This window comes from Siphonobacter aquaeclarae, assembly GCF_900103285.1.
GTDB lineage: Bacteria > Bacteroidota > Bacteroidia > Cytophagales > Spirosomataceae > Siphonobacter > Siphonobacter aquaeclarae.
The window spans coordinates 172,180-349,741 of record NZ_FNGS01000002.1; the positions used below are offsets into that span (position 1 = coordinate 172,180).

The 177,562-nt window shown below is 54.2% G+C and carries 158 protein-coding genes and 4 tRNA genes (1 of these 162 cut by a window edge); 113 read left to right on the forward strand and 49 right to left on the reverse strand.

The window, feature by feature from the left end:
• The 6 genes from BLR09_RS04170 to BLR09_RS04195 all read left to right on the forward strand — a co-directional run.
• Positions 1-592, forward strand: partial view of a sensor histidine kinase gene (locus BLR09_RS04170; RefSeq protein ID WP_093198212.1) — the 3' end only. 1,235 nt of this gene lie to the left of the window's left edge; the window shows 592 of its 1,827 coding nt (coding positions 1,236-1,827); its start codon lies off the left edge, out of view; the stop codon is at positions 590-592.
• Entirely contained in the window at positions 589-2,472 is a 1,884-nt protein-coding gene (locus BLR09_RS04175; protein ID WP_093198215.1) for a response regulator, read from the forward strand. Before BLR09_RS04170 ends, BLR09_RS04175 begins: the two co-directional genes overlap by 4 nt.
• 86 nt (positions 2,473-2,558) lie before the next feature.
• Positions 2,559-4,913: an outer membrane beta-barrel protein gene (locus BLR09_RS04180; RefSeq protein ID WP_093198216.1), complete on the forward strand. Its 2,355-nt coding sequence runs from the start codon at positions 2,559-2,561 to the stop codon at positions 4,911-4,913.
• Between the two features lie 116 nt (positions 4,914-5,029).
• Positions 5,030-5,545 carry a sigma-70 family RNA polymerase sigma factor gene (locus tag BLR09_RS04185; protein ID WP_093198219.1) on the forward strand — a complete coding sequence of 172 codons (516 nt, stop codon included), beginning with the start codon at positions 5,030-5,032 and terminating at the stop codon, positions 5,543-5,545.
• 69 nt (positions 5,546-5,614) lie between these two features.
• Positions 5,615-6,541: a FecR family protein gene (locus BLR09_RS04190; RefSeq protein ID WP_176785447.1), complete on the forward strand. Its 927-nt coding sequence runs from the start codon at positions 5,615-5,617 to the stop codon at positions 6,539-6,541.
• Positions 6,542-6,662: 121 nt separating this feature from the next.
• Positions 6,663-9,371, forward strand: a complete 2,709-nt coding sequence (locus tag BLR09_RS04195; RefSeq protein ID WP_093198222.1) for a TonB-dependent receptor — start codon at positions 6,663-6,665, stop codon at positions 9,369-9,371.
• 57 nt (positions 9,372-9,428) lie between these two features.
• On the opposite strand, the gene BLR09_RS04200 is transcribed toward BLR09_RS04195, so the two are convergent.
• Together BLR09_RS04200 and BLR09_RS04205 are read right to left on the reverse strand one after the other, a co-directional pair.
• Positions 9,429-9,932, reverse strand: coding sequence for an SRPBCC family protein (locus tag BLR09_RS04200; RefSeq protein ID WP_093198225.1), 504 nt, complete (start codon positions 9,930-9,932; stop codon positions 9,429-9,431).
• Between the two features lie 65 nt (positions 9,933-9,997).
• Positions 9,998-10,357 carry a winged helix-turn-helix transcriptional regulator gene (locus tag BLR09_RS04205; RefSeq protein ID WP_093198227.1) on the reverse strand — a complete coding sequence of 120 codons (360 nt, stop codon included), beginning with the start codon at positions 10,355-10,357 and terminating at the stop codon, positions 9,998-10,000.
• A gap of 83 nt (positions 10,358-10,440) precedes the next feature.
• Between BLR09_RS04205 and BLR09_RS04210 the strand changes: the two genes are divergently transcribed.
• A complete protein-coding gene (locus tag BLR09_RS04210) occupies positions 10,441-10,989 on the forward strand; it encodes a hypothetical protein (protein ID WP_093198230.1) in 549 nt (182 codons plus the stop codon).
• Positions 10,990-11,015: 26 nt separating this feature from the next.
• Here BLR09_RS04210 and BLR09_RS04215 read toward each other — a convergent pair whose 3' ends face one another.
• A complete protein-coding gene (locus BLR09_RS04215) occupies positions 11,016-13,232 on the reverse strand; it encodes a hypothetical protein (protein WP_218126604.1) in 2,217 nt (738 codons plus the stop codon).
• Positions 13,233-13,423: 191 nt separating this feature from the next.
• Between BLR09_RS04215 and BLR09_RS04220 the strand changes: the two genes are divergently transcribed.
• The 5 genes from BLR09_RS04220 to BLR09_RS04240 all read left to right on the forward strand — a co-directional run bounded on the left by BLR09_RS04220 (position 13,424) and on the right by BLR09_RS04240 (position 16,749).
• Positions 13,424-13,756, forward strand: a complete 333-nt coding sequence (locus BLR09_RS04220) for a TfoX/Sxy family protein (protein ID WP_093198235.1) — start codon at positions 13,424-13,426, stop codon at positions 13,754-13,756.
• A 38-nt stretch (positions 13,757-13,794) separates the two neighbouring features.
• The gene (locus BLR09_RS04225) at positions 13,795-14,181 is read left to right on the forward strand and encodes a VOC family protein (RefSeq protein ID WP_093198238.1); all 387 of its coding nucleotides are present in this window, start codon (positions 13,795-13,797) and stop codon (positions 14,179-14,181) included.
• A gap of 29 nt (positions 14,182-14,210) precedes the next feature.
• The gene (locus tag BLR09_RS04230; RefSeq protein WP_093198240.1) at positions 14,211-14,660 is read left to right on the forward strand and encodes a VOC family protein; all 450 of its coding nucleotides are present in this window, start codon (positions 14,211-14,213) and stop codon (positions 14,658-14,660) included.
• Between the two features lie 244 nt (positions 14,661-14,904).
• The gene (locus BLR09_RS04235) at positions 14,905-15,924 is read left to right on the forward strand and encodes an SDR family NAD(P)-dependent oxidoreductase (RefSeq protein WP_093198243.1); all 1,020 of its coding nucleotides are present in this window, start codon (positions 14,905-14,907) and stop codon (positions 15,922-15,924) included.
• A 21-nt stretch (positions 15,925-15,945) separates the two neighbouring features.
• Positions 15,946-16,749, forward strand: a complete 804-nt coding sequence (locus BLR09_RS04240; RefSeq protein ID WP_093198245.1) for an AraC family transcriptional regulator — start codon at positions 15,946-15,948, stop codon at positions 16,747-16,749.
• Positions 16,750-17,099: 350 nt separating this feature from the next.
• Here the strand turns inward: BLR09_RS04240 and BLR09_RS04245 are convergent, their stop codons facing one another.
• Positions 17,100-17,978, reverse strand: a complete 879-nt coding sequence (locus BLR09_RS04245; protein ID WP_093198248.1) for a DMT family transporter — start codon at positions 17,976-17,978, stop codon at positions 17,100-17,102.
• Between the two features lie 94 nt (positions 17,979-18,072).
• Here BLR09_RS04245 and BLR09_RS04250 point away from each other — a divergent pair, with 94 nt between their 5' ends.
• Positions 18,073-19,485 (forward strand): aminotransferase-like domain-containing protein, encoded by a 1,413-nt coding sequence (locus tag BLR09_RS04250; protein ID WP_093198250.1) that lies wholly within the window; start codon positions 18,073-18,075, stop codon positions 19,483-19,485.
• A gap of 57 nt (positions 19,486-19,542) precedes the next feature.
• Here the strand turns inward: BLR09_RS04250 and BLR09_RS04255 are convergent, their stop codons facing one another.
• Both BLR09_RS04255 and BLR09_RS04260 read right to left on the reverse strand, forming a co-directional pair.
• Entirely contained in the window at positions 19,543-21,663 is a 2,121-nt protein-coding gene (locus BLR09_RS04255; RefSeq protein ID WP_093198253.1) for an FAD-dependent oxidoreductase, read from the reverse strand.
• 307 nt (positions 21,664-21,970) lie between these two features.
• Positions 21,971-22,450, reverse strand: coding sequence for an SRPBCC family protein (locus BLR09_RS04260; RefSeq protein ID WP_093199626.1), 480 nt, complete (start codon positions 22,448-22,450; stop codon positions 21,971-21,973).
• Positions 22,451-22,692: 242 nt separating this feature from the next.
• On the opposite strand from BLR09_RS04260, the gene BLR09_RS04265 reads away from it, so the two are divergent.
• From BLR09_RS04265 to BLR09_RS04290, 6 genes are all read left to right on the forward strand, one after another.
• Positions 22,693-23,271, forward strand: a complete 579-nt coding sequence (locus BLR09_RS04265) for a Crp/Fnr family transcriptional regulator (protein ID WP_093198255.1) — start codon at positions 22,693-22,695, stop codon at positions 23,269-23,271.
• A 77-nt stretch (positions 23,272-23,348) separates the two neighbouring features.
• Positions 23,349-24,245: an SDR family oxidoreductase gene (locus BLR09_RS04270; protein WP_093198258.1), complete on the forward strand. Its 897-nt coding sequence runs from the start codon at positions 23,349-23,351 to the stop codon at positions 24,243-24,245.
• Between the two features lie 122 nt (positions 24,246-24,367).
• Complete coding sequence (locus BLR09_RS04275; protein WP_093199627.1) at positions 24,368-24,790, forward strand: hypothetical protein; 423 nt, start codon at positions 24,368-24,370, stop codon at positions 24,788-24,790.
• Between the two features lies 1 nt (position 24,791).
• A complete protein-coding gene (locus BLR09_RS04280; RefSeq protein ID WP_093198260.1) occupies positions 24,792-25,298 on the forward strand; it encodes a TlpA family protein disulfide reductase in 507 nt (168 codons plus the stop codon).
• Positions 25,299-25,309: 11 nt separating this feature from the next.
• The gene (locus BLR09_RS04285) at positions 25,310-25,963 is read left to right on the forward strand and encodes an ArsR/SmtB family transcription factor (protein WP_093198263.1); all 654 of its coding nucleotides are present in this window, start codon (positions 25,310-25,312) and stop codon (positions 25,961-25,963) included.
• Positions 25,960-27,222 (forward strand): MFS transporter, encoded by a 1,263-nt coding sequence (locus BLR09_RS04290; protein WP_093198265.1) that lies wholly within the window; start codon positions 25,960-25,962, stop codon positions 27,220-27,222. The genes BLR09_RS04285 and BLR09_RS04290 overlap by 4 nt, the downstream gene beginning before the upstream one ends.
• Positions 27,223-27,281: 59 nt before the next feature.
• On the opposite strand, the gene BLR09_RS04295 is transcribed toward BLR09_RS04290, so the two are convergent.
• The gene (locus BLR09_RS04295; protein WP_143011016.1) at positions 27,282-29,198 is read right to left on the reverse strand and encodes a T9SS type A sorting domain-containing protein; all 1,917 of its coding nucleotides are present in this window, start codon (positions 29,196-29,198) and stop codon (positions 27,282-27,284) included.
• A 903-nt stretch (positions 29,199-30,101) separates the two neighbouring features.
• Between BLR09_RS04295 and BLR09_RS04300 the strand changes: the two genes are divergently transcribed.
• Positions 30,102-30,716 carry a response regulator gene (locus BLR09_RS04300; RefSeq protein WP_218126605.1) on the forward strand — a complete coding sequence of 205 codons (615 nt, stop codon included), beginning with the start codon at positions 30,102-30,104 and terminating at the stop codon, positions 30,714-30,716.
• A 306-nt stretch (positions 30,717-31,022) separates the two neighbouring features.
• Here BLR09_RS04300 and BLR09_RS04305 read toward each other — a convergent pair whose 3' ends face one another.
• Complete coding sequence (locus tag BLR09_RS04305; protein WP_176785448.1) at positions 31,023-33,017, reverse strand: ATP-binding protein; 1,995 nt, start codon at positions 33,015-33,017, stop codon at positions 31,023-31,025.
• Positions 33,018-33,175: 158 nt separating this feature from the next.
• Between BLR09_RS04305 and BLR09_RS04310 the strand changes: the two genes are divergently transcribed.
• From BLR09_RS04310 to BLR09_RS04320, 3 genes are read left to right on the forward strand one after another with little or no spacing between them, the layout of a single operon-like run.
• Positions 33,176-33,505 (forward strand): ArsR/SmtB family transcription factor, encoded by a 330-nt coding sequence (locus tag BLR09_RS04310; protein WP_093198276.1) that lies wholly within the window; start codon positions 33,176-33,178, stop codon positions 33,503-33,505.
• A 48-nt stretch (positions 33,506-33,553) separates the two neighbouring features.
• Positions 33,554-34,003, forward strand: a complete 450-nt coding sequence (locus BLR09_RS04315; RefSeq protein WP_093198279.1) for a DUF6428 family protein — start codon at positions 33,554-33,556, stop codon at positions 34,001-34,003.
• 29 nt (positions 34,004-34,032) lie between these two features.
• Positions 34,033-34,449, forward strand: coding sequence for an arsenate reductase ArsC (locus BLR09_RS04320; RefSeq protein WP_093198281.1), 417 nt, complete (start codon positions 34,033-34,035; stop codon positions 34,447-34,449).
• A gap of 77 nt (positions 34,450-34,526) precedes the next feature.
• Here BLR09_RS04320 and BLR09_RS04325 read toward each other — a convergent pair whose 3' ends face one another.
• Positions 34,527-36,224, reverse strand: coding sequence for a PQQ-dependent sugar dehydrogenase (locus BLR09_RS04325; protein ID WP_093198284.1), 1,698 nt, complete (start codon positions 36,222-36,224; stop codon positions 34,527-34,529).
• A gap of 410 nt (positions 36,225-36,634) precedes the next feature.
• On the opposite strand from BLR09_RS04325, the gene BLR09_RS04330 reads away from it, so the two are divergent.
• Together BLR09_RS04330 and BLR09_RS04335 are read left to right on the forward strand one after the other, a co-directional pair.
• Positions 36,635-38,668 carry a LamG-like jellyroll fold domain-containing protein gene (locus BLR09_RS04330; RefSeq protein WP_093198288.1) on the forward strand — a complete coding sequence of 678 codons (2,034 nt, stop codon included), beginning with the start codon at positions 36,635-36,637 and terminating at the stop codon, positions 38,666-38,668.
• Between the two features lie 67 nt (positions 38,669-38,735).
• A complete protein-coding gene (locus BLR09_RS04335; RefSeq protein WP_093198291.1) occupies positions 38,736-39,245 on the forward strand; it encodes a VOC family protein in 510 nt (169 codons plus the stop codon).
• Positions 39,246-39,267: 22 nt separating this feature from the next.
• On the opposite strand, the gene BLR09_RS04340 is transcribed toward BLR09_RS04335, so the two are convergent.
• Positions 39,268-40,170 carry an SAM-dependent methyltransferase gene (locus BLR09_RS04340; RefSeq protein ID WP_093198293.1) on the reverse strand — a complete coding sequence of 301 codons (903 nt, stop codon included), beginning with the start codon at positions 40,168-40,170 and terminating at the stop codon, positions 39,268-39,270.
• Positions 40,171-40,678: 508 nt separating this feature from the next.
• On the opposite strand from BLR09_RS04340, the gene BLR09_RS04345 reads away from it, so the two are divergent.
• A complete protein-coding gene (locus BLR09_RS04345; RefSeq protein WP_093198296.1) occupies positions 40,679-40,948 on the forward strand; it encodes a hypothetical protein in 270 nt (89 codons plus the stop codon).
• A 138-nt stretch (positions 40,949-41,086) separates the two neighbouring features.
• Here BLR09_RS04345 and BLR09_RS04350 read toward each other — a convergent pair whose 3' ends face one another.
• The 6 genes from BLR09_RS04350 to BLR09_RS04370 all read right to left on the reverse strand — a co-directional run bounded on the left by BLR09_RS04350 (position 41,087) and on the right by BLR09_RS04370 (position 45,250).
• On the reverse strand, positions 41,087-41,716 hold the full coding sequence (locus BLR09_RS04350) for a hypothetical protein (RefSeq protein WP_143011017.1): 630 nt from the start codon (positions 41,714-41,716) through the stop codon (positions 41,087-41,089).
• Positions 41,679-42,617 (reverse strand): RimK-like protein, encoded by a 939-nt coding sequence (locus BLR09_RS04355; protein WP_143011018.1) that lies wholly within the window; start codon positions 42,615-42,617, stop codon positions 41,679-41,681. Before BLR09_RS04355 ends, BLR09_RS04350 begins: the two co-directional genes overlap by 38 nt.
• Complete coding sequence (locus BLR09_RS25265; protein WP_143011019.1) at positions 42,614-42,817, reverse strand: hypothetical protein; 204 nt, start codon at positions 42,815-42,817, stop codon at positions 42,614-42,616. The genes BLR09_RS04355 and BLR09_RS25265 overlap by 4 nt, the downstream gene beginning before the upstream one ends.
• Before the next feature lie 348 nt (positions 42,818-43,165).
• Positions 43,166-43,600: a VOC family protein gene (locus tag BLR09_RS04360; protein ID WP_093198304.1), complete on the reverse strand. Its 435-nt coding sequence runs from the start codon at positions 43,598-43,600 to the stop codon at positions 43,166-43,168.
• Between the two features lie 234 nt (positions 43,601-43,834).
• Positions 43,835-43,918 (reverse strand) — tRNA-Leu (locus BLR09_RS04365).
• Positions 43,919-44,008: 90 nt separating this feature from the next.
• Positions 44,009-45,250, reverse strand: coding sequence for an ABC transporter permease (locus BLR09_RS04370; protein WP_093199630.1), 1,242 nt, complete (start codon positions 45,248-45,250; stop codon positions 44,009-44,011).
• A gap of 130 nt (positions 45,251-45,380) precedes the next feature.
• Here BLR09_RS04370 and BLR09_RS04375 point away from each other — a divergent pair, with 130 nt between their 5' ends.
• Complete coding sequence (locus BLR09_RS04375; protein ID WP_093198308.1) at positions 45,381-46,643, forward strand: asparagine synthetase B; 1,263 nt, start codon at positions 45,381-45,383, stop codon at positions 46,641-46,643.
• Between the two features lie 305 nt (positions 46,644-46,948).
• Here BLR09_RS04375 and BLR09_RS04380 read toward each other — a convergent pair whose 3' ends face one another.
• The 5 genes from BLR09_RS04380 to BLR09_RS04400 form a co-directional block, all read right to left on the reverse strand.
• Positions 46,949-47,518 carry an outer membrane beta-barrel protein gene (locus BLR09_RS04380; protein ID WP_093198310.1) on the reverse strand — a complete coding sequence of 190 codons (570 nt, stop codon included), beginning with the start codon at positions 47,516-47,518 and terminating at the stop codon, positions 46,949-46,951.
• 18 nt (positions 47,519-47,536) lie between these two features.
• A complete protein-coding gene (locus BLR09_RS04385) occupies positions 47,537-48,187 on the reverse strand; it encodes a TapB family protein (RefSeq protein ID WP_093198314.1) in 651 nt (216 codons plus the stop codon).
• Between the two features lie 94 nt (positions 48,188-48,281).
• Positions 48,282-49,007, reverse strand: coding sequence for a LytR/AlgR family response regulator transcription factor (locus BLR09_RS04390; RefSeq protein WP_093198317.1), 726 nt, complete (start codon positions 49,005-49,007; stop codon positions 48,282-48,284).
• Positions 49,004-50,023, reverse strand: a complete 1,020-nt coding sequence (locus BLR09_RS04395) for a sensor histidine kinase (RefSeq protein ID WP_093198320.1) — start codon at positions 50,021-50,023, stop codon at positions 49,004-49,006. The genes BLR09_RS04390 and BLR09_RS04395 overlap by 4 nt, the downstream gene beginning before the upstream one ends.
• Positions 50,024-50,113: 90 nt before the next feature.
• A complete protein-coding gene (locus BLR09_RS04400; RefSeq protein ID WP_218126607.1) occupies positions 50,114-51,022 on the reverse strand; it encodes a DNA/RNA non-specific endonuclease in 909 nt (302 codons plus the stop codon).
• A 112-nt stretch (positions 51,023-51,134) separates the two neighbouring features.
• Between BLR09_RS04400 and BLR09_RS04405 the strand changes: the two genes are divergently transcribed.
• Both BLR09_RS04405 and BLR09_RS04410 read left to right on the forward strand, forming a co-directional pair.
• Positions 51,135-51,959 carry a purine-nucleoside phosphorylase gene (locus tag BLR09_RS04405; protein WP_093198324.1) on the forward strand — a complete coding sequence of 275 codons (825 nt, stop codon included), beginning with the start codon at positions 51,135-51,137 and terminating at the stop codon, positions 51,957-51,959.
• A 38-nt stretch (positions 51,960-51,997) separates the two neighbouring features.
• Positions 51,998-53,287 (forward strand): Gfo/Idh/MocA family protein, encoded by a 1,290-nt coding sequence (locus BLR09_RS04410; RefSeq protein WP_093198327.1) that lies wholly within the window; start codon positions 51,998-52,000, stop codon positions 53,285-53,287.
• Between the two features lie 191 nt (positions 53,288-53,478).
• Here the strand turns inward: BLR09_RS04410 and BLR09_RS04415 are convergent, their stop codons facing one another.
• The gene (locus BLR09_RS04415; RefSeq protein WP_093198329.1) at positions 53,479-53,796 is read right to left on the reverse strand and encodes a hypothetical protein; all 318 of its coding nucleotides are present in this window, start codon (positions 53,794-53,796) and stop codon (positions 53,479-53,481) included.
• Between the two features lie 144 nt (positions 53,797-53,940).
• On the opposite strand from BLR09_RS04415, the gene BLR09_RS04420 reads away from it, so the two are divergent.
• The 8 genes from BLR09_RS04420 to BLR09_RS04455 all read left to right on the forward strand — a co-directional run bounded on the left by BLR09_RS04420 (position 53,941) and on the right by BLR09_RS04455 (position 60,241).
• The gene (locus BLR09_RS04420) at positions 53,941-54,678 is read left to right on the forward strand and encodes an electron transfer flavoprotein subunit beta/FixA family protein (RefSeq protein WP_093198332.1); all 738 of its coding nucleotides are present in this window, start codon (positions 53,941-53,943) and stop codon (positions 54,676-54,678) included.
• A 27-nt stretch (positions 54,679-54,705) separates the two neighbouring features.
• Complete coding sequence (locus BLR09_RS04425) at positions 54,706-55,668, forward strand: electron transfer flavoprotein subunit alpha/FixB family protein (protein ID WP_093198334.1); 963 nt, start codon at positions 54,706-54,708, stop codon at positions 55,666-55,668.
• 119 nt (positions 55,669-55,787) lie between these two features.
• Positions 55,788-56,375 carry a bifunctional nuclease family protein gene (locus BLR09_RS04430; RefSeq protein ID WP_093198337.1) on the forward strand — a complete coding sequence of 196 codons (588 nt, stop codon included), beginning with the start codon at positions 55,788-55,790 and terminating at the stop codon, positions 56,373-56,375.
• Positions 56,376-56,485: 110 nt separating this feature from the next.
• The gene (locus BLR09_RS04435; RefSeq protein ID WP_093198341.1) at positions 56,486-57,364 is read left to right on the forward strand and encodes a cell division protein FtsX; all 879 of its coding nucleotides are present in this window, start codon (positions 56,486-56,488) and stop codon (positions 57,362-57,364) included.
• 12 nt (positions 57,365-57,376) lie between these two features.
• On the forward strand, positions 57,377-57,601 hold the full coding sequence (locus BLR09_RS04440) for a DUF3098 domain-containing protein (RefSeq protein ID WP_093198343.1): 225 nt from the start codon (positions 57,377-57,379) through the stop codon (positions 57,599-57,601).
• Between the two features lie 90 nt (positions 57,602-57,691).
• Entirely contained in the window at positions 57,692-58,486 is a 795-nt protein-coding gene (locus BLR09_RS04445; RefSeq protein WP_093199632.1) for an undecaprenyl-diphosphate phosphatase, read from the forward strand.
• 96 nt (positions 58,487-58,582) lie between these two features.
• A complete protein-coding gene (gene truB, locus BLR09_RS04450; protein ID WP_093198346.1) occupies positions 58,583-59,296 on the forward strand; it encodes a tRNA pseudouridine(55) synthase TruB in 714 nt (237 codons plus the stop codon).
• Between the two features lie 3 nt (positions 59,297-59,299).
• Positions 59,300-60,241: a bifunctional riboflavin kinase/FAD synthetase gene (locus BLR09_RS04455; RefSeq protein ID WP_093198349.1), complete on the forward strand. Its 942-nt coding sequence runs from the start codon at positions 59,300-59,302 to the stop codon at positions 60,239-60,241.
• Here the strand turns inward: BLR09_RS04455 and BLR09_RS04460 are convergent.
• Positions 60,222-60,590 carry a hypothetical protein gene (locus tag BLR09_RS04460; RefSeq protein WP_093198351.1) on the reverse strand — a complete coding sequence of 123 codons (369 nt, stop codon included), beginning with the start codon at positions 60,588-60,590 and terminating at the stop codon, positions 60,222-60,224. The two genes, BLR09_RS04455 and BLR09_RS04460, sit on opposite strands and share 20 nt — an antisense overlap.
• 225 nt (positions 60,591-60,815) lie before the next feature.
• On the opposite strand from BLR09_RS04460, the gene BLR09_RS04465 reads away from it, so the two are divergent.
• On the forward strand, positions 60,816-62,417 hold the full coding sequence (locus tag BLR09_RS04465) for a hypothetical protein (protein WP_143011020.1): 1,602 nt from the start codon (positions 60,816-60,818) through the stop codon (positions 62,415-62,417).
• A 50-nt stretch (positions 62,418-62,467) separates the two neighbouring features.
• On the opposite strand, the gene pheA is transcribed toward BLR09_RS04465, so the two are convergent.
• The 6 genes from pheA to BLR09_RS04495 all read right to left on the reverse strand — a co-directional run bounded on the left by pheA (position 62,468) and on the right by BLR09_RS04495 (position 68,938).
• Positions 62,468-63,544: a chorismate mutase gene (pheA, locus tag BLR09_RS04470; RefSeq protein WP_093198357.1), complete on the reverse strand. Its 1,077-nt coding sequence runs from the start codon at positions 63,542-63,544 to the stop codon at positions 62,468-62,470.
• Between the two features lie 12 nt (positions 63,545-63,556).
• A complete protein-coding gene (locus BLR09_RS04475) occupies positions 63,557-64,510 on the reverse strand; it encodes a glycosyltransferase (RefSeq protein WP_093198359.1) in 954 nt (317 codons plus the stop codon).
• Positions 64,511-64,537: 27 nt separating this feature from the next.
• Positions 64,538-65,050 (reverse strand): GNAT family N-acetyltransferase, encoded by a 513-nt coding sequence (locus BLR09_RS04480; RefSeq protein WP_093198363.1) that lies wholly within the window; start codon positions 65,048-65,050, stop codon positions 64,538-64,540.
• On the reverse strand, positions 65,047-65,784 hold the full coding sequence (locus BLR09_RS04485) for a class I SAM-dependent methyltransferase (protein WP_093198365.1): 738 nt from the start codon (positions 65,782-65,784) through the stop codon (positions 65,047-65,049). The genes BLR09_RS04480 and BLR09_RS04485 overlap by 4 nt, the downstream gene beginning before the upstream one ends.
• A gap of 103 nt (positions 65,785-65,887) precedes the next feature.
• Positions 65,888-66,694, reverse strand: a complete 807-nt coding sequence (locus tag BLR09_RS04490; protein ID WP_093198368.1) for a phytanoyl-CoA dioxygenase family protein — start codon at positions 66,692-66,694, stop codon at positions 65,888-65,890.
• A 345-nt stretch (positions 66,695-67,039) separates the two neighbouring features.
• Entirely contained in the window at positions 67,040-68,938 is a 1,899-nt protein-coding gene (locus tag BLR09_RS04495; RefSeq protein ID WP_093198370.1) for a DNA topoisomerase IV subunit B, read from the reverse strand.
• Positions 68,939-69,220: 282 nt separating this feature from the next.
• On the opposite strand from BLR09_RS04495, the gene BLR09_RS04500 reads away from it, so the two are divergent.
• The 23 genes from BLR09_RS04500 to BLR09_RS04610 all read left to right on the forward strand — a co-directional run bounded on the left by BLR09_RS04500 (position 69,221) and on the right by BLR09_RS04610 (position 96,009).
• On the forward strand, positions 69,221-71,635 hold the full coding sequence (locus BLR09_RS04500; protein ID WP_176785449.1) for a polysaccharide biosynthesis/export family protein: 2,415 nt from the start codon (positions 69,221-69,223) through the stop codon (positions 71,633-71,635).
• Between the two features lie 41 nt (positions 71,636-71,676).
• Positions 71,677-72,792, forward strand: coding sequence for a hypothetical protein (locus BLR09_RS04505; RefSeq protein ID WP_093198376.1), 1,116 nt, complete (start codon positions 71,677-71,679; stop codon positions 72,790-72,792).
• Positions 72,792-73,628, forward strand: coding sequence for an ABC transporter permease (locus BLR09_RS04510; RefSeq protein WP_093198379.1), 837 nt, complete (start codon positions 72,792-72,794; stop codon positions 73,626-73,628). Before BLR09_RS04505 ends, BLR09_RS04510 begins: the two co-directional genes overlap by 1 nt.
• Positions 73,629-73,696: 68 nt before the next feature.
• Positions 73,697-74,950 carry an ABC transporter ATP-binding protein gene (locus BLR09_RS04515; protein WP_093199635.1) on the forward strand — a complete coding sequence of 418 codons (1,254 nt, stop codon included), beginning with the start codon at positions 73,697-73,699 and terminating at the stop codon, positions 74,948-74,950.
• Positions 74,947-76,026, forward strand: a complete 1,080-nt coding sequence (locus tag BLR09_RS04520; protein ID WP_093198381.1) for a DegT/DnrJ/EryC1/StrS family aminotransferase — start codon at positions 74,947-74,949, stop codon at positions 76,024-76,026. The genes BLR09_RS04515 and BLR09_RS04520 overlap by 4 nt, the downstream gene beginning before the upstream one ends.
• Positions 76,027-76,029: 3 nt before the next feature.
• Positions 76,030-78,084: an ArnT family glycosyltransferase gene (locus BLR09_RS04525; RefSeq protein ID WP_176785450.1), complete on the forward strand. Its 2,055-nt coding sequence runs from the start codon at positions 76,030-76,032 to the stop codon at positions 78,082-78,084.
• A 67-nt stretch (positions 78,085-78,151) separates the two neighbouring features.
• Positions 78,152-78,850 carry a WbqC family protein gene (locus BLR09_RS04530; protein ID WP_093198383.1) on the forward strand — a complete coding sequence of 233 codons (699 nt, stop codon included), beginning with the start codon at positions 78,152-78,154 and terminating at the stop codon, positions 78,848-78,850.
• A 136-nt stretch (positions 78,851-78,986) separates the two neighbouring features.
• Positions 78,987-79,982, forward strand: coding sequence for a glycosyltransferase family 2 protein (locus BLR09_RS04535; RefSeq protein WP_245689866.1), 996 nt, complete (start codon positions 78,987-78,989; stop codon positions 79,980-79,982).
• Between the two features lie 3 nt (positions 79,983-79,985).
• Positions 79,986-81,089, forward strand: coding sequence for a glycosyltransferase (locus BLR09_RS04540; protein WP_093198385.1), 1,104 nt, complete (start codon positions 79,986-79,988; stop codon positions 81,087-81,089).
• Positions 81,090-81,180: 91 nt separating this feature from the next.
• The gene (locus tag BLR09_RS04545) at positions 81,181-82,314 is read left to right on the forward strand and encodes a glycosyltransferase family 4 protein (RefSeq protein ID WP_093198388.1); all 1,134 of its coding nucleotides are present in this window, start codon (positions 81,181-81,183) and stop codon (positions 82,312-82,314) included.
• Positions 82,315-82,329: 15 nt separating this feature from the next.
• A complete protein-coding gene (locus tag BLR09_RS04550) occupies positions 82,330-83,322 on the forward strand; it encodes a glycosyl transferase (protein WP_093198390.1) in 993 nt (330 codons plus the stop codon).
• Positions 83,323-83,328: 6 nt separating this feature from the next.
• Positions 83,329-84,381, forward strand: a complete 1,053-nt coding sequence (locus BLR09_RS04555) for a glycosyltransferase family 9 protein (protein WP_093198394.1) — start codon at positions 83,329-83,331, stop codon at positions 84,379-84,381.
• 7 nt (positions 84,382-84,388) lie between these two features.
• Positions 84,389-85,330: a hypothetical protein gene (locus BLR09_RS04560; protein ID WP_093198396.1), complete on the forward strand. Its 942-nt coding sequence runs from the start codon at positions 84,389-84,391 to the stop codon at positions 85,328-85,330.
• Positions 85,331-85,448: 118 nt separating this feature from the next.
• A complete protein-coding gene (locus BLR09_RS04565) occupies positions 85,449-86,423 on the forward strand; it encodes a glycosyltransferase family 2 protein (RefSeq protein WP_093198399.1) in 975 nt (324 codons plus the stop codon).
• Between the two features lie 14 nt (positions 86,424-86,437).
• Positions 86,438-87,154, forward strand: coding sequence for a DUF5672 family protein (locus BLR09_RS04570; RefSeq protein WP_093198401.1), 717 nt, complete (start codon positions 86,438-86,440; stop codon positions 87,152-87,154).
• Positions 87,155-87,165: 11 nt separating this feature from the next.
• Positions 87,166-88,059 (forward strand): glycosyltransferase family 2 protein, encoded by an 894-nt coding sequence (locus BLR09_RS04575; protein WP_093198404.1) that lies wholly within the window; start codon positions 87,166-87,168, stop codon positions 88,057-88,059.
• 9 nt (positions 88,060-88,068) lie between these two features.
• Positions 88,069-89,409 carry a hypothetical protein gene (locus BLR09_RS04580; RefSeq protein WP_093198407.1) on the forward strand — a complete coding sequence of 447 codons (1,341 nt, stop codon included), beginning with the start codon at positions 88,069-88,071 and terminating at the stop codon, positions 89,407-89,409.
• A 1-nt stretch (position 89,410) separates the two neighbouring features.
• Entirely contained in the window at positions 89,411-90,541 is a 1,131-nt protein-coding gene (locus BLR09_RS04585; RefSeq protein ID WP_093198409.1) for a glycosyltransferase family 4 protein, read from the forward strand.
• Entirely contained in the window at positions 90,538-91,686 is a 1,149-nt protein-coding gene (locus tag BLR09_RS04590) for a glycosyltransferase (RefSeq protein WP_093198412.1), read from the forward strand. The genes BLR09_RS04585 and BLR09_RS04590 overlap by 4 nt, the downstream gene beginning before the upstream one ends.
• A complete protein-coding gene (locus BLR09_RS04595; RefSeq protein ID WP_093198414.1) occupies positions 91,687-92,607 on the forward strand; it encodes a glycosyltransferase family 2 protein in 921 nt (306 codons plus the stop codon).
• On the forward strand, positions 92,579-93,145 hold the full coding sequence (locus BLR09_RS04600) for a WcaF family extracellular polysaccharide biosynthesis acetyltransferase (protein WP_093198417.1): 567 nt from the start codon (positions 92,579-92,581) through the stop codon (positions 93,143-93,145). Before BLR09_RS04595 ends, BLR09_RS04600 begins: the two co-directional genes overlap by 29 nt.
• A gap of 324 nt (positions 93,146-93,469) precedes the next feature.
• Positions 93,470-94,516, forward strand: coding sequence for an MraY family glycosyltransferase (locus BLR09_RS04605; protein WP_176785451.1), 1,047 nt, complete (start codon positions 93,470-93,472; stop codon positions 94,514-94,516).
• 122 nt (positions 94,517-94,638) lie between these two features.
• Positions 94,639-96,009, forward strand: coding sequence for a Gfo/Idh/MocA family protein (locus BLR09_RS04610; RefSeq protein ID WP_093198422.1), 1,371 nt, complete (start codon positions 94,639-94,641; stop codon positions 96,007-96,009).
• 67 nt (positions 96,010-96,076) lie between these two features.
• Here the strand turns inward: BLR09_RS04610 and BLR09_RS04615 are convergent, their stop codons facing one another.
• Entirely contained in the window at positions 96,077-97,513 is a 1,437-nt protein-coding gene (locus BLR09_RS04615; protein ID WP_093198425.1) for a sulfatase family protein, read from the reverse strand.
• A gap of 141 nt (positions 97,514-97,654) precedes the next feature.
• On the opposite strand from BLR09_RS04615, the gene BLR09_RS04620 reads away from it, so the two are divergent.
• A complete protein-coding gene (locus BLR09_RS04620; RefSeq protein WP_176785452.1) occupies positions 97,655-98,674 on the forward strand; it encodes a methyltransferase in 1,020 nt (339 codons plus the stop codon).
• A gap of 1 nt (position 98,675) precedes the next feature.
• Here the strand turns inward: BLR09_RS04620 and BLR09_RS25665 are convergent, their stop codons facing one another.
• From BLR09_RS25665 to BLR09_RS04660, 8 genes are all read right to left on the reverse strand, one after another.
• Positions 98,676-98,912, reverse strand: a complete 237-nt coding sequence (locus BLR09_RS25665; protein WP_218126608.1) for an alpha/beta hydrolase family protein — start codon at positions 98,910-98,912, stop codon at positions 98,676-98,678.
• 326 nt (positions 98,913-99,238) lie between these two features.
• Positions 99,239-99,862: an alpha/beta hydrolase family protein gene (locus tag BLR09_RS04630; protein WP_093198432.1), complete on the reverse strand. Its 624-nt coding sequence runs from the start codon at positions 99,860-99,862 to the stop codon at positions 99,239-99,241.
• Between the two features lie 193 nt (positions 99,863-100,055).
• Positions 100,056-102,548 carry a pyocin knob domain-containing protein gene (locus tag BLR09_RS04635; RefSeq protein WP_093198435.1) on the reverse strand — a complete coding sequence of 831 codons (2,493 nt, stop codon included), beginning with the start codon at positions 102,546-102,548 and terminating at the stop codon, positions 100,056-100,058.
• Between the two features lie 311 nt (positions 102,549-102,859).
• Positions 102,860-103,219, reverse strand: coding sequence for a hypothetical protein (locus BLR09_RS04640; protein WP_093198437.1), 360 nt, complete (start codon positions 103,217-103,219; stop codon positions 102,860-102,862).
• Positions 103,220-103,242: 23 nt separating this feature from the next.
• Positions 103,243-105,039, reverse strand: coding sequence for a hypothetical protein (locus BLR09_RS04645; RefSeq protein WP_093198441.1), 1,797 nt, complete (start codon positions 105,037-105,039; stop codon positions 103,243-103,245).
• Positions 105,040-105,663: 624 nt separating this feature from the next.
• Positions 105,664-105,737: transfer RNA gene (locus tag BLR09_RS04650), tRNA-Arg, on the reverse strand.
• A gap of 52 nt (positions 105,738-105,789) precedes the next feature.
• Positions 105,790-105,863: transfer RNA gene (locus tag BLR09_RS04655), tRNA-Pro, on the reverse strand.
• Positions 105,864-105,913: 50 nt separating this feature from the next.
• A tRNA-Ser gene (locus tag BLR09_RS04660) sits at positions 105,914-106,001 on the reverse strand.
• Between the two features lie 101 nt (positions 106,002-106,102).
• Here BLR09_RS04660 and BLR09_RS04665 point away from each other — a divergent pair.
• From BLR09_RS04665 to BLR09_RS04715, 11 genes are all read left to right on the forward strand, one after another.
• Complete coding sequence (locus tag BLR09_RS04665) at positions 106,103-107,065, forward strand: vWA domain-containing protein (RefSeq protein WP_093198444.1); 963 nt, start codon at positions 106,103-106,105, stop codon at positions 107,063-107,065.
• An 8-nt stretch (positions 107,066-107,073) separates the two neighbouring features.
• Positions 107,074-107,751 carry a hypothetical protein gene (locus BLR09_RS04670; protein WP_093198446.1) on the forward strand — a complete coding sequence of 226 codons (678 nt, stop codon included), beginning with the start codon at positions 107,074-107,076 and terminating at the stop codon, positions 107,749-107,751.
• A gap of 22 nt (positions 107,752-107,773) precedes the next feature.
• Complete coding sequence (locus tag BLR09_RS04675) at positions 107,774-108,952, forward strand: acetyl-CoA C-acyltransferase (protein WP_093198450.1); 1,179 nt, start codon at positions 107,774-107,776, stop codon at positions 108,950-108,952.
• Between the two features lie 55 nt (positions 108,953-109,007).
• On the forward strand, positions 109,008-109,949 hold the full coding sequence (locus BLR09_RS04680; protein WP_093198452.1) for a phosphoribosylaminoimidazolesuccinocarboxamide synthase: 942 nt from the start codon (positions 109,008-109,010) through the stop codon (positions 109,947-109,949).
• Between the two features lie 28 nt (positions 109,950-109,977).
• Positions 109,978-110,424, forward strand: coding sequence for an STAS domain-containing protein (locus BLR09_RS04685; protein ID WP_093198455.1), 447 nt, complete (start codon positions 109,978-109,980; stop codon positions 110,422-110,424).
• Between the two features lie 73 nt (positions 110,425-110,497).
• The gene (locus tag BLR09_RS04690) at positions 110,498-111,451 is read left to right on the forward strand and encodes a ribonuclease Z (protein ID WP_093198458.1); all 954 of its coding nucleotides are present in this window, start codon (positions 110,498-110,500) and stop codon (positions 111,449-111,451) included.
• 466 nt (positions 111,452-111,917) lie between these two features.
• Complete coding sequence (gene gltB / locus BLR09_RS04695) at positions 111,918-116,522, forward strand: glutamate synthase large subunit (RefSeq protein WP_093198461.1); 4,605 nt, start codon at positions 111,918-111,920, stop codon at positions 116,520-116,522.
• 87 nt (positions 116,523-116,609) lie between these two features.
• Complete coding sequence (locus BLR09_RS04700; RefSeq protein ID WP_093198464.1) at positions 116,610-118,139, forward strand: glutamate synthase subunit beta; 1,530 nt, start codon at positions 116,610-116,612, stop codon at positions 118,137-118,139.
• Between the two features lie 245 nt (positions 118,140-118,384).
• On the forward strand, positions 118,385-119,944 hold the full coding sequence (locus BLR09_RS04705; protein ID WP_143011022.1) for a hypothetical protein: 1,560 nt from the start codon (positions 118,385-118,387) through the stop codon (positions 119,942-119,944).
• A gap of 107 nt (positions 119,945-120,051) precedes the next feature.
• Positions 120,052-121,473, forward strand: coding sequence for an autotransporter outer membrane beta-barrel domain-containing protein (locus tag BLR09_RS04710; RefSeq protein ID WP_218126609.1), 1,422 nt, complete (start codon positions 120,052-120,054; stop codon positions 121,471-121,473).
• 137 nt (positions 121,474-121,610) lie between these two features.
• On the forward strand, positions 121,611-123,545 hold the full coding sequence (locus tag BLR09_RS04715) for a hypothetical protein (protein WP_093198472.1): 1,935 nt from the start codon (positions 121,611-121,613) through the stop codon (positions 123,543-123,545).
• Between the two features lie 84 nt (positions 123,546-123,629).
• On the opposite strand, the gene BLR09_RS04720 is transcribed toward BLR09_RS04715, so the two are convergent.
• Genes BLR09_RS04720 through BLR09_RS04730 form a run of 3 tightly spaced genes read right to left on the reverse strand, consistent with a single transcriptional unit; the run spans position 123,630 to position 127,559 of the window.
• Entirely contained in the window at positions 123,630-125,204 is a 1,575-nt protein-coding gene (locus tag BLR09_RS04720; RefSeq protein WP_093198474.1) for an MFS transporter, read from the reverse strand.
• A gap of 7 nt (positions 125,205-125,211) precedes the next feature.
• The gene (locus BLR09_RS04725) at positions 125,212-126,267 is read right to left on the reverse strand and encodes an HlyD family secretion protein (RefSeq protein WP_093198477.1); all 1,056 of its coding nucleotides are present in this window, start codon (positions 126,265-126,267) and stop codon (positions 125,212-125,214) included.
• Positions 126,264-127,559 carry a TolC family protein gene (locus BLR09_RS04730; RefSeq protein WP_176785453.1) on the reverse strand — a complete coding sequence of 432 codons (1,296 nt, stop codon included), beginning with the start codon at positions 127,557-127,559 and terminating at the stop codon, positions 126,264-126,266. The genes BLR09_RS04725 and BLR09_RS04730 overlap by 4 nt, the downstream gene beginning before the upstream one ends.
• A 124-nt stretch (positions 127,560-127,683) precedes the next feature.
• On the opposite strand from BLR09_RS04730, the gene BLR09_RS04735 reads away from it, so the two are divergent.
• From BLR09_RS04735 to BLR09_RS04745, 3 genes are all read left to right on the forward strand, one after another.
• Positions 127,684-128,532, forward strand: a complete 849-nt coding sequence (locus tag BLR09_RS04735) for an AraC family transcriptional regulator (RefSeq protein WP_093198482.1) — start codon at positions 127,684-127,686, stop codon at positions 128,530-128,532.
• 122 nt (positions 128,533-128,654) lie between these two features.
• A complete protein-coding gene (locus BLR09_RS04740; RefSeq protein ID WP_093198484.1) occupies positions 128,655-129,905 on the forward strand; it encodes a pyridoxal phosphate-dependent aminotransferase in 1,251 nt (416 codons plus the stop codon).
• A gap of 96 nt (positions 129,906-130,001) precedes the next feature.
• The gene (locus tag BLR09_RS04745; RefSeq protein ID WP_093198487.1) at positions 130,002-130,787 is read left to right on the forward strand and encodes a queuosine precursor transporter; all 786 of its coding nucleotides are present in this window, start codon (positions 130,002-130,004) and stop codon (positions 130,785-130,787) included.
• 44 nt (positions 130,788-130,831) lie between these two features.
• On the opposite strand, the gene BLR09_RS04750 is transcribed toward BLR09_RS04745, so the two are convergent.
• Positions 130,832-132,313: a sensor histidine kinase gene (locus BLR09_RS04750; RefSeq protein ID WP_093198489.1), complete on the reverse strand. Its 1,482-nt coding sequence runs from the start codon at positions 132,311-132,313 to the stop codon at positions 130,832-130,834.
• 1 nt (position 132,314) lies between these two features.
• Entirely contained in the window at positions 132,315-133,019 is a 705-nt protein-coding gene (locus BLR09_RS04755; protein WP_093198492.1) for a response regulator transcription factor, read from the reverse strand.
• 243 nt (positions 133,020-133,262) lie between these two features.
• On the opposite strand from BLR09_RS04755, the gene BLR09_RS04760 reads away from it, so the two are divergent.
• The 6 genes from BLR09_RS04760 to BLR09_RS04785 are packed head-to-tail and all read left to right on the forward strand — an operon-like array spanning position 133,263 to position 137,744.
• Positions 133,263-133,652 carry a YHS domain-containing (seleno)protein gene (locus BLR09_RS04760; RefSeq protein WP_245689867.1) on the forward strand — a complete coding sequence of 130 codons (390 nt, stop codon included), beginning with the start codon at positions 133,263-133,265 and terminating at the stop codon, positions 133,650-133,652.
• Between the two features lie 13 nt (positions 133,653-133,665).
• Complete coding sequence (locus tag BLR09_RS04765; protein ID WP_093198497.1) at positions 133,666-134,106, forward strand: YHS domain-containing (seleno)protein; 441 nt, start codon at positions 133,666-133,668, stop codon at positions 134,104-134,106.
• Entirely contained in the window at positions 134,106-134,501 is a 396-nt protein-coding gene (locus BLR09_RS04770) for a DoxX family protein (RefSeq protein WP_093198499.1), read from the forward strand. Before BLR09_RS04765 ends, BLR09_RS04770 begins: the two co-directional genes overlap by 1 nt.
• Positions 134,502-134,542: 41 nt before the next feature.
• Complete coding sequence (locus tag BLR09_RS04775; protein ID WP_093198502.1) at positions 134,543-135,049, forward strand: DinB family protein; 507 nt, start codon at positions 134,543-134,545, stop codon at positions 135,047-135,049.
• Entirely contained in the window at positions 135,037-136,791 is a 1,755-nt protein-coding gene (locus BLR09_RS04780) for an NRDE family protein (protein ID WP_093198505.1), read from the forward strand. The genes BLR09_RS04775 and BLR09_RS04780 overlap by 13 nt, the downstream gene beginning before the upstream one ends.
• A gap of 26 nt (positions 136,792-136,817) precedes the next feature.
• Complete coding sequence (locus tag BLR09_RS04785) at positions 136,818-137,744, forward strand: hypothetical protein (protein WP_093198507.1); 927 nt, start codon at positions 136,818-136,820, stop codon at positions 137,742-137,744.
• A 111-nt stretch (positions 137,745-137,855) separates the two neighbouring features.
• Here BLR09_RS04785 and BLR09_RS04790 read toward each other — a convergent pair whose 3' ends face one another.
• On the reverse strand, positions 137,856-138,596 hold the full coding sequence (locus BLR09_RS04790) for an RNA methyltransferase (protein ID WP_093198510.1): 741 nt from the start codon (positions 138,594-138,596) through the stop codon (positions 137,856-137,858).
• Positions 138,597-138,610: 14 nt separating this feature from the next.
• Here BLR09_RS04790 and tamL point away from each other — a divergent pair, with 14 nt between their 5' ends.
• The 6 genes from tamL (at position 138,611) to secG (ending at position 145,846) form a co-directional block, all read left to right on the forward strand.
• Positions 138,611-141,106 carry a translocation and assembly module lipoprotein TamL gene (gene tamL / locus BLR09_RS04795; protein ID WP_093198511.1) on the forward strand — a complete coding sequence of 832 codons (2,496 nt, stop codon included), beginning with the start codon at positions 138,611-138,613 and terminating at the stop codon, positions 141,104-141,106.
• A 179-nt stretch (positions 141,107-141,285) separates the two neighbouring features.
• Positions 141,286-142,710 (forward strand): tRNA (N6-isopentenyl adenosine(37)-C2)-methylthiotransferase MiaB, encoded by a 1,425-nt coding sequence (miaB, locus tag BLR09_RS04800; RefSeq protein ID WP_093198513.1) that lies wholly within the window; start codon positions 141,286-141,288, stop codon positions 142,708-142,710.
• Between the two features lie 42 nt (positions 142,711-142,752).
• On the forward strand, positions 142,753-144,033 hold the full coding sequence (locus BLR09_RS04805) for a sigma-54 interaction domain-containing protein (protein ID WP_093198515.1): 1,281 nt from the start codon (positions 142,753-142,755) through the stop codon (positions 144,031-144,033).
• Positions 144,014-144,526 (forward strand): LptE family protein, encoded by a 513-nt coding sequence (locus tag BLR09_RS04810; RefSeq protein WP_093198517.1) that lies wholly within the window; start codon positions 144,014-144,016, stop codon positions 144,524-144,526. Before BLR09_RS04805 ends, BLR09_RS04810 begins: the two co-directional genes overlap by 20 nt.
• Positions 144,527-144,763: 237 nt before the next feature.
• The gene (locus tag BLR09_RS04815; protein ID WP_093198520.1) at positions 144,764-145,456 is read left to right on the forward strand and encodes a hypothetical protein; all 693 of its coding nucleotides are present in this window, start codon (positions 144,764-144,766) and stop codon (positions 145,454-145,456) included.
• Positions 145,457-145,495: 39 nt separating this feature from the next.
• Entirely contained in the window at positions 145,496-145,846 is a 351-nt protein-coding gene (secG, locus tag BLR09_RS04820) for a preprotein translocase subunit SecG (protein ID WP_093198523.1), read from the forward strand.
• A gap of 182 nt (positions 145,847-146,028) precedes the next feature.
• Here secG and BLR09_RS04825 read toward each other — a convergent pair whose 3' ends face one another.
• Positions 146,029-146,736, reverse strand: a complete 708-nt coding sequence (locus BLR09_RS04825) for a hypothetical protein (RefSeq protein WP_093198526.1) — start codon at positions 146,734-146,736, stop codon at positions 146,029-146,031.
• A 236-nt stretch (positions 146,737-146,972) separates the two neighbouring features.
• Between BLR09_RS04825 and BLR09_RS04830 the strand changes: the two genes are divergently transcribed.
• The 10 genes from BLR09_RS04830 (at position 146,973) to BLR09_RS04880 (ending at position 161,193) form a co-directional block, all read left to right on the forward strand.
• Entirely contained in the window at positions 146,973-147,269 is a 297-nt protein-coding gene (locus tag BLR09_RS04830) for a co-chaperone GroES (protein WP_093198528.1), read from the forward strand.
• 69 nt (positions 147,270-147,338) lie between these two features.
• Positions 147,339-148,967, forward strand: a complete 1,629-nt coding sequence (gene groL, locus BLR09_RS04835; RefSeq protein ID WP_093198531.1) for a chaperonin GroEL — start codon at positions 147,339-147,341, stop codon at positions 148,965-148,967.
• A gap of 466 nt (positions 148,968-149,433) precedes the next feature.
• Positions 149,434-150,021 (forward strand): RNA polymerase sigma factor, encoded by a 588-nt coding sequence (locus tag BLR09_RS04845; protein WP_093198536.1) that lies wholly within the window; start codon positions 149,434-149,436, stop codon positions 150,019-150,021.
• Positions 150,022-150,089: 68 nt separating this feature from the next.
• The gene (locus tag BLR09_RS04850) at positions 150,090-151,097 is read left to right on the forward strand and encodes a FecR family protein (RefSeq protein ID WP_093198540.1); all 1,008 of its coding nucleotides are present in this window, start codon (positions 150,090-150,092) and stop codon (positions 151,095-151,097) included.
• A gap of 225 nt (positions 151,098-151,322) precedes the next feature.
• The gene (locus BLR09_RS04855) at positions 151,323-154,688 is read left to right on the forward strand and encodes a SusC/RagA family TonB-linked outer membrane protein (protein ID WP_176785454.1); all 3,366 of its coding nucleotides are present in this window, start codon (positions 151,323-151,325) and stop codon (positions 154,686-154,688) included.
• Positions 154,689-154,691: 3 nt separating this feature from the next.
• Positions 154,692-156,335: a RagB/SusD family nutrient uptake outer membrane protein gene (locus BLR09_RS04860; RefSeq protein ID WP_093198547.1), complete on the forward strand. Its 1,644-nt coding sequence runs from the start codon at positions 154,692-154,694 to the stop codon at positions 156,333-156,335.
• A gap of 47 nt (positions 156,336-156,382) precedes the next feature.
• On the forward strand, positions 156,383-157,912 hold the full coding sequence (locus tag BLR09_RS04865) for a sulfatase family protein (RefSeq protein ID WP_093198550.1): 1,530 nt from the start codon (positions 156,383-156,385) through the stop codon (positions 157,910-157,912).
• 51 nt (positions 157,913-157,963) lie between these two features.
• Complete coding sequence (locus BLR09_RS04870; protein WP_093198554.1) at positions 157,964-158,455, forward strand: heme-binding domain-containing protein; 492 nt, start codon at positions 157,964-157,966, stop codon at positions 158,453-158,455.
• 79 nt (positions 158,456-158,534) lie between these two features.
• Positions 158,535-160,271 carry a M14 family zinc carboxypeptidase gene (locus tag BLR09_RS04875; protein ID WP_093199642.1) on the forward strand — a complete coding sequence of 579 codons (1,737 nt, stop codon included), beginning with the start codon at positions 158,535-158,537 and terminating at the stop codon, positions 160,269-160,271.
• Between the two features lie 97 nt (positions 160,272-160,368).
• On the forward strand, positions 160,369-161,193 hold the full coding sequence (locus BLR09_RS04880) for a DUF481 domain-containing protein (protein ID WP_093198557.1): 825 nt from the start codon (positions 160,369-160,371) through the stop codon (positions 161,191-161,193).
• On the opposite strand, the gene BLR09_RS04885 is transcribed toward BLR09_RS04880, so the two are convergent.
• Complete coding sequence (locus BLR09_RS04885; RefSeq protein WP_093198560.1) at positions 161,190-161,831, reverse strand: ABC transporter ATP-binding protein; 642 nt, start codon at positions 161,829-161,831, stop codon at positions 161,190-161,192. The genes BLR09_RS04880 and BLR09_RS04885 overlap by 4 nt on opposite strands.
• Positions 161,832-162,024: 193 nt before the next feature.
• On the opposite strand from BLR09_RS04885, the gene sucC reads away from it, so the two are divergent.
• Positions 162,025-163,221 (forward strand): ADP-forming succinate--CoA ligase subunit beta, encoded by a 1,197-nt coding sequence (gene sucC / locus BLR09_RS04890; RefSeq protein ID WP_093198561.1) that lies wholly within the window; start codon positions 162,025-162,027, stop codon positions 163,219-163,221.
• Positions 163,222-163,410: 189 nt separating this feature from the next.
• On the opposite strand, the gene BLR09_RS04895 is transcribed toward sucC, so the two are convergent.
• The gene (locus BLR09_RS04895; protein WP_093198562.1) at positions 163,411-164,244 is read right to left on the reverse strand and encodes a M48 family metallopeptidase; all 834 of its coding nucleotides are present in this window, start codon (positions 164,242-164,244) and stop codon (positions 163,411-163,413) included.
• Between the two features lie 174 nt (positions 164,245-164,418).
• On the opposite strand from BLR09_RS04895, the gene BLR09_RS04900 reads away from it, so the two are divergent.
• From BLR09_RS04900 to BLR09_RS04950, 11 genes are all read left to right on the forward strand, one after another.
• A complete protein-coding gene (locus BLR09_RS04900; RefSeq protein WP_093199645.1) occupies positions 164,419-165,030 on the forward strand; it encodes a fumarylacetoacetate hydrolase family protein in 612 nt (203 codons plus the stop codon).
• A 41-nt stretch (positions 165,031-165,071) separates the two neighbouring features.
• Entirely contained in the window at positions 165,072-166,913 is a 1,842-nt protein-coding gene (locus tag BLR09_RS04905; RefSeq protein WP_176785455.1) for a M23 family metallopeptidase, read from the forward strand.
• 73 nt (positions 166,914-166,986) lie between these two features.
• Entirely contained in the window at positions 166,987-167,436 is a 450-nt protein-coding gene (gene bcp / locus BLR09_RS04910; RefSeq protein WP_093199647.1) for a thioredoxin-dependent thiol peroxidase, read from the forward strand.
• 36 nt (positions 167,437-167,472) lie between these two features.
• The gene (locus tag BLR09_RS04915) at positions 167,473-168,321 is read left to right on the forward strand and encodes a transketolase (protein ID WP_093198568.1); all 849 of its coding nucleotides are present in this window, start codon (positions 167,473-167,475) and stop codon (positions 168,319-168,321) included.
• Positions 168,322-168,344: 23 nt separating this feature from the next.
• Positions 168,345-169,304, forward strand: coding sequence for a transketolase family protein (locus BLR09_RS04920; RefSeq protein ID WP_093198571.1), 960 nt, complete (start codon positions 168,345-168,347; stop codon positions 169,302-169,304).
• Positions 169,305-169,429: 125 nt separating this feature from the next.
• On the forward strand, positions 169,430-169,969 hold the full coding sequence (locus BLR09_RS04925; protein WP_093199650.1) for an RNA polymerase sigma factor: 540 nt from the start codon (positions 169,430-169,432) through the stop codon (positions 169,967-169,969).
• A 98-nt stretch (positions 169,970-170,067) separates the two neighbouring features.
• Entirely contained in the window at positions 170,068-170,514 is a 447-nt protein-coding gene (locus BLR09_RS04930) for a hypothetical protein (protein WP_093198574.1), read from the forward strand.
• Between the two features lie 43 nt (positions 170,515-170,557).
• The gene (locus BLR09_RS04935) at positions 170,558-171,004 is read left to right on the forward strand and encodes a Spy/CpxP family protein refolding chaperone (protein ID WP_093198576.1); all 447 of its coding nucleotides are present in this window, start codon (positions 170,558-170,560) and stop codon (positions 171,002-171,004) included.
• A gap of 127 nt (positions 171,005-171,131) precedes the next feature.
• Entirely contained in the window at positions 171,132-171,794 is a 663-nt protein-coding gene (locus BLR09_RS04940) for a DUF2306 domain-containing protein (RefSeq protein ID WP_093198579.1), read from the forward strand.
• A gap of 13 nt (positions 171,795-171,807) precedes the next feature.
• Positions 171,808-172,617: a hypothetical protein gene (locus BLR09_RS04945; protein WP_093198582.1), complete on the forward strand. Its 810-nt coding sequence runs from the start codon at positions 171,808-171,810 to the stop codon at positions 172,615-172,617.
• A 118-nt stretch (positions 172,618-172,735) separates the two neighbouring features.
• Positions 172,736-173,383, forward strand: coding sequence for a porin family protein (locus BLR09_RS04950; protein ID WP_176785456.1), 648 nt, complete (start codon positions 172,736-172,738; stop codon positions 173,381-173,383).
• 86 nt (positions 173,384-173,469) lie between these two features.
• On the opposite strand, the gene BLR09_RS04955 is transcribed toward BLR09_RS04950, so the two are convergent.
• Together BLR09_RS04955 and BLR09_RS04960 are read right to left on the reverse strand one after the other, a co-directional pair.
• Positions 173,470-174,057, reverse strand: coding sequence for a YqgE/AlgH family protein (locus BLR09_RS04955; RefSeq protein ID WP_093198587.1), 588 nt, complete (start codon positions 174,055-174,057; stop codon positions 173,470-173,472).
• Positions 174,058-174,194: 137 nt separating this feature from the next.
• Entirely contained in the window at positions 174,195-174,953 is a 759-nt protein-coding gene (locus BLR09_RS04960) for a DeoR/GlpR family DNA-binding transcription regulator (protein WP_093198590.1), read from the reverse strand.
• Between the two features lie 125 nt (positions 174,954-175,078).
• Between BLR09_RS04960 and BLR09_RS04965 the strand changes: the two genes are divergently transcribed.
• Genes BLR09_RS04965 through BLR09_RS04975 form a run of 3 tightly spaced genes read left to right on the forward strand, consistent with a single transcriptional unit; the run spans position 175,079 to position 177,461 of the window.
• Positions 175,079-175,774 carry an HAD family hydrolase gene (locus tag BLR09_RS04965; protein ID WP_143011025.1) on the forward strand — a complete coding sequence of 232 codons (696 nt, stop codon included), beginning with the start codon at positions 175,079-175,081 and terminating at the stop codon, positions 175,772-175,774.
• A complete protein-coding gene (locus BLR09_RS04970) occupies positions 175,771-176,310 on the forward strand; it encodes a 5' nucleotidase, NT5C type (protein WP_093198595.1) in 540 nt (179 codons plus the stop codon). The genes BLR09_RS04965 and BLR09_RS04970 overlap by 4 nt, the downstream gene beginning before the upstream one ends.
• Positions 176,307-177,461 (forward strand): MFS transporter, encoded by a 1,155-nt coding sequence (locus BLR09_RS04975; protein WP_093198597.1) that lies wholly within the window; start codon positions 176,307-176,309, stop codon positions 177,459-177,461. Before BLR09_RS04970 ends, BLR09_RS04975 begins: the two co-directional genes overlap by 4 nt.
• Positions 177,462-177,562: the final 101 nt, after the last annotated feature.

Genomic DNA, 177,562 nt, shown 5'->3' on the forward strand with positions numbered 1-177,562 from the left:
CTACCTTCCCCCGGCATTGCACTACCTGTCGGATGAATTATCGGATAACCTGAAGCATGTCGTCGACAACGGTCAGCGGGCGTCGAACATTGTCCGTAACATGCTCATTCACAGCCACCAGCAACCGGAGGAAGAGCGGTATTGCGAGTTGAACGAACTGGCAGATCATTACCTTACCCTCGCCTATGAAGGGTACCGGACGCAGCATCCGGAATTCCACTGCCGCCTGGAAAAGGTACCTGCACCGGACGCATTACCGGTTGCCGCTGCCCGGCAGGACCTCGGCCGGGTCCTGCTTAATCTCCTTTCGAATGCGTTTCAGGCTGTTCCGGAGAAAGGCGGGTTGGTCCGGATACAGACGGAAAAAACCGCTTCCGGAGTGCGATTGATCGTTTCAGACAATGGTCCCGGCGTTCCGACTGTCTTGCAGGATAAGATTTTCCAGCCTTTTTTCACGACACGACCTGCGGGTACCGGTACGGGACTGGGTTTAAGCATTTGCCACGACATCGTTTCCCGGTATGGCGGCTCTATCCGCCTGCACCGCGGCTCCCTTACAGAAATGATTATAGAATTACCTGGTCTGTCATGAGTATACGGGTTCTGGTTGTGGACGACGAAGTCCTCCTCGCGTCCCTCTTTCAGCAGCGTTTCCGCCGGCGTATCCAGTCGGGCGAGTATACCTTCCGCTTCGCGACGGGCGGGCGGGAAGCGCTGACGATTCTGTCGGAAGATCCGGAGGTCGACGTATTGCTCTTCGACATCAACATGCCGGACATGGACGGGCTTACGCTGCTCGAACTGACCGCCGGCCTTATTCCCGACGCCCGGGCGGTGATGGTATCTGCGTACGGAGACATGCCGAATATCCGGCTGGCGATGAACCGCGGCGCGTTTGACTTCATTACAAAACCTATTGATTTCCAGGACCTTGAACGAACCATCGATAAAACAGCCGCCGTCGTTCAGGCCCTGCGGGAATCAACCCGAATCAAAGCACTGGCTGAGTTGAAGGCCCGCTTTTTTGATAACCTGACGCATGAATTCCGCACGCCCCTGTCGCTTATTCTGGCGCCGGCAGCTGCCCTTTTACAACGCCCGGAACTGGACGAAGCCACCCGCGGGCAGCTTGGAGGTATCCGCCGGAATGCGGAAGAGCTGAGTATATTGATTGATCAGCTGCTGGATCTCGCCCGACTGGAAGAAGACCGTCTGCCAATAGAAGAATCCGTACAGGATATACCGTCATTTGTTTCGGAACTTGTCGAAGCATTTCGTCCGATTTGTCCGACCATTCGTTTTCAGGCTGACCGGGAAGCCCTGGAAGCGGCATTTGATGCGGGAAAATGGCGTAAGATTCTGAATAATCTCCTCTCCAACGCCGTCCGTTTCACGCCGGAGGGAGGTATGCTGGATATTCGCTGTCAGTTTTCCGAAGAAACCGTACATATCTGTGTGGCAGACTCGGGGCCGGGTATTCCGGAAACGGAGTTACCGTTTGTATTTGACCGGTTTCACCGGGCGGATACGCGGCATGCCGGGTCGGGAATCGGCCTGTCTCTCGCCTATGAGCTGACGCGCCTGCTCAAGGGTAGTCTTTCTGCACAGAGCCGGCCGGGGGCCGGGACGACGTTTACCGCGGTACTCCCCTTCCGCGCTGAAAACCCGGCGCCACCGGAAGTTCTCGTGAGTACGAACCCATTCCACCCAACTTCCTACCCTTCTGGTAATCCACTGATTCTCATCGCAGAAGACAACCCGGAATTACGGTGCTACCTCAGCGATCTGCTCGGGAAAGAGTATATAGTCCTGACGGCTTCCGACGGACGGACGGCACTGGAAATAGCCCGCCGGGAACTGCCCGATGTGGTACTGTCAGACGTTCGCATGCCGGGTATGGACGGCTTCCGCCTCACCCGCCTGCTGCGGACGCACCCGGCTACCGACCACATCGCGGTGATGCTGCTGACGGCTCTGGCCTCCGTCGATCACCTGCTCGCAGGCCTTTCCGAAGGCGCTGACGAATACCTTATCAAACCCTTCCGGCCGGAAGAATTGTCCCTGCGCCTGCGAAACCTGCTCAACCGGCAGGAAAAATTACGGACGCGGTACCGGGAGAGCGTCGGCCAGGCTGCGACAACCGGGACAAAAACTCCGGATACCTTTCTGCACCGCCTGGCTGCGGTCATTGAACAACACCTGGATGATCCTGATTTCCGGGCGGAAACACTGGCCGAAGAAGTGGCGATGAGCCCGCGAACCCTTACCCGCAAACTGAGTATGGTGGCAGATATCAGCCCGGCCCGCCTGATCCGCACCCACCGGCTCCGGCGGGCGGGAGAGATGCTGCGCAGCGGGGCATCTGTTGCCGATGCCGCCTATGCCGTCGGGTTCGAAAACCCTTCCTATTTCGCCACTGCTTTCCGGGAGTATTACGGACGTACCCCGACCGACTTCGCGCGCGGACAATAGTTGTCTGATTTCCAAAGAGATCCTGTCCCAAAACCGGACAGGCTTCCGGCTGCCGGGCCGGAGCTTTGCGGAAACATTTTCCAGACATGCGCGTGCTTTTCTTTTTCCTTCTGGCGATGACAGAAGTTTCCGGACAGACCCTTTCCGGCCGTGTGACACAGGCGTCCGGGACGCCCCTTCCCTTTGCCCACCTGCGGCTGTGGCGGGCGGATTCCAGCCTGGCGGCAGGTGTGGTGGCGGATACCGGCGGCTATTTTGTTCTGCGCCCCTCGGTCTCTTCCGCCTATCGGCTCACGGCTGATGCCGTCGGGTATGCATCGAGTCATACCAACTTTTTCCGGTTGTTGCGTGATACAACAGTTCATTTTCTCCTGACGCCGCAAGCGGCTGATCTCGGTGAAGTCACGGTCAAGGCCTCCCGACCGGCATACGAGCAGCAGATGGATAAGCTGGTCGTTCACGTCGCCTCCCTCCTGACAGCGTCCGGCGGTAATGCGCTGGATGTGCTGGAGCGGGCGCCCGGAGTTACTGTGAACCGGCAGCAGCAAGCCGTGTCGTTAGCCGGCCGGCCCGGTACCACCATTCTCATCGACGGCAAGCGGTATCCGGCCGAAACCGTCATGGCACTCCTGAGCGGCCTCCCCGCCGGGCAGATTGAGAAGATCGAACTCATGACGGCTCCGTCGGCCCGGTATGACGCGGAAGGCGGCGGCGGGATTATCCAGCTTATTCTCCGGAAAAATGCCCTGAACGGGTTCAACGGCTCCTGGCAGGCATCCGCAGGCACAGGCCGGTTTGAGAAACTGAACGGCTACCTCCGGCTGGCCTGGAGGCGGGGAAAATGGTCACTCCAAACGGATTTTTCCCTGACGCAGGATCGCGAATGGCAGCGTCTGGAGCTATATAGCCGGGCTGTCCGGGATACCCTGATGGTGACGAACCATACCCGGAAGGAGTCGTTCAATGTGCGTCCGTTTCAGCAGATGCGGCTATCGGCCGACTATGCCGCCGATAGCCGAACTACCGTCGGCGTAACGCTCAGCGGGTTTCACAACGGCTTCCGGAGTACCTCACCGGCACGCCAGGAAACGACTCAAAACGGCCGGCCGGCGGAGCCGGTGACGCTCCGCGACGCCGAGCGCAACCAATGGCTATATGGCATGGCGAGCGGATATATCACGCGGCGGCTCATGTCGCGGGCTACCTGGTCTGCCGATGTCGACTATGCGCGGTACGCCAACCACAACCCGCACGATTACGTCAGTGAGCAGGGTATCGCGAATCAGGTTTTTCGAACCCGGAAAGAAACGCCTATCCGGTTATGGGTCGTCAAAAGCGACTATACGGTGAACCTGCCTGACGGCAGCCGCTTCGACACCGGAATAAAAGGTACCTGGACCGGGCTCACCAACGACGTACGGGTGGAAACCCTCTCCGACCCCGGCTGGCAGATTGATACGTCCATGACCCGCTACTATTCCCTCCGGGAACGTATTCTGGCGGGGTATGCGACATTTCTCCGGCCGGTCAGTGCTGCTATCCGGCTGCAACTGGGTATCCGGTATGAGCATACTGATTTTGTTATTCCTGAAGCGGGGATCGACAGGCGGTATGGGAACTGGTTTCCGGGCGTTCATATTTCGCACGACTGGTCCCACGACCGCAGCATGCAGCTTTCCTATACCCGCCGGATCCAGCGACCGGGGTATGACCTGCTGGCTCCGTGGGTCATGTTTCTTAATCCCTATACATTTATCACGGGAAATACCCGCCTGCTTCCGGGATTCAGTGACGTTTTTCAGGCGACGTACCGCTTCCGGGGAAGTTACCTCCTGACGGCAGGGTACATCCGGGATCGTGATGCGCTGGACCGCTTCCGGTTTACGACCGATCCGCTGACCAACCGCAGTTACATTACCCCGCAAAACGTCCGGCTGCGCCATACTTTTTCGGTGCAGGCCAGTGTACCGGTCCGGATAACCCGGTGGTGGTCGGCGCAGCAGCAGGCTACCGGCAGCTTTGTCCGGCAGGAAACACCGGTAGACGGGCAGCCAATCCGTCAGCAACAATGGTCGCTTACCTTCTATACCGGCCACGCATTCGTTTTGTCCCGCAGCCTGACGGCAGAAGTCACCGCCAATTACCAGAGTCCGGTTCTCTCCGGAACCACCCGTATGCGCGGGCAGGGGGCTGTCAACTTCGGCATCAGAAAGAAATGGGCCAATAGTTCCCTTACCGGGTCAGTGTCCGACCTGTTTCGGACGACGACACTCCGCGCCGATAATGTCGCCATTACCGATGCCAGTCGCTGGGCGCAGTACTACGAGCCGCGCGTTTGCCGCCTGACCTGGGCACATGCCTTCGGGAAAAGCCTGTTACCGGCGGCGGCCATCCGCCGGAGCAGTTCGGAAGACGAGCGAAACCGTGTCTCTTCTCACTGAGACAGGTATTCTCTTTCTGAAAAAAAAAAGCTACCCGCTGAAAACAGAAAAATTATTTGGAATGATACTAAATAAGAACTTCATTTGTCCCGACTGATTCGCGTCCGGTCGGCCTTATGCACAGCGATCACCCCTTTCTTCTCACAGAGGAGTCGTTTCGGCTCCTGTATCTCTCCCTCGCAAAGCGGCTCTACCGGCTTTGCCACTATTACCTGCGTGATGAGGAAGAAGCCCGGGAGATTGTCCAGGAAGTATTCCGCTCGTTTTGGGAACGTCGGGCGGATCTTCGCCTGTCGGGCCCACCGGAAGCCTACCTCATCCAATCGACCAAAAACCTCATCAACAGACACTTCCGGGATAAATCAACACACCAGGCACACCTGAACGAAGCGGCAGCGCTCCGGCCTGTTTCTGAAGAAACCACCGAACAGATGGTGCTGTTTTCCCAGCTTTCAGCCCGCATTGCAGAGCTGGTCGGCGCACTGCCCGGCCTGACGGCGCATGTTTTCCGCCTGAGCCGCGAGCAGGGACTTGGAAACCGGGAAATTGCCGTCCGCCTGGATATCTCCGAAAAAGCCGTGGAGTATCACCTTACCAAATCCCTTGCACACCTGCGGCGCAATCTCGAATAATTAGTTCGGAACCGGTTTAGGGATCTGACGATGTTGTGGAACTCTGTTTCTGCCAATCATCCCACCGCTATGTCACCGGAATTGCTGGAAAAATATCATCAGGGAACCTGTTCGGAAGCCGAGAAACGGGTTGTTGAACAGTGGCTGTCGTCGGATGGCCTGCCTGACGACCTGCCGGTATGCCCGGAAGAAGAAGACGTCGTTTCCGCGGTCTGGTCGGCGATTGAACCTCCGGCGCGGCCCCGGTTCCGACGCTGGATGATCGGGCTGGCGGCAGCCATCGCCGTCGCCGTCGGCCTGTATGTTTTTCAGACAAAATCGCCGGAGCAGGTCCGGGAAACAACGGTCGCTGCGGCCCCCTCGCAAACCCTGGCCTTTGTCACCCGGCCAGGTGAACGCAGGCAGTTGACGCTACCCGACAGCTCGGTGGTGACGCTCAACGCAGGCAGCCGCCTGACCTACACCGGAGCCGATACCCTCCGCTCGCTGACACTGGAAGGGGAAGCATTCTTCGAAGTATACCGGGATACCCTGCGGCCTTTTGAGATTGCGGCGGCACAAACGCATATCCGGGTACTGGGAACGGCCTTCAACGTTCGGGCTTATCCGGGCGACAGGGAAACGTCTCTGGTCGTTGCCCACGGGAAAGTACATTTCTCCGCAATCGGAAAGCACCCCTCCGAAGTTGTACTGACTGCCCAGCAAAAGGGCATCAGCCGGCCCGGAAAGGCTATTGAGCGGCGCCGGGTATGGGGGGACGCCGCCTGGTCCTGGAAAGAACATACACTTGTTTTTGATAACCAGCCGCTTCGGGAAATCGCTGTAACGATGGAACGCTGGTATGGCATTCGCGTGGTCATTGCGTCCGATGACCTGGGAGAGCGCCGCTGCTCGGGTACGTTCGCCAATCCTTCGGTTGACGAGCTGATGCAGGGACTATCCTATGCTCTCAACCTTCACTACCGGAAGCAGGGTAACACCATAACTATTTATTAACCAGACAACCCCGTAAAAAAATCCACGGCCGGCAGCCGTGGATCTGTTCCGGAAGCTGTTACCAGCAGCCTTCCGGAGCGTGAACAGTCAATCGTGTACAACTAACCGTTTTTTCAAAAGTATGCATTCTTCTTTACATTCCCGGAACCGGTCGGTCCCGGCGGGGACGTCATGGCTCGAGCTGTGCGACACTTTTTCCCTGCTCCGTATTCTTTGTCTGGCTGGTCTGATCCTGCTGGCAGGCGCCCGGCCGGTCCGGGCGCAAGGCTCCGTTCTTGATCGCCGTATCTCGCTGGAAGTTAATCAGGTAACCGTCTCGGAAGTACTCCATTCCTTTGAAATCCAGGCCGGCGTAACCTTTGTTTTCAGCAATTCCCTGCTGGATACCCAGCGGAAAGTAACCCTGCGGTACGACAAGAAAACGCTTTCCGAAGCCTTGAAAGACCTGTTGGGAGACGTGGCCCGCGGCGTTCAGGTACAGGGCAACCGGATCTTCATCAAGCCCGTCAAAGGCGAAAGCCGGGGTACGGTGACGGGTTCCGTGCGTACATCCGACGGCCACCCGGCCCCGTTCGTCGACGTGAGCGTCCGCGGAACCGGTCGGGGAACGCTGACCGACGAAAACGGAAACTATCAAATAAAAAATGTTCCGGCGGGTATCCGGCAGCTGATTATTCAACTGGTCGGCTACACTCCGCTGGAACAGACCGTAGAAATACCTGAAAATCAAACCGTTTCACTCGATCCTATTTCATTGCGGGAGGACTCCCGGACGTTACAGGAGGTTGTCGTGACAGCGAATAACCAGTCTTTCACGCGGGCAGAGAGCGAATTTGTCGCCAAAATGCCCCTGAAAAATCTCGAAAACCCGCAGGTATATACATCGGTTACCGGTGAGCTGCTCCGCGAACAACTGGTAGTCACCTATTCCGACGCTCTCCGGAACGTACCGGGCGTCGTGATGCAACTCGAAAACAACAGCGCCGGCGGCTCCGTCACTTCCCGCGGGTTTCCGACGCAGTCGTTTCTCCGGAACGGCGTACCCGGCAGCATCGGCTCTGGCACCATAGATCCCGCAAATATCGAGACCATCGAGGCCATCAAGGGCCCCTCGGGATCCCTGTATGGCAGCAGCCTGGTATCCTTCGGCGGGTTGTTTAACCGGGTTACGAAAAAGCCGTTTGCTTCTTCCCGGTCTGAAATCACCTATACCGCCGGCGGGTTCGGGTTGAGCCGCTTGTCGGCCGACATCAACACTCCCCTGAATCCCGAAAAAACCCTCCTGCTGCGCGTCAACGCGGCCCGGCACCATGAACGCAGCTTCCAGGATGCCGGGTTCAAGACATACTCCTTCGTCTCCCCGGTACTTGTTTATAAACTGAGCGACCGGACCACGGCGAGTCTCGAAGCCGAATACCGCAGCGAAAAGTCCAACAGTTTTTACCGGCTCTTTGCGGACGGCGCACTTACCACCGGTGCACGGAGTCCCAAAGACCTCAAACTCGATTTCAACCGGCGGTTTTATGGAGACGATATCGTAGCCAACAGCGGCAATGCCAACGTGTACCTGCAACTGGATCACCGGTTTTCGGACAGGTGGCAATCCCGCACCAATGTTACTTATCTCTCCGGCACCCTCAACGGTATGAGCGGATACATGAGTATGAAAGCCGGCAACGACTCCCTGATCCGGTACCTGGGGTACACGGAATACCAGAACATTGCGGCTACTGATCTGCAGCAGAATTTTACGGGAGATTTCCGGATCGGATCGCTGCGTAGCCGCCTCCTGGCAGGCCTTGAATACTACACTTCCACGACAAAAAGCTCAGCAGCCCCGACCATACCCTTCGACATCATCAGTGCTTCAACCCCCGGCCGGGCGTACACTGCTCTCAATCGCCTCGCAGCGCTGGACCGGTTCAGTACCCTCACATTTACCAAAGGTTCCGCCCGGCAGAATACCTACAGTGCCTATGTCCAGGAAGTACTGAACGTCACGCCCCAACTGGCGCTGCTTGCCAGCCTCCGCCTCGACTACTTCGACAACCTGGGCACACAGAACCTGACCCTCGGGACGACCGCGGGTAAGTATACGCAGACGGCCTTTTCACCCAAACTCGGCTTTACCTACCAGGTTATTCCGGAACAGGTTTCGGTTTTCGGTAACTACCTGAACGGTTTTCAGAACATCGCTCCCCTGACGCAACCCGACGGTACGATTTCCACCTTCAAGCCCAGCCAGGCTAATCAGTGGGAAGCGGGCGTAAAATTCGACGCGTTCCAAAGCCGGTTATCAGGTAGCCTGAGCTATTATGCTATTCAGGTGACAGACGTGACGCGAGCGGACTACCCCGATCGGCCGGCCTTTACCGTTCAGGACGGCAACCAGTACAGCCGGGGCATTGAGGCGCAGGTAGTTGCCCAGCCGGTACCGGGGCTCTCCCTCATCGCCGGGTATGCTTACAACAACAGTAAGTATCAGAAAATCAACGCAACACTCGACGGCCTTCGCCCTTCAAACGCCGGTCCGGAGCATACTGTAAACTTCTGGCTCAGCTACGGTATCCGGAAAGGGATCTGGCGGGGCTTTGGTATTGGTTTCGGTGGAAATTATGCCGGTGAGAATGCCGTCATTCTTTCCACGGCAAGCCGCTATACGCTGCCGTCTTACTTCGTCCTCGGGGCAGGTGCTTCTTACGATCATACCCGCTTCCGGCTGAATCTGAAGGCCGATAACCTGACCGACCAGCGGTACTGGGTTGGCTGGAGTACCACCATTCCGCAGATGCCGGCACGGGTGAGCGCCTCTGTCACACTGAAACTCTGACCGTCCTCCAACCCCTGAATGAAGCGGGAGGCATACAGCCTTCCGCTTTTATTTTCCTTATAATGAGTCGTTTACATTTTCCTCTGCTACTTCTTTCAGGATTGTGAGCGTCGCCGGCCAGTAAAATTCGAAGTGTTTCCGGATGGATTCTGTCGGAAAATTCCGAAGAGAAAGTGCGAGCAACGTATGCTCCTTTTCGGGAGTGAGGAGAAACGAAAAAACCGTATGATTTTCAGGGATATCCCGTAGGCGCGAGACGGAACTGAGATGGGTATATTCCAGGCGGCGGTTTTTCTCGGCAGCCAATACTGTTCCCCGGTTCTCAAACGAAACGTGGTGAAATCCGCGGACAATAACAGGTGAGCCAGGAAGCCAGTCGGTTTCTACTTCGAGCCTCATTTCCGGGTCGCCCATCCACCGGATCATTTGCGCAGGCTCGGTCAGCGCCGCCCAAACCGATTCGGGTCGGGCGTGTATAAGAATGGAGTAGGATGTTTCCATGCGGATAGCCGGTGAAAAAACGGCTTCCCGTTCAACACCTTCTCCGGGCTTTCGTTCCACCCGATGCTCTTTTTAGACGGTGAAATAAAAGACCGCGCTATCGGGCAAACCGTCGCATCTTCAGGTTACGCAGCTCCTCCATGGTCCATATTCCTCGCCATGTCCTGCAATCCCCATTGCTGCACAGTCTGAATAACAGGCAGTAAGCTGCTGCCATATTCCGACAACCGGTATTCCACCCTCGGCGGAATTTCAGGAAAGACCGTCCGTTCCAGAATTCCGTCTTCTTCCAGCTCCCGGAGCTGATTGATCAGCATTTGTTTGCTGATCTGCGGAATGGCCTTTGTGAGGAGGCTGAACCGGTTGCATCCCATACTGACTCCATGAATGACGAGTACTTTCCATTTCCCGCCAACTTTATTGAGAAAATGAGTGACGCCGCATCGATGCGGATTGAAATCTTTGGTTTTTCGCTTTTCTGCCATTAGTCTGTAAAATTGGACATGGTCTCTATCATTAGCCTACTTGTCATTTTCTGACCAAGTTACCAGTTTAGCAAAAAAAAGCTATGGCAGTAACGCAGCAAACATCCCCGGGTACATGGGAAAGCCTGTCCGTCGAGGTCCGTCCAAGCCTGTCTACAGGAACACTGAAGCCCTTTTACCTGACGCGGAAATTCCAGCTTTCCCCGGATAATACCTTTGAACTCACTGTTACAAATTTTGCCGATCCGTTTGGGGAGATTCCGCTGGTTCGGATAGCCCTCCATGGTCACCTCGAATGGGGGGATGCACACCCCGTCGTTGCGGATGCGTGGCAGGCAGATTTCACAGCTGATACGGCATACGCCGTTACTCCGCTGACTGACGGATTTACTGACGTCCTCAACCAGCTGGCTACCGGGTTTTCCGGCTGGCAAACAGGCAAGACCCAGTCCATTCTTGGAAAAGCGTTTGCGCCGTTCGGCCTGACTGAAGGGCAGATTTTCAAGGAATATGATCTGATTTATGTTGATGGCGACCGCATGTACTGGGGAGCCCGCCACCCGGACGGGCGCGGCTTCGATACACCCGAAAACCGCCCGTCTAACCTGCAGATTCCGATGAAGCGGATCTAGCCGGTATATTCTCCTTCGGCAGGTCGTTATTTTTTGACTGTGAAATGGAAGGTTGTCCTTCCCGGCAGCCCTCCGTTTCCGATTCCTTCAACAATACCTGTAAAAGAACTATCAATATCAGAGGTATAGAAATCAACCGTTACCTCACCGGTGGTCGTCAGTACCGGCCGCCAGAGCAGGGTATTGCGGAAGTCGCTCACCGACGAGGCGTCGGTATCAGGTTCATAAAACTGCTTTGCCGGGTAATACCCCTGAATACGCGTCAGCCGGAACTTCTCCAGTAGTTCTTCCTCCGTAAATACCGGATAGTGATACACCACGCGCCGCATTTCATTTCCGGAAAAGGCATACGGGTGCGCGTTGATTTCGCTGCGGCGGTTGCCAATGTACTCGGTGTATTCGCGGCCTTCTACCGGCTTTCCCTTCCGATCGCCGGCCGGACAGTTCAGGATCCCGCATTGCCCGACATAATCGGTATTTCCTTCGAGTTTGGCGAGGCTGTCGAGCTGGCCGAGGTACCTGTCCCGGAAGCCTCCCGGCCCGTTTTTCGCCCGGATCACGACATCGAGAAGTGTCTTTCCGAAAACGCCGGTCCGGGGAAGTTCCGGCGCCTCGTCTCCGGGGAGAATCACTTCCGGATATGCCGGCAGAGTAGTCTTCCGGTACGCGGCGATTGCCCGGAAGGGATCGTCCGCATGCAGGCTTACTTCCTCGTTACCAAGGCATTTCAGGTAAATCCGTCGCCCGATCGCGAGCGTAGCGGGCGGGAGTAGTATTTGCCCGGAAGCATCGGGCATGAGAAACTCCCGGTTTCCGTTTTCAGGCCGGTCAAATGCCAGTACCGCGGGCATACGGGCGATCTTCTTTTTGGACGATACGACATGCACCGCCACCGTATCACTTACGACAGGTGGCACCAGCCCGCTGTTCTGATCCCAGACATACCGCCGCCAGCCCTGGGTAAGCAGGAGCAGGTCCAGCGCTTCCTGCCGCCCGGTATTCGCCGGGTCGAAGTAGTACTGCGGATTGACGATACGCCCCCGGAGCTGGGTCGACAGGTAGCAGTGTGTCAGGATATCCTGGCCGTCGGCGAGGCCATACAGGTCATCCGAAATGCTCACCGCCAGGTCGGCGGAAACCGGTTTACCCTGTTCGTCGGTCGCCCGGATCGTCAGCGAAACTTTCTCCCGACTGCCAAACGCCGTTTTGGCGAGACGGGTATGAATCTTAAGCTGACGGTCAGGATGGAGGTATACCAGTCGCTCGGCGAGGGGTCGCCGTTGTTCGTCAAAAACCGTCACTTCCGCAATACCCTGCGGCATATGCTGAATGGGGAACGCAATACGGAGCTCCTCCCCTGCCATCCCTGACGCGATCGCCTGCACCATACCCCGTATCTGCACGCGGCAGTATACGCGCTGGCGCGGGATGCCGGCAGAAGGGGTTATCCGGACAAACAGCGTATCCCGGGTATCGGCCGACAACGTCCATCCCTCCGCCTGCATTTCCGGCAGCAACAATGTATCTGGAGCCTGATTCACCGCGACCCGGTAGCGCTTCGACCGCTCCGGGCGAAAAACAAAACTACCCATGCCTTCGTGGGTACTCCGGATGGGAAACAAAGGTTTGCCGTCTTCCAGCAAAACACCGGAAACAGCTACCGGCCCGCCGGTACTGTCTACAGCCTTGAACGCCATGCGATTGGACAGTTCTGCTACCAGATTACCTCCTTCGGGAAAGAAGGAAAGGCGTACTCCACCGGCCTTCCGGCGGGTCGTACGGGGCTTTCTGAACGCATTGATATCCCGTGTGACCGTGATTTTTCTGAGCGAGCGGAAAGCGTGGTCCCGTTCAGGAACAGAGCGGGCGGAGTAGGCTTCGAGCCAGTAGACTCCCTCCGGCAGACCGGGATCCAGGTATATATGCCCATTCACCCCTCCCTGTTGAATCGGATATATTTCTTTCCAGACCAGGCTGTCTTTCTGCGCGTGGACGAGGCGAACGTAAAGATTCGCGTCACCAGCAAACGGCGTGAAAGACTGAGCGTCAAGAACAAAGGCACGAAACCAGACGTCTTCCCTGGTTTCGTAGATATCCTTGCTGGTACGGAGGTACAGGGTGGCCGACGGGCGCACGGAAGCAGTCACCTGGCGGGCCAGTGTGTCCATAGTCACGCGGTTCTGGGCGGAAACGGCGACAGGCCAGCACAAACAGAGAATAAGCAGAATACGGCGGGTTGGCATAGGCTTGAGCGAGGTATTTTCAGCGGGTTCCGAAGGTAGGAAAACCCATTGATATAGCCGGAGACACGGCGATGCGCCGGCGGGTTTGTCGCAATTTTTATTTAATCATCTGTTCATCGAACCGGCGTGACAGAATCTGGGAAGTTTCCTTACTTTTAAACCCCATTGCGACGCAACCTTCAACCTGAGCCATGGCCTATAACGAGACCCTGAGTAACCGCATCCGCGAGGCGCTTGCCGACCTGCCCGTCGTCACCGAAAAACGGATGTTCGGCGGTGTCTGTTACATGGTCAATGACAAAATGTGTATCGGTGTTGTCGGGGACGAAATGATGTGCCGTATCGGTGAAGAGGCCTATGAAGCGGCCCTCGAACGCCCGGGTTGCCGGGAAATGGTATTTACCGGAAAACCCATGAAGGGCTACGTCTTTGTCAGTGAAGACGGACTGCGAACGGGCTTCCGGGAGTGGATAGATCTCTGTCTCGCCTTCAATCCACAGGCAAAAGCCTCGCGAAAAAAGTAGTCCCGTCACCCCTTTTCATACAACTAAACCATACACACATGAATGCAATGAATCCTGTCGGCTGGTTCGAGATCTATGTCGACGACATGCCCCGGGCCAAAAAATTCTACGAAACCGTTCTGAATGTCACGCTGAGTCAGCTTCCGGTGCCTCCCGATGCCGGCGGCGGCGAAATGTGGGCCTTTCCGTGGGTAGAGGGTGCGCCGAATACGTCCGGCACGCTCGTCAAACACGAAATGGGCAAACCCAGCGCCACCGGTACGCTGATTTACTTCTCCTGTGACGATTGCGCCAATGAAATCAGCCGCGTCGAAGCGGCCGGCGGCAAGGTCACGGCGCCCAAATTCCCGATCGGCGAATTCGGCTTCATCGGTATTGCCAGCGATACCGAGGGCAATACGATCGGTTTCCATTCCATGCAGTAATTTTTCCACGAGTTCAACCAATAAAACCAATGGCAGTCGTCAATGTATATCTGACGTTCAACGGCAACTGTGAAGAAGCCTTCAACTTTTACAAGTCTGTTTTCGGCGGGGAATTTCCGTTCATCGGCCGCTTCGGGGAGATGCCTCCTTCGGAAGACGGCAAGGGTGTAAGCCCGGAGGATGCCAACAAAATCATGCACGTAAGCCTCCCTATCAGCCGGGAAACCATCCTGATGGGCAGCGATACGGGCGGAGAATGGGCGTCCCACTTTCAACAGGGGAATAATTTCTCGATTTCGGTAGGCACGGAAAGCAAGGAAGAAGCGGACAAACTGTTCGGCGGACTGTCAGCCGGCGGCATCATCACCATGCCCATGGGCGATACTTTCTGGGGCGCGTACTTCGGCATGTTTACCGACAAGTTCGGCATCAACTGGATGGTGAACTACGACGATCCGGCGAAGATGCAGCAGGCATAAAGGCATTGAACAAACGTAAAGAGATCGCTTCCCAACCGAAGCGACCTCTTTCGTTATAGCTGGTTGCCGATATTGCTGTCATTCTATTTCAAAAGGGAAAGAATAATCAAGCTCAATACCTATTTCAAATACTTTGTACGACGGTAGATTTTCAATGAGAGTTTAAGCAAAGTAATCTTGACAGTTTGAACAAATTCCCCCGGTCAGCGGGCGTCTAGTTTTGTTCCCACAAACCAAACGCATCATGACCAACTACAACGGAGTACTTCAGCAACCAATCGGCTCGGGTTTCAACGCCGCTTCTACTACCACCGACATCATCGGAGATTTGTCTCTGGCCGGGAAAACGGTCATCGTCACCGGAGGATATGCCGGTATCGGGCGGGAACTGACCCGTACCCTCAGCGCTGCCGGGGCAACGGTCATCGTACCCGCCCGTGACCTGACCAAAGCCGCCAATAACCTCGCCGGGTTGCCGCGCGTCGAAGTCCGGTACCTGAACCTGATGGAGCCGGATTCCATTGATGCCTTTGCCAAAACCTTTCTGGCGTCCGGCCAGCCGCTTCACCTCCTCCTCAACAACGCCGGAATCATGTGGGTACCCCTGCGCCGGGATAGCCGCGGGTATGAATCCCAGCTTTCGACCAACCACCTCGGTCACTTTCAACTCACGGCGCGGCTCTGGCCGGCACTTGTCAGGGCAGGCGGCGCACGCGTGGTTAACGTCTCGTCCTTCGGCCATCAGATTGCGCCGTTCAATTTTGAGGATCCGCACTTTCTGCACCGCGACTACGAGACCCTGCAAGGGTACGGACAGGCCAAAACAGCCAATAACCTTTTTTCGGTAGCGCTCGACGCCCGCGGGCAATCGGCCGGCGTCCGGGCCTTTGCCGTACATCCCGGTTCTGTCGGCGATACCGACCTGGGCAGAGAGGCGCCGATGGCCCTGTTTCAGCAGATGGGCACGCACGACGCAGACGGGAATCTCTATCCGGAAGTCGCCCGCAAACTCAAAACTACCCCTCAGGGCGCCGCAACGGTGCTCTGGGCGGCGGTCAGCCCGCAACTCGACGGCCTCGGCGGCGTGTATTGCGAAGATTGCGATATTGCAGAACTGGATGCCGGGAACATCGTTCATACCTACGATGAGCCGTCGACCCTGCGGGGCGTACGCCCCTACTCCCTGGACGAAAAAGCCGCCGGAAAGCTATGGCAGCTTAGTGAAGAATGGACGGGCGTCGTGTTTGATACGACGGTTTCGTAATTTTAGGACAACTCTGCGGAAATGGATTTTCAGACACACTACATCACGCCCGACGTCAAGCTGTCCCGCTACGAAGGCCGCCTCTTCAAAACCGAGGCGACCTTCGATTACCACATGCTGATCTGGTTTATTTCGGGAGAAACGCGGATTATCCAAGCAGATGCGGCATACGTGTTCCGGTCGGGGGATGTATTCCTGATACCCCGGAACCAGCCGACGACGGTCATTACCGCTCCTACCGGAGATACCCCGCATCAGGCCGTAGCCATGCACCTGACGACTACCCGGCTCCGTGACTTTTACCGCGATAAGCCTTTTTCTGCGCCGGTAGTGGCAGTACCGAAAGTCCGGCAATTTGCGGCGCATCCCCTGTTGGAAAGTTGCCTGACCTCGTTATTACCGTATTTTCAGCTGGAAGGAATTTTTCCGGAGGAAATCGCCGCACTCAAGATCACGGAGGCGCTGACGGTTCTGAGACGAATTGACCCGGGAATAGACGGCATCCTGGGAAATTTCGAAGAACCGGGAAAAATCGACCTGGTCGACTTCATGGAAAAGAATTTCGCCTTTAACCTTCCGCTGTCGACGTTCAGCTACCTCACCGGTCGTAGCCTGGCAACGTTTAACCGGGACTTCCGGAAGGCCTTTCGGACTACGCCGCAGCGCTGGCTGACACACAAGCGACTGGAACTGGCTCACTATCAATTAGCTGAAAAACACCGAAAGCCGGTTGACGTGTACCTGGAAGCGGGCTTTGAGAACTTGTCTCACTTTTCTTTCGCCTTTCGCAGGCAGTATGGGTATCCGCCGGGGAGTGTTGTGTAGTTTTTTCTCACGGACAACACGGACTTCACAGAAGTAGCTGAACTAAATCAGTCACCCCTTTTTCTGTGAAGTCTGTGTTGTCTGTGAGAACCACATTTCCAAAACCCGATCCGAAGTGCAGATATGGTTTTTTTTCTCACAGAAAACACAGAATACACAGAGGTATCTGAATTAAATCAGTCACCCGTTTTTCTGTGAAGTCTGTGTTGTCTGTGAGAACCACATTTCCAAAACCCGATCCGAAGTGCGGATATGCTTTATTTTTCTCACAGAAAACACAGACTTCACAGAAGTATCAGCATTAGATCAGCGGGCATTTTCCGTGAAGTCCGTGTTGCCTGTGAGAAAAACTACCTCGCAAATTTCTTCGACGCCGCCACACACCCAATCACACCGACCGTAACCACCAGCATCCCGGAACTGATCTGCTCATGAAGCAATGTCGCCGCGAGCGTCAGACCGAAAAACGGCTGCAATAATTGCAACTGACCTACTGCTGCGATTCCTCCCTGGGCCAGTCCCCGGTACCAGAAAATAAACCCGATCAGCATGCTGAAGAGGGATACATACCCGAGGCCTGCCCACGCTTCGGAATGAATGCCGGACAGATCATCCGGAAGCAGGAATAGCCCGGCGGTAATCGTCAGCGGCAGCGACAGGACCAGCGCCCAGGAAATAACCTGCCAGCCGCCGAGCGTCCGGGAGAGTTTCGCCCCCTCGGCGTAGCCCAATCCGCAAATCAACACAGCAAGCAGCATCAGGATATCCCCTTCCGGAGACGCTGTCAGCCCCTGCATCACAGCAAATCCCACGACAAACAGGCTACCGGCGAGCGAAAAGAGCCAGAAAACCGGCTTCGGGCGCTCTCCTCCGCGTATGACTCCGAAAATGGCCGTTGTCAGCGGCAACATCCCCAGAAAAACAATCGAATGCGCTGAGGTAATATACCGTAGCGCTATGGCCGACAGCAGCGGGAAGCCGATGACCACGCCCAGGGACACAATCAGAAGCGGAAGCAGCTGGTCTTTGGCAGGTCGCTTTTCCCGGAAAATCAGTAACAGGATCAAACCGAGCAATCCGGCAATCGACGCCCGCGCAGTCGTCAGAAATACCGGATGAAAATCCAGTACCGCTACCCGCGTAGCCGGCATGGAACCGCTGAAAATCAATACACCGATAAAACCGTTGATCCAGCCGTTGGCGGAGGCAGTTGTGTCATTACGAATCATGGCTGTTGTAAATTTTCAGCAAACCTAGCCGGTGCCGCACAACAAACACAGTACCAGTTTTGACGAATCTGACGGACACAGTTACATTTGCCGCATGCGCTACCTGTATGCCGATATTGCCCGGGGCCTGGCGATCCAGATCCGGAACGGAGTATTAAAACCCGGCGACCGCCTCCCGTCGGTCCGCATGCTGTGCCAGCAACACGGCATCAGCATGAACACTGCCAAACGGGCGTTTCTGGAACTGGAGGCGCAGTCGCTGGTTGAATCCCGGCCGCAGTCCGGCTACTTCGTCAGCCGGCCCGCCTCCCTGAAACTCCCCTTGCCGGAAACCAGCAAGCCGTCGTCCAGGCCAACCGATTCGGGGCCGGAAGAGCTCATCAGCAAGGTATACGCCAACATGGGCCGGAAGGACCTGACGCTGTTTTCGATCGGGGTACCGTCGGGGAATTTGCTTCCCACAGCCCGGTTGCAGAAAGAAATCATCCAGGCCGCGCGGGAGCTCGAAGCCGCCGGCGCCGAACTCGAACCGATTGAAGGCAACGTGAAGCTGCGGAGGATGGTCGCCCAACGCTCCCTCCTCTGGGGTGGCAACCTGTCGGAAGACGATCTGATTTCCACCAACGGCAGCATGAACGCGCTGTCTTTCAGTCTGATGACGCTTGGGAAACCGGGGGATACCATCGGCGTGGAGAGTCCGTGCTACCCGGGAATACTCCAGCTGGCGCTGAGCCTGGGCTACAAGGTGCTCGAATTGCCAACCCACCCGGTTACCGGTATTGAAATCGATGCTTTGAAGAAAGTCATCCACAAACTGCAGGTATGCCTGCTGATTCCGAATTTCAACGCGCCGCTGGGCTCCTGCATGCCCGATGAGCACAAAAAGGAGGTAGTAGCACTGCTGGCCCGGCATGGTATTCCCCTGATTGAAGACGATACCTATGGCGACTTGTATTTCGGGCTTCAGCGGCCTACCTGTTGCAAATCATACGACGAAGAAGGCAACGTACTCTGGTGCAGCGCCGTTTCGAAAACCCTGGCGCCCGGCTACCGCGTCGGTTGGATTGCGCCGGGCAGGTTCCGGCAGCCGCTGTTGAAAATGAAGCTGGTACACCTGACTTCCTCGCCGGCAGTACTTCAGGAAGCTGTCGGGAGTTTTCTCAAAAACGGCCGGTACGACAGCCACCTCCGTACCCTGCGGCGCACGTTGCAGGAAAACTACAGGCACTATGCCCGGGTCATCGGTCAGCATTTCCCGGAAGGTACCCGGATCAGCCGGCCGCAGGGCGGTATTTCGCTATGGGTGGAGCTGGAAAAGGGAACGGACACGGCGGCCTTATACGACCTGGCCATCCGCCAACGGATCAGTATTGCCCCGGGCCGGATGTTTACCTTACAAAATCAATTTGAAAACTGCATGCGCCTGACGCTCGGCCTGCCCTGGTCGGATGAACTGGAAACGCAACTGATAAGGCTCGGAAAACTCGCAGGATCGTTGACAAGGTAGCGCCCTTATTCCAAAAACAACGGCCGGAGCTATGCGCTTCCGGCCGCTCTTTCGAAGCTATTCCTTGACGAGCCGGAACATTTTTCCGGTTTGAAACCGCAGGAGATACACGCCGGGAGAAAGGTGCTTCAGCGACGTTTCCTCCGTGGTTTTCGTTAATGTGAAACGGTGTCTTATCATGCCGAGAAGATCAAAAACCAGCGCTTCCGTTCCCGCCAGCATCGGGTCTTCCGCGAGTACTTTCAGGGTTTCCCGGACCGGATTGGGGCCGATGGCGAGTGTTCCTTCTTCCACGAGCGACAGCGTACGGCTGTACTGGTAGCTGCCGTTCTGGTCCACCATCTTCAGGCGGTAATACCTGACTCCCCGGTAGTTCTCGGAATCCACGTATTCATAAGACTGCGAGCTGGAATTCTGTGCCGTCAGGAAGGAAATCGGGAGAAATTCGGTTCCGTCGGAGCTACGTTCGATGGCAAAGTGACCGACATTGCGCTCGTCGACTGTGCGCCATTCGAGCCGGGAAGACCGGTCTTTCCGGATGGCTGTAAATCCGACCAGCTTTAGCGATAATGGCGCATTTCCAGGCAGAATGATCGGGTTATTGACGAGAGAATCTACTAATAACTCCTGCTGAAGAAGCCCCACGTCAATTTGCTGCACGGGTTTCCCGGAAGCGATTGACATAGCGGCCGCCACGGCTCCCGCCTGCGCCAGCGCCATGAATACCGGCTCCATCCGCACGGAACCGTAGGCAATGTGGGAAGCAGACACGCAAACGGGTACGATCAGGTTGGCACATTCGGCTTCTTTCGGAACGATAGAGCGGTAGGATATCGGAAAAGGTTTCGGGACATCATACTGGACATTTCCTTCGTTTTTGATCATTGTTTTTCCGTTCTGCACCACGATTCCCCGCTGCACGTGGTGGGAATCCATCGTATAGGAGGCCCAGGCTACTCCATCATCCACCGTGGTATTGCCCATGCAGTTCGCTTCCGTAACCACATATTCGCTGATCATTCGCCGGGCTTCCCGCACATATAACTGGGGACTCCAGTTTCCGTTGTCAGTGTACTCATCTTTCGGATATCCCCATCGCCGCATATCCTTCTGCATAGCCGCCGGAATCCGCGGATCGTACGCGATGAAATGCAGGAAGCCTTTGATATAATTAGCGTGTTTCCGGGCGATGAGGTCACGGGTGGCGTAGTCCGCTTCGACGTAATCATAGTTTTCTCCGATCATATCGGTCGAAAACGGTCCGGCATTATTAACGTCGACTTTTTTGTTGGGAATGGTCCGGAACGCCAGGCAATCGTCAATGGTCATCCCGGGTTTGGCAGCGATCAGCCGGAGCAGCAGTTCATACCTTGTGGAATCATAGTCTGCCGGCCGCGAAAATGGAAGCTGATTGCCCGGATCTGACGTCAGGCAAAGCCGGTAGTTATAGGCCTGGATTTTGTTGTCACCGGATCCGTTCGTCTCGATTTTTCCGCCGGAGATCCCCCAGACAAATCCTGAAGCCGGATTTCCCGGAATTTTATACGGATCGATGTTCTCGGGAAACTGCGTGAAGAAATTGACGAGATAGACGCCGTTGCTCTTTTCCCTGTATTTCTTATTCCCCTCTCTTCCTGCTGTGTAGCTCACGCCGGCCTTTGCCATCAGATCGCCTTCGTAACTGCAATCCAGGAAGACGGCGGCCGAAACGATCTGTTTCTGACCGGCTGGGTTTTCGGTCGTTATTTCTGCCAGGCGGTTCGCCTCTTTGCGGACAGCCGTCAGGTGGTTTTGATAGGTGATCTTTACGACTGATTGCTTCAGGTATGCCTGAAACACCTCAGCAGCCACATGCGGCTCGAACTGAAAAGATTCGCTCTTTTTGTAGGCTGCTCCTACACGACGGTAGAAATCACGCGCAAGACCGGTGATGGCTTCCTTCTTACCTACGTCGGTAAATCCCAGACCGCCCGTCGTCATTCCGCCCAAGTACTTCCCGGGTTCAATGAGAATAACGGACTTGCCGAGCTTACTCGCCGTATAGGCCGCGATGACTCCGGCGGAGGTTCCTCCGTAGATACAGACATCGGCAGAAAGACGGGTTTGAGCTGTTGTGTGAAAAAGAGGGAGTAAAAGGAGTACAATAAGTTTACGGGGTGAAAAGCGGACGGTTAACATTCATAAGGACAAAAGGTGTGAGTAAATCATCGCCAACGGGTTGGATGATTACGGGATGACAACAGGGGGTAACGCCGTCAACCCACTCAAAAACAGCTTCTAATATACATCCCGGCCTGCTGGTTTTCGGTATGATTCACAATTATTTAACCTGAAAAAAAGGATAGATTCTGCCGTTTCCGTCAAAAGTCAAATTTTCAGTTAAAAAGTCCTGTGCAGAGCACCTTCTGTCTATACGCCGTCTATCGCTGTGTGCCAGCCGGGCGACATAAAAGAGGGCCGGCTCCTTCCGGAGCCGGCCCTCTTTTTACCCGAGCAGTTCGTCCAGGCCTTCCATCGCCATGGAGAAGCCTTCTTTGAAGCCCATTTCAATTATTTTCTCAAGATCCCCGAGCGAGCGGTGCACAATGTGTATATGGACCACCGTCTCGTCGCCCGCGTCTTCGAACCGCAGGAGCCAGTCCATCCGGGGCATATTCTCGTCGATGTTACCGTCCCTGTCACAAAAACCGTCCGAAAAGCCGAAGGAGCTTTCGGGGTGAATGGCTTTGTAAACGGCCTGCGACCAGTGTTCTTCGCCCTGCGGGCCCACCATCGCATACAGCCATTGTCCGCCTTCGGCGAAATGCTGCTCCTTGGTCTGTGCCTTCCAGGGTCGGGGCGCCCACCACTGGTCGAGCAGTTCTTTTTGGGTCCAGGCGGCCCATACCGATTGACGGGGAGCGGCAAACGCCCGCGTCACATCGATGGTGCGGGCTTCTTTGGTGACAACAAAATCGAGTTTCATGGTCTTTCGCGTTTTGATAGTAGAGGATGTTACGGGTTTCAGGCTGGCGGCAAAATTTCTTTGCCAGGACGAATCCCGGCAATCGCCATCAGGAAACCGATCGGTTGCAAATTTATACGCAACCGATCGGTTTCTCAAAATAGATGGAAAGAAAAAATCAACTTTTTTCGTGTGAAGTGTCTTCCGGCAGAAAACGGGGCGTATTGTGGCGGACTACATTCCGGCTGCGTACTTTTGGTCCGATGCTCGCTGAATTTCAACAATACCTTTCTGACCACGCGAATCTGACGGAAGACGCCCTGCGGGAAATCAGCCGCCTGGCCGTTCCGGCGTCGATTCCCCGTAACGGCGTACTGCTGGAAGCCGGAGACACCTGCCGACATAAAATATTCATCATCAATGGGTTACTGCGCACGTTTTCGATAACGGAAGACGGAAACGAGCATATTCTCCAGTTTTCTCCCGAACGCACCTGGACGCTCGATGTTGAGAGTTACGACAAACACACGCCGTCCCAGGTCAGCATCGCCGCCGTTGAACCGAGCAACGTATTGCTCTGGCACAAGCCTGATTTCGACGACCTGCTGCTTCGCTTTCCGGAACTCAAGCGTTTTTCGGAACAATTGATCTCCCGGAACATTTATTCCAGCCGCAACCGGATACTGACCATGCTCAGCGGTACGCCGGAGGAGAAATACGCTGACTTTGTTCAGACCTACCCCGGTTTCCTGGCCCGGCTGCCGCTCCGCATGATTGCCGCCTACCTTGGTATTTCCCTCAAAACCCTTACCCGCATCCGGCGCGCACAACTTCGTCGCTGACCGGAATTATGGTCAAATGACCTTGTTGCGCCCGCTCCCGAAACCGGAATTTTGCCTCAAACAACATTCCTGATTCTATGCGTGTATTTGTTACAGGAGCCTCCGGATTTGTAGGCTCCGAAGTAGTCCGCGAACTGACCCGCCACGGGCACGAGGTACTGGGGCTGGTCCGTTCCGAAGAGGGAGCCGCGCACGCTGCCGCAGCCGGCGCCACCCCGCTTCCCGGAGATGTCAACGACTTCGCGTTGCTCCGGCATGGCGTCTCGCAGACAGACGCCGTAATCCATACGGCGTTCAACCATGATTTTTCCCGGTTTAAGGCCAATTGTGAGGACGACCGGCTCGTCATCGGCGCGCTGGGCGAAGCCCTCGCCGGAACGGACAAACCGCTGGTTATCACCTCCGGTATCGGCCTGCTGCGCGCCAACCGGCCGGTAACGGAAGAGGACGGCCCCGTTGCCGGCTCAGATGTCAATCCGCGGGTAGCCACCGAAGAGGCCGCCCGGGCAGTTTCGGAAAAAGGGGTGGATGTGTACCTCGTCCGGCTTCCGCCCAGCGTGCACGGCGCGGGAGACCGCGGTTTTGTGCCGATGCTCATCGACCTGGCCCGGAACAAGGGCGTTTCCGCTTTCACCGGCGAAGGCACCAACCGCTGGCCCGCCGTGCACCGGCAGGACGCGGCGGCACTTTACCGCCTGGCGATTGAAAAACGGCCGTCCCTGAAAGTACTTCACGCCGTCGCCGAAACCGGTATTCCCTTCCGCGAAATTGCCGAAACAATCGGTAAAGGCCTGAGCTTGCCGGTAGCGGCTATGTCGGGGGAGGATATCGCCGCTCATTTTACCTGGTTTGCGCATTTTGCTGTCATGGACTGCGCGGCTTCGGCTGAGCGTACCCGACGGGAAACCGGCTGGGAGCCAACAGGTTCCGGTCTGCTTTCGGACATTCGGGAGGCTGGTTATCTGGCGGTCTGATACCATTTCCCGGCCGTTACAAAAGGCTTCTCCGGAAAAGAGAAGCCTTTTGCATGCGTACCTATTCAATAAATCAATTGAATACTGATTTTCTTTCCTACCTTCGCCCGAAAACAAACACCATGCGATACGCGCTGCTCTTATTCGCACTATTCGCCGCCGCGCCGGTTTTCGGTCAATCGGAACCCTGGACGCCGGCCCAACTGATGAAACCCGAGGTACTGGCTTCCCGGATTACCGCCAGCCAGACTCAAAACCTGCTCATCCTGTCGGTTGGTCCGGATGCGGTCATCAAAGGATCGGTAGATATAGGTCCAACGCGTGACCAGGCCAACGTAGAAAAGCTGAAGACTTACCTGAAAACGGTTAGTCGTGAAAAGGAAGTAGTCATCTACTGCGGATGCTGCCCGTTTGACAAGTGCCCGAATATCCGTCCCGCTTTCCGGGTACTGAACGAAATGGGTTTTAAAAAAGCCAGGCTGCTCGACATCCCGAAAAACATCAAGGTAAACTGGCTGGACAAAGACTACCCTTCGGTTGATTAGCATGAAAAAAATCCTTGTATTCCTGACGGCATGGACGCTAGCCGGTGTGGCGCAGGGCCAGGAAACGCTCGTCGGCAAGCCTGCGCCCGATATTACGGCACCAACCCCTGCCGGCCCGGCGCTGTCGCTTTCCTCCCTGAGAGGCAAGGTAGTATTGATCGATTTCTGGGCTTCCTGGTGCGCGCCATGCCTGCAGGAGCAGCCGGCACTGAAGACCTTGTACCGGCAGCAACTGAACGAATTTGTGCGGGACGGCTCGTTTGAAATTCTTGGTGTTTCACTCGATAAGAACCGGGAAAACTGGGTCAGGGCGATCGAGCGGCTCGGTACCCCCTGGCCGCAGGTCAGCGATCTGAAGTTCTGGAAGAGCCCGATTGCCAAAACGTACGGGCTGGAAGGATTACCTTTCAACGTGATCGTCTCCCGCAGCGGGCATGTCATCGCTGCGGACCTCCACGGAGACGCGTTGCGTGATTTTTTGTTGCAACAATTACGTTCACACCGGTAATCCGGATAACGATGAACAAACGGGAATTCAAAGACCGGGTTTACGGAGAGCTTGCCGCTGTCACAAAGGCAATGGCCAACCCCCATCGCCTGGAAATCATTGATTTACTGGCACAAGGGCCGTTTTCGGTCGAGCAGATTGCCGGGTACACGGGCCTGTCCGTGGCCAACGCCTCCCAACACCTGCAGACCCTCAGGAAGGCGCGACTGGTGTCGGTTGTCCGCAACGGCAATTTCATTCTCTATTCGCTCTCGGATGACGATGTCTTCCGGACCTGGGTTTCCCTGCGGGAACTGGGTACGGCCTTTCACGCCGAAATCGAAAAACTTGTACAGAATTTTCGAGAAGGCACGAAAGCCATCGACGCACAAACGATGATAAGCCTGCTGGAAAAAGATGAAGTAATCCTGATCGACGTACGTCCGGAAGAAGAATACCGCCGCGGGCATATTCACCGGGCGCTGAGCATGCCGGTCGACCGGCTCCCGGGAGAGCTCAATAACCTGCCAAGGGACCGGCAGATTGTCGCTTATTGCCGCGGTCCTTTTTGTGTCTATGCCGACGAGGCCGTCAGGCTGCTTCTGGAAAACGGTTACCAGGCCGTCCGCCTCGAGGAGGGATACCGGGAATGGGTACTCGCCGGATATCCTGCGCAAACAGCATGAACCTTTCCCCCTCCCCGACCCGAAACCAGACGATTGCCCTCGGCCTTCGCGAAAACTGGCGGGCTTTCAGCCTGCTGGTGCTGGTCAATATGCTGGTTGGCGGCATGGTCGGCCTCGAACGTACCGTCGTACCGTTGGTGGGAACGGAAGAATTTCACATCGCCTCCGGCCTGGTTGTCTTCTCCTTCATCATCGCATTCGGCGTTGTCAAGGCATTTACCAACCTCTTTTCGGGGGTATTGGCTGATCGGTACACCCGTCGCAACGTACTGATTGCCGGCTGGATCGTCGGCCTCCCGGTTCCCTTTTTACTGGCCTGGGCGCCGGCCTGGAACCTGATTATTTTGGCCAACATCCTCCTCGGCATCAGTCAGGGCCTCGCCTGGTCGATGACGGTCAACATGAAAATTGACCTCGTCGGACCTTCGCAGCGTGGCCTCGCCATGGGCCTCAATGAAGCGGCAGGATACGGCGCCGTCGGACTTACCGCCCTGGCAACGGGATACCTGGCGACACGCTACGGCCTTCGGCCCGAGCCCTTTTACCCGGGTATCGTCTACACACTCCTCGGGCTTGTTCTCTCTGTTTTCGGGGTGAAAGACACCCGGGCCTATGCCCGGCTGGAAGGATTCCGGATGCAGGTCGCTTCCGGGGAGGAAAAGGCCCATCGGCCGGGCCTGCTGTGGGTATTCCGGGAAACATCCTTCCGGAACCCGAACCTCTTCGCTGTATCGCAGGCCGGACTGATCAATAACCTCAACGACGGCATGTCATGGGGTGTTTTTCCGCTGCTTTTTACGGCGTATGGCGTCGGCATGGAAGGTGTCGGATGGATCAAGGCCGTGTACCCGGTCGTCTGGGGTGTCGGGCAAATCGTTACAGGCCCGCTGGCCGACAAAATAGGCCGTAAGCCGCTGATTGTCTGGGGAATGTTGATCCAGACGGTCGGCCATGCCGTTATTGGCTTTGCGTTTCTTCCGCCTCTGCTTTCGGGGCTTGCGGGATCTGTGCTGCTCGGAGTCGGCACGGCGATGGTCTACCCTGCCCTTCTGGCGGCTGTGAGCGACGCGGCACATCCGTCATGGCGGGCCTCGTCACTCGGGGTTTACCGGTTCTGGCGGGACATGGGGTATGCCATCGGCGCGCTGATGTCAGGAATCGTGGCCGGACTATGGGGACTGGTCTGGGCTGTACATCTGGCGGGAATACTGACACTTGTCTCGGGATTGCTCGTCTGGAAACGAATGAAACCGTCGTAAAAAACAAAAGCTGCTGCTTTTCAGCAGACAGCCCTGTTCTCACTACACCACTTTTTCTTTTACAGTTTCTGAAGCTTCCGCCGTACCGTGAAGCCTGTGTTCGGGTCCGTCACCGTGAGGATATACAAGCCGGCCGGGAGGTACCCGACGGAAAGTTTTGTTTCTCCGGCTCCGATACTTTTGCTCAGTACCGTCTTCCCGGTCATACTTGCCAGTAAAACCCGGCTTCCTTCCGCTATTCCCCTGATGGTCAACTCCGACACAAACGGATTTGGGTTGATTGAAACGAGCCGGTCGTTAAGCAGGGAAACAGCGTTACTATAGTCCGCTGACCCGTCCAGATCCACCATTTTCAGGCGAAAGTAATGCACCCCGGTACCGGCCGCAGGACTCGTAAACCGGTATACACCGTTCGGATTAGGCAATACATTACCTGCCGACTCAAATCGGTGGGCATCCAGGCTATGCTGTACTTCGAAGTGGCTGAAATTCACCTCGGAAGTCGTTTTCCAGGATAGCTCTGCGATATCCTCTCCGGACCATCTTCCGCTGAAATTCACAAGACGTACCGGCAGCGATGAGCTTGTTTTGATTCCGAAATTGATATTGGTTACGTCGGTAGTCGCAACGGTAAACGGCGTACTTTTTCCGTCGGTACCGTCATTACCGGTATCGGGAATACCGTTGTAATCACCTGTAATCTGCCAGCCAGGAGAGGTCGTTCCGTTGGTAGACGAGAGATCCGTCCCGGCCGGGTAGTTCGTCGTCGACACTACCGTCTGATATGTACCTTCTATCACGTTCGAAAAGGTATAGGTTCCGTCCGTGTTTACAGGCGTCGTGGCGATGACAATTCCGTTCGCATCGACCAGGCTGATGAACATATCGCCGGGGACCACGTTGGGCGAGCCGGAGCTGTTGTTGACATTGCCGGCGTCGGGATCGTTAAAGACATTCCCGGAAACATTCACCGGACTTGCTACGGAAACGCCAACGAGGAAGGCATCTCCGGAGACTGACAAAATCGGCGTAGAACTGCCGGCGGGAATGTGGTTGACCTGATCACTCCACTGAATGGCATTTCCGTTCAGCGCAGTCGCAACATTTCCATTCCCGTCACGGATCGTGCCGCCGTCTCCTTTCAGGTAAATCCGGAAACTGACACTGCTGATGTTGGTCGCATTGACGACGACAGAACCCGACGCCGCATACCGGAGAACGCCTACGACCGTCTGCCCGCTGGTAGCAGCGCCGAGGGACGTCGCCGTATTCCGGACGCGGGTATTGGTAGGATCAAGCGCAAAGTAGGTGTTTCCGGACAGGCGGGTGAGGGTCGTTCCCGGCGTCAGCAATTCCGCTTCCATTGAAAAACCCATGGCATAATTCCGCGTGTTTGCCGGACCGCCTGTTCCGTTAACCGCATAGTAAAAATCCCCTCCCAGACCAGTCAAATGCACCACCGGGTATGAAACAGGCCTGTTGAATGTAATGGTCAGGTCCGCAAACCGGGCGGTGGAATTGACAGGATAGGCAGACGTTCCGTCGCTGTTGAGCAGCGCGTCGGAAGCCAGAAACAGCTCAACGCCTTTGTTATACGTTACATTTATACCCGTTCCCGAAATGCAGGTATGACAGGCCGTGTAGTTCGGATTCGACGAGCTGCCGAGGTAGTTTATCGCCGGGTACAGGGGCAGGGACGCCGGCGGGCTATTCACGCCTGTGACTCTCCCGCCGCCAAAGGTCATCCCCGGCACGCCGGGATTTCCATCTATGGAGGCAAATTGCTGATTACTGATGGAAAAAATAGCTGTCAAAGGCGCAAGTGCCCCGGTTCCGCTGTTTGTAAAGGTAACGACCTGATTGGTCGTTGTGGCGCCGCTGGCCGATGAACCGCCCGATGGTCCGAAATACCAGACATTCTGCGCACGGAGCAGGCCCGGCATGCAACAGGCAATCAACATTAGAAATTGTTTCATGATCTTTGGTTTGGGGAATGATGCGAAGTGGTTTTTGACGTAGTTATCCTTGAAAAAAGCGCACGAATATCCCGGTCCAGCAGGCCTTGCCTGCGGAGGGTCGTTTCAAAAAGCGGAGTGATCGATTTAGTAAAGCGGCGGGTAGAACTGGCGGGAAACAGGCTCCCGAACTGTCAGAAATTTTTAAGGAATACATTCCGGAAACCGGAATGCATTACCTGCTCCTTTCAACTATACTAATCCGTAAATTTGGATTGAAGGTTAAACACATGTCGCCTGATTCGTTTCACTGGCTTTTACCGGTTCCGGCGTCAGGTCACCGTACAAAAAATAAAGCGAAACAGGGGTTGGATAGTTGCCGCATATTCCAGGACCTGTTACGGGAAGCCTGTTACAGATACTTCTTTCTTCCATCACAGACAGTTAATCCGGGTTCTTATTTCATTTCCGAATAGCCTGTAACTCAATCAACCAACAGGTCGTTCCGATTCAGGCGAACACTCGTCCCGAAGCATTCCGGAGTACCGAACAAAAGTACCTGCAATACAAACAGACAAACTACTCATTTAGATAAATAGGCATAATTTCACGACAAACAGTTTCAGATGAAACATAATCTGATCAGCGCTCATTTAACACAAATTATTAAACTAGTAATCAGATAATTATTCACTGTAGTTATTCGAATTTGCTCGAAACAGTATGATACTAATTGAAAAATATTGACGCCAATAATTATCTATTAAAATACACTCTAGTCGATTAACCAAGAAGCCTGTTAAAACATACTAGTATTATTTTGCTATTCCTTTAATAGCACATTTAACTTAGTTTTGCCGTTTCAACGTGTTCATACCTTTTCAACTGATGGAATCACAGCATGAAACCTCCAGACTGTCCAGCATGCATGCACTGCTGGTCGACGATCACACGCTTTTTTCGCTCGGCATCCGGGAGATGCTCACCGGCAAAATACCCGGAGCGAGCGTGGATACCGCCGACTCAGCCGCATCGGCGCGGGACCTGCTGGATACAAAGGGTTTTGATTTCCTGCTTCTTGACTACCTCATTCCCGGCACCAATGTGGAGGAGTTTCTTCAGGAAGTAAGGGCCGGCTATCCCAATATCAAAATACTGATAGTCAGTGGATTAAGCGACGCAAGTATCATCAAGCGGTGCTTTTCACTGGGCGCCAACGGGTTTCTGAGCAAGTCCATCAATTACAGTGAGTTTCTGACAGCGTTGGAACGTACCTACTCCGGCTCCAAGTACATCAGCAGCGACCTGATTGATCTGTTCACCAACGGACCCGAGCGGGAAGACGAGCAGGCACTGACCAAGAAAGAGCAGGAAATTTTACAATTGGTAGCGAGGGGCAAAACGGTTAAATCCATCGCTATCGAGCTGGGCATTTCCCCGTCTACCGTAATGTCACACCGTACCAATATCATGCGTAAAATAAATGCCAGAACAACCGCCGAAATGATTAAGTATGCGTTCGAAAGGCGTATTGTTTAAGCACCCAAAAACAAGCAATTTTCTCTTCCTGTTTTAGGAAAATTCAACATTCAGAACGAGTCGCTAATACAATTACTTCTGTTTAAAAACTATAAAATACAAGATACTTTTTTCCGTATTTTGTGTCCTTTATTTTATTTCAAGAGAGAACATACCTTCTTTTTATTCTGCTATCATAGCGAAACAACGCATGAAAATACCAGGGATTTATCCTGCCGGAATAAAAACGTCTCCGGCAGTAAAACAGGATGCTTGTTTCTCTATACCGGCGAAGGGATCCCTCCGGAGAGGACGAACGCTCCTGACCTAAGCTTTTGGCAGGATAACCACAAACACCGACCCGAGGCCCGGCGCAGATTCGACCTCAATTTTTCCGTCATGGCGCTCCACGATGCGCCTGGAAATGGCGAGGCCCATGCCGTTGGATTCTTCCCCTTCTGTCCCCGGCCGGGACATTCCGGTGTGGAAATCAAAAATTTCTTCGCGCTTGTCGGTCGGAATGCCGATACCCGTGTCCTTTACCGAAAGCCGCACCTTGGTGGCGTCGTCCTCGATCAAAATCCGGATACCGGCTCCCCGGTGGCTGAATTTGATGGCGTTGCTGAGCAGGTTGGTCAGCACACGCCAGATGCCGTTTGCGTCGATCCGGCATAAAGCATGTTCGGCGCCCGACAGCGTCAGCGTCAGTTGTTTCTCATCCGCCTTCACCTGCATCATCCGGACACAGGGAACGACGATAGACATCAGGTCTGTTGGCTGGCGGTTTAGCGGAGCGTTATCGGCCTTTACCATGTTCTCGATGATGGCGGCGGCTTCGCGGGCCGAGTTCGCCACCGCCTGAAACCGCTCCGAACCGCTTTCGGAATACCCCGCTTCACTGATTTGCCGGATGGCAATCAGCGGATTCCGGAGATCGTGGGCAACTACCTGCATCATCCTGTTTTGTGTCTGGATGGAATTTTTCAGGTTCGACAGCACACTGTTGAGTTGTTCATTGATCAGTACGATTTCCCGGTTGCGGGTCCGGAGCCGAAGCGAGTAGATCGTGATAATTGTTCCGATCAGAACGACGGAAATAATGCCGACAACGCCCAGAATCAATATCAGGTGCTGAATGCTGTTCTCTTTTTCGAGAAGGGTAACCTTATTCCGGCTGGCGGCAAGTTCCAGCGCCTGGAGCAGGTCCGATTCCCGGCCTTCCGACTGCTTCTGCGCGGCCGACGACACCAGCGAATCGTAGCGTACCTGCTGCCGGAAGGCCCGGCGCGTATCTCCGGCGGCGGCAAAATACGCGGCAGATACGCGGGCAAAGCGGCGTTCCGCCTCCGCGGACCGGGTGGTGTCGAGCGCAGCACGAATCGTCCGCTTCAACTCGCCCGCAGCGCCCAGATCTGCCTTCCGGACCGAAACATCCATCAGCTTAATCCGGGACAGAAGCGCATTTTCAGGCTCATGCCGCTGGTTCAGCTGCACACTGCTCCGCAGCAAAGCGGCAGCTGAATCGAGCCGTCCCAGCTGCATCATGACATCAGCGAGGTTACTGCACACGACACCGTAAGCGGAATTAACATTGTACTGTTTATCCGGGAAAAGCCGCCCGTATCGCCGGATATCGTCGAAGGCCAGCCTGAACTCCGCCTGCGCGCTGTCGGCGTTCCCTTTGGCGATATAGGCCATGCCCGCGTTGTTCCGGAGATTCTGCCGCTTAAACTCGCCCTCCGAATCGAACCGGCAGGACGGATAGTCAACCAATGCCCGGTGATAAAAGGTGATCGCCTGATCGTACCGGCCTACTACAAAACGGGCATATGCGAGGCTGGAATAACCCTGGATTTCGATCATTCCCCGCGCGCAGGTATCGGCAATAAACGGGACCTCCCGCAACCCTTCCTGTATACTCGCAGCTGCCTCGTCGGATCGCCCCAGCTGGATATACGCGTTCCCCCTCTGCCGGCAAATAATAGCCATCTGCCTGTGGAAATCACCCTCTTCGGCAAACGACATACGCAATTCCTTAATGACGCTGTCGGCAAACGCCAGCTCTGCCGCATAGTTCCCGGCTCTGTTGTTCCAGTCGCGGTCGAAATCATACCGGATCAGCCGCGCCAGCGCCGGAGAGAGCGAACCTGTATGGAGGGTATCCTGCAATTGCCTGAGCGCGGCATCGCGACCGGCCTTTTTCGACGTATCTTTAATCAGATCCAGTTTCTCCCGGAATACCGAAAAATCAAACTGTTCCTTCGCGGGCGTGCATCCCCACAGGCAAACCATCATCCAGCCGATTACAGCCCAGTTCTTCATAAATAGCACTGAAATTATGCTCTTCTGCATCCGCTTTAACCGATCGGATAGCTATTGCAAGAACGACATGAAACGAGAGAATCACAACGATGCTCCGTGCCCGGAAAAAAATATTCAATCGTATTATTACGATTGAATAAAACACCTACCTTTGTGGCATGGGAGTAACCAAAACAGCCATATTCACCGACGAGCAAAACCGCCTCGCCATCCAGCTCAAAGCCCTGGCACATCCGGCGCGGATTGCCATTCTCCAGCAGATTATCAGCGCGAATGCCTGCATCTGCGGCGACCTGGTCGACGAACTCGGATTGGCACAAGCCACTATCTCCCAGCACCTGAAGGAGTTAAAGAATGCCGGCATCATTCAGGGAACAATCGAAGGCGTAACCGTCTGCTACTGCATCGAACCCACCGCCTGGAAATTACTGCAGGATAACCTCGCTGCTTTCTTTGGCTCCTACCACCTCCCCGACGGTTGCTGTTGATTTTTTTTGACTAATTCAATCGTAATATTGCAATAAACCAAACATCCGATGAAGCTTTCCGACATCAAACAATACCTGCTGGATCTTCCCGCTGTTACCTTTCAATTGCCTGATGGCGCGTGGGTTCCGGAACACTTTCATGTAACGGAAGTCGGCGTGATTACCCGCGACTTTATCGACTGCGGAGGAAAGGTCCGCCACGAAAAAGTCGCGAACTTTCAACTTTGGGATGCCAATGATTACGAACATCGGCTCAAACCGCGTAAGTTACTGAATATCATTGCTCTTTCGGAAAGAGTACTCGGCATGGAAGACCTCGAAATCGAAGTGGAATACCAGGCAGGGACGATCGGGAAGTACGACCTCGGGTTCGACGGCGCCCACTTTCAACTACTGGCGAAACAGACAGCCTGCCTCGCCGGCGACGCCTGCGGAGTACCCGCGGCAACTACTCCCGCTCCGTCTACCCGTTGTACTCCCGGCGGCGGTTGCTGCTAGTTCTTTTCTCTCACAACGATGTTTTTGTCATGAAAAAAGTCCTCGTCCTCTGTACCGGCAATAGTTGCCGCAGTCAGATTGCCGAAGGGTACCTGGCTCATTTTGCCGGAGAAAAAGCGGAGATCTACAGTGCGGGCGTAGAAACACACGGTGTCAATCCACGAGCAATTGCTACGATGGCTGAAGAAGGTATTGACATATCTGGACATACTTCGAACAACGTGTCAGAATATGCTGACATTCCATTCGATTATGTTATTACAGTTTGTGATAATGCCCGGGAACGCTGCCCGTATTTTCCCACAGAAGCAACAAAAATTCATCACAACTTTCCCGATCCGGCCCGCGCGACGGGAACAGAAGAAGAAATCCGCGAAGCCTTTCGTGAAACCCGTGATCAGATTAAGGAATTTGCCCGCCGGTTTGTATCGGATTACCTCGGATAACGCACTATTCTCTGGAATGACTATACGGAATAAACTGACATTTGCTGGTTTATTCCGTATAGCCGTTTTTGTCTGACTTACCGCAGGATCGATACCCGCCGGGAGATGACCTCTCCTGTCAACCGGGTGATTTTGAGCAGGTACACACCCGTAGCAAGCGGACGGGTATCCAGCCGGGGCGTACCTTCTGCTTTGAGAACCGTTACTCCTGCCGGATTGATTACCTCGACCGAATGAACTGAAGCCAGTTCGGGGCTTTTGAAGTACAGTACGCCGCCGGCAGACGGGTTCGGGTAAACCGTCAGGGAAAACGGCCGGTCCAGCACCACGTTCCGAACCGGACTGAAAGCCGCGCTGCCGTCGGTATCCACCATCCGGAGGCGGTAATAGTTGACGCCGCCGGCAGGGCCCTCGTGCCGGAACGCATACCGCCGCACACCATCGCTTTCGCCTGCGGCTGGTACATTGCCGATATCGCTCCAGCTTCTGCTGTTCAGACTATGCTGGATATCAAAGCGTTCGGAGGCTTTTTCGGAAGCCGTCTGCCAGGCCAGCCGTACGCCGCCTTCTTCCGGCACAGCGGTAAAGGCTGTCAGCGTCACCGGAAGCGGCCCGGGATCGACGGTTACCCGGTAGATCGTATTGTTTCCGAGGTTACTGGCATACAGCTCTCCGTTTTCAGATTCCCCGAAATCAGAAGTAGACCCTACTCCGGCGGACTGAAGCGCCACGGTAAAGGTTCCTCCCGAACGGGAAACCACGTGCAGATTCTGACTATAGTGGTCTGTTCCGATGTAGTATCCCTGCAGCGCCGGGAAGGCGTTTCCCCGGTATACTACTCCCCCGATCACCGACCTTCCCTCGGCCGGATTCGGATAGGTATAGGCCGGAGCTACATAGGTATTCTGGGCTGCGCAACCGGCGGTATTGAACGCCAGATCGCCTTCGTAGCAGCGCCAGCCGAAGTTGGCGCCGCCGATACTCCCGGCAGCGACAAAATCCACTTCCTCGCGGGCGCCCTGCCCGACATCACCGATCCAGATATCGCCCGTTTGCCGGTCAAAACTCCAGCGGAACGGGTTCCGGAGGCCGAGTGCGTAGACAGGATTTCCGAAGGGATTTCCCGGCGGAACCTGGTACGGGTTGCCGGCAGTAGCGCCTGTCACATTGATTCTCAATAATTTACCCAAAAGCGATGTGGTATTCTGCGCGTTGTTGTTCGGATCGCCGCCCCCTCCCCCGTCGCCGGTAGAAAGGTACAGAAAACCATCCGGACCGAAGTGTAGCTCTCCTCCGTTGTGGTTCACCTGGCCCGGGTGCGGAATTTGTAACAAGGTCAGTTTCGTCGCAGCATCGCCGCGGTACGGGTCGGCACTGACCTGATACCTCGCCAGCTCCAGGTTGCCGTCACCGTTGGTATAATAGAGATAAAAGAAGCCGTTGGTCGCATAGGCCGGGTCAAAGACCATACTCAGTAGCCCCTGCTCTCCGGAAGTCGGGATACCGGTGATGGTCATGAAGGTGCCGCGGTCGGTGAATTGTTCGTCGCCGACCCGGTCAAAGACTTTGATACTACCACCTTTCTGAACGATGAAAAGGCGTTGGGTACCGTCGCCGGCATGCACGACCTGCATCGGCTGGCTCAGTCCCGTCGTAATGACCGGTTTCAGCAATACGTCGGGAGCCTGGGCATACAGGCAAACAGGCAGGAGAGCAATCAGCCAGAATCCGGCATAGAGCAGCTGGCGGAGCCGGAAGAAGTAAATCGGTTTCATACAAATTCTGTTTAGGGTTGCGAATAGAAGACTGGTTTGGGTTTTCGGACGGCGGAATCCGGAAACGGCAGCATACCGCCCTGACGGCAGAACACTGATCTATGGTCGGGGGAAGAGACAACTACCTCAGAGTCGGGAACGTACGCAACGAATAAAAACCGGTACCTACTCCAGGCCGAGCCCGGAACCGACTTCATACGTATCGAAGGAAGGGGAAGATCCGTTCGTCAGAAAGACGAATTTATTCTACGTAAAACAGGCAGAGCAGCCGAAATGTTTTGAATGGAGGCCGCTTTTCTGACCGTTTCCCTATATACGAAAAAAAGACTGCTCCTGTTTGACAAATTACCTGTTCTGTATGCAGGAAATCCGGCAGTACCTTCGCCGCCGAATCAGTGGCCTCTTTCTATATGCGAATTTTCCTCTCTCTGTTTTTGCTTCTGTCCGGGAGTATGCTTTACGGGCAACGAAACCTGGCCCTCCGGCTGGACGGAAAAGACAACAACGTCCGCACCGGCATGGGTATCCTCAACGGCCCCTGGACCCTGGAAGCCTGGATCAGGGGCGACGACCGGACCTGGAAAGAGCAGGAAGTAATCTTCGGCGGCGGAGAATACAGCGAGCTGAATATCACCGACTACCTGCCGCTGGAACTGCGGAACGGGCGGCTGTCCAATGCAAAGACGGGGCTTACTTCGGGCGCGGTGCTCGACGACCAATGGCATCATGTCGCCCTTTCGTCGGACGGCGCAGCGACGATGCTGTATCTCGACGGAGTGCTGGTCGACCGCAAACCCGTCGCCTATTCCATCCTCCCCGGCGCGCTTGGAATCCACGAAAAAGGAGAAAGTGTTTTTGGCGGCCTGCTCGACGAAGTCCGTATCTGGCGCGCGGCCGTTTCTCCGCAAACGATACGCGATTGGATGGGCAGGCCGATCACGCCTGCGCACCCTGACTTTGCCCGACTGACAGGTTACTATCCGTTTGATGAAGATTTTCGCGACGTTTCTATAAACTGGGTCGGGAAAGGAGATCAGGCGTATCACCTGCGGAACGGGCGGACCAACTACCGCGGCACGGCTCCGTTGGCCCATACCGTACCGAACGACAATCCGTCTTTTATAGCGACGATAAAGCAACAGCAGGTTTTTAACGCCGTCGTCATCGAAAGCGAATGGGACTCCGAACCGGGTAGTCGCGACGAGCAAATCCTGAAGCTTCGGGTAGCCGTCCAGGGCAGAGAGAAACCGCTTTCGCTGACGGAACTGACGCTGGATCTGTCTCAGACCTCTTCCCTCCGCGACCTGTCCGGTATTCAGGTATACTACGCCGGGCAGACGGCCCGGTCGGCGATCCGCACGAAGCTGTTTGAAAAAAGTGGCGCATTGCCCCGTCGTCTGGTTCTACAAAAGCCTTTGGGAAATCCCATTTTTCTGACGCCGGGTATTCATTACTACCTCGTCACAGCTGCGCTGGCACCCGGTGCCAAACCGGGAAATACCATCCGGATGACGGTCCCTTCCTTCCGGTTGAGCGGGAAAAAGCTGATTCCGGAAACCAGCCCCCACCCGATCACGAAGCAAATCGTTCCCGGCAGCCGGAATGATGCGAACGTGGTTCGCGTCCTGCAATGGAATATCTGGCACGGCGGCGTGCACCTGGTCCATGAAGGATTACACCGGATTGTGGACCTGATTCGTACCAGCCGCGCTGATATCGTCACCATGCAGGAAGCATATGGTTCGCAACGGCGCATCGCCGATTCGCTTGGTTTTCAGCTCCATACAGCTTCTTCAGGAGAAAATCTGGCGCTTTTCAGCCGGTATCCGCTGACGCCGCTTTCATCGCTCAAAAAAATGAACTCCGACCCGGCGTTTGTGACCCTGCCCGACGGCCGCCGTCTGCTGGTCAATTCCAGTTGGTTGCGGTACGCGTACCGGCCGGAGTATACGTGGGTTTACCCGAATACCGGCCTCGACCCACGTCAGTGGGTAGCCGAAGACTCGACACTGGCCCTTGCCGACATACAGTATATACTTGAAAAAGATACCCGGCCGCACCTGCGCCAATCGGAGGTACCGGTCATCATCGGCGGGGATTTCAATTCCTGCAGCCACCTCGACTGGACGACTGCGGCAGCGCGACTGCATTTCGGGTACGGGCCTGTTGCGTTTCCAGTGTCGGGGTATCTGGGGAAGGAAGGCTTCCGGGATAGTTTCCGGGAGGTAAACCCCGACGAGGTAGTACGGCCGGAAGGTACGTTTGCCGCCATCTATGGTCATCTGCAGGTATGCCGGATTGACTTTCTGTATTACAAGGGGAATAACCTCCGGCCGATCGTGTCGAAGATTGTGAAGACGGCGGCGGAGATCGACGACGTATGGGCGTCGGATCATTCGGCAGTATTGACGACCTTCCGGCTCGCGCCCGCAGGCTCAAACTAGTCTGGCACGAAAGTTTCGAGGTGCAATAGCTTCTTCTGAAATACTCAACCAACTGACTATCTGACCCATGAATAGGCTCAACGATACACTCGCCCAGCTCGAATTTGCCCAGATCGGATGGGTCGTCCCGGATATTCACGCCGCCGTCCGGTTTCTGTCGGATACGCTGGGTATTCCGGGGTTTCCGGAGCCGGAGTACGTCCGGGCGCAGGACCTGAACATGACCTATCAGGGCGAAGTAGTAGCTGCCGACTGGCTCACGACGCAGACCTATAACGGCGGAGCGTTCATCGAGCTCATCCAGCCGCTATCGGGTCGGAGTATGTTTCACGATTACCTCGCGCGACATCCGGAGGGAGGTACGCAGCACCTGGCGTTCCGGCTGCCGGTGAGCGGTTTTGAGCGGATTACGTCGGCACTGCGCGAACAGGGTTATGCCGTCGTCAGCGAAGTAGACCACCCGATTGCGCGGATGGCCTTCTTCGATACGTATCAGCCATTGGGAATGGTGACGGAAATTATGGGCATTACACCCGACGGATGGGAGATTGTGAAACAGATGGAAGGGCGGTCGTAAAGCGTCCCAAAACCATTTTCCATTACTTCTTCTCAAAAACGAGGCGGAAGTGATCCATCGTCTCATTCTGAAAGCAAATCCGGTTGGGGCTGTACCGAAAAACATTCAGCAGGTTGCGGAAAGCGCTGTTTGTCAATACCTTGGGCACCAGCGACGCGTAGGCCATGTACTTGCGGAGGCTGAAGGCGCGGAAACGCTTCCGCCACTCGCCGATGGTCTGGATGTAGTCGAGCCGGCCGCTGCTCTGGGAAACCAGTTTGAAATGCGGTTCGGCATTCCGGATTACCTGTTCTGCCCCGTATGGCAGCCACGAGCCCGGAAACTCCGCGATCATGAGCGCGAGCGCGTACGAGGGGGAATCTTTCGGCGCAGAGAGGCTGATTTCTTCGTAGGGGATCATGTTTTTTCCGAAGACCATCGTTTGGATGAAGGCCCTGCCGCCGGAAGGCAGCATACCGGCGACGTTGGTGAAGAAATCGGCATAGACGGCGTCCTGTTCGCCGGCGAGGTACTGCTCGACCGAGCAGAAATGCTCCATCGCCCCGACGCTCGTGATGGCGTCGAACGTACCGAAATCGGCCGAAGTTACCTTCCGGCAATCCTTCAGATCTACCGTCAGACCATTTGCCCGGCAGGCAGCGGCCTGCCCCTGCGACAGCGTCAGACCGCGGGCAATGGCGCCGCGCGCACCCGCATAGCGCAGAAACGCGCCCCATCCGCTACCCATATCCAGCACGCGGGAGCCCTCGCCAATGCGGAGGCTATCGGCGATAAAAGCGTGTTTGCGCCGCTGTGCTTCTTCGAGCGTCAGCGAAAAATCCCCGTTGTAATAGGCGCCGCTGTAGTCACCCGTTTCGCCGAGGCTGAGGCGAAAAAGTTTGTCGATTGTGGTATACGTGAAATCGAGGTCCTTTTGGGAAGCCATGCTATTGGGGGATTGGAAGTAGAGAAAGACGGGAATGGCGAAGCCAGGAATGCCTCCGGGCCTTTACCCTGTTGATTTTTGGATAGACGCGACCGGCAGGTACAAACCTGACGGAGCTAAAGGTAGTCTATTTTCTACAAGTTGGCGAATCAAGTGAAAGATAGTGTCGTACGTGAAAAATTCCGCAGAGAACAGAATCAAATCACTGAAAATAAGACACTTAGCATACCCATACCCGGCCAATGGCAGGCTCGGACCGTTCCTGCAACGACAGGATACTTTTCTCAAACCAGCCACTTGCACAAATAACCGCGCGCAGATTGGAGGGAAAAAGCTTTTGTGAGAAGTTTGATGTTCCTATAAATTAAAAACAAGCCATGATCTTCAACGAAACCAAAGGTACACCCGGTATGGTGCGGATGCGGGGAAACCCCTCCGGACGTGGTGCTTGCTACACGCTTAGGACACCTAAGCCGGGTATTTTCTTCACTCCAAAAACGATAGCAAGATGCAAGTCACCCAACCCACGGGGTCACCAGACCCTGACTACGACTGCAACGCTCTTGATGAAACCTATCTCAAGGCAGCGAAATCGCTGATTTCCTTTGCCCGCCCCCCGTACTGGAAAGAAGGCCTGTGGAGCCTGTTCGAGGCCTGGATTACCACGGAAGGATCAGACGGCCTGAGTCCGGGCCAGCGCGGCCAGGTTTTTGCCTGTTTCCGGGAGTTACTTGTGTTTTTTGAGACGATTGAGAAAAGAGCGGTTATGGAGAAATGAAAAAAGAAAGCCCGGCTGAAGAGGTCGGGCTTTTTTGTAGTAAACGACAGGAAAATCAATTTAATCGATTATAAGCTGGTTTTCCTTCATTCTATTTATCTAAAATCATAGTCTATTAAATAACTTCATGAGCACAGATTAACAAAAAACTCTTCTATAAATCTCCACAACAAAGAATAAACCAAAAGACACTATTCCGTTACGAACAAGGATATACGATGCAAAGACACAATTTGAAATCTTACTTAAGATAAGATCGTTCAAAAACTTACTTTTGACCAATATTTCAAATTCTTCCTCTGGTGTTCTACTATCGAGAGACATGACACGCCCGTCGGATTCTATTTCTATTTTGGGTTCGAGGACGTATGTTTTTCGAATATTTATCCCTTGAATTGCTCGAATTGTCGCGTTCAGGAGAAACAAAATACTAATGAAAAGAATAAATATTGAAATATTTAAATTAAAAAGCATCTCCTTATTATTTAATGTGAACGTTATTGCTGCAACGCAAATGGAAATTGTACTAAGAACAGATTTAGCCTTGTCTTCAATTATTTTCCTGCGATCATTCTGCTTTGACAATGACTCTTTAAGGATTTTAATTTTTTCCTCAGTTACACCAATTGAATCAACAGAATTTTCTTCATTTTCTCGAATTATGTTTTCTATCTTTCTATTAGAATAGTCCGCATAAAATCCTGGAAATATTTGCTGAAGCAAAATCGACTTAGTCAACTGGGACAAGCGACGAAATAATTTCTTCATGGATTCGCTGATTCACATTTTGCTGTATAAATAACCACTCTCCGGTAGGATTAACTTCGATAAAGTAATATTCACCTTTAAAAAAGATTAAATCAATAGCGCAATATCTCAAATTAAGCTCTTTAGCAAATTGAATGCAATTTCTCGCCACATCCAATGGAAGCTCAATAATTTCATAATTCAATGAAGTATCATGTTTTCGCCAGTCACCAGCAATCGGCACCTCAGAATCAATTTTCACGGCCAAGAGCCAATCCTGAACAATTGTTACTCTTATATCTGATTTTGGAGTCAGTGCTGTTTGAAAAAAAAAGGGAGAGGAAAAATGCTGATCGTCAAGCGTTGAGGTCTTATACAGTTGGGTATAAACGAACTTCTCCTGTTCGGAGTTTCCGACAATAGCGGTATCTATTGATTTAATTGCCGCCAACTCACCAAAAGAAGTAGCTTGACTTATATGATTAACTATAAGCGTACGAGGTAGAAAGAATCCAATGCGGCCAGCTATCATTAATTGATAGGCTTTGTTTTCTGCACGATAGGTGTCAACAGGGTTATTTATCCAAACGGCTTTCTCAAATACGATCAAATTACGAATAAAGGCAGCCCACTGGCTACGATAGAGCTGCTTATCTTCGGCCAATTCCGGTTGATATATGTCTCTTAAAAAAGTCGGTGCTCTATAATAAATCGACATCAATGAATCATCTGAAATTTCATATGTCTGCCCCGCTATTGTTACAATCATTGATGGATCTATTGGATTCAAAATGATTTCATATTCATTAAATCGATCGCGATTTAGGCGCAAATAGCATATCCCTCGTTCAGATAGACCTATGCAAACGAAATCAGTAGAAAAATCAAGTGTTGTGGAAACAATAAGTACTGCAGGAATCATTGTCCTTTTTGATCTTCTCCTGTTTCAATATCATTTTTCTTTGTTCCGATACGAGGAAAATCTCTATGATGTACCAAATAACAATTATTCTCCGAGGAGTACCATGCATTTTTTTCGCAATCATAGCGATAACCTTGAGGGATGTGGACGCTATTTTCAGTATTATAGGAGATCGCGTTCTCCAACAGAATATGCTTCATGCTATTTTCCGGTTTACATGCGGAACTAAATAAGTCCACATAATTGAGATAATATTTCACCTAAATGCATCTATGGCCAATTTAACCCTAATCTTTCGTATACCAATATTTTACCCTCATAATGAGGGCAACAAAATTCAACAAAGCGAGGAGAATCACCAAACCTTCAAGGCATGAACAGGTCTATATCTCATAGAGAACGACATTTAGAAAGAGGGAATAGAGTGCCTCCAGGACACGTTAAACCCGTCTTCAGCTAATCAATATGCCAATTGACCACTAAACACCTGCGTATTTGATCTCCGGAAGTACGTCGTCAACCAGAAAAGCGTACCTATCCGCCTCATCTTACCCCTCAACCCCCGGATCATACTCCACAATCCACTCAATCCCGTACTTATCCCTGAACATGCCCGCATAGGTACCCCAGGGACTGTCGCCGATGGGGCCTTCGACCTCTCCGCCGGCGGATAATCCGTTGAATACCCGGTCTGCTTCCTCACGGCTTTCGGCGCTGGCATTTATTTTCGACCGGTTTTCGCTTTCGCTGACGCGCCCCATGAATTCGGGTACATCGTTGCCTACCAGCAGGTTATGCTTTCCTATCGGCAGGGCGATGTACATGATTTTGTTTTCTTCCTTTGTATCTACCTGAAAATCAGGGCCCGCCAGGTCCTTGAAACGAACGATTCGGGGAAACTCCCCGCCAAAAACAGATTTGTAGAAGTTGAAGGCTTCTTCGGCATTGCCGTTGAAGTTGATCCATGGATTGATGGTCCTCATGATTCGGGTTTTAAAATTGCCAGGGTTTCGAAGTTCGAACCGTTCTATTTAGAAAACAAGAATCTAATTTTCAAGCGGTTAACCTCAATTTTAATATCCGGTTAAGCAATGGGATAAAAGGACAAAACCCGCCGACAGGTGAATTGTCAGCGGGTTTCCCTGAAATAAGCCAGGACCGGGTCTGAAAGGTCCTAAAAAAACAAATCCTCTCCGCGATTAAGCAGAGAGGATCCGTACCCAGAGCCGGACTCGAACCGGCATGTCCTTGCAGACAATGGTGTTTGAGACCATCGCGTCTACCGATTCCGCCATCTGGGCAAAAGCGCTTTCGCGTTTGGGACTGCAAACATACGACATCGGCATCCCCTTTGGCAAGCCCGGCCCGAAAAGTTTTTCGGCGCTGCCGGCCTACTCGTACCGCAGGGCGTCGATCGGATCGAGCTTCGAAGCCTTCCATGCGGGGTAAAAGCCTGAGAGCAACCCGACTACGATGCACACCGCGATTCCGATAAACAGCCAGATCCAGGGTACTACAAAACTCGCCGTCCCCTGACTCACCAGCTGCGAGACCAGGTTGCCGAAGGCCAGCGCCAGCAACAGGCCCGCAATGCCGCCCAATACGCAGATGACGATGGCCTCAATCAGAAACTGCTGGCGGATACGCACGGGCGTCGCGCCGAGCGACTTCCGGATGCCTATTTCCTGCGTCCGCTCCGTCACCGAAACCAGCATGATATTCATCAGTGCAATACTCGCGCCGAGGAGCGTGATGAACCCGATGCCGAAACCGCCCGCCCGCAGCTGCGAACTGGCTTCCTTGAAGTTTTCGGCGACGGCATCGGCCCGTTCTACCTTGAACGAATCTTCCTGCGTGGTCGGGTCCCTGCGGATCAGCCGCATCAGCCCCCGCGCCTCGCCCATGAGGTAGTCGATGCGGTTCAGTCCCGGCACGCTCGTCGTGATACCATACGAGAGATTCCGCGACCCGGCAAGCTGCCGGCCCGTTTCGAGGGGAATGAGGACGACGCGGTCGTCTCCTCCGCCCGTTACGTTGCCTTTGTGCTCCAGTACCCCGACAACCCGGAACTTGGCGCCCATCACCGTGATTTCCTTGCCGACGCTCCCGGTCGTCGAGCCAAAGAGATTTCCAGCTACTTCCGAACCGAGGATTACCACGTTCGTGGAGTTTGAAATATCATTCGGAGAGAAATTCCGTCCGGATTCGATTTTATAGTTTTTGATGGATACGTAGTTCTCGTCTGCGCCCGTCACGGTTACGTTCGGATTGGTTTTCTTGCTTTCGTATTTAATCTGGGCAGTGCCGGAGATGTTGGCAGACAAGGAGACCGTCGCCCCGAAACCAAAGCGCTGTTTGTAATCCAGCGCCTCCTGGTACAGAATGGGTCCGAAGACTTTCTGCTTCCGGCCGCCCATGCGCACGCCGTACTCGTCAACGCCCATGATATCGAACGTATTCGCACCCATCCCGGCAAAACTATTGTCGAGACTGCTCTGAATACCGTCAATAGCCGTCAGAATCCCGACCAGACTCGAAATCCCCACCGCGATGATGAGGGAAGTCAGAACGGTTCTCAGTAAATTTGCTTTGATCGACCGGAGACCTTCCCGGATATTTTCCATTAAATTCATACGAAACCAGCTTTTTGCCGAGGGGAACGGGTCCTCTCCGCCGGCACCTTTTCCGGACCAGCCTTTTCCGGCCGGACAGGTACCAACGGGTATCCAAAATTCGTTCCTGAATTTGATAAACGCTGCACCAATGAAACGCCTTCTCGTTCCGTTCATCCTTTTCTGGAGCCTTTGCGGGCCTGTCCGGGCTTCCCAGATCCTCATCCCGATGGACGAGGCCCAGAAAAACCACCTCAAAGCTTACGGGCTTGCCTATTGGGTGCTGAAGAACTACGAAACGGAAGTTGAGTGGCTCCTCAACTACCGGGGCGGTAGTTTTATGTTTCAGGAAAACCAGAAATTCCAGAACGAACTGGTCATCCGCGGCATTAGCTATGACGTTATTTCGGACGGGCAGGCGCAGCAAATCCGGCAGCAGTTGCAGCAACCCGATGTCAACATGGACGTCGTCAAGCTACAAAAAGCGCCGAAAATTGCCGTCTACTCGCCCAAGACCAACCAACCCTGGGACGACGCCGTCACCCTCGTTCTCACCTACGCCGAAATCCCCTACGAAACCCTGTACGACGACGAAATCATGGGCGGAAAGCTGCCGGGGTACGACTGGCTGCACCTGCACCACGAAGATTTCACCGGGCAGATGGGCAAATTCTGGCAACACCGGAACTACCCTTACTATCAGATTCAAAAGCGCGAAGGCCAGGAAACGGCGGCCAAGTACGGCCTATCTACTATTCCTCAGTTGAAACTCGCCGTCACGCATAAAATCCGGGAATTTGTTTCCGGCGGCGGGTACATGTTCGCCATGTGTAACGCGACGGATACCTATGACATAGCCCTGGCGGCAAACGGCGTTGATTTTGTGGACCCGTTTTACGATGGCACACCGGCCGACCCGACCATCAACCAGAAACTGGACTTCTCGCAAACCTTTGCTTTCCAAGACTTTAAGGTATTTCTCGACCCCTACCAGAACGAATTTTCCAGCATCGATAACCAGAAGGAAGAGCGGCAGGTCGGGGAGCGGAATGACTACTTCGAACTGTTTCAGTTCTCCGCCAAATGGGACCCTGTTCCTACTATGCTCACCCAGGACCACGCCACGAGTATCAAAGGCTTCATGGGGCTGACGACGGCCTTCAAAAAGCAGTACATCAAGCCGGAAGTTGTCGTTCTGGGCGAAAACCGCTCCCTGGCGGAAGCCCGGTACATCCACGGTACCTTCGGCAAAGGGTTCTGGACGTTTTACGGCGGCCACGACCCGGAAGATTACGAACACCACGTCGGCGAAGAACCGACCGACCTTACCTTGCACCCCAATTCTGCCGGTTATCGCCTGATTCTCAATAACATTCTGTTCCCGGCGGCGAAGAAAAAGAAGATGAAAACGTAGAGAGGTTTTCTGTTTGCGGTTTTCAGTTGGAGGAGGGGTTGGTAGTTTAGAGTTTGGGGGTTAGAGTTTGGGGTTATTGGGGAGGTGGCCGGTGGTTGAGCTCCGTCGAAACCACCGTAGCGAGCGTATTGTGGATGAAAAAAACAGGCGGCTGCCGGAGGTTTCGACGGGGCTCAACCACTGGGTGGAGAAGCTCGTCCCTGCTCCTGCGCCGGCACTTTCCACCCCATGCCCTCTGCCCCCTGCCAAAACAAAAGAAGCCCGCAAGTGCAGGCTTCCTTTCGTCCGATATCGTTAAAATCACACTAAAAAATGCCGATGCCGACTCCGAACTGGATCTGCTGTGAACGGCCTTTATCCTGAATATTGTCGATGTCCGACAGGCCCAGGGTATAACGTCCGTACAATTGCAGGAAACCCAGACTGAACTGCACACCAGCAACGCCCGACAGATCGCCCTTTTTGAAAGCATTCTGCCCGTTCTTCAACAGATTATCGTCCGGATTCATGAGAATGCTGTACTGAGGCCCGAGGTGAATCGTGAAATTCTCGCTCGGATTAATCCGGAGCAGCACCGGAATACTCAGGTAATTCAGCTTCTTCTTGTCTGAACCGATATTCTGAAATACCGAACCGAAATTATCGGCCACGCGTGTGTTGGATTGATTGAAGAGTACTTCTCCCTGAACGCCCAGGGATTTAACAAAATCAACAGCTACATACCCTCCGAGCTGGTATCCTAGCTGGAACTGATCGGAGTACGGCGTGCCGGCGATTTTCGCCAGGTTGGCGCCGGCTTTCGCCCCGAGATGGAACCCTTGTGACCAGGCCGGCGAGCTCGCTGCGAGGCACAATAAAAACGCGATTTTTTTCATGGTCTTGATGGTAAGAAATTAAGGTTGAATCGACGTCAGCAGGGATCGGTTCTCCAGCTTGCTCCCGTTCCAGGCCTCCGTTTTGACAACACCGAAACCCGGCGCGAACCATTCGGTAATCTGATAGTTCATCGGTATTCCGATGCCCAGCACCTTGAACTGCACTTTCAGCAGATAGCTGATTTTGAAGCAGTTCCAGGCCTGAGCTAATGCCTGAACGGTCTCCCGGCCGGTAACCCTGCGCTCCGAAATGGCGAAGTGTACGCGGGTCCGTTTGCCTTTGACAGTCGACTCGAACGAGAAATCTACGTCCGACGGCAACGTCTGGCCTGCACGGAGTTCCGACGGATATGCCAGAAACGCGGGAGTGTCGGTCCGGCCGGGCACCGGGAAGGCCAGTCGCAGATCCCCGTTTTCCAGGCGGGAAGAACTGACCGTTTCCTCGAGCAGCTTGCCGGCGGCGTCCCGCTTTTCGGTCCGCATGTCGGCCAGGGTGGCTGCGCCTTCCTGCCTGACGCCGGAGATAAACGAGCGACTGACGGAAATCCGTTTACCGGCGCTGTCGAAAGTGGTCATTTCAATCTGTTTTCCTTCCCGGAGGTAGTAGAATCCGTCCGGAGTCTGCCTGACCAGCCAGCTGATCAGGAGGGCGATAAGATAGGTTTTCATGGCTTTTGAGAAAAAGACTCGCCCAAAACAACGAAAAACCCGACCCCTGCGAAATCGTTTTTATAGGAAGCGTCCGGCTTTTTATACGAAACGACTATCTGCTCAGCAAAAAGCCGCTGACGTGCCCGCCGAAAAATGAATCCCGGTAGGCTTGCCCGATGGACAGTACGGCGTCGCCAATGGTCACATAATGCGCGTCGAACGAATGAATATGCTTGACATTCACCACGCAGGATTTGCTGATCCGGGCAAAAACAGCCGGCGGCAGCTGCTGGTAGATCGTCTTGATATTCAGGGCCGTGACGAGCTTTCGTTCCGAAGTATGCAGCACGACGTAGTCCTTCAGCCCTTCGATATACAGAATATCCTCCAGCGCGATGCGGAAGTACTTCCGGTCGGCCTTGATGTACACAAAATCAGTCGCTACCTGCTCAATACCAGCGGGTTGCTCTTTGTTTTTGCCGAGTAGCTCGGCATACGATAAGGCTTTCTGAACGGCTTTGTGAAAGCGGTCGCGCACGATAGGCTTCACGAGGTAATCAATTGCGTCCAGCTCATAGCTTTCCAGCGCATATTCCGAATAAGCGGTCGTGAAGATGATCAGCGTTTCGGAAGAAACGGCCCGGGCAAACTCGAGGCCATCCATACCTGGCATATTGATGTCCAGAAAAACCAGATCTGCCGCCTTTTCGCGGAGGTACCGCGCTGCCGAAAAGGCATTGTTAAAACTTTCGAGGTGAACGAGCTCCGGAATCTGCCCGGCATACTCCAGGATGCCCTCCCGGGCCAGCGGCTCGTCGTCTACAATGATATACTTCATAAGGGAATGGATAGTTGGACGGTATACCGGTATTCTTCCTGACGGACAAGCAGGGAATACCTGGATGAATAGAGCAGGTCCAGACGCCGCCGGATATTCGCCAGCCCCAGTCCGCCGCGCGTACGGCCAGGCGGCGGGCCAGCCGGACGGGAATTCTCGCAGACGAACAGCAGCCTGTCTTCCCGGATATCGAACGAAAGATGCACAAACGATTCATGCAAACTGTCCGCATTGTGTTTAACGGCGTTCTCGACAAAAGGAATAAACAGAAACGGCGGCAACCGGATACCTTCCGGCCGGCCGCTGATCGTCAGGGTGAACTCGAAACGATCTCTCCGGATTTTTTCCAGATGCAGGAAATTCCGGAGAAACTGGATATCTGAAATGAGCAGAATATTGTCCTGCGCGCTGTCATATAACTGATACCGGAGGAGCTCCGACAGCTTTTCCACTACTTCCGACGCCTTCGCCGGATCCTTGCGGGTCAGTACGTTGACGTTGTTGAGCATATTGAACAGAAAATGCGGGTTGATCTGACTTTTGAGTCGCTCCAGTTCAGCTTCAAGGGTATGTTTCTCCAGCTCTGCCAGCCGGTGCCGGTCTTTCACCCACTGCTGAAACAGCTTGATAGCCGAGGTGCAGGAAAGGATAATAACGACGACAAAAAAGACACTCAGAAACGCCGACCAGGTAAGCTGCACATTTCCAGGCTCTCCTGTGTACGGATCCGAGAAATACACCAGGGCGAAGGAAATCACCGAGACGATCAGTACCCAGAGAAAATACGAACCGTACTTCTGCCGGAAAACCATCCGGGGCACGAGCAGGTAAATATTAAAGTAAATCAGCCCCAGCGCATAAAAAAAGGAAAGGATATCGGCCAGGGTACGCGGCCCCTTGTTTTGCGAATCGAGCAGCAGGATCACCCCGATCATGGCCGCCTGCCGAAGCAGGCTGAGCCGTGGATTGATCAGGAATTGTAATAAAATATGGCGTCCGGAGAGCTCTTTCGTCATGGGGTGAGCGAAAAATCAACTGCAATCACACCTTTTCCGTCCCCGAATCCAATCGTTTTTATACGAAACAGGCGCCGGAACCGATGAACCTTACTTCCGCGACCGACCAAACCAGGCCTGCACGTCATGCTGGGATTCAATCGTATCCTGCAGTTTTTTGGGAAGACGGGCGAAGAAATCGATGCCGGTTTTCTCCTCTACTTCATCGATCGACGTCGTAAAATCTTTCATCAATACGTCTACCCAGGCTTTGTTTTCGATCAGAAAAGCGATGGCTTCTTCTTTCTGAGGATCGTACACAAGCTTGTAATAGTATTCGGGAACGGCGATTCGGGTAGACTTCCCGATTGTGGGTAGTCCTTTGCGCAGTACCGGCCCCGTCACAATGACGAGATCGCCGCGTTTCTTGCTCCAGCTCCGCACTTTCTGCTCGATGTCGTTCCAGATTCCGGTATTGAAATCGTGCGCCTGGGGCGACATATTGCTCATATAAAAGGTATCGTACTTCAGGCGCTGATCGTAGTTGAAATCCCCGGCAGGCGCCAAGTGACCGCGGTCGTATCCGGTACCGCTGTAGTCAAACGGCAATGCGGTCTTCGTCTTCACAAGCGGATCCGGCTGGAAATTTTCAGCCCGCCGGGCGCGACCGGTTTTGTTCACCAGGCGGTGCACCACCCAGGAGGCCTGCTCGTATTCTTCCTGATAATCCAGCACGTAGCCTTCCCGGCGGATGATCTGGTCTTTTTTGCCATAGGCAGGCAGGTACTCGTCGAGGGTATGGGTATCTCCGCCTTCTTTCGTGTCGGTCGCTTCGGAGTCGTAGCCGTCACGGGCGACGTCCTCTTTCTTCAGTATCTGTGGAAGCTCCGCCCGGGCCGTTCCGATCAATCCGGAAAGGTCGCGCTTCAGGCTCTCAAAAGGGTGTTTCTGGCTGGAATACCGAAGCACAAGCCCCACACTCAGCAACACAAAAAGAAATACAAAACGATTGTTACGCATACCTCGGGTACTTACTTTCATGGCGGGTTAAACGGAGCCGGCAGCCGCCGGTCGTCCGGACTTTACTGCAGGGAAAGGCCCCCGCTTTCCCCGCAAATTTGTACCGAAATCGATGACTTTCGACACGATTCTTTCCGCAACTGCCTATATCCGGCAGCAACTCCCTGATTTTCATCCGGAAATCGGGATTATTTTGGGAACGGGCCTCGGCCACCTGGCCGGCGCGGTAGATGTTCAGCTTTCGCTGCCCTATGCCTCCATTCCGCATTTTCCGCTGGCAACTGCCGAAAGCCATTCCGGCAAACTCCTTCTCGGAACGCTCGGCGGGCGGCCTGTGGTATGCCTGCAGGGGCGTTTCCATTACTATGAAGGCTATACGATGCAGGAGGTGACGTTCCCGGTACGGGTTCTGAAGGCCCTGGGGGTTCAAAGTCTGCTCGTATCCAATGCCGCCGGCGGCCTCAATCCGGCATTCCATACCAGTGACCTGATGCTGATCGAAGACCATATTTCTCTTTTTCTGCCGGAAAGTCCCTTGCGCGGGCAAATACCGGCGGAACTAGGCCCTCGCTGGCCGGATATGAGTCGTCCGTATGACGATACCCTTCTTGCATTGGCAAAGACAATAGCCGCTGAGAATCAGCTATCCATACAAACCGGCACCTATGTCAGCGTACCGGGTCCTCAACTCGAAACCCGCGCCGAATACCGTGCACTGCGGATGCTTGGCGCCGACGCCGTCGGGATGAGTACCGTGCCCGAAGTCATCGTCGCCCGGCACGGCGGTATGCGGGTACTGGCCTGTTCGGTTATCACCGATTTATGCATTCCCGAAACGCTGCGGGAGGCCCGGATCGAAGATATCCTCGCCGCGGCGGCAAAGGCCGAACCGCAGTTGACGCTGCTCTTCCGGGAAGTCATTGCCCGTATGCCCTGACCGCCCTATCTTGCCGTTTCACTTTACCTCTTGATCGGATGAACCGTCGTTCTTTTCTGGAAAATACGGCCAAAGCGTCTGTCGCTTTCTCGGCTACTCCCCTGCTGACTTCGTTTACGCGCACCGAAAAATACCGCACGGCGCTCGTCGGCTCCGGCTGGTGGGGGATGAATATCCTCCGCGCAGCAGTACAGGCAGGGCAGTCGAAGGTCGTAGCGCTCTGTGATGTGGATACCCGGCAATTGAAAACCGCCCGGCAGGAACTGGGTAAACTCACGACCGATCAGCCGAAAGAGTACCGGGATTTCCGGGAAATGCTGGCAAAGGAGAAACCGGAAATCGTCATCGTCGCAACGCCCGATCACTGGCACCCGCTTTGCTGCATCGCCGCGATAGAGTCCGGCGCGCATGTGTATGTTGAAAAGCCCGTCGGCCATACCATTCAGGAAGGGCGCGCCATGGTCAACGCCGCCCGGAAACACAACCGCACGGTACAGGTAGGTACCCACCGTCGTGTTTCTCCGCATAATGTTTCGGGAATGGACTTTCTCAAATCAGGGAAGGCCGGAAAAATAGGGATGGTCCGCGCGTTTGTACACTACGGCGGCGGTGCGGGAGAAAAGACCCCGTTTCAGGAACCTCCCAAAGAGCTCGACTGGAATATGTGGTGCGGGCCGGCGCCGCTGAACCCCTATCACCCCAGTATGCACCCGAAAGGCTTTCGTTCGTACCTCGACTATGCGAATGGCCAGTTGGGCGACTGGGGTATTCACTGGATGGACCAGATCATGTGGTGGACGGAAGAAAAATACCCGAAAAAGATCTTCTCAACCGGCGGGCGGGCCATTCGCCGGGATAACACCGACGCCCCCGATCACCAGGTAGCTGTCTGGAAGTTTGACGATTTTACGGTGGAGTGGGAACACCGCCTCTTCGCCGCCAACGAAGCCGAACGGACCAACGTAGGCTGTTATTTCTACGGAACAGAAGGTACCTTTCACATGGGCTGGCTCGATGGATGGACCTTCTATCCCGCCAATAAAAACAAACCCATCCAGCATCAGGATCCGCAGCTGGACCTCCCTGACCAGCAAAATATCGCCGCGCTCTGGGCCAATTTCCTGGACTGCATCGAATCAGGGAAGCGACCGATCTCCGATATCGAGATCGGCCACCGGTCCACCAACATGGCCCTGCTCGGCATGCTCTCCTACAAACTCGGCCGCAGCATCGACTGGGACGGCGACAAAGAACTCGTCCTCAACGACCCGGATGCGAATAAACTATTGAGGAGGGAGTATAGGGGGGAGTGGAAGTATCCGGTGTAGTTTTCGGTTTTCGGTTTTCGGTTTTCGGTTTTCGGTTTTCGGTTTTCGGTTTTCGGTTTTCGGTTTTCGGTTTTCGGTTTTCGAGAGATTGTCATGCTCACCTTCAACCCCTAAAAACTCAAAACAAAAAGCAAACCTCTCCCCAAACTGAAAACTGAAAACAGACAACCGAAAACTGACAACCGACCTTCTCACTCCCACTCCTCCTCCCACCGCATCAACGCGCTGCGGAGTTCGCGGAGGGCGTGGGCGTCGCGGGCGGCGGTGGCTTCGGAAATACCTTTTTCGTAGACCGAACGGGCTTTCGTCTCGTCTCCTGCGTCTGCCCAGTGCTGGGCGGCGTGGTAGTAGGTGGGAATGTAACGCGGAAAGTCACGAAGAAGAAGGTCGAACGTTTCCCCGGCCTTTACAGGGTCTGTTTTCTGGTACTCCAATGCCAGTCCATACCAGTTAAACGGATCGGCCGGATCTTCTTCACAAAAGGCCAGCAGGTGCTGTAGTCGGTTCATTATCAGTAAGCGGGAGCGCTTCCCGCCGGTTAATTGCAAAAATTAGTATGCTAGCATACTTTTATTTCCAAAACAAGAGTAACTTCGCAGGAGTTAATTCTTAGCTTTTTTCTATTCCAACTTGTTTAAATTCCAACGCTGGCTATGAAAATCCTTGTCTGTATCAGCGTCGTTCCTGATACCACAGCGAAAATATCATTCACCGACGGTGACACCAAGTTCAACAAGGCAGGCGTGCAGTTTATTGCCGGTCCGTACGACGATTACGCGCTAAGCCGCGCCGTTGAACTCAAGGAACAGTCCGGCGGTACGGTAACGGTTCTGAACGTCGGGGACGCCGACGCCGAACCCATCATCCGGAAGGCGCTGGCAGTCGGCGCCGACGACGCCATCCGTGTCAATGCCGAACCGACGGACGCTTATTTCGTCGCCGAGCAAATCGCCGCCATCGCCCGGCAGGAAAACTACGACCTCATTCTGATGGGCCGTGAGTCGATCGACTTCAACGGCGGCCAGGTACACGGCATCGTCGGCGAGCTCCTCGGCATCGCCTCCTTTTCTCCGGTCATGAAACTCGATATTGACGGTACGACGGCGCGGTTTGCCCGTGAAATCGAAGGCGGCAAGGAATCGCTTGAAGCTTCCCTCCCGCTGGTGCTCGGCTGCCAGGAGCCAATTGCCGAGTGGAAAATCCCGAATATGCGGGGCATCATGACGGCACGTACCAAGCCGCTCAAAGTGGTTGAGCCCGTGGGCCATGATTCCCTGACGCAGGTTACCCAATTCGAGCTGCCTCCGGCCAAAGGCGCGGTGAAGATGATTCCCGCCGAAGACGCCGGCCAGCTCATTACGTTGCTGCGCACGGAAGCCAAGGTTCTCTGATTATTCCACCCGAAAAAGTCTTTGCTTATGTCAGTTCTCGTTTTTGTTGAAACCGACGGCGGGGAAGTCAAGAAATCTTCTCTCGAAGCGCTTTATTACGGCGCGAAAGTAGCCGCTCAATTGCATACTACGGCGACGGCCCTCGTCATCGGCCCCGCTGCTACTGATTTGACTACGCTGGGCCAGTATGGCACCGCCGAGGTACTCCACGCCTCCGACGCACGTCTGGCACAGGCGAACCCGATGGCCTATGCGGGCGTAGTCGCAGCCGCGGCTGAAAATGCCGAGGTAGTCGTTATCGCCAAATCCTCTCTGGGAGATGCCCTGGCTGCCCGCGCGGCCGGCAAACTCAAGGCAGGTCTTGTCTCCAACGTCACCGAACTTCCGGATACTTCTGCAGGGTTCAGGGTTAAGAGCAGTATCTACACCGGAAAAGCCTTTGCCGTTACCGAGATGAAGGCCGGCAAGAAAATCCTTACCGTGAAGAAAAACGCGGTATCTCCTGAATTAACAGATGCCTCAGCCTCTGTAAAACCGTTTGCACCGGCTCTTCCTGACGCTGATTTCGCTGCAAAAGTACTCAGCACGGAAAAAGCCAGCGGCGAACTTTCCCTGTCGGACGCCGACATCATCGTATCCGGCGGCCGCGGTATGAAAGGCCCCGACCACTGGCAGCCGCTGCTCGATCTGGCGCAGGCGCTTCACGCCGCCACGGGCTGTTCAAAACCTGTTTCGGACCTCGACTGGCGCCCTCACCACGAGCACATCGGGCAGACCGGCATCAAAGTAAGTCCGAATCTCTACATCGCCTGCGGGATTTCCGGCGCCATCCAGCACCTGGCCGGCGTAAACGGCTCGAAGGTGATCGTCGTCATCAACAAAGACCCTGAAGCTCCGTTCTTTAAGGCGGCGGACTATGGCATTGTCGGCGACGTATTCGAGATCCTTCCGCGCCTGACTCAGGCCGCGAAAGAGCAGCTCGGCTCCTGATTTCACTGATTCCCGGGCCGGAACTTTTCCGGCCTGTCCATGTTTAAGACCCGTCCTGTTTCCAAAACTCGGCGGGTCTTGTTACTTTTGCCTACCTTTCTAATCAGAGGTCGTAACCAGTGGAAAAAATCAAATTAGAGATTTTAGGTCTTTCCCCGAGTCAATCGCAGACGGGATCTTTTGCATTAGTGTTGGGCGAGGAGTTCGGAAACCGCCGGTTGCCTATCATCATCGGTATGTTTGAAGCGCAGGCGATTGCCATCGAAATCGAGAAAATCAGCCCGAACCGCCCGATGACACACGATCTCTTTAAGTCGTTTGCGCAGGCGTTCCACTACAAGGTCACGGAAATCGTTATCTCCGATCTGCGGGAAGGTATCTTCTTTGCGCAGGTTGTCTGCACGGACGGGCTCAAGGAGCGGGTGGTAGACGCACGTCCCTCGGACGCCATTGCGATCGGCCTCCGGTTTAATGTTCCGATCTATACGTTCGAAAATCTTCTTTCTGAAGCCGGAATTGTGGCGAGCGACGCTCCTTCTTCCCCCGAAAAAACGGAAGCCGCTCCCGCCGAAAAAACCAAACCTTTCCAGGATCAGCTCAAGGACAATTCGACGGAAGACCTGCAGCGTATGCTCGACCAGGCTCTTTCCAACGAAGAGTACGAAAAAGCTGCCCAGATCCGGGACGAAATCAGCCGCCGTAATTAACAAGGTCCCTTCCGGACCCGGACCGCCGGCTCGTTAAAAAGCCTTAAATTACCGGTACCGGGTGTACGCCCCTGAAGGAAACTCCTATTTTTGTCAACGACCTGTCTGGCATGATTCAACAACGAAAGAAATACCTTCCCAACTTTACGGTTACCGTAAGTCTGACGATTGCCCTGTTTATCATCGGGCTGTGCGGTCTGCTGACGATCATGGGCCGGAAGCTGTCGGAAGTGGTCAAGCAGAACATCGAAGTACAGGTTTACCTGGAAAAAGGACTGACGCCGGGCGAATCGGATGCCATCCGGAAGGCTATTGCCGCGAAGCCCTACGTGGCGAAGCGAAACGGACAACCTCAGGTATCGTTCATGTCGAAAGAAGCGGCAGCTGACAAGTTCATCAAGGATACAGGTGAGAATTTCCGGAATTTTCTCGGAGACAACCCGCTCCGCGATGCGATGTTCGTCAAGGTCAGCGAAGACTACTTTTCCGAAGCGGGTCTGAAACAGATCAAAGCCGATCTTGAAAAAGTAGACGGTGTGTTTGAAGCGACCTACGTCGAAAACTTCGTCGAAGAAGTCAATAAAAACCTCGCCAAGATTTACCTCGTTCTGTCGGTATTCGTGGCCCTGTTGCTGATTATCATTGTCGTGCTTGTGAATAATACCATCAAGCTGGCGCTGTATTCGCAGCGGTTTACGATCCGGAGTATGCAGTTGGTCGGGGCGACAAACGGATTCATCCGGAGGCCGTTTCTTTACCGGGGTATTGTCCAGGGCCTGCTCAGCGCGGTATTCGCCTGCGTGTTTCTGGGCGTGATAATTAAACTGGCGTTCCAGTATGTTGAGGGTATCAACCTGCTTTTGGGCGACTGGAACAAGCTGGCTACCCTGGCCGGCGTACTGGCCCTTTTCGGGATGGTTGTCGGTTTTCTGAGTACTTTTCAATCGGTTGAGCGCTACCTGCGCTCGTCCGTCGAACGGTTATACTAACTCTCTTTTTCCATGACTAAAGACGCAAAATCCGCCGAATCGGCAATGCCCTTCCAGCGCAGCAATTACCGGTGGATGATCCTCGGCATCGTGGTGATCCTGCTGGGCTTCTTCATCATGAGCCTCGACAAGGAAGAATTCGGCTTCGGGTTCCTCGGCCTCACCCTCGGCCCTATCGTCGTAGTGGCGGGGTATATCATCGAATTCTTTGCGCTTCTTCAGAAGCCTAAAAAATAACGCCTGCCTCCACGGGCTTTCCGGTACCAGGGATTTTGTCTCTGGTACCTTTTCATGTGCTTTCTTTCCGCCAACAAACAACCTGCCTGCATGACCATTTTTCAAGCCATCATTCTGGCCATTATCGAAGGGATTACCGAATACCTGCCGATTTCGTCAACCGGCCACATGATTTTGTATTCGTCGTTTACAGGGATTGCTTCTGATCCTTTTGTGAAGCTGTTTACGGTTGCGATTCAGTTCGGCGCGATTTTGTCGGTCGTCGTCCTGTATTTCAAGCGTTTTTTCAAGAGTTTCGATTTCTACGTCAAGCTGCTGGCGGCCTTTGTCCCGGCGGTCATCTTCGGATTACTCTTCAGCGATACCATCGACGCCCTGCTCGAAAACCCGCTGGGCGTAGCGATTTCCCTGCTGGTTGGAGGTATTGTTCTGCTTTTCGTTGACAAGTGGTTCCAACGTCCGCTTATCGACGACTCGGATGAAATCGACCTTTTCAACGCCTTTAAAATCGGTGTGTTTCAGTGCATCGCGATGATTCCGGGTGTCTCCCGTTCGGGCGCGTCGATTGTCGGCGGGATGAGCCAAGGCATCAGCCGGAAGGCCGCTGCCGAGTTTTCGTTTTTCCTCGCCGTACCGACGATGGGTGCTGCGACCTGCAAAAAAATGTATGACTTCTTCAAGGAAGGCCATACCATCACGCCGTACCAGTGGCAATTGTTCGCGGTCGGTAACATTGTAGCATTCCTCGTCGCGATGATCGCCATCCGCTTTTTTATCAGCTACCTGACCCGTTACGGGTTTAAGGTATTCGGCTGGTACCGCATCATCGTGGGCGGTATTATTGTGGCGTTGCTGTTGAGCGGGGTGAAGATGGAAGTACTGTGAGTTTTCGGTTTGCAGTTTTCTGTTTCCAGTTTGGCCTGTCGGTTGCAACAACTGAAAACAGAAAACCTCAAACTGAAAACCATTAATTGATGTAACATGGAAGTACCCGAACAATCCCCCGGCGAAGTTCTCCTGGTGGATAAGCCGCTGGGCTGGACGTCTTTTGCGGTGGTAAAAAAAATGAAGTGGGCGGCGAAGATCAAGAAAATCGGTCATGCCGGTACGCTGGATCCCCTTGCAACCGGCCTGCTCATCTGCTGCACCGGCAAGATGACCAAGCAGATCGAAACCTACCAGGGCGCTGAAAAGGAATATACCGGCACGTTTGTCCTCGGGAAGACGACGCCTTCTGTCGACCTGGAAACGGCCTTCGACGCCGATTATCCTACCGAACACATTACACCGGCGGTGCTGGAAGAAGCGCGTGAGAAACTGACCGGCGCCATCGACCAGACTCCGCCGATTTTTTCAGCGGTAAAAATCGACGGGCAGCGCGCCTACGAGCTTGCCCGGAAGGGCCAGGACGCCGAAATCAAGTCCAAAGTCATTACTATTTCCGAGTTTGAACTCGATACCTCCCGGTTTCCGGAGGTCGATTTTCGTGTGGTTTGCTCAAAAGGTACGTACATTCGCAGTCTGGTTCGCGACTTCGGAACTCTTTGCGGGTCCGGAGCGTATCTCAAAAGTCTCCGGCGCACACGGATCGGAGCGTTCAGGGTAGAAGATGCGTTTTCGCTCGAACAGTTCGTGGAACAACACCGCCCCGGATCTGTTCTGTATGAGCCGCGTATGCCCGGTATTTCTCATTGAGCAATGCAAGTACACCACGGACCCGAGTCCTTTCAACGTCTTCCTTACGCCGTCGTTACCAGTGGTACGTTCGACGGCGTTCACCTCGGACACCAGAAAATCCTGTCCCGGCTGATCGAATCGGCGCGGCAGCTCAACGGGCAGTCGGTCGTCATCACGTTCTGGCCGCACCCGAGAATGGTGGTTTCGACGGATAGTTCCGATCTTAAACTGTTGAGTACGCTCGACGAAAAGATTGAATTGCTGGCCGACAGCGGTATCGACCACCTGCTGGTCATTCCGTTCAACCGGAATTTTTCCCTGCTGACGTCCGACGAGTTTATCCGGCAAATCCTCCTCGAAACAATCGGTACAAAACGCCTTGTCATCGGCTATGATCACCGTTTCGGGCGAAACCGGGAAGGCGGCTTCGACTACCTCCACGCACATGCGCACGAGTACGGGTTTGAAGTGGAAGAAATTCCGCGTCAGGACGTCGAACACCTGGCGGTAAGCTCGACGCGCATCCGGCAGTCTCTGCTCAGCGGCGACGTCCGGACGGCTTCTGCCTTTCTCGGCCGGAACTATACCCTCAGCGGTACCGTCGTCAAGGGCCGGCAACTGGGTCGGCAGCTTGGCTATCCGACGGCCAATCTTGAGCTTCCGGAGTCGTATAAACTGGTTCCGGCAGACGGCGTCTATGCCGTTCGGGTAAAGTGGCGGAAAGACTGGTACGGAGGCATGCTCAGCATCGGCACGAATCCGACCGTCGAAGGGACGATCCGGACTATCGAAGTCAATATCTTCGACTTTGATACGGAGATTTATGGCGAAAAACTGACGCTGGAATTCGTCGCCTGGCTACGGGGTCAGGTGAAGTTCGACGGGCTTGAACCGCTTATCGCCCAGATCGGGCAGGATAAAGTGGATTCGCTGGAGGTACTGGCTACCAACCCTCCCAAATAACATCTCCCCGCGTCGCATTTTTCTTTTCCTCAAAAGGGAAAGTAGCACCCTTGCAGCTCAGAACAGCCCAGGGGCAAACCGAACACGAGTTCAGCGGAGAATCAAGCAGGATAACATTTTCTGTTTTATGCTTTCCCAGACTGACCGAGGTGATCATCGCCGGTACCGTCGCGCCCGGCGTGTAATACTTCTTTTCCGAAATAATAGTCTTGAGCCATTGTAACTGCTTCTCGTTGCAGTCGCAGTGACTCATTGCCTTCCGAAGATAGGCGGGCGAGTCGCCGTCATTTTTCCGGCAACTACTGCCTACCATCAACAGACCGATCAGGAGTAGGGAAAGGTGTTTCATCTCTTTTTTCGATCAGGACACGAAACCGCCGTATTCTGTTGGAAATCAAGGCAATATTCGTTTTTAAAAATGAAGATTTTCGGGGAAGACGTACAATAATCCGAAGTATTTTCTACCCATGTCAAAATATTAGTACGATTTTCTTCGATCGTTTCCGGAGAATTGGGAAATTAAGGGTTGATTCATATCATCACCCTCACTATAACGCCCGGAAGTCGTATTGGTATGACCTTTATCTCTCTCCACGCCAGGACGCTCATGAGTGTACTGCTGGTTGTGGTTTCCCTGTATCTCTGGTTCCGCTACCGGAAAGATGATCGTGCAGGAACAGGCCTGGTACTCGCCCTGCTCGGGCTTACTTTTTTTCTTCGCTGGTATTGGATGGATGACCTCGAGGGAAACGTGGATACCAGCACCTGGCTGGCCAGTACGCTTTCCGTACGCCACTACCCCGACTCGTTCTGGAAGCTTCTCAATTACTCCGATTCCCGGCCTCTTACGGTATTTCCGCTCTGGGCGGCTACCTGGTTCGGGGTCGACGCAGGCTATCGTACAGCAGAGTGCGTGGGCGTGATCTGCTGGCTGGGAACCTTGTTTTTTACCTATCGGGCACTGACACTTTATGTTTCAAATTCGCTCGCGGTATTGCTTACCTGGGTACTTTGCCTGTTTATCGGAACGACCTGGAACAACGAGCATACCGCCTATAACTCGGAGCATTTCAGTATTTTCCTGATTGCCGTCGCGACCTATGCTTATTTGTCGTTTGAGAAAAAAGGACGTACAACAGCGCTGAAAGCCTTCGGAACGGGTTTCCTGCTCGGCAGCCTTCTCTTTGCGAAATTTCAGAATGTACCGATGGGTCTGGTAGTCGCGGGTTTCATGATGACTTCCCTGTACCGGAAAAAAGACTTCCGCAGCTTAGCGTTTCTTGTTTCAGGCGGGATATTGCCTACGATCATCGTCAATATCATTTTCTGGTCGCACGGCAAGCTCGACGAGTTCTGGGTAAACTATGTCTGGCACTACATACTTTACTCCTATACGACTGAATTTCAGCCGCTTTCGGTAGGCGAACGCTTCAATCCGATCCGGGCCGGGCGCTTTCTGCTCAGCGCTGTCCAATCCCGCGCAATTCTTTCGGCACTTTTGCTGGTATTGACGGGTGGCGTCGCCTATGCTGCTTTTTCCGCACCGCAAGGCTCCTTTGTGCGCACTATCCGGCTCTTTACCCTCCTGCTGCTGGCCGCGAGTATGTACGCGATTATTCAGGCCGGAAACCCGTTCCATCACTATGCGCTCTATATCTTCCACCCGTTGATTCTGGCGGCGGGCGCCTGGCTGACTGCGCCGCGGTCCCGGGCGGTACCCCTGCTGGGCGGGGCTTTGCTGCTGGCTGCCGTTGGTCAGGGTGTGTGGAATCTTAATACGACGCCTGCGCCTGTCATTTCCAATTATCCCCAAAGCGAAAAACAGATTATCCAAACCATTCTGAACAACTCGACGGAACAGGATAGGCTCGTCGTATGGGGATGGGTAGACCGCTGGCACCAGTATACCGTGCGGCCGTGCGGCTACCGACTCGCCCATACTCACCTCATGTACATGAAATCGGATCTCTTCAGCCGGCGGATGGCCAATTTCCTGGAAGACATGGAGGCAAACAAGCCGGCGATATTCGTTGACGCTGCCATCGATCGCTATTCTGTCATCGAAGGCCTCGAAAAACCCCACGATACCTTCCCCGAAGTAAAAAGCTATATCGACCGGCATTACCAGCCCCTGGCGATAATCGACAGTGTAAGAATTTACCGGCGTATCCGGTAGCAACAAAAAAAGAGCCTGTTACGGCTCTTTTTTGTTTGCAGAAACAGCTCCTAGTCAACCAGGCGGACATAGCTGCCCAGCCACTTGATTTCTGACTTGAGTTGCTTGAAAATCTTCTGAATCTTGTCGTCCTGCACGTGCCCTTCAAATTCCATCAGGAACCAGAACCCGAAGCGATCCCCCTGCCGGCTGGGATGGCTCGCCAGCTTGGTCAGGTTGATGTCATACAGTTCAAATTCCCGGAGGCAGCGGGACAGCGTTCCGGGCTTATCAGAGTCGGGAAACTGGACGATAACGGTGGTTTTGTCGTTACCCGACGGCTGCGTTTCAAAATCCTTTGCCAGGATGAGAAAACGTGTCCGGTTTACGTCCGAGTCCTGAATATTATCGAACAGCACCGGCACACCGAAAATCTTTCCCGCAATAGCGGAGCAGATCGCAGCCGATTGCGGGTCTTCCGAAGCCAGTTTGGCAGCTTTGGACGTCGATTCTACCGGTATGATTTCGACAGGATGCGCGTGGAAGTAGTCGTCCAGAAAGCGCTTGCACTGCCGGAAGCCGATATCCTTGGAATAGATCCGCTGGATGTCGGACAGTTTTTCCCGCTGGGTGACAAACGCGAAGTGAATGGGCGTTACGATCTCCGCCGCGATGCGGATGTTCTTTTCGTTGAGGTTATCGACGGTCTCGAAAACGAGGCCTTCCCGGTTGTTTTCAATCGGGACAACGCCGAATTTGGCGCGTCCCGTTTCGACGGACTCAAAAACGGACCGGATCGTCGGCAGGGCATCGTACTCACTCATCGCGCCAAACCGGGACTCTGCCGCCTGATGGGTAAAACTACCTTCGGGGCCAAGATACGCCACGCGTTCAGGCAGTTCGATATTCCGGGCAACCGCAAAGATTTCCTGAAAAATGGCTTCGATTGCCTCGTTTTTCAGGAGGCCTTCGGACTGACCGGAAAGGCGGTCGATGATGGATTTTTCGCGCTCCGGCCGGTAAATAAGGGCCTGAGAGGAGCGCTTTAACTCTCCTACCAGCTGCACCACTTCCATCCGCGCATTGAGCAGGGACAGTAGCTGGTTGTCGATAGAATCGATCCGGTTTCGTAATTCTTCTAACGTCATGAGGAAAAGGGACTACTTCAACCCTCTGAGGCGTCTGGACCAGGCCAGTTGCCCAGGAGTCAGGATTTTCTCTTTGAGAAGTGTCGCCAGCGGACGGCGAAACGCTTCCGGATGGTAATTTACAGCCTTCAGGGTATACTTCAGTCGGGGCCAGAAGCGATTCTCGAAATCAGCGGTATCCGGGAGCAGCCAGTAAAACTCGGCCATCGTCCGTTTGAACCGGTCAGTATACGCGTAACCGGTCTCCCGGTCGAGATGCTCATACATGTTGATCCGGTTGAAGAGGAAATGAGCCTCCCACCGGTGGTCAGTATTGCTTTGCCCGCCGGCGTGTTTCCGGTAGACTGACATGACTTCGTTGATATAACCGACAGGGCCGCGCTGAGCCAGGAGGATATTCAATGGAATATCACCGCTTTTCGACTGGGAAATCCAGTCCGGCAATTTCGGAAGGAACGTCTTGCGAAGCACGATACTCGCCGTAGCCATGAACCAGGTTTCGCTGTTGCCAATCAGATCGCTGACGGTCACCACTTCCTTCTGGTTGTGGTTGAGCAGGTAAGAAGGAGCGCTTCCATCCTGGTAAATCACTTCGGCATTATGGAAGCACATGGAAAAGTCGGGATGACTATCCATGAATTCCACCTGTTTCTGCAGCTTGAGCGGGTCGGTCCAGTAGTCGTCCCCTTCGCATAGTGCGAGGTACTCACCGCGGCAGGCATCGTAGGTATCGATGAAGTTGTAAATAGCTCCCCGGTTCTTTTCGTGCAGCAACAGCCGGATTTTGTCCGGAAACCGCTGCTGATAAGACCGGAGTACTTCCTGGGTATTGTCTTTGGACGCATCGTCCCCCACTACAATCTCGAAATCGAAGGTCGTCTGCTGGGCCAGAAAGCTATCCAGCGCCTGCCCGATAAACGGCCCGTGGTTATAGGTAATGCAATAAACGCTCAGCTTTGGCTTCATAATAAAAATCAGAAATGAGCGCCGGGATCAGGGATGCCGGTACTCATGGCGCAACAGGCTCATGCCGAGCAAATCGGTAAACTGTCCGTCTTTGAATACGGCCTGACGGAGCAGTCCTTCCCGCTGAAAACCAAAAGATTCGTACAGACGGATCGCACGCTCGTTACCGGGCAGTACGGTCAGGTAGATACGATTCAGGTTCAGGTCCTGAAAAGCGTGTTCCAGGATACGCCGGGTAGCCAGTGTACCGGCTCCTTTCGACTGCCGGTCCTTCTCCCCGATCATAATACTGTACTCCGCCTGCTGGTTTACCCGGTCAATCTGGGTGAGCTGAACTGTTCCGATCAGCGTATCGGTATCCACGATGGCCAGCCGTACGGCCTGATCCCGGTGCTGGAGGTAATACGAAAACCAGTTCCGGTCGACCTCAGGGCCGATAAACCGGAACTGGTTTGTCAGGTAGCGGATAATCTCGGGATCATTCCGCCAGCGGTTGATCGCCGGAACGTCCTCGGCTACAATTTCCCGCAGCCAGATCATTTGTTTTCCGCAACGATGTAGATACTGCTGCAAAGATCCGGGTAGACCATACCCAGCTGGAAGCAGCCTTCCATGTAGGCATCGTCAATAACCCCGAGTTCCAGGGCCTTGTCGAGCTGGAAGTTTGCCAGTCCTTTGAAGAAAATCCCGCCGCGGTGCGCCACTTTCAACCCGGCTTCGAGTACGTCTTTTTCAAACGTATCGAGCGAGTACGTAATCCGGTGACCGTGTTTGACATCCGCCGGCGTCAGGGCTGCGTTGTGCGTCAGGTACCCCATTTTGACCGCGATCTGCCGGGAGCCGGCGTTAGCGTTGGGGACGATGAGGAACAGACGGCCGGTCGGCGTCAGGAAATTCTTCACACGTGCCAGAATTTCCACCGGATTGATCAGGTGTTCGAGCACGTGCATGATAAAGATGGCGTCGTATTTTTCGTCCGTTTCGAACGTCTCGAACAGGCCGTTGATAAACTTCACTTTGTCACCGACGCGGCTGCGGGTGATGGCGAGGAATTCCTCCGCGGCATCCACAACAGTCAGGTCGTCAAAACGCGCCGAGAGAATGCTGGTAAACTCACCATACATACAGCCCAGTTCGAGGGCCTTTCCTTCCCGCATGAACGGCTCGAGCGTGCGCATCATGTAGTGACGCATGCGACGGTCGAACTCGTAGTCGTCGTAGTTGGTGGCGATTTTGTTCAGATTCTCGTATTCGGTCTGAAGCGTTTGATCCATGATCTTGGTTGAATTTGATAAATGGGAAATCCCCTCCCGCAGGCTGTACCAACGGGAAGGGAGTAAGCAGGCATTAGCCTTTGAACCGGCAAGTTAGGCAAAATTAACCTTGGCCGGGCAGGTAAAGACGTTTTTCCGGAACCTGGTACCACTCGTCGAGCGAGGCCGGGATACGGGCGTTATAGCCGAGCAATTGCTTCGCAAGGGGCGAAAATTCGCGGTCATAGCCGAAATGACGCGGATAATCGAACTGCGGCTTGAAAAAGGGCTTGGTAAACATCGGCGTCAGGCCGCGGCGGATGTCATTCGTTTTGTTGACCCCGGCAGCATGCCAGACATTCGAGTTGAAGAGGACGATACTGCCTTTTTTGGCAATGGCCTGCTTGGCATCTTTGAAGAACTCTTCGTCACTCGGCTTCTCCGCATATTTATGAGATCCTCCGAGGAACCAGGTAGCGCCGTTTTCCGCGGTAAAGTCATCGAGCATGACCAGCATGTTGAGCATCAGGTGCAGGTCGCCGCTCCAGGTACGGATGTCGCGGTGAACGTTCCCGACATACGAAAGCTCCGACTTCAGGTTCATCACACCTCCGAACGAGTTCAGGATGTACGGACCGTTATCGAAATACGCCGTCAGGTACTCGTGGAGGGGCATTTCTTCGACAAACTTCAGGAACGGGCCTTCGAAAACCACGAGGTGGTGGGAAGTTCCCTCCGTCCGGTTGACTACGTTATTTTTGATCTGAACCTGACGGCATTTTTCCGTCGCGTCGTCCTGAGCAGCAATCAGTTCCCGGCGGAAATCATCTTCCAGTACTTCGTGGAAAATGACCCATCCCTTCGTATCCATTTCCTCTCTGAATGTATCTAAATCCATCAATTTCGGCCGGGCTTCTAGTGTATGATCCATAACTGACTATTGATTTAAGTTTTCGCAAAGATAGAGGGGATCGGGAAACAGCATACTGCCGTAAAGTCACCGATTGGAAAAATAAATGTCAGTATCGGGGGTGATGGGGGGAGCGAAAGGCTAAGCGTTAAGCTGTAAGCGGTAAGCTATAGGCAGTAGGCGCCGGGACTTAAACGGTACGCTGGAAAAAAGTAAAAGTGACAGGCCGGTAAGTGTTAAGTGATAGACAGTAAGCGTCGGGAGACTGACGGTACGTTGAAAAAACAAAAGCGACAGACCGGAAAACGATCGCTTCGTCAAAAGCGTCCGTCCCGGCCTGTCGCTTAATGCCTATAGCTTATCGCCTTACGCCACTTCCGCTATTTCTTCGGCTTCGTCGCGCTCGACAATCAGGTTATCGATGATGAACTTCTGCCGGTCGGGTGTATTCTTACCCATGTAGTAGCTCAGCAGCTTCGGAATGGCCGATTCCTTCTGGAGGATGACCGGTTCGAGCCGCATATCTTCTCCGATGAACTTGCCAAACTCGTCCGGAGAAATTTCACCAAGGCCTTTGAAACGGGTAATTTCCACTTTTCGGCCGCCGGTCGAAAGCTTCTTAATGGCCGCCTGTTTCTCTTCTTCCGAATAACAGTAGATCGTATCCTCGTGCTTTTTCGGATTCCGGACGCGGAACAGCGGCGTTTCGAGGATGTACAGGTGCCCGTTGCGTACCAGATCCGGGAAAAACTGCAGGAAAAACGTCAGCAGCAGCAGGCGGATGTGCATGCCGTCTACGTCGGCGTCTGTCGCCACCACGATCCGGTTGAAGCGAAGGCCATCCAGCCCGTCCTCGATATCCAGTGCGTGCTGCAGGAGATTAAACTCTTCGTTTTCGTATACAACCTTCTTCGTCAGTCCGAAACTGTTGAGCGGCTTTCCGCGGAGGCTGAATACGGCCTGCGTTTGCACATTACGCGATTTGGTAATGGAACCGGAAGCAGAATCCCCTTCGGTGATAAACAAGGTGGTATCCAGACGGTCTTCCGACTTGGCATCCGGCAGGTGAATGCGGCAGTCGCGCAGCTTCTTGTTGTGAACGCTGGCTTTCTTGGCGCGCTCGTTGGCGAGCTTTTTGATACCGGCAATTTCCTTCCGCTCACGTTCCGACTGCTCAATCCGCTTTTTCATCGCCTCCGCAACCGCCGGATTTTTATGGAGGAAGTTATCGAGCTCGGTTTTCAGAAAGTCGACGACATAGCCGCGGACCGTCGGCGAGCTCGGATCCGGCGCCATATTCACCGAACCCAGTTTTGTTTTGGTCTGGGACTCGAAGACCGGTTCCTGCACCCGCAACGAAATCGCGGCGGAGATACTCGACCGGACGTCTTCCGGCGCGTAGTCCTTTTTGAAAAATTCCCGGCAGGTACGAACCAGCGCTTCCTTGAAAGCGGCGAGGTGGGTACCTCCCATTGTTGTATTCTGCCCGTTGACGAAGGAATAGTACTCTTCCCCGTACTGGTTGCCATGCGTCATCGCGATTTCGATATCCGGCCCCTTGAGGTGGATAATCGGGTAGCGGACCGACTCGGCGTCGGTCTGGCGCTCAAGCAGATCCAGCAATCCACGCTGGGCAACATACTTCTGACCGTTGAACTGGAGCGTCAGTCCGGCGTTCAGGTAGGCGTAATTCCAGATTTGCTTTTCGAGGTACTGGGGGATGAAATGATAATTCTTGAAAACGGTATTGTCCGGTTCGAAGATGACAATTGTGCCGTTCCGTTCTTTTGTTTCGAGCGTACCTTCCGACTCGGCGACGAGCTCTCCGCGGTTGAACTCGGCCCATTTGGCCTGTCCGTCGCGCACGGCCTGTACCCGGAAATAGCTGGAAAGTGCGTTGACCGCCTTGGTACCGACGCCGTTGAGCCCGACCGATTTCTGAAACGCGCCGGAGTCGTATTTACCGCCGGTATTGATCTTCGAGACGACGTCCACCACTTTCCCGAGGGGGATGCCCCGGCCATAATCGCGGACTTCGACACGGTGTTCGGCGATCTTTACTTCGATCACTTTTCCAAATCCCATCACGTGCTCGTCGATACAGTTGTCGATAACCTCTTTGACGAGGACGTATATACCATCATCAGCCGAAGATCCGTCTCCGAGCTTCCCGATGTACATCCCCGGACGAAGCCGGATATGTTCTTTCCAGTCAAGCGATCGGATGCTGTCTTCGGTGTATTCAACTAACTTTTGTTCGGCCATGAGTCAATTTGTAAGCGGGTCCTTTCGTTCTTCAAAAATAGGATTTGTTCAATTTTAATCACACTCCCAACTCCATTTTAGGCAAATGTTAATTCTGCAAGCGGTATCCGGAAATTCTAATTTAGTGCTTTACTTTGTGCGCTAATCGAGCTTGGATATACTTACTCCGATCCTTAAAACTAGCTTTCGACTGTGTTTGATATTGTTCAGCCCTTCCGGAAAAAACTCAATTTTCACCTAAAAAGAATCGAAATGCTGCTTCCCGTTCGGTCCAGTGACCTGATGAAATCTTTTCTTTTTGAGCGAGCGTCCCGAATCTCTTTCCATTCTGTCATTCTTTTTGTGCTGCTGCTGATGGCCGGTCAGGCCCGGTCGCAGGTCATTCCCAATTTCCCGCAGCAGAATACGACCATTCCGCAGACGCAGGCGCCGGTGCCGGGTAATACGACGATCACCGATCAGTCGAAAAACCGCAACGTAGTGGTAGACGATCCGCGGGCGAAGGCCCGTCAGGACTCTGTCCGCCTGCTTCGCATTCAGGAAGAAGATCCCGAAAAAGCGGTTAAAAAACTGAAAATTTTCGGTGCTGACATCTTCACCAATAAAAGCCTTGATTTCGTTCCGGTTACCAACATCCCGACGCCGAAAGGATATATTCTCGGCGCAGGGGATCAATTGATTCTCAACCTGTACGGAACGCAGTTTAAAGACGTCAGCATTACGCAGAAAATTACCCCCGAAGGTACAATTCTGATTCCGCAGGTCGGACCGGTATTCCTGTCTGGCATGACGATCGAGGCGGCTACCGAACGCCTTTACGGCAAACTGGCGAATATTTACCCGCTTGGCCGGGGCATGGACCTCAGCGTCCGCATCGGGGATATCCGCAGTATCCGGATCAACTTCGTCGGCGAAGTAGTCAACCCGGGAACGTTTACCCTGCCTTCGCTCGCGACGGTAATGAATGCGCTTTATTTCTCCGGCGGCCCGACGGAATCCGGTTCCTTCCGGATGATCAACCTCATCCGCCGGAATAAGTTCGGCCAGGACTCTGTCATTCGCCGGATCGACCTCTATCAATACCTCACCAAAGGTCTGCGTATCAACGATATCAGCCTGCGGGACGACGATGTTATTCAGATTCCTCCCTACAAATCCCGCATCGAACTCGTTGCCGGAACCAAGAAAACCGGCTATTTCGAACTCCTCCCGGGTGAGAACCTGGGCAACCTGCTCGACTATGCCGGCGGTTTCGTGGAAGATGCCTACCGCAATGTTATTACAGTTCAGCGGATTACGTCCAACGGCCGCAAGTTCCTTGATGTAGCGGATTCGGAAGTACGGAAGTTTGAAGTCATCAACGGCGACCGTGTCGGTATCAACAAGGTGCCCGAGCGTGAACTCAATATGGTGACGATTTCCGGGAGCGTATACATGCCGGGAGCTTACCCGCTGGATCGGAATCCGACGGTCAAAGACCTCGTCAAGCGTGCGGAAGGTCCGACTCGCGAGGCCTTCCTCGGCCGCGCTTCGCTGTACCGTCAGAAGGATGATATGACGGAAGAGCTGATCTCTGTCAACCTCGGCCGCATTCTCGAAGGCAAGGATACCAACGTGGTTCTCAAGCCACTTGACCGCCTGGAAATTCTGAATGTAACCAAACTCCGGGAAGGGCTGATCGTCCGCATTCTCGGGGAGGTCAATAACGTACAGGCCGATACCAACAAAGGTTACTTCCCCTGGTTCGAAGGGATGACCGTGGAAGACCTGATCATCAAAGCCGGTAACCTGCGTGCGGCGGCGTCTCCGAATCACATCGAAGTAGTCCGCCCGAAACACCTGCTGTCTGACGACCCGAAAGATGTCAACTCGACCCTCGGCGAACGGTACAACTTTGGCATCAGCCGGGATCTGCGCCTGACAGAAGACGCGTCCCAGTTCAAGCTTCAGCCGTTTGACATCGTGTACGTCCGGACTTCTCCGAACTTCGAGGAAAACCAGTCGGTGAAAGTCGAAGGGGAAGTACTCCGTCGCGGAGAATACAGCCTCATCGACCGCGATGAACGTATTTCAGACCTGGTGAAGCGCGCCGGCGGCCTGACGCTGTACGCGTATGTGGATGGCGCCAGCCTGATCCGCCGCAGCAAGCTCTCCAAAACGGAGATTGACCAGCAGCAGCGTACGCTCAATGAGATTTCGGGCAACAACCGCAAGGCTGCCGTGAATGCCGATGTCATTACGAAAGACAAGGAAGAAGCGATTGGTATCGATCTGGCCAAGATTCTTTCGAAGCCCCATACGGAAATCGACCTGGTACTTCAGGACGGCGACCTGCTCAGCATTCCGAAGCACAACCCGACGATCAAAATCGAAGGAGAAGTACAGTTACCGACGACTACCCGGTTTACCCGCGGCGTAGGTCTCGGAGAGTACATCTCGCGGGCGGGCGGCTTTACGTCACGAAGTGTGAAGAAGCGAACCTATGTGGTATACGCCAACGGATTTGCGAAGAAGACAAAGCACTTCCTGTTCTTCAATTCCTATCCCGAAGTGAGACCGGGTTCGCGGATCGTGGTTCCGACCCGTACCGTAGCCGATATTACGTCGGCCCAGATCATCGGCAGTATCGCGCAGGTGGGTGCTGCTCTCGGTGGCCTTGTCAGTATCGTCGCTCTGCTTCGCACCTTCAACAATTGATCTACTGACCCGCGCAACGGGTCACGCAATCGCATAAAGAAATGGTATCCGAAAATCCCAAACCGGTCTTAACTCCCAACGGTGAGATTGCCACGCAGGAAGCGGCTCCACCGTTTGATCCCAGAAAAGTCATTCAGTCGATCAAGGGGGTATTTAAAATCCTGATCCGCTACTGGTGGCTGCTCGTTGTACTCGGTGTACTTGGCGGCTTCCTTGGCTGGCTATATGATCAAGTAAATGCGACGCCCGATCAGTACCAGGCGAAAATTGTTTTCAATCTGGAAAGTGGCGGCGGGATGTCGAATGAAATGAGTACGCTCGCCAGTGCCTTCGGGATGGGTGGCGCTGCGACCAGTGCCGACATGTTCTCCGGCCCGAACTTCCTGGCGCTGTTCCGTTCGAAGAAAATCGGGAACCGCGTCATGATGACCCCGATCACCTGGAACGGCCGCACGGATCTCCTTGCTAATTTTTACAAAAACCGGTCGGGAGCACTTCGTCGGACGAAAAACGAAGAATACCTCGGCAGAAAATTCCGGTTCCCGAATAAGCCGCTGAAAGAGTACTCAACGGTAGAGGTGTCCTACCTGAATATGTTTCGGGATTATGCGGCTGCTGACCTGTCAATTGACAATGTAGATAAGAAGTCGAGCTTCATGGAACTGAAGACCAAGACGGATTCCGACACGCTGTCAAAAATTCTGGTGGAAACCTGGCTACAGAAAATGACGGAATTTTACCGGGAAGCAAGGAATCAGAAAACGATGGAACTGCTGACGCTGTATGTCAACAGGCGGGACTCCGTTCTGACGAAACTGTCGGGTGCGGAACGTAAGCTGGCAGCTTCCCAGGATATGAGCCAATATGTCGTAATGCCCTCCGGACGCGTTTCCGAGCAGCGGCTCCTCCAGAATACCAACTACCTTCAGGGACTTTACATGGATGCGATCCGGAACATCGACGCACTCCGTACGTCTCTTATCAAGGATAGCCCGCTGGTGACGATCATTGACGAACCCACCTACCCCATTGACTCCGTTCCGTATCCGTATGGACGGGCGATGAAGATCGGAATCGGGCTGGGTATCATTCTGGCCTTAATTTCCATGTTCCTGATCAATACGTATCAGAACATGATGAAAAAACTGAAAGCGTAATGCAGGAAACGATTATTGAAAACGGCCGGTCTCAAAAGACCTACTGGTCAGAACTGCTGAAGTCATCCGAGCTGTTCTGGATTCTGGCCAAGCGGGATATTACGGTACGGTACAAGCAGACGGTCCTGGGTGTGGTATGGAGTATTGTCCGCCCGGTCCTGACGACTGCCGTCCTCTTTTTTGCCTTCGGAAAAGTAGCCAAACTGGAATTCGAACCGGGTGTTCCTTCCAAGCTGGCGATTTTCGCCGGGGTCTTGTTATGGAATTTCTTTGCCAATTCACTGGCTCAGGTCAGCAGCAGTATTGTTGCAAACTCCAACCTGGTTTCGAAGGTATACTTTCCGCGGCTGATCCTCCCGACCAGCTCGGTGATGGTTGGCTTCGTGGATTTTCTGGTAGGGTGCAGCCTCTTTCTCCCGCTTTACGGCTGGTACTTCTACAAGATCGGATTCCATCCCTCATGGCAGTTGCTCTTTACGCCGGTATTTCTGCTGCTGGCCTATCTGGCAGCATTTTCCTTCGGGCTGATTCTGGCTGTTATGAACGTCAAATACCGTGACTTTTCCCAGCTGACGCCGTTTATCATTCAGTTTGGCTTTTATGCCTGCCCGGTTGGGTACTCTGTGTTTACGCTTCAGAAAGAATGGTGGTACCCGTACTATAACCTGAATCCGGTAGTTGGCCTGATCGACGGATTCCGCTGGTGTCTGCTGGGTGGTTACGCGCCTTTCCGTTGGGAAAGTTTTATTCCCAGTGTTATTATTATTTTGAGTACTGTTGTACTTTCGATTATCTTTTTCCGTAAGCGCGAAAACGGCTTCGTCGATTATATCTGATCCGCCGGAAGCCATCTCCCGGAATGCCGGCAGGCAAATCGCCGGAACTTGAGTTGCGATATTCCATTATGAAATCCATACAGGTAGAAAATATTAGCAAGAAGTACCTGATCGACCACCAGCGCAAGTACGGTGGACCGGCCGGGTTAAAAGAGTCTCTCCTCTCCGGAATCAAGTCTTTTTTCGGATCCGTGAAGGAAGAAAAAGCGGAGAAGGAAGAATTCTGGGCCTTACGGGACGTCAGTTTTGATATCGAACAGGGCGATCGCGTAGGGATCGTCGGACACAATGGCGCCGGGAAATCCACACTGCTGAAAATCCTGAGCCGCATTACCGAACCCACCGAAGGGCGGGTGACCGTACGGGGCCGGATTTCGAGTCTGCTGGAAGTCGGTACCGGTTTCCACCCCGAGCTTACCGGCCGGGAGAACATCTTCCTCAACGGTTCGATCCTGGGCATGAAGCAGGCGGAAATCCGGAAACACTTCGATGAAATCGTGGAGTTTGCCGGTATCGAGAAATTTCTAGATACGCCTGTCAAGCGCTACTCTTCCGGGATGTATGTGCGCCTCGGCTTTGCCATCTCGGCGCACCTTGAACCCGACATCATGATCATTGACGAGGTACTTGCCGTCGGCGATGCCGAATTCCAGCGCAAGTGTCTCGGAAAGATGAAAGACGTATCCGACTCCGGCCGGACGATCCTCTTCGTCAGCCATAACCTGACGGCAGTGCAGAGCCTTTGTAACAAGGCCGTTTTCATGCACCGCGGCCAGATGATCGAAATGGGCGAAACGGGTAACGTGATTGCGGACTACATGTCCAAAATCAATAAAACGAGCCTGTGCCGCGAATGGGACACCCCGGAAAGTGCACCCGGTACCGACCTGGTCCGTATCCGGAAAGTGGAGCTCGTACCCGATCTCGCGCCGGGACAGAAACGCATTGATGTGCGGACGCCGGTCCGGATCCGTTTCGAATTCTGGAACTATGTCGACAAAGCGAAGCTGAACCTCAGCCTGCATTTTAATTCGATGACCGGAGAGACGATTTTCAACCTCGCCTCCCCTCAGCTCGATGCCGTACCCGGCCTGATTTCCGGAGAAGCCGTCCTGCCCGGCAACTTCCTCAATGACGGCACGTACACGATCACGATGATGATCGTCAAGGACGCATCCAGCGTGCTGTACCACCTCCAGGAGTCTATTATCTTCGAGATCGAAGACTACCGCGGAGAAATTGCCTGGTATGGCAAGTGGCCGGGTTCGGTTCGTCCCCATTTCCCCTTCACCATCGAACAGGCAGAGGAGGTTAACGCATGAGCAAAATTTTCGTCACCAAGTCCTACCTTCCTCCTCAAGAAGAATATATCGAGTACCTCAACGGCATCTGGGAACGTCATCACCTGACCAACCAGGGCCCGCTGGTGACCGAGCTGGAAGCCAAACTCAAGTCATACCTCGGCCTCGAACAACTGCATTTCTGTTCGAACGGAACGGTTGTTCTGCAACTGGCTCTTCGTGCCCTGGGTATTGACGGAGAAGTCATTACGACGCCGTTTTCCTATTGTGCGACCTCGCACGTCATTGTCTGGGAAAAGGCGACTCCGGTCTTTGCCGATATTCTTCCCGATACCCTCTGCATTGATCCCGACGCGATCGAAGCGGCCATTACCCCGCGTACGCAGGCGATCCTGGCTACTCACGTCTATGGTATTCCCTGTGATGTTGACCGGATCGAGGCCATCGCGCGCAAGCATGGCCTTCACGTCATTTACGACGCAGCCCATACCTTCGGTGTGAAACTGAACGGCCGTTCTCTGCTGAGTTTCGGAGACGTGGCGACCTGCAGCTTCCATGCGACCAAGGTTTTCCATACCGTCGAAGGAGGTATGATCACCACGCCCAATGCGGAGCTGGCCGCTCAGATCAAGCTGTACCGCAGTTTCGGGCATACCAACGACGATTACTACGACATCGGTATCAACGCGAAAAATTCGGAGTTTCACGCGGCCATGGGCCTGTGTAACCTTCCGAAAGTAGGCGAGATCATTGCCGACCGGAAGTTTGTGACGGAGTTGTATGACGCGCATCTCAACTGGGATAAAATCCGGCAGCCGGTCATTCCGGCGTCTGTTGAACGGAATTACGCCTATTACCCGGTCTTCTTTGACTCTGAGGAAACGCTCCTCCGTGTCCGTGAAGCCCTCAACGCGGAGGAAATCTACCCCCGCCGCTATTTTTTCCCCTCTTTGAATACGTTGAGCTTCCTCCGGGTGAACAAGGCCTGCCCTGTTTCGGAGGATATGGCGCTCCGGGTATTATCCCTGCCGCTGTATCCTGACCTGCCGGAAGCGGATGTCCTCCGGATAGCCTCTATTATCAACCGTAATCTCTGAGACATGTGGGATTGGTTTTACCGCCTCCTCTTTCTGATGTTTGTCGGCTTCTGTTTCCGGATCGCCACGCAAATCGCCAGAAAGTCGCTTGTTGATGTCATCCTGACAGCCTTTACCCTTTTCGCCGGAAGCGTCATCGTTTCCGGATTTATCCTGTCATACCTGCATAAAACGGCGGATGTCCGTTTCTGGGCCGGTTTTGTCTTCGTTCCGGCGTTTTCGTTTTACCTGCTTTTTTCGAAGATTTTTATCCGGGAGTATGAGTCCTTCTCGGTTATCAGCCTGATCGGCAGTACGTTGCAGCGTACCTGGGACTGGTTCAAATCCCTCTCGGTGTACCTGAAGATCCTGTTCGGAAGCCTGATGATTACGTTTGCGATCACGACAGCTACGAACATTGCCCTGGTACTCTTTACGGTTCCGAATGAATGGGACAGCATGACCGGCCACCTGGTCCGGCTGCTGTATTTCATGCAAAACGGGACAATGGCGCCGTTTTACGGTACCAACTGGAACATCGATACCTATCCCCGGAGCGTGTGCGGTATTCAGATTTACAGCTACCTGATTACGGGGAAACTTGAAAATGCCTTCAAGCTCATCAATTACCTGAGCTACCTGGTCGGCGTTTTGTCGGCGTATGGGATCGCACGGTCGCTCAACACCAGCAAAGCCGCCGCCACGTTCTGTGCGCTGGTTTTCGGTCTGCTGCCGAATGTACTTCTGCAATCCACCACGACCGATACCGATATTGTCCTGATGGGCTATACCAGTTGCCTGGTGTATTTCCTGTTTTCCTATCACCAGACGCTCCGTCGCCGGTACCTTTACCTGGCCGGGCTGATGGTTGGCATTGCGCTGGGGCATAAGATTACCATTGTCCTGCAGTTCCCGTCGCTCTTCCTGATCGGGGTGTATGTATTTGCATTTGAGCTGCCGAACGTCCGGCTGTCCCTGCTGCGTTTCAAGCACTTCTTTCTGGCGACGGTACTCGGTATCATTCTTTTCGCTCTGCCCTCGGGCTATATCTCGAACGTGCAGCGGTACCACCACCCGATCGGACCGCCGACGGCCACGCGCCATCAGTCTGTTGAGCGCGCCGGAGGTATCACAAGCCCTAATCTTTACGAACAGGGTACGCGGAATTTGCTGCGGTACGGGTTTGACTTTCTGTCGTTCGACGGGCTGAATAATATTCCCGGCCTGACCGAGCGTCCCAATTATTGGATTAAGGCGCCGTTTATCTGGCTCGAAGAGAAAGCACATGCCCGCCTGCGCGAGGAAACGGACTTTACGATTCGTCCGTTCCGCTGGGAGCGTGAGTTCATCTTTGCAAACGGACTGCCTTATTGGGGCGTATTCGGGTTTGCCCTGATGTGGCCGCTGGTCTTTCTGGTGCTGTTCGGGGTGATCCGGTCCAAGCCGCATTTGTTCCTCGCCGGCGCTGCGCTGCTGCATGCCGCCGCGTTGGCCTATTCCGCGCCCTATGACCCGTTCAAAGGCAGGTATTTTATCAGCACGAGTATCTATGTAGTTCCGTTCCTGGTGTTGTTGTTTGACCGGAAGTATTCGCTTTCGGGAGATGGCAGCCGGTTGCTCAAGGCGTATGTACTTCCTGTCGCATTGCTGGGTTGTATCTCGGCGATTTTGTCGGTGTACCTCAACGAGCGGGCGCTCCCGATTCCGTATAAAGGCCTCCCTTCGGCCTTCGAAGCGGGCCGGATCGAGCGCATGACCTATGCCCGGGAAGACATGACGAAGGCTTACGAGAATTTCGAAAAGCTGGTTCCCGAGCATGCTACCGTAGCGCTGGCAGATATCAACGACGATTACGAATATCCCCTCTTTGGCAAAAACCTGACGCGGAAGCTGATTCCGGTCAATCCGTTTGAGCGGGGCCTGCAACCGATTCCCAAAGAAGCAGACTACCTCTTCTTTGCGGCCAGTGTCGTGAAACCCCGGCCGGGTGATATCCGCCTCGGAACCGATACCACAACGGCCACCCGTGCGAAAATGATCGTTCCTGCGGAAGACTACTGGCTCCGCAAGCTGAAATAAGACCAGGTCCCGGCTGAACCGGGACCTTTTTTCCAACCAATGCCTCCCGGGCGCTTAACGGATTCCCATGAAACTTGCCATCATGCAACCCTATCTGTTTCCGTACATCGGCTATTTTCAGTTGCTGAAGACGGTCGACAAATTCGTCCTGTATGATGATGTCGCGTTCATCAACCGGGGATGGATCAACCGGAACAAGGTGCTGGTCAACGGTAAGGAACAGCTCTTTACCATTCCCCTCCGGGAAGCGAGTCAAAACAAGAAAATCCTCGAAATCGACATCGACGATACGCAGAAATGGCGGGACAAGCTCCTGAAGACCCTTCAGCAGAGCTATAAAAAAGCACCGCAGTATGCAGCCGTCTACCCGGTCATCGAAGAGATTCTCCAAACACCTGCTACCCGGATTACCGACCTGATAGCAGTGAGCATCACCCTGCTGGCCAACTACCTCTCTATTTCGACCGAAATTGTTCCCAGCTCCACCATCTACGCCAATCAGCACCTCAAAGGCCCGGAGCGTATCCTGGATATCTGTCTTCAGGAAGGAGCACAGGAATACATCAACCCCATCGGCGGGATGGAGCTGTATGATCGGGCGGCGTTTGCGGAAAAGGATATTATTCTTCACTTCATCCGTTCCCGGAAAGAAGAATATCCCCAGTTCGGAGGGGAGTTTGTTCCCTGGCTGAGCATCGTTGACGTACTGATGTTCAACACCCCCGAACAGGTTCATACCCTGCTGGAAGCGTTCGATCTGGAATAACCGGAACCTAACATTATTTTTATTTCGGCGCTAGTTTTTCCATATTTCCGGGAAAATCGGCCCGGAAAGCCTTTGTTTTGTTTGGCAGTGACGACCGGAAGAACCGCGTGCCGCGTACTTTCGCCGTGTTTTGAAGATGCCCCTTGTGATCGACGTTTCCATCCTGATTATCAACTATAAATGCCCTGATCTGACGATCGCGGCCATCCGCTCGGTTCGGGAATGGACCCGCCGGGTTTCGTATGAGGTTATTGTCGTCGACAACGAATCTCAGGACGACAGCCGCGAGCGTGTGCTGGCGGCAGAGCCGGCTATTACCTGGATCGACATGGGCTATAACGCCGGCTTTGCCCGGGCCAACAACCGGGCCATCCGGGAAGCCTCCGGCCGGTATTACCTGCTGCTCAACGCCGATACCCTGCTATGCTCCGACGTAATCGATGAGAGCGTCCGGCGCATGGACGCCGAGCCGGAGCTGACTGCTTCTGCCCCGCTTCAATTGCATGAAGACGGAACCCGGCACCCTTTTTACCGGAGCTTTGCCGAGTTTCGCCGGGTCTTTTACATTGTCCCGATCCGGTTCCAGGGATTCGTTGAAAAATGCCTGCCCGCTACACAGTACGCCGATCCCCGGCAGCACGACTGGCTCGTCGGCGCGTTCATGCTCGTACGCCGGGAGGCCGCTGAGAAAGCGGGCCTGCTCGATGAGAGCTTTTTTATGTACGGGGAAGACGTGGAGTGGTCGTACCGGCTCGGAAAGACCGGCAAGCTCGTCTATTTCGAAGACCTTGGTTTTATACACCTGACAAACGACTCGCCCTTCCGCCGGAAGGATGTTTCCTACGTCAACCGCTTCAATACCCAGATGCAGGTATCGAACCTGCTCTGGCTCAGGAAACAGTACGGCCGCGGTGCTTACCTGGTGGTGATGCTCAACTACCTGATCCTCGCGCCCGTATTTCTGGGATGGAAAATGACGGTGAACCTGCTGAAGGGGAAATCACCCTTCCGGGACCTGGACAACCAGCTCCGGTTTGCCCGGAGGGTCCGGGTGCTGTTGCACTATTTCTGGCCGACATGGACCAACAAACCCGGTTTCTATCGTATCAAACCGGAAGAAAACATTGCCTGATTTATGCCGAAATCCCGCATATTGATCATAACGCCCTATGCCGGCCGGACCGGTTCTGAAATGATGATCGGATACCTCCTGCAGCAGTTCAGCCGGGAGCGGTTTGACATCGCCCTGTGTGCGCTCCGCGATGGGGAACTACTGCGCGACCTGCCGGCCGACGTGCCCGCGTTCGTCGCCCCGCACCGCTTTACCCTCTGGCAGAAAGTCATGAACAAAGCGGGCAAGAATCCCATTCTGCGCTACCTACGGCAGGTTCAAAAGACTTTTCAGGCCGATATCTGGTATTTCAATACCCTGGTACCGTCGTTCCTCCTGCCGCTGGCGAAGGAGCTCGGCGTTCGGATTGTTACCCATTTTCATGAATTGCCGATGGAGTATGTCGCGCTCAGGCGACAGGCCTTTGCCGATACCCTGCAGCAGAGTGATCTGATTATCGGCTGTTCGGAAATTGTATGCCGGCGGATAGCGGAAGCCGGCGGACAGCGTATCCGCCTGTGTCATTCCCTGATCGACCTGTCCCGTATCGAGGTAAAGGAGGACCGCGCCGCCGTACTGCGCCGGCAATGGGAAATAGCGGGCGACGAATTTCTCTGGATCATGTCCGGACAAACGACGTACCGCAAAGGATTTGACCTCCTGCCCGAATTTGCCGAACGCCTGCGGGGCTCCCGGGCGCGCATTCTCTGGCTGGGACAGGTACTCGACGACGGCCTCGTCGAATATACCCTTGAACGCCTGCGCCGGACGGAAGGTATCCGCGTCGATGTCGCCGGCGCGCAGCGGGAAGATTACTATACCTATCTGTCGATGGCCGATGGTTTTCTGCTTACCTCGCGGGAGGATCCGTTTCCGCTGGTGATGATCGAGGCGGCCGCGCTGGGAAAACCGATCGTGTCGTTTTCGTCGGGCGGGGTGGCCGAGTTTCTGACAGAAGGGATGGGGGCTGCGGTAGACTCCTGGAACGTCCGCGACGTGGTCGCCATGATGCGGCAGTACATGGAGCAGTTGCGCGTATCCGACCCTGAAAAGTCCCGGAAACGGGCGCAGGAATTTGACGTCGAACGGATCATCCCCCGGTGGGAAGAGATCATGCTGGAAGTCTGAACGTTTCGGGAAAGGATGCCGCTTTCTCGCAAACAGTCGTATTTTTGCCGCTTCCTAAACTCAATTTTTCCATCAGGTAGTTTTATTCGTTATGAAGAAAATTCTGTTCATCAGTCACGACGCCAACCGGGCAGGTGCACAGATTCTTTTACTCCGATTCCTGAAAAAACTGAAACATCTTCCTGATTATCAGTTTAAAATTCTGCTGAAACACGGAGGAGGCCTGATACGGGAGTTTGAAAAACTGGCGCCGGTGTATCACTGGTCCCATTCCTATAACCGGCGGCGCGTCTCGCGCCTGCTCAACCGGGAAAGCTACCAGGACTATGTCTTGCGGGAAATCCGGAACGAGGGATATGACCTTGTTGTCTCCAATACGGTTACCAACGGCGAGCTTTTGTCACAGATCAAACCGCTGGTAAACTGCCCCATTATTACCTACGCGCACGAAATGCCGATGGGGATCGCGATGTATACCGACCCTTCGTCGTTTAATCAGACGCTACGGCACTCCGATTACTACTGGGCCTGCTCCGATGCGCAGCGAACCGTTTACATCGACCGCTTCGGGATCAACCCGGAGGCAATCTCGGTATTGCCTTCACTGATGCCGGAAGGCGCATGGCAGATCCGTACTGAGGAGTCGACCGTAAAGCAAATCCGGCAGCTGCTTGAAATCCCGGACCATGCCCGCGTCGTCGGATCTGTGGGTACGCTCGACTGGCGGAAAGGTATTGACGTTTTTGTGCAACTGGCCCGGCTTTCGGACCCGGATACCCATTTTGTTTGGGTTGGCGGGCACGAAACCCAGGTAGAGTATCACATGATGACGGAAGATCTCCGTCGCCTGGAACTCCTCCACCGGGTACACCTCGTGCCGCATTCCGACCGGCCATACGATTACATGGCGGCGTTTGATGTTTTTGCGATGACCTCCCGGGAAGAACCCTACCCCCTGGTGGTACTCGAAGCGGCGATGCTGGGCAAGCCCATCGTTTGCTTTGCGGCTTCGGGCGGGGCGCCGGATTTTGTGGAATCAGATGCGGGGTTTGTCTGCGACTACCTCGACGCCGCTTCCATGAGTACTTTTTTGTCTCAGTTATTGAAAAATGAATCGCTCCGGGTATCGATGGGACTCGCTGCGCGGGAGAAAGTGATCACCCGGCACGACGACGACCGGGCCATGCGGGCGTTTGTGCAATTACTGGAGCAGCATTTATCCTGACCAATCCCTGACGATTTGAAAACCTTAGCCTTCACCCTTTGCTCGATCAACTACCTGGCTCAGGCCCGGACACTCGGAGAGTCGCTTCAGGCGACGAACCCGGATATCCGTTATGTAGTAGGTTTGGTAGACAAGCTGGAGGGTGTACAGTTTGAAGGAGACAAGGCGCCTCCCTTTGAATTACTGGAACTGCACCGGATCCCCGTTTTCAACCGGGCCTGGATGGAGAAAGAATACGATATTACGGAGTTCAATACGGCGGTCAAGCCGTTTTTCTTTCAGTACTTTTTCCAACAATATCCTGATTATCAGAATTTTATTTACTTCGATCCGGATATCATAGTCTTCACAAAACTAACACACCTGCTGAAGACGCTGGATCAGAGCAATATTGTCCTGACGCCGCATACTCTTAGCCCTTATCCGGATACCTGCCTCCCCAACGAGTGCGATCTGCTGAATTCCGGGACCTTTAACCTGGGCTTTGTAGCCGTCCGGAAAAATGCGGAAACGGAGCGGTTTATCGCGTGGTGGATGGAGAAACTGGCTTTTCAAAGTTTCAACGACATCTGTCACGGATTGTTTACGGATCAAAAGTGGATCAACTACGTTCCGCATTACTTCGACGGAGTACATATCCTGCGGCACCGGGGCTACAACGTTGCCTACTGGAACCTGCACGAGCGGCAATTCACCCGCCGGGAGGATACCTGGTACATCAACGGAACGGATCCCCTGCAGTTCTTCCATTTCTCCGGATATGCGATCACGGATCCCGATTCCATCTCCCGGTATCAGAACCGGTTTACATTTGAAGACCGGCCGGACGTGCGTCCCCTCTTTGATTACTATGCAGAACGGATGCGGGCCAACTTCAATGATTATTACCGGGGCTTTGCCTGCGCATATGTCAAACCGCATAAGGTCATCCGCCTGTTGCGGGTACGGAAGGCTCTTCGTATGCCGTTCGAGAAGCTGCAATCCTGGCTCGATCCCTATTCCCACTAGAAACCGATGCAAAAGACAATCGCTCTCTGGCAACACCGGTATCGGAAGTACTCGGAAATAGCACGCACCTGGCTGGCGTGGGGGAAGGCTTGTGCATCCGTTCGCTGGCATTCCTTCCGGACCGGCAAACCGGCCGTTGGCATACTCCTGGCCGAGCACCTGGGCGATATCGTCTCGTGCGAGCCGCTGGCGCGTCAGGTCCGGGCACTGCACCCGGATGCGCTGATTTACTGGATTGTACGCAAGCCGTTTCGGGAGCTGGTGGAATACAATCCAGACGTCGACCGTATTCTCGAAGAACCGAACGTTCTTTTTTCCATTCTGCTGCTGAAGCGGTCGCCATTCCGGAAAATCTACAACCTGCACCTGTCCAACCGGGTATACGAGCCGCTGAAGAAACGACTTGTCAATCCCCATGCCGACGCGCAGAACCTGACGATTTTCAATTACCTCAACGACCGCAGGCTGGCAGAGGTGTTCGCAGACGCGGCAGGACTGACCCGCCCCGACCGGTCACTCGCTCCGCACCTGCACCTGCCCGACCGGGTACGGCAGCAGATCGACGGCCTTCGCCTCCCGCAACGGTTTGTCGTCCTCCATACCTATTCCAATCAACCCGTAAAAGACTGGAAAACAGCCTACTGGAATGAGCTGGCAGAATCCCTGATGCGAACCTATGGTCCCGTTGTGGAAGTAGGCCTCAAAGCGCAGGTAACGAGTACTTCTCCGTCGTTTATCGACCTCTGCGGGAAACTCAGTATTCTGGAAACTGCCGAGGTAATCCGGCGGGCCAGCTTTTTCATCGGGGTAGACAGCGGACCGGCGCACCTGGCCAATGCCGTCGGCACCTACGGATTTATCCTGATAGGCCGGCTTGGCTCTTTTGAAGACTATAACCTGTACACCGGGGGATACGGCGACGGCAGCAACGGCCGTCTCATTCGCGCTGCTTCCGGGCAGCCTGCCAGCGACCTTCGCTACGAGCAGGTATGGCAACCCGTTGACGAGTACCTCATCGGCCGGAGAATGACCGAAGCGATGAGCCGAAAACCCATTTGATACGTTTATGATACAGTTTTTCACCGTTTGCTGGACCCGGCAGATTCCGCACGTCTTTTTGCTGGCGGGGCAGATTGCCCGGCATTATCCCAGCGCATCGCTGCATGTGGCGTGGGCAGACGGGCACGTGACGCTCCCCGAAGTACCGGCAAACGTGAAATGGGTGGAAGAGATTCCGGCTCTGATGCCGCTTCGGCAACGCTATACCCAAACCGAGCTGCTGGAACTGAGCCGGCCGTTCGTGGCGCGGCATCTGCTTGCCGGGGATCCCCTTGTATTCCTGCATCCGGAGTCGGAATTGCTCGGTACCCTCGACCGGATGGAGATCCTTCTCCAGGAGCAGCCGGCAGTACTGTGTTCGCAATGGCTGCGGCCTCATCCGGATACGCACCTGCCCGACAGCAAATTTCACCTCAACTACGGTACTTACTTCTCCGGCTGCTGGGGTATACGCCCCGGGGCTGTTACCGATAGTCTGCTGAACTGGTGGTGCCATAACCTCGAAACCCGCGGCGGCTACCAGCCTTGTGAAGGCCGTGGTTCCGACCAGCTCTGGCTTGACATGACGCCCGCGCTGTTTGAAGGTACCTACCCTATCCGGGACGCGGCCTATGGTATTCAGTATGCCAACGCCTTCGAGCGCAGCGGTACCACGCCCCTGACGTTTCACTATGGCGGTTACGATTACGGGCAAAAGCAGTTTCCTGCTTACCTGACCGACCGGCCTATCCCCGACTTTTTCCGCCGGGCGGCGGCGGCTTACGCCGAAAAGGTACTGGCGCATCCGCTCTATGCCTCACTGGGTACTAAAGTCCCGGCGTGGGGCCTGCCCGATCCGCCGAAACCGGTAGCCATCGGCCGGCAGCGCTGGGCGGATCGGATCGGAAAAATGATCCGGACCATCAACACCTGGCAGCCGGGGTTTCTCTTTCCGCAAGCTCAGTCTTAAAAATTTACTATTCTCTTTTTCCGGGAATCCCTACCTTTGAGGGAAATTTTCAGGATTTCAGCCTGTTATTCCTGTGAAAACAGGCAGGTATTCCTTAAAATATACTATTCAACCGATTATGAGAGTATCCGTGGCGATGTGTACCTACAATGGCGGGAAGTTTCTTCCCGAGCAATTGGAGAGTATCCGCCAGCAAACCCGGCCCGTTGATGAGCTCGTCGTGTGCGACGACCGTTCGTCGGACGACACCGTCGGCATTCTCCGTGACTTTGCGCAAACTGTTGCGTTTCCCGTTCATATTCATGTCAATCCTGCCAATCTCGGATCTACGAAAAACTTTGAGAAGTGTCTGAGTTTGTGTACAGGAGACATACTTTTCTGCTGTGATCAGGACGATAAATGGCATACGGAAAAAGTAGCCCGCCAGCTCGCCTACCTGGAGCAGCATCCCGACAAGGACGCCGTTTTTACGGATGCAAGGGTAATCGACGATGCGTCTGTTCCCCAGGATCGGACCATCTGGCAGGAAATCGAATTTGACACGGCAGCGCAGGCACGATGGAACCATTCGGAAGCCCACGAGATCCTGTTCGGAGGCTTTGTGGTAACCGGCGCTACGCTGGCGCTTCGCCGCGAAGTACTGGCCCGCACGACTCCTTTCCCGACCCATATCCGCTACTACATCCACGACGCGTGGATTGCGCTGCTGCTTTCGCTGGAAGAAAAGATCGGTTTTCTGACCGATGAACTTCTTTTTTACCGGAAGCACCAGACCCAGCAGGTAGGATTCGGAGAAAAGAAGGCGAAAGTGACGCTTGGCGACCGCTTCTCCCGCGATAGGGAAGGCAAGCTCAAGCCGCTCCGCGAAAAAGCAGAGATATGTGCCCAGCTGCTGGCAGCGCTGCGCGATTCCTATGCCGGGCCGAAGCTCCGGGAGCTGGAACAGCGGCAAAAGCATTTTCAGGCACGGGCTACACTGCCCGCGTTCCGCCCGGCACGCATTCCGGTCATCTGGCGGGAGTGGATTTCCGGTCGGTACCGGTTCAGCAGCAAAGACTGGTGGCTGCCACTGGCCGGCGATCTGTTCGAATAAACCTAAACCCACGCATGTCTGTTGCCGTTGTCATACCCCTTTATCGTTCGGAGCTGACCGCTTACGAGCAGATTTCCCTCCGGCAATGCGTCCGGAAGCTGGGGGGGCACCCGATGTATGTCGTGAAGCCGCAATCGCTCGACCTGTCGGCGGTGACGGCCGAATACCCCAATCTGCAGCTTGTTTCCTTTGGAGACGAATGTTTCGCAGGTATCGCCGCGTACAATCAGTTGCTGACGAACGAGGCGTTTTACGATACATTTTCCGCCTACGCGTATATCCTGATTTATCAACTCGACGCGTTCGTGTTTGAAGATACCCTGGAGGCCTGGTGCCGGAAAGGCTTTGATTATGTCGGAGCGCCCTTTGTTACCCGGGACGCATTCAGTACGTCGGCCTTCAGTACCAAGAAACCCCTCCTCAACGGCGGGCTTTCGCTGCGAAAAGTGAAGGCCTGCCGGCGACTGGTTTCCCGCTACAAACGGGTATTCGGGCAATGGCCCGGCAACGAAGACATGCTGTTTTCGCTTACGGCAACACGCCTCCTGCCTTTCCGGCCGTTGATGAAGTTGCCGACCGTTCAGGAATCGTTGCTATTTTCATTCGAGCAAAATCCCGATTTTGCTCTTTTACTGACTGACGGTACCCTGCCCTTTGGCTGCCATGCCTGGGAAAAATACGACCTGGCCTTCTGGCGGCCGTATTTCCTGCGGGAAGGATATACCGTCTAACGGCTTTTTGCATGGAGTTTTTTGCCCCGGATGCGATACAGAAATTTGTAACAACCGCCCGGTTTGACGAAGCGACCCTTCTCCGGAAAGACCTTTCCTTTCCGAAGATCAGTGTCATTACGCCTTCTTATAACCAGGCTGAGTTTCTCGAACGTACCCTTCTCAGTATTCTCAATCAGAATTACCCCAACCTGGAGCTGATTGTCATGGATGGCGGATCGACGGACGGAAGCACCGATGTTATCCGGAAGTACGAAAAATACATTACCTATTGGGTCAGTGAGAAGGATGGCGGGCAAACCGCCGCCATCAATGCCGGTTTCCGGAAGGCTACCGGCGACTGGGTTACCTTTCAGAACTCGGATGACGTATTTGCGCCGAATGCCCTGCTGACGGTCGGGAAAGCCATCCGGTCTTTTCCGGACGTGTCGGTTTTTTACGGAAACCTTCTGATGATCGATGAAAACGATCTCGTTTTCGAGCACAAGAAACAGATTCCGTTCTGGCCCGCGGCGCAGGTATATGAGGGCATGCAGGTATTCAACCAGTGCATGGTTTTCCGGCGAGAGTTGCTTACGCGGCACGGATACCTCGATGAGGGTTTTCAGTTCGCTTTTGATTACGAAATTTGTACCCGGTGGAGTGTGCTGCCGGAAATCCGCTTCCGCTTGCTGAACGACTTCTGGGCTTGTTTCCGGCAGCATCAGGCGGCAAAAAGTTCGACCATCAACCACATCGGGATGGAGGAACATGCGCGGATCAAGGCGACGTATGCCACGCAATTGAAAAGTACGCTTCCGGAAAAGCTCCTGTTTCCTTATATCCGCTTCCGGAAGCTGGCGTATTTTCTCGGAAAGCTCGATTTTTCGTACTTTTTCTACCGGTTGAGGTTTAACCGGCAATAATGACCGAACATGCTCAAAGACCTATTTTCAGGTTTTCAGTATAAACGCATTGCCCTGGGGATCGCGATCTTCTTCATGGGCCACCCGCTGATTTTCTTTTTCCGGGACGGCCTGAAGCTCGCGCCTCAATCTTCTGTTTTTACTGCGGCCTGTCTGGCACTGGGGCTGGTTCTGATGATCCCGTCCACGCTCTTTCAACGGTATTTTTCACTGAATTCCAAACTGGCGATACCGCTTGCAGGCTGGGTCGGCGTCTGTTTGTTTTACCTGTTCCTGTTTAACCCGAGCGCCGTTGATCCCTCTTACAGCCGGATGCGCGAACTCATCAACTATGCGATGGCGGGCGCCTTCGCCTTTCTGCTGATCAGTGCGCCCGACAAGGTGAAGGAACATGCCATTCCCGTGTTTGTACTGTTTACATTTGTGGCGAACCTGGGTTTGTTTTACTCCCTGCTCACCAACCCGCACTATGTGCTTGGAGCGCGGGCGTCGATTTACTTCGATGATGATTACGGCGGCAACCCGCACATTTTTGCCCGAAACGGTTTTGCAGGGGTTATTTGCTGTCTGATTCTGCTTTTTTCGAGCAATAATATCCTGTATAAACTGCTCTCCATTGTCAATCTGTTCGCCTCGCTTGCTACCGTTCTGCTGACCCAAAGCCGCGGGACACTGATGGCGCTCGTACTGGCAATGGGTGCGTTCATCGTATTCGGCCTGACGAAATCAAACGTCAAAGCCATCAAGACAGCGTTCCGGAAACCGAGTACAATGATCTTCTTTTTTGCACCGATTATCGCTGTGGGGTACTATCTCGGTTCGAAGCCGCAGTTGCTCGGTCTGATCGGAGGCTATTTCGAGCAATTCCTGGCCAAACTGCTCGATGCACTCGTTACGGCCGGGCAGGGCTCTGATACGGATGAGATCGTCGATTATTCCGCTTACAACCGGGTCGTTTCGTTCTCAATGTTTAAGAACATGCTGTTCGACAACCCGATTGCGCTGATTACCGGCAATGGGTACAAGTTCTTTTACATGGACTTCCCGATTCTGGAAGCGGCCTATAATTATGGATTTATAGGCTTCTATTTCTTTGCGCGACTCATTTACGAAATAGTTCGGGAATCCATTCTGGCGATCCGGAAGATGACCAGTCCGCTCGGCACGTACCTCGCTTACCTGTTTATTCCGATCTTTGTTTCTGTTTTTTCCGCCGGGCAGCCAACCGATACCACCTTTCTCTTTCCTTTCCTGATGTTTGCTCGTTTCATGCAGACAGAAAAAGAAGAGAAGGAAGAGAAAGCCGCTGCCGCAGCGGCGGCTCAACCCGAACCCCTACCCGTGTCCTGATATGCGGGTCTTGATTGTTCACAATATTCTGTGGTCGCACTACAAAGCGGCGTTGTTTTCTGCACTGGCTGCGGAGGCGGCAGACGGAGAAGAGCTACTGGTTCTGCAACTGGCCGAATCCGAAAAGAAATACAGTGAGCTTGGCAAAGCCGGTCAAATCGACCACCGGTATCCCTACAAGCTCCTCACGGCCGGTTCACTCGACTCAGTGACTATCCCCCAAAAAATCCGGTTTATTCTTTCGGAAATACGCCGCTTCAAACCGGATATCGTCAATCTGACCGGGTACTATGACCCTGCCTACTGGCCGGTGATCGTTTGGTGCCGCCTCAGCGGTATCAGGCTGGTACTCAGCAATGAATCAGGCGAGAACGACGGCAGCCGGAAAGGAATTAAGGAGCGGTTTAAGAAGGCGCTGGTTCGCGCCTTTGACGGGTATATCTGCTTTGGCACGTCTTCGGCCCGGTACCTGTTGCGCCTTGGCGCGAGGGAGGACCGTATTCTGAGCCGGCATGCAGCGGTTATCAACGAAGCTGTTATCCGAAACGTTTATCAGCACGCACTACCCGATCGTGCTACCCAAAAAGCCCGCCTGGGACTTCCCGGCGGCGTAATTGCCTTTGTGGGTCGCCTGGCGCCGGAGAAAAACCTCCCGAAACTGATTACCGCCTTCCGCCGCGTGGCAACCGGCGGGTGGAAGCTGCTCGTCATCGGCGACGGACCGCTGCGAAACGAAGTGGAGTCGCAATCCGATATCTGCTGGCTCGGCGGTCGCCCCTGGAACGAGGTTCCGGAGGCGCTGGCTCTGGCCGATGCGCTCGTTCTCCCGAGTTCGTTCGAACCCTGGGGGCTGGTCGTCAACGAAGCCATGACCTGCGGCCTGCCCGTACTCGTTTCCCAACGGTGCGGTTGTACGGATGACCTCGTCCGGCCGGGAGAAAACGGCTACCTGTTCGACCCGGAAGACGACGCCTCTCTCAAAACCGCGCTGAAGACCTTCATGGCCCTGCCCGATGTGGCCAGGGCTGATATGGGAGCACGCTCCCTTCAACTGATTTCGCCTTTTTCAACGGAGAAAGTAGCTGCCGAACTCTGGCAGGGGTTCCGGTTACTGACCAAACGTGCGCGATGAAAATACTGAACCTGTGCGGTTATTCCTGGGAAATCGGGGGGCCGTCGAAAGTCATTTACGATCATGCCAACGTCCAGCTCCGGCTTGGCGCCGAGGTAACCATTCTGACACCCCTGTCGGAAGGAGAACGTTTGTATATTATTCCGGAGGGCGCAAAGGTCGTGACGGTCCGCCGTCACTGGCTGGCCCGGTTTATCCCGGAATTTTCGCCGGAACTGTACCGCTACTACCGGGAGCATGCTCATGAGTATGACATTGTTCATATTCACGGTCCTTTTCATTTCGCCGGCTGGGTACCCTTTTGGGTAAAATCGAAGGCGAAGAAGGTATTCACCGTGCACGGTACGCTCGACCGATGGGCCATCCGCAAATCCGGTTGGAAGAAAAAACTCATCAGCGCACTTTTTCAGCGGAAGTACGTGGAGCAATGCGACCTTGCGCAGGTTCACAACCCGGACGAAGCCGAAGATCTCACCCGCTACCTCGGGCATCCGCATCCGCACGTCGTCATGATCAACAACGGCATGAAGCTGTCGGACTATGACCGGTTGCCTGCCAGGGGAGGCTTCCGGGCACGGCTTGGTCTGGCCGAGGATACGCCATTGATTCTCTTTCTCAGCCGCATCAATATCAAAAAAGGCCTCGACGTACTGCTGCCTGCTTTTGAACGGGTACGGAAGGCATACCCGGCCGCCGTATTGACCATAGTCGGCCCGGACGACGGATACCTTGCTGACGTTCAACGGTTTATCGAAGAACGAAAATTGGCTTCCTCGATTCTGGTTCCCGGCATGCTGACCGGAACCGAAAAGCTGGAAGCACTCGTAGATGCCGATGTTTTTGCCCTCCCGACCTATTCGGAGAGCTTCTCTCTGGCGGCGCTGGAAGCGATGGTATGCGGCGCACCGGTTCTGACGACCGACCGCATCGGTTTCGGCCATCTCCTGAAGGTCAATCCGGCGGCGGAAGTAGTGGTGCCGACCGTCGACGACGTCGAACGTGGATTACTCCGCCTGCTCGGCGATGCGGATTATCGCGTACATTTGGCCGAAAAAGGGCGTCAGTTTGCCCGGGAAGTGGCAGACATTGACGTTGTCGCCACCCGACTTTACCATGCTTTTGAATCGCTCCTTACCCGATCCTGAATGAGGCCGAACCCTGACCTGTCCGTCATCCTGCTCACCCACAACGAAGAGCGGCATATTGAACGGTGTCTGAAAAGCCTGCTGCCGGTGACGGACAAGATTTTTATTGTTGATTCCGGGTCGACCGACCGGACCGTTGAACTGGCTACTGCGCTGGGCGCTGTCGTCGTTTCGAATCCCTGGGTCAATTATGCTACCCAGTTCAACTTTGGTATCCGGAATACGCCGTTTCAGACGGAATGGCTGATGCGGATGGATGCCGATGAATACCTGCTCCCGGAACTCGCCGGCGAAATCCGGGAAAAACTCGGGAATGTTTCTGAAAATGTCTCCGGGGTTTATGTGAAGCGAAGGGTCATGTTCATGGACAAATGGATCCGTCGCGGCGGGTACTACCCTACCTGGCTGATGCGTCTCTGGCGCCGGTCGAAGGGCCATTGTGAGGAATTGTGGATGGACGAGCATATCAAGTTATCAGACGGAGATACCACCCGTTTTGATAACGACCTGGTCGACCATAACCTCAACAACCTTACCTGGTGGACCCAGAAACACAACCTGTATGCTATCCGGGAAGCAATTGATCTTCTGAACGTCCGGTATAATTTTGACGATGGCGCCATCGTCACGCCAACCCTTTTCGGCACACAGGAACAGCGGAAGCGCTACCTCAAGATACGCTATGCCACGCTTCCCCTTTTTACCCGGCCGTTTCTTTACTTTGTGATGCGGTATTTTTTCCAGGGGGGATTTCTGGATGGCACGAAAGGCCTGGTCTGGCACTTCCTGCAGGGATTCTGGTACCGCTTCCTGGTCGACGCGAAGATCTATGAAGTGTATCACCGGGCAGGAAGAAAAAAAGAAGACATAGCCGCCTTTTTCTGGACCGAATATGGAAAAGACCTTACAGGGAAGCGTTGACCTGTCCCGCTACGAACATCAGCCTCAGTACTCCTCCCGCAGCTGGAAAAACCGGATGTGGTACTTTGTCAACTGGGCGGTATTCAATACAACGTTTCCGTTTCCATCAGGCTTGAAATGCCGTCTGCTGCGCTTTTTTGGTGCGAAGATCGGTACGGGTGTCGTCCTCAAACCCAAAATCAACATCAAGTTTCCCTGGCAGCTGGAGATAGGCGATCATGTCTGGATCGGGGAAGAAGTCTGGATAGACAACCTCGTCCGGGTCCGCATCGGGTCGAACTCCTGCCTGTCGCAGGGGGCGCTGCTCCTCTGCGGTAACCACGACTACAAATCTCCCCGCTTTGACCTCACCGCGAAGCCGATTACACTCGCGGAAGGCGTCTGGATCGGTGCGAAGTCGGTCGTTTGTCCGGGGGTGACGGCGGCGTCTCACGCGGTACTTGCCGTTGGCTCAGTGGCGACATCCGATCTGGACGCTTATTTCGTATATCAGGGTAATCCGGCCCGAAAGGTACGTGAACGGATTATCCGGCCGTAGTTTCTGTCCTTTTCTCTGTATCAATTAGTTATATCTGATCAGTTCAACCAGTACTGAATTTACTAATCGTAAATTCTTGGTAATTTGTGGGGGATTGCGGATATTACGGGGCATTTACCCTGGAGACGTCGTAAAAAACGGTTTGCCATACCCACTCGCAAGCCGAGATTGATCCTTTTGAATTGGTCAACCTGTATGATAACAGCCTTACGTCAATTCCTGAACGAGCCTTTCGTCCAGGTAATCGTGTCCTTACTCGCGGCTTGTTGGCTCACTGTTGAAGCAATACCAGTCATTATCAATATTTCCCGGCTTCGGAATCTGATGAAGGAACCCGAAGCCCGTAGTGCCCACTCCAACAGAACGCCAACGCTCGGCGGTATTGCCATTTTCGCGGGTACCATGATCGGCTACTTCCTCTGGCAGCCTGAAGGAGAAACGCACCTTCATCACCTGGCCATTGCGGGTATCCTCATTCTGTTTTTCACCGGGGTCAAGGACGATATTCTGGTGATTGCGCCTGTCAAAAAGATGCTGGCGCAGATACTCGCTTCCTCCCTGGTCATCATCGGCGCGGATTTACGTATCAACGATCTTTTCGGGATTCTGGGTATTCACCAGATCCCCTACCTTTTCAGCGTTCTGTTTACCATCTTCATTTTCATCGCGCTGACGAATGCCATCAACCTGATTGACGGTATTGACGGACTTGCAGGCGGCATCGGGCTGATCGCGTCCATGATTTTCGGCTCGTGGTTCCTTCTCAACAACCAGTATCCGCTGGCAATTCTCGCCGCCTCGCTGTCAGGGTCGCTGCTGGGCTTTATCCGGTTCAATTTCTCGCGAACAAGCAAGATATTCATGGGCGATACCGGCTCGCTCATTCTCGGGTTTGTACTAACGCTCTTTGCGGTGAAGTTCATTCACCTCAACACGGGCGCCGGCGCCATTATCGACGCGCCGATTCTGGCGGTAGTCGTGCTCATCGTTCCGATTTTCGATACGCTCCGGGTGTTCATTATCCGGATCATGAACCGCCGCTCGCCGTTTTTCCCCGATAAAAACCATACGCACCATATTCTGATCGCCCAGGGGCTGTCGCATTTCATGGCTACATGCATTCTTTGCGGCATCACCATCGGTCTGACGGGCATATTCCTCCTGATCCGTAATTCGGTTACGACAACACAGAGCCTTGTTATTCTGGTATGTCTGTTTTTCGTCTATAACTACGTCAATTACCTGCTCATCAAACGGGTTAATTATGTAGATCCCACGACGGCCATTCTCGAACAGCAGAAACAGACCAAACGCGAGGCCAAGGCCCGGCTTCAGAAGATCAAGCGCATGCGGAGACTTTACGAAAACTGACCCTTACCCTGAGCCCCGGACACCGGGGCTTTTTCATGGGCAGTCCTTTGGCCGAAGCGGAAGATGCGTATCTTGCGGGCATTCTCTAAACCCTTAATTGCCCGGGCATCCGCCCGTTTGCTATGCTGACGATCGATCGCCGACGTTTCATTCAGGGAACTTCCGCTTCCCTCGCCCTGAGCACGTTGGGAGCCGCCTCGCTGGGCGCCCCGCTTACCCACTCTCCTTCCGCAACCAAACGCGTGGCCCTGATTGGCACAGGCTGGTATGGAAAAAGCGACCTTTTCCGGCTTATTCAGGTGGCCCCCGTCGAAGTTGTCGGGCTTTGCGACGCCGACAAAAACATGCTCGAAGCCGCCGGACAGATGGTGAGCCAACGGCAGAAATCAGGCAAGGTACCGGCTCTTTACGCCGACTACCGCAAGATGCTCGCCGAGCAGAAACCCGAAATCGTCCTGATCGGTACGCCCGACCACTGGCACGCCCTGATGGCGATTGATTCACTGAAGGCTGGTGCCCACGTATACGTGCAGAAGCCTATCAGCGTTGATGTCATCGAAGGCGAAGCGATGGTGGCTGCTGCCCGGAAATACAACCGCGTGGTTCAGGTAGGTACTCAACGGAAAAGCACGCCACACCTCATCGATGCCAAGAAGAATATCGTTGATGCCGGATTACTCGGGAAAGTATCTCATGTAGAAATGTGCTGCTACTACCACATGCGCAACAACGGAAACCCTCCCGTGCAGCCTGTACCTGATTTTTTCGACTACGAATCCTGGACCGGTCCTGCTCCGCTGCGACCGTATGACGGCCTGCCGCACGTGCGCTGGTGGCGTACCTTCATGGAATATGGCAATGGAATCATGGGCGATATGTGCATTCACATGTTCGATACCGTCCGCTGGATGCTGAAACTGGGCTGGCCGCAGCGCATCAGTTCTACCGGCGGGATTTATGTCCAGAAGGAAGGGAAATCCAATATTGCCGATACGCAATCGGCCCTTTTCGAGTATCCGGAGCTGAATTGCGTCTGGACGCACCGTTCCTGGGGAACGGCCGCTAATCCGGACTATCCGTGGTCGTTTACGCTCTATGGCGACAAGGGTACGCTCATCGCCAGTACCATGCAGTATGATTTTATTCCGCAGGGAAAAGGCGAAAAGATTCACAAGGATGTTGTCTTCGAAAAGGAAAAATACCCGGAAGACAATACCGAGCCCCAGATCGAGCTGAATGCCGCTCCGGCTACACGCCTGCATATGCTTGATTTTCTGCATGCGATCGAAACCAACGGCCGGCCTGTTGCCGACATCGAAGAAGGGCATATCTCGACGGCAAGTTGCCTGCTGGCTAATCTCTCCATGAAAATCGGCCGACCGGTAGTTTACGACCCCAAAAAGCGGCAGATCATTGGAGATCCTACCGCCAACGCGCTCCTGCGTCGTCCATACCGAAAGGGCTGGACGCATCCGGAACCGGATAAGGTATGATACACAAATAGGCTGTCCGAAAGACAGCCTATTTGCTTTTGGTACCTGCGCCTGCAGGCCGGTGATTTCAGAAAGGACCCGGCCGATTGATTTTGCCGGCATTTCTGGACGCTCCCGGCATTTCCCCCCGTTGTCCCTTTTTAGCAGTTGGCTTGCCGGTTTCCCGGTCGTACCAGTCGGGCGTCAGGTTTGCCGGAGCGGTATCGCCGGTTTCCTCCTGCCAGTTCCGGAGCAGCAGGCGGGCCTCCCGGAGTTTGGAAGCGTAGGCTTCTTCCAATACCAGGTTACGGCGCTGACCGGGGTCCTTTTTCAGGTCGTAAAACTCTTCCTTCGCACGGGGTTTGAGAAAAACATCGTTCTGAAGATCAGATAGATGGTGCTCAGCCTTTGCTGCCTTCAGATCATGCGCAGCGGGACTCTGGTTGGCATCGATCGGTCCACCGTTGTCGAGGTCAGGCCTGAGATTCAGGATATACAAAAAATCACCCGTCCGGACAGAACGCTCCCAGGCTTCGTAGTCATGCCAGTTATGTTCTCCAAACACGCAGCGCCGGAACGTGCCGCCGGGTTTGGTCAGCAGCGGAGCAAAGCTTTTTCCCTGAAAGGACGCCGGGGCGGGCGCTCCCGCCAATGCGGTCAGCGTCGGAGCCAGGTCTATGCTGCTCACCAAGGCATCCGTTTTTCCATGTTTGGGAATACCCTTTGGCCAGCGCATCAGCAATGGCGACCTCAGGCCGCGGTCGGTTAGTCGTGTTTTGCTTCCCGGAAACGGCCGGGCGTTGTCAGCCAGAAAAATGACCAGTGTATTATCGGCAATTCCCTGCCGGTTCAGTTCTGCCATGAAATCGCCGAGGTGATGATCGAGCCGACCGATTTCGTTGTAGTATGCGGCCAGGTCCTCGCGGGTGCCTGGCGCGTCAACGAGCGTTTCGGGTACCGCAACGTCCTTGTCGGGGTCATGCGGGCGGGTCGACGGATCGGCCGACCAATCCCGGTGCGCGTCAAACGGAGCCAGCCAGAAGAAAAAAGGCTTGTCTTTCGGCCGGTATCGTAAGGTAGCCAACCACTGATCCTCCCCGCCGGATCCGTTTTCCTTCTCTCCCGCTTTAAGCAGGTCATATGCACGCTTCGTTTCGGGTCCTTCGTGCCATTTACCCAGCAAAGCGGTGTAGTACCCCTCTTTTTTCAGGACTTCGGGAAAATAGGTCAGGTAGGCGGGCAGCGGCGTATGTAATTCCGCCGCGCCGGTATTGTGGGGATACCGGCCCGTGAGCAGGCTTGTCCGGCTCGGGCTGCAGGAACTGGAGGTTACGAAAAACCGCGAAAACTGCAGTCCTTCCCGCGCAAGCCGGTCGAGGTTCGGCGTGCGTATCCGCTTGTTTCCATAGCATCCGAGGTCTTCCGGACTGATGTCATCCCCGATAATCAGGACGATATTGGGGCGATGCTGGGCCGAGGCAATAGCTGCCGTCAGACAGCTTAAAATCAGGAAAAGAAGTTTCATGTATCGGTTCAGGATTGAGCGGGAAAATACCCAATTTTCCGAAACTCTCCCGGTTGAAACACCTGATCGGGGAAATGAAATACCCGTATATTTATGCCGGGTCTCCGCCGTCACGGAATGCCCATCAAACCCGCCTTTGTTATGAAACCCGCCTTTTCCGCCGAATCGTCCGCCAGGATTCTGTCCCACCTCTATGGCTATCAGCTTGCCCATTGCCTGCACGTTGTTTCCGAGCTCAATATTGCCGAGTTATTGTTTGAGTCTCCCCGGCCGGTAGACGAGCTCGCTGCCCTCACCGGCACACATGCACCGTCCCTTTACCGGGTACTGAGGGTCACTGCTGCTGCAGGAGTTTTTGAAGAGACCGAAGGCCGTGTCTTCCGGTTTACGCCAGATGCAACCGCCCTTCACGGCGACGCTGAAGGTTCCGTCAAACCTTATTTTCAGGCAATTATGGGCGAGCATTCCCATGCTTTTGCCAACCTGCTGCACAGCGTCCGAACGGGAGAGACGGCTTTCGATGCGTATTATTCCATGGATGTCTGGGAGTTTTACGGCAAGCATCCTGAAGAAGCTTTCCGGTTTAACAAGGCCATGGCCGGTCTTACCCAGTATTATTCCCATGCGTTGCTGCCGGCTTATGATTTTAGCCGGTTCCGCACAGTTATCGATATCGGAGGTGGGAACGGAGCGCTGCTTTTCGCTATCCTGGGAGCTTATCCTACGGTATATGGAGCTATTTTCGATGCGCCGGCAGTTATTCCCGAGACGGAAAAGCTCATCCTGGCGAGCCCGTTTCAGGACCGGTGCACGACCATCGCGGGAAATTTCTTCGAGGCCATACCGATCGGCTACGACGCATACCTGCTGAAGTTTATTCTGCACGACTGGAGCGACGACGATTGCGTCGTCATTCTGCGGAATTGCGCGGAAGTCATGGCCGTCGGCAACCGGGTACTGATCCTCGATTCGGTCATCCCCTCCGGAAACTACCCGCATGCAGGCAAATACACCGACGTAACCATGCTTGCCTGTACCCGCGGGAGGGAGCGCAGTGCGGTCGACTTCCGTCAGCTCATCGAAGCCGCCGGCTTGCATTTTGCGGGTATTTCCGATATCGGGCAGGAAGAAATGTACCTCATCGAAGCAGTGAAGGCATAGTTTACGGCGTTTTCCGGGCCGCATTGAACCAGGCTACCGACCGGCGGATGAAGAGAATTTCCGTCGGTACATGAGTTCCTTTCGGAATAGTGACCAGGGAAGTCGTCAGCGCTCCGAGTTTCTCCATGGCGTTGTAAGTGATCTCCGTATTCAGGAAGGGAATATATTCGTCCGCATCTCCGTGAAGAAGATAAAGCGGGCTTTTAGGCTTCCAGGAAGTAAGGTCATTATCTGTCATCGCCCGGCCAAACGCGGATAGCGGATTGGCGATATCCTCCTTAAAAGCATCGGTACAGATTTCATCAAAACTCGCTGTAATATCACGGGCATTTTCGATGGACTTTATAATTTGCTCAGCGTAAGGCGATCTAAAGTAGTAGTTTACCGGCTTACCGATCTTGTATAAACGATTGTATGCCAGCGTTTGCCATATATATATGTAATTGGCCAATCCTCCTTTTGTTTTTTTAGTCGTGACATATGTGAAGAATTCCGGAACAGCATACGGCCCCGCCCCGCAGGCAGTAGTCGTCACGAGGAAGTCATTCTCCTCTTCGAGCAGTTTCAGAGCAGCCAGTGTTGCGTATCCTCCCTCGCGGAGTAGCCGGACAAAAACAGTTCATTGTTCCAAACCTCTTTGGCACCAAGAAACTCCCGGGCAGCTTTCAGCATGTCGGCGGTAGCCCGGGCAAGTGTCTGCCGGTGTTCGTAAGGATGAGAAACCTGACTGGATTCCCCGTATCCGATATAATCCGGACATACAACGATGTAGCCGTGCGTCACATACAACAGCGGGTAAGAAAACGCGGGCGACACCAGGTTTCCGCCGGACGGCGCTTCTTCTTGCGAATAAGCCGTCGCATGCTGAAAGCTGACCAGCGGGTATTTTGCCGCCACCGGTTGAGAAGGCAGGTAAATCAGACCGGACGCGACGATCGGCGTCTCGTCTTCGAGCTTCGTCTTATAAGTTATGCGGTAGATCTGAAGGGAAAAATCTCCAGGGTCGTACTCCAGGGAATCGAAAGGCGAGGCGATCGTCGTCAGTATTTCGTGACTGTAAGCCGCTACCAGTGTGCTGTCGGTGAGATACGTTTCCTTTTCTTCGCCCTGCTTGTGGCACGATGCGAGACTAATGAGAATAAGCCAGAAGGCCGGGATATATTTCCAGTCAGGTAAAAGGTGCTTCATGGGGAGGACAACTTCGGGGACAAATATACACACTCCCTCCGCCAATTCAGGTACCGTTTGGTCAGAACTGCGACAATACCCCTGGATTGCCGGTCAAAAACCGCTAAAAAAGCTGGAGATACATGCCTTGAATCTGCCTGTATTTCCAGCTTTTAACAATCCTGGATGCATTTGCCGGGATCGACTTTGTGTGTCAGAGCGTTACCCAACGGCCCGGATAAGCCTGCACGCGTATGACCTGGTTGCCACTAATTGTCATACTGCCAGCCGTCTCAATTAAATCGCTACCGGATGCCTGCAAGGTAATGACGTTGGTAGTCGTATCCGCTTTTTTGATGATATACTCCCTGCCGGAAAGCGTTGTTGCGTCATAGGCGCCAGAAAGTGCCGGCAGCGTGATGGTAAACCCCCCGGCGGTGGCATTGGCAATAATCGTCCGGTCAGCATTCAGTGTAATGGTATAGGAACTTGTAACACCCCGGATGGACTGACTGGTCGCTTTCAAAGCGTAACGCGCGTCGCTTGCTGTACGGGAAAAGGCATCCGGAGACACGCGGCGGTAAGACACGCCTGTATTTTCCAGAATGGTCACATCGTTGCTCCTGAGCAGCGTCTCGGCGGTTCCATCCTGTGTGGTGAAAGACAGGTCGGTGGTCCAGTTGAAGCTGGCGCTGGTATTCCGGTTGTAGAAGTAATAAAACCCCCTGTTGTTTTCGTTTGCGGCCGGGAGCGTTAACACCCGGTTGGCCGTGATCGTCCCGAGCAGCAGAGAGATCTGGGGATAGGGCACGGTATAGGCGCTGTCTCCCACGGAGATATACTTGTTTTTGTTCTTTTCCCGCCACGCTGACCAAACCCCTCCGATCTTTTTGCGTTCAAAAATCCGCGTATCCGCGGCGCCGGTCGTACGGGCTTCCTGGACAACAAAATTCGTGTTATAGTACGTCTGGTTCAGGAAGTGCGACGAACTTGCCGTCGGCGCATTCAGCGTTGCGGTTGTCCCTCCCTCAAACCCGCCGGTAATCAGATTGAAATCGTTGATCTGGGCAGCCGGTATGGAGCCGGTCACGGTCACAAATTCATCCGGCATGGTGTTGTAAATGGCAGGCCAGGTTGCATCCTGGTCCGGAGGTGGGAGTATTTTGTCTTTCGGAACATCTATAAAAGTATTGTCTGTCCCGTTGACGTTCAGGAAACTTATCGAGTTGACATATCCCCTACCCTGAATGTTTTCGAATCTATCGTATTTCGAACAGGTATTAATCAGGTTGTCCGAATTGGTCGCCGTAACGTTTCGAAATGTATTTCCCCGCAAAGGCGAAATCCAGCTTGGAGTAGCATTGTTGAAAAAGGCTGCAACGGCATCTTTTGCGTCGTCGATCACACAGCTTTCAACTGTACAATTTTGGGCGTTATTGATAAAAACTCCCTGACTCGTAACAGTTCGGCCCACACTTCCCGTTATTCCCCGAATAACCACATCTGAGACGACTGAAACGGCGACCAAAGTTCCGTTCGGGGTTCCTGCTGTCATTTTTACCGGAGAATCACAGTTCTCGACCAGACAGTTGTTGCTATTTGAGACGAAGCCAATCGCATAATAAGTATGAACCGGGTCCGGCTTAACCACGTGAATATTTCGTACGGTGATATTGACACAGGCGGGTGTCAGATCGCCCGAATCCGAACCTACTCCGAATGCCTGAGTTGCATTTTCAGTCCAGATATTCTCGACAAGACAATCCGCGGCCTGGCCAAGTTGTATCCCATACCCTCCCCATAATGAGCCTTTTCCTGTATAATCGAATTTGATATAGAGATTTCGAATCTGGACGTTCCGGGACACGATCCGGGGATCATTCCGCGTGATAAACCGCCCTTCTCCTAAAGGAATATCTGTAAACGCTTCGGTTTGGATACTCGTGAACCATCCTTTTTTGCGATTGAGTGCTGTCATCGCGCGGTTCCATTCTCTACTGTCTCCTACCATTAATGCGACCCTGCCTTCAGACGCTGAAATATTCGCCAGAATCCTTGTAGCCTTCCCATCTCCGACTACATTGACATTCGACGGAATAAACACCGGGTACTTGAACAGGTAATACCTGGTCGTATCCTCCCAGGCACCCACGTATAAGGTTCCGCCGCCAATGCTGTTGAGGTAATCAACAGCGGTCTGAAAAAAGCCGGAAACGTCTGTTCCCGAGACATTTACCGACGAAACGACTCCCGGAAACGATCGGATATCCAGCGTCCGGTTAACCAGCTTACGTTCCCAATAGCGGGCTGCATTTACGCGTAAAATGGTACCGCCGTTGCTGGCTTTGTCTCCCGTCCGGGCAACCCATTCACTTCCGTCAAAACGAAGGAGGGAAGCAGGCGAATTCTTGACCAAGGAGCTATCATAGACGGCAATTGCCTGCGTACTGTCGGCAACGCGCTGAAGCCATTTGCTTCCGCTCGTACTGATAAACCAGAAGTTATCTTCGACGGCATACGAAGGCTTGGAAGTCATTACCCGAAATTGCGCGGGTCCCAGGGCGTCGACAAGAACGATGAGTTGCCCAGGGCTGGCGGAATTTGCCTGGGATTTTGCGTCTGCTATTGAAGGTGCGTAAAGAGGCGTCTGCGCAAAGCCTTTGTAACAAAACAGGAAAAGAAGAAAAAGCAGAATTCGGGTTTTCATAACGTTTTATGGAGGACGGTTTGGCCGAAAGTACGCCATCGCCTCGCGAAAAGAAAGAGCCTTTTTCAATCTTCTCCCGAAATGCAAAACAGCTTATTTAACGGTGCCTGAACGAGGCCTGTATCCCGGTTTGCCTGCCCCGGCTATGCAGGCCGGTTTGCTTTTCCTTTTTAGTGCATTTATCTTATTAAAACAACAAATAGCAATCCAGCTGTCTATTTTCCAAAAACAAAAAACCGGATCTCTCCGGTTTTTTGTTTTTGGAAATACGATGAATTCCGGATGACCCTATTATCGGAAACACTTTTCCTCTATTGTTCTTCTTTTCTCGGTGCCGGTTTTTCCTCCGGCTTCTGACCTTCCGCCGCTTTTTCGGCGCCGGGCAATGCCTCCTGTTTAGGTTGTGAGAGAACTTTGGCTTCCGGCGCCGGGGTTTTTTGATACGACAGCCCCGGCACCGCGTTGCCCCGAATCTGCCGACCCAGGCTTCCCGTATTAACAGGCTCCTTTGTTGCTTCTTTTTTGGCGGAGACCGGCTTATGAAACAAAAGGCCGGGAGCCGTTCCATTTCTCAGTTGGCTGCGGATGCTTTCGTCCGTTCTGTACCTGGATTGGGCTTTGGCAGCGACACTTAAGAGGAGAAACAGGGCGGGAATAAGATAGTTTTTCATAACTACTTGACGGTTAGTATGCCTTATTTGACGTTCACGAAAACATTGATCTTTCCGACGGTATTTCCGTCAAAATTCTGAAGGGCTTTCCCGAGAACTTCTCCGGATTTCACCTTTGCCCGGTCGGCTTTCATCGCGACGCCGGGAATTGAAGAAGTTACCAGTAAATCGCCCCGTTCAATGGCTCCGCCTTCGTTGCATACTTTCGTAGGAATTACTCCGATCACGCCCAGGGGTACCTTGTCCGTCAGTTCGCTGTCAATGTTTTCTTCTGTCAATAATACACCGGGTTTGGTCGCGTAAACGCCCAGAATCCGGGAGGAATAGGCGCCCGAACTTTTTTCGACAGCACGGTCTTTCGATGAAGCTATGCTCAACACGTCACCCGGCTCATAATCCGCCACATCGTTGACCACGTCAAAGGCTTCGGCGACATCCGCTCCGCTGTTCTGAGTGCCCCCGTCAAAAAAGCCGCGTCCGGCTTTGTTGATACGTGCTACATTCGAACCGCCGCTCTGGAAGATGGCTAAATTGCCGCTGGGACCGGTATGGTTGGCCAGGAGAGCCGTCCCGGTCCCAACGGTGGTCACATGGACAACCGGTTGCCCGTTTGAGGCGTTGAAATTGGCAAACCGGCCCGCTTTTCCGACGCCAAAATTCGGTATAAAGCCAGAAATTGCATTCCCATTTCCATCGACAGAAGCCTCGACTCCGTCTCCGTTGCCACCGGCATTTGCCGTGATACCATTTCCGTTTCCTTCCGTTAAAACCACTATGCCCGGGCCGTTCCCGGCGGCGTTAGAGGAATAAAATAATCCGGCATAACCACCCGTTCCGGACGACACGCCCATGACACCGGCGGTTCCGAAGTTGGCAAACTGGGAATTTACCTCGCCTTTGACGGCAGGTGAAGTACCCGTTTTACGGTCCACCAAGAAATTACCGGCCGTTCCGTTACCGACAGTTTTCACGGTAATTACATCGTTTTCATTGTCTTCGTTAAAAATCTCAAACCGGCCGGCGCGACCCGTTGCAAAACTGGGTACCCAGGCATACAGGGCATTTCCTCCTCCGTCGATATTCGTTTCCACACCGTTTCCGTCTTTGGAGGCGTTGGCCGTAATCGCGTTTCCGTTTCCGTCATTAATCGAAACGAGTGCCGGGCCGTTTCCAGAGGTATTGGACGCATGAAAGAGGCCGGCAAACCCGCCTGTACCCGAAGAAATTCCGAATATGGCGGCCGCTCCAAAGTTTCCGAAGATGGTGTTCACTTCCGAGCGTACGGCGGCGGCGACGCTGTTATTATGATTCACTTTAAAAGACGCAGCATTTCCCTTCGTATTATCCGGAATATTACCCAATCCGACCGTCTCCACCGTCAATACGTTGCCATCCTCATTGGCGGTGTTGGTGTTTTTAAAGTGGCCGGCCGTACCGGTACCGGTAACAATTCCCTCGAGCGCAGTGCCGGCTCCCTGATTGGTGATTGAAAACAACGGACCGGCGTTATTTCCGCTTCCGGTATAGGGCAGGGAAAAGGTCGCATTATTGATTTGTGTCCAGCCGGTCCCCGTTTTGAAATACCAGAAACCTTTGGTGTCTGTATCGTAGACGAGCAAGCCGTCTGCGGGATTGGCAATAGCAGTCCGCTGAGCGGTTGTCTGCCGGGGAACGAGTGCTCCCTTTGTTGTCGATTTTACGTCCAGTTGCGCGCTCGCGTCGGGCGTTGGAGTGCCGATGCCTACCTGCGCTTCGGCTGTTTGTGAAAGATGGTTGGCGACGAGTAATCCAAGAGTTACCTGCAGAACTAGTTTTTTCATCAGATTCCGAGAAATTAAGATTTTAACAAGCGACGGTTGTGTTGCCCAGGACAGCGCAGCAAAAATGTAACTGCCTATGTACCAAGACCGTGCAATCTACAGAAGTTTCGAAATCCGTTGCTTTCCGTTTACTAGTTGGCTGCCTGATGTTTTCGAGAAGGGCGTATAAACACTCATTATCCGTCTCTTTTTTCCGAATGTAATTTCAGCGATGCCCGTATAACAGTTCCCGAAACCGAGTATTAATTTCCTGAAAATTTCTGATTTGGATCACTTATCTGCCGGACAGAATAGCGGCATTTTTTGCCTGTTTTAAACGATCAGACCTGAAATAACAGCCGCTTCACAGCGTCACTTTCGTTTCGTTTGGCAGGTAAATTTTTCCGATCAATAAAAAAGGGAGGCTGATGCTATCCCATCAGTCTCCTTTTTGAATGAGCGTATCTGCTCAAAAATTCCTTTCATGATTTGCACTCTCGTTCGCCGTTCCTCCGGCATCGTTTCGTTTTAAATCCGGAGGATTTTTAACAGAATACCGCTGCTTTGACAGGCAATCCTGTTCCGCGGAGAAACAAAAAAGGCCGGCACTTTCGTGTCAGCCTTTTTTCCAGATTGCTTTCTCAGTGATCCCAGCAGGACTCGAACCTGCAACCTACTGCTTAGAAGGCAGTTGCTCTATCCGGTTGAGCTATGAGACCGTCGACGACCAAAGACGTTCAACAAGTCCAGCCAACTGGCCACTGTGAAATGTCGGGGTGACAGGATTCGAACCTGCGGCCTTCTGCTCCCAAAGCAGACGCGATACCGGGCTACGCTACACCCCGAAAAACGTCCTGTCTGGTGAGTCGTGTCATCACCGACACATTTCGTCTTGCGGAGAGGGCGGGATTCGAACCCGCGGTACGCTTTAGGCGTACGACAGTTTAGCAAACTGCTCCTTTCGGCCACTCAGGCACCTCTCCTCCTTCCGTTTCGGTTCGCAAATATAGCCGCTCGACTTAGCGAAACACAAGTATTTCCGAAAAAAAATCGCTTTTTTGCGGTTTTCATCCACCAGGCAAGCATGATTTTTAACCGGGAATGGGGCCAGACAGAGTTGATTTTCATCCTGTTATTCGGGGTTTTGTACCTGGCATACTGGGTGAGAATTTTCTGGTACGCCTACCGTCTCAAAACCTCCGCCCGCTCGGCCGCCCTGAAGTTCTTCCTGCGATCGGCCGCTCTTGGCGCACTTGTTGTCGCGTTGCTTGATCCGTCCTTCGGCGAACCGGAAAAGGAGCTGCAGGCAGTTGGCAAGGATATCTTCCTCGTCGTCGACGTATCCGCTTCGATGGACGCGACCGATGTACAGCCTTCCCGCATTCAGCGGGTGAAGTTTGAGCTGAACCGGCTCATCGGGTCTTTTCCGGGTGACCGCTTCGGGATTATCCTGTTTTCGGCCGGGGCGTACCTGCAATGCCCGCTGACGTTCGACCGCCACGCATTGTCCATCTTTACCGAATCACTCAACACCGGCCTCCTCACCGATCAGGGTACCGCGTTACAGCCGGCACTGGAAATGGCCCTGGATAAACAAACACTGGCCGAAGGCCGGGCGGACGCGTCGAAGGTCGTCGTACTGATCAGCGATGGCGAGGATTTCAGTACGGTAGAATCCCGTACCCTGCGGGCGCTGCGCCGGGCAGGTATTCAGCTTTTCACGGTAGGCATCGGTACGACCGCCGGCGGACGTATTCCAACCGGGAAGGGGTACCTTCATGACGCGGCGGGAGAAGTCGTTACGACTGCGCTTCAACCCGAAAACCTGCAACGCATCGCCGCGTCTGTCGGAGGTGAATACTTCGAGGTCAATGCTACCCGGAACGATTTTCCCGCGCTGACGCAGCGGATTCAGAAAGTGGCCGGAAGGCGGATTGATCAGCGGAAAAGTGCGATTACGTCCAACAAATACTATTATTTTCTTATTCTTGCGCTGGTATTGATCAGCCTCGACGTACTCACTACGGTGCGTACGCTCCGGCTTTGAGTTGTGTCATGAATATCTTCTGGCTGAAAATAGCAATCTGGATCACGACGCTGGGATCGCCGACCCAGATCATCAAACGGAACGAAGCCCGTCAGATCGCGGAAAAGGCCTTCCAGGAAAAGAACTATGACCGGGCCATTACCTATTACGAATACCTGGAACGGACACAGCTCGTCGTCGATCCCGATATTATCCTGAACCTCGCCCATGCGGCCTTTGCCAAAAAAGACACAGCACTGGCCCGGCAGCAATACAGCCGCCTGATGCGCGTACCCAACCCGGGCATTTCGTCTACGGCCCTGAACCAGCTCGGCGTCATCGATTGCCTTTCCGGTGATTCGCTGGCCGCGGAAAACCTCTTCCGTGACGCGCTGGAACGCAATCCGTCCAACGACCAGGCCCGGTACAATTTTGAGCTCATGCGCCGGTTTCGCCGGGATGTGCCGCCACCGGCTACTCCTCCCGGAACCCCGCCGCCGACGGGTACCCCGCCCCCGCCGAAAGAATCGGCCGACGTGGCCGTATCGACCCGCCGGGATGAATTCCTCAAATCCCTCAAACAGTTCAATCTGACAGAAGAACAGGCGATTCGCCTGCTCGAAGCTTCCCATAACCAGGAAATTCAGTACATTCAGCAGCGTCCCCGGAAGGCGGAGAATGTCGTCGACACCCGGGAAAAATGGTAACTTCATCTAAATACTAAAAACCATGTCAGCAGTTGTTCTTGTTTCCGCCGTGCGCACGCCGATAGGCAGTTACGCAGGCGGGCTTTCCTCTTTTCAGGCCACGCAGCTGGGTAGTCTTGTGATCCGCGAGGCGCTTTCCCGGGCGGGTGTTTCTCCCGAACAGGTCGACGAAGTACTCATGGGAAACGTCTGCTCGGCCAACCTGGGTCAGGCGCCTGCGCGGCAGGCGGCACTCGGCGCGGGATTACCGCCTTCTGTCCGCTGTACGACCATCAACAAAGTCTGCGCTTCAGGAATGAAATCTGTCATGCTCGCCGCTCAGAGCATTCAGCTCGGCTATGCGGAGGTGGTGGTAGCCGGAGGAATGGAAAGCATGAGCAACGTCCCCTACTACATTCCACAGGGCCGTTTCGGGTATAAATATGGCAGCGGTACGCTGGTGGACGGACTCGAAAAAGACGGGCTCCTCGACGCCTACGACAAGCAGGCGATGGGCGTTTATGCCGACCGCACCGCGACCCGCTACGGCATCAGCCGGGAAGAACAGGACGCGTTCACGATCCGTTCCTACCAGCGGGCGGCAGAGGCCACGCGGGACGGACGGTTCGCCGCAGAAATCGTCCCCGTAGAAGTACCACAGAAAAAAGGTGCAGCGCTGGTCATTGCCGAAGACGAAGAATATACCAAGGTTCAGTTCGATAAAATACCCTCCCTCCGGCCGGCTTTCGGCGCCGAAGGAACCGTCACCGCGGCGAGCAGTTCGCCCCTGAGCGACGGTGCCTCCGCCTTCGTACTCATGAGCCGCGAAAAGGCCAATGCGCTGGGACTCACGCCGATCGCCGCTATTCTCGGGTTCGCGGACGCCGAACAGGAGCCGGAATGGTTTACGACAACACCCGCCCTGGCTGTCCCGGAAGCACTGAAACGTGCGGGACTTTCTGCTGACGAGATCGATTTTTTTGAAGTAAACGAAGCCTTTGCCGTCGTTCCCCTCGCCTTCTCCCAATTGCTGGGTATTCCGGAAGAAAAACTGAATATATATGGAGGCGCCGTTGCCCTCGGCCACCCGCTGGGCTGCTCCGGCGCCCGGATTCTGACGACACTCACGTCGGTACTCCGGAACGAAGGAAAACGCTATGGAGTGGCCGGTATCTGCAACGGCGGTGGCGGCGCTTCTGCCATTGTGATCGAGCGTCTCTAGTTGGCAAATGCCGCCTCCGTGGTTACTTTTGTCCTTTGCAACTGATCTCAGGCCCATGCCTATCTCGCGAACCGATTTTCAATTCCCCGGCCAGACAGGCCTTTACCACGGCAAAGTCCGTGACGTGTACTTTTTCGAAGAGACCTTGCTGGCGGTGGCTTCCGACCGGATTTCCGCTTTTGACGTGATCCTTCCCCGCCCGATTCCCGGTAAAGGACAGGTACTGAACCAGATTGCCGCTCACTTTCTGCAGGCTACTTCCGACATTGTTCCGAACTGGCTCCTTGCCGTACCGGATCCGAACGCAAGCTATGGCTGGAAATGTGAGGCCTATGCTGTCGAGATGGTTGTTCGCGGGTACCTCGCCGGCCATGCGTGGCGTACGTATAAGTCCGGCCTGCGGGTGCTGTGCGGCGTCACCCTCCCGGAAGGACTGAAGGAAAACGACCGCCTGCCGCAGCCCATCATTACGCCGACGACGAAAGCGCACGAAGGACACGACGAAGATATTTCCCGGGAAGACATTCTGGCGCGGGGTATTGTTTCGGAAGAAGACTATGTCCAGCTGGAAAAATACGCGCTCGCCCTCTTTGAGCGGGGAACGCAGATGGCTGCCGAACGCGGCCTGATCCTGGTTGATACGAAATACGAATTCGGCAAGAAAGACGGGAAAGTATACCTGATCGACGAGATCCATACCCCCGATTCGAGCCGCTATTTTTATGCCGACGGGTACGCCGAACGGCAGACTGCCGGTGAATCGCAAAAACAGCTTTCAAAGGAGTTTGTACGCGAATGGCTGATTGCCAACGGATTCCAGGGAAAGGAAGGCCAGGTTATTCCGGCGATGTCAGACGAGTGGATCAGCGAAATCACCAGCCGGTACATCGAACTCTACGAAAAAGTAACCGGAAAGGCATTCGAGCTGTCGGCCGACGAAGACCCGCTCGCCCGGATCGAAGCCAACGTCAGCCGTATGCTGGCCTCACACGCATAAGTTCAACAACCGGACAACAACGTATCCGATGGAGTATAAAATCGAAAAAAGTCAACAGTACGTACTGATCGACCTCGCAGAGCCAATAATCGAAGAGGAAACCGCCCAGGGGCTGTCCCGCCTGGTGGCCTCTCTCTGGAAGGAAGGTTACACCAATCTGATCCTGGACCTTAGCAAGGTCCAGGAAATTGAAACGCCGGGCTTCTCGATCCTGCGCAAGGCGAACGATTTGTGCCTCCGCGACGGAGGACTGTTTGTCGTCGTCTCGAAGGATGACGCCCTGATCGAAGAACTCGACGAAGCCAAAATCCGGGATCTGACGATCCTTCCCACCACCGAAGAAGCTGTCGACGCCGTTTTCATGAATGAACTCGAAGGCGAATTCCGGGAGGAGGAAGACGACGAATACGGATTCGGAAACGCGGAGGAAGGCGAAGAAGGCAGCTCTTCCGGCGGATCAGAAGAAGAATACTAACGGAGGTATTCCTCCCCGGGGCCGGTCAGTCCGACCGGCCCTCTTTCTCCCACGTTCCTGAAAATCAACCCTCTTGCATTTCCACGTAACCATATTGGGAACAGGCTCGGCCACGCCGACGCTGCACCGCCACCCGACGGCGCAATGGGTAATGCACGACCATGATCCGTTTCTGGTTGACTGCGGAGAAGGAACACAGGTGCAGCTGCTTCGCTACCGCATGCGGATTTCGAAGCTGAAACATATCTTCATTTCGCACCTGCACGGCGATCATTACTATGGTCTGCCGGGTTTGCTGACCAGCATGAGCCTTGGCCAGCGGACCGAGCCACTCTACCTCTACGGGCCGCGAGGCCTGGACGAGATCCTGACGACGCATTTCCGGTATTCGGATACGCGCCTGACCTATCCCCTTCACTTTCAGGAAACAAACCCCGTCGCGCCGGAGGTGCTGGTTGAAAGTGAGCACCTGACCATCAGCTCCTTTCCCCTGCGTCACCGGATCGCGTGCACGGGTTTCCTGTTTGCGGAAAACCCCCGCTACCGCAATCTGATCCGGGAAAAAGTACCGGCTGACGCCTCTCATGAAGAGCTTCATGCCCTGAAACTCGGGCAGGATGTCCGGGACGCGGAGGGAAATATCCGCTTCGCCGCCGATGACTTTACGCTCCCGCCTGCTCCTTCGCGGCGGTATGCCTTCTGCTCCGATACGCTGTACCTGCCTGAGCTGGCGGAACACCTGGAGGGTGTAGATCTGCTGTACCACGAGGCGACCTTCGGGGAAGAATTACGCGAACGGGCGCTTCGTACCTACCACTCTACCGCTGCCCAGGCCGCGCAACTGGCCTCGGACGCCGGCGCAAAAGAGCTTCTGCTGGGGCATTTTTCTTCGCGATATAAGGACATTCTGCCGTTGCTCGACGAAGCACAGAAAATTTTCCCGTCGACCCTTCTCGCCGAAGAAGGCAGAAGCTTCCCTATCGGCTACCGTACTGATTCTTTGGCAGATAACCTACTTGACTTGTAGGGTATTTGTTCTCTTCAGGCGGTATTTCCGCCCTTTCCGGACTTTTTCCAAACTTTTTTTTGCAGAACCGCATTTTTTTTGCCCGAAAAACGAGAAAAACGCGTTTTTGGCATTTTCATTACTCAAAATGTCTATTTTGAAAACCTCTAAAACAAAGATTTAACACTTTCTTAATCTGAACATGTCATTTTAAAACCTCCTTGTGCATTTATAAAATTTTCAAGATTTGCGTCGATTTATTGATAATATGAAAAAGTATACACGGAATTTCACTATTTCTTTAAATGCACAGGATTCCAAATTTTATATGGCAATAATGATTTTCGGCCAATTATTTTTTGTAGTATCTTAGTGGACCATTTGAAAATCTGTTGCCGATTTCGCTGCGCATACAGGTTTTATTTTGAGATTTGAGACCCCTTCTCATTATCGATTTTTGAATTTTACCGAGCAAACTGTTAGGAATATGTCTGACCAGCCTAACCAGCAGTACCCGGGCCTGTATCGCCCTGAGTTTGAACACGATGCCTGTGGAATCGGCTTTATCGCCAACATGAAAGGCCGCAAGTCCCATCGTACTGTTCGAGACGCTATCCAGATTCTGGAGCGTATGGATCACCGCGGAGCGTGTGGTTGCGATCCCAATTCAGGGGACGGCGCCGGAATCCTTCTGCAGATTCCGCACGAATTTTTCCTGAAGGTATGTGCCAAGGAAGGCATCAGTCTTCCCATTGCCGGTGACTACGGCGTCGGGATGACTTTCTTCCCGAAAGACGCTGCTGTCCGGCAGGAATGCAAGGAAGTGATCCACCGGCAGGCGCTGGAACTGGGCCTGGAGATCCTTGGCTACCGTGTGGTACCCGTCAACAATACGGATCTGCAGGGCGCCGAATCCGGCGCGCAGGAACCCCAGATGGAACAGCTGTTCATCCGGAAGCCCGCACACATTCAGGACAACCTGAACTTCGAACGGAAACTCTACGTATTTCGTCAGCTCGTGACGCGCGTCGTCAACGAAGCCGTACGGGGTGTGAACGAGAAGTTCTATTTCGCTTCGCTGTCAAGCCGTACCATTATTTATAAGGGTATGCTCACGACGATGCAGACCCTTCCGTATTTTCTCGATCTGCAAAACGAGTCGGTGACGTCGGCATTCGCCATCGTTCACAGCCGTTTCTCGACCAATACCTTCCCCGAGTGGAAGCTGGCGCAGCCGTTCCGCTTTATTGCGCACAACGGGGAAATCAATACGGTGAAAGGCAACGTCAGCTGGTTCAAGGCGACGTCGGCGCTCTTTACGTCCGAACATTTCTCAGACGAAGAACTCAAGATCATCCGCGAAGCGATCTGCCCTCCGGGACAGTCGGACTCCGCCAACCTGGACAACGCCATCGAGCTGCTGTACCTGGCTGGCCGTTCGCTGCCCCACGTGATGATGATGCTGATCCCGGAAGCCTGGGACGGCAACGAGCAGATGGACCCGCAGCGCAAAGCGTTCTACGAATACCACGCGGCGCTGATGGAGCCCTGGGATGGCCCGGCGTCGATTTCGTTTACCGACGGAAAGATTATCGGGGCGACGCTCGACCGCAACGGCCTTCGTCCGAGCCGGTTCTGGGTACTGGACGACGACACCGTCATCCTCTCTTCTGAAGCCGGGGTTCTCGACATCGACCAGTCGAAAGTCGTGTCCAAAGGCCGTCTCCAGCCCGGACGTATGTTCGTGGTGGACATGGAGCAGGGACGTATCATTCCTGATGAAGAACTCAAGGCCTCGATCTGTACGGCACAACCGTATGAAAAGTGGCTGAAGAAATACAAGATTACGCTCAACGACCTGCCGGAACCGAAGACGGAGTGGAATACTCCGTACGATAAGGATCTGATTACCAAGCAGCACGTCTTCGGTATGACGTCGGAAGATATCCGCACGATCCTGACGCAGATGGTTGAAACCGGCAAGGAAGCCCTCGGCTCCATGGGTCTCGACACGCCGCTGGCGATCCTCTCTGAGCAAAGCCAGCACCTGAGCCACTACTTCAAGCAGCTGTTTGCCCAGGTAACGAACCCGCCGATCGACCCGATCCGGGAGCGTTCCATCATGTCGCTTATCAGTTATGTAGGCGGTTACGGCAACATCCTGAGCGAATCTCCGGCACACTGCAAGGTACTCGAACTGAAGCAGCCGGTACTCGACAATACCGAACTGGAGAAAATCCGGAACATCGATACCCGTCATTTCACGAACAAGACGGTCTATACGACCTTCCGTGCCAACGGTGGCGTCAGCGCGCTCAAGAAAGCACTCAAGCGCATCTGTGAAGACGCCGAGTACGCAGTAAACGATGATTATCAGATCATTACGCTGTCGGACCGGGGCGTTGACTCCAACCATGCGCCGATTCCTTCCCTGCTGGCGACTTCTGCTGTACACCAGCACCTGAGCCGCAAGGGCCTGCGGGCGAAAGTAGGACTGATCGTTGAAGCCGGCGACGTCTGGGAATCGCATCACTTTGCAACCCTGATCGGTTTTGGCGCTGCGGCGGTTAACCCGTACATGGCCTTCGAAACGATTGCACACATGCGGGACAAGAACCTCGTTTCTGTTCCTTATGATTTCGACAAGCTCTGTGCGAACTATACGAAGGCGGTCAACGGCGAGCTCCTCAAGATCTTCTCGAAGATGGGTATCTCGACGCTCCAGAGCTATCAGGGTGCTCAGATCTTCGAAGCCCTCGGGATTGCGAAGGACGTGGTCGATGAATACTTCACCGGTACGGTTACCCGGATCGGAGGGTTGGATATTGAAGGTATACAGCGCGAGGTACTGATCCGTCACCACCAGGGTTTCCCGGAAGTACAGGTCGGACCTTCCCGCCTCGAAGTCGGCGGTGTGTACCAATGGAAGCACCGGGGTGAGTTCCACCTCTTTAACCCGGAGACGATCCACGCGCTGCAGCAGTCGACCAAGAAGAACGATTTCGAGCTCTTCAAGAAATATACCAAAGCCATTGACGACCAGACCCAGAAAGCGGCGACGCTCCGCGGTCTGCTCGATCTGAAACTGCTGCCTCAGGCAGAGTGGCTGAAGGAAGAAGAAGTGGAGTCGATCGAAAAGATCATGACCCGCTTCGCGACCGGCGCCATGTCGTTTGGTTCTATTTCCTGGGAAGCGCACTCAACACTCGCAGTGGCTATGAACCGGATCGGCGGCAAGTCGAACACCGGCGAAGGCGGCGAAGATCCCAAGCGTTTCTACACTGTATTTGAAAACGGCGACTCCATGAACTCGGCTATCAAGCAGGTAGCTTCCGGCCGGTTCGGTGTCACGATGGAATACCTGACCAACGCGCAGGAACTCCAGATCAAGATGGCGCAGGGTGCGAAACCGGGCGAAGGGGGTCAGCTCCCGGGCCATAAGGTAGACGCCTGGATCGGAAAGACCCGTCACTCCACTCCGGGTGTCGGCCTGATCTCTCCGCCTCCTCACCACGATATTTACTCCATCGAAGATTTGGCGCAGCTGATCTTCGACCTGAAAAATGCCAACCGTCAGGCCCGTATTTCGGTGAAACTCGTGTCAGAAGCGGGTGTCGGAACGGTCGCGACGGGTGTGGCAAAAGCACACGCCGATCATATCCTCATCGCCGGGCACGACGGCGGTACGGGAGCGTCTCCCCTGTCGTCGATCCGCCACGCGGGTCTGCCCTGGGAGCTGGGTCTGGCAGAAACGCACCAGACGCTGGTCCGCAACCGCCTTCGCGGCCGGGTGACGATCCAGACGGACGGTCAGCTCAAAACCGGTCGCGACATCATCATCGCCGCGCTCCTCGGAGCCGAAGAGTTTGGCGTCGCAACGGCCGCTCTCGTGACGATGGGTTGTATCATGATGCGGAAGTGTCACCTGAATACCTGCCCGGTAGGGGTAGCTACCCAGAACCCGGACCTGCGGGCGCTGTTCAGCGGAGACGCCGACCATGTCGTGAACCTGTTCCGTTTCCTGGCTTCTGAAGTACGTGAGTACATGCGGAAACTGGGCTTCCGGACGATCGACGAAATGGTAGGACATGTCGAGCGCCTGAAAATGCGCGAAGGTGTTCAGAACTGGAAATACAAGACGCTGAACCTCAGCTCTATCCTGTACCGCGACCCGATGTACGACACCGAGCCGATGGTGAAGGTGGAAGAGCAGGATCACGGGCTGGACGTGCAGCTCGACTGGGCGATGATCGAAGCCGCCAAACCGGCACTGGAAAACGGAGAAGCGGTGACCGGCCAATTCCCGATCATCAACGTCAACCGGACGGTCGGAACGATGCTTTCGAACGAAATCACAAAGATTTACAAAGCCAAAGGCCTGCCGGCCGGCACGATTCACTATACCTTCCGCGGGACGGCGGGACAGAGCTTCGGCGCGTTCTCGACCAACGGCATGCGCCTGGAGCTCGAAGGAGATGCGAACGACTACGTCGGCAAGGGCCTCTGCGGAGCGGAACTGGTCATTTACCCCGACCGCAACGCGAAACCGGACTTTGTACCGTCTCAAAACAGCATTGTCGGTAACGTCTGCTTCTATGGCGCAACGTCCGGTGAAGCCTACATCCGCGGGATGGCCGGTGAGCGCTTCTGCGTCCGGAACTCCGGAGCGAAGGTCGTCATCGAAGGCATCGGCGATCACGGCTGCGAGTACATGACGGGCGGGGTGGTTGTTATCCTCGGAAATACCGGCCGGAACTTTGCCGCCGGTATGAGCGGGGGTGTTGCCTATGTCTGGGACAAAAACAAGGACTTTGCGGGCAAGGTCAACGGCGAGATGGTCACGCTCGAACCGCTGACGGCCGAAGATCACAATATCGTGCGCCTTTTTGTCGAGAAGCACCAGCAGTACACCAAATCGGACGTAGCCGAAACGGTACTCGACAGCTGGGATTCCATCGCCGATCAGTTTGTGAAGGTGATGCCGACCGACTTCAAGAACGCCCTGGCCGGGAAGGGAATTACCCTCACTGAACAGATCGCGAACAAGGAAGTGGTATACGGAGACTTCGTCGCCGACGTACTGGCGAAATAATACCCGGCGGAGGCCTGCGGGCCTCCGCCCTACTGACAACGATCATCCTTACTGGCTCAAGAGCAGCAGTAACTACTCTTACTTACAATGGGCAAACCGACTGGTTTTCTGGAATTTACGAGAGAGCTACCCACCAAGCGTCCGGTAGCTGAGCGTAAACTCGATTACAAGGAGATTGATATTGACCTGTCGTTTGAGCAGGTTCAGTCCCACAACGCCGCCCGCTGCATGGACTGCGGCGTTCCCTTCTGCCATAGTGGCTGTCCGCTGGGCAACATCATTCCCGAGTTTAACGACGCGGTGTATGAGAAAAACTGGGGCATGGCGTACGAGATCCTGAGCTCGACGAATAACTTCCCCGAATTCACCGGACGTATCTGCCCCGCTCCCTGTGAGTCGGCGTGCGTCCTGGGTATCAACAAGCCCGCGGTGACAATCGAGTACATCGAAAAATCGATCATTGAATACGCCTTCCTCCACGGCTATGTGCAGCCGAATATTGTCGACGAGAAAGACCGTACCGGCAAGAAAGTAGCCGTGATCGGCTCCGGTCCGTCCGGACTCGCGGCAGCGGCTCAGCTCAACAAGGCCGGCCACTGGGTGACGGTATTTGAGCGTGCCGACCAGGTCGGCGGTCTGCTCCGCTATGGTATTCCGGATTTCAAGCTGGAAAAATGGACTATTGACCGTCGCGTGAAAGTCATGGAGGCCGAAGGTATCGTATTCAAAACGAGCGTGAACGTTGGTGAAGACATTTCCGGATCGGAACTGCTGGAAGAATTTGACCTCGTGGTTCTTTCCGGAGGATCGACGGTAGCGCGCGGCATCAACCGTACCTGGAACGGCAAGGACGTACCGGGTTGGGATACGTACCTCGGTAAAGGCGTTTTCCCGGCGATGGAATTCCTCAGTCAGCAAAACAAGCGGGTTGCAAACATCCCGACCGAGAAAGATCACCGTGGCGTACCGTATGCCAACGGAGACATCTTCGCAACCGACAAGCACGTATACGTGATCGGTGGCGGGGATACCGGCTCTGACTGCATCGGTACTTCCAACCGGCACGGCGCCGCTTCCATCACGCAGGTGGAGGTCATGCCGGAGCCGCCGAAAGACCGGCATCCGAATACGCCCTGGCCACTGTGGCCGAATATGAAACGGACGAGTACTTCGCACGACGAAGGTTGCGACCGCCACTGGAATATCTCGGTAAAAGAGTTCATCGGCGACGGCAGCAAGCTGACGCACCTGCGCATCGCTGATATCGTCATGGAAGTAGTGGACGGCAAGGCGCACCAGACGGAAGCCAACGAACGCGTTGTCAGCTGCGACCTGGCGCTGATAGCGGCCGGTTTCCTCCACCCGCAGCGGGAAGGCCTCCTGTCCCAACTGGCTGAAAAAGGCCTGGAATTCGACAACCGCGGCAACGTGGAAGCCGACAACTACCAGACCGGCATCGAAAAGGTATTTGTAGCCGGTGACATGCGCCGGGGCCAGTCGCTCGTGGTATGGGCCATCATGGAAGGCCGGGAAGCTGCCCGTGCCGCCGATGATTACCTGACAGGCGGAAACTCGAAACTGGAAGCAAAAGCGAAGTCGATCTTTTCGGTTGTGTAGGCCGGAAGGTTGATGCGTAAATAAAGAAAGCCGCTCTCAATGGAGCGGCTTTCTTGTTTATACTATGCATCATCGGACAGCAAATACTGTTACACAGCACCCTTTTCTTTTACGTCCCTGTTGATACCAGCAACGGATATGGATCCGGCGGTTGCCTGTTAACTATTTCAAAAGCCAGCGATATAAGGACGAAAGTCCGGCGATCAGAACGCGCTGGAAGTTTGTACTTCAAAATGGCCTTAACAATGCACTACCTTTCTCGCCTTGTTCCGATTTTTTCAATGGCTGCCGTCCTGTTTCAGAGTGCCTTTGCTCAGAGCGGCAATTTCACGCGCAACACACCCGCACAGACGTCTGATCCAGCGCCGGGTACACTGAACGTCGTTATCGGTGGCGGCGCCGATTTGGGGCCGGAGTCTATTCATACCGTTTTATTGGGCGCCCTCTCTGGCAGCACACTTCGGAAATTCCAGCGGAATGTTATTCTGGGCTCATTAGCGGCCTCGAACGCTCCGTCCGCGGAGATCTCTGACAATGTGATCATTGGGCATGCCGCGGCAAGCGCCGCGAACACCCTGACGGGCATATTCGGCGGCAATACGCTCATCGGGTCCATGAGCGGTCAGAACCTGCAGGGCAGTTACAATACGATGGTGGGCTTTAATTCCGGTAAAGCAGGCGGCATGCCTAACCAATTAATCTCCCGAAATTCCTTCTTCGGGGCTCTTACAGGTGTCGATAACATCGGTCGTTACAACACATACCTGGGAGCTTTTGCCGGTTACAAAAACGGTTCCGGTTCCAACAATGTTTTCGCGGGCGACAACGCCGGAGTGAACAGTATCCGGTTCGACGGCGTTTCTGCCACCCACTCCGTCTTCGTCGGATCAGAAAGCGGGTACTTTGCTTCCGGCCAGAGTTGTGTATTTATCGGCTTCCAGGCAGGTTACGGCAAAGAAAGCAGTTCGTCCGGCGCGGGTAATATTGCCATAGGCAGTTCATCTTCCATGATGCTTGCCGGCGGGACATACAATACGACTGTCGGAACAGGCTCCGGAATCGACATCACTACCGGAGACATGAACACTTTCATCGGAACCTCCACCGGTCTGTATAACAGAGAGGGTTCCTATAATACGTATCTCGGCTACGGTGCGCATGGCACCGGTCCCAATGCCGCCGGCCTGTCGTATGCAACAGCTATTGGTAAAAATGCCCTCGTCGGCGTTTCCTATGGCCTCGTTCTCGGAGATACAACCGGTACCAACGTCGGCATCGGTACCGCGTACCCCAACCAGCGCCTGACGATTCGGGGTAACATGAACTTTCTGACAGCATCCAATCTCCGCTTCGATAATTCTCCCTTCCTGGATATCAACCAAAACCGCCTGGCTTTAGGTGGAGAAAAAGGAGAATTTCCGGTGGAAATCACCTCATCTCTTCGTTATAAAGTAGCCACTGAAAACCAGTGGGCCGACTATGTCTTCGCTCCCGACTTCCGGAAAATACCGCTGAAAGATGTTGCTGCCTTCATTCAGCAAAACGGGCATTTGCCGGGGATTCCTTCGGCGAAAGAAGTCGTTCAAAACGGGGTTAATGCGGCGCAGATGGATGCGAAATTGCTGGCACAGATTGAGCAACTAACTTTGCACGTGATCGAGCAACACCAGAGCATGGAAAGTATAAAAGAGTATAACAGGCTATTAAAGTCGGAAAATAACTCGCTTAGAAAAGAGACGCAGCTTCTTCACAATCAGCTCGCTGATATACTGAACCGCTTAAAAAAAATCGAATCAGAGAGGTAATGAAATCTAATATTTTCTTACAGAGACGGCCTATTTCAAGCCGTCTCTTTTTTATTGACGGCGAAAGATTAATTTGGCAAATGGAATTTTCACCACGACTTATCGCTATGTCCAAGATCTTATCCTCTCTTACATCAGGGTTCTTTTTAGTCGGAATATGCTCCTTCCCGGCTGCCTTTTGCCAGAATGGGAATTATGTCCGGAACACGATAAACGAGGCCAGTCCCGGCACGTCAAACACACTTCTGGGTTTCGATGCCGGGAAGTACATCGGCAGTAACTCCGCCCAATCTGTTTTTTTAGGTACGGGTTCCGGACTCAATATAACTCAATCCTCGGCCGACGTAATTATCGGTCATTGGGCTTTTCGTGGACCTAACGCTTATTCTACCAGTACCAACGTCGTGATAGGCGGTTTTGCCGGCGTCAGCGCAACACCAGTCGGCACGCTCAATCCGATGTCCGGAAATACCGTAGTCGGGAGCCTGGCGGGAACAAGCCTGGTCGGAAATTACAATACGCTGTTTGGTTTCGGCGCTGGAAGCGGAGGCGGCATGAGAGAGTCTCCTGAAAACAGAAACTCATTTTTCGGAGCCGAAGCCGGAAGAATGAACACCGGACGCTATAATACATTCATCGGCAGTCGTGCCGGCGAAGCGACCGGCGAAGCCCTCGAAAATGTTTTCGTCGGTATGCATGCAGGCCGCTATAGTACGCGGGAAGGCTCTCAGACTAATCAAAACGTCTTTGTGGGAAACGAAAGTGGTTATTATCAGACGGGATGGGGGAATGTCAGCATCGGGTATCAGGCAGGTTATGGCTCTCTCGGTTTATCCGGCGGAAGCGGCAATGTCTTTGTCGGACAGTCGGCAGGCTTATCCAATACCTTTGGAAGCCGTAATACATACCTCGGCTACCTTAGTCCTAACGGCCCGGTCTTACAGAATGCAACAGCTGTAGGCGCTAATTCGCTCGTAGGTGTATCAAACGGCCTTGTACTGGGAGACACTTCTTATGCCCTGGTTGGCATTGGCACCGCCTATCCGAACCAGCGCCTCACTATTCGGGGAAATGTGAGCTTTCTGACGGCATCGAATCTTCGTTTTGGCAATGCTCCCTTCCTCGATATCAATCCGAATCGGCTGGCTTTGGTTGGAGAAAAGGGAACGTTTCCGGTAGAAATTACTTCATCATTACGTTACAAAGTCGCTTCCGAAAACCAATGGGCTGATTATATTTTGCACCCGTCATATACTTTGAAGCCGTTGAAAGAAATAGCTTTTTTTATCCGTCAGAATGGACACCTGCCGGATATTCCGTCTGCTGCTGAGGTAGTCAAAAACGGTGTTGACGCCGCGCAAATGGACGCAAAGCTACTTGCCCAAATCGAACAACTGACATTGCATGCGATCGATCAAAAAAAGGAAAATGATCAGCTCAAGTCTAAACTTGAATTACTTTCGGAAGAATTGAAATACATAAAAGCCCAACTTACCGGTTTGTTGAATGAACGAAAGAAATCTGAATGAGCCATCTGTTTGCTCTGTAAACTCCACAAAAATCAGGCACAATTGCTCTATCTTGGCCAAGATTTCCCGTTCCGCTGGTCTTATTTGCCACTTTTCTTAAACCCATCAGATAACTCCGAACTTTCTTACTGTAAGCGATGTCCAAATCTTTCTTTGTTCCCGGTCTGATTTTGACCGGGTTGCTTTTGTCTTCTTCTTCTTTCGGTCAAAACTGGAATTATATCCGCAATACCGAAAACGGCGCCTCTCCTGGGTCCAACAACACTGTCGTCGGTTATCAATCCGGGTATTACCTGACGAATACGACCACTCGAAACGTTTTTATGGGAATATTGAGCGGATTCAATGCCTGGAGATTGAACAGTTCCGTTATTATCGGAAGCCGGGCCGGTTTCAACATTCGTGACGGCGCTTACCACATCCTGATCGGAGATGAAGCCGGTTCGGAGATGGAGGCGAATAATTCCGTATCGTGGACTCCCGAATCCGCCAATATTTACATTGGCGCCATTGCAGGCTCGTCATACGGAAACCGGCAAGGGACAGGCAATGTCTTTGTTGGTCATAGCACCGGTACAGGCGGAGGGCAATTCTCATCCAGCACTATTTTAGGCAACACTGCCGGCATGGCCGGGGGAGGTGTCCTGAACACCTACTTAGGTTTTGCCTCGGGAAAACGAACACAGGCAGACCGAAACACATTTATTGGCAGCTATGCGGGTGGTGAGAATAATTTGGGACCCGATAATGTTTTCGTCGGTGCAAACGCAGGCTTTCAGAGCGGTCGGTTAAACGCGGGTCCGGCGAATGTGACCGGTAACGTATTCGTCGGTTCTTCCGCAGGATTTTTCAACTCCGGCTTTGAAAATGTGTATATCGGGCATCGTTCAGGTTATGGAAGAGATTTCATATCAGATGGACGATCGAATGTAGCCGTTGGGCATATGTCCGGCCTTTCTGTCAGCAGCGGGAGCTATAATGCTATTCTCGGAAACAATGCAGGGCAAGAACTCACAACCGGAAGGTTTAATACCTTGCTTGGGAGCCGGGCTGGCTGGCGGCTTGAAACCGGCGAGAGCAATACGATGATTGGAGCAGAAGCAGGCCTTACCAACCGTGGAAGCCGGAACGTACTCATCGGGCGCCTGGTCGCTGGTTACTTTAATGTCGTGTCTAATGACAATGTCTTCGTTGGAGAGGAAGCAGCATTATACAATATTGGGTCTCAAAACGTAGCCATAGGCCGGCAAGCCGCCTGGTATCAGATGGGGGGAAGCCATAACGTCGTACTCGGAAATGTAGCCGGCCGGAGTAGTCACGATCCAAGCCAGATGAACTACTCCCATGTGGTTATTATCGGTGATAGCGCGGGTTATAATAACCATGGTGATGCTAACGTATTTCTCGGCAGGAAATCGGGGCTTTCCAATAATACAGGCACCAATAATACCTATCTTGGGTTCGCCGCCGCCGGCGTTGGCAATAATGCAGCCAATCTGCAAAATGCTGCTGCTATTGGCGCCAATTCCGTCGTCGGTATTTCAAACGGCTTCGTTCTCGGCGACACAACGAATACCAAAGTCGGCATCGGTACCGCCTACCCCAACCAGCGCCTGACGATCCGGGGTAATATGAATTTCCTCACTGCCTCCAATCTTCGATTTGATAATGCTCCTTTTCTGGATATCAATCCGGAGCGACTGGCTTTAGGCGGAGAAAAAGGAGAATTTCCGGTAGAAATTACGTCTTCGTTGCGGTATAAAATCGCTTCGGAAAACCAGTGGGCCGACTATGTCTTTGCTCCCTCTTTCCGGAAATTGCCCCTGAAAGAAGTAGCCACATTCATTCAGCAAAACGGTCATTTGCCGGGTATTCCTTCGGCTAAAGAAGTCGTTCTAAGTGGGGTCGATGCGGCTCAGATGGATGCGAAACTGCTCGCTCAGATTGAACAACTGACTCTGCACGCAATTGAACAAAAATCGGAGAACGATCAGTTGAAAGCGGAAAACAAAGCGCTTAAAGAACAGTTTTCTGAATTGCTCCGGCGGATAGAGAAGCTGGAAAGAAAGTAGATTTTTTTCTCACAGAAAGCACAGAATACACAGAAATTGATTGAAACCTTCTGTGTATTCTGTGCTTTCTGTGAGAAAAAAAACTCAAAACGGTACCGGCGGCTGCTTACTAAATACCAGCTTCGATTTCAGATACGGCATCAGCGCAATACCGATCATCACTACACCAATCAGGCCGGCCATCAGAAGGTAATAATCCATTGAATACCGCAGCTGCGCCTGCAGATCCACCGCCTGCCCCAACCCTTTTTGCGCTGCCAATGCTGCCGGCTCAGCCTGCATTCCGTGATCGATCAGCTGTTGTTTGTACTGCGCGAGTCGCTCGCCGGTATACGGATTCAATACCGTCACCTGCTCCTGTATCCGGTGATAATGAATACTCTTGGCATAGAGTCGGGAAAAATTCAGCAGCGCTATACTCAGGCTGAAACCCAGGTACCGCGTGATAACGCCAAGCGCCGTCGCGTGGGAAGATACCGACGCCGGTACCGAAGAAACGGAGAAGTGAATCACCGGTACCATCAACACCGCTACCCCTACTCCCTGGCAAAACAACGGACCGATAAAATCAATCATCTCCACTTCCGAATCGAATAATCCGTACATCCACAAGTGGTATACCGCCAGCAAGCCGAACCCGGATAGCCAGATCAATTGAATACTCTTTTTCCGAAGTAAAAACCGGGGAATAACCGCCGTTCCCAGCGCTATTCCCGCCAGGTTCGGAATCATCAGCAACGAAATATGCAGAGGGTCGAGCTGAAGAACAGAGGAAAAATACTGCATGGCCAGACCTAACGTTCCCCGGCATATGTAAAAGAAAAGCAAGACGAGCAGACTCACGACAAACGGCCCGTTACGCAGTAGTTCCAGCCGGATAAACGGACGCTTAAGCGCCTGCTGACGCATCACAAACAGAACCGTAAGTCCTGAACCTACCAGCGCCGCCGTTACTATTTTCGGCGAATCCAGCCAGTTTTCCTGCTGCCCGTACACCATTGTATATCCCCAGAGCAACAATGCCGCTACCAGCAGAATAAAGCTCGGTAATTCGACCTGGTAAAGCGGAATACGCGGGCGTAACCGCACGTCTTTCAGCAAAAAGAATAACAGTATTGCCCCCGGCAATTGCAGGTAAATTAACAGCTGATACAACACATAGAAATCGAAGTAATGCAATGCCGAGGACGCCACCTGTAACGAAAGCGAAGCCGACGCCATCAGCAGGCCATAAAAAATAGCATACCCCATGATGCGGGCGCGGCCATCCGCCAGGCGGGAAAAAATCAGCGACATACCCGTCGCCATGATTCCGCTGATACAGATCCCTTCCACAAAACGCAGCAGCAGAAAGAAAAACGGCTCCCGAACGGTATACAACAGGTAATTACACCCTGTCATCAGAAAAACACCGAAGAGAAAATAATGGCGTGTCGTAAAATAACTGACCAGGCGCTGCTCCAGCGGAAAAAAACTCGCCAGCCCGACGTAATACACCAGAATCGAATACTGCGCGTCGGCCGGTTCTATCCCATAGAAACCCGCCGCTTCGGTGAGGTTACCGCCGTATAGCCCGAGGACCAGAAATCCGGGCGCGATGACCAGGAGGATTGTCAGCCGGATCAGCCACTCCGGCGCCCATTCGCGGAATGCTTGCATGTCTTTGTTATTTGGGAACCGATACCACGGCGTTCATACCTGCCCGGAGTACCTGCGTTTTCGGGTCGGTATCGTCGAGTTTGATCCGCACCGGTACACGCTGAATGATCTTTACAAAATTGCCCGTCGCGTTATCCGGCGGCAGCAGGGAAAAACGGGAGCCGGTAGCGGCCGACAGCGATACAATCTTTCCTTTGAAATGCTCGTCCGGAAACGCATCCGCCGACACGTCTACAACCTGCCCGGGATGCATATGCCGGATCTGGGTTTCCTTGTAATTGGCAATCACCCATTTGCCTTCTTCTCCGTCGACCAGAAAAGCGATCGTCTGGCCCGCCTGTATCAACTGGCCTTTCTGGATGGTCTTTTTCCCCATTTTTCCGTCGTATGGCGCCGTGATGACCGCATAAGAAATTTTCAGGTTGATTTCACTCAGAACCGCCTCCCGCCGTTTGATTTCAGCGCGGGCTACTTCCTTCTCGGCGATGACGTCGTTGGTTTTGGCCTCGGCGGCCTGATGGCCGTTTCGGACTGCCTCCAGCTCCGCTTTCGCGACATCCAGCGCCATTTTGATGTTTTCAAACTGCTGCTTCGTAACAGATTCCGATTCATATAATTTCTGATACCGGTCGAACTCCTGCTGCTGTTTCCAGAGCCGGGCTTCGGCAGCGGCAATCCGCGAGCCGTCGGTCCGGGCGCCGCGTTCCGACGTAACTTCGTTGCTTCCCAGCACGCTCAACTGCGCGCGGGCGGCGGCGAGTGCCGCCTCTGCTTCGGCTTTCCGGACACGGTACTCGTCGTCGTCGATGACGACCAGCGTATCTCCTTTTTTGACGACCTGGTCGTCTTCATACCGCACCTCCCGGACATACCCGGTAATCCGGCTCGTCACGGGATTGATATACTCTTCGATCTGGGCATCGTTCGTTTCCTCAAAGTGCCAGAGATGCCACAACGTGGCTGCGCCCCAGCCTCCGAGGACGAGGACAACGGCAAAAGCCACCCAGGCGGTTACCCGGGTAATCATGCGGTCGGTTCGGGCGTGTTTACTTGAAATTCTCATTTTCCGATGGTATTCAGGAGTTGATAGTAATGGAGACGGGTTGAAAGCCGGGCCGAAGCCAGGTCAAAACGGGCCTGTAATAGCTGTGAATCAGCATCAAGCAGATCCGTCAGCAGCGCAAGCTGGTGGAAATACGTATTGCGTACGATGCGGTAATTTTCCTCCGCCTGGCGGGTACTGAGCTGCGAGACCTCCACCCGTTCGAGGGCTTCCCGGTAATGCACATAGGCTTCACGCACTTCCTGACGGACAGCGTCCTGCCGGTCCGACAACTGGATTTGCTGCCGTTGTATCTCCAGTTTCGCCGCCTGCTCCTTGTGTTTGGTATGGTACAGCGCGGAAACCGGGTACGAAATCCGGAGTCCGGCTTTCCCCAACCCGTACAACGCACCGGCATAGGGGTAAAACAAAATCTGCGGGTAGGCATATTCGTAATCCGCGAAAAGCCCGATCCGGGGTTTGTAGCCGGCTTGTACCTGTCTGAGGTTTAATTCACTGATTTCCTGCTGCTTGCCGGCGATTTTCAGCGCAAACGCCTGGCCCATAGCCTCCGAAACGTAGGCGTCGTAATCACCCGTCAGTACCGGAGCCGCTTCCGAATCAGCCGGTACCACGCGGGTCGCTTCCGGAAGTCCGATCATCAGATTCAGTTTCTGCCGCGCCAGTTCAACGGCATTCCGGATTTCGACAAGCGTCATTTTCTGGCGGGACAATTGCAGCTCTGCCCGAAGCAGATCGCTCCGGATGACCACGCCGTTCCGATGCAGCTCCCGGATTTCGGCGAGCCGCTTCTCCGCTTCTTCCATGTTTTTAAGCGTGAGTTGCTCGAAAACGAGGCTGCGGCTCAGGTCGAGGTAAACGGCCGCAACGCGCAGCCGGACGTCAGCGGCCGCCTGCCGGCGCTGCTCTTCCGTGAGCGCGTGAACGACTTCCTCCGTTTGCTCCTTCGTCCGCTGCCGGTGCCCTTCGTACAGGTTCAGGTAGGCATCGGCTTTGAGCTGGAAAAAGTTGTGAAGGACAGGGTATTGCGTAGGCGCCTGCAGCAATCCGCCTTCGTACATCGGCAGATTGCTGATGCGGGCGTATTCACTTTTTACACCGATTTCGGGAAGGCGCTCCCGGCGGGTATCTTCCTGCTGCTGGTGGCTGATCTGTACCCGAAGATCCCAATTCTTAACTGATTTGTTATACTTTTCAACCCGATCCCACGCCTCTTCCAGCGTCATCTTTTGTTCGGGCCCTGGGTTATCCTGGGAGAAGGCAGTAGATAAGCTACTCAAAATGAACAACATACACATGCCTGTTGTCCGACAATATGGTTTCATTGGCTGTTTTTATTAACAGCCACAAAATTAGAATAGTCCAAAAAGGGAGATTTTATATAATTTGCCAATTATTTATCAGATTCCGCCACACATGACTGCACACGACGCCTATACAGCAGAATACCTGGAAGCAATTGACCAAATTCCGGATTCGGTGTATGTTCTTCATGAAAAGCAGGAACACCGCTTTCCCTTTCATCAGCACGGAAAAGGGCAATTGAGTTACATCGAAGGCGGGATCGCTTACCTCAACACCCGCAACAAAGCCTACTTCGTCCCGGCCCGGCATTACGTCTGGATTCCGCCGGGGCTGGAGCACTTCGTGCACCACGCCACCTCTGCGTTGATGGTCCGGAATATCTATTTTCTGAACGAAGACGACGGGCAGCACCCGTTCTTCCGCCACATGGGTATCTATCCGGTCAGCAACCTGCTGCAGGAGATGCTCAAATTCAGTGAACGGTGGAAGGGCAATATCATCCCGGGGGGGTATCCGTACGAATTTCTGGTGACGATGAAGCACCTCCTGCCGGACGTGAGTACCCACCCGCTGCCGATTGCCCTGCCGACAACTGACAACGAGCGGCTTCGCCCGGTCATTCTCTATATTCGGTCACACCTCGGCGCTCCGCTGTCGTTGCCGGAAGTAGCTTTTCGTTTTGGATTCAGTGAGCGGACACTCTCGCGTCTGTTTCAGCAGGTACTCAACCTGTCATTCCTCCAGTACGTCAAGATGTGCCGGATCATTACCGCTATCGAACAACTGCTGCAAACCGATAAAAGCGTAACCGAAATCGCCTACGATGTCGGCTATTCTTCCCTTCCTACGTTCAGTAATACCTTTTATCAGTTGGTCAACCGGCGTCCGGCGGAATTCCGAAATTCTCTGTCCGGGTCGTCTCTCGATGACAGCGATCAAAAAAAACAGGTAGATTTTTAGACTTTCGGATAAATTTTTTCTGGAAAATCAGCGAAATTGCACTCGCAACAGAAAAATATTCTGACAAGTATCAAAATATCCGTGTTTCCCCTGACGCGGATTTGTCACAACACCCCGGGAGTATGGCTTTTTACAAATCGACCCGTCTGGACAATCTCCGGTATGAAATCCGGGGACCTGTCTATGAAAAGGCCCTCGAACTCGAATCGCAGGGCTACAAAATCCTCAAACTCAACATCGGTAACCCGGCGCCGTTCGGGTTTGACGCGCCGGACGAGATCATCCACGACATGATCGTCAACATCCGCGACGCACAGGGCTATGCGGATTCCCGGGGTCTGTTTGCGGCGCGGAAAGCCGTCATGCACTATACGCAGAGCATCGGTATTCCCGGCGTCGCCATTGAAGACGTGTTCATCGGCAACGGCGTGAGCGAGCTGATTCTGCTGACCATGCAGGCTTTGCTCGACGACGAAGACGAGGTCCTCGTCCCTTCTCCGGACTATCCGCTGTGGACGACGTCGGTGGCTCTCGCCGGCGGCAAGCCCGTACATTATATCTGCGACGAAGAATCCGACTGGAATCCTGATATTCAGGACATTGAGCGAAAAATCACACGGCGCACCAAAGCGATCGTCCTCATCAATCCCAATAACCCCACGGGCGCGGTGTATTCGAAGGATGTACTCGCCCGGATCGCCCGGATCGCAGAGGAAAACCAGTTGATCCTCTTCGCCGACGAGATTTACGACAAGATTTTGTACGACGGCGCGGTACACCATCCGATGGGTACGCTCGCGACGGATACCCTCTGCCTGACATTCGGCGGGCTCTCCAAAAACTACCGGGCAGCCGGATTTCGCGGCGGCTGGCTGATTCTCAGCGGCGCCAAACAGCGCGCCAAGTCGTATATCGAAGGACTTAACCTCCTGGCCAGCCTCCGCCTGTGCGGTAACGTACCGGCGCAGTTTGCCATTCAGACGGCGCTGGGCGGGTACCAGAGTATTCATGACCTAGTCGCGCCGACGGGCCGCCTCTACAAACAGATGCAACTGACATACGACCGCATCACAGCGATTCCGGGCATCACCTGCGTCAAACCGAAAGGGGCGCTGTACCTGTTTCCGAAGCTGGATCTGAAGCGGTTTGACCTGGCGGGCGACGAGCAGTTTATCTACGACCTCCTCGTCAAGCAACGGGTACTGCTGGTACCGGGAACGGGCTTCAACTACCCGAAAAACGACCACTTCCGGATTGTGACATTACCGCCGGTTGAGCAACTCAACCAGGCCATCGACCGCATCGAAGGTTTTCTGAGTGAGCATGACACGGAAAAAAAAACCGCAGATGAAACCGAGGCAGTCGTAAATTAGGGCGGAAACTGGAACGTCCTGAAGTCGTTCAGGGTTTTGCGCAGGTACTACGCGCAAAACCCTGAACCGTTTCGGTACCTATTCTCTAACCGTCTTATGGAGCAACTGTTCTCGTCGAAAAAGCAAATACTCTTTTTCGTTCTCTCCGGTCTCTTCATCGCCAACGCCCTGGTAGCCGAAATCATCGGTTCAAAGATTTTCTCGGTAGAAGGCGTTTTGGGTCTGAACCCCGCCAACATACCCACTCCCTGGGGCGATACCTGGTCGTTTAACCAGGCCGCCGGCGCGGTCAACTGGCCTTTTGTCTTCATCATCGGAGACATGATCAACGAGTACTTCGGGCGAAAGGGTGTGAAATGGCTTTCGTACCTGACGGCCATCCTCATCGCCTATTCCTTTTTTGTGATTTACATCGCGACAACGCTGCCGCCGGCCCAGTTCTGGCTCGATGTCAACCGCGGGAACAATAACTTCGACGTCAATTACGCTTTCAACACCATTTTCCGGCAGGGACTGGGTATCATCGTCGGTTCCATTACAGCGTTTCTGCTGGCGCAGTTTCTGGATGTAACGGTCTTTCAGTATCTCCGCCGCAAAACCGGCCATAAGCATATCTGGCTGCGGGCGACGGGGTCTACCCTGGTGTCCCAGCTGATCGACAGCTTCGTGGTCGTTTATGTAGCCTTTTTTGTTTTTGGAAACTGGTCGGCCGGACAGGCGCTTTCCGTTTCCCTCAACAATTACCTCTATAAATTCATCATCTCTATTCTGATGATTCCGGTGCTGTACATCGTCCACTTCCTCATTGATAAATGGCTGGGTACCGAAAACGCCCGGCAAATTGCGGAAGATGCGGCGACGGAGTTGCCGGTGGCGCTTTAGTAGCAGGGGGCATGGGGCAAAGGGCATAGGGTAAGCTCCCGGCCCTATGCTCCCTGCCCCTTGCCCGCCAGCGTGAACGTAAACGAAGCCCCTGCCCCCGGTTCGCTGGCGACTTCAATCGTTGTGTGGTGCAATTCCAGTATTTTCCGGACGATGGCCAGTCCGAGTCCGGCGCCTTTTTCGGAATGCGCCTCGCCGTCGACCTGCTTGTACCGGTCGAATATCCGGCTCTGGTAGGCAGGGTCGATACCGATGCCGCTGTCTTCCACACTTACCTGCACACCGGCAGCTGCCGCAGCCAGCCGGATGGTTACCTGCCCGCCTTCGGGCGTAAACTTGAAGGCATTGTCAATCAGATTCTGAAAGACACGTTCGATCAGGGAGATATCTGCTAAAACAGGCGGAAGCAGCGGAGGCGCCTGCAAAGTCAACTCCAGCTTCTTCTGCCGGGCTTTCAACTGATAGGTACTGATGATGTCCGAGACCAGCTCGCTCAGCGGGAATACTTCGGCGTAGACAGCTACGGCATTCGCTTCCAGCTTGGCATATTGAAACAGCTGGTCCACCAGGCCGGAGAGCTGATAGGTACTGTCCTGAACAATAGAGAGATACCGTTCCTTCTCTGTCTCGGCCAGGGTATCTTTCTTGATCATCAGCGTTTCTACATATCCCTGCATGATGGAAAGCGGCGTCCGGAGATCGTGCGATACGTTCGCAATCAGTTCCTGACGCAGGCGGTCTGTTGCGGTTATCTTCTCGAAATTGTCGACAATTTCATCTGCCATTTCATTAAACGTGGACGTCAGTACGCCCAGGTTTCCTTTTGCATACCCGCGTATCCGGGCCGAATAATCCCCTTCCTTGAACCGCTGTACCACACCGGCTATGCTGCAAACGCTGTCGGTGATCAGGAAAAACGTCACCACACCTACGACAAACGCCCCGAGCAGTGCCGCAAAGAAGATATACCCTGCCAGCCGGAAGTACAGGTCGTCGTTGAGCAGCGCCAGTACCTCCTTTTGCTTTTCGCTGGCGAGTACCGCATAGACATAGCCGACCGTCCGACCGTTTTCGAAGACCGGCGCGACGGAAAAGGTACTCGGCTCGCCCGGCTGTTTGGGATTGTCGCCCATGGGTCGGCTGTCCATGTTTGCGGCAAGCCATTCGCGGACTTTTTCCATGTTTACGGTCTTCTGCCGGACCGTCGTTTCCGGTACGACATAGTCTGTAATTGTTCCGAGTGTATCCAGCAGGTATACTTCTACACTGGGATTGGCTACCATGGTAGAATGGATGATGTCGTGTGTGACCGTCGTATCGGGCTTTCCGTTTTTGATGGGCCGGGTGAACGTCGCCAGGTGATGGGCAATGTCTCCGTACAATTGCTGATGTGCCGTCATGTAATAGGACTTCGAAAACCGGGAGCCTATCATCACGAAAACAAACCCGAGAAGGAGCAGCAGCGAGGCAAAAACGGCGCAGATTTTCCAGAAAAGGAGGTTTCCTCCGATGGTTTTTACAGACATATCAGAGGTCTTCGTTAAACCGGTATCCCACTCCCCAGGTGGTAAGTACGAAAACGGGGCTGGACGCGTCCGCCTCGATTTTACCCCTCAGCCTGTTGATATGGGTGTTGACGGTGTGTTCGTATCCTTCGAAATCATAGCCCCAGACCTGGCTCAGCAACTGCTTCCGGGTATAGCTTTTCCCGGGATTGGAAGCCAGCAACGCCAGCAGTTCAAACTCGCGGGGGGAAAGGTCCAGGCGCTCCCCGTTCAGTACTACCCGGCGTTTGTCGATATCGATTTCCAAACCGCCGATCTGTACCAGAGGCGCCGGGCGTTCGGCGTATCGGGCGGCTTCCTCGCTCCGTCGAAAAATGGCCCGTACCCGGGCGATCAGTTCGCGAATACTGAAGGGCTTAGTCAGGTAATCATCGGCGCCGGTTTCGAGGCCTACTACCTTATCAATTTCTTCGGAGCGGGCCGTCAGCATCAGGATCGGCGTGCGGCGGTCGTTCTGCCTGATTTTCCGGCATACCTCCAGTCCACTGAGGCCGGGCAGCATGACATCCAGTATGACCAGATCAAAGGACGTACCCTGTGCCCGGGCCAGGCCTCCGGGGCCGTTTCTTTCTGCTACTACCTGACAGCCCAGGTCCTTCAGGTGAATGGAAAGCAATTCGACGATCGCCGCGTCATCTTCCACAATCAGAATAGTCCGGGTATCCATGCCACTCGTTTTTTGGTAAAGTTGGGGAATAAAAAAGTGTAAAAAGCGGCTGTGATACTTTCGTTATACTTCTGTGACCCTCCGGGGATACCGGGTTTGTTGTTTTGTACCATAGTCCTCCGGCCAAACCGGCCGGCTATCGGATTCAAAACCGGCAACACACCAATGGGCAAGTACTTTCCAATTTTGATTCTTCTTCTGGGCTGTACCGGCACAGCCTTAGCCCAGACAGCAGAAACCCGTATGAAACAATACAACCTGGAGCGGTCCGGACTCGCACTGCAGGGCTATGATCCCGTATCCTATTTCACGGAGAAGCGGGCGGTCAAGGGCCGGAAGGAGTATTCCTTTCTGCACAAAGGAGTAACCTACCTCTTCTCTTCTTCCCGGAACCTGGACACATTCCGGCAGGACCCTTCCCGCTATGAACCGCAATACGGGGGCTGGTGTGCCTACGCCATGGGCAAAAACGGTGAAAAGGTGGAGGTCGATCCCGAAACCTTCAAGATTGCCGATGGCAGGCTCTATCTCTTCTACAACCGATTTTTCAACAATACCCTCAACAGCTGGAACAAAGACGAGGCCGGCCTGAAAACCCGGGCCGATCTCAACTGGAGAAAATTCGTTCCCTGATATCCCGACGAACATGAAAACACCTCTTTTCGCGGCCCTCCTGACCCTGGCCGGCTGGAGCAGCTTTGCCCAGCAATCCGAAATTTTTGCTCCCGACGGCAAGGCATTGAAAGGCTACGACGCCGTTGCTTTTTTCCGGGATGCCGGGCCGGTCAAAGGAGCCGACAGTCTGGCCTATTCCTACAAAGGAGCGAAGTGGCTTTTTGCCAATCGTGCTAATCTGGAAGCTTTCCAGGCCAATCCCGACGCTTTTGTTCCCCAATATGGCGGGTATTGCGCCTACGGAACTTCGGAAGGCCACAAGGCGCCGACAGAAGCAGAAACCTGGACGATTGTCGACAACAAACTGTATTTCAACTACAACCGGAAGGTAAAAACTTCCTGGATGAAGAACCGGGACGAGCGGATTAAACAAGCAGATACACAATGGCCACTGATCAAAGACAAACCCTGATGAAACCACAGGTACAAAGGCGATGGTCCTGGATATTGCGACTGGTCGCTGCCGGTATCATGGGGCAGACGTTGTATTTCAAGTTTACAGCTGCACCTGAGTCCGTCTACATTTTTTCCAGGGTAGGTATGGAGCCGTGGGGCCGGCTGTTTGTCGGATGCCTTGAACTGGCTGCGTCTATTCTGATCCTGATTCCGCGTACCACAGCCTATGGAGCCCTGATTGGCATCGGCGTGATGACCGGAGCAATTTTCATGCACCTCACCCGACTCGGAATCGCCGTGCAGGGAGACTCGGGCCTGCTGTTTTTCTATGCCCTTGCGGTTTTTGTCAGTTGCCTGATTCTCGTCGGCTGGCATCGCCATACCCTATCGGGATTCCGGCTGCGGGAGTAGCACCAAACGCGTACGCCAGATCATCTTTCAATTCCCAAGCTATGAACAGGCCTTTAACGGAATCCGTACGCTCTGTACTGGAGCAAATCAGCGATATGCTCCGGACACTGACCGATGAGCAGTATACGCGCAAGCTGCCCGTGCTGTCGGGGGCGTCACTGGGCGAACATGTGCGTCATGTGGTGGAATTTTTTCTGGAACTCGAACAGGGATACTTTATCGGCTATGTGAATTACGACGCACGCCGCCGGGACCGTACCATCGAGCAAAATCGCGAAAAGGCCATCGGTATACTCGGGCAGGTTGCCGGTGGTCTCGCCCGCGACAACCGGCCGCTACTACTCGAAATCACACCGGATACAGCGGGCAACCACTGCCGGATTGCGACCAACTACGAGCGTGAGGTGGCTTATAACCTCGAACATACGGTTCATCACATGGCGTTGATCAAAATCGGCGCCGGAGCCGTTGCCGCGCCCGAACTGCCCGAGGCATTCGGCGTTGCCGGCTCCACCCTCCGATACCGGCAATCGCTATGTGCACAGTAACCTATATTCCTACAGCAGAGGGAGTTATCCTGACTTCCAACCGGGACGAGCGTCCGGACCGGACGCCGATTCTGCCTCCTGCCGCTCACCGGGTCGGAGGGCGAACGCTTACTTTTCCCGTCGATCCGCGCGCCGGTGGTACCTGGATCGCCATGACCGGAGGTAACGCGGCGGGAGTTTTGCTAAACGGCGGTTTCGAAAAGCATATCCCCACCCCGCCTTACCGGGAAAGCCGGGGCGTGATCCTGCTCGAAATCCTGTCTGCGCCGTCTCCGGAAGCTCGGTTCCGGACGTTGCCGCTCGATCGGATTGAGCCCTTTACCCTCATCCTGGTAACTGGAAGCAAGCTCCTCCGCTGTACCTGGGATGGCGGTGAGAAACACCTGCAGGAACTGGACCGTCATCAGTCGCATATCTGGTCATCTGCTACGCTTTATGACCGGGAAACGCGGTTCGTGCGGGAGCAACAGCTTCGCGAATGGCTTTCGGGCGGCACGCCCGATCAGGCCCGTATCCTGGATTTTCACCGGCGGCCGGATATCCGGTACGGTGCGACGAGCCGGTCCGGAAACCGCCTGGAAACCATCAGCACGACCAGTATCCGGTTCGGTAGCGGTCAACCGGAAATGCGGTATCACGACCTGCCATCCGGCACCGTTAGTACGACTTTTTCAGAAGAAACGCCATCGGAGCTTCGCTCTCCGTTTCACACCAGGGTCAGACAGGCAATACGGCGGTTTCTCATCAAGCTCCGCCATTGGGAATACTGGCCGCTTCCGGTCCTTTATTTTCCGGTTTTCCTGTATCATGTGTGGCAATCGGTGAAAGCCGGCTCTCCTTTTTATTTTTCTGCGGCCAATCCGTCCATCGAAACGGGCGGTATGTTCGGCGAATCGAAGTCGCGTATTCTCAGCCGGATACCGGATCATCTGAAACCGGTGACGCTGCTTTTTCCTCCCGAGGTTATTCTGGCGGAAGTTCTCATTGAAATCCTCAGACACCGGCTGACCTATCCGCTCATCGCCAAGCCCGACATAGGCGAACGGGGCTGGCGGGTAGAAAAAATCGCACACGAGCAGGATCTCAAACGGTATATCTCAACGGCTGCGACTGCTTTTATTCTTCAGGAATACGTTGATTTTCCACTGGAAGCGGGCGTCTTTTATTACCGGTATCCGGGTCAGGAAAGGGGTACTATTTCTTCGCTTGTACGGAAGGATTTTCTGTGTGTGACCGGAAACGGCGTGGATTCGCTCGAAACCCTGATCACGCAAAAGGACCGGGCCTTTCTCCAGCTGCCGCTGCTGAAAAAGCGTATTGACCTCCGGTCTATCCCCACCGCAGGCGAAAAAGTACTCCTCAGCCCGATCGGCAATCACTGCCTGGGAACTGCCTTTCTCGACGGATCCGACCTGATCACAGACGACCTGCTCCGAACCTTCGATGCCCTGAGCCATTCCCTCGGGGATTTTTACTTCGGGAGATACGACCTGCGGTGCCCGGGTCCTGAAGACCTGCGCGCCGGCAAAAACCTGAAAATTCTGGAACTGAACGGGGTCGGCGCCGAACCGGCACATATCTACCACCCCGGCTTTTCGCTGGCGGAAGGCTATCGGGTATTGTTTCATCACTGGCGGACGCTTTACCGGATCAGCCGGGAAAATCACCGCCGCGGGGTACCTTACCTGTCGCTCCGGGAGGCCGTCTTCTTCTGGAAAAAAGCGAGAAACGGCAGGGATTGACCTTCTTCTGATATACTACCATCTGTATGATGCTGACAATCAATCACCGCGCAGGCATTATTCCTGTATGTGCTTTTTTTCTGATGACAGGTATCCCCGCTGTTGTTTCGGCGCAGGGATGCAGCGACGCCGGCTTCTGTACTGTTGGTCCCCTGAAACCGCAGACGGAATTGCGAAGCCGCGAACAACGTATCTCTTTGCTGCTCCCTGTCGGTTTGGGCGACGCTTCCGTTTTTGTCTTTACACCCGGTATTCAATACGACGCCCGGCTATCGGACCGATGGGCGGTACAGGGAAAGCTGACAGCCAACTATGCCGCCGGAAACCTGGGGCGGGTATCCGGGCCTGGTGATGTATTTCTGTCGGCTACGTACCGCGTGGTATCAGCAGACCGCTGGAAGATTCGCCTGACCCTTGGAGGGAAAATACCGCTCGGGAAACCGGACCTCTCTTCCGGGAACAACCCTCTGCCGATGCAGTATCAGCCCAGCCTGGGTACGACAGACCTGATTACGGGTCTGTCGGCAGACTGCAACGCCTGGCAATTTTCCATCGGCTGGCAGAAAAACCTGACCGGCACCAACAGCAATGTCTTTCTTCCGGAGACCGGAACGATGGAATACCCTCCTTCCAACCGCTTTCGGAGAAGATCGGACCTGCTGGCAAGAGGAAGCTATAACTGGCTGATAAACAAGAAATTTTTCTTACAGGGAGGTCTTCTCGGGATCTATCATCCGGAGGAAGACCGGTACACAGATGTCAGTGGTCATGAGCTCTCGCTCGCCGGCTCGCGGGGATTGACGCTGAATGTGACGCTCGCGGGCGGGTGGCAGGTATCTCAACGGCTTCAGGTTGGCTTTACCGCAGGAACGCCGGTCATCGTCCGGGATATCCGTCCCGACGGGCTGACGAGAAGTTTCGTCTTCGCTCCGGAAATAGCATGGCGGTTTTAAAAGCAGTTTGCGGTTTACAGTTTTCAGTTTGCAGAAATAAGTATTTCAACCAGTCGGAAAATTTACCCAACCCGAAACCCAAAACAGAAAACTGAAAACTGAAAACTTTGCTCATCTTCTCAGATTATCCAGCACAATCGCCGTTGCAATACCCGCATTGAGGGATTCTGCCTCTCCGAAGCGGGGTATGGTGATTTTTTGTGTGATAAATCCTTCGTTTTCAGGCCGGATGCCGTTGGCTTCGTTGCCAATGACAATGTATCCTCCCGGCGCAAACGCAAAGCCGTGTACGGAGCTGCCGCCGAGAAACGTTCCGTAGACCGGCGCACCGGCAATATCCCGGAAATAATCAGCCAGCGCAGCATAATACGTTTCCACCCGCGTAAACGAGCCCATACTCGCGGAGATTACCTTTGGATTATAAACGTCCACGCAGCTCTCCGAACAGATAATCTTTTTGATGCCGTACCAGTCCGCAATCCGGATGATAGTACCCAGGTTACCCGGGTCACGGATATCGTCCAGAATCAGGCAGTATTCTTCCTTACCGGCAAATAGCGGGCGGTTTTCTTTCGTTTCAGCAATAGCCAGGGCGGCGTTGTTGGTTTGAAGGGTTCCGACCTTGCCGAGCTCTTCTTCCGTCACCCGTTCAACAACTACAGGTTGTTCCCTGAGCAGGTTTTGGTTTTCTTTGTAAAAATGGTCAGTAACGAACAAGGCCTGAATTCCGAATCCGGAGGTCATTAGTTCCCTGACACTCTTGGCTCCTTCCACCAGAAAAACACCCTGCTCCTGCCGGTGTTTCTTCTGCTGAAGCAGCCGAATCTGTTTTTGCCACTTTTGTGAGATCATTGTCCCTTTTTACTATGCCATTCCGGACGAACCTGCTGCTTGTAACGGGAATGGCGTTTATCGGAATACTGGCTGGCTGTACACGGGGCACCGAACTGCGCCGGGGCGAGTACCTCCTTGCCAAGCAAACCATCAAAGGTAACAAGGAAATCCCGAACGAAGAGCTGGAAGCCCTGCTGCCGCAGGAGTCTAACCGGGTGCTCATTACCCAGCCGATTACCCCTTTTCTGTGGGTATACCAGATTGCGCGGCCGGATTTTCTGCTGTATAAAAAACCGCGTTTTGAGCGGGAACTGCGGGAGTACCAGGCGCAGATCGACCGGCTGAAAAGTACGCCGGATTCCCTGCGGGACCGCCGGTTTTTGCGCAAAGTCGGCCGGATCGAACGCAAAGCCGAACACAACAAGCTCGCCATCGAGCAGGGGCACTGGTGGATGCGCGTCGCCGGAGAACCCCCGGCTATCGTCACCGCCGAAGACGCCCGGACCAACGCCGCCAACCTCCAGACCTTCCTCCGCACCAACCGCGGTATGTTTGACGATTCCGTCCATTACCGCCTCGATACCCTCAAATTCCGTCGGGTGAAAGTGGTGTACGATATCCATCAGGGGAAACCGTATAAGGTGGACAAGGTGACCTTTCTCGTCAAAGACCCCCGCATCGACAGCCTCATCCGGCATGCGCGCGGTGCGCGGCACCTGCGGTCGGGCGACCGTGTCGACGAGCGCAACTTCGCCGCCGAGCGCGACCGGATCGAGCGCCTCCTCAAAGACCAGGGCTATTTCGGCTTTTCGAAAGAGAACGTAACCTTTTCGGGAACATATGATACTTCCCTGGCCGAGCCGCTGAAACACAAGATGGACGTTCGCGTTCTGATCGACTCGTTTCCGAGCCGGTATCCGTACTACACGCTCAATTCGGTGACGTTTGTGGTCGACGGGCGCGATCCGAACGAGCCCTCCCAGCGCCTCGACTCCACTACCTACAACGGCATCCGGTACATCTTCGCCGGAAAAAAGTATTCGACGCGCCTGCTTGATACCAAAGTGCGGGTGCGGCCCAACCAGACGTACAGCCTGACGCTGCATAATGAAACCCTCCGGCGACTGGGAACCCTCGATCAGTTCAAGTTCCCGAGCATCACCTACGATACCCTGTTTTACCACCGCCTCAACGCCCTCATTTACGCGCAGCCGCTGAAGCGGTTTGAACTGACGTCGGAAGTAGGCATGAACGTGTACCAGGGCCTTCCGGGGCCGTTTCTCAATGGAGCTCTCCGTATCCGGAACTTCCTTCAGGGGCTTGAAATGCTGGAAATCGCCGGAAAAGCGGGGTATGACGGGCAGCCGGGCTTTACGCAAAGCTCCCAAAACCTTCGTTTCAATGACCAGAACTTCGAGGCCGGGATCAACGCGTCGCTGATTTTTCCGCAACTGCTGGTACCGGGCAATATGCTTTTCCGGTACAATAACGGCAGTCCGCGGACGCAGGTCGGGATCGGGTATTCCTTCAGCGATCGGAAAGATTTCCGGCGTACGGGCTTCAAGCTGGCGATGAACTATTCCTGGCAGATTTCACCAAAGGAAACCTTCTATTTCACGCCGTTTGACATCAACCTCATCAATACCAGCCGGCAATCGAGCGAGTTTACGGCCTTTTTGCTCCAGCAGCGGGCGAATGGAAACAACCTGATTTATACATTCAACCGCTCGTTCGTCTCGAGTCTGAGCGGTTCCTACGTCTATAGTGATAATAACCTGAATGCATTCCGGAAGACCCGGTACCTCCGCGTATTCGTGGAGTCCGGAGGTACTACGCTCAACCTTCTCTCTAAAAAGAAGCAGGATGAACTGACCGACAGTGATGCGCTGAAGTTTTACAAATTCCTGAAAACCAGTGTAGACTACCGGCTGTATATACCGTTACGTAACCGGGGCCGGTCGATGTTCGTCGTCCGCGGGTTTGTCGGCCTCGGCTGGGAATATTCCAGCGGCGGGGTACTTCCCTACGAAAAGGCCTTCTTCGCCGGGGGCGCCAACTCCATGCGGGGCTGGAACCCGCGGAAGCTGGGGCTCGGCGGCGTCGCGGCGAGCTTCGATACGTTGAAATCCGGCGCTATTACACCGAGCTACAAGTTCGAGCGGCCCGGGGATTTTCAGCTGGAAATCAACGCGGAGTGGCGGTTTCCCCTGTTCCGGCTTTTCGGGGATTTCAACGGGGCGCTGTTCATGGACGCCGGGAACGTGTGGCTGCTTCGCGGAAACCAGGCCAATGCCGTCTTCAAAGTCGGTACATTCCTGAGCCAGACCGCGCTGGATGCGGGCTTCGGACTCCGGTTTGACAAGTCTTTCTTTATCCTGCGGGCCGACTGGGGCATCAAACTCTATGAACCCGGCAGACCGAAGCTTGGCGGAGGAACCGGCCAATGGGTCATCGGCGACCTGTTTGACAAATCGTTTGAAGGCCGCTACCGGCCGGAGCTGCGTTTCGGAATCGGGTATCCCTTCTGATTAATTTGAACACGCAGTCCGTTTTTCACTGCCATTCTGTCAGTTTTGCCTATCTTTGCGTAAAATTCAGGCGCTGTATCCGGACAACGAGCCGTGCAGCCAGCGTATCTGCCTGATTTCGATCTGCGTAGTAAAAAGACCCTTTTCATCGGTGGACCGGACGGTCCTGATTTTGATCCATGAAGACGTTAGAAATCCTGACTCCTGAAGATAAAGAAGGTATTGATCTTCCCCGTTTGCTGGAAGACGAGCAAAATGCAGCCGGCAAAAAGAAGCTGTACATCGAAAGCTATGGCTGTCAGATGAATTTCTCGGACAGTGAAATCGTCGCTTCCATCATGCGGGAGAAGGGCTATGCCACTACTTCCAGCCCGGAAGAGGCCGATCTCGTCCTGCTGAATACCTGCGCCATCCGCGATAACGCCGAGCAGAAAGTACGGAACCGGCTGAGCGCCTTCACCGGCCTCAAGCGCCGCCGGCCCGACACCACGATCGGCGTCCTCGGCTGTATGGCCGAACGCCTGAAAGCCAAGCTGCTGGAAGAAGAAAAGGTAGTGGATATGGTCGTCGGACCGGATGCCTACCGCGACCTTCCCCGCCTGCTCGACGAAGTAGAAACCGGCCAGAAGGCGGTCAATGTTTTCCTTTCGAAAGAAGAAACCTATGCCGACATCGCTCCTGTTCGCCTGAACTCGAACGGCGTGACGGCCTTTATCAGCATCATGCGCGGCTGCGACAACATGTGCAGTTTCTGCGTGGTACCCTTCACCCGGGGACGGGAGCGCTCGCGTGATCCGCATTCCATCGTGGCAGAAGCCCGCGGTTTGTTTGAACAGGGGTACCGGGAAGTAACCCTGCTCGGCCAGAACGTCGACAGCTATAAGTGGGAAGACGAAGCAGCCGGTACGACCGTTCACTTCGCCAATCTGCTGGAAGAAGTAGCGCAGGTACATCCCGACCTCCGCGTCCGGTTCAGCACGTCTCACCCGAAAGACATTACCGACGATGTCCTGCATACCATGAAGCGGTATGACAACGTCTGCAACTACATTCACCTGCCGGCCCAGAGCGGTAATTCGCGGGTACTCAAGCTCATGAACCGGACATATGACCGGGAATGGTACCTTCAGAAGATCGATCGGATCCGGGCTATTCTGGGGGAAGAATGTGGTATTTCCCACGACCTCATCGCCGGTTTCTGCTCTGAAACCGAAGAAGAACACCGGGATACCCTCACCCTGATGGACTATGTCAGGTTCGATTACGGCTATATGTTTGCCTACTCCGAACGCCCGGGCACGCCGGCTGCCAAAAAACTGGCCGACGATATTCCGGAAGAAGTAAAAAAGCGCCGCCTCAACGAAATCATCGCCCTGCAGCAACAGCATAGCCTGGAGCGGAACCAGCAGGCGATCGGCAAAATTCACCGGGTACTGGTGGAAGGCGAGTCCAAGCGCTCAGCAGAACAGCTTCAGGGCCGGAACGACCAGAATAAGGTAGTCGTGTTCGACCGCCATCTTTTCCGGAAAGGAGATTATGTAAACGTACGGGTCACTTCCTGCACGGCGGCGACGCTGATCGGAGAAGCCGTCCTGCCGGCGTAAGGGCGGTCTTTTTTGCCTTTTTGTCAACCCAATACGAACGAAATGTCTCCACAGGAAATACAGTCCATTAAATCCCGGTTCGGCATCATTGGCAACTCTCCTGCCCTGAACTACGCGATTCAGATTGCGGCTCAGGTGGCTCCGACAGACCTTACCGTTCTGATTACGGGGGAAAGCGGCAGCGGGAAAGAATCCTTTTCCAAGATCATCCACCAGCTTTCGTCCCGGAAGCATGGTCAGTTTATAGCCATTAACTGTGGCGCCATTCCCGAAGGCACGATTGATTCGGAGCTTTTCGGGCACGAAAAAGGCGCCTTTACCGGAGCGGTTGATGCCCGCAAGGGGTATTTCGAAGTCACCGACGGAGGCACCATCTTCCTCGATGAAATCGCCGAAATGCCCCTCGGTACCCAGGCACGCCTGCTCCGGGTACTGGAAAACAAGGAATTCATCCGTGTAGGGTCTTCCAAAATCCTGAAAACGGATGTGCGGGTAGTGGCGGCAACGAACGTCAACCTCCTTCAGGCCGTCGAGAAAGGCAAATTCCGGGAAGACCTTTACTACCGCCTCAATACCGTTCCCATCTTCGTACCGCCCCTGCGGGAACGGGGAGAAGACGTATTGATGCTCTTCCGGAAGTTTACAGCCGATTTCTCCGAACGCCAGCGCATCCGACCGGTTCAGTTGACGGAAGATGCCCGCCAGGTATTGCTCAGCTACCGCTTTCCCGGCAACATCCGCCAGCTCAAAAACCTGGCCGAGCAGATTTCGATTCTGGAAGAAGACCGGACCGTCAACGCCCGCTCGCTGCTCAAATACCTGCCCGACGCCCAGCGGCCTTCCCTGCCGGATGTATTCCGGGAAAATGCGCAGGGACAGGATTTCAGTGAACGGGAGCTGTTGTACAAGGTATTATTCGATCTGAAACGGGACGTCACCGAGCTCAAGAAACTCTTCCTCGAAATGGCGCAGAATGGCACGGGTGACCGCGACCTGCTGCGCCAGCATGCCAACCTGTTCGAAGACATGGCCGAGGAACCTGTTAATTTTAGTGAAAATCCGGCCGCAACCCGGTATTTACCTGCCTCCCAGCAACCGGCAACCGCTCCGCAGGTGCTTTCTTTGGATGATCCGGCGGAACCGAGCGTGGTAGACGTAACGGCGGAAGACGAATCCCTTTCCCTCGAAAAGAAAGAAAAGGAAATGATCGTCAAAGCCCTGCGTAAAAACGGGAACAAGCGTAAAAATGCAGCCCAGGCACTCGGGATCTCCGAACGGACGCTCTACCGCAAAATCAAACAGTATGAAATCGATGAGGAGTAAGGCTGTTGTTCTGCTTTGCCTGTTTTTTCTTTCCGGCTGCGGGCCGTATTCCTTCTCTCCGGGAGGGAAGCTTTCGTCTGATCTGAAGACGATTACCATCAATAACTTCGTCATGAACGCCGCAGGGGGCCCTGCCAACCTGTCGACTACCTTCACGGAAACGCTCAAGGAATACTTCCAGCGGAATACCCGCCTGCAGATGAAGCCAGGCGGAGACGGCGACCTGGTTCTCGAAGGCGCCATCACAGGCTATGACGTGACGCCCCAGGCGCCGACAGCCTCTGATAAAGCGGGATTGAACCGGCTGACGATCGCGGTGACGGTACGGTTCACCAACAACCGGGATGAGACCGGTAATTTCGAACAGACTTTCTCCTTCTTCAAGGATTTCCCGCAGACACAGACGCTGAATCAGGTTGAAGGGCAGCTGGTGCAACCCATTCTCGATCAGATTGTACTGGATATTTTCGGTAAAACCGCGGGCGACTGGTAATGAGCCCTTTACCTGCTTTTCGGCAGGTACTGCTTTCATGGCCAAAAGAACAAAAATAACCTGTATATCAGACAGTTATGCAGGTTCTTTTCATTTCACAAGTATCTTTCTTCCACCCGGGAGCCCGTGGAAATTCCGGGTATCTCTCTTCTCTGTGACACGAAAAAGTTGTAATTTGGATTCCCCGTTTGTACCGGTTTTCCAAGCCGTTGTCAACGTATTCGTGCCCAGCTCGTTATGCATCGCGATATCTATTCATATCTGGTAGCCAACCCCGGTCAGGTGTCTCCCGACGACGTGTCGTACCTGGAGCAGCTGGTCGAACATTATCCCTTTTGCCAGACGGGGCATGTCCTCCTTGCCAAGGGTCATACGCACCGTTCTCACAGTCAGGCTGCTACGGCGGCCCTGCGGAAAGCGGCCGTGTATGCCCTGAGCCGGAACGCCCTCCGGAAACTGATGGGAGGTGAATTTCCGCCGGTATCCGTCACCCGTGATACTGTACTTCCGTTTGTAAAGCGGTATGTCCGCGAACAGCCGAAGCAGGAGGAGATCGATCCGGTGCAAGCGTTGCGCGGACTGGACTACTCGGAAGTACTGCTGAAAAAAGCCGAGGAACTTACCGAGAAAAAACCGGAAAAGAAGGCGGATGTCGTCGATCATACTTCCCTGATCGACCGGTTTATACAAGATGAACCGCGTATCGCGCAGATCCGGCCGAAAGTAGGCCAGACGGAGGAAGAACCGGTAGACCTGGCAGCCAAAAACAAGTTCAACGACAACTCTCCGGTCACCGAGGCCTACGCCAAAATCCTGGCCCGTCAGGGGAAGACAGAGAAGGCCGTCGTTGTTTACGAAAAACTCCAGTTGAAGTTTCCGGAAAAAAAGGCGTACTTTGCCGAAAAAATTGCCGAAATACGCGGTCGTTAACCGCGTAACGTTTGAATAATCCTATACATCTCTCATAAAATGTTCACTTTGCTGATTATCCTTTCCATCATTGTAGCGGCCTTTCTGGTCCTGATCGTGCTGATTCAGAACCCGAAGGGAGGAGGACTCTCCCAATTCACCGGAGGCAGCTCCACCCAGCTGTTTGGTGTGAAAAAAACCGGTGACCTGTTGGAGCAACTGACGTGGGGATTTGCCGGTGCGATTACCATTTTCGCTCTGGCTTCTGTTTTCTTCCTGACCGGGCAGTCAACGGGTGGTACCGTGGATGACGGACTTGGCTCTGTCGCTCCGGCGGCAACGGCTCCCGCTCCCCGCCCCGTAACGCCGGCCACGACCCCTACTCCGCAACCCGCCCAACCGGCGAAGTAAGCGATAATTGATGTTGAGAAGAAGCCCGGATGTGTCCGGGCTTTTTTTGTTTTCAGTTTTCGGTTTTCTGTTTTCAGTTGGTTGCCCGTTTCGGGGTGCAGATGCGCGTAGTCGAGACCGGCTGCCGGACAACCAACTGAAAACAAAAAACCGAAAACTGAAAACCTTCAACCGAATCCCGCCTATTCCGCCACCGCCGCGATCTTTCTCCTCGCAATAGGCAGAAACGTTTCTTCCATCGGGTAAAGGCCGGTGCTTTCGACGACGTAGGAGGCCGGATTGGGCATTTCCTTCCGTTTTCGGACCAGTTCCAGCTTGATGCTTTCGAACGTGGTAACAGAGCTTTTGTACCGGGACTCTACCAGGTCGGTGACCACGCGGCGCGAAGGCGGCACGGTACTGTCAAACAATGTTACCCGGTAGGTATAGATCTGCAGTTCCCGGTTCGGGGACTGATACAGAAACAGGTATCCTTCTTTCCGGAAAAGCGGAACAATACCGACGGGGGAGATGGTTACCCGGTTGGCGATTTCCTCGAGGAGTTCCTCCCCCACCCGCACGGCGTTCCCGAAACGGGGAATGGCATACGTCAGGATCTCTTCCACCTCCCGGAGCGACTCTGTTTCTGCAAATTCATTTTCATATTTCAACCGGAGATGTTCCCAGTCGATTCCGGCGAGTTTTTTCTGCACGGATACCGCCCATTCGGCCTGGCTCTGCCGCAGTGCCATGCTCTCGCGGTAGTGTACCTGCAAATCTGACAGCTCCGGGAAGATTTTTTGCTGACCAAAATGCGCTTCGACGTGTTTCAGGTAGGCAAGCAGGAGGTATTTCTTGTATTCAAAATCAAGTAACCCGTCTGTCAGCCAGGTTTGCTGCAATTTTTTCATAATCGCCTGATTGATTGAATATTTCCCTAAGTTAACCGATTTCCGGAATTTTCCAAATATTATAGCTGCATAGCCCTTTGTTTAGTGCTATTAATTTGGCAGAAAAGCCAATTATGGCGTTTGGCAGGTTTTCCTGAAAAATTGACAGCCTCCGCCGGGTGGCACGGGAATCGTAGATACCAATCCCGCAAACCACATGGTTTAAAGATAAACGTTAATAAATCTCAAACAACAACATGTCAGTAAACGTCAAACCTTTGGCAGACCGCGTTCTGGTAGAACCGGCTCCGGCAGAAGAGAAGACTGCATTTGGAATCATCATTCCCGACACGGCGAAAGAGAAGCCCCAGCGCGGCGTCGTCGTGGCAGTTGGCCCCGGTAAGAAAGACGAGCCTCTGACCGTCAAAGAAGGCGACACCGTTTTGTATGGCAAATACTCCGGCACCGAGCTGTCATCTGACGGCAAGGATTACCTCATCATGCGTGAGGCTGACATCCTGGCTGTGCTGACAGAAGCTGCTGTTGTTGCCTGATACTGACCTGTCGGAGATCTCCTTTCCGGCCTATCTCTTGTTTACACACAAAAAACATTTCTTTTAGCGATGGCAAAAGAACTCTTTTTCGATACCGAAGCCCGTGAGCGCCTGAAGCGTGGTGTGGATGCGTTGGCTGATGCAGTGAAAGTTACCCTCGGCCCCAAAGGTCGCAACGTAATCATCGATAAAAAATTCGGCTCTCCGGCCATCACCAAAGACGGTGTGACGGTTGCCAAAGAAATTGAACTCAAGGACACCATCGAAAACATGGGCGCACAGCTCGTGAAGGAAGTGGCTTCCAAAACTGCTGATCAGGCCGGTGACGGTACGACGACGGCTACCGTTCTGACCCAGGCCATCTACGGCATCGGTCTGAAGAACGTAGCTGCCGGAGCCAACCCGATGGACCTGAAGCGTGGCGTGGACAAAGCGGTTGCCAAAATCGTGGAAAACCTCCAGTCGCAGTCACGTGCCATCAGTACTTCCAAGGAAATCGCTCAGGTAGCGACGATCTCTGCCAACAACGATCACGAAATCGGCCAGATGATCGCCGACGCCATGGACAAAGTAGGCAAAGAAGGCGTTATCACGGTAGAAGAAGCCCGCGGTACCGAAACCGAAGTAAAAACGGTAGAAGGTATGCAGTTTGACCGTGGTTACCTGTCTCCGTACTTCGTGACCAACCCGGACAAGATGGAAGCGGAACTCGAGCGTCCGTTCCTGCTCATCACCGAGAAAAAGGTTTCTTCTATGAAGGAACTTCTCCCGGTTCTGGAGCAGGTCGCTCAAACCGGTCGGCCCCTCGTCATCATCTCCGAAGACGTAGACGGCGAAGCGCTTGCTACCCTGGTTGTTAACAAAATCCGCGGCGCGCTGAAAGTAGCTGCCGTGAAAGCTCCGGGCTTCGGCGACCGCCGCAAGGCCATGCTCGAAGACATCGCCATCCTCACCGGTGGTACCGTCATCAGCGAAGAGCGCGGCTTCAAGCTCGAAAACGCTTCTCTCGAATACCTCGGCCAGGCTGAGAAAGTCCTGATCGACAAAGACAACACCACCATCGTAAACGGTGTTGGCTCGAAAGACGACATCACGGCCCGCGTGAACCAGATCAAAACGCAGATCGAAAACACCACGTCTGATTACGACCGTGAGAAGCTCCAGGAGCGTCTCGCCAAACTGTCAGGCGGCGTGGCTATCCTCTACATCGGTGCGGCTACTGAAGTAGAAATGAAAGAAAAGAAAGACCGCGTTGACGATGCCCTCCACGCAACCCGCGCGGCTGTTGAAGAAGGTATCGTAGCCGGTGGTGGCGTAGCGCTGATCCGTGCTATCTCTGCCCTCGAAGGCCTCAAAGGCGATAACGAAGACCAAACGACGGGTATCAACATCATCCGCCTCGCGATTGAGTCTCCCCTCCGCACGATCGTAGCGAACGCCGGCGGCGAAGGTTCTGTCGTCATCAACGCGGTGAAGCAAGGTACTGGTGATTTCGGTTACAACGCCCGCGAAGACCGTTACGAAAACATGATCGAATCCGGTATCATCGACCCGACGAAGGTAACCCGTCTGGCTCTCGAGAACGCTGCTTCTGTAGCGGCTCTCCTCCTGACAACCGAATGCGTTGTGGCTGACAAGCCTGAAGACAACCCGGCGCCGGCTCCCGGCGGGCATGGCGGCATGGGCGGCATGATGTAATCTGCCCCCTCCGATAGAAAAACCCCTCTGCGGCCCTGCTGCGGAGGGGTTTTTCTTTGGGGAATGAGGTATCGGACCGCCCGACGGGTCTTACGGGAAAGTAGATGTCTGAAGATTCCGCTGTCACAAGTTCCGATGGTCGGCGGATCGTCTGATTTTCCCTCTGCAGAGAAAAAACCGCGGGAAAAACATGATACCGAATCTAACTATCTTCTTCAATCGTGGAAACAATCCGCTTTCGGTCTCATTCATAGGCCGACACGTTTGTTTTCCCGTCAATCTTTTATTTATTCTTTTGATACTACCACTTATTAGTCTACTTAAAAAATAGATTAAGAAGATTATGGCAATTCGAAGGCTATCGTATTTATTTGAAAAACCAATGGTTGAAAAACGGTTGGCGACAGCAATTACCCCCTCCTTTTTAAACGGATTTCCAGGGTCGGAAGCGGCCCACTGAAGCGGTATGGGACGCATCACGGGACAAACGGAAGAGTGGCTCTGGACACAGGTTGTGGCCGGTGATTCCCTTGCGTATGAGGAGCTCGTTCATCGTCACTATACCCTGCTTTACCAATATGGCGGCAAGTTTTCCCGCGATAAGGCATTGGTAAAAGACTGTATTCAGGATGTTTTTCTGACGCTGTGGGAAAGCCGTCATGCCCTCAATGCCTCTATTCCACCCAAACCGTACCTGCTGGCTTCTTTGCGCCGGCGCATTCACCGGGTGGTTTCGTATGACCGCCTCGTCTTCGATGCTTTTCAGGAAGACACGCTTTTCGATGCCGATTTCGGGATTGAAGACCGGTGGATTCACGAAGAAGAAACCCTCCGGACAGCAGCGGAGATTACCCGCCTGCTCAACCAGCTGCCCGCCCGCCAGAAAGAGGTGATCTACCTCAAGTTCTTCCAGAACCTCAGTCGGGAAGAGATTGTGGATGTCATGCAGATCACGCCGCAGTCGGTCTCCAATCTCCTTCAGAAATCGTTCAAATGGCTTCGGGAATACTGGCCTGCCGGAATGACGCTTCCCTTCTTTTTGCTGAGTTGCTGATTTTTTTTGAGAACCGGGGGTATGTCGCCCAAAGCCCTGTCTAGTGGGTGTTGAAAGCGATCCTTTGTATGCATCCTCCGTATCACCGGTATACTGCCGAACAGTTTCTCTGGGACGAATCCTTCCGGGATTGGGTAGTATCCCCGACTCCGGCGTCGGAACAGTTCTGGCAAACCTGGCTGGAAGAACATCCGGAGAAGGAAGCTATCGTCCGGCAGGCTGCGCGGCTGGTCCGCGCGGTACAACCCGCCGAGCCCCTCCTTGCGGACGAAGAGCGGGAAGAAGCTATTGCTCAGATCCTTTCCGCACGCGGCGACACTATCCGACCGTTGCGCAGGCATCGGTTCCTGCCGTGGACCGCTGCCGCTGCTGTCGTGATTCTGCTTCTGGGCGCAGGCTTCTGGTTTTTCCGGCCCGGCGTGGTTACACCTCCTCCAACTGTTGCCTTCCGCGAATTCACCAACTCACATGAAACGGCGCGGCTGATCCGCCTCGAAGACGGCACGACGCTCGTCCTGCAGCCCGGCAGCCGCCTCCGCTGGCGCAACGGAGCTGACAAGCGGGAAGTATTTCTTTCGGGAGAAGCCTTCTTTGAAGTCGCACGCGATACGACGCACCCGTTCTGGGTATACACCGCACGCTCCGCGACGCGGGTCGTCGGAACAAGCTTCATCGTCCGGGAATACCAGTCCGAAAAACGGGCGTCCGTTCAGGTGAAAACGGGAAAAGTAGCGGTCTATACCCGCCGCTCGGGAAGCCTCAGTGCCGAAACGATCCTGACGCCGAACCAGCAACTGGTAATGGGGCCGTCGGCGACGAACGTCGAAAAAAGCCTGCCGGTGCCCGAAGTACTCCGGGAAGAAGCACCTGCGGCGGAGGTATTCAACGACCTGAGCCGCTACTACGGCATCGCGATTCACTATGATCAGGAAACCATGCAGCAGTGTCCGGTTGTCGTTCCCCGCCAGGCGACCATGCACCTGCTGGAAAAGATAGAAGCGATCTGCCTGGCAATCAATGCCTCGTACGAACTCCGGGACGGGCAATTGTTCATCTCCGGAAAAGGCTGTCAGTAACCTCTAAACCCGCTTAACTACCCGTACACAAACACCAGCCCTTTTTTACAAAAGAAGGTCGGCAATGCGGCAACATTACCGACCCGATGAACTCCTTCTCAATCAGGCAACTTTCCCGAGCTGGCATGATTGACCAGGAAGGTTTTGCAAACGTTTCACATTTCTCAAAACCAGTTTAAAGGTATGAAAAAAAGGTTACACCCTCCATGTACATTCCTTAACCTAATGAGGATCAGCCTCTTGCAATTATTCCTCGCTGCCTTTTTTGCGGGAAGCGCCCTGGCTACGGACAGCCACGCCCAGGACCTGCTGACCCGCCGGGTAACGATGAGCGTTCAGAACCGGGAAGTGAGTCAGGTACTCCACGAAATGGAGCGACAGGCCCGGATCCAGTTTATTTTCAGCTCCCGCGTGATCAATATCCAACGCAAAGTGAGCTTCGATGTAGTCAGTCAGCCTCTTTCGTATGTGCTGGATACGTATTTCCGCCCCCTTGGTATTGACTATGAGGCAACGCCGAAAATCATCATTCTCCGGGCGACGAGCCGGGAATCGCTTTCCCTTCCCGAAAAACTCCGGTCGCTGCTGCCTTCTTTCGCGCCGGTTGAACGGGTAGTGACGGGAACGGTAACAGACGAAAAAGGCGAACCGCTCGTTGGCGTCAATATTCTCCTCCGGAATACTTCCCGCGGTACGACTACTAAAGCCGACGGTACCTACAGCATTTCGATACCCGAATCGGGGGCGGTACTCGTATTTTCCTTCATCGGGTACCAGAAAAGCGAGGTATCCGTCGGAAATCAGACCGTCCTGAACGTCAGCCTTCAGCCGGATCTGAAAAAGCTGGACGAAGTAGTGGTTGTCGGCTATGGTACTCAGTCAAAAGCCGATCTGGTAGGGTCTGTCGCCCAGGTTAATGCTGAAAAGATCAATAACCGGACCGTACCCAAACTGTCTCAGGCCCTGACCGGGCAGATGCCGGGCGTTACGATCATCCAGAGCAGCGGTCAGCCGGGCTCCAGCGGCGGCACGATCCAGATACGGGGCGTAGGTTCCTTCGGCGCGACGACCACGCCGCTGGTATTGGTGGACGGTATTCCGACGAATTCCTTCAACGACGTCAATCCCAACGACGTCGAGTCGGTATCTGTTTTGAAAGACGCCTCCTCGGCGGCTATCTACGGCGCCCGTGCGGCAAACGGGGTCATCCTTGTTACCACCAAAACGGGCAAACAGGGAAAGCTGAAAGTCACGTACAACGGGTATGCCGGTTTCCAGCGGATGACGACTACGCCGCAGTTTGTCGGCTCGGCGGAATATGCCCAGTTGCTGAACGAGGCGATTCCCGGCTCCTACTCCGACGCGCAAATTGCCGCTTTCCGCGACGGGTCGAACCCCGATCAGTATCCCAATTCCAACTTCATCAAGGCAACGCTGAAGAATGGATCGAGCCAGACATCTCATAATGTGACGATTACGAGCGGTGGCGCAACCTCGCAGTTTCTCCTGTCGTTCGGCTACCTGCGCCAGAACGGCATTGTCGACAAAAACCATTTTGACCGGTACAACCTCCGCCTCAACCTGGTGAACCAGCTGTCGAAAAAAGTCAGCTTTACGACCCGCCTGACGGCCGTACAAGGCATTGACAATCAACCCGCTCCGCCCGCGACGCTGGATTTTAACGACATGGTGACGCTGATCAGCCAGGTGGTACGGTTTGCGCCGATCTTCCCGGTCCGGATGAGCAACGGCGACTGGGGTACGGGTGCGGTAAACAAAGGCACGCCGGTCTCCTACCTGGCGAGCGATTCGTTTTATAAGTACCGGTCGACCGACCTCGGCATCAATACCCGCCTCGACTGGAAAGTAACCGACGACCTGACCCTGTCGGCCATCGGCGGCTATACCCAGCTGGGTGAGCGGTCCACCCGGTTCCTGGCTTCACAGCGGCTTACGTCGGCGATCAACCTCGGGCCGTCCTCGCTGACAGAAGGCACCGCCAATACCCGGTACCAGACGTTCCAGGCGCTCGCCGATTACAAAAAGGCATTCGGAAATCACACCATCGGCATTCTTGCGGGATACTCGTTTGAATCCGGATTCAACGAATCGCTGGGTGCAGGGCGGAGCGGCCTCCCGTCGAACTCCGTCACGGTCATCAACGCCGGCGATGCGAACTCCCAGACGACCAATGGAACGGCGGAGGAATGGGCTCTGGAATCCTACTTCGGGCGTTTCCAGTATAATTATTCGCACAAATACCTGCTGGAAGCGACGGCACGGTATGACGGCTCGTCCCGCTTCCCGAAAAACCGGAAGTATGCACTCTTTCCGTCGGTGGCAGTTGGCTGGCGCATCGGTGAAGAAGCCTTCCTGAAAGACCGGTTTTCCTGGCTGTCGGAGCTGAAACTCAAAGCTTCCTATGGTACCCTCGGCAATCAGAACATCGGGAACTATCCTTACCAGAACGTCCTGAATACCGGGTCTAATTATTCGTTCGGGGGAACGGTATCTCCGGGTGTGGCGCGTACAACTATTACCGACTCCACGCTTCACTGGGAATCGACCCGGACGAAGGACATCGGACTGGAAATCGGGCTCTTCAAACGCCTGCTGAACCTTTCCGTCACCTACTTCGACAAGTATACCTATGACATCCTCGTGAGCCCGTCGGCCAGCGTATCGAATGTACTCGGCTTTACGGTAGGGCAGCAGAACTCCGGGAGCCTGTCGAACAAAGGCTGGGAATTTATGGCGGAGCACCAGAACAGAATCGGCGACTTCACCTATTCCGTCGGCGCCAATCTTACCTACCTGAAGAATACGGTACTGGACCTGGGCGTGGGCAACGTCCGGCAGCCCAATGGCCTCGTCGGTAACGGCAGTACCCTGTTTGTAGGTCAACCGATGAACCTGTACTACGGGTACCAGACCGATGGATTGTTTACGGACGCATCAGACGTAACTGCCTGGGCCAACCAGACGGCGGTAGCACCCAATGCCAAACCCGGCGATATCCGGTACAAAGATCTAAGCGGTCCGGACGGCAAACCCGACGGCAAAATTGACGCGACATACGACCGCAAAGTACTCGGCAGCCGGATTCCGCGGATTACGTATGGCATCAACCTGTCGGCCGGCTACAAAGGTTTTGACCTCGGCGTGCTCTTCCAGGGCGTATCGCAGGTGAGCGGCTACCTCGACAGCTATGCCGGCTGGGCTTTCAATAACCAGGGAAATGTACAGCGCTGGCAGGCCGATAACCGGTGGACGGCCGCGAATCCCAACCGCAACGCCCTCTATCCGCGGATGGAAGTGATTACCAATCAGGGGACGAACAATACGCTGACGTCGTCGTTCTGGGTGCTCAACGGCGCCTACCTCCGGCTGAAGTCGATTCAACTCGGGTATACTGTTCCGGCGGCGGCGACAAAGCGCCTCCAGATCGAGCGCGTACGCCTCTACGCAAGCGCCGAAAACCTCCATACCTGGAGCCACTACCGGAAAGGCTGGGATCCCGAAATCAACACGGGCGGAAGCTACTACCCCATCCTGGCGAACTACACCTTTGGTCTCAACGTCACTTTCTAAGTCATGAATCGCCTGATCGTCTCTACTCTTTTTTTGCTGACGCTGCTGACTTCCTGCCGCAATCAGCTCGATAAAGCTCCGCTGGCGAGCTATGCCAACGAAACCTTCTGGGTTTCGGAAACGAATACCCTGCTGGCGCTTTCCGGCGTGTACCGGGGAGGTATCCAGATGGCTGCTGCGCCGACGACCGGCGCGGAGTTTTCACCGACCGACTGGTGGTCGTACCACGGGTTGATCATGCTGGAAGTAGCCACCGACAATGCCTATGACCGCCGGGGTGAAACCGCCGCATACAATACGCTGACCAACGGAAACCTGACGTCTGCGAACGCAACGGTTTCGTCTTACTGGAACCTCAGCTATGCGCGCATCGCCCGGTGCAGCTATTTCCTTGAAAACGTGGGAAAAGCACCGGTATCAGCCGATAAACTCAAGCGGTTCATTGCCGAAGCCCGTTTCATCCGCGCAACGCAGTACTTCTACCTCTCGCAGCACTTCGGGTCGGTGCCGCTGGTAAAAAAGACGCTTAGTCCTTCGGAAGCCAATACCGTAGTAAAAGCACCGCAGGCGGAAGTCCTTGCCTATGCGGCATCGGAGCTGGCCGCTGCTGCTGCCGATTTGCCGCGGGATAAGGACATACCGTCGTCCGAACGCGGCCGGGCTACCCGTCAGGCTGCGCTGGCTTTCCTCGGAAGGGCGCAACTGGCCGCCGGCGCCTTCAAAGACGCTGCCGCTACCTACAAGACGATTGTGGATTTCGGGGATAACCTCATCGATCCCAACTACGTCAACCTGTTCAACGGCACCAACGAAGGCAGCAAGGAGATTCTTTTCGCTACGCAGTATGTCAAAGACCTCGGTCCGAATGCCATGGCGCAGCACTTTTTCCCGGCGGTCAACGGAGGCTGGCACCTGTTTAATCCGCTCGGAAGCCTGGCCGAATCATACGAGTTTACCGACGGCACGCCCTTCTCCTATTCCGATCCGCGGTACAACCCGGACGATATCGGCGCCAACCGCGACCCGCGCCTGCGCTATACCCTGCTCTATAACAAGCAGACCTTTCAGAATCAGGCATATATTACGCATCCGGATTCCAGCAAATCGGTTGATCAGCTGACGACCTCCAAGCAGGCCACGCGGACGGGCTTTGGCATGCGGAAATTCTGCTGGGAAGGGCTCACGGGAGACCTTCAGAACTCGAGCGTCGACCTCCCCGTCATCCGCTATGCCGAGGTACTGCTGAGCTACCTCGAAGCGAAACTCGAAGCCGGAGACGCGATTGACCAAGCGTTGCTGGACCAGACGATCAATGCCGTTCGCCGGCGGTCAACGGTCAATCTCCCCGCCATCAAAGAAACCGACCCCGCCAAACTCCGCGTCATCCTGCGCCGCGAGCGCCGGAACGAGCTGGCGCTGGAAGGTATCCGGCTCTGGGACCTGTTGCGCTGGAAAGTAGCCGGGCAGGTATTGTCTGGAGATTTCTATGGCGCTCCCTATCCGAATGCGAAAAACCTGCGGAAAAAGGGTACTGCTACCGATCCGTATTCCCGCTGGTACGTGACCAGCAAAGCCTTCCGGACCGGGCAGGACGAATACTGGCCTGTTCCGCAAAACGAAGCAGCCATTAATCCCAACCTCAAATAACCACCGGCCGGCACGTCAGGCGTGCCGGCCGTTTTTACTTTTGTTCTATGCTGAAACCGCTTCTCTTCTCCGCTCTGCTGGGTCTGGCCCTGCAGCCGGCATTCGGGCAGAATTCCCGGCCGAATGTGATCTTTATTTATGCCGACGACCTCGGCTATGGCGACCTGAGTTGCTACGGGGCGACGAAAATCAAAACGCCGAACGTCGACCGCCTCGCAGCCGAAGGCCTGCGCCTCACCAACGGGCACAGTACCTCCGCCACCTGCACACCCTCCCGGTACTCCCTCATGACCGGCGAATATGCCTGGCGAAAAAAAGGTACAGGTGTGTTGCCCGGCGATGCCCAGCTCATCGTTCCGACGGATAAAACCACCCTTCCGGGCGTTTTCAAAAAGGCCGGATATGTGACGGGCGCGGTCGGCAAATGGCACCTGGGCCTCGGCGATCCGGGGACGAAAATCAACTGGAACAAGTCTATCCCGAAAGGCCCGAACGACGTCGGATTTGATTATGCCTATTATTTCCCGGCGACGTCAGACCGGGTACCGACGGTCTTCATCGAAAACCGGGACGTCGTCGGACTGGATCCGAACGACCCCATCGAAGTGGATTACCAGAAGCCCATCGGCAGCGAACCGACCGGAAAAGACCATCCTGAATTACTGAAATTACCTGCTTCCCCTGATCACGGACATAACAATACGATTGTCAACGGCATCGGGCGGATCGGCTATATGACCGGCGGAAAGCAGGCTCGCTGGACGGATGAAGAAATCGCACATGTATTTGTCGACAAAGCCGAGGCCTTCCTCGAACAGCACAAACAGAAACCCTTTTTCCTCTACTTCTCCCTCAACGACATCCACGTACCGCGGATGCCGAGTACCGAATTCAAAGGCAAAAGCGGCCTGGGCCTGCGCGGAGACGTGATTCTTCAGCTGGACTGGACAGTAGGACGTATTATGGACAAGCTGAAATCGCTCGGAATCGACAAAAACACCCTTATTCTTTTCAGCAGCGACAACGGTCCGGTACTCGACGACGGCTATGCCGATCATGCCGTAGCGGCGGCTCAGGCGGCAGGTCACAAGCAACTCGGCCCGCTTCGCGGCGGCAAGTACAGCGCGTTTGAAGGTGGTACGCGGGTGCCGTTCCTTGTGCGCTGGCCGGGTGTGGTGAAAGCAGGTTCGGTATCCGACGCGCTCGTCTGCCAGATTGATTTCCTGTCTTCTTTCGCTCATTTCTTCAAACAACCGGTTCCCGACGCCGACGCTCCTGACAGCCAGAACCAATGGGATGCGCTGCTTGGTAAATCGGTCAAAGGTCGTTCTGTACTCGTTCAACAGGGCGGATCACTATCCGTCGTGAAGGGCAACTGGAAGTACGTCGAGCCCCGGGAAGGCCCCAAAGTACTGAAACTGACCGACATCGAATCCGGGTACGACGGGCAGGCCCAGCTGTATGATCTGTCGAAAGACATCGGCGAGCAGACGAACGTCGCGGCACAACATCCGGATCTGGTAAAGGAACTGGCCGGACTGCTCGACAAAATCCGGAAAGACGGCCGGAGCCGCTAGGCTGGATTTTGCTGAATTTGTTATCTTTCGATCGACTTAACGAGCAAACCTATGATTCGGAAAATTCTCCTCGCCCTTCTGGTGGTCCTGGTTATCCTTCAGTTTTTCCGTCCGGAAAAAAACATCGCTGCCGCGGCATCCCCGAATGCAATCGGCACAAAGTATGCGGTACCGGCCGAGGTACAGTCCATTCTCAAAAAATCCTGTAACGACTGCCATTCCAATACCACGGAATATCCCTGGTATGCCAATGTCCAGCCGGTGGGTCTGTGGCTGAACCACCACATTGAAGAAGGCAAGGGTGAGCTGAATTTTGATGAATTCACGACATATTCTCCGAAAAAAGCCCGTCATAAACTCGAAGAAGTACACGAGGCTGTAACCGAAGGCTGGATGCCGCTCGATTCTTATCTCTGGATTCACCATGATTCCAAACTGACGCCGGAAGAAGCGAAAGTACTCGGCGACTGGGCCAAGAACCTCCGGGAATCGATTCCGGCGCCGGCCGATGAGAAAGAAGGCGAACACCCCCACGAGCATTGAGTCGGCAAAAGCACCGATTTGGTCGTGAGAACGCCCGCCGGCATTGGGTCCGGCGGGCGTTTTTGTTTTCTTTGAGTATATGAAACGACATTTCCTCCTTGCCCTTGCACTTCTGACGATGAACGAAGCCTATTCACAGGAAACGATTTTTGAACGTTCCGCCGGACAGAAAACCCCGACGTATGAAGAAGGAATGGCCTGGTTCCGGCAGCTGGACAGGCAGTTTCCCGAGATGGAGATCCGGCAGATGGGTCCGACCGATTCCGGCGAGCCCCTTCACCTGATTGTGGTATCCAACGACCGGAACTTTGACCTCGCCGCACAGCGAAAAAAAGGAAAGACCATTCTGCTCATTGACAACGCCATACACCCCGGCGAACCGGACGGCGTAGATGCCTGCCAGCTCCTGCTCCGGGATTTGCTCGGCCGGAAAAACGGGAAGAAACTGCCGGACAATGTCGTCCTCTGCGTCATTCCTTTTTACAATATCGACGGTACCCTCAACCGGAATTCCCATAGCCGGGCCAATCAGAACGGCCCCGATGCCTATGGTTTCCGGGCAAACGGCCGGAACTATGATCTCAACCGCGACTTCGCCAAAGCCGACAGCCGGAATGCCGCGTCATTTGCGGAAATCTTCCACCGGGTAGATCCCGATGTTTTTGTGGATACCCACGTCAGCAACGGCGCAGATTACCAGCACGTGATGACGCTCATCACTACCCAGCACAACAAGCTGGGCGGCGCACTAGGCGCGTTTCTCCATACCCAAATGGAACCATACCTGTACCGGGAGATGAAACGCCTGGGCTTTCCGATGACGCCGTATGTAACCAACTTCGGCCCGAACGTCACGAAAGAAGGCTTCAGCGGTTTCATTGACTATCCCCGGTATTCCACGGGCTTCGCGGCCCTGTTTCAGACAATCGGTTTCATGCCGGAAACCCATATGCTGAAACCCTATCGCGACCGCGTCAAGGCTACCTATGACCTGCTGACGGTCTTTCTGACGTTTACTGCCGAACACGGCGCAGCCATCCGGGAACTCCGGCGAAAGGACCGGGAAGCGGTCAAAACCCAATCTGTCTTCCCCCTTGCCTGGCAGAAAGATGCCGGCCGTTCTGATTCGATTGAGTTTCTGGGCTATGAACACGGGTACAAGCCCAGCGACGTATCCGGGCAGCCGCGCCTGTACTACGACCGGACGAAGCCGTTCCGGATGGATGTACCGTATTTCGACTACTTTAAACCTACGCTGACAGCAACCCGGCCCGAAGCATACATCATTCCCCAGGCCTGGTGGCCGGTCATTGAGCGACTGAAAATCAACGGAGTAGCCATGCAGCGGATGGAAAAAGACATGACGCTGACGGTGGAAGTCCAGCGAATCGAAAGCTATCAAACCTCCCAGCGGGCATACGAAGGTCATTATCCGCATACCGACGTGAAAGTCAGCACCAGCTTACAGCCCATTCCCTTCCGGAAAGGCGACTATATCATTACCTGCAATCAGGATAAAAACCGGTACCTGGTTGAAATGCTCGAACCGACGAGTCCGGAAGGCTTTTTTGCCTGGAATTTCTTCGATTCCATTCTGCAGCAGAAAGAGGGTTATTCCGATTATGTGTTTGAAGATCTGGCCGCAGGCTGGCTCCGCGAGCATCCGGAACTCCGGGAAAAACTGGAAGCCCGTAAGAAAGAAGACGCCGAATTCGCCAAAAACGGAAGAGCGCAACTGGATTTTGTCTACCGGAACTCGCCCTATTATGAACCCGAACACATGCGGTATCCGATTTTCCGTGTACCCGTGAAATAGGATAATTACGAAGCGTTAGTGGCAAACTCCGCCCCGGGGAAGTAAGTCCCGGACGGAGTTTTTTAGTTTTGCTCCGGTTTCATTCCCGTTTTCCGCTATGAGGTACCTTCTTTTTGTTCTGTGCTGGTGGACAACCGCAGCCGTTGCCCATCCTTTTCAATCCGATACCACGCGCCCGGCGGCAGCGGATACCCTGCCGCGCGGCGTTGAGAATTTTCCGGATCTGGTGCAATTGACCCGGTCAACCGATTCGACCAAAAAACTGACATACTCTGTCACGCTTGGAGGCGACTACCGTTCCGGAAACGTGCAGCGGGCGCTGTATACCATTGTTACATCCCTGGATTTTCAGTCGACGAAATCTCCCGTCGGTTTCTACACATCCCCCCGATACACCTACGGTACCATTGGAGGAGAACTACAGGAAAGGGAATTGTTTGTCGACCTAAACGCCACCCTTTGGTACAACCGTCATGATTTTTACCTGATGGCCTTCGGCGTACACGAAGAAAGTAACCTCCGCCAGATCGGCGCCCGGTGGTACGGCGGCGGCGGATTTGGCTGGCGGATTCTGGGGGGAAGACAGCGCCCGAACAAGCATATCCGCCTGTCGGTGACCAACGCGATTATTTCCGAATTCACGGATTTTCTGAATGCGGAAGACGTGCGCGTCATCCGGAACTCAACACGCGTCCGGATGAGTGCCTCCTACAACAAGTTTCTCTGGAGTACGTCGATGTTTGTGCAGCCCGCGCTCAACGAACGAAACTTCCGCTGGAGTTCGCTGAGTACGTTCGCGTACTCCATCGGGAAACTGCTGGCGTTGTCCCTTACAGTCGACCATACCTATGAAAGCGTCGTCATTCCCGGCCGGAAAAAAACGGATTTCCACTGGGCTATCGGGCTGACGCTGAGGAACTAGACGATCCGGCCGTCCCGCATTTCGAGCTTGCGGTCCGCCATCTGGGCGAGTTCTTCGTTGTGGGTGACGATGACGAAGGTCTGTCCCAGTTCATCCCTGAGTTGAAAGAAAAGCTCGTGCAGGTCGCGGGCATTCCGGGAATCGAGGTTGCCGGACGGTTCGTCAGCAAACACAACAGAAGGTGCGTTGATCAGCGCCCGGGCCACGGCCACCCGTTGCTGCTCGCCACCGGACAACTGGCCGGGATAGTGCGTCGCGCGGTCGGCCAGGCCGAGGCGCTCCAGCAGTTCGGTTGCGCGGGCTTTGCGGTCTTCGCCGCCGATCCAGGCCGGCATGCAGATGTTTTCAAGCGCGGTAAATTCCGGCATGAGGTTATGAAACTGGAAGATGAAACCGATTTTCCGGTTACGGAAATCAGCCAGGGCTTTGTCCTTTAGCCGGGTAAGGTCTTCTCCGTCGAGCAGCAACTGGCCGCCGTCGGGTTTGTCGAGCGTCCCGAGCAGGTGGAGAAGGGTACTTTTCCCGGCGCCGGATGCGCCGACGATAGAGACGATTTCACCGGAACGGATTTCGAGGTCGATTCCCTTAAGTACCTGTAAAGAGCCGTATGACTTGACGAGTTGGCGCGCTTCGAGCATGGATGCAAAACAAAAATAGCCCCGGGTCGCTCCTGTTAATCAGTTTATTAGGCCCGAAGGCGCTCACCGGACCGGGGCTGTCAGCTATATTTTGTTGAGCAAAGTTCCTAAACTTTGTCCAACTTAACTCAAAGACTTTATCGAATTCTCCCTAATTTTCCGACTGGAAAAAGAAACCTCACTCATCTTCCTAATGAACATACACGAATACCAGGCGAAGGATATCCTGAAGAGATACGGTGTACGTATTCAGGAGGGCATCGTCGCCGACACACCCGACAAAGCGGTCGAAGTAGCCCGCGAGCTCAACATCAAGACGGGTACGAAATGGTTTGTGGTAAAGGCGCAGATTCATGCCGGTGGCCGTGGCAAAGGCGGTGGCGTGAAGCTGGCCAAGAACTACGAAGACGTCCGTGAGAAGTCCGGTCAGATCCTTGGCATGCAACTGGTGACGCACCAGACAGGCCCCGAAGGAAAGAAAGTACATAAAGTGCTGATTTCGGAAGATGTCTACTATCCCGGTGCGAGCGAGCCGAAGGAATTCTACCTGGCGATCCTGATGGACCGTACGAAGGGTTGCAACGTCATCATGGCGTCGACCGAAGGCGGGATGGACATCGAAGAGGTAGCTGCTCATTCCCCGGAAAAAATCATCAAGGAATGGATCGATCCCCGTGTCGGCCTCCAGGGCTTCCAGGCCCGCAAGATCGCGTTTGCACTCGGTCTGGAAGGCGACGCGTTCAAGGAGATGGTGAAGTTCGTCAGCTCCCTGTATAAAGCATACATCGATACCGACGCATCTCAATTCGAGATCAACCCGGTACTGAAGACGTCTGACAACAAGATTCTGGCTGTCGACGCGAAGGTAAACCTCGACGACAACGCTCTTTTCCGTCACCCTGACCTGGCTGAAATGCGGGATATTCTCGAAGAAGATCCCCTGGAAGTTGAAGCCGGCCATTTCAACCTGAACTACGTCAAGCTCGACGGAAACATCGGTTGTATGGTAAACGGCGCCGGTCTGGCCATGGCGACGATGGACCTTATCAAACTCTCCGGCGGTGAGCCGGCCAACTTCCTCGACGTAGGGGGTGGCGCCAACGCGAAGACCGTGGAAGCCGGCTTCCGGATCATCCTGAAGGACCCGAATGTAAAGGCTATCCTCATCAATATTTTTGGTGGTATCGTTCGCTGCGACCGCGTAGCGACGGGTATCGTTGAAGCCTACAAGGCCATCGGTAATATCCCCGTCCCCATCGTGGTTCGCCTCCAGGGAACGAACGCCGAAGAAGGTGCGAAAATCATCGACGAATCAGGTCTGCAGGTTCATTCAGCCGTTCAGCTGAAAGACGCGGCCGATCGTCTGAAAGACGTACTGAAAGGCGTGTAAGGCCAACGGCCAAAAAAAATACCCCTGCTGAGAAATCAGCAGGGGTATTTTTTTTGCTGTTGGCGCAGGGGGCAGCGCGCATGACCCCGAAGGGGTCTAACCCCGGTAACCCCGGGCTGCGCCCGGGGTTACGAGATGGAGCCGCAGCCCGGGGTTACCAGATGGGGCAGCCACATGGAGGGCTGCCGCCTACCTGCTCCGATACGCCGTATAAAACTTCTCCGCCTCCGGCACCAATCTCCTCAAATCTTCAATACGCTGCTCGTCCGACGGGTGCGTCGACAGCAGCAGCGGAGGTTTCTGCGAATTCTTGCTCGCATTCGCCATCCGCTGCCAGAAGGTAATGGCTTCCTTCGGGTCATATCCGGCAATAGCCATAAAGATCAGGCCAAGATGATCCGCTTCGCTCTCATGCTGACGGCTGTACCGCAGCAAGGCAATGTTCATCGCTGCAGGAGCCGCCGCTGCATAAGCCGTGTTCCAGATATTCTGGGCCTGAGACGACTTATTCGCCATCGCAACGCCCAACGCCACCTGGCCGCCTACGAGCAGTCCCTGCGACACATACGCCTGACTTACCCGCTCGGCGCCGTGTTTGGCAATCGCGTGCGAAATTTCGTGGCCCATTACCGTCGCCAGGCCCGCTTCTGTCTGCGTAACAGGCAACAGGCCGGTGTAAACGACTACCTTTCCACCGGGCATACACCACGCATTCACCTGCTTGTCTTCCACCAGGTTAAACTCCCAGTTATAGCCTTCCAGAAACTCGGGGTGCTTGATATCGTTGAAATACTGCGTGGCCGCCGCTGCAATCCGCTTTCCTACATTTTTGACCATCGCCGTACTCTGGCTGGAATTAACGACGCGGTTGGTGTCAAGAAATTGCTTGTAGCTGACCAGCGCCTGCTGGTTCATCTCAGCGTCCGATACCAGCAACAGTTGTTTCCGGTTCGAAATCGGAACACGGCTACAAGCCCAGACTACGACGGTCAGTACTAATCCAAAAGCGAAGGTTCTTTTCATTGGTTGTTGATCATTCGGGGATACTTGTGAACAGAAAATCCTGTACCCGGTCTGTATTATCTGGCTGAACCGTTAGTTTTGCAGGCCGGGGTACAGCGCTCCAAAATTGAGGAAAAAAACTCAGTTTGCGCACCGGTGCTCCTCTATTCTGGTCTTTTCACTACGAACGAAGCCATGCGGATTTTTTGTATTGGGCGGAACTACGCCGAACACATCGCCGAGCTGCAGAACGAACGTCCCGCCGAGCCCGTCATCTTTTCCAAACCTGATTCGGCCATTCTGCGTAAGAACAGCCCCTTCTATCTGCCCGATTTCACCCAGGATGTTCACCATGAATTGGAGATCGTTCTGAAAATCAATAAACTGGGTAAAAATATTCCGGTAAAGTTTGCCGATAACTACTACGAGGAAATCGGACTGGGTATCGACTTCACCGCCCGAGACGTGCAATCCAAACTGAAGGCAAAAGGCCTCCCCTGGGATATCGCCAAAGGCTTCGACGGCTCCGCGCCCATTTCGGATTTTCTGCCCAAAAGCCAGTTTCCCGGCTTTCCGCAGCTGACCTTCGATCTTAAAATCAACGGAGAAACCCGGCAGGAAGGCGATACATCTCTGATGCTGTGGTCTTTTGGGGAAATCATTGCCTACCTCTCCAAATTTTTTACCCTCAAAATCGGAGACCTGATTTTTACCGGAACACCGGCGGGCGTAGGCCCCGTCAAAATCGGCGACCGGCTGACGGCTTCCCTCGAAGGCCAGACGCTGCTCGATTTCGACGTCAAATAATTCCTTTCACGCTGTCCGTCAGGACGTTTCCGTTTTCTGAATTGGCAATACGCTTTCTGCTGCTGTTTTTCTGTTCGTTTCAGGCTGTTGCCCAGGCCTTTCTCTTTCCGATCGAGCCGGGTAAGTCCGCTCAGCTGGCCGGTACCTTTGCCGAACTTCGTCCCAATCACTTCCACGCGGGCATCGATATCAAAACCCGCCAGCAGGAAGGCCTGTCTGTGCAGAGTATTGAACGGGGCTATGTTTCGAAAGTACTCGTCAGCCGGATGGGTTACGGGAATGTGGTATTCGTCAAACACCCCGGAGGAGAAACCAGCGTGTATGCGCACCTGCAGCGCTTTAACGACAAGATTGCCGCTTACGTCCGGAGACACCAGCTTGCCGCTGATGCCTTCGAGGTATCCCTGACGCCCGGCGCAAATGAGTTACCCCTGACCCGCGGGGAAGAAATCGGCCTCTCCGGCAACTCAGGCTCCTCCATGGGTCCTCACCTGCATTTCGAGATCCGTGATGCAAAAGGCCGTAACCTGGACCCCCTCGCCTACTCGTTTGGCGAGGTATCCGACCATATTCCGCCGACGTTCGAAGCCCTGGCCGTACGGACGCTCGGAGGCACGTCCCGGATTTCAGGGCGGTTTGGCCGGATGGAATTCAGCCTCGCGCGGGAAGCATCCGATAATCCTTCCGTACGTACCTACCGCCTCGGCGATACCCTTCGGGCGGCAGGAGAGATCGGCCTGGAACTGCTCGGCTTTGATATGGCCGACGGTTCTTCTTCCCACAACGGTCTGAGCTGCGTCGAAATACTCGTCAATGGCCGGGAGCATCACTACCACCACATGGGAATGGTGGAAGAGGCGTTTACCGACGACATCAATATTCACACCGATTACGCTACTTATTACGAAACCGGTAAGTTTTTCCAGCGGTGTTATGTGGCTGACGGCAACGATCGCCTCTCCGTCTATTCGCCTGGAAACGGCCGTCTGCGGGTAGTGCCGGATTCGGTATACCAGGTCACACTGCGTGCCTGGGATCACTTTCAGAATAAATCGGAACTGACGTTTTGGGTGAAGGGCGACGCCCGTCTCCGCGCCTCGGCTGCCGACGGATCGCTCCGCTGGTCCGTCGAAGAAAACTGGCTGACGATCAAGGGCTCACCGGAAGATACGCTGACTATTTTTCAGAAGGGTGCGTCCAAAGTCGTCGCAGCTGCCTACGCCGGCTGCTTTCTGGTAGACCTGCGGCAGGGCCTTCCCGACTCGCTACAGATCGGCGAAAAACTGCTTCGCTTCGGTTTTGCCGGCACCGCATATCCCGGCCGAACCGGCAGGCTGGCCGCCGGGAAGACCGAGGTTTCATTTGACGCCGGCAGCCTTTACGATACCCTCTTTGTTCAGGTCGCCGAAACGGATGGGAAAATCACTGTCTCCGAAGCGACCATTCCCCTGAAAGGACGAATCAGCATCTCCTATCTCCCGGATCATCAGCCGCAGAGCTACCTACAAACGGCGGCCTACCGCGAGGGAGAAGAACCCGAATACCTGGGCGGAACCTGGGAAAAAGGGCGCATCCGCTTTTCTACGCCGGTTCTCGGAACATTCTACCTCGCCACGGATAGCATCGCGCCGAAGATTACCCCCGAGCGCGTCGACTCATTGCAGCTTCGTTTCCGCATCCGGGATAACCTTTCCGGTATCCGGTCGTGGAAGGCCAGAATAGGCCAGGAACGCGTGATTTTAAGCTATGACGCCAAAAATGACCTTTTGTTTTCGGAAGAAAGAACGAAGGATCGCCCCTTTCGCGGCGAATTGATGCTGGAAGTGACCGACAATTCCGGAAACAAGGCTAATTTTGGCAGACCGAAAGTTACCTCCCATTAGGCAGGTCGATTCCCAAAACCTGGCTGATGTTTCCCGGACCGCCCGGAAACCCAGCCGAAGAAACGCAGAACCTATGACCCTTCAAGTCGGCGACAAGGCGCCGTCGTTCGAGGCACTCGACCAGAACGGCCAGCTTGTCAGACTACAGGACTTCGCCGGTAAGAAAGTAGTCCTTTATTTTTATCCCAAAGACAATACTCCCACCTGCACCAATCAGGCCTGCAACCTCCGCGATAACTACGGTTTGTTACAGAAAAATGGCTATGTAGTACTGGGCGTAAGTGCCGATTCGGCCAAGTCGCATCAGAAGTTCATCAAAAAGTACGAACTCCCCTTCCCGCTGCTGGCCGATACCGATCATAAGATCATCAACGACTACGGCGTATGGGGGGAAAAAGTGCTGTTTGGCCGTCAATATATGGGGATCCTCCGCACCACGTTCGTCATTGATGAACAGGGGGTGATCCGCGACATTATTCAGAAAGTCGATTCTCAGGATCATACGAATCAAATTTTGAAGTAATCCGGCATTGCTGCCGGAACTGTTTATCCCTTACTTATGAACATCCAGGACATCGCTTCCCAGGTTCGCCGTGACATCGTACGCATGGTTCACGGGGCAAAATCCGGTCACCCGGGCGGATCGTTAGGCTGTACCGATCTGATCGTCAGCCTGTATTTCAAACACATGGAGCTCAAGACGGACGCCGCCGGCCCGGTCGTTTTCGACATGAACGGTACCGGAGAAGATCTTTTCTTCCTCTCCAACGGCCACATTTCGCCTGTGCTGTACTCCGTGCTCGCCCGCCGGGGGTACTTCCCCGTTGCAGAGCTGGCTACCTTCCGGAAGATCAACTCCCGCCTTCAGGGCCACCCTGCTACGGCCGAACACCTCGAAGGCATCCGGATCGCTTCCGGCTCCCTCGGCCAGGGTTTGTCGGTCTCCATCGGCGCAGCGCTCGCGAAAAAACTCAACGGCGACAACCACCTCGTGTATGTCCTCATGGGCGACGGCGAGCAGCAGGAAGGTCAGATCTGGGAAGCGGCCACGTTTGCCCCTCACCACAAGGTCGATAACCTGATTGCGTTTGTGGATTTCAACGGACAGCAGATTGACGGCCCGACCGACAAGGTCATGAACAACCGCGATCTCGGCGCCAAATACGAAGCCTTCGGCTGGCGCGTGCTGCACATGGATGGCAATGATTACGAGTCGCTCGAAGCCGTTCTGACGGCTGCCAAGGCGCTCACCGGTCAGGGACAACCCATCGTGATCATCACAAAAACGGAAATGGGTCAGGGTGTCGATTTCATGATGCACACCCACAAATGGCACGGCGTTGCTCCGAACGACGAGCAGCTGGCCAAAGCGCTGGAACAACTTCCTGAGACCCTCGGCGATTATTAATCCGACAAAACAAGACTTGACCGATGACACAATATCCCTATACCGATAAAAAAGATACCCGTTCCGGTTTCGGAGCCGGTATGACTGAGCTGGGCCGCACCAATCCGCAGGTCGTAACGCTCTGCGCCGACCTCGTCGGTTCCCTCAAAATCGATACGTTCATCAAGGAAAACCCCGAACGTTTCTTCCAGTGCGGGATTTCCGAAGCCAATATGATCGGTATTTCGGCCGGTCTGACGATCGGCGGGAAGATCCCCTTCGCGACGACCTTCGCCAACTTCGGCTCCAGCCGGGTATTCGATCAGGTACGTCAGGCAGTAGCCTACTCCAACAAAAACGTCAAGATCGCAGTATCGCACGCCGGTCTGACGCTCGGAGAAGACGGCGCCACCCACCAGGTACTCGAAGACCTCGCCATGATGAAGGCCCTGCCGAACATGACAGTCATCAATCCCTGCGACTACAACCAGACCAAGCAGGCGACCATCGCCTCTGCGGCGCACGAAGGCCCGGTATACCTCCGCTTCGGCCGGCCGGTTATTCCGGTATTCATCCCGGAAGACATGCCGTTCGAAATCGGAAAAGCCATTACCCTCAACGAAGGAACGGACGTCAGCATCTTCGCAACCGGCCACCTCGTCTGGGAAGCGCTTCAGGCCTGCCAGATCCTGGAAGATCAGGGTATCTCCGCCGAAATCATCAACATTCACACGATCAAGCCGCTCGACGTAGACGCGATCCTCGCTTCCGTCAAAAAGACCGGCTGCTGCGTAAGCGCTGAAGAACACCAGGTCAACGGTGGTCTCGGCGAAAGCATCGCACACGTGCTGATCACCCAATACCTGGCTCCCCAGGAATTTGTCGGCGTGAAAGACACCTTCGGCGAAAGCGGCACCCCCGACGAGCTCATGGCGAAATACGGCCTGAAAGCGGAAAACATCGTTGAGGCTGCCAAAAAAGCCATTGCCCGTAAAGCGAAATAATCATTTTTTCGCTTCCTTTGAGCTGGTCCATGTTGGTGGACCAGCTCAACTTGTTTTCACCGGAGCCGGTGAACGGAAACGAAAGGCCCACGGCCGGCGTTTCAGCGGAAAGGCCCCAAGCTTGCATGACAGATCAGGAACTGCTGGAGAAATTTGCGAACCCCGAAACGCGGAATTATGCGTTCAATCTCCTTATTCGCAAGTACCAGCAGAAAGTGTACGGCCTGATCCGGAAGATGGTCATTGACCACGCCGATGCCGACGACCTGACCCAGGAAACATTCATCAAAGTCTGGCAGCACTTAGGAGAATTTCGCGGTGATTCCCAGCTTTTTACCTGGATCTACCGTATCGCCAGCAACGAGTGCTTCAACTTTCTGAACAAAAAGAAGCGTCGTTTTTTTACCCCGCTCGACGATGTCGACTACGAACTGGAAGGCAAGGTCGATGCCGACCCGGAACTCTCAGCCGACGAAATACAGAACAAACTCCAGAAAGCCATCCTGCGACTGCCCGAAAAGCAGCGCCTGGTTTTTCATTTGCGGTATTACGATGAAATGCCATACGAACAGATGGCGGAGGTAACCGGCACCTCGGAAGGCGCCCTGAAAGCGTCCTACCACCATGCGGTCCGGAAAATTGAAGATTTTTTGAACGGAAATTAAACTTTCAGCAATGGGTTCGTTCCAAGCTGAAAGGTTTAAAATACTGATTATCAAGATCCTTCATTTTAAACTATTCGTTTATTATTTTGGACGGAGAGATGGAACAGAACCGATTCCGGCTGGACGAAATTCCGAAAGCCGGGCCCCCGAAGACCCCTGACCATTACTTTGAGGATTTACCCCAACGTATTCAGGCCCGCATACAGGAAAAGCAGAAAGCCGAGAAAGTATTCTCGATCCGCTGGTCGCCCCGGCGAACCTGGATGTCGGTCGGCGCCGCCGCAGTGGTAGCCGTACTGACCTACTTCAGCTGGCCCACCCGCCAGGATTCCATCGGAACGGAATCCCTGAGCCAGGTCCGCGCCGACGACATCATCAGCTACCTCAAACAGCAGCAAAACCTTTCCCTGCAGGACTTGTCCGACGCCGCTCAGAACCAGTACTTTCTGGATAGCCTGAATGCGCGCCCCCTGCAAAACCTGAAAGTTTCCCGGAAAGATATTCTGGACCAGGTACCCATCGAAGACCTGGAAGATATTATCTGATTATTAGCCGGTTGCCCCCGGGCAGCTCTTAGTACCCATCACTATGAAATACTGGATAACTGGTTTCTTACTGTTTGCCGCCTCCGCTGGTACCTTTGCCCAGAACAACCGCGAAGGAATGCAGCAAATCCGGGCGGCCAAGATTACCTGGATCACCAACCGCCTCAATCTCACGCCTGACCAATCGAAGGATTTCTGGCCGCTTTTCAACGAATACGAAAACAAAAAGCGGGAGATCCGGCACCGCATCCGGAAGCTGAACGGGGAGACCAATAACCTTGCTACCTCGGAAGACGCCGTCCGCAAAAACCTGAAGGAAATCCTCGAACTCCGCCAGCAGGAGGTTGACCTTGAAAAGGACTATCAGGGCAAATTTCTCAAGGTAATCGACGTGCGGCAACTTGCCGAACTCTATAAAGCCGACCAGCGCTTTACGCAAATGCTGCTCGAACGCCTGAAGGACAAACCCAAAGACAAAGAGCACGACTGATCGCAGCCGTTTTCAGAAAATATCCGATCTTGGAGCCCGCCGGAATACCGGCGGGCTTTTTTGCTGTTAACTTACTGGTTAACAATACATTGCCGAGTCTTAACATACTACCCCAACGCATCCAGCCATGAAACTATCACCCGCCATGAAAGGGACAGGCCTGCTGGCCGGAATCCTCATTTTCCTCTTCGCTCTCCTGATGCTCACGCATATCACGCCGTATTTTCCTTACCGGCCGGGGGTATTTTTTCTGTCGACGAAGCCGGAGGATACGCTGGCACGAACCGATTTCCTCGTTTACTTTTTTGTCCATATCACCAGCGGCTGGGTGGTATTCATGACCGGGTTGTTTCAGTTCATTCCCTCGCTGTTTCGTCGTTTTCCGGTGTGGCACCGCCGGGCCGGGTATGTTTATACGTTCGTCATACTGGTACTCGCTGCACCGTCCGGACTGGGTTTGGCGTGGTATGCCAATGGCGGGTTTGTCGCCAAAACAGGCTTTGCCTTTCTGGCGATTGTCTGGTGGCTGGTGACCTTTCAGGCCTTGCGGGCTATCCGCCGTCATCAGTTGAATGAACACGCGGAAATGATGTGGCGCAGCTATGCCCTGACGCTGGCGGCACTGAGCCTGCGGGTAGAGACGATCCTTCTGCCATACTATTTTTCGGCAAAACCCGTTGAAACGTACCAGACCGTCGCATGGCTCTGCTGGACCGGCAACCTGTTTATCGCAGAATGCCTCATCCGCGCCGGCTGGGCCCGGAAGCTGCTCAGTGCCTTCCGGCGTTAACCAACCTCCCACGATGAAGTCTCTTTTGTTTGTTGTCCTCCTTACTGCCTGTTTCTACAGTTGTACTACCGGCTCGCGGAACACGACCCTGTCAGCGTCAGATACGCTTGCAGTGGCGGTATCGGCGCCCGAGGGCGTACCTTCCGGTCAATCCCCGGTATCTTTGACACTGGTAAAAGATCCGGCGCCTTTCTGGCGCGCGCAGGATATCGGTTCGGTTATCGCTTCCCGTCAGTCCGGATCGGAAACCCCGCTGAATGGCTTCTTCGGGGCGGATCACTACCGTATCGAAGTGTTTTTTGAAACGGTCCGGAAAGATCCCCGGCAGCCAAGCCGGTATCTCCTGACCGGAAAAACGCGGCATAAGAAGCGGATAGCTGCTTTTCAGGGCGAGTTGACGCTCGATTCACTCTTTGCAGTAACCGATCCCCATTTTCCGGCAGACCTCAATCCGGATATCCGGCAACTGGTAGCTGCGACCGGAACCTTTTCCCTTCCTGAATCCGGCATTCCGGACCCCGGAATATTTTCCGGCCGGTTCGGCATTGTACTCGCACAGGAGAAAGACGGAAAACTCCGGGTATGGACAGGCGGCCCTGGTGCGCCGGACGGAGGAGCCGGTTTCGTTTTTCGCGGCGACTGGCACAGAGCGGGCCAGAAGAAGCCCTTCCTCGTTGCGCATGATTTCCGGGTCATCGGCGATCAGGTATTGACAAATTTCTCCTTTCCGGACCGGTCCCGGGGCATCAATCCGAAATACCGTCGCCTCGGCTGGGATACGCTCATGGCTGCCGATGAATGGTGGAATGAACCGGCCCGGTGATTTTTCCGGCGGAATAAGAAGTCTGAAACCGGCATTCTTTCGTTCATATTGCGGGAAACCCGCACGGTCTGCGGGGACTTCCGTACCTTTGATCGTTCATTTCACCCGAAACACCCGTATGCGTTCGATTGCAGTCGCTCTTTTTTTCCTTGTGGCAGGAAACGCCTTCGCCCAACGTGAAAACATTTCCATTGGCCCCATGATCGGCGGCAGCTATGCCACCCTGGCCAATTTCAAGAAGGTTGCTCCCAATTTAAACCCCGGTTACAAGCTTGGATTCTCCGGCGGGGTATTTGTGAACTACAGTATCCGTGAGCATTTCGGATTGACAGCCAATGTCCTGTATACCCGCGCGGGTGTGAAGCTCGACGGCTCTCCGAACATTAACCTGGATTACATTCAGGTACCGGTACTGGCCACGTACTATTTTGGCAATGACCTCGGAAACGGTGCGATTCGGCCCAAGGTATTCATCGGGCCTTCTGTCAATTTTCAGATCGGAAACAATGCCCTGAATAACGACGCGTTCAAGACGGTAGACATTGGCGCCACTGTCGGCGCCGGCCTCAATATCGGTTTGCCGAAGCAGCATTGGATCAATATCGACGCACGTTTCAACCGCGGCTTCAGCAAAGTCTATAAAGCCGATACGCCGGTGGAATTGAAGGACGTCCGGAATCAGTCTTTCTCCCTCCTCGTTGGCTACAGCATCCCGCTGGGCCGATACGACAAGAAGAACAACTCCTTCCACCGGGCAGGCAAGTAAAAGAGAAAAGAGCGGGCTTCGACCCGCTCTTTTCTCTTTCAAGTCAATTATCGAAAGTCAGTTGCCGAAAGCTGACGATCGACTGCCTAATTCAACCTCGGATCCGTCGGATAATGCGACAGCACCCGATAGGCGCCGCCCATGTTCCGGAGGATAGTACGCCAGAGCTGATCCGTCGCGCAATCGAAAAACAGATCGGAATCACTTTGAGAGACAATCCAGGAATCCCGGGCGATTTCGCCATCGAGCTGCCCGGCCGACCACCCCGAGTATCCGATAAAAAACCGGATATCGGCTACAGGCAAGGTACCGAGGTTCAGTAACTGCTTGATTTGCTGAAAATTTCCGCTCCAGAACAACCGTTCTCCCAGCTCTACCGAACCTTCAATGATATCCGGCCGGCGGTGAATGAAGTGGAGGGTATTTTTCTCGACAGGTCCTCCAACGAACAGGGGAACGTCGGGGTAGATATCGTCATCGATAACGTCGTCGAGCAGTAATTCCGTGGTTTGTGTCAGTACCAGTCCGAACGACCCCTGGGGATTGTGCTCGCACATCAGGACCACGCTGCGTTCGAAGTTTTCGTCACCCAGAAAAGGTTCGGCCAGCAGAACGGATCCTTTGGTCACTTTTTGGGTAGCGCTGTTTTTTTCCGGGAGAAAGTCTTCTATCATGGTATCACATCGTTAGGGGCAATTCATCGGACACTCTGGGTAGAAACGAAATTCTGGCGGGAATTCTATCAGAATATACGAAAAACTTACTCCCTTTCGCTGCAATACCGGATTTTTTCACCTTTCAGACCCGGAAATTACCAGATTTCAACGCCTTTATCGCGATAGGGAACCAGTTGTTCCGGCGTAACAACAGACGACGTAATCAGCAGATCCAGCTCTTCGTAATCGCATACCTGGCAGGTATCGGCGGTATTGAATTTGTCGCGCCAGGCCGTTGCCACTACTTTTTTGGATACTTCCACCATTTTCTGTTTGATGAGCGATTCCTCCCAGTACGGCGTTGTCAGGCCGATTTCATGGTGGATGGAGCAGACGCCCATGATGCAGAAATCGGGACGCAGGCGCTCAATCGTATTCATAACCCCCGCTCCCACCGCTACCTGCGCCCGCTTGAAAATCAGGCCGCCGAGCATATTTACTTCCACAAACGGGTGCTCGCTGAGAATCTGGGCTATCGTCAGGCTGTTGGTAAAAATCTGCGCCTTCAGATCCGGCGGCAGCGACCGGGCGATGAGCATGTTGGTCGACCCGTTGTCGATAATCACCGTCTGCCCGTCTTTAAACAGTGCGGCCGCTTTCCGGGCAATTTCCTCTTTCTCTTCCTGCGCATAGTTGATGCGTTCGGCAAGGCCCAGCGGAGCCGGCGCTTTTGGGATGGCGGGCACGGCGCCTCCGTGGACTTTTTTCAGCAAACCGGCGGCGGCGAGTTCGTTGAGATCCCGGCGGATGGTATCGTCCGATACTTTCAGCTCCTGGCTCAGTTCCACCGAACTGACCCGCTGATGATCCGATAATTTCCGGAGAATGTACTGAAGTCGTTCGTCGCGCAGCATTACGGTTTATTTCGGTTTTATTCGGAATTTAACGCAAAGATAATTTGATTATCCGCAAAAGTTTGCGGTATTTTGGCAAAAAGTTTCGGTCTTTCTTCCCAATTGACCTTCAAAAACGAAACCTCATGAAACTGGTCATTTTCGACATGGATGGTGTACTGGTGGACAGCGAGACAATCTACCATCAGTTTCATCCCTATTATTTTTCAACCAAACTGGGCATTGATCTCAGCCAGGAGGAAGTTGACGCCCTGACGGGTGTTGCTTCCCGCGAGATTTACCGTCACTACAAGGCGCTCTATCCGGAGAAGCTTCCGCTCGAAGCGGAGGTATATGTAGAACAGGAGTATGACCTGCTGATGGTGAAGTTCGCGACGCTGAATCCATTTCCCGTTATCGACGGCATTCCCGAACTCCTTGAAATACTTCAGCAGCAGGGATACCGGATCGCATTGTCGTCTTCGAATCAGCGGCGGATGGTAGACCTCTGTCTGCGGCGTTCGGGATTGAGTACCTATTTCGAAAACGTACTTTCCGGTGAGGATGTAGCCAAAGCCAAACCGGATCCGGAAATTTTCGTTCGTCAGGCGGAATACTTCGGCGTTCCGGTCGAAGAATGTTTCGTCATTGAAGATTCCACCAACGGCTGCCGTGCGGCCAAGGCGGCGGGTATGCCCTGTTTCGGTTTTATCAACCCCCATTCCGGCGCGCAGGACTTGTCGCTGGCCGACTGGAAAACCGACCGCTGGGATCAGGAAAGTATTTCAACATTGCTCCAGGTATTGGCCGGGGAGCAGGTAATTTCGTCAATAACCCTATGAAACGTATTTTGATTGACATGGATGACGTGCTGGCAGACGCCTCAGCCCGCTTCGCCGAATACGCCACCGAACGGATGGGCAAGGCCGTCTCCAAAGAACTTCTCCAGGGCCACAACTGGGCCGCCTCCATTGATATTCACGCCGATACTGTCAAATCCTGGGTACATGAGCCGGGCTTTTTCCGGGGAATGCAGGTCATGCCCGACGCGCAGGATGTCGTTCGCCGCCTCATGGAACAATATGAAGTATTCATTGTCTCCGCTGCCATCGAATTTCCGAATTCGCTGAAGGAAAAAGTGGAGTGGCTGGCAGAACATTTTGCCTTTATCGACTGGCGGTACATTGTTCTGTGCGGGCATAAATGGATGATCGACGCGGACTACCTCATCGACGACCACGAGAAAAACCTCGCCACCTTCCGTGGCACGCCTATTTTGTTCGACGCACCGCATAACCAGTCGCTGACAGGCTATCAGCGTGTCAAAAGCTGGAAGGACGTGGAGAGCCTTCTCCTGAATGAACAGGTTCCTGTATGATTAAAACCGCCGTGCCCGCCCGAACCGAGTTTCAGGCGGCCCGCCTGTCTGTGAGTACCTTCTTTTTCCTGATGGGATTGTGTTTCGCCAGTTGGGCGGCCCGCATTCCCGATATTCAGGAACACCTCGACCTGAACGCCGGTCAGCTCGGGTCGATCCTCCTCGGCATGCCGCTGGGATCGATTCTCTCCCTGGCTCCCGCCGGCTGGCTTGTCACCCGCATTGGCAGCCGCCGCGTGACATTCTGGGCGTTGCTCCTCTACGTGTGCGTGCTGCCGCTGCTCGGATTTGTGCAGACAGGCTGGCAATTGGCCGGCGCGTTGTTTCTCTACGGTATTGCCGGAGACATCGTCAACATTGCTGTCAATACCCAGGTAGTCGGCGTTGAAAACGGACTTCGTAAACCCATTATGTCCTCCTGCCACGGGTTGTTCAGTCTTGGCGCCTTTGCCGGATCAGCGCTGGGCGGCATTGCCGTTTCCCTGAAAATCCAGCCGGGATATCATTTTCTCGCCGTCACCGCGCTATCCGCCATTGCCGCGGTGGTGGCAGTACGCGCACTGCTTAATACCGACCGGCGCGAGCAAAACGGTGAGAAAACACCGTTGTTTGTCTGGCCTGACAAAACGCTGCTTCTCCTCGGAATGATTGCCTTTTGCTGTATGCTGACGGAGGGAGCTATGGCCGACTGGTCTTCCATCTACTTCAAGCAATCCGGCGGACTTGTTTCTTCTTTGGGATATACAGCCTTTACGATTACAATGGCAGCCGGGCGTTTCTTCGGCGACTGGCTGACGGTGCGTCTCGGTCTCAAAAAAATGCTGCAATTCAGCGGATTAGCTATTGCGATCGGCATGCTGCTTGCCGTAGGTTTGCCCCTGCCGAATGTAGTGATCACCGGTTTCCTGATCATCGGGCTTGGCGTAGCGGTGGTAGTACCGCTGGTGTACTCGGAGGCGGGGCGTTCGGAAACCATGTCGGCTGGTATTGCGCTGGCCGCGGTCTCGACAGTCGGGTATACCGGCTTTCTGATGGGACCTCCGCTCATCGGTTTTGTCGCGGAAGCGGCAACGCTGCGAATAGCGTTGGCGCTGGTCATTGCCCTTGGCCTGGGTATCTGGTTGCTGGCGCGTAAGGTGCGGAATGTTTGAGTTTTTCTCACAGACAACACAGACTTCACAGAAAAAGCTGGAATATTTCAGTTAGTCTGTTCCCAAGCAGTTGTCTGTGAAGTCTGTGTCGTCTGTGAGCC

Bases quoted from the DNA above. Each gene is read 5' to 3' on its own strand.
- BLR09_RS04175 (WP_093198215.1), top strand. From the start codon at position 589: ATGAGTATACGGGTTCTGGTTGTGGACGACGAAGTCCTCCTCGCGTCC.
- BLR09_RS04180 (WP_093198216.1), top strand. From the start codon at position 2,559: ATGCGCGTGCTTTTCTTTTTCCTTCTGGCGATGACAGAAGTTTCCGGA.
- BLR09_RS04185 (WP_093198219.1), top strand. From the start codon at position 5,030: ATGCACAGCGATCACCCCTTTCTTCTCACAGAGGAGTCGTTTCGGCTC.
- BLR09_RS04190 (WP_176785447.1), top strand. From the start codon at position 5,615: ATGTCACCGGAATTGCTGGAAAAATATCATCAGGGAACCTGTTCGGAA.
- BLR09_RS04195 (WP_093198222.1), top strand. From the start codon at position 6,663: ATGCATTCTTCTTTACATTCCCGGAACCGGTCGGTCCCGGCGGGGACG.
- BLR09_RS04205 (WP_093198227.1), bottom strand. From the start codon at position 10,357: ATGGCAGAAAAGCGAAAAACCAAAGATTTCAATCCGCATCGATGCGGC.
- BLR09_RS04210 (WP_093198230.1), top strand. From the start codon at position 10,441: ATGGCAGTAACGCAGCAAACATCCCCGGGTACATGGGAAAGCCTGTCC.
- BLR09_RS04215 (WP_218126604.1), bottom strand. From the start codon at position 13,232: ATGCCAACCCGCCGTATTCTGCTTATTCTCTGTTTGTGCTGGCCTGTC.
- BLR09_RS04220 (WP_093198235.1), top strand. From the start codon at position 13,424: ATGGCCTATAACGAGACCCTGAGTAACCGCATCCGCGAGGCGCTTGCC.
- BLR09_RS04225 (WP_093198238.1), top strand. From the start codon at position 13,795: ATGAATGCAATGAATCCTGTCGGCTGGTTCGAGATCTATGTCGACGAC.
- BLR09_RS04230 (WP_093198240.1), top strand. From the start codon at position 14,211: ATGGCAGTCGTCAATGTATATCTGACGTTCAACGGCAACTGTGAAGAA.
- BLR09_RS04235 (WP_093198243.1), top strand. From the start codon at position 14,905: ATGACCAACTACAACGGAGTACTTCAGCAACCAATCGGCTCGGGTTTC.
- BLR09_RS04240 (WP_093198245.1), top strand. From the start codon at position 15,946: ATGGATTTTCAGACACACTACATCACGCCCGACGTCAAGCTGTCCCGC.
- BLR09_RS04245 (WP_093198248.1), bottom strand. From the start codon at position 17,978: ATGATTCGTAATGACACAACTGCCTCCGCCAACGGCTGGATCAACGGT.
- BLR09_RS04250 (WP_093198250.1), top strand. From the start codon at position 18,073: ATGCGCTACCTGTATGCCGATATTGCCCGGGGCCTGGCGATCCAGATC.
- BLR09_RS04255 (WP_093198253.1), bottom strand. From the start codon at position 21,663: ATGTTAACCGTCCGCTTTTCACCCCGTAAACTTATTGTACTCCTTTTA.
- BLR09_RS04260 (WP_093199626.1), bottom strand. From the start codon at position 22,450: ATGAAACTCGATTTTGTTGTCACCAAAGAAGCCCGCACCATCGATGTG.
- BLR09_RS04265 (WP_093198255.1), top strand. From the start codon at position 22,693: ATGCTCGCTGAATTTCAACAATACCTTTCTGACCACGCGAATCTGACG.
- BLR09_RS04270 (WP_093198258.1), top strand. From the start codon at position 23,349: ATGCGTGTATTTGTTACAGGAGCCTCCGGATTTGTAGGCTCCGAAGTA.
- BLR09_RS04275 (WP_093199627.1), top strand. From the start codon at position 24,368: ATGCGATACGCGCTGCTCTTATTCGCACTATTCGCCGCCGCGCCGGTT.
- BLR09_RS04280 (WP_093198260.1), top strand. From the start codon at position 24,792: ATGAAAAAAATCCTTGTATTCCTGACGGCATGGACGCTAGCCGGTGTG.
- BLR09_RS04285 (WP_093198263.1), top strand. From the start codon at position 25,310: ATGAACAAACGGGAATTCAAAGACCGGGTTTACGGAGAGCTTGCCGCT.
- BLR09_RS04290 (WP_093198265.1), top strand. From the start codon at position 25,960: ATGAACCTTTCCCCCTCCCCGACCCGAAACCAGACGATTGCCCTCGGC.
- BLR09_RS04295 (WP_143011016.1), bottom strand. From the start codon at position 29,198: ATGAAACAATTTCTAATGTTGATTGCCTGTTGCATGCCGGGCCTGCTC.
- BLR09_RS04300 (WP_218126605.1), top strand. From the start codon at position 30,102: ATGCATGCACTGCTGGTCGACGATCACACGCTTTTTTCGCTCGGCATC.
- BLR09_RS04305 (WP_176785448.1), bottom strand. From the start codon at position 33,017: ATGAAGAACTGGGCTGTAATCGGCTGGATGATGGTTTGCCTGTGGGGA.
- BLR09_RS04310 (WP_093198276.1), top strand. From the start codon at position 33,176: ATGGGAGTAACCAAAACAGCCATATTCACCGACGAGCAAAACCGCCTC.
- BLR09_RS04315 (WP_093198279.1), top strand. From the start codon at position 33,554: ATGAAGCTTTCCGACATCAAACAATACCTGCTGGATCTTCCCGCTGTT.
- BLR09_RS04320 (WP_093198281.1), top strand. From the start codon at position 34,033: ATGAAAAAAGTCCTCGTCCTCTGTACCGGCAATAGTTGCCGCAGTCAG.
- BLR09_RS04325 (WP_093198284.1), bottom strand. From the start codon at position 36,224: ATGAAACCGATTTACTTCTTCCGGCTCCGCCAGCTGCTCTATGCCGGA.
- BLR09_RS04330 (WP_093198288.1), top strand. From the start codon at position 36,635: ATGCGAATTTTCCTCTCTCTGTTTTTGCTTCTGTCCGGGAGTATGCTT.
- BLR09_RS04335 (WP_093198291.1), top strand. From the start codon at position 38,736: ATGAATAGGCTCAACGATACACTCGCCCAGCTCGAATTTGCCCAGATC.
- BLR09_RS04340 (WP_093198293.1), bottom strand. From the start codon at position 40,170: ATGGCTTCCCAAAAGGACCTCGATTTCACGTATACCACAATCGACAAA.
- BLR09_RS04345 (WP_093198296.1), top strand. From the start codon at position 40,679: ATGCAAGTCACCCAACCCACGGGGTCACCAGACCCTGACTACGACTGC.
- BLR09_RS04350 (WP_143011017.1), bottom strand. From the start codon at position 41,716: ATGAAGAAATTATTTCGTCGCTTGTCCCAGTTGACTAAGTCGATTTTG.
- BLR09_RS04355 (WP_143011018.1), bottom strand. From the start codon at position 42,617: ATGATTCCTGCAGTACTTATTGTTTCCACAACACTTGATTTTTCTACT.
- BLR09_RS25265 (WP_143011019.1), bottom strand. From the start codon at position 42,817: ATGAAGCATATTCTGTTGGAGAACGCGATCTCCTATAATACTGAAAAT.
- BLR09_RS04360 (WP_093198304.1), bottom strand. From the start codon at position 43,600: ATGAGGACCATCAATCCATGGATCAACTTCAACGGCAATGCCGAAGAA.
- BLR09_RS04370 (WP_093199630.1), bottom strand. From the start codon at position 45,250: ATGAATTTAATGGAAAATATCCGGGAAGGTCTCCGGTCGATCAAAGCA.
- BLR09_RS04375 (WP_093198308.1), top strand. From the start codon at position 45,381: ATGAAACGCCTTCTCGTTCCGTTCATCCTTTTCTGGAGCCTTTGCGGG.
- BLR09_RS04380 (WP_093198310.1), bottom strand. From the start codon at position 47,518: ATGAAAAAAATCGCGTTTTTATTGTGCCTCGCAGCGAGCTCGCCGGCC.
- BLR09_RS04385 (WP_093198314.1), bottom strand. From the start codon at position 48,187: ATGAAAACCTATCTTATCGCCCTCCTGATCAGCTGGCTGGTCAGGCAG.
- BLR09_RS04390 (WP_093198317.1), bottom strand. From the start codon at position 49,007: ATGAAGTATATCATTGTAGACGACGAGCCGCTGGCCCGGGAGGGCATC.
- BLR09_RS04395 (WP_093198320.1), bottom strand. From the start codon at position 50,023: ATGACGAAAGAGCTCTCCGGACGCCATATTTTATTACAATTCCTGATC.
- BLR09_RS04400 (WP_218126607.1), bottom strand. From the start codon at position 51,022: ATGCGTAACAATCGTTTTGTATTTCTTTTTGTGTTGCTGAGTGTGGGG.
- BLR09_RS04405 (WP_093198324.1), top strand. From the start codon at position 51,135: ATGACTTTCGACACGATTCTTTCCGCAACTGCCTATATCCGGCAGCAA.
- BLR09_RS04410 (WP_093198327.1), top strand. From the start codon at position 51,998: ATGAACCGTCGTTCTTTTCTGGAAAATACGGCCAAAGCGTCTGTCGCT.
- BLR09_RS04415 (WP_093198329.1), bottom strand. From the start codon at position 53,796: ATGAACCGACTACAGCACCTGCTGGCCTTTTGTGAAGAAGATCCGGCC.
- BLR09_RS04420 (WP_093198332.1), top strand. From the start codon at position 53,941: ATGAAAATCCTTGTCTGTATCAGCGTCGTTCCTGATACCACAGCGAAA.
- BLR09_RS04425 (WP_093198334.1), top strand. From the start codon at position 54,706: ATGTCAGTTCTCGTTTTTGTTGAAACCGACGGCGGGGAAGTCAAGAAA.
- BLR09_RS04435 (WP_093198341.1), top strand. From the start codon at position 56,486: ATGATTCAACAACGAAAGAAATACCTTCCCAACTTTACGGTTACCGTA.
- BLR09_RS04440 (WP_093198343.1), top strand. From the start codon at position 57,377: ATGACTAAAGACGCAAAATCCGCCGAATCGGCAATGCCCTTCCAGCGC.
- BLR09_RS04445 (WP_093199632.1), top strand. From the start codon at position 57,692: ATGACCATTTTTCAAGCCATCATTCTGGCCATTATCGAAGGGATTACC.
- truB (WP_093198346.1), top strand. From the start codon at position 58,583: ATGGAAGTACCCGAACAATCCCCCGGCGAAGTTCTCCTGGTGGATAAG.
- BLR09_RS04455 (WP_093198349.1), top strand. From the start codon at position 59,300: ATGCAAGTACACCACGGACCCGAGTCCTTTCAACGTCTTCCTTACGCC.
- BLR09_RS04460 (WP_093198351.1), bottom strand. From the start codon at position 60,590: ATGAAACACCTTTCCCTACTCCTGATCGGTCTGTTGATGGTAGGCAGT.
- BLR09_RS04465 (WP_143011020.1), top strand. From the start codon at position 60,816: ATGACCTTTATCTCTCTCCACGCCAGGACGCTCATGAGTGTACTGCTG.
- pheA (WP_093198357.1), bottom strand. From the start codon at position 63,544: ATGACGTTAGAAGAATTACGAAACCGGATCGATTCTATCGACAACCAG.
- BLR09_RS04475 (WP_093198359.1), bottom strand. From the start codon at position 64,510: ATGAAGCCAAAGCTGAGCGTTTATTGCATTACCTATAACCACGGGCCG.
- BLR09_RS04480 (WP_093198363.1), bottom strand. From the start codon at position 65,050: ATGATCTGGCTGCGGGAAATTGTAGCCGAGGACGTTCCGGCGATCAAC.
- BLR09_RS04485 (WP_093198365.1), bottom strand. From the start codon at position 65,784: ATGGATCAAACGCTTCAGACCGAATACGAGAATCTGAACAAAATCGCC.
- BLR09_RS04490 (WP_093198368.1), bottom strand. From the start codon at position 66,694: ATGGATCATACACTAGAAGCCCGGCCGAAATTGATGGATTTAGATACA.
- BLR09_RS04495 (WP_093198370.1), bottom strand. From the start codon at position 68,938: ATGGCCGAACAAAAGTTAGTTGAATACACCGAAGACAGCATCCGATCG.
- BLR09_RS04500 (WP_176785449.1), top strand. From the start codon at position 69,221: ATGAAATCTTTTCTTTTTGAGCGAGCGTCCCGAATCTCTTTCCATTCT.
- BLR09_RS04505 (WP_093198376.1), top strand. From the start codon at position 71,677: ATGGTATCCGAAAATCCCAAACCGGTCTTAACTCCCAACGGTGAGATT.
- BLR09_RS04510 (WP_093198379.1), top strand. From the start codon at position 72,792: ATGCAGGAAACGATTATTGAAAACGGCCGGTCTCAAAAGACCTACTGG.
- BLR09_RS04515 (WP_093199635.1), top strand. From the start codon at position 73,697: ATGAAATCCATACAGGTAGAAAATATTAGCAAGAAGTACCTGATCGAC.
- BLR09_RS04520 (WP_093198381.1), top strand. From the start codon at position 74,947: ATGAGCAAAATTTTCGTCACCAAGTCCTACCTTCCTCCTCAAGAAGAA.
- BLR09_RS04525 (WP_176785450.1), top strand. From the start codon at position 76,030: ATGTGGGATTGGTTTTACCGCCTCCTCTTTCTGATGTTTGTCGGCTTC.
- BLR09_RS04530 (WP_093198383.1), top strand. From the start codon at position 78,152: ATGAAACTTGCCATCATGCAACCCTATCTGTTTCCGTACATCGGCTAT.
- BLR09_RS04535 (WP_245689866.1), top strand. From the start codon at position 78,987: ATGCCCCTTGTGATCGACGTTTCCATCCTGATTATCAACTATAAATGC.
- BLR09_RS04540 (WP_093198385.1), top strand. From the start codon at position 79,986: ATGCCGAAATCCCGCATATTGATCATAACGCCCTATGCCGGCCGGACC.
- BLR09_RS04545 (WP_093198388.1), top strand. From the start codon at position 81,181: ATGAAGAAAATTCTGTTCATCAGTCACGACGCCAACCGGGCAGGTGCA.
- BLR09_RS04555 (WP_093198394.1), top strand. From the start codon at position 83,329: ATGCAAAAGACAATCGCTCTCTGGCAACACCGGTATCGGAAGTACTCG.
- BLR09_RS04560 (WP_093198396.1), top strand. From the start codon at position 84,389: ATGATACAGTTTTTCACCGTTTGCTGGACCCGGCAGATTCCGCACGTC.
- BLR09_RS04565 (WP_093198399.1), top strand. From the start codon at position 85,449: ATGAGAGTATCCGTGGCGATGTGTACCTACAATGGCGGGAAGTTTCTT.
- BLR09_RS04570 (WP_093198401.1), top strand. From the start codon at position 86,438: ATGTCTGTTGCCGTTGTCATACCCCTTTATCGTTCGGAGCTGACCGCT.
- BLR09_RS04575 (WP_093198404.1), top strand. From the start codon at position 87,166: ATGGAGTTTTTTGCCCCGGATGCGATACAGAAATTTGTAACAACCGCC.
- BLR09_RS04580 (WP_093198407.1), top strand. From the start codon at position 88,069: ATGCTCAAAGACCTATTTTCAGGTTTTCAGTATAAACGCATTGCCCTG.
- BLR09_RS04585 (WP_093198409.1), top strand. From the start codon at position 89,411: ATGCGGGTCTTGATTGTTCACAATATTCTGTGGTCGCACTACAAAGCG.
- BLR09_RS04590 (WP_093198412.1), top strand. From the start codon at position 90,538: ATGAAAATACTGAACCTGTGCGGTTATTCCTGGGAAATCGGGGGGCCG.
- BLR09_RS04595 (WP_093198414.1), top strand. From the start codon at position 91,687: ATGAGGCCGAACCCTGACCTGTCCGTCATCCTGCTCACCCACAACGAA.
- BLR09_RS04600 (WP_093198417.1), top strand. From the start codon at position 92,579: ATGGAAAAGACCTTACAGGGAAGCGTTGACCTGTCCCGCTACGAACAT.
- BLR09_RS04605 (WP_176785451.1), top strand. From the start codon at position 93,470: ATGAAGGAACCCGAAGCCCGTAGTGCCCACTCCAACAGAACGCCAACG.
- BLR09_RS04610 (WP_093198422.1), top strand. From the start codon at position 94,639: ATGCTGACGATCGATCGCCGACGTTTCATTCAGGGAACTTCCGCTTCC.
- BLR09_RS04615 (WP_093198425.1), bottom strand. From the start codon at position 97,513: ATGAAACTTCTTTTCCTGATTTTAAGCTGTCTGACGGCAGCTATTGCC.
- BLR09_RS04620 (WP_176785452.1), top strand. From the start codon at position 97,655: ATGAAACCCGCCTTTTCCGCCGAATCGTCCGCCAGGATTCTGTCCCAC.
- BLR09_RS25665 (WP_218126608.1), bottom strand. From the start codon at position 98,912: ATGACAGATAATGACCTTACTTCCTGGAAGCCTAAAAGCCCGCTTTAT.
- BLR09_RS04630 (WP_093198432.1), bottom strand. From the start codon at position 99,862: ATGAAGCACCTTTTACCTGACTGGAAATATATCCCGGCCTTCTGGCTT.
- BLR09_RS04635 (WP_093198435.1), bottom strand. From the start codon at position 102,548: ATGAAAACCCGAATTCTGCTTTTTCTTCTTTTCCTGTTTTGTTACAAA.
- BLR09_RS04640 (WP_093198437.1), bottom strand. From the start codon at position 103,219: ATGAAAAACTATCTTATTCCCGCCCTGTTTCTCCTCTTAAGTGTCGCT.
- BLR09_RS04645 (WP_093198441.1), bottom strand. From the start codon at position 105,039: ATGAAAAAACTAGTTCTGCAGGTAACTCTTGGATTACTCGTCGCCAAC.
- BLR09_RS04665 (WP_093198444.1), top strand. From the start codon at position 106,103: ATGATTTTTAACCGGGAATGGGGCCAGACAGAGTTGATTTTCATCCTG.
- BLR09_RS04670 (WP_093198446.1), top strand. From the start codon at position 107,074: ATGAATATCTTCTGGCTGAAAATAGCAATCTGGATCACGACGCTGGGA.
- BLR09_RS04675 (WP_093198450.1), top strand. From the start codon at position 107,774: ATGTCAGCAGTTGTTCTTGTTTCCGCCGTGCGCACGCCGATAGGCAGT.
- BLR09_RS04680 (WP_093198452.1), top strand. From the start codon at position 109,008: ATGCCTATCTCGCGAACCGATTTTCAATTCCCCGGCCAGACAGGCCTT.
- BLR09_RS04685 (WP_093198455.1), top strand. From the start codon at position 109,978: ATGGAGTATAAAATCGAAAAAAGTCAACAGTACGTACTGATCGACCTC.
- gltB (WP_093198461.1), top strand. From the start codon at position 111,918: ATGTCTGACCAGCCTAACCAGCAGTACCCGGGCCTGTATCGCCCTGAG.
- BLR09_RS04700 (WP_093198464.1), top strand. From the start codon at position 116,610: ATGGGCAAACCGACTGGTTTTCTGGAATTTACGAGAGAGCTACCCACC.
- BLR09_RS04705 (WP_143011022.1), top strand. From the start codon at position 118,385: ATGCACTACCTTTCTCGCCTTGTTCCGATTTTTTCAATGGCTGCCGTC.
- BLR09_RS04710 (WP_218126609.1), top strand. From the start codon at position 120,052: ATGTCCAAGATCTTATCCTCTCTTACATCAGGGTTCTTTTTAGTCGGA.
- BLR09_RS04715 (WP_093198472.1), top strand. From the start codon at position 121,611: ATGTCCAAATCTTTCTTTGTTCCCGGTCTGATTTTGACCGGGTTGCTT.
- BLR09_RS04720 (WP_093198474.1), bottom strand. From the start codon at position 125,204: ATGCAAGCATTCCGCGAATGGGCGCCGGAGTGGCTGATCCGGCTGACA.
- BLR09_RS04725 (WP_093198477.1), bottom strand. From the start codon at position 126,267: ATGAGAATTTCAAGTAAACACGCCCGAACCGACCGCATGATTACCCGG.
- BLR09_RS04730 (WP_176785453.1), bottom strand. From the start codon at position 127,559: ATGTTGTTCATTTTGAGTAGCTTATCTACTGCCTTCTCCCAGGATAAC.
- BLR09_RS04735 (WP_093198482.1), top strand. From the start codon at position 127,684: ATGACTGCACACGACGCCTATACAGCAGAATACCTGGAAGCAATTGAC.
- BLR09_RS04740 (WP_093198484.1), top strand. From the start codon at position 128,655: ATGGCTTTTTACAAATCGACCCGTCTGGACAATCTCCGGTATGAAATC.
- BLR09_RS04745 (WP_093198487.1), top strand. From the start codon at position 130,002: ATGGAGCAACTGTTCTCGTCGAAAAAGCAAATACTCTTTTTCGTTCTC.
- BLR09_RS04750 (WP_093198489.1), bottom strand. From the start codon at position 132,313: ATGTCTGTAAAAACCATCGGAGGAAACCTCCTTTTCTGGAAAATCTGC.
- BLR09_RS04755 (WP_093198492.1), bottom strand. From the start codon at position 133,019: ATGGATACCCGGACTATTCTGATTGTGGAAGATGACGCGGCGATCGTC.
- BLR09_RS04760 (WP_245689867.1), top strand. From the start codon at position 133,263: ATGAAACAATACAACCTGGAGCGGTCCGGACTCGCACTGCAGGGCTAT.
- BLR09_RS04765 (WP_093198497.1), top strand. From the start codon at position 133,666: ATGAAAACACCTCTTTTCGCGGCCCTCCTGACCCTGGCCGGCTGGAGC.
- BLR09_RS04770 (WP_093198499.1), top strand. From the start codon at position 134,106: ATGAAACCACAGGTACAAAGGCGATGGTCCTGGATATTGCGACTGGTC.
- BLR09_RS04775 (WP_093198502.1), top strand. From the start codon at position 134,543: ATGAACAGGCCTTTAACGGAATCCGTACGCTCTGTACTGGAGCAAATC.
- BLR09_RS04780 (WP_093198505.1), top strand. From the start codon at position 135,037: ATGTGCACAGTAACCTATATTCCTACAGCAGAGGGAGTTATCCTGACT.
- BLR09_RS04785 (WP_093198507.1), top strand. From the start codon at position 136,818: ATGATGCTGACAATCAATCACCGCGCAGGCATTATTCCTGTATGTGCT.
- BLR09_RS04790 (WP_093198510.1), bottom strand. From the start codon at position 138,596: ATGATCTCACAAAAGTGGCAAAAACAGATTCGGCTGCTTCAGCAGAAG.
- tamL (WP_093198511.1), top strand. From the start codon at position 138,611: ATGCCATTCCGGACGAACCTGCTGCTTGTAACGGGAATGGCGTTTATC.
- miaB (WP_093198513.1), top strand. From the start codon at position 141,286: ATGAAGACGTTAGAAATCCTGACTCCTGAAGATAAAGAAGGTATTGAT.
- BLR09_RS04805 (WP_093198515.1), top strand. From the start codon at position 142,753: ATGTCTCCACAGGAAATACAGTCCATTAAATCCCGGTTCGGCATCATT.
- BLR09_RS04810 (WP_093198517.1), top strand. From the start codon at position 144,014: ATGAAATCGATGAGGAGTAAGGCTGTTGTTCTGCTTTGCCTGTTTTTT.
- BLR09_RS04815 (WP_093198520.1), top strand. From the start codon at position 144,764: ATGCATCGCGATATCTATTCATATCTGGTAGCCAACCCCGGTCAGGTG.
- secG (WP_093198523.1), top strand. From the start codon at position 145,496: ATGTTCACTTTGCTGATTATCCTTTCCATCATTGTAGCGGCCTTTCTG.
- BLR09_RS04825 (WP_093198526.1), bottom strand. From the start codon at position 146,736: ATGAAAAAATTGCAGCAAACCTGGCTGACAGACGGGTTACTTGATTTT.
- BLR09_RS04830 (WP_093198528.1), top strand. From the start codon at position 146,973: ATGTCAGTAAACGTCAAACCTTTGGCAGACCGCGTTCTGGTAGAACCG.
- groL (WP_093198531.1), top strand. From the start codon at position 147,339: ATGGCAAAAGAACTCTTTTTCGATACCGAAGCCCGTGAGCGCCTGAAG.
- BLR09_RS04845 (WP_093198536.1), top strand. From the start codon at position 149,434: ATGGGACGCATCACGGGACAAACGGAAGAGTGGCTCTGGACACAGGTT.
- BLR09_RS04850 (WP_093198540.1), top strand. From the start codon at position 150,090: ATGCATCCTCCGTATCACCGGTATACTGCCGAACAGTTTCTCTGGGAC.
- BLR09_RS04855 (WP_176785454.1), top strand. From the start codon at position 151,323: ATGAGGATCAGCCTCTTGCAATTATTCCTCGCTGCCTTTTTTGCGGGA.
- BLR09_RS04860 (WP_093198547.1), top strand. From the start codon at position 154,692: ATGAATCGCCTGATCGTCTCTACTCTTTTTTTGCTGACGCTGCTGACT.
- BLR09_RS04865 (WP_093198550.1), top strand. From the start codon at position 156,383: ATGCTGAAACCGCTTCTCTTCTCCGCTCTGCTGGGTCTGGCCCTGCAG.
- BLR09_RS04870 (WP_093198554.1), top strand. From the start codon at position 157,964: ATGATTCGGAAAATTCTCCTCGCCCTTCTGGTGGTCCTGGTTATCCTT.
- BLR09_RS04875 (WP_093199642.1), top strand. From the start codon at position 158,535: ATGAAACGACATTTCCTCCTTGCCCTTGCACTTCTGACGATGAACGAA.
- BLR09_RS04880 (WP_093198557.1), top strand. From the start codon at position 160,369: ATGAGGTACCTTCTTTTTGTTCTGTGCTGGTGGACAACCGCAGCCGTT.
- BLR09_RS04885 (WP_093198560.1), bottom strand. From the start codon at position 161,831: ATGCTCGAAGCGCGCCAACTCGTCAAGTCATACGGCTCTTTACAGGTA.
- sucC (WP_093198561.1), top strand. From the start codon at position 162,025: ATGAACATACACGAATACCAGGCGAAGGATATCCTGAAGAGATACGGT.
- BLR09_RS04895 (WP_093198562.1), bottom strand. From the start codon at position 164,244: ATGAAAAGAACCTTCGCTTTTGGATTAGTACTGACCGTCGTAGTCTGG.
- BLR09_RS04900 (WP_093199645.1), top strand. From the start codon at position 164,419: ATGCGGATTTTTTGTATTGGGCGGAACTACGCCGAACACATCGCCGAG.
- bcp (WP_093199647.1), top strand. From the start codon at position 166,987: ATGACCCTTCAAGTCGGCGACAAGGCGCCGTCGTTCGAGGCACTCGAC.
- BLR09_RS04915 (WP_093198568.1), top strand. From the start codon at position 167,473: ATGAACATCCAGGACATCGCTTCCCAGGTTCGCCGTGACATCGTACGC.
- BLR09_RS04920 (WP_093198571.1), top strand. From the start codon at position 168,345: ATGACACAATATCCCTATACCGATAAAAAAGATACCCGTTCCGGTTTC.
- BLR09_RS04925 (WP_093199650.1), top strand. From the start codon at position 169,430: ATGACAGATCAGGAACTGCTGGAGAAATTTGCGAACCCCGAAACGCGG.
- BLR09_RS04930 (WP_093198574.1), top strand. From the start codon at position 170,068: ATGGAACAGAACCGATTCCGGCTGGACGAAATTCCGAAAGCCGGGCCC.
- BLR09_RS04935 (WP_093198576.1), top strand. From the start codon at position 170,558: ATGAAATACTGGATAACTGGTTTCTTACTGTTTGCCGCCTCCGCTGGT.
- BLR09_RS04940 (WP_093198579.1), top strand. From the start codon at position 171,132: ATGAAACTATCACCCGCCATGAAAGGGACAGGCCTGCTGGCCGGAATC.
- BLR09_RS04945 (WP_093198582.1), top strand. From the start codon at position 171,808: ATGAAGTCTCTTTTGTTTGTTGTCCTCCTTACTGCCTGTTTCTACAGT.
- BLR09_RS04950 (WP_176785456.1), top strand. From the start codon at position 172,736: ATGCGTTCGATTGCAGTCGCTCTTTTTTTCCTTGTGGCAGGAAACGCC.
- BLR09_RS04955 (WP_093198587.1), bottom strand. From the start codon at position 174,057: ATGATAGAAGACTTTCTCCCGGAAAAAAACAGCGCTACCCAAAAAGTG.
- BLR09_RS04960 (WP_093198590.1), bottom strand. From the start codon at position 174,953: ATGCTGCGCGACGAACGACTTCAGTACATTCTCCGGAAATTATCGGAT.
- BLR09_RS04965 (WP_143011025.1), top strand. From the start codon at position 175,079: ATGAAACTGGTCATTTTCGACATGGATGGTGTACTGGTGGACAGCGAG.
- BLR09_RS04970 (WP_093198595.1), top strand. From the start codon at position 175,771: ATGAAACGTATTTTGATTGACATGGATGACGTGCTGGCAGACGCCTCA.
- BLR09_RS04975 (WP_093198597.1), top strand. From the start codon at position 176,307: ATGATTAAAACCGCCGTGCCCGCCCGAACCGAGTTTCAGGCGGCCCGC.